The organism is Anaeromyxobacter sp. K, from assembly GCF_000020805.1.
Taxonomy (GTDB): Bacteria; Myxococcota; Myxococcia; order Myxococcales; family Anaeromyxobacteraceae; genus Anaeromyxobacter; species Anaeromyxobacter dehalogenans.
This window is the reverse complement of record NC_011145.1, coordinates 4,810,482-5,037,343: the sequence shown is the minus strand read 5'-3', so window position 1 is coordinate 5,037,343 and position 226,862 is coordinate 4,810,482. Positions and strand designations below refer to the sequence as shown.

Here is a 226,862-nt window from a genome sequence, read left to right as displayed (position 1 = left end):
GTCGAACTCCTGCGGGTGGGACTGGTAGTAGTTCCGGAGGTCCTCCTCCGACGTCTTGATCTTGCCCGCCACCTTGTACTGGAGCAGCGAGAAGTTCTGCAGCTCGCGCCGGATGCGGGCCCGGTAGTCGGTCATGGAGTAGCCCTCGGAGGCGAGGGCGGACTCGAGCTGGGCGTCGGTGAAGCCGTTCTGCTTCTTCACGCCCTCGATGGCGTCGTCCACCTGCTTCTCGGTGACCTCGATCTCCAGCTCCTTCGCCTTCTCGGCGAAGAGCTTGTCGGAGACCACCTGGTCGAACGCGCGCCGGAGCGCGTCGGCGCGGGCCTTGTCGCGCGCCGGGCCGGCGGGGAGCGCGTCGGCGGCGGCCAGCCCGAGCGCGGCGGCGCGCTGCTCCAGCTCCTGCAGCGTCACCACGTCGCCGTTGACGATGGCCGCCACGCGATCGAGCACGCGGCGCGGGGCCGGGGCCGCGGCGGCCGGGGTCGTCGGCGCGGCGGGCGCGGCGCTGGAGAGGGTGACGGCGAGGAGCGCGAGGGAGAGGTTCAAGGGGTCACCGCGGCGAGGGCCTTCTCGTCGATGTCGATCTGGGCGCGCTTGCGGAGGGCCTCGAGGTACTCCGCCTGCGCCCCGGCCCGCTTCTCGCGGCCGAGCTTCTCGGCGATCTCGGCGCGCGCCTGCTCCAGCGTGCGCCGTTGCGCCGGCTTCTTCTCCACCACCTTGAACAGGTGGAAGCCATACGGGGACGGGGTGACGTCGGAGATCACGTTCACCGGCAGCGAGAAGCAGGTGTCGAACACCTCCGGGAACCCGGCGCCGCGCCCGATGAGGCCGAGGTCGCCGCCGCTCTTGCCCTCGGGGGCGATGGAGGACCGGCGCGCCACCTCGGCGAACGTCTGCGGGTTGCGGCGGAGCTTCTCGCGCACCTGGGTGGCCTCCTCGCGGCTCGCGACGACGATCTGGAGCACGTGCACCCGCTCCGGCTCCTGGAACTCGGCGCCGTGCTCCGCGTAGTAACGCTCGACCTCGGCGTCCACCACCTGGACCTGCGGGAACACCTCCTGCTCGAACAGGCGCTCCACCGTGAGCTGGTCCTTGAGGCGGGCCTTCAGCTCGGCCTGGCTGAGCCGCTCCTGCGCGAGCAGGTCGTCGAAGTGGGTGCCGGGGTACTCCGCCCGGAGGCGGAGGAAGGCCCGCTCGACCTGGTCCTGGCCGACCACGATCGAGCGGGCACGCGCCTGCTGCAGGAGCAGCGCGCGATCGACGAGGTCGTCGAGCACGCGCCGCCGCAGCACGTCGCCGGTGGCCTGGCCCTGGCCCTCCGCGCCCGCCTGCGCGTCGCGCAGCTCGCGCGCGACCGCGTCGGGGGCGATGGGCTCCCCGTTCACGACCGCCACCGCGCCGGGCGCGGGGCGCTCGCCGGACCGCGCCGCGCCGCAGCGGCCGCAGCCGGCGGCGAGCGCGGTGGCGATCAGGATGGGCGCGAGGGCCGGGCGCACGTCACTTCGCCGGGGCGGGGGCCGGGGCCGGCGCGGCGGCCGGCGCGGGCGCGGGCGCGCCCATGGGGCGGGGGCCGGCGCCCATGGGGCCGTGGCCGCCGGGCATCCCCGGCATGCCGGGCATGCCGCCCATGCCGGCCGGCGCGGCGGCCGAGACCTCCACCGCCTCGAGCGCCTTCTCGTCGATGGAGACCTTGGCGTCGTCGCGCAGCTTCTTCAGCCACCCGTCGAACTCCTTGGTCTTCTTCTCGCGGTAGAGCTTGGTCTGGATCTGCGCCTTCACCTGCTCGAACGTCCGGTTCAGCTCGTCCTGCTCGCCGGTGCCCTTCACCAGGTAGACGGCGTTCGCGGTCTCGAGGACGCCGCTGGTCGCGCCGGGCTGCAGGTTGAAGGTGACGTCGGCGAACTCCTTCGAGTACGCCTTCTCGAGGTCCTCGCGCGACTTGAAGCCGAGGTCGCCGGCGGTGGCCTTGCTGGCCGCGTCCTCGGAGAACTCGTTCACGAGCTGCGCGAACGCGAGCGTGTTCTTCTTCTCCTCGGCCTTCAGCTTCGCGAGCGCCTTCTTCGCGAGCGCGACCTTCGCGGCGCGCTCGGGGCTGCCGGCGGGCGCGTTCCACACGACGGCGGCGAGGCGCACGCGGCGCGGCCGGTAGTACTCGGCCTTGTGCTCGTCGTAGTACTTCTGCAGGTCGGCCTCCGGCATCGCCTCGGCGGCGGCGCCGTTCGCGTCCTGGAAGTTCTTCTGGACGAGCTTCTGGACCATCACCTTCTTCAGCGTGAGCTGGACGTCGGGATCGTTCGCCAGGCCCTGCCGCTCGGCCTCGCGCGCCAGCACCTCGAACCGGATCAGGTTGTCGAGGAACTCCTTCTTGCGCTCGAGCGTGGAGTAGCGGGCGCGGATGAACGGCGACTGCTCGTCGAGGCGCGCCTTCATCTCGCCGGCGGTGATGGTGAAGCCGTTGCCGGTGGCGACGGCGGGGCCGGACTTCTTCGAGTCCTTCGACCCGGGCTGGCAGGCGGTGGCCGCCAGCGCGACGAGGCCGAGGAGGACGATGCGACGCAGCATGGTCGATGCTCCTTGAGGTGGGAAAAGGACCGTGGGTGCGAACGCGCGGGGCGCCTGCCGTGTTCCCCCCGGCGAGCAGCGGAGCGCGCGCTTTCCGAGCCGCAGAAAAGAGCACGGAACGGGGCGGCGATCAAGGACGCGCCGGCCCGCCCGGCCACCCGGAAATCCGGCGTGCCCCCGCCTGCTTGGAGCCCGCCGGACCCTCACTCCGGGCGCGCGCAGCGCGCCAGCCCGGCGAGCACCTCGCGCACCGCCTGCAGCAGCTCGCGGCCGCTCGCGGCCTGCATCGCCGGCGAGGGCGGCGCGGCCGGCGGCGGCTGGGCCCGGCGGGCGGCGTCGGCCGCGACGCGGCGCTGTGCCGCAGCCTGGCGCGGGCTCTGCCGGACGGCGGCGCCCTTCGCCGGGCGCGCCGCGGCCGCCTTCGCGGCGGGCGGCCCGCCGAGCTGCGCCACGAGCTTCATGTCCGGGGTGAGCCGGAGCGCGCCGGCCGAGGCCTGCACGTGCTTCGCGAGCTGGAACGGGTCGAGCGCGGCCGACTCGCCCAGCGTGAGCACGAGCCGCCCGGGCCCGGTCTCGAGCGCGCGGATGCGCAGCGCCCGCAGCCGGACCTTCACCGCCATCACCTCGAACAGCGCGTCCACCTCGTCCGGCGGGTCGCCGCAGCGGTCCACCATCTCGGCGCGGACCTCGTCGAGATCCTCGTCGGTGGAGGCCTGCGCCAGCCGCTTGTAGAAGAACAGCCGCTGGTGGACGTCGGGCATGTACGGGTCGGGGATGAACGCCGGCACCGGGAGCTGCACGTCCGGGTCGATCTCCTCGCGCGGCGCCTCGCCCTTCAGCTCGCGCACCGCCTCGTCGAGCAGCTCCTGGTACAGCTCGAAGCCCACCGCCTCGATCTGGCCGGACTGGTCCTTGCCGAGCAGGTTGCCGGCGCCGCGGAGCTCGAGGTCGTGGCTCGCGATCTTGAAGCCCGCGCCGAGCTCGCTGAAGCGCTGCAGCACCTCGAGCCGCTTCTGCGCGTCCTTCGTGACCGGGCGGCGCGCCGGCACGAGCAGGTACGCGTAGGCGCGCTCGCGGCTCCGGCCGACGCGGCCGCGGATCTGGTAGAGCTGCGCCAGGCCGAAGTGGTCGGCGCGGTTCACGATGATGGTGTTCGCGCTGGGGATGTCGAGGCCGGACTCGATGATGCTGGTGGCGAGGAGCACGTCGAGCTCCTTGTCCACGAACTGCGTCATGACGTGCTCGAGCTTCCCCTCGCCCATCTGGCCGTGCGCGACGCCCACCCGCGCCTTCGGCACGAGCTCGTTCAGGAAGCGCTGCATGGCGTGGATCGAGCGGACGCGGTTGTGGACGAAGAACACCTGCCCGCCGCGCTTCAGCTCGGTCTCGATCGCCTCCTTCACCGCGGCCGGGTCGAACTTCATCACGAACGTGCGGATGGCGCGGCGGTCCTCGGGCGGCGTCGCGATGATGGAGAGGTCGCGCACGCCGGCGAGGCTCATGTGCAGGGTGCGGGGGATGGGCGTGGCGGTGAGCGTGAGCACGTCCACGAGCTTGCGCAGCTTCTTCAGGCGCTCCTTGTGCGCGACCCCGAAGCGCTGCTCCTCGTCCACCACCACCAGGCCGAGGTCCTTGAACGAGACGTCGGCGGCGAGCAGCCGGTGCGTGCCGACGACGATGTCCACCTTGCCGTCGGCGGCGGCCTTCAGCGCCTGCTTCACCTCGTCCGCGGTGCGCATGCGCGAGACCGCCTCGATGCGCACCGGGTAGCCCTTGAACCGCTCGCGGAAGGTGCGCTCGTGCTGCGCGGCCAGCACGGTGGTGGGGACGAGCACCGCCACCTGCTTCTTCGCCAGCACCGCCAGCATGGCGGCGCGCATCGCCACCTCGGTCTTGCCGTAGCCCACGTCGCCGCAGACCAGCCGGTCCATGGGCGCCGCCGCGGCCGGGCCCTGGCGGCCCTTGCGCATGTCGCGGACCACGTCCTCGATGGCCTTCGCCTGGTCGGGCGTCTCCTCCCAGGGGAACTCGGCCTCGAACTCGCGGAACAGCTGGTCCGGCTCCGGGTAGGCGAAGCCGGGGTGGGCGGCGCGGGCGGCGTAGATGTCGAGCAGCTCGGCGGCCATCTTGAGGAGCTGCTCCTTCACCCGCGCCTTGCGGAGCGCGAAGGAGCTGCCGCCCAGCTTGTCGAGCCGGATGGTCTCGGGCGAGGCGCCGGTGAACTTCTGCACCTGGCGCAGCTTCGCGACCGGCAGGTAGAGCCGGTCGGCGCCGTCGTAGGCGAGGACGAGGAAGTCGCCCTCCACCCCGCGGATCTGCATCTTGGTGAGGCCGAGGTAGCGGGCGATGCCGTGCTCGACGTGCACCACCAGGTCGCCCTCGTTCAGCTCGCGGAACGCCGCGGCGAACGCGTTCTCCTCGGCGGCGCGGCGCGCCTTCTTGCGCACGCGGCGGCCGAAGATCTCCTCGTCGGAGACGACCGCCAGGCCCGCGCCGGCGTCCACGAAGCCGGCCGAGATCTCGCCGGCGAACACGTGCACGTGCACCGCCGGGTCGTAGATCTCGCGCGGCGCGCCGGGCGGGCCGGTGTGGACGCGCGACTGCTGGCGCCGGTCCTCGAGCAGGCGGCGGAGCCGCTCGGAGGCCGAGGCGGTCCCGGCCGCCACCACCGCCGCGATGCCGCGCTTGCGCCAGTCCTCGAGCCGCCGGGTGAGCGGGGCGAGCGCGCCCTCCTCGCCGTGCGCGCCCTCGATCTCCCCGCGGATGCCGGCGGTCTCCTCGAGCGCGTAGCGGATGGGCTCGTCGGTGCCGAGCCAGACCCGGTGGCGGACCACCGTCGGGAGCGCCAGCGCGCGGGCGCGGGCCTCGGCGCCGGGGAGGAAGTGCGCTGCCGGCGGCAGCACCAGCTCCTCCCGCCGGAGCGCGGCGGCGTGCTCGCGGGCGAGCGCCTCGTCGAGCTCGGCGAGCGCGTCCTCCACCGCGGCCACCCCGTCCACGTAGACCGCGGCGCCGGCCGGCAGGTAGTCGAACAGCGTCCCGAGGCCGCCCGGGTGGAAGCCGGGGAGGAGCGCCTCGAGGCCGAAGAACGGCGTGCCCGCGTCGATGGCGTCGAGCACCTCGCGCACGCGCGAGGTGGGCCGGTTCACCCGCTCGGCGGCCTCGCGCACCGCGGTCTTGGCGGCCTCCTTGCCCTCCTCGGTGAAGAGCGCCTCGCGCGAGGGGCAGAGCAGCACCTCCTCCACGTCGCCCTCGCTGCGCTGGGTGGACGGGTCGAACGCGCGGCAGCTCTCGATCTCGTCGCCGAAGAACTCGAGCCGCACCGGCTTCGGGTCGGCGGGGCTCCACAGGTCCACGATGCCGCCGCGCACCGCGAACGTGCCCGGGTCCTCGACGAGCGGCGTGCGGGCGAAGCCGAGCAGGACGAGCTTCGCGGCGAGCGCCTCGCGGTCCACCTCGACGCCCTTGCCGAGCAGGTCCGAGCCGGCCTCGAACACCCGGCGCGGCACGGTGCGCCGCGCCAGCGCGCGGGCCGAGACCACCACCGCCTTCGCCTGCTCCGGGGCGAGGTGCAGGCGCGCCAGCGCGGCGAGCCGCTCCATCTCCACGCCGCGGTCGGGCGAGAGGTCGTCGTAGGGGAGCACCGCGTCGGCGGGGACGCGGAGCACGGCCCCCTCGCCCAGGAAGAAGGCGAGGTCGCGGGCGAGCGCGTCCGCCTCCTCCTCGTCCGCCGCCACCGCCAGGACCGAGCGGGCGCGGCCCGGGCCCGGCGCGAGCAGGTCGCGGATGAGGAGGCCGCGCGCGGCCCCGACCAGGCCGGTGACGTCGGCGCGGCGCTTCTCCTCGAGGGCGCGGCGCACGCGATCGCGCGCGCTCGCGCCCGAAGTCTCTCCTGATGCTGCGGTCATGGTGGGGTTCGGAGCGGGCGGCATCTTAGGGGCGCGGGCGGGTGCTGTCACGACGATCGGCGAGGGGCGCGGCGCGGGGGGCCGGCGCGGGGGCGGACGGGGCGCGCCCGGCTGTGGCAGGAAGCGGAGGCGCCGGGCTGCGATCGACCTTCGCCGCGCCCGCACCCCCGAGGTCGCGGGGCCGCGTCACCGGCCGGGGACTTCGGAGGTGCGCCCGCGCCGATCCTCGTCGCGCCCGGCGCCCACCGTGGAAATAGTGTAAGCCCGCGGCAGGACGCGCGCTCGCGGGACGCGGCCGTTCCTTGATCCACCTGGAGTCGGCCGGTACACTCGGACCCGCTCCTCGACTGCTGGCAGAGGGACCCCGTGCGGTACCCGCATCCACGCCTCGCCTCCTCCGCGGCGCTCGTCGCCCTCCTGCTCGCCGCCTGCGGCGGTGCGGAGGAGCCGCGCCCGAGCGAGGACGCGGCGCCGCTCGTGTCGACGCTCGCGACCGCGCCGTCGGGCGGCGCGGAGCGGCTGCGCGCCGGCGAGGTGGCCGCGGCGCGCGCGTCCTTCGAGGCGGCCCTCGACGCGAGCCCCGACCAGCTCGGCGCGCTGAACGACCTCGCCGTCTCCTACCTCGTGGAGGGTCACCCCGACGCGGCCCGCCGGCTGCTCGACGAGGTGGTGTCCACCGGCAGCCCGCCCGAGCAGCAGGCCGCGCTGGTCAACCTCGGCGAGCTGTACGCGCTCGAGGGCTACCTGCCCGCGGCGCAGGCGCACCTCGAGACCGCCCGCGACCTCGATCCGTCTCGCCCGGGGCCGTGGTACGCGCTCGCCATCCTGGCCGACGCGCGCGGCGACCTGGCGGGCGCCCGCGCGGCGCTCCGCGAGGCGCTCCGGCTCGACGCGGGCGGTGCGGCGCGGGCCGGCTTCGCTTACGTCTACGCCGAGGAGCGCGTGCACCTCGAGGCCCTGATCGCCGAGCAGGCGGGCGATCCGGCCGGCGCCGCGGCCCGCTGGCGGGAGCTGTCGCAGGGGCGGTTCCCGGTGCTGGCCGGGGCGGCGCAGCGGCACCTCGCGGGCGAGTAGACGCGGACACGGCGATGGCCTCGGCGGACGAGCTGGACAGGCGGGAGCGCGAGATCCTCCGCGCGCTGGTCCAGGACTACATCCACACCGGGGAGCCGGTCGCGAGCCAGCCGTTGCTCTCGCGCCACGAGCTGGAGTGGTCGCCGGCCACGGTGCGGAGCGTGATGGCGGACCTCGAGGCGCTCGGCTTCCTCGAGAAGCCGCACGCGTCCTCGGGCCGGATCCCCACCGAGCGCGGCTACCGGCTGTTCGTGGACACCATGCTGAAGGTGCGGCCGCCCAGCGTGGCCGACCGCGACCGGATCGAGCGGCTGGCCCAGGCCGCGCCGGACGTGTCCTCGCTCATCGAGGGCACCGCCGACCTGCTCCACTCGCTCTCGCACCACGCCGGCGTGGTCACGACGCCGCGGCCGCAGGCCGACCCGGTGCGCCAGCTCGAGTTCGTGCGCCTGCGCGAGAACCGGGTGCTGGTGGTGTTCGTGTCCGAGGCCGGGATCGTCACGAACAAGCTGGTGCAGCTCGAGTTCGCCATGGAGCCGGCGGAGCTGGAGCGGGCCGCGGCCTACCTGAACGAGAAGCTGCACGCCCGCGCCGACGCCGCGGAGCTGGCGGCGCTGCGCGCGGCCATCCTCACCGACATGCGCGCCGACCAGAGCGCGCTGCACGACCTGCTGCAGAAGGCGCTGGTGCTGGCGGAGCAGTCGTTCGCCGGGACCGGGGTGGAGAAGGTGGTGATGGAGGGCGAGTCGAGCTTCCTCGACGCGCCCGAGTTCTCCGACGTGCAGAAGGCCCGCGCGCTCCTGCGCGGCTTCGCCGAGAAGGACCGGATCCTGCGCGTGCTGGATCGCGTGCTCACCGCGCAGGAGGTCCAGATCTTCATCGGCGCGGAGAGCGAGTTCGCGACCGTGCCGGACGTGTCGGTGGTGGCCGCGCCCTACGGCCGCGGGGACCGCGTGCTCGGCACGCTGGCGGTGGTGGGTCCGACGCGCATGAACTACGCGCGGGTCATCCCGCTCGTGGACCTCACCGCGCGGCAGATCTCCCGCGCGCTCGCGGCCCTGTCCGAGGGCGGCTGAGCGAACCCCCGCCGGGGCCGTCGCCGCGCGCCCCGGGTGCGGGCGGATCGCCTTGTTCGCGGCGGCGCCCGCGTGCCATGATGCGGGCTCCCGGTCCGGGGGCCCTCCGGGCCGCAACTCCGCTCGATCACGGCGAAAGAGGCGATGGCAGAGAGCCACGAAAAAGGCGCGTTCCAGGCGGACATCCCCGCGAACGCGGTGGAGGAGGCGCTCCGCTCGGTGGAGCGCATCTCGCACGGCGAGGAGGCCCCCGCCGGCCAGCCCGCCGAGGCGGGCGAGCCCGGCGTCGAGATCACGCCCGGGGCCGAGGACGCCAGCGCCGCGCCGGGGGATCCGGCGGCGCTCGCCGCCCGGGTGCAGCTCCTCGAGGCCCAGCTCGACCTCTCGCAGACGAAGGCGCGCGAGACGCTGGAGCGGCTGAAGGACGAGCACGACCGGCTGCTCCGCGCCGCCGCCGACCTCGAGAACGCGAAGAAGCGGGCGGCCCGCGAGCGCGACGAGGTCCAGAAGTTCGGGAACGAGCGGATCCTGAAGGACCTGCTCCCGGCGCTGGACGGCCTGGATCGCGCGCTCGCGGCGGCGCCGGAGGACGACGTGGTCGCGAAGGGCGTGCGGATGGTGCGCTCGACGCTGGAGCAGGCGCTCGCGAAGCACGGCGTGAAGGGCTTCTCCGCCATGGGCCAGCCGTTCGACCCGGCGGTGCACGAGGCGCTCATGCAGGTCCCCACCGCGGACGCGGCGCCGGGCACGGTGGTGCTCGAGCACGCGCGCGGGTTCACCCTCAACGACCGGCTGGTCCGGCCCGCCATGGTCGGGGTCGCCGTCGCGCCCCCGCCGGCCGCCCCGCACGACGGAAGCCGGAGCCCACCAGATGAGCAAGGTCATCGGCATCGACCTCGGGACCACCAACAGCTGCGTCTCGGTGATGGAGGGCGGCGAGGTGGTGGTGATCCCGAACAGCGAGGGATCGCGCACCACGCCGTCCATGGTCGCGTTCACCGATGGGGGAGAGCGGCTGGTCGGCCAGATCGCGAAGCGGCAGGCGATCACGAACCCCGAGTCCACCGTCTACGTGGTGAAGCGGCTCATCGGCCGCAAGTTCGAGGACCCCGAGGTGCAGCGGTCGGCGGGGCTGGTGCCCTACCGCATCGTGCCCGCCGAGAACGGCGACGCCTGGGTGGACGTGGGCGGCAAGGGGTACTCGCCGGCCGAGGTCTCGGCCATGGTGCTCGGGCGGATGCGGCAGACCGCCGAGGACTACCTGGGCGAGCCGGTCACCGAGGCGATCGTCACCTGCCCGGCCTACTTCAACGACGCCCAGCGCCAGGCCACCAAGGACGCGGGCCGCATCGCCGGCCTGAACGTGCTGCGCATCATCAACGAGCCGACCGCGGCCGCGCTCGCCTACGGCATCGACAAGCAGCAGGCGGGCAAGTCGGAGCGGGTGGCGGTGTACGACCTCGGCGGCGGCACCTTCGACATCACCATCCTGGAGCTGAACCAGGGCGTGTTCGAGGTGAAGGCCACGAACGGCGACACGTTCCTGGGCGGCGAGGACTTCGACCAGCGGCTCATGGACTGGCTGTCGAAGCGCTTCCAGGAGCAGAACGGCATCGACCTGCGCCGCGACCGCATGGCGTTGCAGCGGCTGAAGGAGGCCGCCGAGCGCGCCAAGCACGAGCTGTCCAGCGCCGGCGAGACCGAGGTGAACCTCCCGTTCATCACCGCCGACGCGACCGGGCCGAAGCACCTCGCCGAGACCATCGACCGCGCCACGCTGGAGGAGCTGGTCGGCGACCTGGTCGAGAAGACCATCGGGCCGTGCAAGACCGCGCTCAAGGACGCCGGCGTCGGGGTGGGCCAGATCGACACGGTGATCCTGGTCGGCGGCATGACGCGCATGCCGAAGGTGCAGGAGGTGGTGCGGCGCTTCTTCGGCAAGGAGCCGCACAAGGGCGTCAACCCGGACGAGGTGGTGGCGGTGGGCGCCGCCATTCAGGGCGGCGTGCTGAAGGGCGAGGTGAAGGACGTCCTGCTGCTCGACGTGACGCCGCTGTCGCTCGGCGTCGAGACCGCCGGCGGCGTGTTCACCAAGATCATCGACAAGAACACCACCGTCCCCTGCAAGAAGTCGCAGGTGTTCTCGACCGCGGTGGACAACCAGCCGCTCGTCTCGGTCCACGTGCTCCAGGGCGAGCGCGAGATGGCGGCCGACGACAAGACGCTGGCGCGCTTCGAGCTGGTGGGCATCCCCCCGGCGCCGCGCGGCGTGCCGCAGATCGAGGTCACGTTCGACATCGACGCGAACGGCATCGTGCACGTGTCGGCGAAGGACCTCGGCACCGGCAAGCAGCAGCAGATCCGGATCACCGCCTCCTCGGGGCTCTCCGAGGAGGAGATCCAGCGGATGATCCGCGACGCCGACGCGAACAAGGCCGACGACCGGGTGAAGAAGGAGCTGGCCGACCTCAAGAACAACGCCGAGGGGCTCATCTACACGACCGAGAAGAGCCTGGAGGAGTACGCCTCGGCGCTGAAGGCGGAGGACCTCGCCGAGATCCGCGCCGACCTCGAGGCGCTGAAGGCCGTGCTGCCGGGCGTGGACCCCGCGGCGATCAAGGACGCGCTGACGCGCCTGGAGGGCTCGGCGTACCGGATCGCCGACGCCATCTACGCGCAGCAGGGCGGCAGCAGCACCTAGCGACCCGCCGGGCGATCGCCCGCACGGCCGCCCGCCGCGCGGCGCCCGGCCGTCCGCGCGCGCGAATTGTCAGCGCCCGCCCGTGCGTTATATTGCGCACGGCCCAAGGGACCTCCTCACACAAATGGCCGGGAACACAGTGGAAAAACGCGATTACTACGAAGTCCTCGGCGTGGGGAGGGACGCGGACGAGCAGACCCTCAAGACCGCCTACCGCAAGCTCGCGCACAAGTACCACCCGGACAAGAACGAGGGCTCGAAGGAGGCAGAGGAGCGCTTCAAGGAGGCCTCCGAGGCCTACTCGGTCCTGTCGGATCCCGACAAGCGGGCCCGCTACGACCGCTTCGGCCACGCGAACGGCCAGGGCTTCGAGGACTTCGGCTTCGGCGGCGCGGCCAGCATCAACGACATCTTCGGCGACATCTTCGGCGAGATGTTCGGGGGCGGCCCCGGCCGGAGGCAGCGCGGCCGCGCCCGCGGCTCCGACCTCCGCTACCACCTCGAGCTCGCCTTCGAGGACGCCGCCTTCGGCACCACCGCCCGCATCACCATCCCGCGCCCGCGCACCTGCGAGGCCTGCAAGGGCTCCGGCGCGAAGCCCGGCACCAGCCCGCGCACCTGCCCGACCTGCGGCGGCGCCGGCGAGATCCGGCTGACGCAGGGCTTCTTCTCCATCGCCCGCACCTGCCACCACTGCCAGGGCACCGGCCGCGTCGTGGTGGACAAGTGCCAGAGCTGCGGCGGCGCGGGGGCCACCCGCGAGCAGGCCACCGTGGAGGTGAAGGTGCCGGCCGGCGTGGACACCGGCACGCGCCTGAAGCTCTCCGGCGAGGGCGAGCCGGCCCCGACGCCGGGCGGGATCCCGGGCGACCTGTACGTGGTCGTGCAGGTCCGCGAGCACCCCATCTTCAAGCGCGAGGAGACCGAGGTCCTCTGCGAGATCCCCATCTCCTTCACGCAGGCGGCGCTCGGCGCGCAGATCGACGTCCCGACCCTCGACGGGCCCACCAAGCTGCGGGTCCCGGCGGGCACGCAGAGCGGCAAGATGTTCCGGCTGAAGGGCAAGGGCATCCCGTCGCTGCAGGGCGGCGGCCGCGGCGACCAGCACGTGCGCGTGCTGGTGGAGACGCCCAGCCACCTCACCAAGGAGCAGCGCGACCTGCTGGAGCGGTTCGCGGCGCTCTCCGGCGAGGAGACGAACCCGCAGGCCCGGACCTTCTGGGAGAAGGTCGGCGACATCCTGCGCTGACGGGGCTGCGGAGTTCCGACGGGGCTGCGCCCCGCCCCATGGAGCAGAGCTCCACGGGGCCCCACCCCGCTGCGCGGGGCCCGTGACCTCGCGCGCCCGCTGACGCGGGTCCGCGCGAGGTCCCCGCGGGCGCGGCCTCGCCGCGCGAGGCGACCCACTCCCAGGACTTTCTTCCACGCTCGCGCGTTCCGCAGTAGATCCCGAACCCATGCGCGTCCTCGGCCGACGGTTCCTGCTGTTGCTCGTCCTGTCGCTCGCCGGCTGCCCGAAGCGGGTGGTCGTGAACGGCCAGGAGATGCCGGTCTCGCAGGCGAACGAGGTCGCCCGCGTCGAGCTGGCCCGGGTGCGCCAGGAGGTGGCCGCGCTGCCGCCGGAGCCGGGCGCGGACCGGCTGCTCGCGTTCGCGCAGCGGTTCCGCGGCGTCCCCTCGGCGGCGGACGCGCTGCACCAGGCCGGAGACCTCCTGCTCGCGGCCGGCAAGGCCGACCGCGCCGCGCAGGCCTACGGCACGCTCGTCTCCGAGTACCCGCTCCACCCGCGCGCCACCGAGGCGAAGTACGGGCTCGCGCTCGCCGACGTGCAGCGCGGCCACGCCGCCGACGGCCTGCGCACGCTCGCGTCGATCTACCCGCAGCTCGAGCCGTCGCGCCGGCCGGAGGCGGCGGCGCGCGCCGCGGCGGCGGCGGAGGCGGCCGGGGCCTGGCCGGACGCGGTCCGCTGGCTGGGCGAGCTCGCCGATCTCACCCAGGGCGAGGAGCGGCGCGCGGTGCTGGCCCGCGGCGCCGACGCGGTGGACCGGCTCGCGCTCCCCGACGTGGAGCGGCTCCGCAAGGAGCTGCCCCGCGAGGCGCCGCTGCAGGAGCCGCTCGCCATGAAGGCGGCCCGCATCCACCTGCACCTGCGCGACTACCCGCGCGCGCAGGAGGCGGCGCGCGAGGTGTTCCTGCGCTGGCCGGCCGGCCCGTACGCGAAGGACGCGCGCGCCATCGTGGACCGCATCGCCCGGCTCACGTTCGTCCGCCCGAACGTGATCGGCGTGGCCGTCCCGCTGTCCGGCGACTACCAGCCGTGGGGCGTCGCCATCGTGCGGGCGGTGCAGCTCGCCGCCGAGGGCGGCGGGGTGCGCGTCGCGGTGCGCGACACGCGCGGCGAGCCCGACGGCGCGGCGCAGGCGCTCGAGGCGCTGGCGCTCGAGGAGGGCGCCATCGCGGTGGTGGGCGGCGTGACGAACGCCGAGGCCGAGCGGGCCGCGGCCACCGCCGAGGAGCTGCAGCTCCCCTTCATCTCGCTCTCGAAGCAGGAGGGGCTCACCGACGCCGGGCCCCACGTGTTCCAGAACATGCTCACCGCGTCGGCGCAGGCGAAGGCGCTCGCCGACTTCGCCATGGGCCGGCGCGGCATGCGGCGCTTCGCGGTGATGTACCCGTCGATCACCTACGGCACCGAGCTCGCGAACGCGTTCTGGGACGAGGTGGAGGGGCGCGGCGGCGAGATCCGCGGGGCGGAGACCTACGCGCCGGACCGCACCACCTTCACGCCGCTCGTGAAGGACATGGTCGGCAAGCTCCACCTCGAGGAGCGCAGCGACTGGCAGGAGCAGCAGCGCGACATCGCGAAGGCCGAGAAGGACCCGTTCCGGCGCAAGAAGGCGCTCGAGAAGGCCCGCGACCGGCTCGCGCCGGTGGTGGACTTCGACGCCATCTTCATCCCGGACTTCGCCCGGAGCGTGAAGCTCATCGCGCCGGCGCTGGCGGTGGAGGACGTGGTCACCCAGACCTGCCTGCCCGACGACGTGGAGCGGATCCGCAAGACCACCGGGCGCGCCGACCTGCGGCCGGTGCAGCTCCTCGGCGCGAACGGCTGGTCGAGCGACCCGTCGCTGTTCGACACCGCGCCCGGCGGCGCCGGGCGCTACGTCCGCTGCGCCATCTTCGTGGACGGCTTCTACGCCGGCTCGGCGCGCCCGGCCACCAAGGCGTTCGTGGAGGCGTTCGAGCGGCGCCACGCCGGCCAGGTGCCCACCATCCTGGAGGCGAGCGCGTTCGACGCGGCCGGGATGGCGCGCGCGCAGCTCGGCAAGGCGCAGACCCGCGACCAGATGCGCGACGCGCTCGCGGCGGTGAAGGGCTACGTCGGCGCCACCGGCGACATCACCATGGGCCCGCGGCGCACGCCCGAGAAGCCGCTGTTCTTCCTCACCGTGGACAGGGACGGGCTCCGCGAGCTCACGCCCGAGGAGCTGGCCGGCCCGGGCCCCGGGCAACCCTAGGCGAACCCTGGGCGAGCCGGCGCCGGCGCGGCCCGCCGCGCCCGGGCGCGCCGAACCTTGGCCCGCGCCGCGGGCGGCCATTAGCTTACCTTCCGGATGGACGAGCTCGTGCTCCGACCGCGGCCGCGGAGCCGCTTCCCCGCGGCCAACCTGGCGCTGTTCCTCGCCACCCTGGCCACCACGCTGTGGGCCGGCTTCACCCTCTCGCCGCTCGCGCCGCTCGGCCCGACGCTCGGGCGCGTGCTCGAGGGCGGGCTGCCGTTCGCGGGCGCGCTCGTGGCGATCCTCTTCACCCACGAGATGGGCCACTACGTGCTGGCGCGCCGGCACCGGGTGGACACGACGCTGCCCTACTTCATCCCGGTGCCGTTCGGCGCCGGCACGCTCGGCGCGGTGATCCGCATCCGCTCGGCGCTCCCCTCGCGCAAGGCGACGCTCGAGATCGGCGCGGCCGGCCCCATCGCCGGGTTCCTGGTGGCGGTGCCGCTGCTGGTGTGGGGGCTCGCGCACTCCGAGGTCCACCAGGTGGCCGCCGGCGTGGCCGGCTCGACGGTGGCCTCGCCGCTCGACGCGCTCCGCGCCTGGATGGACGGCCGCGAGCTGTTCGGCCCCGACACCGGCGTGCGCGTCTACGGCGACAGCCTGGTGACCTGGGCCGCGCAGCGGCTGGTGTGGGGGACGCTGCCCGCCGGCCACGAGGTGTTCGTGCACCCGGTGGGCTTCGCCGCCTGGCTTGGCCTGCTCGTCACCAGCCTCAACCTCGTGCCCATGGGCCAGCTCGACGGCGGCCACGTGCTCTACGCGCTGCTCGGCCGGCGCGGCGCGCGCGTCGGCTCCGAGGTGGTGTCGGCGGGGCTGCTCGTCGCGGGCCTGACGCTGTCCTGGAACTGGCTGTTCTGGTGGCTGCTCACCCGGTTCCTCATCGGCGCGCGCCACCCGCCCCCGCTCCGCGACGAGCCGCTCTCGCCCGGACGGCGCGCCCTGGCGGTCGCGACGCTGCTCCTGTTCGTCGTCACCTTCGTCCCGGTCCCCATCTCGCTCTAGCGGCCCGGCCGGCTGCTCCGGCCGGCGGGCCTTTCGGCTAGACTCGCGCCCCCGATGTCCAACCCCGAGACCCCGCGCCCGGACGCACCGGAGGCGCCCGGCCCCGCGCCGGAGCCCGCGCCCGCCGAGGCCCCCGCCGCCGCAGCGCCGGCCGCAGACTCCGGCGACGTCGAGGCCGAGGCCGAGGCCGAGGCCTGGGCCCGGGTGCTCGCGGCCTGGGGCGACGAGGGCGCGCACCGCGCGTACCTGGCGCGCTTCGCCGATCTCGAGGGGCTGGCCGTCGCCGGCGGGCGCTACCGCGCGGTGCTCGCGGAGCGCCCCGGCGACCCGACCGCCGCGCGCCTGCGCGACGAGGTGGTGAAGCGCGCCACCGTCCAGGGCCTCGCGTCGCTGCCGCGCACCGTGCCGCGCCAGGCCGGCAAGCTCCACCGCGGCCTCGTCGTCGCCGCGCTCGTCGCCCTCGGCGCCGCGGCCGCCTGGGCCGCCTTCCGCCTCGCCGTCCTGCTCACCGGGAGCCCGTCCTGATCCCCCTGCCCGCCCACCCCTCGCTGGACGCCATCCTCGGGCCCGGCGGACGCCTGGCCTCGGCGCTCCCCGGCTACGAGCACCGCGAGGACCAGCTCGAGATGGCGCGCGCGGTGGAGCGCGCCATCGAGCGCCGCGGCTACCTCGTGGCCGAGGCCGGCACCGGCACCGGCAAGACGCTCGCGTACCTCGTGCCGGCGGTGCTCTCCGGCCGGCGGGTGATCGTCTCCACCGCCACGAGGACGCTGCAGGAGCAGCTCTGGCAGAAGGACATCCCGCTGCTCCGCGACGCCTGCGGGCTCGAGTTCGGCGCCGCCTACCTGAAGGGCCGGTCCAACTACTTCTGCCTGGCCCGCGGCGAGGAGTTCGCCCGCGCCCCCACGTTCGCGGCGCGCGAGGAGGCGGCGCTCTGGCCGCGCATCGAGGCGTGGGCGCGCCGCACCGAGACCGGCGACCGGGCCGAGATCGACCTGCCCGACCAGTTCCACACCTGGAAGGACCTCTCCGCCACCAGCGAGAACTGCCTGGGCCGCGAGTGCGCCCGCTACGAGGAGTGCTTCGTCACCCGCGCCCGCGCGCTCGCCGCGCAGGCCGACGTCCTGCTCGTCAACCACCACCTGTTCTTCGCCGACCTCGCCATGCGCACCTCGCGCGCCGGGGTGGAGATCCTGCCCGAGCACGACGTCGTGATCTTCGACGAGGCGCACGCGGTGGAGGACGTGGCCACCGAGTACTTCGGGCTGCAGGTCTCTTCGTACCGGGTGGAGGAGCTGTCGCGCGACGCGCTCCGGGCGGTGGCGGACCGGCCGGACCTCGCCTCGATGATGCGCGAGACCACCGGCGAGCTGCGCAAGGCGGGCGAGCGGTTCTTCCAGGCGGTGGCCGACGGGCTGCGCCAGGGCGGGACGCCCACGCGCGGCCGCGGCTTCGGGCCCCCGCCCCGGCGGCGCCCGGCCCGGCGCGAGGAGGAGGAGGGCGTCAAGGCCGCGCTCACCCCGGCGGTGATGGACGGGGCGCAGCGCGATCTCCAGCGCCTCGACGAGTCGCTGGCCGGGCTCCGCGAGCTGCTCGGCGACGCGGTCACGCCGGCGCTCTCCCAGATCGCGCGGCGCGCCGGCGAGCTGCGGGTCGAGGTGGCCGCGGTCACCGCCATGAAGGAGCCGTCACGGGTGTACTTCGGCGAGGTGCGCGGGCGCGGCGTGTTCCTGCGCGCGGCGCCCATCGACGTCGCCGAGGAGTTGCGCGAGCGGCTCTACCAGCGCACCGACACCGCCGTGTTCACGAGCGCCACGCTCGCCGCGCAGGGCCGCTTCGACTTCTTCCGCCGGCAGGTCGGGCTGCTCCCGGAGCTGGAGGTGGAGGAGCGCCGCTTCGAGGGGCCGTTCGACTACGCCCGGCAGGCGGCGCTGGTCTCGCCGGAGGGGCTGCCCGAGCCGAACGACCCCGGGTTCGTGCGCGCCGCGGCGGACTCGATCCGCGCGCTCACCGCCGTCACCGGCGGCCGCGCCTTCGTGCTCTGCACCTCGAACCGGAACATGAACGCGTTCCACGAGGCCTGCCGCGACCTGCCGTACCAGGTGCTGCGGCAGGGCGACCGGCCCAAGTCGCGGCTGCTGGACGAGTTCCGCTCCGAGCCGAGCGTGCTGTTCGCGACCGCCAGCTTCTGGGAGGGCGTGGACGTGCCGGGCGAGGCGCTCTCGCTCGTCATCATCGACCGGCTGCCGTTCGCGCCCCCGGGCGATCCGGTCATGTCGGCGCGGCTCCGCGCGCTCGAGGAGGAGGGGCGCGACGGCTTCTCCGAGCTGCAGGTCCCGGCCGCCGCGTTGGCGCTGCGCCAGGGCTTCGGGCGGCTGGTGCGGACGCGCGAGGACCGGGGGCTGGTGGCGGTGCTCGACCGGCGGCTGGTCACGAAGGGCTACGGCCGCGCCTTCCTCGCCACCCTGCCGCGCTGCCCGCTGCTGCGGACCGTCGAGGACGCCCGGCGCTGGTGGCTGGGCGGGTAGCGGGAGACGGTTCCCCCGGGCGAGGGGACAGGGTCCCGCCGGCCCGGGGCTCCCGAAGCGGGCGAGCGGGCGGCGGAAAGGTTCGGCCGGGGCGCCGTTGGGCTAGGATGGCCGCCGCGGCCGCCGTCCGTGGCGGCGCGCCCCCACGCGCATGGTCCAGTTCAACGAAGACAGCCGGGAGATCGCGGTCAAGGTCGTCTACTACGGCCCCGCGCTCTCCGGGAAGACGACCAACCTCCAGTCGCTCTTCCAGAAGATCGACCCCAAGGTCCGCGGGCGCCTGATGACGCTCGACACCAAGGACGATCGGACGCTGTTCTTCGACATGATGCCGGTGTTCTTCCGCACCCGCGCCGGCGTGAAGGTGAAGCTGAAGCTGTACACGGTGCCGGGGCAGGTGATGCACGAGTCCACCCGGCGCATCGTGCTCCAGGGCACCGACGCGGTGGCGTTCGTGGCCGACTCGCGCCGCAGCGAGGCCGGCTCCACGCTCGCGTACTGGAACAACATGCTCGCGAACCTGGAGGCGAACGGGCTCGACTACCGGACCCTGCCCATCGTCGTCCAGCTCAACAAGCGCGACCTGCCCGACGCCCGCGCCGACCACGAGCTCGACGACCTGCGCAAGGTGATCCAGCCGCCGTTCGTGCCGGCGGTGGCCATCCGCGGCGACGGTGTGGTCGAGACGCTCTACCTCGTGCTGCAGCGCTGCTACCGCAGCCTGGACCGGGCCTTCGGCCTGGAGGCGGTCTGGCAGATCCCGGAGAAGGAGTTCCTGGGCCAGATCTTCTCGCACGTGGATCTGCGCGGCGCGCGGCTGCCGCCCGAGGCGACGGTGCCATGATCGGCGCGTCGTTCCTCAACCAGCGGATCCCGCTGTCCGACCTGCTCGACCTCCGGGCGTTCGCGGAGGTGTGCCACTCCTTCTCCGACCTGTACCGGATCGGCCTGAAGGTGTTCGACGAGGCCGGCAACAAGCTGGTGGACGTGAAGGTCGGCAACGCCGACTTCTGCGGCTACATCTGGTCGAAGCCGGCCGGCCGCGAGCAGTGCATCGAGACGGTGGGGCGGGTGAAGGCGGAGGCCGTGCCGGAGGAGCCGGCCGCGGTCACCTTCTCGTGCTTCTCCGGCTGCCGCTACCTCGTCCACCCGATCATGTACGAGGGCGACCTCATCGGCCGGGTGGTGTTCGGCCCGTTCGTGCCCGACGACCTGGCCGCGCTGCCGGCGGCGCTGACCGGCATCGCCGAGGACTTCGACGTCGCGCAGGCCACCGGCTACCTCGCCAAGATCCGCCGCGTGTCGGTGCCCACCGCCGAGAAGATCCTGAAGCACTTCATGGATCTCCTCGACGTGATGGTGTTCACCGGCCACAAGAACCTCATCGCGGCGAAGCTGCACATCGAGGCGGTCACCGACAGCTACCGCGAGCTGCAGGACAAGAACCAGAAGCTCGAGGACAGCTACGCGAAGCTGAAGGAGCTCGACCGGCTGAAGTCGAACTTCCTCGCCACCATGAGCCACGAGCTGCGCACGCCGCTCACCAGCGTCATCGGGTACTCCGAGATGATGCTGGAGGGGCTCGGCGGCCCGCTCACCGCCGAGCAGCGCGAGTACCTCGGCATCATCATGGAGAAGGGCGAGAACCTGCTCCAGCTCATCACCTCGATCCTCGACATCTCCAAGATCGAGGCGGGCCGGGTGCGGCTCGTGCTCTCCGAGGTGGACGCGGTCCAGCTCATGCGCGACGCGGTGGCGACGCTGCTCCCCATCGCGCGCAAGAAGGGGCTGAAGGTGTCCTGCGACACGACGCCGCTGCCCCGGATCCACGCCGACCGCGACAAGCTCCGCCAGTGCCTGGTGAACCTGTGCTCGAACGCGGTGAAGTTCACGCCGCCCGGCGGCAGCATCACCGTGAGCGCCGAGGTCCTCCCGGCCGAGCGGCTCGCCATCCACGTGGTGGACAGCGGCATCGGCATCCCGGAGGAGCACCTCGGCAAGGTGTTCGACGTCTTCTACCAGGTGGACGGCTCCTCGACGCGCGAGTACGGCGGCGCGGGCCTGGGGCTCGCCATCGTGAAGAGCTTCGTGGAGGCGCACGGCGGCGAGATCCGCGTCCGCTCCGCGGCCGGCACCGGCTCGGTGTTCACCGTGCTGCTGCCCATCCGCGCGACGCCGGCGCCGGCGCTCACGCCGGTGGGGCCGGCCCCGGCGGTGGAGCGCTAGCGCGCCGTGCCGCGCCGCGCCGCCGCGCCGCGCCCGCCCCCGGGCGAGTTCGAGCTCATCGAGCGCTTCACCCGCGCGCTGCCGCTCGCCGGCGCCGGCGTGCGCCTCGGCCCCGGCGACGACACGGCGCTGCTCGCGCCGCCGCCCGGCGAGGACCTCGCCGCCACCGTGGACGCGGTGGTGGAGGGCGTCCACTTCGACGCGCGCTTCACCCCCGAGGACGTCGGCTGGAAGGCGCTCGCGGTGAACCTCTCCGACCTCGCCTCGATGGGCGCGCGCCCGCTCTGGGCGCTCGTCGCGCTGGCGTTCCCGCGCGGCACGCCGCCCGAGCGGCTCGAGGGCGTGGCGCGCGGCCTGGGCGCCTGCGCCCGCGCGCACCGGATCGCGGTGGTGGGCGGGAACGTCTCGCGCGCCTCCGAGCTGTCGGTCACCGTGACCGCGGTCGGCGCGGTCCGGCGCGGCCGGGCGCTGCTGCGCTCCGGCGCCCGGCCCGGCGACCTCCTCGTCGCCTCCGGCACGTTCGGCGACGCCGCGCTGGGGCTCGCGCCCGGCGCCTCCGCCGCGCTGGTCCGGCGGCAGCGCCGGCCCGCGCCGCGCCTCGCGCTGGGGCGCGCGCTCGCCGGGGTGGCGCGGGCCGCCATCGACGTCTCCGACGGCCTGGTCCAGGATCTCGGCCACCTCTGCGACGAGTCCGGCGTGGCGGCGGTGCTCGAGGCGGCGGCGGTCCCGACCTCGGCGGCCTACCGGCGCGCCGCTCGCTCGCTCCCCGATCCGCTCGGGCCGGCGCTCGGGGGCGGCGAGGACTACGAGCTGGTGGCCGCGCTGCCGCCCGCCCGCCTGGCGAGGGCGCTCCGCGCCGCCGCGCGGGCGCGGGTTCCGCTGGCGGTGATCGGCCGGGTCGAGCGCGGGTCGGGCGTGCGCATCCTCGGCGCCGACGGCGCCGAGCGCCCGGCGCCCTCCGGCCACGACCACCTCCGCGCACCGCGCCCTCTTTGACATCACCTCCCGCGGGTCTAGGATCGGCCCGCCGGTCACCGCCCCGCGGGGCGACCCCTTCCCCGAGCGGCGAGACGAGAGAGGCATCGTGGCCCGAGCGAGAGACGAGCGACTCCAGTCCACCCGCCCGAGCGCCCGCTGGCAGGACGCGCCGCACCTGGTGGCGGTGCGCGGCCGGGCCGCCGAGCCGCCGCTGCGCCCCGCGCCGGCCGCCGCCGGCCTGACCGTCTCGCTCCAGACGAAGATCCTCGTCTCCTACTTCATCGTGGGCGGCGTGCTGCTGTTCGCGGTGCCGCTCGTGCAGGCGTGGGTGGCGAGCCGCGCCGCCGGCGTCGTCATCATCCTCGCGCTCACGCTCGCGCTCGGGCAGGGGCTCACGCTCGCCATCGCGCGCGTCGCGCGCGTCGGCCGGCTGAAGGCGAGCGCGGTGGAGATCAGCCGCGGCGACCTCTCGCGCGCGGTGGTCTCGGAGGAGCAGAAGGCGTTCCACGACGAGATCGACGACCTCACCGAGGCCATCCGCACCATGCAGGAGAACCTGCGGGACCTCGTCTCGCGGATCCAGCGCACCGCGCAGTCGGTCTCGGACAGCGCCAACGACCTGCAGACGAGCGCCGAGGACGTGAACGCCTCCACCGACGAGGTGGCCTCGTCGATGGAGAAGATCGCGGTCGGCGCCGGGCAGCAGTCCGACCTGGTGGAGCGGACCTCGAAGGTGATCGGCGAGATCGCCGCCTCCATCGAGCGCACCGCCCGCAGCGCCGAGGAGGCCGCCCGCGCCTCGGTGGAGACCAGCACCTCGGCCGCGTCCGGCGGCGAGGCGGCCCGGCTCGCCGGCGAGAAGGTGAAGAAGGTGTTCGCCCGCATCGAGGCCGCCAGCGAGCAGGTGTTCGCGTTCGGCGAGCGCACCAAGGAGATCTCCAAGATCGTGGAGGCCATCACCCAGGTGGCCAACCAGACCAACCTGCTCGCGCTGAACGCCACCATCGAGGCGGCGCGCGCCGGCGAGTACGGGCGCGGGTTCGCGGTGGTGGCCGAGGAGGTGCGCAAGCTCGCCGAGGCGGCCGGCCGCTCCGCCGAGCAGATCTCCTCGCTCGCGACCGACATCTCCGGCCGCGCCGCGAAGGTGGTCGAGACCATGAAGGAGTCGGTCGCCGAGCTGGGCGACGGGCGCGAGGACCTGAACGCGATCATCCGCACGCTCTCGGACATCGCCACCATCGCGGCGAGCGGCGCCGAGAAGGTCCGGGTCATCTCGCAGGACGCGCGCGAGCAGCTGAACGGCTCGGCCGACATGGTCCAGGCCATGGACCACATCTCCGACGTGGCCTCGTCGAACGCGAGCGCCACCGAGCAGGTGCGCAAGGTCACCGCCGAGCAGATCGCCGCCGTGTCGCAGATGGCGAGCGCCGCGCAGGAGCTCACCAACCTGTCGGTCGAGCTGCAGACGGTGGTCTCGCGGTTCCGGCTGGGCTGAGGTCGCCAGGCGTGCGCCACGTCGTCTTCCGCGTCGCCGGCGAGCGCTACGCCCTGCCGCTCGCGGCGGTGCGCGAGGTGGTGCTGCCGCAGCCCCCGTTCGCGCGGGTGCCGCGCGCCTCCGAGGCGGTGCGCGGCGTCATGAACCTGCGCGGCCGGGTGGTCGCGGTGGTGGACCTCGCCGCGCTGGTGGGCCTCCCGGCCCAGCCGCTCCGCGACGGGGCCGGGATGGTGCTCATCCTGGACCACGGAAAGCGCACGCTGGGCCTGCTCATCGGCGGCGTGCTCGGGGTCGAGCCGCTCGCGCCGCCGGAGGCGGGCGGCGGGCTGGTGCGCGGGCTCGCCGAGGCGCGCACCGGGGCGGTGACGGTGCTGGGCGCCGAGGCGCTGGCCGAGCAGGCCTCCGCGCTGTTCGGCGGGAGGTGACGTGCGGCGAGGTGTGCAGGCGGGCGGCGCCTTGTCCGGCGCGCAAGACCGATGGTAACGTCCCCGGATTCCCGGGAGGGCCCTGAGTCCATGGCGAAGCGAGTCCTGATCGTCGACGACGCGATCTTCATGCGGAACATGATCAAGGACATCTTCTCCGGGTCCGGGTTCGAGGTCGTGGGCGAGGCCGCGAACGGCCTCGAGGCGGTGGAGAAGTACAAGGAGCTGAAGCCCGACCTCACCACCATGGACATCGTGATGCCGTTCAAGAGCGGCATCGAGGCCACCCGCGAGATCATCAAGCACGACGCGCGGGCGGTGATCGTGATGTGCAGCGCGCTGGGCCAGGAGTCGCTGGTGATGGAGGCGATCGAGGCCGGCGCGAGCGACTTCATCGTGAAGCCGTTCAAGGCCGAGGACGTGCTGTCGGTCGTCAAGAAGGTGATGGGCGACGCCTGATCGCGGGCCCGGGGGCGGGCGCGCCGTGGACCTCCAGAAGTACCTCTCCCTCTACGTGGCCGAGTCGGGCGAGCACCTCGCCGGCTACGGGCGCGACCTGGTCGAGATCGAGCGGGCGGTGCGCGAGGGGCGCGCCGTCAAGGCCACCATCGACAGCCTGTTCCGGCACGCACACAGCGTGAAGGGCATGAGCGCCGCCATGGCGTTCGACGGCATCGCCACGCTCGCCCACAAGGCCGAGGACCTGGTGGACGTGTTCCGCGGCGAGCCGGGCCGGCTCGACGCCGGCGCGGTGGACGTGCTGCTCGCCGCGGGCGACGCGCTCGCCGCCATGGTGCAGGCGGCCGGGCGCGGCGAGAAGCCGGAGCCCGACGCGGCCCTGGTGGCGCGGGTGGCGGAGGCGGCGCGCCGGTGCCGCGCGGGCGAGCCCGCCGCGCCGGCCGGGCCGCCGCCGGGCGATCCCTTCGCCGAGCCGCCCGCCGCGGCGCCCCCGGCCCCGCGGCCCGCGCCCGCTCCCGCCGCCCCGCAGCCGGCGGGGGATCCCGCCGCGGGCCCGGCGCCCACCGAGCCGGCGGCGCCGCGCGCGCACCGGCGGGTGCAGGTGGAGGTGGACATCGCACCCGGCTGCCCGGTGCCGGCGGTGCGCGCGTTCCTGGTGGTGAAGAAGCTCGCCGCGCTCGGCGCGGTGGCCCGCTCGGCCCCCACCGTCGAGGACCTGAAGGCGGGCCGCATCCCCGGGAAGCGGCTCGAGGTGGAGCTGCACACGCCGGAGCCGGTCGCCGCGCTGGAGCGGGCGCTGGCGCAGATCTCCGACCTCGCCGCGGTGGCGGTCCGCGAGGCGGCCGCCGCGCCGGCCGCGCCCGCCGCCCCGGTCGTCCCGCCGCCGGCGCCTGCCCGCGACGCGCCGAGCGAGCCGGCCCGCACCGTGCGGGTGAAGACCGAGATCCTGGACGGCTTCCTCGACGCGGTGGGCGAGCTCATCCTCGCCACCGCCCGCATCCGCGAGGTGGGCCGCGGGCTGCCGCGCGACGCGCGCGCGCCGCTCGACGAGGGCGTGGACCGGCTGCACGCCATCGTGAAGGACCTGCACGACAAGGTGATGACGGTGCGGATGACGCCGCTCGCGCTCGTCACCGAGCGGCTCCCGCGCGTCGCCCGCGACCTCGCCCGCGCGGTGAGCAAGCAGGTGGAGCTCGACGTCCGCGGCGCGGAGATCGAGATCGACCGCGCCATCCTGGAGGAGCTGTCGGATCCGCTCCAGCACGTGCTCCGCAACGCGGTGGACCACGGCATCGAGCCGTCGCACCTGCGGCTGCTCGCCGGCAAGCCCGCCACCGGCCGGCTCACGCTCACCGCCCGCCGCGAGCGCGACCGCGTGATCCTGGAGCTCGCCGACGACGGGCGCGGGCTCGACCCGGAGCGGCTGCGCCAGGCCGCGGTGGCCCGCGGGGTGCTCGCGCCCGAGCAGGCCGCGGCGCTCTCCGACCGCGAGGCGCTCATGCTCTGCTGCCTGCCGGGCGTGTCCACCGCCGAGCGGGTCACCGAGCTCTCCGGCCGCGGCGTGGGCATGGACGCGGTGAAGCGGACCGTCGAGGCGCTCGGGGGCACGCTCGAGGTGGAGAGCGCGCCGGGCCTGGGCGCGCGCGTCACCTTCCGCCTGCCGCTCACCGTGGCGGTGCAGCCGGTGCTCCTCGTCCGCGTGGGCGAGGAGGTGCTGGGGCTCCCCATCGCCAAGGTGCACGGCGCCGCGCAGGTGGAGCTGTCGCGGCTCGATCGCAGCCGCGGCGAGCCGGTCCTGCCGTACGACGGCGAGCTCGTCCCGGTCCGCGATCTCTCCCGGCTGCTCGGCTTCCCGGCGGCCCCCGGGGACGTGCGCGCGGTGGTGGTGGCCGAGGGGGGCGAGCCGGGCCGGGTGGGCCTCGCGGTGGACGCGCTGCTCGGCCAGCACGAGGCGGTGCTGAAGCCGCTCGGCAGCCCGCTCGAGGCGGTGCCCGGCCTGTCCGCGGTGACCGTGCTCGGCACCGGGCGGCCGGTCTTCATCCTCGACGTCCAGAGGCTGATCGCGTGAGCGGCCCCGGCTTCGGCCCGCGCGAGCTGGACGCGCTCCAGGAGCTCGCCAGCATCGGCTGCGGCCAGGCCATCACCGCGCTCGGCCGCCTCGCGCGGCGCCCCATCCACATGGACGTGCCCGAGGCCTGGGTGGGCGCCGAGACCGGCGCCATCGCCGCGTTCCTGGGCGGCCTGGGGCAGGACCTCGTCGCGGTGGGCGTGAAGCTGGAGGGGCCGCTCACCGGCGACCTGCTGCTCGCGCTCCCCGAGCGCGACGCCGAGGCGCTCGCGGCGGTGCTCGGGTTCCCGCCCGGCGGCGACTGGTCGGGCATGGCGGAGAGCGCGCTCCTCGAGTCGGGCAACATCGTGGGGAGCGCGTTCGTGTCGGCGGTGGCCGCGCTGGTGGGGGAGAAGCTCCTGCTCTCGGTGCCGGCGCTCGCGCGCGGCAGCGGCCGCGAGTGCGTGGAGCGGCTCGTCACGCACGACGGCTCCATCGCGCTCGCCACCCGGTTCGTCCTGTCCACCGGCGCGGACGGGCCGTCGGTCGCGGGCGAGCCCGCCCTGGAGGGGCTCATCCTGGTGATGCCCGAGCCGGCGCGCGTCGCGAAGCTCCTCTCGCATCTCGATCTGCGATAGACAGCGCGCATGGACGAGAAGACCCTGCGCGCGCTCCTCGCCCGCGTGAAGCGCGGCCAGGCCTCGCTCGACGAGGCGGTGGCCGCCCTGAAGGGCGCGCCGTTCGAGCGCCTGGGCGACCTCGCCACGCTCGACACGCACCGGACCCTGCGGGTGGGGATGCCGGAGGTGGTGCTGGCCGAGTCCAAGACCGCGGCGCAGGTGGCGGCCATCGCGCGCAAGCTCGCCGCGCGCGGCCCGCTGCTCGTCACCCGCCTCTCCCCGGCGAAGGCCGGCCCGGCGCGGCGCGCGGTGAAGAGCAGCGTCTACGACCCGGTCTCGCGCACGCTGCGCAAGGGGAGGATGGACCTGCCGGCGCGCGGGCCGGTGGCGGTGTGCTGCGCCGGCACCTCGGACATCCCGGTGTGCGAGGAGGCGGCGGTGACGCTCGAGGTGATGGGCGTCGAGCCCATCCGCGTCTACGACGTGGGCGTCGCCGGCATCCACCGGCTGCTGGCCCGGCGCGACGACCTCGAGCGCGCGCGCGCGGTGATCGTCGCGGCCGGCATGGAGGGCGCGCTCCCCTCGGTGGTGGGCGGCCTGGTGGGCCGGCCGGTGATCGGCGTGCCGACCTCGGTCGGGTACGGCGCCTCGCTGGGCGGGCTCGCGCCGCTGTTCACCATGCTGAACTCCTGCGCGCCGAACGTCACGGTGGTGAACGTGGACAACGGCTTCGGCGCGGCGTTCGTGGCGGGCCTCGTCGCCCGCGGGTGAAGCGAGGCTCCGCATGGCGCTCCTCCTCCTCGAGCCGGTGGGCGGCATCGCCGGCGACATGTTCCTGGCCGCCGCGATCGACCTCGGGGTGGACGCGGCCGCGCTCGCCCGCGCGCTCGAGTCGCTCGGCGTCCCGGGCTGGCGCCTCGCGGTGACGAGGAAGGCCGAGCACGGCATCCAGGGCACGCACGTGGACGTGGTGGTGGAGGGCGAGCAGCCCGCCGCGCGCGGGCTCGCCGAGATCCTCGGGCTGGTGGCCGCGAGCGGGCTCCCGCCGCGGGCGCGCGAGGTGGCGCGCGCGCTGTTCGAGCGCATCGGCGAGGCCGAGGCGCGCGTGCACGGCGTCCCGGTCTCGGAGGTGCACTTCCACGAGGTCGGCGCGGTGGACTCGATCGTGGACGTGTGCGGCGCCGCGGTGGCGCTCGACCTGCTCGGCTGGCCGGCGGTGCGCTCGGCGCCGCCGGAGCTGGGGCGCGGCCTCGTCCGCACCGCGCACGGGACCATGCCGGTGCCGCCGCCCGCGGTGCTGGAGCTCCTGAAGGGAAAGCCGGTGCGCCCGGGCGGCCCGCCCGGCGAGGCGGTCACGCCCACCGGCGCGGCGCTGCTCGCGGTGCTCGCCGAGGTGGGCCCGCTCCCCGCCCACGTGCCGCTGCGGGTCGGCTACGGCGTCGGCACGCGCGCCTGGCCGGATCGCCCGAACGTGCTGCGCGCCACGCTGGCCGAGCCGGCGCCCGGGGCCGGTGCGGGCGGGCCCGGGCCGGACGCGCTGTGGGTGCTGGAGGCGAACCTCGACGACTGCCCGGGGCAGCTCGTGGCGCGCGCCATCGAGGCGGCGCTCGAGGCGGGCGCGCTCGACGCCTGGGCGGCGCCGCTCACCATGAAGAAGGGGCGCCCCGGCGTCCTGCTCGGCGCGCTCTGCGACGAGGCGCGCCGCGCCGCGGTGACCGGCGCGCTCTTCGCCGAGACCACCACGCTCGGCGTGCGCCGGCACGCGGTGGAGCGCGACGCGCTGGAGCGCGCGCTCGAGCCGGTCGAGACCGCCTACGGCCGCGTGCGGGTGAAGGTGGCGCGGCTCGGCGGCCGGGAGCTCGGCGCGCACCCGGAGTACGAGGACTGCGCCGCGTGCGCCCGCGCCGCGGGCGTGGCCGTGCGCGAGGTGATGGCGGCCGCGCTGGTGGCGTACCGTTCCCGGCGACGGTAGCGGGCGCGTGCTACAGTCGCGCGCCGGGGGGGAGCATGGCGGGGACGCGCAGGAGGCCGGGGCGGAAGGCGGCGAAGCGCGCGCGCGCGCCGAGCGCGCGGCCGAGGCCGCGACCGAAGCCGAAGGCGAGGCGCCGCCCGGCGCGGCCCCCGGTGGCGACCGATCCCTCCGACGCGGTGCTGCTGACGCTCTCGCGCGAGCTCGCCGAGGCGCGCGCCGAGGACCAGATCAGCGGCGCCCTGGCCCGCGCGCTCGACGCCGTGTTCCCGGGCCGCGCGTTCTCGATCCGGCTGGTGGACCCGCGCACGCTCGCGCTCACCACCTTCTACGCGAGCGGGCGCCTCCGCCCCGACCGCCCCGGCCGGCTGGTGCTCGGGCGCGGCGCGGTGGAGGAGGCCGGGCTCTCGGCGGCCGCCCTCGGCGCCGGCGGCGTCCGGGTGGTCGAGCGGGAGGAGCCGCTGTTCGAGGGCTGCGAGGAGGCGACCTCGGTGCCGCTCGCGGTCTCGGGCGCGCTCTACGGCGTGCTCTCGCTCGAGTACGCGCGCGGCGGCCCCGGGGCGCCGGCCGAGGACCGCCCGCTGCTGCGCCGGGTGGCCGGCCACGCCGCGCTGGGCGTGCGCAACGTCCGCTCCATCGACGAGCTCACCTACCTCAAGACCTACCTCGAGGAGCTGATCGAGCACGCGAACGCGCTCATCTGGGCGGTGGACCGCGACCGCTCGGTGATCGTCTGGAACGCCGCGCTGGCGAAGCTCTCCGGGCTCGCCGCCGGCGAGGTGCTGGGGGGCGAGGCGCTCCTGCGCGCGCCCGACGACGAGCGCCCGCGCCTCGCCGCGCTGCTGGCGCGCAGCCTCGGCGGCGAGCGGGTGGACGGCGTCGAGACGCGGCTGGTCCGGCGCGACGGCGGCGAGGTGCGGGTGGCGGTGAACACCGGGCCCATCGCCGGCGCGAGCGGCGAGGTCGAGGGCGTCATCCTCATCGGCCAGGACCTCACCCTGCTCCGCTCCATGCAGGCCGCCGCCGAGCACGCCGAGCGCCTCGCCGCCATCGGCCGCCTGGTGGCGGGCGTGGTCCACGAGCTCAACAACCCGCTCACCGCGGTGACGATGTACTCGGACGTGCTGCTCGAGCGCTTCACCGCCCGCGCGCAGGATCCCTCCGACGTCGAGAAGCTCCGCGCCATCAAGGACGCGGGCCAGCGCATCCAGCGCCTCGCCCGCGACCTCATCACCTACGCCCGCCCCACCGGCGCCCGCACCGAGGCGGTGGACCTCGTGCCGGCGGTGGAGGAGGCGGGGCGCATGGCGAAGACCGCGCTCAAGGAATCGGGCGCGGCGCTGGTGCGCGACGGCGGCGAGGGGCCGTACGTGGTGGAGGGCAACCGGCCCAGCCTGGTGCAGGTGGTGCTCGCGCTGGTGACGAACGCCGCCCAGGCGGTCCCGCCCGGCGCCGAGGTGCGGGTGGCGCTCTCGCGCGAGGGCGGCGAGGTGGTGCTCACCGTCGCCGACGCGGGCGCGGGCATGCCGCCGGAGGTGGCGGCGCGCGCCTTCGAGCCGTTCTTCACCACCCGCGCCGGCGTGGGCATCGGGCTCGGCCTGCCCATCGTGCAGGGGATCGTGGAGCGCCACGGCGGCAGCGTCAGCCTCTCCACCGCGGCCGGGCGCGGCACCACCGTGACCGTCCGCCTGCCGGCCCGCGCCGCCACCGCCACCGAGCTGCGCCCGGTCGGCCCGGCCGACGCGCGCCAGCGCCCGCCCGGCGACACGCCCACGCACCCGCGGCTGCCGCGGCCGCCGCGCGGGTGATCGAGGTCCGCGCATCCCGAGCGCAGGCCGTGCCGCCAGGCACGGCCGGAGTCGAGGGGACGCGCGGGTGAGCTACGCGCTCACCGACAGCACCGCGTAGCCCTTGAAGCTCGGCAGCACGGTCGAGATCGAGTAGCCGGACGGGTTGAGCGGGATGCGCACGTCCGAGCCGTCGGAGGAGACGAAGCGGCCGCGGCGGACGCCGCCGGCCACGTGCTCGCCGAGGAACAGCGTCGCGCCCTGCGCGCGCTCCGCAGCGACGAGGTGCACGTCGAGCGCCTCGCCGGTCCGGCTCAGCACCACCAGCACCGGCGCGCGCCCGGCCACGCGCGCGGCGCGGCGGCCGCGCCCGAGGAGCGACGCGAGCGTCCGCTCCAGCACCGCCGGGTCGGGCGCGCCGCCCGGGCCCTTCTCCGGCGCGAGCGGCGGCAGCTCCACCAGCGTGCCGGAGCCGACGCGCACACCGCCCGGCTTGCCCGCGGGCAGGAACGCGCCGGTCTGCCGCCCGCCCTCGTCCACCGCGGCGGGCGCGCCGAACGCGAGCACGGTGCCGCCCGCCTCCAGCCGGCGGCGCGCCTGCGAGGCCTCGAGCGCGGAGAGCGCGCCGGCGTCGGCGAGCACCAGCACCGCGCCCGGCGGCGCGTCCTGGACCCGCATCACCACCGGCGCCTGCGCGTGCAGCGCCGCGAGCGCGTCGCCGGCCCGCTCCACCGAGCGCCGGTGCCGGCCGCCCGTCCACAGGTCGGCCTCCGGCGAGTAGAGCACCGCCAGCTCCGCCACCGGCGCCGCGAGCGACGGCGGCCGCCCGGCGCGCACCGCGAGCTGGCGCGCCAGCCGGCGGATCGCGGCCACCTCCTGGCCGGCCGCGCCGCCGGGCTCGAGGCCGGAGAGCTCCACGCCGCAGGCCGCGGCCACCGCGGCGAGCCGGACCAGCGCCGCCGGCGCGCCGTCGCCGGGCTGGGTGGCGATCGCCACCGGCCGGCGCCCCGCCGCGGCGCGGAGCAGCCGGACCAGGCCGGCGCCGCTCGCGGCCGGCGCCGGGAAGATGGTCGCGTCCACCAGGCGCGCCGCCGCGAGCTGGGCCGGGCCGAGCGCCTCGAACTGGGCCACCACCTCGAAGGCGCGCCCCGCCGCGCGAGCCGCGTCGCGCGCCGATCGGGCGTACCCGCGCAGCGCCAGCGCGAGCGCGCGGTTGCGCACCCTCCAGAAGTCTCGCCCGAAGGGGAGGTGGTCGAAGGTGACCGCGCCCGGCGCCTGGGCCACCGCCTCGCGCGCCAGGGCGAGGTAGTCCACCGGCTGGAAGTGGTCGCCGTACTCGCGCACCAGCTCGCGCCCGACCGCGCGCTGGCAGTCGACGCAGAAGCCCGCCCCGAGCAGCCCGAGCGCGAGCGGCGCGTCGGGCCGATCGAGGCACACGCCGGCGAAGCCCGCGTCGAGCGCGGCGCGGGCGGCCTCGGCCACGCGCGCCTGCTGGCGGTCCGAGGAGAGGCAGGCGCGGAGCGGCCCGGAGAGGCCGGCCGGGTTGCCGTCGGCGGCGCGGCAGGCCTCGCTCGCGGTGGCGGCGCGTCCGGCCGGGATGTCGGCGAGCGCGCGGTTCACGAGCGGCGCCGGGAGCGGCTCGGCGGGCGGGGCGAGCAGGGGCTCGGCGGAGAGCGCCTCCGCGGCGCGCGCGGCCTCCTCCGGGAGCGCGCCCGGCGCGAGGCGGTACGGAGCGAAGGCGTCGTCGAGCGGCATGAGGAGGTGCGTCCGGAGGCGTGAGGGTACGACGCGGCTCGCCGGCGGGCAATTGCCCCCGGGCGCGTGCGGTCGCACCATCGAGCGAGGCCGCGCGGTGATCGGCGGAATTGGTGCGCGATATCCGGCGGCGAGGGTACGCGTGGGGCGTACCCCGTCGCGTTGACGCCCTCGAAAAACGCGTGGTACGGAGACCACGTCCGGGCAAGCGCATGTTCGTGGGACGTCCGCGCGGCCCACCCTCGGAGGCAGAGAGACCGCAATGGGCGAAATGTTCGGAGCGCTCGCGAAGCACTATCACGAGGGCGGGTGGATGATGCACCCGATCCTCGCCTCGCTGATCGTGGTGGTGGGCCTCGTGGTGGACCGCGCGCTCGCGCTCTACTTCCAGGCCTCGGTGGACAAGGAGGGCTTCCTCCGCGGCCTGAAGGAGCACATCTACCGCGGCGACCTCGACCGGGCGATCAGCTTCTGCGCGTCGCAGAAGAAGACGCCGCTCGTCTCGGTGATCAAGGCCGGCCTCATCAACGTCCCGAAGGGCGAGGCCGACGTGCAGGCCGCCATGGACGAGGCGACGCTGCGCGAGTCGCCCAAGATCGAGAAGCGCACCGGCTACCTCGCCATGCTCGGCAACGTGGCCACGCTGCTCGGCCTGCTCGGCACCATCGTCGGCCTCATCGGCGCGTTCGGCGCGGTGGCCAACGCCAGCCCCGCCGACAAGGCCACCATCCTCGCGAACTCCATCTCCGAGGCCATGAACTGCACCGCGTTCGGCCTCCTCACCGCCATCCCGGCGCTGGTGGCCTACTCGGTGCTGCAGGGCAAGTCGCAGCAGATGCTCGACGACATCAACGAGACCTCGGTCTCGGTGCTGAACCTCATCGTCGCGAACCGCGACAAGATGAAGCTGCCGGCGACGGTCCCGTCGGAGGAGTAGCGCATGGGCGGCGGCGCGATCCCGGAGGCGGGCGGCGGCGGCAAGCGCAAGAAGAAGGCGCTCGACGCGGTCATCAACGTCGTCCCCGCCATCGACCTCCTCTCCTGCTGCATCACGTTCCTGCTCTACACCGCGGTGTGGACGCAGATCTCGCGCCTGCAGGTGCAGCAGTTCGGCGCGGGCGCCCCCGAGCCGCCCACCACCGAGCAGCAGAAGGCGCTCATGGTGACGCTGGCGGTGAGCGAGCGCGGCATGAACCTCACCACCTCGGCCGGCCTCAACGTGGAGATCCCCATGGACCGCGCCGGCGGCGCCGCGCGCCAGGACTACAAGGCGCTCGACGACCGGCTGAAGCAGCTTCGCAGCGAGCACCCCGACGCCGCGGCGGTGACCGTGTCGGCGGAGGACACCGTCAGCTACGGCGACCTCGTGCAGGTCATCGACACGTGCATGGGCCAGGGGCTCGTGTCCGTGTCGGTCACCGGGGTCTGAGAGCCAGGCGCGACCATGCCCATCGTCTCCCCCGGCAAGCGGCCCGCGAAGCGCTTCGAGAAGTCGAAGATCCTCGGCGGCAAGTTCGCGCGCGCGCACAAGGCGACCAACGCCGACCTGAACGTCGTGCCCATGGTCGACATGATGACGATGCTCGTCATCTTCCTCCTGCAGCAGTTCTCGTCCACGGGCGAGGTGCTGTACATGCAGAAGGACATCAAGCTGCCCGACGCGCGCCACGGGCAGATCATCGAGATCGCGCCGGTGGTGGCGATCAGCGCCGAGCAGGTGGTGGTGACCGGCGTGAAGGTGGCCGACGTCCGCGAGCTGGACAGCGAGGGCGGCTACCTCAACATCCCCGCGCTGGAGGAGCGCCTGCGCGACGAGAAGAAGCGCTGGGACTTCATCCACCAGAACGACCCCGAGAAGAAGTGGGAGGGGGCGGTCAACATCCAGGCGGACAAGGGCGTGCCGTTCCGGATCGTGAAGCGCGTCCTGTTCTCCTGCGGCGTGGCCGGCTACTTCAGCGTGAACTTCGCCGCCCTGGACGCCGGCACCGCCGTCGCGGCGACCGCGCCGGGCGGGCCGGGCGAGGGGTAGGCGCAGGCCGGGCGAGCGTGCGCCCCCCGCTGGCGGGGCGCCGCCCGGCCCCCCGGGCCCCGGCCCGGGGGAACGCGTACTTGCCAAGATCCGGGCCGGATCGGTAGTATCCGCGTCCCGTATTCCCGCCGGCCGCGCAACACCGCGCAACGAGCCGAGTTTTCACGGGTACTCCCAACGTCGGAGCCGTTCCCGCCATGAACCTTTCCAGCATCCTCACCTCCCTCTCGCTCGCAGCGAGCGGCCACGGCGAGGCGAACCTCAAGCTGCCGCTCCTGAACGGCTCCGAGCGCTTCCTCGGGATGTCCGGCCAGACGCTGCTGCTCGCCGGCATCGTGGTCTGCGTCCTCGGCCTGGCGTTCGGCCTGATGATCGCGGCGCAGCTGAAGGCGCTCCCGGTCCACAAGTCGATGCGCGAGATCTCCGAGCTCATCTACGAGACCGCGAAGACCTACCTGGTCACCCAGGGCAAGTTCATCGCGATCCTGTGGGCGTTCATCGCGGTGATCATCGTCGCCTACTTCGGCTTCCTCACCACCGGGCCGGACGGCGGCCGCGGGATGGGCGCCGCCCGGGTGGCGCTGATCCTGGCCATGAGCCTCATCGGCATCCTCGGCTCGGCGGGCGTGGCCTGGTTCGGCATCCGCGTGAACACCTACGCGAACAGCCGCTCCGCGTTCGCCGCGCTCGGCGGCAAGCCCTTCCCCACCTACGCCATCCCGCTCAAGGCGGGCATGTCGATCGGCACGATGCTCATCAGCGTCGAGCTGCTCATCATGCTGGCGATCCTGATCTTCATCCCCTCCGACCTGGCCGGCCCCTGCTTCATCGGCTTCGCCATCGGCGAGTCGCTGGGCGCCTCGGCGCTGCGCATCGCGGGCGGCATCTTCACCAAGATCGCCGACATCGGCTCCGACCTGATGAAGATCGTCTTCAAGATCAAGGAGGACGACGCCCGCAACCCCGGCGTGATCGCCGACTGCACCGGCGACAACGCGGGCGACTCGGTGGGCCCCTCGGCCGACGGCTTCGAGACCTACGGCGTCACCGGCGTCGCGCTCATCACCTTCATCCTCCTCGCGGTCGCCGATCCGAGCCACCAGGTCCAGCTGCTCATCTGGATCTTCGCGATGCGCATCATGATGATCGTCGCGTCGGTGGTCTCCTACTGGATCAACGAGGCCGTCGCGAAGGGCCGGTACGGCAACGCCGACCGCATGAACTTCGAGGCGCCGCTCACCTCGCTGGTGTGGCTGACCTCGGCCGTGTCGGTGGTGGCCACCTTCGTGGTCTCCCGGCTGCTCATCTCCGAGCTCGGCGACGGCACGCTCTGGTGGAAGCTCTCCGCCATCATCACCTGCGGCACGCTCGCCGGCGCGATCATCCCCGAGGTGATCAAGGTCTTCACCTCGACGAACAGCGGCCACGTGAAGGAGGTCGTGACGGCGTCGAAGGAGGGCGGCGCGTCGCTGAACGTGCTCTCCGGCCTCACCGCCGGCAACTTCTCCGCCTTCTGGATGGGCCTCGTCATCATCCTGCTGATGGGCGCGGGCTACTTCATCTCCACGCTGGGCGGCCTCGACATCGTCAACGGCGGCATCATGATGGCGCCGGCGGTGTTCGCGTTCGGCCTCATCGCCTTCGGCTTCCTGGGCATGGGCCCGGTCACCATCGCGGTGGACTCCTACGGCCCGGTGACCGACAACGCGCAGTCGGTCTACGAGCTCTCGCTCATCGAGAACGTGCCCAACGTGAAGGCCGAGGTGAAGCGTGACTTCGGCTTCGACCTCGACTTCGAGAAGGCCAAGGGCTACCTCGAGGAGAACGACGGCGCCGGCAACACCTTCAAGGCGACCGCGAAGCCGGTGCTCATCGGCACCGCGGTGGTGGGCGCCACCACCATGATCTTCTCGATCATCGTGGTGCTGACCCAGGGCCTGAAGCCCGAGCTCATCTCCAAGCTGTCGATCCTGAACCCGCTGTTCCTGCTCGGCCTCATCATGGGCGGCGCGGTCATCTACTGGTTCTCGGGCGCGTCCACCCAGGCCGTGTCCACCGGCGCCTACCGCGCGGTCGAGTTCATCAAGCAGAACATCCGGCTCGAGGGCGTGGAGAAGGCGAGCGTCGAGGACTCGAAGAAGGTCGTCGAGATCTGCACCCAGTACGCGCAGAAGGGCATGTTCAACATCTTCCTGGTGGTGTTCTTCGCCACCCTGTCCTTCGCCTTCGCCGACGAGTTCTTCTTCATCGGCTACCTGGTCTCGATCGCCATCTTCGGCCTGTTCCAGGCGATCTTCATGGCGAACGCCGGCGGCGCCTGGGACAACGCGAAGAAGGTGGTCGAGGTGGAGCTGAAGGCCAAGGGCACGCCGCTGCACGACGCGACCGTGGTCGGCGACACCGTCGGCGATCCGTTCAAGGACACCTCCTCGGTGGCCATGAACCCCATCATCAAGTTCACCACGCTGTTCGGCCTGCTGGCCGTCGAGCTCGCCATCCAGATGGACACCTCGGCGCGCGTGGGCCTGGCCGCGGCGTTCCTGGCGGTCGCGCTCGTGTTCGTGTGGCGCTCGTTCTACCGGATGCGCATCGAGAACGGCGTGAAGTCCACCGAGACGGCCGGCGCGGCCAGCCCGGCGCACTAGCATGTGCGCGGAGCGGATCGCTCCGCCGTCACCGAGGGCGGCGCTCGAGAAGGCGTGCGCCGCCCTCAAGGTGTTTCCCCTCCACGGCGTGGTCGTCCTCCCGGGGACGCCCACGCCGTTTCACATCTTCGAGCCGCGCTACCGCGCGCTCGTGGCGGACGCGCTGCGCGGGGACCGCATCCTGGCGGTCCCGGGGCTCACCACCATGGAGGCGGCGCAGCAGCTCCACCCGCCGCTGTTCCCGGTGGCGGGCGCCTGCGTCATCGAGCAGGAGGAGCGCTACGACGACGGGCGCTACGACCTGGTGGTGCGCGGCGTCGCCCGCGTGCGGCTGATCCAGGAGCTCGCGAACGAGAAGCCCTACCGCGAGTTCCGCGCCGAGATCCTCGACGACGTCTGGCCGGACGAGGGGCCCGAGGCGCTCGAGCCGGACGTCGCCTCGCTCCGGCAGCTCGTGCTCGAGCTGTCCACCCGGCTGCCGCCCGAGTCCGGCGCCCCGGCGCTGGCCGAGGCGGTGGCGCAGATGCGCGACGCCTCCGCCATCGCCGACCTGGTGGCCGCCGCGGCGGTGTCCGAGCCGCACGCCCGCCAGCGCGTGCTGGAGACGCTCGAGGTCGAGCGCCGCCTCGAGCTCGTGGTCGAGGAGGTCGCGGGGGTGGTGCTGCTGCTGTCGAAGGGGCAGCGCCCGGAGAACTAGCCGGGCGCCCCGGGCGCGCTACTCGGCCGCCCGCCCCACGCCGTAGTAGGTGAACCCGGCCGCCCGGACCTTGGCGGCGTCCCACACGTTCCGCCCGTCGAACAGCACCGGCTCCGCCATGAGCTGCTTCAGGCGCGCCAGGTCGGGCTGGCGGAACTCGTTCCACTCCGTCACGAGCAGGAGCGCGTCGGCCCCCTCGGCGGCGGCGTACGGCTCGTCCACCAGCGTCACGCCGCGGCCGCGGAAGATGCCGTCCGCCACCTGGGCGGCCACCGGGTCATGGGCGCGGACCCGGGCGCCGGCCGCGAGCAGGCCCTCGATCACGGTGATGGCCGGCGCCTCGCGCATGTCGTCGGTGCGCGGCTTGAACGCGAGCCCCCACACGCCGAAGGTGCGCCCGGCCAGCGTGCCGAAGTGCTTGTGCGCCTTCTCCACCAGCCAGCGCTTCTGCCGCTCGTTCACGCGCTCCACCGCGCGGAGCAGGTCGAAGTCGAGGCCCAGGTGGCGCGCCATGCTCATCACCGCGCGCACGTCCTTCGGGAAGCAGGAGCCGCCGAAGCCCACCCCGGGGAACAGGAACGGGTGGCCGATGCGCCGGTCGGAGCCGATGCCGCGGCGGACCTGGTCCACGTCCGCGCCCAGCTTCTCGCACAGCGTGGCGATCTCGTTCATGAACGAGATGCGCGTCGCCAGCATCGCGTTCGCCGCGTACTTCGTCAGCTCGGCCGAGCGCAGGTCCATGAACAGCACCGGCTGCTCGGCGCGGACGAACGGCGCGTACAGCTCGGCCATCACCGCGCGGGCGCGCTCGGAGGCGACGCCCACCACCACCCGGTCCGGCCGCATGAAGTCGTCGATGGCGGCCCCTTCCTTCAGGAACTCGGGGTTGGAGACCACGTCGAACGGCTGCGTGGTCACCTCGCGGAGCGCCTCGGCCACCTTGTCGGCGCTGCCCACCGGCACCGTGCTCTTGTCCACCACCACCGTGTAGCGGGTGAGGTGCCGGCCGATCTCGCGGGCGGCGGCGAGCACGTAGGACAGGTCGGCGTCGCCGTTCTCGCCGGGCGGGGTGCCCACCGCGATGAACGCCACGTCGGCGTCCTTCATGGCCTCCGGGTAGGAGGTGGTGAAGGAGAGGCGACGCTCCTTCACGTTGCGGCGCACCAGCTCCTCGAGGCCCGGCTCGTAGATGGGGATCCCGCCGCCGCGGAGCGTCTCGATCTTGGCGGCGTCGAGGTCGAGGCAGGTGACCCGGTGGCCCGACTCCGCGAAGCAGGTGCCGGTGACGAGGCCCACGTAGCCGGTGCCGACGACGGTGATGTTCATTGCGAGCGGTCCCTCACGGAAAGCAGAGGGGCGCAATCTAGCACGCCCCGCCCGGGCCGATCACGGCGCGACCACGAGGCGCGCCGCCGCGTCCTCCCCGCGGAGCTGCCGCAGCCGGGCGGGGTCGCTGGCGGCCTCCACCACCCGCTCCACCGCGAGCCGCTCGGCGGCCCCCAGCTCCGGGCGCACCGCCGCGGCCGCGTCGGCCACGTCCGGGAAGAACAGCGCCGCGAGCCGGCTCACGCCGTGGAGCGCGCGCGCGAGCCCGAGCGCGCGCGCCCGGGCGAGCACGTACTCGCGGTCGAGGCCGAGGCGGAGCAGCTCGCGCACGTCCACGTACGTGATGAGCGGGGCGCGCAGGCCGAGGAGCGCCTGCTCGCCCACCGTGCCGAGGAGCGCGTCCTCGGCGGACGGGCGGGCGGCCGACGCGCCGAACGCCAGGTACGGCCTGCTGCGCTGGAACAGCAGCGGATCGGCCGCCGCGCCGGAGAACAGCCCCTCCTGCGCGGCGACGGTGAGCCGCCCGTCCCCGAAGATCGCGGTGCGGCCGCCGTGCTCGGTGCGCTCGAGCTGCATGCCGCCGCGGATCGCGTCGGCGAAGCGCTGCGCGTCCCCGGCGGCGAGCGCGACGCGCAGGTCGCCCACGGGCCGGAACGCGAGGTGCGGGTAGAGCCAGTCGATGTAGGCGGCGGCGTCGAGCAGCACCACCGGCACGCCCTCGGCCGGCCGGAGCAGCCCGCGCAGCGTCACCATCTTCAGCACGTTGTCGTTCGCCACGCCCTGGTACTGGGCGAGCAGGCGCTCGCGGAGCCCCTCCGGCGCCGAGGCGCCGAGCCGGGTGTGCTCGAGCTGGAAGGAGGCGAGCGGCGCGAGCCCGTGGGCCACGAGCACGTCGCCGAGCAGGCCGGGCTCGCAGTCGGGCAGGACCGCCGGCGGGGAGAAGGAGGTGAGCGCGCGCAGGGCGTCGAGGAGGGCCACGGCGCCGCCCGATGTAACCCGGCGGGCGCCCGGCGGCAATCCGCCCGGCGCGCCGGGGGCGGCCTGGGTGCGCAGGTTCACCGCACGGAGGACCCGACATGACCGAGCTCGACGGGACGCTCACCGATCTCGCCCGGATGCGCAGCGTGGGCGAGCCCATCGTCAGCCTGTACCTGAACGTCCACTGGGCCGACGAGCAGCAGCGCGAGCGGGTGCGCCTGTTCGTCCAGGAGCGCGTGCGGCAGACGCTGGCGCACTATCCCCCCGGCACGCCGGACCGGCCCGCGCTCGACCGGACCCTGCACCGCGTGCTGGACCACGTCGCGCGCCTCACCTCGCAGGAGGAGGCGCCGGAGAAGCACGGCCTGGCGCTGTTCGCGTGCGAGGCGCTCGCGCTCTGGCGGCCCATGTCCTTCCGGCGCACCTTCACGCCCGAGCTGTGCACCGACGGCATCCCGCACCTCACCCAGCTCGCCCGCCTCGCCGACGACTTCGAGCCCGCCGTGGTGGTGGTGCCGAACCAGGCCGGCGCCGACGTGTACGAGGTGCGCCTCGGCGACCTGGCGGTGGAGTCGAGCCTGCGCGGCTTCGTGCCCCGGCGCGAGAAGGACACGTTCGACCCCGGCGCGGCGCGGCCCGGGCAGCACTTCGAGCGGCAGGAGAAGGACGCGCGGCACCAGGACACGTTCATCCGGAAGAACCGGCGGGCCGCCGCCGAGGAGGTGCAGGCGCTGCTCGCGCGGACGCCGGGCGCGCACCTCGTGCTGGTGGGCACCGCCGGGAACGTGGCCGCGTTCGAGCGCGCGCTGCCGGAGCGGCTCCGCGCGCGGGTGATCGCGCGCCTGCCGCGCCCGCGCGAGTGGGAGTCCGCCGACGGGGCCCGGCGCGACGGCGTGGTGGCCGGGGCGGCCGAGGCGGTGGCCGAGCACGAGCGCGAGGCCGAGCGGCGCGTGATCGAGGCGCTGGTGGGGGAGGCGCTGCGCGGGGGGCTGGGCGTGGTGGGGCCGGAGGACGTGGTCCAGGCGGTGAACGAGGGCCGGGTGCACCGGTTGGTGCTGGAGGAGGACTTCCAGCGCGCCGGCTGGCAGTGCGACCGCTGCACCGCGCTCGGGGCGTCGCACGGCGCGGACCTGTGCCCGTACTGCGGCGGCGACCTGCACACCGTGCAGCAGCTCGGCGAGGCGCTGGTGGCGCGGGCGCTGGCGGGCGGCGGCGAGGTCGAGGTGGTGGCGCACGCGAACCGGCTGCACGGCTACCGCGGGGTGGGCGCGTTCCTCCGCCAGACCGCCGCCACCGGCCTGCGCGGCGCGAGCCCGCCCTGGCCGACCGCGCCGGGCGCGAACCAGCCCTGATTTCTCGACTCCGGCCGCGGCCGGCGGCCCGGCCGGAGTCGAGGCGCGAGCTACGCCTTCCACTCCCGGTACATGTCCGCGGCGGTGGACACGAGGTCGGCGTGGCGGAGCGTCCAGCCCACCTCGCCGGCGCGGGCGGTCACCACCTGCTGGTCCATGGCGAGCGCGTCCGCCATCGGCCCCATGGCCTTGCGCGCCTCGGCGAGCGGGAGCTCGCGCACGGCGCCCTTCCCGGCGGCGCGGCTGTACGCGGCCGCCGCCTCGGCGACCGGCGTCGGCCGGCCGTCCACCCCGTGGAACACGCCCTGCGCGCGCCGCTCGACCACGAGCCGGTACAGCTCCGCCAGGTCCTCCACGTGAACGAACGACCAGCGCTGCGTGCCGGGGGCGACGCAGGTGGCCGCGCCGTCGCGCGTGGCCTGGTCGAACCACGGGGTGATGAGCCCGCGCCGGCCGCCGTAGACCATGCCCGGCCGGATCACCGCCGCGGCGATGCGATCTCCGGCCGCGCCCAGCACGCGCTGCTCGTGCGCCGGCCGCCAGGCCGTGGCCGCCGCCGGGTGATCGGTCGAGGCGCGCTCGTCGGCGATGCCGCCGGTGTCGCCCAGCACCCAGACGCCGGACGTGTACACGATCGAGAACGGCCGGCCCGCCGCGCGGGCCGCGGTGATCATCGCCTCGACCGCCTCGGCGTCGGCCGGCGGTCCCAGGCCGTAGTCCACCGCGGCGTGCACCACCGCGTCCTGCGCCGCGAGCTCGCGGGCGAGCGCCCCCAGGTGGCCCAGTCCGCCCCGGGCCGGGGTGGCCCCGCGCCGCCGCAGCTCCGCGTCCTTCTCCTCCGACCTCGAGAGGCCGGTGACCTGATGCCCGCCGCGCGTGAGCGCGGACACGATGGCGCTGCCGATGTACCCGGTCGCGCCGGTGACGAAGATCTTCATGGTGTCTCCTCCGGGCGGGAGGACTAACGGGCGCGCCGGCCTCGCGCCAACCCGCGGCGGGTGGCGGGGGGCGCGGTCCCCGTCCACGAAACGCTTGGCCCCCGGGCGCCGGGCGCGAGAAGATGCCCGCGTGAACGGCCCCCCCCAGAGGATCCTGGTCGTCTTCGGGACCCGCCCCGAGGCCATCAAGCTCGCGCCGGTGATCGAGGCGCTCCGCGCCCGGCCCGGCGCCGAGGTGCGCGTCTGCCTCACCGGCCAGCACCGCGAGATGGTGGACGCCGTGCTGTCCTTCTTCGGCGTGCGGGTGGACGAGGACCTCGCCATCATGCAGCCCGGCCAGACGCTGAACGGCATCGCCTCGCGCGCGCTCGCCGGCGTGGACCAGGTGCTGGAGGCGTTCGCGCCCGACTGGACGGTGGTGCAGGGCGACACCACCACCGCCTTCGCCGCGGCGCTCGCCGCGTTCCACCGCCGCGTCAAGGTGGCGCACGTCGAGGCCGGCCTCCGCAGCCACGACCGCTTCAAGCCTTACCCGGAGGAGGTGAACCGCGTCATGACCGCCGCGGTCACCGACCTGCACTTCTGCCCCACCGCGCAGGCCCGCGACAACCTCGTCGCCGAGGGGCACGCGCCGGGCTCGATCCGGGTGGTCGGCAACACGGTGGTGGACGCGCTGCACCTCGCGGTGGCGAAGCTGGACGACCCGGCGGTCGCGCAGGAGGTCGCGCGCGGCTTCGAGTGGCTCGACCCGGAGAAGCCGCTCGTGCTCGTCACCGGCCACCGCCGCGAGAGCTTCGGCGCGCCGTTCCGCGACCTGTGCGTCGCCATCCGCGAGCTGGCGGAGCGGAACCCGGTGCAGGTGGTCTACCCGGTGCACCTCAACCCGAACGTGCGCGAGCCGGTGTTCGAGCTGCTGGGCGGCGCGCCCGGCGTGCGCCTCGTCGATCCGGTCGCGTATCCGACGCTGGTGTGGCTGGCGCGGCGGAGCCGCTTCATCCTCACCGACTCCGGCGGCATCCAGGAGGAGGCCGCCGCGCTGGGCCGGCCGGTGCTGGTGATGCGCGAGGTGACCGAGCGGCGCGAGAGCATCGAGGCGGGCGTGTCGCGCCTCGTCGGCACCGACCGCGCGACCATCCTGGAGTGGTCGGAGCGGCTGCTGAAGGACGAGGGCACCTACCGGGCCATGGCGCGCAAGGTGGACGTGTACGGCGACGGGCGCTCCAGCCAGCGCATCGCCGACGCGCTCGTCGGGCCGATCACGGCGTGACGCGCCGCCGGGCGCGGCGGCGGCGGTTCCGCGCCTCCTTCGCGTACAGCGCCCAGCCGAGCGGCCCGAGCCGGTTGCGCAGGCGCCGGCCCTCGTCCAGCGCGCCGAGCTCGATGAGCCGCGAGGCGAGCTTGGCGGGCACGCGGGCGCGGCCGAACGGCATCCGCGCGGCGTACCGCTCGTAGAAGTGCGCCAGCACCGACGCGTAGCCCAGCTCGACGTCGGGGCGCCAGGTGAGGTTTCCGCCGTGCGCCGAGAAGCACACGAGCGGTTCCGCCAGGTGGCCGAGGCGCGGGTACTCGAGCGCGGCCTGGAGGTAGACGGCCTGGTCCGGCCCGGCGCCGTGGCGCAGGTACCCGTCCGGGAGCGCCAGCGACAGCCACCGCGCCAGGTCCGCGCGCCGCGCCACCGCGCAGCACGGCGACCGCGGCACCTGCCGGCCCCGGGCGTCGTAGGCGATCTCCAGGTAGTCCGCCGATGACCGGACGGCCGGCCCCCCGAGCGCGTACATCACGCGCGCCGGCCCCACCGCTTCCGGCGCGTCGGGCGCGGGGGCGAGGCGCACGGCGGAGTACACGATCCCGACGCCCGGGTCGGCGTCGAGCAGCGCCACCGCCCGCTCCAGGAACGCCGGCTCGTACCAGTCGTCCGAGAACAGGAGCGCCGCGTACTGCGTGGCGCCCGCGAGCTCGGCGCAGCGGCGCCAGTTGCGGACCGGTCCGAGGTTCTCGGCGTTGCGGTGGGCGCGGATGCGCGCGTCCTCGGCGGCACGGCGCTCGGCGAGCGCGAACGTCCCGTCGGGGCTGGCGTTGTCCACCACCACGCACTCCCACGACGTGAGCGTCTGCGCGCGCACCGAGTCGAGCGCCGTCGCGAGGAAGCGCTCGGAGCGGAAGCAGGGGACGAGGACGGAGACCTTGGGATCGGGCACGACAGACTCGGCGGGGGATGGGAGGCGGCGTAGAATAGCACCCGCATGCCCCCCAGCCTCTCCGTCGTCACCATCTGCCTGAACGATCGCGCCGGGCTCGAGGCCACCCTCGACAGCGTGCTCGGCCAGACCTACCGCGACCTCGAGCTGGTGGTGGTGGATGGGGGCTCGACGGACGGCAGCGTGGACGCGATTCGTGCCCGGGAACTCCGCATCGCGCGCTGGGTGTCCGAGCCCGACGGCGGCATCTACGAGGGCCAGGGCAAGGGCGCATCGCTTGCCGAGGGCGAGTGGCTGCTGTTCCTCAACGCCGGCGACCGGCTCGGCGCTCCGGACGCGCTGGAGCGGCTCATGACGCCGCGCCCGGTCGAGGACGTCGTCTACGGCGACGTCTGGGTGGAGCGCGGCGGCCGCCTGCGCCCGTGGCGGGCGCCGGATCACCCGAGCGTCCTGCACCTCATGCGGAGCATGCTTCCGCACCAGGCGACCGCGTTCCGCCGCGCGCTGTTCCACCGGCTCGGCGGCTACGACCTCTCCTACCGCATCGCCGCCGATTACGACTTGTTGCTCCGGGCCCTGGTCGAGGCGCGCGCCACCACCCGGCACGTTCCCCACCTCGTCGCCATCCACAACGCGGAGGGCGTGTCGAACGACCCCGCTCGCATCTCGCGGCAGCGGGCCGAGCGGGAACGCATCCAGGAGCAGGTGCTGCCGGCGGCGGTGCGCGAGGACTGGCGCGTCTACGAGGCGCTCGAGTCGCGCCTGCCAGGCCGGTGGGTGAAGGCGTGGTTCCGGCCTGTGGCGCGGCCGCTTCGCCGGCTCAGCCGCGCCGTGCGCCGCATGCCGGACACCGGCGGCACGCACCGCCCGGACGCCGGGAAGGCGTCGCGGAAGGGCTGAGCCGGTGCGCGCCTCCCCCATCCCCAACCTCGAACGGCGGGCCGCGTGCGCGTCGCGCTGACCGGCGCCACCGGCTTCCTCGGCCGAGCGGTCGCGGCCGCGCTCCTCGCCCGCGGGCCACGAGGTGCGGGCGCTCGTCGGGCCCGCGGACCCGCGCCCATGAGCCCCGGCTCCGCCGAGCTGCGCGCGCCCGCCGCCGATCCGGGCACGGCGGCCTGGACCACCGGCCTCGCCGAGGCGTTCCCGTCCCTGCGCGGCCTGCGCATCGCCATCGTGGACTACCTGCTCGTCGATCCGGCGAGCGGGAAGATCAACACCGGCGGGACCGAGACCTACGCGCTCACGCTCACCGAGGTGGCGCGGGCGCTGGGCGGCGACGTGCTCCACCTGCAGCGCAGCCGCGTGCCGCTTGCGCCGCGCGAGGTACGCCCCGGCCTGTCGCTGCGCACCTGGCGCCGCCCGCGCGAGCTCCCGGCGCTGCTGCGGGCCGCCCGGGAGGAGGCGGCGGGCCGGCCGGTGGTGACGATCCTGTTCATCGAGGACTTCGTCCCCGGCCCCGAGGACCAGCCCAGCGTCTTCCTCCACCACGGGATCGTCCACGACGGCGCGTTCGAGCGCCACCCGCTCCGCTGGCCCATGACCTGGGTCCGGGACGCGCGGAAGCTGTGGGTCTGGCACCGGCGGCGCCGGCAGCACTACCGCCTGGTGACGCGGACCACCCGCACCGTCTCGGTGGACACGAACGTTGCGAACGTCACGCGCTACATGTTCCCGCAGCTCGACTGGGCGGGCCGGATCACCTACGTGCCGAACTTCGGGACGCTGCTCCCGCGCGCCGAGGTGATCGAGAAGTGGCGCCATGGCCGCCCGGTCACCGTCCTGTTCGCGCGCCGCTTCGTGATGAAGCGCGGCACGTTCCTGTGGGCGGACGCGCTCGCCGACCTCGCCCCGCGCTTCCCGCAGGTCGAGTTCCGCTGCGTCGGCCGCGGCCCCGGGGAGCCGTGGCTCCGCGCGCTCGCCGGGCGCTACCCGAACGTCGCGGTGCTGGAGCGGCCGCACGCCGAGATGGTCGAGGAGCACCGCCGCGCGCACCTCGCGGTCGTGCCGAGCGAGTGGTCCGAGGGGACGAGCCTCTCCGCCATCGAGGCGATGTGCGCGGGCGCCGCGGTCGTCTCGACCGACGTGGGCGGCCTCGGCAACCTCGTGGTCCCCGGCGCGACCGGCGTCATCGCGCCGGCGACCCCGGGGGCGTTCCGCGACGCGGTGGCCCGCCTGCTGGAGCGTCCGGCCGAGGCGCGCCGGCTCGGGCTCGCCGGCTACCGCGTGGCGGCGGCGTCGTTCTCGATGCCGGTGTGGTCCGAGCGGATGTGCCGGGTGATGGCCGAGGTGGTCGCCGATCCCGCGCCGCGGCCGCCCCCTCGCCGCGTGGCGCCCGCGCCCGGCGTCCTCTGATCGCCGGAGTGACTCGCGGGTAGCCTTCGCCTAGAGTGACGGCCCGATGCGAACCGCTCGCGCGCTCGTCCTCGCCCTCCCGGCAGCCCTCCTCGCCGCCGTACCGCTCGCCGCAAGGGGCGAGTGCACCCCGATCCCGCTCGCGGTGGACGGGATCGGCACGCCCGCCGACGAGCTGCTCCGGCTGGGCGAGCTGTCCGGCGCGGTCCCGCTCTCGCCGCGCGCCATCCGGCGCGGCGGCGCCCGGGTCGAGGCGCGCTGCGCGGAGGGCGCGCTCCCCTGGGACACCGCCGCGCTCGAGGCCGGCGCCGGGGCGGACGGCATCCGGCTCGTGCCGCTCCGGCTCGACGCCGCCTGGAACTCGCACTATCCGTCCGGCGGGGGGACCGCGGCGAGCGGGACCGGCAACGACGGCCTGCTCTGGGCCGGGCGTGGGACCTCCTCGATGCTCTCCGGCGGCGCGGCGTTCCGCTGGGGCCCGTTCTCCGGCGCGCTCGCGCCGGCCGTCTCCTGGTCGCAGAACCGCTGGTTCACCATGCGTCACAACGGCCAGGCCGGAGACCTCGCCTACCGGAACCCGTTCTACGGCGACGGCATCGACTACCCGCAGCGCTTCGGCGCGGGGCCGTTCTCCGACTGGAGCCTGGGCCAGAGCTACCTGCGCGCCGACGCGTGGAACGTGGCGGTGGGGATCTCCACCGAGAACCTCTGGCTCGGGCCCGGCCTGCGCAACTCGCTCACCATGACGAACGCCGCGCCCGGCTTCCCGCACGCGTTCGTGGGGACCTCGCGCCCGGCGAACATCGGCATCGGCACCGCCGAGGTGCTGGTGTACTGGGGGCGCCTGTCGCGCTCGACCTACGTCACGCACCCGACGCACCCGATGGTGAGCGGCCTGGTGGTGGACTACACGCCGCGCTGGGTGCCCGGGCTGACGGTGGGCCTCTCGCGCCACTTCGTGCAGGTGTGGGACGAGCTGCAGACGCGGGACTGGTTCGCGATGTTCCAGAGCCCGCGCAAGAACGACCTGAAGGGCTGGTACGACGATCCCACCGGCAACAACCCGAACGACAACCAGCTCGCCTCGCTGTTCGCGCGCTGGGTGTTCCCCGAGTCGCGCCTCGAGCTCTACGGCGAGTTCGGCCGCGAGGACCACGAGGGCTCGTTCTACCAGTACGTCCGCGAGCCGGACGAGACCGCCGCCTGGCTGCTCGGGCTGCAGAAGCTCTTCACCGCCGGCGGGCGCACCGTGCGCCTCCAGCTCGAGGCGACCGCGCTGCAGCAGGTGCGGCCGACCGACAGCCTGCGCGGCATGCCGACCTGGTACACGCACGCGCGCGATCTCTCCTGGACGAACGAGGGCCAGCTCCTCGGCGCGTCCATCGGCCCCGGCTCGGACAGCCAGACGCTGGCCGTGGACGTGTTCGGTCGGCGCGGCCGGATCGGCGGGTACCTCGAGCGCGTGCGCCGCGACAACGCGTACTACTGGGCCAGCATCGAGCCGCTGCGCGACGATCGCTACACGCACGACGTCGAGGTCACCGCGGGCGCGCGGCAGCTCCTCCTCGCCGGGCCGTTCGAGGTGTCGTGGGACGCGAGCGCGTCCTACCGCTGGTCGCGGGCGTTCCTGCCGCGCAACGAGCCCAACCTGCGCCTGCTCGTGCAGCTCGCGCTGCCCATCATGCCGACGCGCTGACGTCCGGATCGATCGGGCCGCCCGGCTCGCCGTCCGTCCCGGCGGCGGCGTCCGGGCCCGCGCCGGCCGCGGCGGGGCGCGCCGAGGTGGGCCGCAGCACCGCGATGAGCGAGAGCGGCGCGAACGGCAGCGCGCGGTCGATCACCCGGAACAGCGGCGTGAGCAGGTTGAGCGCCTTGATCTGCAGGAGGCCGAAGGAGCGGCGCTTCAGGAGCTTCCCGTTCAGCCACCAGGCCGGCGTGCCCACCCGGTTGAAGTGGAGCAGCTCCTGCACCTCGAAGCCGGCCCGGGTGGCGAGCTCCACGAGCGCGTTCTCGGTGTAGCGCCGCTTGTGCCCCAGCACCTCGTCGAGCGTGCCGAACAGCTCCGGGCCGCGCGGCACGAGCACGATGGCGCGGCCGGTCTCGGCGAGCGCCGCGCGGACGTTCCGGAGCGCGCCGAGGTCGTCGTCCACGTGCTCGATGATGTTGAGGCACACCACCGTGTCGAAGCCGCCCTCCACCTGCGGGAACGACTCGCCCCGGGTGACGTCGGTGAGCGTGACGTCGAGGTAGGGGCGATCGACGGTGAGGCCGCGGAGCGTCTGGAGGTAGAGCGGGTTCACGTCCGAGGCGACGTAGGTGTTGCGCGGGACGAGGCGCCGGGTGAGGTTGCCGGTCCCGCTGCCGATCTCGAGCACGCGCTGCCCGCAGAACGGCCGGATCACGTCCGCCATCCAGGCGTTGAAGCGCGGCGCGCGGGCGAGCCGCCCCAGGATCTGCGAGCCGTACGCGTCCTCCTGGTAGACGTGGTCGGAGAGCCAGAAGCGGGTGATGGCCCACAGTGCCTTCACGCCGTCCCGCCAGTTGATCTTCTTGCCCTCCTGGTAGGTGCGCCCCGAGTAGCTGATGGGGATCTCGAAGATGCGCGCCTCGCGCTTCGCGAGCTTGATGGTCAGCTCGGGCTCGAGGCGGAAGTCGTTCGAGACGATGGGGATCGACTTCAGGAGGTCGGTGCGGACCGCCTTGTAGCAGGTCTCCATGTCGGTCAGGTTCACGTTGGTCACCCAGTTGGTGAGGAACGTGAGCAGCCGGTTGCCCAGCTCGTGGCGGAACAAGAGCGCGCGCCGCGCCTCGCCGCCGGCGAAGCGCGAGCCGAACACCGCGTCCGCCTCCTCCTCCACGAACACCTTCACGATCCGGACGAGGTCGCGCGGGTGGTACTCGAGGTCCGCGTCGTGGATCACCGACAGCTCGCCGTCCGCCTCGGCGAGCGCGGTGCGGATGGCGCGACCCTTTCCGCCGTTCATGACGTGGCGGAGGAACACCCACTGGAACTTGCCCTGGCGGCCGTGCCCGCACAGCTCCACGCCGTTCTCGATGGGCCCGTTCTCCAGCCACTGCACGCCGCGCGCCGCGGCGAAGGCGCGCAGGACCTCGCCCGTGGCGTCGCGCGAGCAGTCGTCCACCACCACCACCTGCACGCGCTCGAGGTGCGGCGAGCTTTCCAGGATCTCGAGCCGGGCGAGCGAGGTCGAGACGAGGTGCTGCTCGTTGTAGACGGGGACGAGGACGGAGAGGGAGGTCATCGCGGTGCGGTTCTAGCAGACGCAGGCATCGCGGGGTACCCGCAGCCGGGGAGCGGGCGAGCCGCCGCCGAGTCGTACCGCCGAGGTCGGGCCGGCGAGGGTGCCCGTGCCCGGGCCTGGGTGCGGTGGCGATGGTGCGGCGCAGCGCGCCCCCTTCAGCGCCTGACCCGCACGTGGAGCCCGTGCGGCGCCGTCCCGGACAGCTCGATGAACCCACCGTGTACGCCGCCCAGGTGGTGGGCGAGGCACAGCGAGGTCAGGTTGGAGGGATCGTCGGAGCCGCCCCGGGAGCGGAGCCGGATGTGGTGCGCATGGACCGCGCTCCGGGAGCAGCCCGGCATCGTGCAGAGGCCCCCGTCGCGCTCGAGCACGCGCTGGTGGCGCGACCGCGGTGGCGGGACGGCGTCGAGCCACGTCTGGAGGAAGTGCAGCGCCATCCATTCGAGGCACGTCTCGTCGCTCAGCCGGGTCCCCGCCGCATCACGGGCCGCGCGGACCACCGCCTCGAGCAGAGAGAGCACCCGGCGAGGCATGCGAACCGGCATGTCGCCGCGCGCGCACATCTGCGCGTCCTCCCGCGCGTCCGCCTCGCGGCGGAGCGCGACGCACGGGGTGGTCTCGGCGCGCGCGATCCAGGCGTGGACCGTGTCGCCGTCCGCGGCCGCGGCGATGACGCGGGCCTTCTCGTAGGAGATGCGCCGCGCCGCCATCGCCTCGCGGAGCGCCGGCAGCTCGTACAGGCGCCGCTCCAGGGCGGCGCGCTGCTCCACCGCGCGGCCCGACATGCCGAGGCGCTCGGCACAGTAGTGCGAGAAGGAGGCGAAGCCCGCCTCGCGCCACAGGCGCAGGCTCATCATGAGCAGGCCCAGGTGGCCCACCAGCGCGTCCCAGCGGTCGCGCTGCGCCGCCAGCTCGCCGAGGCGCGCGTCGAGGACCGGCGGGGTGGGCGCGTCGTCGTCCGGCGAGGGCGGCGCCGCCACCGGGTCGAGCACCTCGAGATACGACCAGCGGTCCGTCTCGGCCTCGAGCGCCTCCATCGCGGCGGCCAGCCACTCGCTGCGGGCATCGCCGGGCCAGTCCTCCTCCGCCTCGTCCGCGCCCTGCACCCGGCCGTCCGGCTCGAGCGGCTCCGGGTGGGAGGACAGGAACTCCTGGCACATGATCTCGACCCTCGCCCAGCGCGGGGCGTTCCCTCCCAGCATCCGGCCCGCAAGCGCGAGCGCCTCGTCGAACCAGGGGCGGCCGCTCCGGGTGAGCGGCACGTCGATGCGTACGAGCCGCTCCGGCTGCTCTTCCGGCAGCGATCCCCCGGCGCGCCGGACCGCCGCCGCCAGCCCCCGGACCGATTCGGTGCGCGCCCGCGCCACCCAGGCCGCCTCGTCCACGCCGCGAGCGGCCTTCAGGACGGTCTGCGCCTTGCGCGTGCTCACCTCGCCGCGCCGGACCGCCTCGCGCAGGAGCGGCCGTTCGCGGAGTCCCCGCGACAGGCTCGCGAGCTTCTGCGCCGTGCTCGCGGCGATGCCGAGCCGCTCGCGCGCGTAGTCGCCCACGCTCGAGAACCCGAGCGCGAGCACGCCCGGGCCGCGGGAGAGCGCCGCGAGCCCGTCGCCGATCGCCAAGTCGACGGCACCCTGGCTCCGAGCCACGCGGACCAGCAGCCCGTCGATCAGCTCCGCCGCCTCGTGGCGCAGCACCGAGCGGCGCTCGCGCGGCGTGGGCAGCTCGAGCGCCCAGGCGTGGGCCGAGAGGGCCTGGAGATCGAGGCCGGGCGGCGGGGTGCCCGGCGGCTGGCGAGCGGCGGCGTCCACGCATCGAGCCATACCGGGAGTGTCTGACACTCTGCGTATGCTCGCGACGCAGCGCGATGGGAGGTCATGCGCTGCCCCGAGGCCTTCGCCGCCGAGATCGGCCGCCACCCCGGCATCGTCGTGGGCCGCCTGCAGCACGATCGGCACCTGCCGTTCAAGAACCTGCGCGCGGCGCTCGTGCCCGTGCGAGAGCACCTCCTGTCGCAGGGCTGGGGCGAGGTGCCGGCTTCCGCGACCGCCCCCTGATCGCCGCTCACCCCGCCGCTCACCCCCGCCAGCCAGGGCGCCGCTGCGGCAAACCGGCGCCGCAGACCCTCCGCGGGGCACCATGGCTCCCCGGCATGAAACCCCCCGCCCCCGGTGGTAGGTTCGGCCGGCCTGGCGCCCCACCGATCGGTGGGCGGCGCCGGGGACGAGACGCAGCACCGGCCCGCGGATCGGGTCGCAGGGGGAACATCGTGATCAAGGAACTCGAGGCGCGGATCGCCGCGCGCACCGCGCGCGTGGGCGTCATCGGCCAGGGCTACGTCGGTCTTCCGCTCGCGCTCGTGTTCCGCGAGGCGGGCTTCCCGGTGCTCGGGCTCGACGTGGATCCCGCCAAGATCGCCGCCATCGCGCGCGGCGAGTCGTACATCAAGCACATCGGGCCGGAGCGCGTGAAGGCGGCGGTGGAGAGCGGGCAGTACTCCGCCACCACCGACTTCGAGCGGCTGCGCGAGTGCGACGCGATCCTCATCTGCGTCCCCACGCCGCTCGGGCCGCACCGCGAGCCCGACAACTCGTACATCCACTCGACCGCCGAGAAGATCGCGAAGCAGCTCCGCCCCGGGCAGCTCGTGGTGCTCGAGTCGACGACGTACCCCGGGACCACCGACGAGGAGGTGAAGCCGCTGCTCGAGAAGAGCGGGCTCCGCTTCGGCGACGACTTCCTGCTCGCGTTCTCGCCCGAGCGCGAGGACCCCGGCCGCAAGGACTTCAGCACCAAGACCATCCCGAAGGTGGTCGGCGGCGTGGACGAGGCGTCCACCCGCGCCGCCGCCGCGCTCTACGGCGCCGCGCTCGAGAACGTGGTGCCGGTGTCGAGCGCCCGGGTGGCCGAGTCCTGCAAGCTGCTCGAGAACGTGTTCCGGTCGGTGAACATCGCGCTCGTGAACGAGCTGAAGGTGATCTTCGACCGGATGGACATCGACGTGTGGGAGGTGATCCGCGCCGCGTCCACCAAGCCGTTCGGCTTCATGCCGTTCTACCCGGGGCCCGGCCTCGGCGGGCACTGCATCCCGCTCGACCCGTTCTACCTCTCCTGGAAGGCCGCCGAGCACGGCGAGTGGGCGCGCTTCATCGAGCTCGCCGGCGAGATCAACACCCGGATGCCGCGCTACGTGGTGCAGAAGGTCGCCGACGCCTTGAACGGCGACCACAAGTCGGTGAAGGGCTCGCGGGTGCTCGTGCTCGGGCTCGCCTACAAGGCCAACATCGACGACGACCGCGAGTCGCCCTCGTACGAGATCATCGAGCTGCTGCGCGAGGGCGGCGCGGTGGTGGACTACTGCGACCCGTACTTCCCGAAGGCCCACCGGACCCGCAAGCACGACCTCGGCCTCTCGTCGGTGCCGCTCGACGCCGCCACGTTCGCGTCCTACGACGCGGTGGTGGTCGCGACCGCGCACGAGCTGTTCAAGGACCCGAAGCTCTTCCGCGGCGTGCGCCTGGTGGTGGACACGCGCAACATGGTCCCCGCGCTCGTGCAGGGGAGCGGCGGGCCGCGGGTGGTGAAGGCGTAGCGGACGGGCGCGGGGCTACCCCCGCGCCGCCCACTGCGCGTGGAAGCGATCGAGCGCGACGTCGACGGGGAGCGGCCGCGAGCGCAGCAGCGCCGCCGCCCGCGAGACGTCGAGGCCGCTCCGGAGCGGGCGGGGCGCGAGCAGCTTCACGTCGGCCGTCCTCACCGGGACGATCTCGCCCGCGAGGCCGAAGCGCGCCGCCACGCGGCGGGCGAAGTCCACCCGGTCGAGCGCGGTCGCGCCGGCGGTGTGGAGCACGCCGCGGTAGTCGTGCTCGAGGAGCAGCTCGAGCGTCATCTCCGCCGCGCTCTCGGCGAGCGTCGGCGAGACCACCTGGTCGGAGAACGCCTTCACCGGCTCGCCGCGCGAGAGCTTCTCCACCACCTGCGTGGCGAACGTCGGCTTCGCGCCCCTGCGGCCGCTGTACACCACCGCCACCCGCGCCACGGCGGCGTCCGGCGCGATCACGAGCGCCGCCTCCTCGCCGCAGCGCTTGGTGCGAGCGTAGGCGCCCCGCGGGTCCGGCACGTCGTCCTCGCGGTAGCCGCCGCGCGTGCCGTCGAAGACGTAGTCGGTGGAGACCGCCACCAGGCGCGCCCCGAGCGCCCGGCAGGCGCGCGCCACCTGCTCGGTGCCGCCCACGTTGGCGCGCCAGGCCAGCTCCGGCTCGCGCTCGCAGCCGTCCACGTCGGTCATCGCGCCGGCGTGGAGGACCGCCCCGGCGCGGAACTCGAGCAGGGCCCGCTCGACCGAGTGCCCGTCCGAGAGATCGGCGTCGGCCCAGGCGAACCCGCCCGGCGCGAGCCGGCACGGGCCGCGCCCGATCCCCAGCACCTCGTGCCCCGCCGCCGCCGCCAGCCCGACCGCGGCGCCGCCCAGCAGACCGTTTGCCCCGGTGATCGCGATGCGCACGCGGCGAGCCTACCGCCGAACCGCGCTGCGGCAAACGAGCGCCGTCCGACCCGGCGCGGGCACCATGCCTCCCGGGCATGAAAGGCGCTCCCCCTGGTGGTAGGGTTGGCCGTCCGTGGCGCGCAGGCGGCGCCCGGTCGCACTCGGGGGAAGACCGCCGCATGACCAGTCGCAAGGGAATCATCCTCGCGGGCGGAGCCGGTACGCGGCTCTACCCGGCCACGCTCGCGATCTCGAAGCAGCTCCTGCCGGTCTACGACAAGCCGATGGTGTACTACCCGCTCAGCGCGCTCATGCTGGCCGGGATCCAGGACATCCTCGTCATCTCCACGCCGCAGGACACGCCGCGCTTCGAGGAGCTGCTCGGGGACGGCAGCCAGTGGGGGCTGCGGCTCGAGTACAAGGTGCAGCCCAGGCCCGAGGGCCTGGCGCAGGCGTTCGTCCTCGGCGCCGACTTCGTGCGCGGCGGGCCGTCGGCGCTGGTGCTCGGCGACAACATCTTCTACGGCCACGACCTGCAGAACATCCTGCGCGCCGCCGACGCGCGCGCCGACGGCGCCACCGTGTTCGCGTACGCCGTGACCGACCCCGAGCGCTACGGCGTGGTGGAGTTCGACGCCGAGCGCCGCGCCGTGAGCATCGAGGAGAAGCCCGCGAAGCCGAAGTCGCGCTACGCCGTCACCGGCCTGTACTTCTACGACCACAACGTGGTCGAGCTCGCCTCCAGCATCCGGCCCTCCGCGCGCGGCGAGCTCGAGATCACCGACCTCAACCGTCTGTACCTCGAGCGCGCGCAGCTCTCGGTCGAGATCATGGGCCGCGGCTACGCCTGGCTCGACACCGGCACGCACGACTCGCTCCTCGACGCCGGGCAGTTCATCGCCACCATCGAGAAGCGGCAGGGGCTGAAGATCGCCTGCCCGGAGGAGGTCGCCTGGCGGCAGGGCTGGATCACCGACGCCGAGCTGGAGCAGCGCGCGGCGGCCCTCGGCAAGTCCACGTACGGTCAATACGTGCGGAGCCTGCTCGGGACCCGGGTGTTCTGATGGAGGCCCGCGCCACCGCACTGCCCGGCCTGCTGGTCGTGGAGCCGCGCGTCTTCGGCGACGCGCGCGGCTACTTCTTCGAGAGCTTCAACCAGAAGGCGTTCGACGCCGCGGTGGGCCGGCACGTCGAGTTCGTGCAGGACAACCACAGCCTCTCCGGCCGCGGCGTGCTGCGCGGCCTGCACTACCAGCTCCCCAACCCGCAGGGGAAGCTCGTGCGCGTCACGCGCGGCGAGGTGTTCGACGTGGCGGTGGACCTCCGCCGCGGCTCGCCCACGTTCGGGCGCTGGGCCGGCGAGATCCTCTCCGCCGAGAACAAGCGCCAGCTCTGGATCCCCGAGGGCTTCGCGCACGGCTTCCTCGTGCGCTCCGACGAGGCCGAGTTCGTCTACAAGATCACCGACTACTGGCACCCCGAGCACGAGCACTGCATCCGCTGGGACGACCCGGTCCTCGGCATCGACTGGCCCACCGGCGGCGTGCGCCCGCTCGTGTCGGCCAAGGATGCCGCCGGGCGGCCGTTCCGCGAGGCCGCCGTGTTCGAGGGCCCGGAGCACCAGCGATGAACGTCCTCCTCACCGGCGGCTGCGGCTTCATCGGCTCGAACCTGGTCCGGCTGCTCCTCGCCGAGCGGCCCGGCTGGCGGGTCGTCAACCTCGACAAGCTCACCTACGCCGGCAACGCCGAGAACCTCGCCGCCGTGGAGGGCAGCTCGCAGTACCGCTTCGTCCGCGGCGACATCGGGAACGGCGAGCTGGTGGCCGAGATCTTCCGGACCGAGCGCATCGACGCGGTGATGCACCTCGCCGCCGAGAGCCACGTGGACCGGTCGATCCTCGCGCCGGCGGTGTTCATCGACACGAACGTGCGCGGCACCCAGGTGCTGCTCGAGGCCGCGCGCGAGCACGGGGTGAAGCGGTACCTGCACGTCTCCACCGACGAGGTGTACGGCTCGCTCGGCCCCACCGGCTACTTCACCGAGACGACGCCGCTCGACCCGTCCTCGCCCTACTCGGCCTCGAAGGCCTCGAGCGACCTGCTCGCGCTCGCCTACGCGCACACGTTCAAGCTCCCGGTGGTGGTGACCCGCTGCTCGAACAACTACGGGCCCTACCAGTTCCCCGAGAAGCTCATCCCGCTCATGATCGCGAACGCGCTCCGCGACCTCCCGCTGCCCGTGTACGGCGACGGCATGAACGTGCGCGACTGGATCCACGTCGAGGACCACTGCCGCGGGCTGCTCGCCGCGCTCGAGCACGGCCACGACGGCGAGGTCTACAACCTCGGCGCGTCCAGCGAGCGGCACAACATCGACATCGTGAAGCAGGTGCTCCGCGAGGTGGGCAAGCCCGAGACGCTCATCGCCTACGTGAAGGACCGGCTCGGCCACGACCGCCGCTACGCCATCGACGCCACCAAGGCGCGGACGAAGCTCGGCTGGGCGCCGCGCCACCGCTTCGAGGAGGCGCTCGCCGACACGGTGCGCTGGTACCGCGAGCACCGGCCGTGGTGGGAGCGGATCATCTCGGGCGAGTACCTGAAGTACTACGAGCGGCAGTACGGGCGCGGGTAGCGGCCCGGGCGCCGCCCCGCCGCGCTACCCGTGCCGCGAGACCGCCGGCCCCGCCCCGGCGCGCAGCTCGCGCTCGGCCAGCGCCACGTCCGACTCCATCATCAGCCGGACCAGCTCGGCGAAGCTGGTGCGCGGCCTCCAGCCGAGCTGCCGCGTCGCCTTGGACGGATCGCCGAGCAGGTAGTCCACCTCCGTCGGGCGGTAGTACCGCGGGTCGATCTCGACGTGCTGGCGGTAGTCGAGCCCGACGTGCCCGAAGGCCGCCTCGCACAGCTCGCGGACCGAGTGCGCCTCGCCGGTGGCGACCACGTAGTCGTCGCCCTTCGGCTGCTGGAGCATCAGCCACATCGCCTCGACGTAGTCCTTCGCGTAGCCCCAGTCGCGCTTCGCCTCGAGGTTGCCGAGGTAGAGCTTCTGCTGCAGGCCCACCTTGATGCGCGAGGCGGCGCGGGTGACCTTGCGGGTGACGAAGGTCTCGCCCCGCCGCGGCGACTCGTGGTTGAAGAGGATGCCGTTCGAGACGTGGAGGCCGTAGGCCTCGCGGTAGTTCACGCCGATCCAGTAGGCGTAGACCTTGGCGCAGCCGTAGGGGCTGCGCGGGTAGAACGGCGTCGCCTCGTTCTGCGGCGGCGGCGAGGCGCCGAACATCTCGGAGGAGGACGCCTGGTAGATGCGGGTGTCGGCGAGGTTCAGCTCGCGCACCGCCTCGAGCAGGCGCGTCGCGCCCAGGCCCGTGACCTCGCCCGTGTACTCCGGCACGTCGAAGGACACGCGCACGTGGCTCTGCGCGCCCAGGTTGTAGATCTCGTCCGGGCGGAGCTTCTTCAGCAGCAGGTTGAGCGACGAGCTGTCGTTGAGGTCGCCGTAGTGCAGGAACAGCCGGCAGCCCGGGGTGTGCGGGTCCTGGTAGATGTGGTCGATGCGCTGCGTGTTGAAGGACGAGGAGCGGCGGACCATGCCGTGGACCTCGTAGCCCTTCTCGAGCAGCAGCTCCGCGAGGTAGCTGCCGTCCTGGCCGGTGATGCCGGTGATGAACGCCTTCTTCACGCGATGCTCCCTCGGTTCGCCTCGAACCACTCCACCGTCTCGCGCAGCCCGTCCTCGAAGCCGATGCGCGCCTTCCAGCCGAACTCGCGCAGCGCCTTCGAGGTGTCGAGCATGCGCCGCGGCTGGCCGTTCGGCTTGGTGGTGTCCCAGACCAGCTCGCCCTCGAAGCGGCACAGCCGGGCCACGAGCGGCACCAGGTCGCGGATCTTGATCTCGAACCCCGCGCCCAGGTTCACCGCCTCGGACTTGTCGTAGCGCTCGGCCGCGTCGAGGATGCCCTCGGCCGCGTCGCGCGCGTGCAGGAACTCGCGCGAGGCCGAGCCGTCGCCCCACACGACGATCTGCCGGTCGCCGCGCTCGCGCGCCTCGACGCACTTCCGGACGAGCGCCGGGATGACGTGCGAGGTGCGCAGGTCGAAGTTGTCGCGCGGGCCGTACAGGTTCACCGGGAACAGGACCACCGAGTGGAACCCGTACTGCTGCCGGTACGCCTCGCTCTGCACGAGCAGCATCTTCTTGGCGAGGCCGTAGGGCGCGTTCGTCTCCTCCGGATAGCCGTTCCAGATGTCGTCTTCCTTGAACGGCACCGGGCAGAACTTCGGGTACGCGCAGATGGTGCCCAGCGCGACCAGCTTCTTCAGCCCGACCTGGCGGCCCACCTCGATGAGCTGAACGCCCATCATGAGGTTGTCGTAGAAGAACTTGCCCGGGTTCTCGCGGTTCGCCCCGATGCCGCCCACCCGCGCGGCGAGGTGCAGGACCATCGTCGGCCGTGCGTCGCGGTAGAGCGCCCGGACCCCCTCCATCTGCACGAGGTCGTAGTCCTTCGAGCGGGGCACGAAGACGTCCTTCGCGCCGCGCCGCCGCAGCTCTTCCTGGACGAAGCCGCCGAGGAACCCCGCGCCGCCGGTGACGACGACGCGCTCGGAAGACCAGTCGAACGTCATGGGGGCGGAGCGTAGGGGGTGTGGGAGCGCGGGTCAACGGGAGCAGCCTCCGGTCACGCCCGCGGCGGACGGCGGCCGTCACTGCCGGTCGTCTGTCCACCGAGATGGGAAAGTCGCGCAGAGCGCGCACGTGGGCGTCATCCCGAGCGTGCGCAACTAGGTGCACGTCGAGGACCACCGCCGTAGGCGCGCTCGGCGCGCCGGAGCACGGCCGCGAGGGCGAGGTCTACAAGTTCGGCGCGTCGAGCGAGCGGCCCAACGTCGAATCGTGAAGTAGGGGAGTCGCCTCCGTCGTGACAACGCCGGACTTATAGACGCGCTCGCCAATATTCATCGAACGTATGCTGGAGGACACGCCTTCCGCTCACGCTCCAGAGCGGCCACTTTGAGCGGTGCTGAACGGCCGACGCCACGGGCGACAGACAAGGTAGGGACCTAGGGCGCACCAGGCGAGCGCGCGAAAGGTCGTTGAGGCCTCGCTGCGAGGCAAAAACAAAAGCACTGACAGTACTATCGCAGAGAAAACAACCCTCGCGTCTCGGCCCTCTTCGTAGCGAGAGCCGGCAAGCAGGGCCGCGAGGAAGAAGCCCGCGAATCCGCAATAGAGCGGTCCTCCAAACCGGCCAAAATTGATATAGCCTTCTGCGACGAGCGAGAATCCTAAACCGCCGCCCACGTCGGCGAGCCAAGGCGCTACCTCGCGAGTGAGCCACTCTCCGTACGAGTATGCGCCGGGATGGCGTTCCCAGAAAAGATTCGGCACCACCGTGGACACGGCGCGGATGAGCCCCATGCCTCGATCATAGGGCCGAGCGTTCGGCACTAGCTCAATCGTGTGAGCCACCGTTCCCATCGTCCCGCCCATCTCGCTGATCGTGTTGGTGAGCGGGTTCTCGACAGCGAGGCCGCCGCGCATGGCTGCTATGCGCTCCTGCGCGTCTAGAGTGCGGATCGCCCGGATTACGGGAAACGCGAGGATGACGAGTGCGGCCGAGACGCAAACAAGCAAGGTGCGGTTCAGGCGTCGGACTAACCGATCGTGGACGAGAAGCATTGGCACCAAAGTCATAACCGCGTAGCCGCGCTGCCCGATGACCAAAAGCGAAAGCGCTTTTCCGATTGCTATGGCCCACGCGAAGCGCACGTTCCATGGTGACTCGGGGCGAGTGGAAAGAAGTATCAAGAGTCCGGGAGTCAGAAAGATCGCGAGGAGACCTCCAAGATTGTGGAGCCCCACGTTGGCTGCTGCGTTTTGGTATATGGAAAGATAGCCGGACGAGAGAATGGCTTGGATCGACGTAACGAAGTCGGCGATGGCCGCGGGGATCGCCACAGCAGAAAAAGCCAAGCCCACTGACCGAAGTCGTGTGGTGCTAAAAGCGCAACCTGAAAGAGGAATGGGACGCGGTTTGCGCAGAAGGCTGCAAAGCGCTCCAAAGTGGAGCTGCGCAAGTGACGCGTTCACTACAAGTGACGTGCGTTCAGTGGTGATCATCGAAAACGCGGCATTTAACGGTCCCGCCGGTAGAGCTCCGACAGCATAGAGTCCAAGCTGTCCGCCGCTGAACAAGGCAAACGCGAGAAGAAAAGCCGGATAAGCCTCGAAGAGCCGTCCTGCTAAAAGGCGCCAAGAGGCGAAACCCCAAAGCGCACTGCACAAAAAGAGAATCGAATCGGTGCGAACGTCGTCGCCAGCGCCCGAATTCCACAAAGAAGCGATGCGGACAAGGGTGACGCATGCTAGCGCCCCTTGCACCGACAGCACGATGCCGACCCGCACCATGGAGCGCGTTGCCAATGGTGAAGCCATCGCGTCCCCTTGAGCCGATGTGATGCGGTGTCTCGGTGAGCGGCGCGAACGTCAGCGTGCGCCGTAGAGAGCAGCGAGATGCTGCAGGCTGCGTTGCAGCCCGAAAGAACTGGTCTCAAGCGCGGTCACGGCCGTCAGGAGATCAATCCGTTGAGCACTCAATGCCGCGGATGTCCACGCCTCTAAGGGGCTTGACAGCGCGAGCCGGCGACACTGAGAAGGAATCACAATAGCCTCGGGCGTGATGGCGTCGGACATTACTACCGGAAGGCCGGCCGCTTGGGCTTCCAATACGGAAAGAGGAAGGCCCTCGTAAAGGGAAGGCATGACGAAGACATCCATACAGCTGCATAACAGCCGCGGGATATCGGCGCGGATACCGGCAAAGACAACTCGGCGCTCGATGCCGAGCGACCGCGCGGCATGCTCAATCGCGGGGCGTAGCGGGCCGCCGCCTACCAGAAGAAGCCATACCTCCGGTCGCGACCGCATAGTCGCCGCTGCAATCTCCAAAAGAAAGCGGTGGTTCTTGGGTGTGTCGAAACGACCGACATGTCCCAGCACGTACGCGTTCGCTGGGATGCCGAGTTCGTGTCGGACAGTACCGAAATCGTTGGCTTGTTGTCGGAACGGTAAAAGATCGATAGCGAGGTGCTGGACGCTCCAACGGTCATCAACGCGCCAATCCGGTCCGAAGAGCGAAGCGGCCGCAAGTTCGCTCACGGCAAGCCCGCGCGTAGCGGATGTGCTTAGGAGCCACCTGGATACGCGCGCGTATACCTTGCGCCTAAGCAAAGCTGACGGTGTCAATGCGCTATGGCTGTGTGCGATACGAACGGGAATGCCGGAGAGCCTGGCCACAAATAGAACGACGCCGCTGAAATGGTGAACGTGGCTGTGGACGACGTCGTAAGGCCCGAAGCGTCGAAGTGACGCAAGCAGGCGAGCCGGATACAGCGCGCTTCGCGGGTGCGGACATCTGATGATCCTCGAGCCTCGTTGCAGAATCTCGTCGTCATACGCGGATGGCTCGTCCGTCTGAACGAGGAAGTCGAATGCGAACCTGCGAGGGTCGCTGTTTCGCAGGATGTGCATCAGCCAGGTCTCTACGCCGCCCCGGTTCATGCTGCCCACTACGTGAAGTACGCGTACTGGGTTCGCCACCTCAGGCTCCCCATGGGCTGCGGGCGAGGAACCGCGCGGGAAGAAGGACCTCCTCGCCGGCGGGTGGGCCGATGCGTTCTCTGAAGCGCGCAATGATCAGGCCCGCAGCGATGCGTACCACGCGGCTGCCTCGCGGAGACCGGCCGCTACGTCATGTGTCGGAACGTATCCAAGCAGCGCCCGAGCGCGGTCGACGTTGGCCAACGAATGGCGGATATCGCCAGGTCGGAACGGCTTGTAGGCGGGAGACGCGTTCGCGGCTTCGGGACGAACGCGGGCGACTTCGGTGCGGATGAGTTCGAACAGAGTGTTCAGTGACGTCTGCGCGCCGCAGGCTACGTTGTAGGTGCGCCCGACCGCCTCGCGGTCCGATGTCGTCGCGGCAAGTAGATTAGCCTGAACTGCGTTTGCCACGTAACAGAAATCACGAGTGGTCTCGCCATCGCCATTAATCACCACTTCCGTTCCGCTGAGGAGGCCAGCGAACCACTGGGGCATCACGGCTGCATACGGACCATTCGGATCTTGGCGCGGACCGAACACGTTGAAGTATCGAAGCCCGATGAGCTCCAAGCCGTAAGCTTGGCCGAACACGTGCGCATACAGTTCGTTCGCGTACTTCGTGACCGCATACGGCGAAAGCTGCTTGCCGACCTGATCCTCGACCTTGGGAAGCGCAGGATGGTCGCCATAGACCGAACTGGAACTCGCGTAGACGAGTCGCCGTGCACCGGAATCCCGTGCCGCTAGGAAGACGTTCATCGCGCCCGTGACGTTCACATCATGCGAGGTTCGCGGGTCCTTGAGCGAGCGTGGCACGGAACCTAGGGCAGCTTGATGGAGCACCAGGTCGACGCCGGCGCACGCGCGAAGGCAGGTGGCGAGGTCGCGAATATCACCCTTGATGAATGTCAACGTGCCGCGGAGGTCTTCGCGCACCGACTTCGTCGCGTCATCCAGGTTCGAGAGGTGACCCGTCGAGAGGTCATCGAGAACGATGACGTCCTGACGGAGTGAAAGCAGCTTCTGTACGAGATGCGAGCCAATGAAGCCCGCTCCCCCTGTTACAAGCCAGCGCCGTGGCGCCGCGCGAAGGTCCTCACACACATGATCGTAGGTGGTTTGCATCGGATCTCAGGCCTTCACCAGACGGAACGGCATCCGCTTCCCAGAAAACAGCGGTGCGATGATGTTGCGCGTGTCGATGACGAGCTTCACGTCCCCGTACAACGCGGCATTCTTGAACACGTCGTGCGCGGTGGACACCACGACAGCGTCATAACTTGCGAATACCTGCGGAGTGCAGGGCACGGTGGAGAGCGTGAGCTCGTGCTTGCGGCCCTTTCGCGCCGCCGGGAAGAGCGGGTCGCAGTAGTCGGCCAGCGCGCCAGAGTCTCTCAGGAGCTCGAGAATTTCGTACGACGGGGACTCCCGATCGTCGTCGATATTTGCCTTGTAGGCCAAGCCGAGTACCAGCACCCGAGCCCCCTTTAACGCCTTGCCCTGCTCGTTGAGCGCCGCCATGGCCTTGCTGACCACATGGCGTGGCATCCGGGTGTTCACCTCCCCGGCCAGTTCGATGAAACGGGCCCAGTCCCCGTACTCGGCAGCCTTCCAGGAGAGATAGAAGGGGTCGAGCGGGATGCAATGACCTCCGAGCCCCGGCCCGGGATAGAACGGCATGAAGCCGAACGGCTTGGACTTCGCCGCCTCGATCACCTCCCAGACATCGATGTCCATCCTGTCGAAGATCACCTTGAGCTCGTTGACGAGCGCGATGTTCACCGAGCGGAAAATATTCTCCAGGAGCTTGGCTGATTCGGCGACACGCGATGTGGCGACCGGCACCACCTTGTCGAGCGCCGCTCCGTAGAGGAGCGCCGCCACTTCCGTGGATTCGGGGTTCACTCCGCCAACCACCTTCGGGATCGACTTCGTGGTGAAGTCACGGCGGCCGGGGTCTTCGCGTTCCGGCGAAAAGGCGAGGAAGTAGTCATCCGGCGTGTGCAGGCCTGTCTGCCCGAGAATCGGCTGAACCTCGCCATCCGTCGTTCCGGGGTAGGTTGTCGATTCTAGGACGACCAACTGGCCTGGCCGCAGGCGCTTCGCGATCTCACGGGCTGTCGCATGAATGTAGGAATTGTCAGGCTCGCGGTGAGCGCCGAGCGGCGTCGGTACGCAGATGAAGATGGCATCGCACTCACGGAGTAAGTCGAAGTTCGTAGTGGCCGAAAACGAACCGCTTGCAACTGCGGCTGCGACGCGCTCGGGGCCGATGTGCTTGATGTAGGACTCCCCACGCATAAGGGCAGCGACTTTGCCGGCGTCGAGGTCGAAGCCGGTGACCCGAAACCCGGCCTCCCGGAAGACGAGCGCCAGGGGCAGGCCGACGTAGCCTTGGCCGATGACTCCCACGCGCGCAGACCTATCGTCGATTCGCTTACGGATGTCCGTCACTTACAACTCCCACAAGAAGGTGATTTCCAGAGTGTTGTCATGCGTGCATCAGAAATCGCCCGCGGCCGTACGTGCGCGGCGATCACGGTGTCCCCTGCGGGCCAGTTGCAGCGTCCTCGAAACCGCTCGGGCGCATCTCCTTGGATGCCCGCAACACCACGTACGCGCTCCCGAGTAGTTGAACCGTGGCAGCTACGGCGAGCGCCCAAGCACATCCTAGCAGCCCGAACGGCGGTACCAGCACCAAGCACAGGATGCCTAGCACCGCGATGAGAACAAGAAACAGCGGCACCTGCGCCCGGAATTGCCTGGCAGCGGTCATGCCGTGCCCAAGGAGCGAAGCCACATACCCAAGGCCGCCACCCACCATCAGCCAGATAAACACGTTCGGCTGCCCAGCATACTCAGCTCCAAACACGACGCGGAGCAGCGGCTCCCCGGCGAGAATCGCGACGGCCACAGCTCCGCCACCCAACACTGCGCCGATCAGGAGCAGAGCGCCGAGATTGCGGCGGAACCGAGCCACATCTCCGGCCGCGAACAGGCGGGCCAATCCAGGCGATGCCGATTGCCCGAGTGCGCTAACAAATACGCCTCCAGCAGCTACGAGCGAAGATAGGACCGCAAAGACACCCAAGTCTCTGTTGCCGAGGACGCGCTCGATGACGAATCGCGGGATGTTGGTCTGAAGCGACCCGAGCATGAGCACAACGCCGAGCGGTGCGGCAAGCACGAACAGGCGCTGCATGGGCGCACGCGCGAAGACGGGCGCGCCCACCTCGCATTCGCCGTGCAGGAGATGCCGAACGCTCGGAATATCGTGCACCAGAAGCACGGAGAGCCACGCCAGCGCCATTCCAGCGGACGCGGACGCAGCACTCTCAAGGGCGAGCAGCCCCACGACTACGCCCACAACCGCAAGGACGCCCCGTGCGATGAGCGATCTGGCGACCACGTCCAAGCGCTCTTGCTGCTGAAGGTACCCGTAGTGCACGTCGCTCAGGCCTTCGACGGCCTTCGCAAGGGCCACAAAAAGAACGGTAAGCCATGCCTCACGGTCTTTCGCTGCGGTAAGCCCCAGCCCGACAGCACTCGCGGTAGCGAACACCATCGCAACAACTCGCGTCCCGAAATATGTTCCGAACCGAAAGTCGCGGCGCGAGTCAGTCGCCTGAACGCCACGAAGCTGAAGGCCGGCGAGCAAGAATATGGGAGCAGTCAAGGCAAGGCCCAGGGCGAACTTGCCCACGGTCTCGGGCGTCCCGAGTCGCGCCAGTGCGATGAGCATCAGCCACTGGCACGCGGCGTAGAAGGCGTTCCCGAATGCCGCCCACGCGACGTTTCGGCGAAAGCGCTTCGGTGGATCGCTGCTTCCCTGGCCGCCGGTCTCGGTCGCCATTCGAATCGTGCCTATCTCGCCGTGCGGGCGGTTGGCGACGCGCGGCCCCGGAGTGCGAGAAACTCTTCGGTGATCGTTCGAAGCGTGCGAAGGAATTCGGTGCGCCGCGGTGCGAGCACCGTCATCGAGAAGCGATGGGCTCGGGCGAGGTTCTGTGCCGAGGTCAGGGTGAGACGCTCAGGGTCATCGGCAAGACGGGCGATGGCGCTCGCGAGCGATGCGGCGTCGCCGGGACTGGCAAGGCATTCAGGGGGAAGGAGCTCGGGAATACCGCCGGCGGTGGAACCTATGCACGGCAAGCCGCGCGCCATCGCTTCCACCATGGCGCGCGGAAGCCCCTCGGTCCGAGACGGCAGCACGAAGAGGTCAGCACGGTCAAGTTCCCGCCGAATCGCCTGGCCACCAGGCAACCAGCCAGCAAAGTGGATACGATCTCCGAGCGCCCGTGCGGCGGCGCTGTCCTCGAGTTCCGCGCGGCGCCGCCCGTCTCCGACGATCGTTACCGCTAGTTCGCGACCGCTAGCGACCAACTGGGCCGCGGCACCCAAGAGTACATCCGGGCCCTTGTAGAGCTGCTCGAGACTGCCGACAAAGACGATCCGCCGGGCGGGGCGCGTATACACGCGTGGCGTATCGACGATGGCCTCCGGCAGGAGGCGGATCGAGGAGATCGCGAAACTCGGTCCCAGGCATGGATATCGTTGTTGGAGCGCTGCTTCCGTAACGTAGGAGGCCGCGCACGCATGGGCGCACTCGTGCCGCAACCGGCTGGTGGTCAGCCATCGGAACACGGGGCGCAGCGGGTGGTCCACCGCGCCCGGAGCGAACACGTCATATGGGTCGCCGACGACCTCGATGCCGTACGGACGGCGACGGCGAGACAGATGCACGCCCAGGTAGCTGGCGAGAATGGAAGGCCCGCGAAGCATGAAGGCTTCGCCGGTGGAGGCGAGGTCACCCGCCACCGAGAATATCGACGGAGCTCGGAGAACGTGCTGAGCGGGGCCCACATAGTACGGCAGCGGAGCAAAGGTCACCCCGTCTCGGTCAGCGCGAGCGCTCCGGTCCGGCTGCCGCGCCACCGCGCGTACGCGAGCCATGACGCGAACGGAGTCGAAGACCTCGAGGTAGGCATCCCAGAAGCTTGCGTTGAATCCTCCGGCGGCCCAGATCGACCCATCAGGCGAGCGGTCGAACCGCTGCTCGAATGACAACGTGAGGCTGACGTTCACGTTCAGTCCTTATCGGTAACTCAATGCGGCGCCCCGACAGCACCGGGAATGTCAGACGTGGTTGCAGTCCGCGGGCGCACGGTGAATCACGACAGCGGCGACCTGTTCAGCGATCGTCGCCCAAGATGCCGCGGCCCTCTTGTGCTCGAGGCGCGTCTGGATGGAGGAATAGAGTTCAGGATCACGGCAGAGCCGCCGAAGACCCTCGCGGATCGACCCGGGATCCGGATCAACGAACACCGCTTCTCCGTCCTCGAACTGTTCTGGCAGGCCGCCGACCCGGGTGGCGACGACCGGCAGGCAGGCGTCAATCGCGTGCGCAACGACTCCGGACTGCGTCGCCTCTACATACGGAAGCACAAGGATGTGCGCGTCGTTGAGGTGCTGAATGATGTCGGTTTCGCTGAGCCAGCGGCGCTCGATCGTTAGCCCATCAAAAGGCGCTACAGCAAGATCGTAGCTGGGGGATCCAGCGACCACCAAGCGACCGAACTCTTCCCGATTCAGCCCGCGAACCGCCTCGCACAGCAGCTCGACTCCCTTGTATCGGGAGATGCGACCGAGAAAAAGAATGTTCGGCCTATTCGAATGGTGACGAGTCGTGACGACGCCTGGCAGGCGGAACACACCGTGAGGAATGACATGCACTCGGCCCAAGAGAGTGAGCCTGCCGGTCACTTCAGTTGCAACGTGCTGGGTGAGGAAGATTAGGTCCGTCGCAGAGCGCATCCCGATCTTCCAGAGTATCGCGCCGACGGTCGTCTTCTCGCCCGCGTGCTCGATGCCGTCGTGAACCGTGTAGACGACCCGCTTTCCGAAAGCTCGGAACAGCAAGATGATGAGGGTTTCCCAGTGATGCGAGTATGGCAAGTAGAGCGCTGCGTACCGCCCGCGAATGAGGCCCCAGAAAACGCGTGCCACAAACCACGGATAGGCGAACAGCGTTCGAAGCACGAACTCAGGTACGGACCGATAAGTTGCGAGCTTCTGATGAACGCGACGCGGCGGCTGCTCGGTCGTGAACGACGAGACGACATTGTGCGTACGAGGGCCGTGCCATTCGTCCAGGATTGCAGAGGCATAACGTACGCATCCGCCGTTACGGCCCAATGACAACACCAAAACAGCCGCGCCGCCTCGGGAATGACACGCGTCGCGCGGTCGCCGTGAAGGTTGCCCAGCGGGTACGGGGTCGCCGAGCCTCGACGCCGACACGCGCTGCGGCTCGGGCGTGATCGCGGGGTTCATCGGGACGCCTTCCGCGCGAGCGCGACGTTATGCCCGTGCGCGACGCGCCGAGCCGAAACGACCAATGCATAGAAGAGAAGGACTGCGGCGAGGGCAAACGCCAGTCGTTGAGTAGGTTGGGCCGAAGCGGCGAAGACGGTCAGCCCGGCGACAGCAAAGAACGCAACGTAAGCGCATCGCGTGATGGCGATGTGCGGAACGCCGAAATCGAGCGGTCGCTGATACAGGTGCGTTCGATGGGCCTCGGCGACGCGCTCACCACGAAGAAGGCGCCGGATGAGAGTCGTGGTCGCATCCAGAATGAACATCGAGAATGCCATTGCAACGAGGTCAACGCTGATCGCAGCTTCGCCTGCCGCGAACGGAAGGGTCGCGAAGAAGAAGCCGAGCGCTGTGGACCCCGCATCTCCCATGAAAATCGAGGCCGGTGGGTAGTTGAACCGAAGGAAGCCCAGGCTGGCAGCCGCGGCTACCAGCGCGAGCGTGGCAACGATCGGTTGGCCGGCCGAGTAGGCAACCGCTGCGAGGGCGGCGCCGCCGATGACCGCCTGACCGCCTGCGAGCCCGTCGATGCCGTCCATGAAGTTGAAGAGGTTCGTCATCCAGACGATCCACAACGTTGCGATCGGAAGTGTGATCCAGCGCGGCCAGTCCGCGGCGAACGCGAGCGCGGGCCCGATCGCGTCCTGCCTGGCCCACAGGACGAACACCGCCGCTATGGCCTGGATGAGCAGCCGTGTTCGTGCGGCGAGCGGGTGCAGGTCGTCCACGAGACCGATCGCGGAGATGAGGGCCGTCGCGCCCAGCACGGGCGCAGCGCTCCAGTCCGCCGAGGCCGCGCAGGCCACCGTCGCGACGACCAGAAACGTGGACATGAGGGCGACCCCACCCAGCCGCGGTGTCGGGCGAGCGTGCGCGCTCCGCGCATTGGGAACGTCGAGGCGATTCGTGCGAAGCGCGAGTTCGCGAACGGCCCACGTCAAGATTGCGGAGGAGGCGAAGGCGGCAGCGGCGAGCGATGCGCCGAGGTAGGGGGTCATCGGGTGGCCTCGCGCATCCACCGAGCGGTGAGGCGCATTCCTTCGTGAAGCGAGACTCGATCGCGAAAGCCGGATGCGAGCGCGAAACGAGTTCCATCGAAACGGGACGGTTTCGTGAGCGTATCGACGGACTTCAGAAGGCTCGCTCCCCGGCCTCCCAGACGAAGGAGGATGTCTCCCGTGAACGCCGCGAGCCGAGCGGCCCGGAGCGGCACGTGCGGCGGCCTCCAGCAGCCCATGGCCTCGAATGCAGCCGCGTGAATCTCGCCGAGGGTTCCAATCGCATGGGGCGCAACGACATACGTTCCGTCGGCGGTTGGTCGTTCCGCCGCCGCCCGGAGCGCCCGCGCAGCGTCGGCAAAGTGCAGGCACGCCTTCGGTGTGTCCGGATCGCCAATCGGGACGTACCGCCTCCGCCCGATGGCCCGAAGCATTCGCTCCATGTTGCCGCGGCCGTGGGGCCCGTACAGCAGCGGGAAGCGCAGGATCGTGTACCGGAGCCCCCGTTCGCCCTCGGACCGGATCGCCTCCTCGGCGGCGAGCTTGGTTTGACCGTAAGGCGTGCGTGGGGCAGGAGCGGTGTCGTCGGTCGCAGTTCCTTCGCCGCCATCGTACACGGCGACGCTGCTCGCAAAGACCAGCTTCACTCCGGCAGCCCTGCACGCGCGCGCGAGCCGCGCGGTGGCGTCGACGTTTACCTCGTGAAGCTCGCGAAGGTCTCGTTCGCTCGAGACGCCCCTGTGGACGTACGCAGCGAGGTGAAACGCAACGCTCTCCCCGGCGACGAGGGCGGGCCAGTCCGCCTCCCGCAGATCCGCCACGCGCAGTCGCGTCGCGGAGAAAGGTGCCGGTGAAGACTTCGCTCGGACGAGCCCCGTCACGCAAACGCCCGCCACGAGCAACTCCGTGGTCAGGGCTCGGCCCAGAGCACCGGAGGCCCCCGTCAGCAAGACGCGGTGCGGAGCGTCGACCGCACCGACTGGCTCGGAGATGCTCATCATGCGCTCGCCCGCCGTCCCGTGCGTGCCTCGGCCGCGATGGCGGTGTTCCCGAGAAGGCGCCCGTACAGCTCCTCGTGAAGGCGCAGGACCTCGCCGAGGCCGTATTCACGAACCCGATCCGCCGCTCTGCGCGCTCGAGCGAGCGCGCGCTCGGGATCGTCCACGACGCCCGCCATGGCCGACGCCAATGACCCCACATCGTCGATGGCAACGAGGAAGCCGCAGTCGTCCCCCAGCAGCTCAGTCGTGCCACGCGCGCGCGTTCCGATGACCGGCGTGCCGATCGCCATCGCCTCGAGGACGCAGCGAGGCAGACCCTCGCGCACGGATGCCAGGACCAGAGCACTCGCGCCCGTCATCAGCGCGGGAACATCTCGGCGATAGCCGAGAAAGTGAACTCGATTCGAGAGAGACAGGGAGCCCGCGAGCTGCCGCACGCGGCTTTCCTCTGCGCCGAACCCGGCGAACACGAGGTGCGCCTCCCGCCCCGATGCACGAAGCCCCGCCAACGCCCGAACGACGTTGGCGTGTCGCTTGTTCCTCGTGAACTCGGCGACGACCAGGAAATATGGAGCGCCACGCTCGATGGCGAGCTCGTCGCGGACCTTCTGGATCACCTCGGGGTCGGCACGCCGAGCCCGACAGCCCTCGATGTCGACGCCGATTCCGGGCATGCGAACGAGCGCATCGGGTGCCACGATGGAGTGATTGATAGCGGCTCTCTCATCCTCCTCGTTGATAACGATGAGCGCGTCGGTCCAGCGGCCGCCGATCCGCTCGAGCACGCGAAATGCCGCGTTGGTCGGGTGGCGCCCCCTGGAGTGAAAGTGGAACCCGTGTGCGGTGTACACGACCCGCGGCGCACCGACCTGGCGCATTGAACGGAGCGCGAAACGCGTGACGAGCGCGGCGACCGGCGTGTGTACGTGAACGATGTCGTAGCCGCGCTGCTGCTGGAGTCGGCGGAGAACCCGGGGCGCGCTCAGATTCACCGGCGAGAACGGGTTTCTCGACCACGGAGCGGCGTGTACCTGCGTGAAATGCCGTGCGAGGGAAGGCCCGAACTCGTCACCGGCAAGCGCGTCGACCTCCCAACCCAGAGCGCGGAAGTGCTCGGCGTAGGGAACGAGGAACGCGTCGATCGTGCGCGCGATGGTCGTGGCGATGAGGAGTCTCGGCATACGTGGCTCGACCACGTGCGACTGCCGGGCGCGAGCGAGGGGCGATAGTACTCGCGGAGCGCTGTTGGTCCAGCCCCCCCCGGCGCTTGCCAGCACCAACGGCCTGGGGGCGTGATCGGCGACAGGATCGCTGCGGCCGTGCGTCTGTATGAGCCCAGGGGCGCCCGGGCAGACCGCGAAGAGCCAGACGCTTGCCTAGTGCTGTCACGAGTACGACGTGGGGAGTTCTACGATCCTTTTGATGCGGGCGAAAGGTGAGCGGGGGCGACGCCGCATGGTCACGAATCGGCAAGAGGACGGGGTCGTCTGCAAAAAGCCGGCGTTCCTCGTGATGGGCGCTGGCGGCCATGGACGGGTGGTGGCGGACGCCGGACTCTGCGCGGGGCTGCAGCTCGTCGCCTTTATCGACGATGGCGCGACGCCCGGGCAATCAGTGATGGGCGCACCGGTCCTGACCTGGGCCGAGGTGATGGAGCGCCGTGCCGAGTTCGCTGGGGCGCCCGTGGCGCTTGCGATCGGGGACAACGTGCGCCGGCAACACGCGCGCGACCGCCTCGTGTCGGCCGGGTTCCAGATCGCGACGATCGTTCATCCCGCGGCCACGGTGGCGCGCTCCGCTCAAGTCTGCGAGGGCGCGGTGGTCCTCGCGCGCGCCGTCGTCAACGCGGACGCGGTCGTGGAGGCAGGCGCCATCGTGAACACCGCGGCCGTCGTGGAGCACGATTGTGTGCTTGAGACGTTCGCACACCTCTCCTCCAGCGCCACGCTTTCGGGTGCGACCCGGATCGGCGCGGGGGCGGTGGTCGGCCCGGGTGCGGTGGTGGTCCGCGCACGCGTGGGACCAGCCGCCGTGATCGCTCCCGGAGCCCGCGTGATCACCGACGTGCGGGGCCCGTAGCCGCACGTTCGCGCTGCACGACGCGCGGGCCCGTTGGCTGAAAGGCGAGCACGTTCGGCTCTGCGTGCGGCTTCACGATGCGCCGGGTGCGCGAAACCTCAATCGCATCGTGAATCTCGTACGCTCCGTTCGCAATTGATCTGCGACAGTGCCGTGCGCCTCGCGGGGCTTCGCGCCCTGCGAGGCGTTCGTAAGCCCGATTCAGTCACAAGCGCTCCCGATGGCGTTCCGCTTCACACGAACCCCCGGGACGGGGCGTGTCCTGCACCCCGGGTATGGTACGCAGACGGGCAATCTGGTACTTGGACATCATCGTGAAACTTCGGGGGTTGCCGGTCGCCGCGGACGTCGGCGTACGTCGCACGGTCATGATCTGCGTCCACGTCGCGCTGTGGACGGCGTCGCTGCTGGGCGCGTACGCGCTGCGCTTCGACTTCAGGATCAAGCCGGAGCACGCGCAGATCCTCGCCATCTCGCTGCCGTTCCTGCTCATCTTCCGGCTCGCCGCGTTCTACTTCGGCGGCCTGTTCCGCGGGCTCTGGCGTTACACCGGCGCGCGCGACCTCGTCGGCATCGTCCAGTGGACCAGCCTCTCGAGCGCGGCGTACCTGCTCTTCCTCCACTTCGGGATCCGCGGCTTCTCGCGTTCGGTGGTCGCGATCGAGTGGCTCACCGCGGTCATCGTCATCGGCGGCGTCCGGTTCCTGGCGCGGTTCCTCTACGCCCGGCGCTTCGTCGTCGCCGAGCCGGGGCTGAGCCGCATGCGCGTGCTCGTCATCGGCGCGGGCGATGCGGGCGAGATGCTGCTCCGCGAGATCCAGAAGCGTCACGCGGCCCGCTACGAGCCGGTGGGCCTCGTGGACGACGACCGCGCGAAGCGCGGCGAGCAGATCCACGGCATCCGGGTGGTGGGCACCATCGACGAGATCCCGAGCGTCGCCCGCGAGCTGCGCGTGGACGAGGCCATCATCGCGGTGCCGTCCGCGAGCGGGGCGCAGATGCGCCGCATCGTGGACCTCTGCAAGCAGGCCAGCGTCCGCTTCAAGACCATGCCGGGCGTGGATCAGCTCATCGACGGCAGGGTCGCGGTGAGCCAGCTCCGCGACGTCGACATCGAGGACCTGCTCGGTCGGGATCCGGTGAAGCTCGACATGGTGTCCATCTCCGCGACCATCGCGGGCCGGGTGGTGCTGGTGTCGGGCGCGGGCGGCTCCATCGGCTCGGAGATCTGCCGCCAGGTGTGCCGGTTCGGCCCGTCCGCGCTGGTGCTGGTGGAGCGCGCCGAGAACAACCTGTTCCACATCCACCGCGAGCTGCTGGCGCGCTTCCCGAAGCTCGAGCTGGTGCCCTGCATCGGCGACGTGAGCGACGCGCAGCGCATGGCCGCGGTGTTCGAGCGCCGCCGGCCGGCCATCGTCTTCCACGCCGCCGCGCACAAGCACGTGCCGATGATGGAGTGGAACCCGGGCGAGGCGGTGAAGAACAACGTCTTCGGGACGAAGACGCTCGCCGACATGGCGGACCGCTACGGCGTGGAGCGGTTCGTGATGATCTCCACCGACAAGGCGGTGAACCCGACCTCGGTGATGGGCGCCTCCAAGCGCGTGGCGGAGATCTACGTCCAGGCGCTCTCGCAGCGCTCGAAGACCCGCTTCGTCACGGTCCGCTTCGGGAACGTGCTCGGCTCGGCGGGCAGCGTGGTGCCCATCTTCAAGGAGCAGATCGCCGCCGGCGGCCCGGTCACGGTCACGCACCCGGAGATGACCCGCTACTTCATGACCATCCCGGAGGCGAGCCAGCTCGTGCTGGAGGCCGGGACCATGGGCAACGGGGGCGAGATCTTCATCCTCGACATGGGCGAGCCGGTGAAGATCGCGGACCTGGCGCGCGAGCTCATCACGCTCTCCGGCCTCACCCCGGGCGAGGACATCGAGATCGTCTTCAGCGGCGTGCGGCCGGGCGAGAAGCTGTTCGAGGAGCTGTCGGTGGACTCCGAGAGCGCCGACAAGACCGGTCACCCGAAGATCTTCGTGGGCCGCTTCCGCCCGCACGCGTGGGAGCAGATCCAGCGCCAGCTCCACGACCTCGCCGCGTCGGTGGATCACCCGGGCGAGGTACGCAAGCGCTTCGCCGAGATGGTCCCCGAGTTCAAGCAGCCGGTCGCGGCGGTGCCCGCGCCCGCCGACCGCCCCGCCGCGGCGGCGTCCTCGTCCGACCGCCCGATCGCGCCGCGGGCCGCCACCGCGTAGCGCGCCTCCACCAAAGGCACCAGGACTCACCGTCCGAGCGGCTCCCCTCGCACGTGTGGGGCGCACGCGCCCTCGACGGGCCGGGGCGGATCGCGGTATTCACTTCGCCTTCCAGCGACTTGCCCCATGCTCGACCGCGTACTCATGGTTTGCGTCGGCAACATCTGCCGCAGCCCGATGGCCGAGGCGCTCCTGCGCACCCGGTTCGAGGGGCGGACCGGCGCGCGCGTCGAGTCCGCGGGGGTGGCGGCGCTGGTCGGGCGCCCGGCCGACGAGGCGGCGCGCGAGCTGCTGTCGGCGCGCGGGATCGACCTCTCGACGCACCGGGCCCGGCAGCTCACCCCGGCGCTCATCTCGGGCTTCGACCTCGTGCTCGTGATGGAGGAAGGCCACAAGCGCGAGGTGGAGGCCATCGCCCCGGGCGCGCGCGGGCGGGTCCAGCGCCTGGGCCGCTTCGGCGCGTTCGACGTGCCGGATCCCTACCGCCAGGGCCGTCCGGCGTTCGAGCGCGCGCTCGCGCTCATCGAGCGCGGGCTCGACGACTTCGAGGAGAAGGTGTGGAAGGTCTCGTGAGACGCAGCGTCCTGCTGATCGCGGTCGCGCTGTCCGGCTGCTCGCACATCTCCCCGGGCCTGCACATGAGGGAGTCGGCGCTGGAGGGGCGCGGCGAGAAGGGCGCCGACGTGAAGGTGCTGCCCATCACGCCGGCCTTGCTGGTGGAGCAGGCGGGGGCGCGCGCCCGCGCGGCCGGCGCCCGCTCCGCGGATCCGCTCGCCGAGACGCTCGCGGGCTACCAGTACCGGGTGGCCCCCTACGACGTCCTCTCCATCATCGTCTGGGATCACCCGGAGCTGACCATCCCGGCCGGCGAGTACCGCCCGCCGGAGCAGACCGGCAACCCGGTGAACGCCGACGGCACCATGTTCTACCCGCACGTCGGGGTGGTCGAGGTGGCGGGGAAGACGCTGCCGGAGATCCGGGCGCTCCTCACCGAGCGGCTCCGCAAGTACGTGGCGAACCCGCAGCTCGACGTGCGCGTGGCGGCGTTCCGCGGCAAGCGCTTCCAGGTCACCGGCGAGGTGGTGCAGCCCTCCACCCTGCCCGTCACCGACGTGCCGGTGCGCGTGCAGGACGCCATCGCCTCGGCGAAGGGGCTCACCCAGAACGCCTGGACGCGCTCGGTGACGCTCACCCGCGCCGGCAAGACCTACGCCCTCGACCTCCAGGCGCTCTACGAGGAGGGCGACGTCACGCAGAACTGGCTGCTGCAGGACGGCGACATCCTGAACGTGCCGAGCCGCGAGCAGAACAAGGTCTTCGTGCTGGGCGAGGTGCGGAAGCCCTCCTCCAAGCTGATGGCGAAGGGGCGCATGAGCCTCGCCGAGGCGATCGGCGACTCCGAGGGCTTCGACCCGCTCACCTCGAACCCGGGCGAGGTCTACGTGCTCCGCGGCCGCTACGAGGCGCCGCGCGTCTTCAAGCTCGACGCCTCCAGCGCGGACGCGCTCCTGCTCGCGGTGCAGTTCCAGCTCGAGCCGTACGACGTGGTCTTCGTCTCGCAGTACAAGCTCACCGACTGGAACCGCGTCATGACGCAGATCCTCCCCACGGTGCAGGGCATCTGGCAGACGGTGGACGTCGGCAACCGGACCGGAGTGTACTGATGACCCCGAAGCCCGGAGGCCCGGCCCTGGAGATGGTCCCCGACAAGCGCCCCGCGCCACCGCCCGAGCCGGCCTACGCCGGCGACGCCGACGGCGACGAGGTCAGCCTCGCCGAGTACCTCGACGTGCTGGTGCAGGGGCGCTGGCTCATCGCCGGCGCGGCGGCGGTCGCGCTCGCGTGCGGCGTCGCCTACGCGCTCCTCGCCACGCCGGTGTACCGCTCCGACGCGCTCGTGCAGGTGGAGGACAAGAAGGGCGGCACCGGCGCGCTGGGCGATCTCTCGGCGCTCTTCAGCGAGGCCTCGCCGGCCGAGACCGAGATGGAGATCCTCCGCTCGCGCTCGCTGGTCGGGTCGGTGGTGGACGCGCTGAAGCTCGAGATCTCGGCCGAGCCGCGCCGCTTCCCGGTGGTGGGACGCTTCCTGGCGCGCCGCCACAAGGACGACGCGCCGGCCTCGGCGATGCCGGGGTTCGGGCGCTACGGCTGGGGCGGCGAGAAGCTCACCCTGGGCCGGCTGGCGGTGCCGGAGGAGCTGGAGGGCGAGCCGCTCACGCTGGAGGCCCGCGAGGGCGGGCGCTTCGCGCTCCTCGATCCGGACGGCGAGCTGCTGGTCGAGGGCGCGGTGGGCGCGGCCGCCTCGGGGCGGCGCACCGAGCTGTTCGTGGCGGAGCTGGTGGCGCGCCCGGGCACGCAGTTCCGGGTGTCGCACCAGCCGCGCGACGCGGCCATCGCCGACCTGCAGGACGGCCTGCGCATCTCGGAGAAGGGCAAGAAGACCGGCGTCATCCAGCTCGCGCTGGAGGACGAGGACCCGGCCCGCGCCGCGGCCATCCTCGACGCGCTCTCGAGCGCCTACCTGCGCCAGAACGTGGAGCGCAAGAGCGCCGAGGCCGAGAAGACGCTCGAGTTCCTGGAGACGCAGCTCCCCGAGCTGCGCGGCAAGCTCGACGTGGCCGAGCGCGACCTCGAGACCTACCGCTCGGCGAAGGGCAGCGTGGACGTCTCCATGGAGACGCAGGCCGCGCTCACCCGCGCGGTGGACATCGAGAAGGCCGCCTCCGAGCTGCAGCTCGAGATCGCCGCCCTGCGCCAGCGCTTCACCGAGGATCACCCGCTCCTCATCGCGGCCCGCCAGAAGATGGGCCGCCTCGACGAGGAGCGCCGGAACCTCGAGGCGCGCATGCGCAAGCTGCCGGAGGCGGAGCTGGAGTCGGCCCGCCGCCTGCGCGACGTGAAGGTCGCGAACGAGCTCTACCTCACGCTCCTCAACAAGGCGCAGGAGCTGAAGGTCGTGAAGGAGGGCACGGTCGGCAACGTGCGCATCCTCGACGCCGCGCTCGTGCCCCTGAAGCCGGTCGCGCCGAAGCGCGGCGCGGTGGTGGCGCTGGCGCTGCTCCTCGGCCTGGCCGGCGGGGTGGCGCTCGCGTTCGTCCGCAAGGCGCTCGACCAGGGCGTCGAGGATCCGGACGCGCTGGAGCGGGCCACCGGGGTGGGTGTCCACGCCTCGGTGCCGCACAGCGACGCGGAGGGCATCGCCACCCGCGCGGCGGGGCACGCCGGCAAGCACCCGGTGCTCGCCCGCACCGATCCGAACGATCTCGCGGTCGAGGCGCTCCGCAGCCTCCGCACCAGCGTGCAGTTCGCGCTGCTCGAGGCCAGCTCCAACGTCGTCACCGTGGGCGGCCCGGCGCCGGGCATCGGCAAGTCGTTCGTCACCGCGAACCTCGCGGTCCTGCTGGCCGAGGCCGGCAAGCGCGTGGTGGTGGTGGACGCCGACCTCCGCCGCGGCCACCTGCACCGCTTCCTGGGCGGCGAGCGCGCGCCGGGGCTCACCGACGTCCTGAGCGGCGCGCAGACGCTCGCGAGCGCCCTCCGCACGACCGAGCACGAGAACATCCAGCTCCTCACCACCGGCACCATCCCGCCCAACCCGGCGGAGCTGCTCGGCTCGGACCGCTTCCAGCGGCTGCTGGCCGACCTGTCGGCGAAGTGGGACCTCGTGGTGGTGGACACCCCGCCCATCCTCGCCGTGGCCGACGGCGCGCTCATCGCGCGCCAGGCGGGCGTGAACCTGTTCGTGGTGAAGGCGGGCAAGCACCCGATCCGCGAGATCCAGGCCGGCCTGCGCCAGCTCACCCGCGCCGGCGCCCGCGTCCACGGCATCGTGATGAACGACGTGCGCCTCGACCGCGGCCTGGGCCGGCGCAGCGCGTATCACTATCAGTATTCGTACAAGTAGGGGCTACGGCCCCGCGATCACGGTCAGGAAGAACGCGGCGCCGCTGCGCTCGCCGGTCACCTGGTGCACGATGCGCTGGCCGCGCTCGACGGTGAGGCGGGACTGCGTGTTGCGCGAGGCGAGCGCGACCTCGAGGGTCACGGTGTTGCCGCGCTGCTCCTGCAGCGTGACGCCCACGTGATCGCCGTCGGGCAGGCTCACGAACTCGGTCTTGCCGCGGGTGAGCGAGACCTCCTGCTCGGAGGTCTGCTCCCAGCGCACGTACGCGAGCGGCGAGAGCTGCCGCTTCAGGTTCGCGAGGCGCGGGTCGATGTGCGGCGGGCCCTTGCGCGAGCCCTTGATGAGCCGGACGTGCACGGGCACGTCGGCCCGGGAGACGGCGGGGGCGAGGGTGACCAGGGCGAGCAGGGCGAGGAGGAACGAGCGGCGGGTCATGACCTCTCCGGGCGGCTCAGGAGCCGGATCCCTCGTCGTCGTCGTCGAGCAGCACCACCGGGCCGTCGGACGTCTGGATGACGGTCGAGATGTTGCCCTCGCTGGAGAACTCGAGGAGCGCCATCTCGCCCGGCTGGCTGCCTTCCCAGCGAACGTACAGGAACACGGCCACGGCCGCCACCGCCGGGGTCAGCGCCGCGGCGGTGCCGCGCCAGTGCCGCCGCAGCCAGGACAGGACGCCGCGGGGGGCGGGCGCCTCGTGGCCGATGCGCGCCATCACCTGATCCACGAACGGCGCGAAGTCGCGCTCGGCGGCGCGGGCGAGCAGCGCCTCGGAGACCAGCCCCTCGGTGGCGGCGAGGTCGAGCGCGCGGGCCCCGCAGGCGTCGCAGGCCTCGAGGTGCGCCGCGAGCGCGCGCGCCTCCTCGGTGGAGAGCTCGCCCTCGCGGGCGCCGATCATCGGCGCGAACCGGACGCAATCGCTCGTGGCCCTACGCATCGCCCTGCCCGTCCTCTCCGCCCTCGGCCCCGTCCGCCGCCGCGATCCCCGCGTACTCGCGGAGCGCGGCCTGCATCTTCTTCCGCGCGTGGAACAGCCGGCTCATGACCGTGCCCTTGTGGATCCCGAGCCGCTCCGCCAGCTCTTCGTACGACAGACCCTCGACCTCGCGCAGTACCAGGATCGTGCGGTGCTTCTCCGGGAGCGTCGCCAGCGCGTCCTGGATCTTGCCGGCCAGCTCGCGCCGGAGCGCGTTCTGCCGCGGGTCGTTCCCGAGCGCGGTCGAGAGGATGCCCTCGCCGCCCTCCTCCAGATCCGTCTCCTGCACGTCGTCCACGTCCTGCCGCTGCGCGTGCCGCTCCCGCCTCACCGCGTCGATGGACAGGTGGGTGGTGATGCGGAACACCCAGGTCGAGAAGGCCGAATCGCCCTTGAAGTCGCCGAGGTGGCCGTGGACGCGGACGAAGGCTTCCTGGGCGACGTCCCAGGCCAGGTCCGGATCTTTCACGATGCCCAGCGCCACGGCGTAGACCTTCCTCTGGTAGCGGACGACGAGCGCGCGGAACGCGTTGGCGTCACCGGCCTTGGCTCTCGTGACCAGCGCGTGGTCGTCGGCTTCCATCGGAGGGACGGGGCGTCCGGGTGGGAAATTCACGGGACGGTGCGGCAGGCTAGCACGTGCGCCGCCGGGGGAGGGTCTCGACGCGGACGACCCCGCGCCGATCCGCCGCCCGGGCGGAGCGGATCGGCTCACCGGGCGCGTTCCCCCGCGTTATCCTTCCGGGAACCGCCGGAATGTGCGGTGGCTACCACGGTTCGACAGGGGCACATGGCCGGCGCCTACGCAGATATCGCCCGCGTCCTCCAGGGGGCGCGACGGCGGCAGGTCCGGGTCGTCCTCCTCACGGCGGCGGCCGGGGGCGGCGCCGCGGCGCTGCTGTGCCTGCTCGCCGGCGCGATCGCCCTCTCCGCGGGCGCCCGGACCGGCTTCCGCCTGGTGGCGCTCGGCGGGGCCGCGCTGGCCGTGCTCGGGGCCGCGGTCGCCGCGGCCTGGGCCCTCCTCCGCGGGGCCCGCGACGACGAGGCGGCGGCTCGCACCGTGGCGGCCGGCGAGCCGGCGCTCCGCTCCGCGCTCCTCTCCTCGGTGGAGCTGGCCCGCGCCCGCCCGCTGCTGGCCGCGTCCGGCGAGCTGTCGGTCGAGCTGCTCGACGCGCACCTCGACCGCACCGCCGAGCGGGCCCGCGGGCTCGACCTCGCCCGGGCCATCCCGGACCGCGCCGCCCGGCAGGCCGGGTGGACGCTCGTGGCCGCGCTGGGGCTCCACCTGCTGGGGCTCGCCGGCCTGGGGCCCGGGTTCCGCGCCGCCTACGGGCGCGTGATCGGGGGCGATCCGCCCGGCGCGCCGGCGGTGCAGGCGGACCCGATCACCGGCGACATCGAGCTGACCTACCGCTACCCGGCCTACATGAAGCGCGATCCGCGCACGCTGTCGGGCACTGGCGGCGAGGTGCGCGCGCCGCGCGGCACCGAGGTGGAGCTGAAGACCCGGGCCGACCGGCCGGTGGTCGCGGCGGAGATCGTGATCGAGCAGGAGGGCCTCGTGCCGGCGAGCCCGCCCGCGGGCGCGGCCGCCGCCGAGGGGACCGGATCCTCCGAGGCTCCGGCGCAGGCGCCGCCGCCGGCGCAGGCCCAGCCCGCCCCGGACTCACCCGTCGTGAAGCGCCGCGCCCTCGCCGTCGCCGGCGGCCGCGACCTCTCCGGCCGCTTCGTGGTCGATCAGGGCGGGAGCTACCGCTTCCGCTACCTCGACGCGAAGGGCCGGCTGGTGGCCGAGGGCCCGCCCATCCCCATCGCCGTGGAGGTGGACCTGCCGCCGCAGGTGCGCATCACCGCGCCGGAGCGCGAGCTGGAGGTGGACGCGAACGCGGTGGTGGCGATCGAGTGGCAGGCCGAGGACGACGTGGGCCTGTCCGAGGTGACGCTCCTGGTGAAGCCGCCGGCGGGCGAGCCGCAGCGCCGCGTGCTGCGCAAGGGCGACGGGCTGCGCCGCGACGGCGGCACGCAGCAGCTCGCGCTCGCCCCGGAGCGGCTCGCCGAGGGCGAGGCGCTCGAGTACTGGATCGAGGCGGCGGACGGCGACACGGTCTCGGGGCCGAAGACCGCCGCCTCCGAGCACCAGGTCGTGAAGGTCTACTCCGAGGCCGAGCACCGCCGCGCGGTGCTGGAGCGCGCGCGCCAGGCGTTCGAGGAGCTGGTGGCGCTGCTCGGCGATCGGCTGGAGACGCTGGCCGAGGGCCCGCTCGCGACGGCGGAGCGGCTGCCGGTGGCCCAGCAGCTCGACGCGCGGACGCGGCGCCTCACCGAGACCCTGCGCGACGCCGCCCGCGACCTGCGCCGCGATCCCGCCGGCGCCCGCGAGGTCGCGGCCGCGCTGCAGAACGTGTCCGGCAACGTGCGCGTGGCCGAGCAGCGCGTCGCCGCCCTGCGGGCCGCCATCCTCCAGGCGATCCGGGTGCGGGTGAGGCCGGACGCGTCGCTGGTGCGGAACATGACCTCCGCCGACGCGGCGCTCGACGCCACGATGGAGAAGGGCGTCCTGTACCTCGAGCAGCTCCTCGACAAGCAGCGCGCCCAGGACCTGGTGCGCCTCGCGAAGGACCTCGCGCAGCGCCGCCGCGACCTCGCCGGCCTGCTCGAGAAGTACCGGGCCTCGCCCAGCGAGGCGGCGAAGAAGGAGGTCCTCGCCCAGATCTCGCGCATGAAGGACCGGGTGAAGGACCTGCTCGCGCGCATGGCCGAGCTGTCGAAGGGCTTCAACGACGAGCACATGAACGAGGAGGCGCTCGCGGAGCTGGCGAAGTCGCAGGACCTGGTGGGCGGGCTCGACGAGGTGGAGAAGAAGCTCGCCCAGGGCGACGTCGAGGGCGCCATGAAGGCGCTCGACCAGATGGCGGGCGCCATGGACCAGATGCTGGCGGGCCTCGAGCGCACCGCGGGCCGCCCGGACGAGAAGGCGCAGCAGCTCATGAAGGAGATGCTCGCGTTCAAGGAGCAGCTCGAGCAGGTGCAGTCGGAGCAGCGGCGCACCGCCGAGGAGACCGACCAGGTGCGCCGGCGCTACCGGCAGAAGATCGCCGACCGCATGAAGGGCGCCGAGGGCGACCTGAAGCGGCTCGCCGAGCTGGCCGGCAAGGCGCGGCAGGACCTCGACCGCGCCGAGCCGGGCGTCACCATGCGGGCGGAGCCGGAGTTCGAGCTGTCGCGCGAGGCGCTGAAGGACCTGGAGCGCGCGCTCGGGATGCGCGAGCTGGAGGGCGCGGCCGAGGCGGTGACCCGCGCGCAGCCGTCGGTGGAGCGGCTCGCCATGGAGCTGGACGAGGACGCGGCGCTGGGCGATCGCGGGGCGCCGCTCACCGGCCGCGAGCCGGAGCAGGTGGCGGAGGCGCGCAAGCACGCCATGGACGCGGTGCCGAAGGTGCGCGAGATCCGCGAGAAGCTGCAGCGGATGTTCCCGGACCCGCGCCAGGTGCTGGGCCAGGAGGAGCAGCGGAAGCTGGGCGAGCTCGCGCAGCAGCAGGACCAGCTCGAGCGCAAGGCGGGGCGGCTCCAGTCGCAGCTCTACGACCTCTCGCAGAAGGCGCCGGTGTTCCCGCCGTCGGCGCAGCAGGAGCTGTCCGAGTCGCGCGGCCACATGGGCGAGGCCGCCGCCGAGCTGGGCGCGCGCAACCCGCAGCGCGGCCACGGGCAGCAGGAGCTCGCCATGGACGCGCTCTCGCGCCTGCAGAAGGGGCTCGAGGAGGCCGCCAAGAAGGGCGGCGGGCAGGGCGGGGGCCAGGGCTTCCCGTTCCCGTTCGCGGAGTCCGGCGGCGAGCAGGACGGCGACGGCCGCGAGGCCTCGCGCGAGAAGGTGAAGATCCCGGGCGCCGAGGCGCACCGCGTCCCGGAGGAGTTCCGCAAGGACCTGCTCGACGCCATGAAGCAGGGCGCGCCGGAGCGGTACCGCGGCGAGGTGCAGCGCTACTACGAGGAGCTGGTGAAATGAGGGCGCTCGTCCTGGCCACCGCCCTGGCGGTGGTACCGGCGTTCGCCCAGGCGGCGCGGGGCGCCGACGGCGAGGCGGAGCGCACCGCCTTCAAGGCGCTGAAGCTCCTCGCCCAGGAGGACCTGCCGGCGGCCCGCGCGCTGCTCGAGCCGCTCGAGCCGTTCGAGGACGCGCCCGACGCGGTGAAGCTCTCCGGCGGCGTGCTGCGCTTCTTCGACCAGCGCTACGACGACGCCATCGCGCTCATCACCGCCTCCGGCGCCGGCAAGGCGGGCGGGTACCTCGAGCTGGCGCGGGCGGCGCGCGAGGTCACGAAGGACCACGCCCGCTCGGAGAGCGAGCACTTCGTCGTGTCCTACCCGAAGGGCAAGGACGAGGTGCTGGTGCCGTACCTGGTGGACGCGCTGGAGCGGCAGCGCGCCGCGCTCGCGAAGGCGCTCGGCGACCCGCCGGCGCGCCGGCTCACCGTCGAGATCGTGAGCGACGTGAAGGGCCTCGCGAAGCTCTCGACGCTCACCGAGGCGGAGATCCGCACCAGCGGCACGGTGGCGGTGGCGAAGTTCGGCAAGCTCATGCTGCTGTCGCCGAAGGCGCTGCTCAAGGGCTACGACTGGCTCGACACCGCCGCGCACGAGTACACGCACGACGTCGTCACGGCGCGCACCCGCAACCGCGCGCCCATCTGGCTGCAGGAGGGGCTCGCGAAGTGGTTCGAGTCCGCCTGGCGCGGGCGGGTCGATCCGCTGAGCCCGATCTCGGCGGCGCTGGTGAAGGACGCGCTCGCGCGCAACACGCTCGTCACGTTCCAGGAGATGCACCCCTCGCTCGCGAAGCTCCCCTCGCAGGAGCGGGCCGCGCTCGCGTACGCGCAGGTGGTGCTGGCGGTGGAGTACCTGGTGAAGCGCTCCGGGCCGGAGGTGCTCGCGCGCGTCACCGGCCTGGTGGGCGAGGGCGTCGAGGCCGACGACGCGGTGGCGCGGGCCACCGGGATGCCGTTCGAGCGGTTCCTGGGGGAGTGGCGGAGGTACATGGCGGCGCGCCCGCTCCCGCGCGGCGGCGAGCACGAGCTGAAGCGGCTCCGCTTCAAGGACGACCCGAAGCACGGCGGCGCCTGGGCCGAGTGGGCCGAGATCCCCGACGCGGAGGCGCGCGGCTTCGCGCGGCTGGGCGAGATCTACCGCGCGCGCGGGCGCTGGGCGGCGGCGCGCATCGAGTACGGGAAGGCGCATGCGCGCGTGGGCGCACGCTTCCCCATCCTCTCGGGGCAGCTCGCGCTCGCCGCCACCATGTCCGGCGCGGGCGAGGAGGCGGAGCAGGTGCTCCGCGGCGCGCTCGACTGGAACCCCGACTACCCGGCGCTGAACGTGCAGCTCGCGCGCCTGCTGTACGAGCGGAAGGACTTCGCGGCGGCGCGCGACCGCCTGCTCGTCGCGAACCGACAGGATCCCTTCGACCCCGAGATCCACGGCGGCCTGGCCCGCGTGCTGACCGCGCTCGGCGACCCCGGCGGCGCGTCGCGCGAGGCGCGGTTCGAGCGGATACTGGGCGGCCGAGACGCACAGGGCGCACGCCCGGAGGATCACCCATGACCGACGTCCCGAACGCCCCGCCGCCCCTCCCCGGCCACCCCGAGTCCGATCTGCGCGCCGTGCAGGAGCTGCACGAGGCGCGGCGCATGCTGCTCGGCGAGATCGAGAAGCGCATCGTGGGGCAGCGCGAGGTGGTGGACGCGCTCCTGGTGGCGCTGTTCGCGCGCGGGCACTGCCTGTTCGTGGGCGTGCCCGGCCTCGCGAAGACGCTGCTCATCTCCACCGTGGCCGAGGTGCTCGACCTCTCCTTCAACCGCATCCAGTTCACGCCCGACCTGATGCCCTCCGACATCACCGGCACCGACGTGCTGGAGGAGGACCACACCACCGGGCGCCGCGCCTTCCGCTTCGTGCAGGGGCCGATCTTCGCGAACCTGCTGCTCGCCGACGAGATCAACCGCACGCCGCCGAAGACGCAGGCCGCGCTGCTCCAGGCCATGCAGGAGTACCGGGTCACCGCCGGCGGCGAGACCTACCCGCTCGATCTCCCGTTCCTGGTGTTCGCGACCCAGAACCCCATCGAGCAGGAGGGCACGTACCCGCTGCCCGAGGCGCAGCTCGACCGCTTCATGTTCTACGTGCCGGTGGGCTACCCGAGCGCGACCGAGGAGCTGGACATCGTCCGCTCCACCACCGTCGCGAAGCGCCCGGCGCTCCGGCGCATCCTCTCGCCCTCCAAGATCCGCGAGCTCCAGGACCTCGTGCTCCGCGTCCCCGCCGCCGACCACGTCATCCAGTACGCGGTCGAGCTGGTGCGCCGCACCCGGCCGAACGAGCCGGGCGCCCCGGCGTTCGTGAAGGAGAACGTCTCCTGGGGCGCCGGCCCGCGCGCCAGCCAGTACCTCATCCTCGGCGCCAAGAGCCGCGCCATCCTCGACGGCCGCATGGCCGCGAGCGAGGAGGACGTGAGGGCGCTCGCGAAGTACGTGCTCGTGCACCGCGTGATCACGAACTTCCGCGCCGAGTCCGAGGGCGTCACCAGCGCCCAGATCGTGGAGCGGCTGCTGGACGGGAAGGCGTAGTGGCGGATCCGCGCAAGCCCCCGCTCCTCGACCCCGCCGTCCTCGCCCGGCTCGGGACGCTGAAGCTGCGGGTGCGCGCCATCACCGAGGGCGTGCTCACCGGCCTCCACAAGTCGCCGCACCACGGGCAGTCGGTCGAGTTCGCCGAGCACAAGGAGTACGCGCCCGGCGACGAGATCCGGCACATCGACTGGAAGGCGTACGGGAAGTTCGACAAGTACTACGTGAAGCGCTTCGAGCAGGAGACGAACCTCCGCGCCTACCTGGTGGTGGACGCCTCCGGCTCGATGGGCTACCGCTCCGACCCCGCCGGCATGACCAAGCTCGAGTACGCGAGCGCGCTGGCGGCGTCGCTCGCGTACCTGCTCGTGCGCCAGCAGGACGCGGCCGGGCTGGTGCTGGTGCAGGGGCAGGTGGCCGGGGCGATCCCGCCGCGCGCGTCGGCCGGGCACCTCGTGCCGGTGCTGGACGCGCTCGAGGCGGCGAAGGCGGAGGGGCCGACGCGCCTCGGCGCGGCGGTGGACTGGATCATCGAGCACGCGCCGCGCCGCTCGTCGGTGCTGGTGTTCTCGGACCTGTTCGACCCCGACGCCCAGGTGCTCCGCCAGCTCGCCCAGCTCGGGCGCCGCAAGCACGAGGTGACGCTGTTCCACGTGCTCGACCGCGCCGAGCTGGAGTTCCCGTTCGACGACCCCACGCTGTTCCTCTCCATGGAGGACGCGCGGCAGGTGGAGGCGCACGGGCGCGACGTGCGGAAGGGCTACCTCGACGTGCTGGGGCGCTGGCTCGAGGAGGTGAAGCGCACCGCCGCCGAGGCCGACGTGGACTACGCGCTCTGCCGCACCGACCGGCCGCTCGAGGAGGTGCTGCTCCCGTTCCTGGCGCGGCGCGAGAGGTCGGCGGCGTGAACCTCGGCTTCGGGAACCCGGCGCTGCTCTGGGGGCTGCTCGCCGCGGCCATCCCGCTCGTCGTGCACCTGTTCTTCCGCCGGCGCCCGCGGCCCACGCCCTTCCCCGCCATCGACTTCGTGCTCCGCGCGCGGCGCGAGACGCAGCGGCGGCTGCGCCTGAAGAAGGTGCTGCTCTTCACCGCGCGCACGCTGCTCCTCGCCGCCATCGCCGCCGCCATCGCGCGCCCGCGCGCCGAGCAGCCCGGCGAGGCCGCCCAGGCGGTGGCCCGGGGCCCGCGCGCCACCGCCATCGTGCTCGACGCCTCCGGGTCGATGCGCTACCGGCTCGGCAACCGCCCGCTGTTCGATCGCGCCCGCGCCGACGCGCTCGGCGCGCTCGCCTCGCTCTCGCCGGAGGAGCCGGCCACCGCGGTGGTGTGCGGGGCCGGCGCGCCGCAGGCCGAGGCGCCCTCGTTCGATCGCGCCGCGGTGCGCCGGGTGCTGGAGCGGGCGCAGGCGAGCGCGGCCTACTCCGACCTCAGCGCCTGCGTGGGCGCGGCGCTCCGCGCGCTCGCCTCGGCGAAGGCGCAGGAGGGGCTGCCGAAGCGCCTGGTGGTCGCGACCGACCTCGCCGCCTCGGCCTGGCGGCTCGACGGGCCCGCGCCCGCGGTGGAGGGGCCGCAGGGCGCGGTGCGCCCGGAGGTGAGCGTGCTCGACGCCGCCCGCGGCGCCGGGCTCCCCAACCACGCGGTGGTGGGGCTCGAGGCCGAGCCGGATCCCGCCGCCGGCCCGCGCGGCTACCGCGTCACCGCGCTGCTCGCGAACCACGCCGCCGCGCCGCTGAAGGACGCGCCGCTCCTGCTCACCGTCGGCACCGGGCCCGCCGCGAAGACGCCCATCCGCGCGTTCACCGAGGTGCCGGCGGGCGGCGCCACCCGCAAGTCGCTCTTGCACGCGTTCGCCGAGGGCGGGCCGGCGGTGGTGCAGGTGAGCCTGCCCGAGGACGGGCTGCCCGACGACGACGCCCGCGCGCTCGCGGTGGTGGTGCCGCGCGAGGTGCGGGCGCTGGTGGTGGACGGCGCGCCCTCGCCGGTGAAGTACCGCGACGAGGCGTACTTCGTGGAGTCGGCGCTCGCCTCGCCCGCCTCGCCGGTGCGGCCGACGCTGGTGGACGCGGAGGCGTTCCCGCGCGCCGACCTGTCGAGGTTCGACGTGGTGTTCCTGCTCAACGTCCGGACGCTCGGGGGCAGGGCCGCGGAGCTGTCCCGCTTCGTCGAGGCGGGCGGCGGGCTGTTCGTGTCGCTGGGCGACCAGGTGGATCCGGAGCTGTACGGCCGCGAGCTGGGGCCGCTGCTCCCCATGCCGCTCCACGTGGAGAAGACCGCCGGCGCGCGCGGCGATCCGGCCGGCGCGCTGCGCGCGGCCCGCTTCGCCGAGGTGGCCTGGGATCACCCGGCGCTCTCGATCTTCACCGGCGACGCGCGCGAGGGGCTGCTCGGGGTCCGCACCGCCCGCTACATGCTGGCGAAGCCCGGGGCCCGCGGCGCCGCCCCGCAGGTGCTCATGACGTTCGACGACGGCGCGCCGGCGCTGGTCGAGGCCCGGCGCGGCCGGGGGCGCGTCCTGCTGTTCACCTCCAGCGCCGACCGCGACTGGACCGACTGGCCCATCCGCACCAGCTTCCTGCCCGCCATGCAGCGCTTCGCCGGCTACCTCGCCGGCGCGCTGGAGGAGCGGCGCGAGCCGCCCAGCGTGGTGGGCGCGCGGCGGAAGCTCCGGCTCGGGCAGGGCGAGGCGCTCGTGGCGCTCATCGGGCCGGACGGCCGCGAGCGGTCCCGCGCCGAGCTGGAGCGCGAGGGGCTCACCGAGGAGAAGCCGGGCGTGGTGGAGCTGTCGCCGGCCGAGCCCGGGCTGTGGCAGGTGAAGATCGCGGCCGGCGGGCAGCAGCGGGTCGAGCCGCGGCTCGCGTTCGCGGTCGCGTTCGATCCGCGCGAGTCGGACACCCGCCGGCTCGAGCCCTCCGAGCTGACCGCCTGGTTCGGCGGCGCGGCGCACGCCCGGGTGGACGGCGACGCGCGCCGCGCGGGCGAGCGGCAGCTCCCGCTCTGGTCCATCCTCCTCGCCCTGGGGGTGGCGGCGTTCTTCCTGGAGGGGCTGTTGCTGGCGTGAGCCGCCGCCTCGGCTAGGATCCGCCCGTGCCCACCCCGACCTCCCTCGACGCCCAGGTCGCCGGCCTGTTCTGCGTCGGCTTCGACGGCAAGACCGCCTCGCCCGAGGTGCTCGAGCTCATCCGCCGCGGCGTCCACGGCGTGGTGCTGTTCGCCCGCAACGTGGAGAGCGCCGAGCAGGTGGCGGCGCTCACCGCCGAGCTGAAGCGCGCCGCGGGGCGGCCGCTGCTCGTGGCGGTGGACCAGGAGGGCGGGCGGGTGGCGCGGCTGCGGGCGCGCCACGGCTTCACCGAGCTCCCGCCCATGCGCGCGGTGGGCGAGGTCGGCGACGCCGCGCTGGCGCGCGAGGTGGGCGCGCTGCTCGGCCGCGAGCTGCGGGCGGTCGGCATCGACCAGGACTACGCGCCGGTGGTGGACGTGGACACCAACCCCGCCAACCCGGTCATCGGCGACCGCAGCCTGTCCCGCGATCCGGAGACGGTCGGCCGCCTCGGCGCCGCCATCGCGCTCGGGCTCCAGTCGGCCGGGGTGGCCGCCTGCGCGAAGCACTTCCCCGGGCACGGCGACACGAGCCAGGACTCGCACACCGACCTGCCCCGCCTCCCGCACGCGCTGGAGCGGCTCCGGGCGGTGGAGCTCGCGCCGTTCCGCGCGCTGGCGCGCGCCGGGGTGGCCTCGGTGATGACCGCGCACGTGGTGTTCGAGGCGCTCGACCGCGACCGCCCGGCCACGCTCTCGCCGGCGGTGATGCGGCTGCTGCGCGAGGAGGTCGGCTTCGACGGCTGCGCCATCTCCGACGACCTGGAGATGCAGGCGGTGGCCGGGCACTTCCCGCTCGAGGAGTCCGCGCCCGGCGCGGTGGCGGCCGGGGTGGACGCGCTGCTCGTCTGCCACTCGCCCGCGGTACAGCACCGGGCCATCGACCTCGTGCGTGCCGCGGTGGAGGCGGGTCGCATCCCGGGGGACCGGGTCGCCGAGGCCCGGGGCCGGGTGGGTCGGCTGCTCGCCTACGCGGGCCCGCCGCCGGACCCGGCCCGGGTGCGGGAGCGGCTGCGCACGCCGGAGCACCTGGCGCTGGTCGAGAACGTCCCCGCGCTCGAGATCGGCCGCGACCCGACCGCCTGACGGGGCTGCGCCCCGTCCCGCGGACGCGGCTGCGCCGCGTACTTTCCGAATCGCCCACTCTTCGACTAGATTTCGTTCCTCGCGTGCCCGCGCCCACCGCCGCCTGCCCGAGCTGCCGCGCGCCGCTCACCGCCGACGAGATCCTCGACGCGGGCACGCTCGCGCTGCCCGACGCGCCGCTGCTCACGCTCCGCTGCCCGCGCTGCGAGGGCGACGCCTGGGCGCGGCTGGGCGAGGACGCCATCGAGCTCGGCGCCGCGCCGGACGACGCGGCGCGCTTCGCGCCTACCGCAACCGCGACGGCGCCCGGCCTCTCGGTCCGGCCCGCCGCGACCTGGCTCGACTGCTGGCACGCCGGGCGCTACCGGCGCTTCCCGGCGCGGCCGGCCTGAGCTCGCGCTCCGCCGCCTCGAGGCGCAGGAACGCGTCCAGGATCGCCTCGCGCATCGCGCCCTGGTGGCGCAGCACCGCCGACACGTGGCCCGCCGGCAGCCAGCGCAGCTCGCAGCCCCAGTGCGCGGCGATGCGGGCCATCTCCGCCGGCGGCACCACGCCGTCCGCGGCGGTGCCGACCACGATGGCGGCGCCCGGCGCGGCGGGCGGCGGCAGCGCGCACACCGAGAAGCGCGAGAGGCCGGCGCACAGCTTCCGCCGGGCCGCCTCGCGATCCGCCGCGCGGCCGGCCAGCGCCGCCCAGTCCGGCACGTCGCGCAGCACGCCGGAGAGGAGCACCGAGTCCGGCGAGCAGGACGGCGCGAGCGGCACGGTCGCCACCGGGAACGGCATCGACGCGCCCACCATGGCCGCGAGCTGCCCGCCCATGCTGTAGCCGGTGACGCCCACCCGCGGCGCGCCCAGCGCCTCGCGCGCCCAGGCGAGGAGCGCCCGGCCCTCCTGGAACGTCGCCGCGCCCATCAGGTAGAGGTCGGAGACCGAGCGCACCGCGTGGCGCGCCTGGCGCTCCGGGCGGCGCGCGCCGTAGAACGCGTTCTCGAGCACGATCGCGCCGAGCCCCTGCGCGAGGAGCGGCGCGGCGAAGCGGAGCCGGATCGCGAAGCCCTGGTCGCCGGAGGCCGCGAGGTGCACCGCCACGCCGCGCAGCGGGCCGGCGGGCAGCAGCACCTGGATGCGCGCCGCGCGGGCGCAGCCGGGCAGGCGCGACTCCGGGCTCCGGAAGCAGCCGTCGCGGAGCGTGCCGCCCTGGGCGGCCCGCGGCGGACCGAGCGAGACGTCGATGCGGGCCGGGGCCCGCCGGGCGAGGGGCAACGGGCGGAGCTTCTCGACCAGGCGCCGATCGCCCCAGCCGTCCGCGAAGAAGTGCGGCCCGGCGGCGGTCAGCCCGAAGAGGACGTCGAGGACGTGCAAGGATCGCTCCTCGTGAAAGGTGCGACCTGCGACCGCAGACGGGGAGTCGGTACACGGCTCGTGCGCGCGCCCACACCCCGAGCGTCCGCTCCCCCGTTCGACGGGTTTGCGCTGGGCGGAGCGGGTCCGGTCAGGCCCGGTCGAGGATCTGCAGCGCCACGAGCCCGTACAGGAACGCGTACACCGCGTGCGCGGGCCGGTGGGCGAGGTGGACCAGCTCGGCGAGCGTGCGGGTGCCGTCCACCCTGGGCAGCAGCTCGGCCTCCCAGCGGTCGAGCTCCACCTCGTGCAGCCCGTAGGCGGGCTGCGCCGAGGGGATGAGGCGGTCCTCCGGCTGGAGCAGCCGGAACAGCCGCTCGGGGCGGTACAGCTTCTTCACGCCCCGGCTGATCAGGCTGGCGGGCGGCAGCTCGATGCGCACCGCCTCGTGCGTGGCGCGGTCGGTGAAGTGCAGCCGGTACGCGCCCTCCTCCCAGGCGAACACCGAGTACGCGATCGACTTCACCTGCTGTGCGAGGTAGTAGAGCCGCTCGGTCTCCTGCAGGAGCCCCAGCTCGACCATGATCTCGCCGCTGCGCCGGCGGCTGCGCTCGGCCTCGGCGCGCACCTGCTCGAGCTGCGCGGAGGAGAGCTTGCCCACCCGCACCAGGAACGTGCCGAAGCGGTCGGTGACCAGGTTGGAGATGGCGAAGCAGGGCCGGCCCGCGTCGAAGAAGAGCGTCTTCTTCACCTTGCCCTTCTGCAGCGTGAGCGCGCCGGTCTGCTGGGCCAGGTGGAACGCGGTGACGAGGTGCGGGAGGTTGTCCTCGAGCCGGCCCTCGGTGCGCGAGAGGTCCGGGACCGGCGTCGCCGCCGGGCGCGGCGTGGGGACCGGCGCGCGCGGCCGCGGCGGCGGCACCACCGGCGCGGCCTTGACCGCCTCGCCGCGCAGCACCGCCGGGCCCTTGCCGTCCTCGGTGACCACCACCCGGCCGGTCAGCTCCATCGCCGCCACCGGCTCGTCGTTCTCGACCGCCACCTCCACGTCGAAGTCGGGCTCCGGGACGGCGGCGGGCGCGCGGCGGACCGGCGGCGGCGTCGCGCCGGCGCGCGGCGGGATGCGCATGGGCGCGGGCGTGTCGCTGGGCGGCGGCAGCAGGGCGCGGAGCGCGTCCATGAGCTTGCGGGCGTCGAACGGCTTCTCGAAGTAGCCGGCGGCGCCGTGCTGCGCGGTCGCGTCGGTGGCCGCCCGGCCGCCCTTGAAGACGCCGGTCATGAACACGAACGGCACCTTCGCGTTCCGGAGCGCGTGGGCGACGTCGTAGCCCATCATGTCGGGGAGCAGCACGTCCACCACCGCCGCGGCGGGCGGCGCCGGCGCCAGCCGGTCGATGGCGGCGCGGCCCCGGTTCACGGTCACGGGGGTCCAGCCCTCCGACTCGACCAGGCGGGCGAGGAGCGTGAGCAGCTCCTGGTTGTCGTCCACGAGCAGGATCGTCGGCGCCGCCATCAGGTCGGCACCATACCGGCGGGTCAGGCCACCGATCAACGACGGCGTCATGTGAACACGGGACACACCAGGTGGACCGTCCGTGCGGTCAGCCCCGACCGGTGCGCGCGTGGAACCGCGCAAACGTGGCCCACGCCGCGGGCGTGTGCTAAAAAATCGTGCTTTCTCTGCCACTTCGGAGGCCTGATGCTGCGCTTCCCCCGCGCGCTGCCCCTCGTCGTCGCCGCCCTGGCCGTCCTCGCCTGCGAGAAGAAGAAGCCGGAGGGCGCCGCCGCCCCCGGGCCCGGCGGGGCCGGAGCGGCCGCGACCGGCGACCGGATCCTCCTCGGCCACGTCGGCTCGCTCACCGGCTCGGAGGCCACCTTCGGCGACTCGACCGACAAGGGCATCCAGCTCGCCATCGAGGAGGTCAACGCGAAGGGCGGCGTGAAGGGCAAGCCGCTCGCGCTCAAGACCTACGACAACCAGGGAAAGCCGGAGGAGTCCGCCATCGCGGCGACGCGGCTCGTGCTCCAGGACCGCGTCTCGGTGCTGCTCGGCGAGGTCGCCTCCACCCGCTCGCTCGCCATGGCGCCCATCGCCGACGCGAACCACGTCCCGATGATCACGCCGTCCTCCACGAACCCGCGCGTCACCAAGGAGAACGGCCGGGTGCGGCCGTTCGTGTTCCGCGTGTGCTTCATCGACCCGTTCCAGGGGACGGTGATGGCGAAGTTCGCCCGCGACCACCTGAAGATCTCGCGCGTGGCGGTGCTCCGCGACGTGGGCAACGACTACTCGATGGGCCTCGCCGACTTCTTCCTGGCGAAGTTCAAGGAGCTCGGCGGCACCATCGTGGACGACCAGAGCTACAAGGCCGGCGACCAGGACTTCAAGGCGCAGCTCACCACCATCAAGGGCAAGGGCCCCGAGGCCATCTACGTCCCCGGCTACTACACCGACGTGGCGCTCATCGCCCGCCAGGCGCGCGAGCTGGGCATGAAGCAGCCGCTCATGGGCGGCGACGGCTGGGACTCGGCGCGCCTCTACGAGATCGGCGGGAAGGCGCTCGAGGGCTCGTACTTCTCGAACCACTACTCGCCCGAGGATCCCGCGCCGCGCATCCAGGACTTCGTGAAGCGCTACAAGGAGCGCTTCGGCAGCGTGCCGGACTCGCTCGCCGCCCAGGGCTACGACGCGGCCCGCATCGCCGCCGACGCCATGGGGCGCGCGAAGGACCTCTCCGGCGAGGCCATCCGCGACGCGCTCGCCGCCACGCGCGACTACCCCGGCGTCACCGGCGTCATCTCGATCGACGCCGACCACGACGCGGTGAAGCCGGCGGTGGTCCTCGAGATCAAGGGCAACGCCGGCCACTACGTGGCGACCGTGCAGCCGGACCAGCCGCAGGCCACGAAGTAGCGGCCGGGCCGCGGAGACCGATCCGGCGTGACCGAGTTCCTGCAGCACCTCGTCAACGGCCTGTCGCTCGGGACCATCTACGCCCTGATCGCGCTGGGCTACACGATGGTCTACGGCGTCCTGAAGCTCATCAACTTCGCCCACGGCGACGTGTACATGGTGGGCGCGTTCGCCGGGTACTACCTGGGCAGCGTCACCGGCACGGATCGCGCGCCGGGGATGGTGGGCGCCGCGCTCGTCACCCTGGGCGCGATGGCGATCTGCGGCGCGCTCGGCTACGTCATCGAGCGCTTCGCCTACCGGCCGCTCCGCAACCGCGCCCGGCTCACCGCGCTCATCACCGCCATCGGCGTGTCGTTCCTGCTCGAGTACGGCTTCCAGCTCTCGCCCATCGTGCGCTCGCCGGTGGAGTTCCCGCCCGGCCCGAGCCCGCGCTTCTTCCCGGCGCTGCTCGAGCTGGGCGAGCCGCTCACCTTCCTCGGCGTCACCGTGCCGCGCATCGACCTGCTCGGCCTGCTGGTGGCGCTGCTGCTCATGATCGGCCTGCAGCTCATCGTCTACCGCACCCGCTTCGGCATGGCGATGCGCGCCGCCTCGTTCGACCCGCAGGTCGCCGGCCTCATGGGCATCCCGGTGAACCGGATCATCTCCTGGACGTTCGTGCTCGGCAGCGCGCTCGCCGCCGCGGCCGGCATCATCAACGCCTCCTCGCGGCCGAAGATCGAGCCGCTGTTCGGCCTGATGAGCGGCCTGAAGGCGTTCGTGGCGGCGGTGCTCGGCGGCATCGGGTCGGTGCCGGGCGCCATGGTGGGCGGGCTCGTGCTCGGGCTCACCGAGGAGTACGTGGCGGGCTACACCAGCTCGCAGTACCGCGACGCCATCGCGTTCACCGTGCTCATCCTGGTGCTGCTGGTCCGGCCCGAGGGGCTGTTCGGCCGCGCCACCGTGGAGAAGGTCTAGTGGCGCGCGCCCGGGCCGTCCTCCGCTCCGTCCTGCCGTTCGCGGTGGGCCTGCCCATCCTGCTCGTGTTCCAGGCGTTCTCGCCGCCCGACTACACGCTCATCCTCGTGAACGTGGGCGTGAACGTGATCCTGGCGGTCTCGCTCAACGTGGTGAACGGCTTCACCGGCCAGTTCAGCCTGGGCCACGCCGGCTTCATGGCGGTGGGCGCCTACACCGCGGCCAAGATCACGCTGGCGTTCTCCGGCGTGCAGCTCGCCTTCCTGCCCGCGGCCGTCTCCGACCAGCTCGTGTTCGCGCTGGCGCTCGCGGCCTCCATGGCCACCGCGGCGGCGGCCGGGTTCCTGGTGGGCATGCCGTCCCTGCGCCTGCGCGGCGACTACCTCGCCATCGTCACGCTCGGCTTCGGCGAGATCATCCGCTCCCTCATCGAGAACATGAAGTTCCTGGGCCAGGCCACCGGCCTCTCCGGCCTGCCGCCCTACACCAACATCGCCTGGGTGGGCGTCTCGGCCATCGCCACGGTGGTGATGGCGCGGCGGCTCGCGGTCTCGACGCAGGGGCGCGCGCTGTTCGCCATCCGCGAGGACGAGGTGGCGGCCGAGGCCATGGGCGTGGACACCACCGGCTACAAGGTGCGCGCGTTCGTGATCTCCTCCGCGTACGCGGGCCTGGCCGGCGGGCTCATCGCCCACGCCATCCTGCTCACCACCCCGCGCATGTTCACGTTCGTGCGCTCGATCGAGGTGGTGGTGATGGTGGTGCTGGGCGGCCTCGGCTCCATCACCGGCTCGGTGGTGGCGGCGGTGGTGCTCACGGTGGCGCTCGAGGGCCTGCGCGAGTTCCAGCAGTACCGCATGGTCGCCTACGCGGCCGGCCTCATCGTGCTCATGCTGCTCCGGCCCCAGGGCATCTTCGGCACCCGCGAGCTGTGGGACCTGGCGCCGTTCCGCCGCCTGCCCCGGCCGCGCCCGTTCGGCGGGCGCGCCTCCACCGGCCCGGAGGGCGCCTCGCCCACCGCGGTGCGCGACGACTCCACCCACGGGGGCCGCCGGTGATCCCGCTCCTCGTGAAGTCGGTCACCATGCGCTTCGGCGGCCTGAAGGCGCTCTCGTCCTTCAGCCTGTCGCTCGCGCCCGGCGAGCTGGTCGGGCTCATCGGGCCGAACGGCGCCGGCAAGACCACCGCCTTCAACGCCATCACCGGCGTGTACCGGCCCAGCGAGGGCGAGGTGGTGGTGGCCGGGCAGGTGGTGAACGGGCTCCGGCCCCACCAGATCTGCGCCCGCGGCATCGCCCGCACGTTCCAGAACATCCGGCTGTTCCGCGAGCTGTCGGCGCTCGACAACGTGCGCATCGCCTGCCACGCCGGCGCGCACACCGGCTTCTTCGACGCGCTCCTGCTCACCGCGCGCCACCGCGAGGAGGAGGCCCGCATCCTCGAGCGCGCCGAGCGCTACCTCGAGGTGATGGGGCTCTCGCACCGCCGCGACGAGATCGCCCGCAACCTGCCCTACGGCGAGCAGCGGCGCCTCGAGATCGCGCGCGCGCTCGCCACCGGGCCGAAGGTGCTGTGCCTGGACGAGCCGGCCGCGGGCATGAACGCGGCCGAGAAGCTCGAGCTCATGGCGCTCATCCGCGACCTCCGCGACCGCTTCGGCCTCGCCATCCTGGTGATCGAGCACGACATGCGGCTCGTGATGGGCGTCTCCGAGCGCGTGCTGGTGCTCGACCACGGCGTCACCATCGCGGAGGGGAAGCCCGAGGCGATCCGGAAGGATCCGAAGGTGATCGAGGCGTACCTGGGCGACGCGTACCTCGAGGAGAAGCACATCGAGCGGCCCGCCGGGCCGGGGGCGCACCCGTGAGCGGGCCCATCCTGCAGGTCGAGGGGCTGCGGGTGCACTACGGCGCCATCGAGGCGCTGCGCGGCCTCTCGCTCGAGGTGCCGGACGGCCAGGTGGTGGCGCTCATCGGCGCGAACGGCGCCGGCAAGACCACCACGCTGCGCGCCGTCTCCCGCATGCTCCGCGCCTCCGCGGGCGCGGTGCGCTTCCGCGGCGAGGACGTGACCCGCCTGCCCTCGCACGCGCTGGTGGCGCGCGGCATGGCGCACGCGCCGGAGGGGCGCGGCATCTTCCTCAACCTGACCGTCCGCGAGAACCTGGAGCTGGGCGCGTACCTGCGCCGCGATCGCCCCGGGATCCTGCGCGACGCCGAGCGCGCCTACGCGCTCTTCCCCATCCTGGCGGAGCGGCGCACGCAGGTGTGCGGCACGCTCTCCGGGGGCGAGCAGCAGATGCTGGCGGTGGCCCGCGCGCTCATGAGCAAGCCCCGCCTCATGCTGCTCGACGAGCCGTCGCTCGGGCTCGCGCCGCAGGTGGTCGAGAAGATCTTCACCGTGCTGCGCGAGGTGAACCGCGAGGGCGTGGCGCTGCTGCTCGTGGAGCAGAACGCGCACAAGGCGCTCCAGCTCGCCCACCGCGCCTACGTGCTCGAGACCGGCAACATCGTGATGCAGGGCACCGGCGCAGAGCTGCTCGCCTCGCCCGAGGTGCGCAAGGCCTACCTCGGGGAGTGACGCGGATCGGCCGCCGCGGCGACCGGAGGGGATGGGGTCACGTGCGTGCGCTCAGGGACCGTGAAGTAATCCGTTCGCGTCGAGCGTGGCGGCGCCGGAGGCGCCGCGGAGTCGAGACGCGCCCGAGTCCGGGGGGGCAGCGGCGGCGGTTCGGCCGGCCGAAGTCCGATGCTGCCCGGTCAGGACCCTGGTTCGGGCGCCCGAAGTGGGCGCCCGGAGACGCCGGTCAGGCCGAGAGCCCGCTCGCGATGAGCCGCATCACGTTGAAGCTGATGGCGGCCAGCAGCACCACGGTTTTCACCTTCACGAGCCCACGGACGTTCAGCCGGTCGAGACCTCGGTGCGCCCGGAGATCCGCGTTCGTCCGCTCAGCGAGCACGCCGCGCTGGATGTAGACGCGCTTCGCATCCTCGGTGCCCATCCGTATGCGCCACGCACCGACCGCGGGCGGGTCGTTCCGCTTCGGAGCGTGAGGGTCGACGTCCTTGCTCTTCGACTTCGGCAGCGGCGCGTAGGCGGTCGCGCCGCGCTCCGCGATCGCCTCGATGTTGTCGAGGGTCACGAAGCCGCCGTCGACCAGGTACTCGCGTGGCGCCTCGCCGGTGCGGCGCTGGATCTCGTCGAGCATCGGCACGACGTGTGGCTGGTCGGTGCCGTTGTTCGTCACGTCCGCGCCGACGATGAAGCCGCTCTCGTCCGTCGCGAGCTGCACGTTGTACGCGGGGCGAAAGCCGCCGTCGGCCATCTTCATCACGCGGCTCTCGGCGTCCGTCGTGCTCACGCGGATCTCACCGCGGCGTCTCGCGTCTGACGGCTTCTTCTCGTCGCGCTCGGCACGCTCCTCCTCGACCTCACCAATCTCCGCAAGCGCAGCGTCGATGGCGTCGAGCCGCGCCTTCGCCGCGCGCTCCTTCGCGGCTGTCACTCGCTTCGTCGATGCGGACGGATCTTCGCTGATCTCGCGGCGGAGCTTGCGGACCTGCTCCTCGGCCTCGTTGCGGCACCGCTCGAGCGATTGCCGACGCCGGAAGCTCGCCGCCCCGGCGCTCGCGCGGACCTTCATTCCGTCCTGCGCCACGCGCTTCAGCTGCACTACGCCTTCCTTCATCAGCGCGGCGAGCACCTGCGTCATGAGCCGGTCGAGCTTCTTGCCGTGAATCACGCGGAAGTCGGCGAGCGTGTGGTGGTTCACCGGCACTCCGCCGCAGATCCAGCGGTACGGCGCATCCCGCTCGCAAAGCCGCTCCAGCAGCCGGGCGCTCCCCACGCCCTCGGAGTTCGCGAACAGCCACAGCGCCAGCAGCACCGCCGGGTCGGTCGCCGGTCGCCCCGCGTTGCTGCCCCTCGACGCGATCTCGTCGTAGAACGCCGAGAGATCTAGCCGCTCAACGAGCCCCCAGATGGCGCGAACCGGATGCTCGTCCGCGACCAATGCCTCAAGGTCGGTCGGCTGCAACGACAGCTGGTTCCGGACCGGCCTCACCACCCGCGGCGCGTCGTGCTCGCTCACGCCCCGAGAAGATCACGGCCGGCCGTCCTAGGTCCATGGGCGCCGGCCGATTTCTTCACGCTCTCTCAGGGCGCCGCCGCCGCCGTCCCCGCGGCCGGCGCGGCGAGGAGCGCCGCCAGCGCCTCGGCCGCGCCGGGCTCCGGCACCACCACCGACGGCTCGAGCGCGCAGCGCGCCAGGCGGACGGAGCGGAGCCCGCCGTCGGGCACCCGCACGTGCGCGGTGAGGAGCGCCGCGCGGCCCGGGCCGAGCGCGTGCGCGCCCGGCGCCCGCTCCAGCTCGACCCACAGCGCCGTGCCGGGCCGGTGCGTCGCGAGCCAGGCGCGCATGCCGGCCTGGAGCTCGGCCCGCTCCTCGCGTCCGAGCCGGGGCCGGAGCAGGGCCTGCCACGCGATCACCAGCGCGCCCGGCGCGGTGGCGGACAGCAGCGCCAGCCGCTCCGGCGCCGACGCGAGCGCCACCGGTGTCAGCACCGGCGCGTCGGGCCGCGGCCGCGCGGCCCGGAGGGCGGCGATGGCCGCGTCGAGCCGGCCCATCGCGGCGCGGTCGCCGGCGGGGACGCAGGCGCGCAGCCAGGCCGCGTCCTCGTCCTGGGCGGCGTCGAGCGGCGCCGGATCCAGCCCGAGCCGCCCCACCGCGCGCACGCCGGCCGCCACCGGCACCGGCCCGCCGTCGGGGAACGTCCACGGGGCCGCGAGGTCGTCGGCGACGAGGCCCAGCCCCGCCACCGACCCCAGCTCCGCGAGCGCCACCGGCCGCCCGCCCCCGCCCGCGCCGGCGAGCGCCGCCGGCCAGCGCCAGGCGATCGCGCGCGCCGGATCCTCCTCGCGGGCGCTCCGCCGCGCCAGCGCGTCCACCAGCCGGTCGTCCGGCCGGGCGAGCACCGCCTCCAGCGCCGCCGCATCGAGCGCCGCGGGCCGCGGCGTCTCCGCGCCGAGCCCGGGCCAGAGCGGGTGGCCGGGGCCGCCGGCGCGCGCCTCCGCCCGCAGCGCCGCGAGGAGGAGGCCCGCTCGCTCGCAGGGCGCCTGGAACCGTCGCTCGTCCCAGGCGGCGGCGAGGGCACGCCCGGCGCGGCCGGCGAGCACGTCCACGAGCAGCTCCAGCGCCCGCGCGTCCGCGGGCGAGCGCGCTCGCATCGCCGCCCGCGCGCGGGAGAGCTCCTCCGCCAGCCCGTCGATGCCGGTGCGCGGCATGGCCCGTCCTCCGGTCGATCCCGGACCCAAGCTGCGGACGCCGCGAGGCGGCGGCCCGGGGCGGCCCCGGGGAAGGGACGCCGGCCGCCGGGTGGACGGCGCGGCGGGGGAGGCTCAGCCCTGCTGCGCGGCGGCCGCGCGGTCGAGCGCGGCGCCACCCGGGGCGCCCGGCCGGTCCGCCGCGAGCCGGCGCCGGCGGGCGGGGGCGGCGGCGAGGTGGCCGGCGGCGAGGATGGCGCCGAGCACGAGCGCGCCGATCCAGAGCGTGCGCGCGCCGAAGCGGCTCATCACCTCGCCGCCGACGAGCGGCGAGAGCGTGAACGCGACCCCCCAGCTCATGGAGTACGCGCCCTGGTAGCGCCCGCGCAGCGCGGCCGGCGAGAGGTCGGCCACCACCGCGTTCGCGACCGGGAACCCGACCACCTCGCCGAGCGTCCACAGCATGACGCCCACGACGTACAGCGGCACGCTGCCGCCGAGCGCGTTCACGCCGAAGCCGATCCCGAACAGCAGCGCCGAGGCGGCGAGCGCGCGAGAGGGCTCGTACCGGCGCAGGCGCGCCCCGAGCAGCGGCTGGAGCACCACCACGCCCACCCCGTTCAGCGCCATGAGCCAGGCGAAGCCGGACGGACCGACCCCGTGCGCGGCCATGTCGAGCGGCGCGGCGAGCTGGAACTGCGTGAACACCACCAGCCCGCCGAGCGCGAGCGCGATGAACACCACGAACACCCGGTCGCGGAACACCTGCGCGAGCCCGGCCAGCGCGGGCGCGGGCTCGACGCCGGCGGGGCGGGTCTCCGGCACGGTCAGCGCGAGCACGCCGGCGAACGTGAGCGAGGTGATCGCGTCCACGAGGAACAGCCAGGCGATGTGCCGCTCCGCGAACAGGCCCGCCACCGACAGGCCGATGGACCAGCCCATGTTGATGGCCCAGTACACGAGGCCGTAGGCGCGGGTGCGCTCGGCCGGCGCGACCACGTCCGCCACCACCGCGTTCATGGCGGGCCGGTAGATCTCGCCGGTGGCCCCGTTCACGAACGCGAGCGCGGCGAGCGCCGCCGGGGCGCGCGTCCACGCCAGCGCGGCCACCGAGAGCGCGCCGGTGACGAGGCCGAGCAGCATGGTGGGGCGGCGCCCGAGCCGGTCGGCGAGCGTGCCGCCGAGCGGCCCGGCCACCATGACGCCCAGCCCGTACAGCGCCACGATCCGGCCCGCCTCGGCCGCGTCGAACCCGCGCTCGCGGACCAGGAACAGCGCCAGGAACGGCGCCACGAAGCTCGCCATCCGGTTCACCAGCATGCCGGCCCACACCATCCAGAAGGTGCGGGGCAGGCCGCCGAGGGCGGCGCGGAGGCTGGCGGGCGGGGGGATCACGACGCTCCGTGCATGTATCAAACGGACCGGCGGGCCGCCACGGCGCGTTCCTGCGCGGGGGAGGCGCGCCCTTCGACGGGCTCGCGGTGAGCCCGCCGGACCGCGGGCGGATCGACGTGAGCGGATCGCCCTCAGGACGCGGCGGTGAGCTTCAGGCCGACGATCGAGACCACGAGCAGCCCGAGGAACGCGGCCCGCGCCACGCTGAGCGGCTCGCCGAGCAGCACCACGCCGAGGATGGCGGCCCCGGTGGCGCCGATGCCGACCCACACCGCGTAGGCCGTGCCGATGGGCAGGTCGCGCGCGGCGAGCCCGAGCAGCCACATGCTCGCGACGATGGCGAGCGCGGTCAGCAGCGAGGGCACCGGGCGGCGGAAGCCGTCGGTGTACTTGAGGCCGATGGCCCAGCCCGTCTCGAGCAGGCCGGCGACGACGAGGTAGATCCAGGGCACGAGGCGTTCCTCCTCGCGTCGTCTTGTCGTCACCGGGTACGACGCGCCTCGTCCGGGGTCGCGCGGGGTCGCGCGGCCAGGTCCGAGATATCCCGCTCCCCGCGTCGGGGCAAGCGGGGTGCGCCGCCGGTCCGGGATGATGGCGGGGTCGGTGGAGCGGGGGGACCGATGCTCGCGTGCGCGCTCGCGCTCCGGCTCGCCGCCGCGGTGGCGGCGCCGGTCGATTCACCGGACGTGGACGTGGCGCCGCCCGCGCCGCCGGAGGTCGCGCCGCCCGGCGCCGCGGCCGCACCCGTCCCGCCCGACCTGTCCGCGCCGCCGCCGGTGGGCGCGCCCGGCCCGTGGCGGGTCTACGGCGCGGCGGCGGCGGGCGCGGCGGCCTCGGACGTCCTGTTCGCGGGCCTCTTCGCCATCGGCATGGTGCAGCTGTTCGGAGATCTCTGGGACGGCGAGGCCAGCGCGGACGCGGGCGGGCTGACGCTCGCGCTCGTCGGCCTGGGCGGCTTCCTCGCGGTCACGCCCGCCGTGACGGTGTGGGCGGCGCAGCGGGTGGCGGGGCGCGAGCGCACGCTCGCGGCGTACTGGGCCTGCTTCGGCGTGCGGCTGCTCGGCTTCGCGGCGGCGTCCGCGCTCCCGCCGGCGGCGCTCGCCACGGAGCTCGTGCTGGCGCCGTGGGTGGTCTCGCGCATCGTGATGGCCGGGGCGCCGGTGGCAGCGCCGCCGGGGCCCGCGGCGGCGTCGCCCGGGGAAGACGGGCCGGCCACGCGCGCCCGCCCGCTGCGCGATCCGGCCCTCGCCTGGCGGTGAATGCGCGACGCAAACGAAGGGCGGCCGCCCTCGCGGACGGCCGCCCGGTGCTGCGGGACCTCGGTCGCGCCTAGATGTCGAAGTACAGCGCGAACTCCATCGGGCTCGGGCGCATGCGGACCGGGGTGATCTCCTTGTCGTACTTGTACTGGATCCAGGTCTCGATCACGTCCTCGGTGAAGACGTCGCCCTTCAGCAGGAACTTGTGGTCCTTGCGGAGGCACTCGAGCGCCTCGTCGAGCGAGCCCGGCATCTTCGGGATGTCCTTCAGCTCCTCCGGCGACATGCCGTAGATGTCCTTGTCGAGCGGCTGGCCGGGGTTGATCTTGTTCTCGATGCCGTCGAGGCCGGCCATCAGCATGGCCGCGAACGCCAGGTAGCCGTTGCAGGCCGGGTCGGGCGAGCGGAACTCGATGCGCTTCGCCTTGGGCGACGGCGAGTACATCGGGATGCGGATCGACGCGGAGCGGTTGCGGGCCGAGTAGGCCAGGTTCACCGGCGCCTCGAACCCGGGCACGAGCCGCTTGTAGCTGTTCGTGGAGGGGTTGCAGAGCGCGGCCAGCGCCGGCCCGTGCTTGAGGATGCCGCCGATGTAGTACATCGCCATCTCGGACAGGCCCGCGTAGCCGTCGCCCGCGAACAGCGGCTTGCCGGCCTTCCAGATCGACTGGTGCACGTGCATGCCGGAGCCGTTGTCGCCGTAGAGCGGCTTCGGCATGAAGGTCACGGTCTTGCCGTGCCGGCGCGCCACGTTCTTGATGATGTACTTGAACCACTGGAGGTTGTCGGCGCACTTCACCAGCGAGTCGAAGCGGATGTCGATCTCGGCCTGGCCGGCGGTGGCGACCTCGTGGTGCTGCCGCTCCACGTGGATGCCGACCGACTCCATCACCCGGCACATCTCGGTGCGCAGGTCCTGCTGCGAGTCGGTGGGGCCGACCGGGAAGTAGCCCTCCTTGTAGCGGGGCTTGTAGCCGAGGTTGCCGCCCGGCTCCTCGCGGCCGGTGTTCCACTGCCCCTCGACCGAGTCGAGCTTGTAGAACGCGTGGTTCACGCCGTGGTCGTAGCGGACCTCGTCGAACACGAAGAACTCGGGCTCGGGGCCGAAGAACGCGGTGTCGCCGAGGCCGGTGGACTTCAGGTACTTCTCCGCCTTGATGGCGATGTTGCGCGGGTCGCGCGAGTACGGCTCCTTCGTGATCGGGTCGACCACGTTGCAGATGAGCGAGAGCGTCGGCTCCGCCATGAACGGATCGATCGCGGCCGTGTCCGCGTCGGGGACCACGAGCATGTCGGAGGCGTGGATCGCCTGCCAGCCGCGGATCGAGGAGCCGTCGAAGCCGAGACCGGCCTCGAACACGTCCTCGCTGAGCTCGTAGAGCGGGATCGAGAAGTGCTGCCAGATCCCGACGAAGTCCATGAACTTGAGGTCCACGTACGTGGCCTTGCGCTCCTTGGCCAGGTCCAGGACCGCCTTCGGGGTGAGTTTCGCCATCGCGAGGATCTCCACGGCCTGCGGGGTTGTTGGCCGGCCCAGTTAGCACGGCTCATGCCACGCCGGCGAGCCGCTGACGCGCCCAGATCCGCGGATCTCCGGCGGGTCGTGACTCAAACCCGGCCAACGGCTGCTCGATTTCCAGGCACCTCGATGGGTGTATGATGCGACAGAAGCCCGCGCGGCGTGGCGCCGCGGGGCCGACCCCATGTACGCTCGCCGCCCCGGCCGGAGCGCTCGGGACGAGGAAACGCCGTGAACGCAGCGAATCGCGCCAGCGCCAGCCCGCCTCCGCGCCCCTCCCCGCCGCGCCTGGTGGCGGCGCTGGTGCCGCTCGGAACGTTCCTCCTCACCGCCGTCGCGGTGGTGGCCGTGCTCCGCTCCGCCGTCCCGCACCCCGCCGCGCTCGCCCTGTCGGCCTGGGGTGGCCGGCCCGGCGCCGCGCAGCCGCTCCCCGATGGCGCCAGCGTCCGCGCCGGGGCGAGCCTCTACCTGGAGCTCGAGCCCGACGGCCCCTGCCCGCTGTGGCTGGTGGCGGTGGACGCGGCCGGCCGCGTCCAGCGGATCCACCCGATCGTCGCGGCGCCGGAGTCGCACGGCCCGCTCGACATCCAGGTGCAGGCGTCGCCGGAGCCGGGCCCGCAGCGCTTCTTCGCGGTGTGCGCGCCCGACGACGGGCTCGACTACGCGCGCGTGCTCGCGGCGGCGGGCGCGGTGGCCCGCGAGGGCGCGACCGGCCTGCGCACCGCGCGGGCGCTCGCCGGGCTGCCCGAGGGCACCCGGCAGGCGTCGATCCTGGTCGAGGCGATGTAGCGGCGCTGCCCGGTTTCCGGGCACCGGGTTGCCCGGCTTCCGGGCAGGCGCGGGCGAGCCGAGCCCGCTAGCGCGGCTTCATCCCGAGCGCGCGCATGCGCTCGCGCAGCGTGTTCCGGTTCATCCCGAGCAGCTCCGCCGCCCGAAGCTGGTTGCCGTGGGTCCGCGCCAGCGCGGCCGCGATGAGCGGCGCCTCGATGGCGGCGATGGCCGCCTGGTAGCGCCCGCCCTCCGGCGGCTCGGCGTCGAGCAGCCCCTCCACGAGGCCGGTGAGCGCGCGCTCGCTGGCGGCCGCGGCCGGCACCAGGGTGGCGACGTCGCGCGCGCCCACGCGGTTCCCGGTGAGCTTCAGCAGCGCGCGCTGCAGCACGTTCTGCAGCTCGCGGACGTTGCCGGGCCACGGGTGCGCGAGCAGCACCGCCTCGGCGTCCTTGCCGAGCTGGACCGGCCGCCCCTTCAGCTGCTCGCCGAACTTCGCGACGAAGTGGCGCGCGAGCAGGATCACGTCGCCCTCGCGCTCGCGGAGCGGCGGAAGGCGGATGGGCACCACCGCGAGCCGGTAGTACAGGTCGCGGCGGAACCGCCCCTCCTCGACCGAGCGCGCCAGGTCCGCGTTGGTGGCGGCGACGATGCGCACGTCCACCGCGAGCGGGCGCGTGCCGCCGACGCGATCGATCTCGCGCTCCTGCAGCACGCGCAGCAGCTTCGCCTGCAGCTCGATCGGCATCTCGCCGATCTCGTCCAGGAACAGCGTGCCGCCGCTCGCCAGCTCGAACTTGCCGGGCCGCCGCTCCACCGCGCCGGTGAAGGAGCCCTTCTCGTGGCCGTACAGCTCGCTCTCGATGAGATCGCGCGGGATGGCGGCCATGTTCACGGTGACGAACGGGCCGCGCGCGCGGGTGGAGTTCGCGTGGATGGCGCGCGCCACCAGCTCCTTGCCGGTGCCGGACTCGCCCATGAGCAGCACGGTCATCTCCGTGCGCGCCACCCGCCCGATCTCCTTGTAGACCTCGACCATGGCGGCGGAGCGGCCGATGAGCGTCTCCGGCAGCGCCACGCCGCCCTCGCGCAGCCGCCGCGCCTCGGCGCCCGCCTCGCCCCGCTCCTCCGCCTGCGCGGCGGGGTCGTCGGCGTGGCCCGGCGGCGGCGCGGCCGAGAGGTCGCGCACGATCCGCTCCACGCGCTCGAGGTCGAACGGCTTGCCGAGGTAGTCGGCGGCGCCGCGCTTCATCGCCTCCACCGCCGAGCGCATGGTGTCCTCGGCGGTCATGACCACGATGAAGGGCGAGTCCACCCGCCCGCCGATCTCGCCGAGCAGCTTGAACCCGTCGTCGCCGGGGAGGCGCACGTCGAGCAGCACCAGCCCGACGCCGTCCTTGCCGCCGCCGGACGCGCGGAGCTTCGTGCGCGCCTCCTCGGCGCTCCCCGCCTCCTCGTAGGGCACGCCGGCGCGCTCGCAGGTCCGCGCGAGCACGAAGCGGACCGAGGGCTCGTCGTCGACGATGAGGACCTTTCGCAACGCTCGCTCCTGGCTGTGGGATCCCGTGATGATCCGCCGATCCCGGTACCTCATAGCAAGCGCGGGGCCAACCCGCGCCGGCAAGCGCGGGGCCCGCGGCGCCGGCGCTACGCCGGACGGGCTAGGGGACGTCGAGGGGCAGGTACACGTTCGCCTCGGCCCCGCCGCCGGCCCGGTTGCGCACCTCGATGCGCCCGCCGTGCGCCTCCACGATGCGCCGCGAGATGGCGAGCCCGAGGCCGGTGCCGTGCGGCTTCGAGGTCGCGAACGGCGTGAACAGCCGCTGCAGCATGGCCTCGGGGATCCCCGGGCCCTCGTCCTGGATCGAGATGCGCGCCAGCGGGCGGGTGCGGCCGCTCGCCACGCGGAGGCGCAGCGGGGACACCGAGGTCTCGATGGTCACCCGCGGCGCGGCGGTGGCGGCGACCGCGTCCACCGCGTTGCGGACGAGGTTCAGCACCACCTGCATGAGCTTCTCCTCGTCGCCCAGCACCGGCGGGAGCGACGGGTCGTAGCGCTCCACGAACGCGATCCGGTCGGCGCCGGGGATGCCGCGCGCCAGCACCAGCGCGTCGCCGAGCACGTCGTGCAGCGCGACCGGCCCCTGCTGCAGCGCCGCCGGGCGGGCGAGGTCGAGCAGCTCGCGCACCAGCCCGTCCACGCGCTTGGCCTCGCGCGCGATCACCGCGGCGTACTCGCGGGCCGGCCCCTCGGCCTCGCGGGCGAGCAGCTCGGCCGAGCCCTGCAGCCCGGCCAGCGGGTTCTTGATCTCGTGGGCGAGGCCGGCCGCGAGCGCCTCGAAGTCGAGCGCGCGCTCGGCGGAGCGCGGCACCCGCAGCACCAGCACCGCCCCGGCGCACACCGCGCCGTCGAGGAGCGGGGTGGCGGTCACCGAGACCGCGAGCGCGCGGTCCTGCGGCGACGGGAACTCGCTCGCCTGGCCCTCGTGCGTCCGCACCGTCCGCTCGGCCACCTTCTCGAGCTGGGCGCCGCCGGGGAGCGCCCGCACCGGCAGCTCCACCGTCCGCTCGCGCGAGCGGCCGAACAGCTCCTCGGCGGCGGGGTTGAGGTGCAGCACCCCGCCGTCGGCGCCGACGATCACGACCGCGTCGGCGAGGGAGTCGATCGCGGCGCGGGAGAGCGCGGCGGAGAGCTGGGCGGGCTGGACGGTGCGGGACACGGGTGCGGTGGACCGGTCCGCCGCCGCGCGCACGCGAGCGGCGGACGATGGGGCCGTCCGGCGGCGGACGCGGGAGGGCGTCCGCACGCGCGGACGACGAGGCGCTAGAGCGCCTCCTCCCCGCGCTCGCCGGTGCGGATGCGGATGACCTCCTCCACCGGCAGCACGAAGATCTTGCCGTCGCCGATGCGGCCGGTCTTGGCGGCGCGCTCGATGACCTCGACCACCCGGCCGACGAGGCTGTCCGCCACCACGACCTCGACCTTCACCTTGGGCAGGAAGTCCACCACGTACTCGGCGCCGCGGTAGAGCTCGGTGTGACCCTTCTGACGGCCGAAGCCCTTCACCTCGGTGGCGGTGAGGCCGGCGACCCCGACCTCGGAGAGGGCCTGCTTCACCTCGTCCAGCTTGAACGGCTTGATGATGGCCTCGACCTTCTTCACGGCGCACCTCGACATGTAGGAAATGGGTGATCGACGCTACGCCCCGTCGGCTCGGCCGGTCAAGGAGACCGCGCCCCTGCGGCGCGCGCCTTCCCTGCCCGATCCCGGGGCCCTTCCTGCCTTCGTTCCGGTCACGACCGGACGCCCGGCTCGCTTCCTTTCGCGGTGCCCGCCCGGCCGCTGCGCCGGGTTGCGCCCGGTGCACCGTCCGTCGGTTCCACGGTCCGGCGAGTGCAACGGCTGGGCCACGCTCGCGACGGGGCGAGGCGTCCGGCCGCGCCCCGGCGGCGGCTTCCGGTCGCATCGCCGGCCGCCGCACGCGCCGGGCGCGCCCGCCGTAGAATGCGCCGCCCATGTCCCTCCCCGTCGTGATCGCGGCCGCCGGGATCCTGCTCGCCGCGACCCTGCTCCACTACGCGTTCTGGTCCTGGCGCCTGGCCGTGCCGCCGGTCGAGGACGAGCTGCTGTCCGTCCCCACCCGCGACGGCTGGACGCTCGGCCTGGGCCGCTGCCGCCCGCGGGTGGCGGCGCGGCTGCCCCCGGTGCTGCTCGTGCACGGCATCGCCATGAACCGGCAGGCGTTCGAGTTCGGCGTGGAGCGCTACGCGCTGGCCGCGCACCTGGCGCGCGCGGGGTTCGACTGCTTCTCGCTCGACCACCGCGGCCACGGCGCCTCCCGCCGCGGCCCGGGCGCGCCGCGCCGCTGGAACCTCGACACGTACCTGCGCGAGGACGTCCCCGCCGCGCTCGACGCCATCCGCGCCGTCACCGGCGCCGAGCAGGTGCTCTGGGTCGGCCACAGCCAGGGCGCGCTCATGGGGCTCGCCGCCTGCCAGCGCTACCCCGAGCGCGTCGCCGGGATCGTCGCGCTGGGGGCGCCGGCGCACTTCGACGTGCAGGAGCGGCTGAAGAAGCTGGTGCTGCTGCGCTTCACCGTGCTCGGCCGCTTCACCCGCGTGGCGGCGCGGATGCTGGCGCCGTTCTCCGGCCACTGGCACCCGGCCTGGGCCGACCTCGCCATCAACATGCGCAACGTGGAGCGGCCCGTGTACCGCCGGCTGCTCGCGAACGGGCTCGAGAACCTGGAGGCGGGGGTGCTGGAGCAGTTCGCGGCGTTCATCCGCGAGGACTCGTTCCGGTCGATGGACGGCGAGGTGGACTACCGCGCCGGCCTGGAGCGGTGCGTGCAGCCGGCGCTGTTCGTGGCCGCCGAGCGCGACGGGCTCGCGCCGCCGGCGGTGGTGCAGGCCGCCTACCGGCGCTGGGGCGGGCCGAAGCGCTACGTGGTGTTCGAGCGCGACTACGGGCACACCGACCTGCTGCTCGGGCGCGGCGCGCCGGAGCAGGTGTTCCCGGTGGTCCGCGAGTTCCTGCTCGCGCACTCCCGCCCGGCCGGCCTCGCCGCCGCGCTCGAGGAGCGCGGGTAGCGCAGGGCGGGGGCGCAGGCCACGTGCGCGCCACCCGGCGCGCCCGCGGGGACCTCGCGCAGCAGCCCACGTTGTAACATCCCCTCCGTGCGCCTCCGCTTCGCCCTCGCCGCCGCGCTCCCCGCGCTCGTCTCGCTCGCCGCCATGGCGCTCCTCGCCGACCGGCTGGCGCGGCGCGCGCTCGAGGACGAGCTCTCGGCGCGCCTCACCGCGGCGGCGCAGGCGGCGGCCTCGGCCCTGCCGGCCGAGCGGGTGGCGCGGCTCGAGCCGGGGGAGGAGCGGACCCGGACCTACGGCCACGTGCGCGCGCGCCTCGACGTGCTCGCGCGCAGCACCGGCACGCGCCTGTACGTGATCCGGCCGGACCGCACCGCGCTGGCGGACTCCGACGGCCGCACCCGCATCGGCGAGCCGGTGGCGGCGCTGGAGCGCGACCGGCTGGAGATCGCGCAGGCGGCGGCGGGGCGGCCGGTGGCGAGCCAGGTGATGTTCGAGGGCTCGGACGGCCTGCTCTACAAGAGCGGCTACGCGCCGCTCCGCGACGCGTCGGACAAGGTGGTGGCGGTGGTGGGCGCCGACGGCACCGCCGCCTCGTTCGCCACCTTCCGCCGCTTCCGCCGGCTGCTCGCCACCCTGGCGGTGGCCGGCGCGGTGCTGGGCGCGCTGGTGGCCGCGGGCGCCTCGCTCTCGGTGACCCGCCCGCTCACCCGCCTCGCGGACGGCGCGCGGCGCATCGGGCGCGGCGACCTCGACACGCCGCTCTGGCCGCGGCGCCGCCGCGACGAGCTGGGCATGCTGCGCGACACGCTCGAGGAGATGCGCAAGGCGCTGCGCGCCCGCGACGAGGAGCGCGAGACGCTGCTCGCCGGGATCGCGCACGAGGTGCGGAACCCGCTCGGCGCGCTCGACCTGTTCGCCGGGATCCTCTCGGAGGAGCTGGAGGGCCGGCCCGAGGCGGCGCACGTGGCCCGCATCCGCTCCGAGCTGGCGGCGCTCTCGAAGGTGGTGGAGGAGTTCCTCGACTACGCCCGGACGCGCCCGCCGGTGCGCGAGGCGGTCGAGCTCGGGGCGCTGCTGGCGGAGGTGGCGGAGATCGCGGCGCCGCTCGCGGCGGCGCGGCAGGTGTCGCTCGGCGTGAAGGGCTCGGGCGAGGCGCGGGCCGACCGCGAGCAGCTCCGGCGCGCGCTCGTGAACCTGGTGCGGAACGCGGTCGAGGCGGCGCCAGCCGCGAGCGAGGTGGAGCTGTCGGTGCGCGCGGTGGGCGGCGAGGCGGTGTTCGAGGTGCGGGATCGGGGCGCGGGGCTGGGACCTCAGGCGCGGGCCAGCCTGTTCCGGCCGTTCTTCACCACCAAGGAGAAGGGCACCGGGCTCGGCCTCGCGCTCGCGAAGAAGGTCGCGGACGCGCACGGCGGCGCGCTCGCGCTCGCCGACCGCGAGGGCGGCGGCACGGTGGCGCGCCTCGCGGTGCCGCTCGCGCCGCCGGAGCCGCCCGACCCGCGCTAGCTAGCGGCCGACCACCGTCGTGCCGGCGCGCAGGCGGAGCAGCACCACGTTCCCGTTCCCGTCCACCCGCGCGTCCACCAGCGCCTTGCGGCCGGTCTCGCGCATGGCCGCCTCGACCTCGGCGCGCCGCGCCTCCGGGATGTAGAAGCGCTGCGCCGCGGGGATGCGGCACCCGTCGCCGGCGCGCTCGGCGCGGATGGCGAGCCGGTCCGGCTCGGGCGGCGGGCGCTCGCCCAGGCACGCCTCGCCCACCCAGGCCGGCGCGCCCCGGCGGATCACGAGCCAGGCGCCGTCGCCCGGCCCCTGCCACGCGCCGGCGTCGCGCTCGGCGCGCCAGGCGAGCGCGACGTAGTAGCCGGACAGCGGATCGAGCGGATCGACCGGCATGCTCTCCAGCACCACGTCCTCGCCGGCGAGCCGGGCCCGCGCCTGGCGGAACGGGATGGCCGCGAGGATGGCGAGCTGGACGGCGAGGACGAGGGCGAGGCGGCCCCAGCCCGGCGAGCGGTCACGCAGCATGGGTCACCTCCGCGGCGCGGGCGCGCCGGCGCTCGAACGCGATCCCGCCGAGCAGCACCGCCGCGCCGCAGGCGATGAACCCGGCGCCCTTCAGCCACAGGCCGGTCTCGATGGAGATGAACCGGACGAGCGTGAGCGCGCCGGCGAGCGCCATCCCCTCCCAGAACGGCGCGCGCCGCAGGCCGGAGAGCCCGCGCACGATGCGCCCGGCGGCGAGGAAGGCGAGCGCGAGGTTCGCGACCAGCGCGGTGCCGGTGCCGGTCTCGAGCGACAGGCCGGCGGCGAGCGCGACCACCGTCGCGCCCACCAGCATCGCCTCGCCGCGCGCGAGCGGGTCCACCTCCGGCCGGCGCAGGCCGGCGGCGAGCGCGGCGATGGCGAACGCGGCGGCCGGGGCGGCGGCCGCGAGGACGAGGCCGGGCACCGCGCCGCGGAACCGCAGCTCGTGGGCGAGCTCGGTGAAGGAGAGCACCGCGGCGGCGGCGTAGAACAGCAGCCGCCCGGTGACCCGCAGCGCCCCCGAGAGCCGCGCGCCGGTGTCGGAGCGCGAGGCGAGCGGGGCGGCGGCGAGCGGGGTGGCGCAGAGCGCGGCCGCCAGGCACAGCACCACCAGCACCCAGCCGCGGTCCAGGCGCGCGCCGAACAGCGCGCCCCCGGAGGCGACCGCGAGCCCGAGCGCCGCCACCACCGCGAGCGCGCGCGAGCGCTCGCGCCAGGCGAGCGCCACCAGCGCGGGCGAGAGCACCCAGACGGCGGCGAGCCCGGGCCCGGGGTGATCGTGGGCGAGGCCGGGCCCAGCCACCCACAGCGCGAGCACCGCGCCGAGCAGCAGGTGCGGCAGGCTGGGGTAGGCGACGCCGGCGGCGAGCGCGCCCGCTGCGAACGCGGCGAACCCGCCCCACCACACGCCGCTCACGTGGAAGATCTGCGCCACCAGGCCCACGTTCCCGCCGAAGATCACGGTGCCGAGCAGGGTGAGCGCGTGCCCGAGCCGCGGCGAGCGGCCGCGCCACAGCGCGACCCCGCCGGCGTGGCTCGCCACCATGGCCGCGCCGATGACCGCGAGCTGGAGCGCCGGGCCCATCTCCTCCCAGTGCCAGGCGACCAGCGACACCACGCCCGCGCCGACCAGCAGCGCGCCGAGCGCGTACACCGGCAGGAGGCCCGGCCCGGACGCCGGCTCGGCCTCGGCCAGCCGGTAGCGCGACCAGAGCGCCGCGGCCGCGTCGGGCGAGACCAGCCCGTCCTGCTGCCAGCGCGGGAGCTCCCGGCGAAGCTCCTCGCGGAACCGGCGCGATGCGTGCTCCATGACCCCTCCTTCCGGAGGAGCCTACCAGAGGCGGCGGAGCCCAGCGCGGGGGAGGGGGACGGGTCCGCGCGGCGTTCAGCCGCGCCCGCGAGGTCACGGGCCCCGCGCAGCTCCGCTCCGCGAGCCGGGGCGCGGCCCCCACCTCAGCCGCGGGCGTGACCCACGGTGAGCGCGTCGAGCGCGGCGAGGATGAACGGATCCTCGGGCGACGCGGCCAGCGCGGCCTGCAGCCACTCCACCGCGGAGGCGTCGTGCCCCTCGGCGCTCTCGGCGCGGGCCAGGTCCACGAACGCCTGGGCCCGGCGGCCGCGCAGCGGACGGTAGCCGGCGCCGTCGGCGGGGCGGTCGCGGGTGGCGCGCCCACCGCCGGTGGAGATCGCCTCCGCCAGCACCGCCGACCAGCGCCGGTCGGTGGCGCGCGGCGCGCCGGTCTGCACCCAGCCGTGCAACATGAGCCCCTGCAGCGCGCGGCGGAGCTCGACCGCGCGGACCGCGTGGCGGCCGAACAGCTCGCGCGCCGCCAGCGCGTCGCGGGCGGCGCGCAGCACCACCCGCTCGTCGCGCGTGAACACCGGGCACGGATCGGGCGGCGTGCCGAGCCGGAGCCGCGCGCTCGGACGGAGCGGCGGCGGGCGGCGGCCGAGCCGCGGGTTCGCGTCGAGCAGCGTCCGGACCTGGCGCGCGCGCTCCTCGCCGCCCGAGCGCGCGAACGCGAAGCCCATCCGCCACGGCGGCGCGGCGGTGTTCCAGGCGACGGTGGCGGTGGCTGCCACGTGGCCGGCGCCGGAGGGGAGCTGCAGCGTCAGGTAGGCGGCGGTGCCGAGCCGGAGCGGCACCGGCGACACCACGCGGCAGCCGCCGGCGGCGAAGTCCTCGGCGATGACGTCCCAGCGGCCGTCGCTCGCGGCGAGCACGGCGGGCGCGCTCACCGCCAGGCGCGGGTCCCGACGATGGTCTGCCTGCGGGAACCCTCGCATCCGGCTGGACACCTCTCCACGACGCACGCTGCACCCACCCGCCCCCACCCGCTGCCCCACGACCACCCGACGACCCATTCGACCAGCCACACCCCTCATGCCACGCCGCGCGGTGGCATCGCAACTTCGTGGACGCACGGGACGCCGGCGCGCGCGCCCGCCCCGATCCTCCCCGGTCGCTTCCGCCCCGCTTGACACTGGGTGAATCGCGTGGGCGACGCTCGCCCGCGCCCGCCGGGACGCCGGCGCGAGCGGCCGTCACAGGTACGGCGAGAGCAGCCGCGCCACGCCGTCGCGCAGCTTCACCGGAAGTGGACGCCGGTCCACCTCGGCGAGCGTGAGCGGCCGCGCCACGGCGAGCCGCTCCTCCACCAGCCGGTCCACCCGCGCCGCCAGCTCGGGGTCCCAGGCCTCCACGTCCAGCTCGAAGTTGAGCCGCAGGCTGCGCGGATCCCAGTTCGCCGAGCCGACGAGCGACCACGCGCCGTCCACCACCATGGCCTTGGTGTGGTCGAACGGCGGCGGCGAGCACCACACCCGGCAGCCGCGGTCCAGCACCTGCCAGAGCTGCGCGGCCTGCGCCCACTGCACCAGCGGCAGGTTCCCGCGCTCCGGCAGCACCACGTCCACCTCGACCCCGCGCATGGCCGCCACGTTGAGCGCGGTGATGAGCGGCGGGTCGGGCAGGAAGTAGGGCGTGACCACGCGCACCCGCCGGCGCGCCACCGAGAGCGCGCCGAGCAGCAGCCAGCGGATGGCCTCGAAGTCCTCGTCCGGCCCGTCGGCCACGCCGCGCGCCAGCACCGGCCCGGCGGCGGCGAGCGGCGGGAAGAACGCGTTGCCCTCCAGCGGCTCGCCGGTCGTGAACAGCCAGTCCTCGGCGAACGCCGACTGGAGGTGCGACACCACCGGGCCCTCGATGCGCACCTGCAGGTCCATGAACGGCGGCGGGCCGCCGGGCCGGGGCAGGAACCCGTCGCGCACGTTCATCCCGCCGGTGAAGCCGACCCGGCCGTCCACCACCAGGATCTTGCGGTGGTTGCGCAGGTTCACGAACGGCAGCCAGGCCGGGGTGAGGCGCGGCAGGAACAGCTCGGTGCGCACGCCCAGGCGGCGCAGGCGCTGGTGGATGGGCGGCCAGCGGTAGCGGACGCCGATGGCGTCCACGAGCACGCGCACCTTCACGCCGCGGGCGTGCGCGCGGGCCAGCGCGTCGGCGAACGCGTCGCCGGCCAGCCCCGCGTCGAAGATGTACGTGCAGAACGTGACCGAGCGCCGGGCCGCGTCGATGGCCTCGAGCATGGCCGGGTAGGCGACGCCGCCGCCCGGCAGCAGCGTGATGGCGTTCCCGGCGACGAGCGGGCGGCGCACCACCGCGTCGGCGAGCGCCACCAGCGGCGCGAGGTGCGCGGCGTCGGACGGGAGCTGCGGGGGCGGCGGCCGGTCCTCGTCGCGGCTCCGCACGCCGGGCAGGCCGATGGCCTGCGCCCGGCGGCGGATGCGGTTCACGCCGAACAGCAGGTACGCGAGCGCGCCGGCGATGGGCGCGAGCCAGATGAGCCCCACCCACCCCAGCGCCGCGCGGACGTCGCGCTTGTGCAGCACGGCGTGGCCGGTCGCCGCCAGCGACAGGCCCGTCGCGACGACCAGCACGGCGGCGCTCCACGCGTCCCGGAACACCGGATCAGTGAAGCATCGAACGGACGGGCCGTCGAGGTGCGGGATGGCGTGCCGGCCGCCCGGCCCGGCCCGGCGCTACCCCGCCGCGCTGGCGGCGGCGACGCGCGGCCCGGCGCCGGCCACGCGCCCGAGCAGCGCCTGGAGCTCGTCGCCGGCCAGCGTCTCGCGGGCGAGCAGCTCGGCCGCGCCCAGGTCGAGCAGCGCCCGGTTGTCGGTGAGGATGGCGCTGGCGCGCTGGAACGCGCCCTCCACCAGCTCGCGCACCGCCACGTCGATCTCGCGGGCGGTCGCCTCGGAGTAGAGGCGGCGGGTCCCGAGCTCGCCCAGGTAGCCGTTCGGCTCGGTCTCGTACGTCACCGGCCCGAGCGCCTCGCCCATGCCGTAGCGGGTGACCATGCTGCGCGCGATCTCGGTGGCCTTGGAGAGGTCGTCGGAGGCGCCGGTGGAGAGGTGGTCGAACACGAGCCGCTCCGCGGCGCGGCCGCCCAGCAGCACCGCCATCTTGCTCTGCAGCTCCTCGCGCGTCATGAGGTAGCGGTCCTCGGTGGGCCGCTGGATCGTGTAGCCGAGCGCGCCGATGCCGCGCGGGATGATCGAGATCTTGTGCACCGGGTCGGTGCCGGCGAGGCCGGCCGCCACCAGCGCGTGGCCCATCTCGTGGTGCGCCACCACCTCGCGCTCGCGCGGGTTGAGCAGCCGGTTCTTCTTCTCGAGGCCGGCCACGATCCGCTCGACGGCGACGTTGAAGTCCTCCATCGAGATCTTCTCGGCCTGGCGCCGGGTGGCCACCAGCGCGGCCTCGTTCACCAGGTTCGCGAGGTCGGCGCCGGTGAAGCCCGGGGTGAGCGCCGCCACCTCCTCCAGCTTCACGCCGTCGTCGAGCACCACCCGCTGCGTGTGGACCTTCAGGATCGCGAGGCGGCCCACCCGGTCCGGCCGGTCCACCAGCACCTGCCGGTCGAAGCGGCCGGCGCGGAGCAGCGCCGGGTCGAGGATCTCGGGCCGGTTCGTGGCGGCGAGCAGCACGATCCCGGCGGACGGATCGAAGCCGTCCAGCTCCACCAGCAGCTGGTTCAGCGTCTGCTCCTTCTCGTCGTGGCCGCCGCTCATGCCCGGCATGCTGGCGCGGGCGCGCCCGAGCGCGTCCAGCTCGTCGATGAAGATGATGGCCGGCGCCTTGGCGCGGGCCTGCTCGAACAGGTCGCGCACGCGCGCGGCGCCCACGCCCACGAACATCTCCACGAACTCCGAGCCGGAGATGGAGAAGAACGGCACGCTCGCCTCGCCGGCCACCGCCTTCGCGAGCAGCGTCTTGCCGGTGCCCGGGGGGCCCACCAGCAGCACGCCCTTCGGCATGCGCGCGCCGAGCCGGCCGTAGGACTTCGGGTCCTTGAGGAACGTGACGATCTCCTTCAGCTCCTCCTTGGCCTCGTCCACCCCGGCCACGTCGGCGAACGTCGTCTTGGTGTCGGTCTCGACGTAGACCTTGGCCTTCGACTTGCCGATCGACATGAGCCCGCCGCCCGGCCCGCCCGCGCCGAGCTGCTTCGCCATGCGCCGGCTGAGCAGCAGCCACACGCCGAAGAACAGCGCGATGGGCACCACCCACGACAGGAGCATCGCCACGAAGTCGCTGTCGTAGCGGCCGGCGTAGGTGACGCCGTGCTGGTCCAGCTCCTTCGCCATGTCCGAGTCCACGCGGATCGCGACGAAGCGGGTCTTGCCGTTGAGCGGCTCCTTCAGCTCGCCCGCCACCTGGTCCTGCGAGACGGTGACCTTCGCCACCTTGTCCTCGCGGACGAGCTGCTGGAACTGGCTGTAGGGGAGGGTGGCGACCGCCTGCGAGCGGGCCCACCAGTCCTGCACCATGAGGACGCCGAGCGCGGCGAGGAAGATGTAGGCGACGTTGAAGCCGGCGGTCTTCTTGTTCATTGGGATCACCCGGGCGGCCTTCCGGCCGCCATGCCCTGATCCGTAACCACCGCCCACCCGCTGACAAATGCGAAATGTCGCAGCATCCGCGCCAAAAAACGAGCGGCCGGCGCCCGCCCGCCCGCGCCCGCCCTGCGTCCGGGGGATGCGGCGCGGTCGCGCGGGCGGAGATCCGGATTAGACTGCCCCCGCGATGGCAAGGATCCTGGTGGCCGACGATCACGACGCGCTTCGGGAGGGCATGGTCATCACGCTCGCCCGCCTCGGCCACGACGTCCTGGCGGTGCGGGGCGGCGCCGAGGCGATCGCCGCCTACCGCAAGCGCGCCGCGGACGTGGTGGTCACCGATCTCCGCATGGTGCCGGTGGACGGCATCGAGGTGGTCCGGCGCCTCCGCGCCGAGGACCCCGACGCGACCGTGGTGGTGATCTCCGCGCACGGCACCATCGCCACCGCGGTGGACGCGATGCGCGAGGGCGCCATCGACTTCCTGGAGAAGCCGTTCAGCACCGAGGCGCTGCGCGCCCGGGTGGAGAAGGCGATCGAGATCGCCCGCGAGCGGCGCGGCGCGCAGACCGCGCGGGCCCGCGCCGAGGTGCTCGACCAGGACCGCGTGCGCGAGCGCGAGCCGCACGGGCTGGTGGGCAGCTCCGAGCCCATGCGGCGGGTGCACGACCAGATCCGCAAGGTGGCGCCCACCGACGCCACCGTGCTGGTGCTGGGCGAGTCCGGCACCGGCAAGGAGCTGGTGGCGCGCGCCATCCACGACGCCAGCCTGCGGCGCGAGAAGCCGTTCGTGTCCATCTCCTGCGCGGCCATCCCGGAGGGCCTGCTCGAGTCCGAGCTGTTCGGCCACGAGCGCGGCGCGTTCACCGGCGCGATCCGCCGCAAGCTCGGGCGCTTCGAGCTGGCGCACGAGGGCACGCTGTTCCTCGACGAGGTGGGCGAGATCCCGCCGTCGGTGCAGGTGAAGCTCCTGCGCGTGCTGCAGGAGCGCTGCTTCGAGCGCGTCGGCGGCGAGGAGACGGTGGAGACCGACGTGCGGGTGATCTCCGCCACGAACCGCGACCTCACGCGCATGGTGGCGGAGGGGCGCTTCCGCGAGGACCTCTACTACCGGCTGAACGTGGTGCCCATCCAGCTCCCGCCGCTGCGCGAGCGGCCCGGGGACGTGGACGAGCTGGCGCACGCGTTTCTCGCCCGGCTGGCGCCGCGCATCGGGCGGCGCGTCACCTCGTTCGCGCCCGAGGCGCTCGAGCTGTTGCGCCGCCACCCGTGGCCGGGCAACGTGCGCGAGCTGGAGAACGTGGTGGAGCAGGCGCTGGTGTTCGCCGACGGCGACGCGGTGCGGCCGCAGGACCTGCCCGAGGGGATCCGGCACGCGCCCGCGCCGACCGGGCTGCCGGTGCCGAGCGGCGACCGGAGCCTCACCGACATCCTCGAGGACCTGGAGCAGCAGCTCATCCTCGCCGCCTACGAGAAGGCGAAGGGCGTGAAGGCGGAGACGGCGCGGCTGCTCGGCATCAAGCCGTCGGCGCTCTACTACAAGCTCGAGAAGTACGGGATCGTGAAGCAGGGCGAGCGCGGCGAGGAGGGCGCGTGACGGCCGGGCTGGCCGCGGCGCTCGCGGCCGCGCTCCTCGCCGGCGCCCCGCTCGACTGTCCGCCCGGCACCGAGCCGCGCGGCGCGGCGCCGCCGGAGGGGTTCGAGGCGTGGTGCGCCGGCAAGGACGCCTACGGCAACGACCGCCGCGAGGGGCCGGCGCGCACCTGGTACGACGACGGCGCGCCCTGGACCGAGGGCGCCTACCGCGAGGGCGAGCGCGACGGCCCGTTCGTCGAGTACCATCGCAACGGCCGGCGGGCCCGCGAGGGCGCCTGGGCGCACGGCGCGAAGCACGGCCGGTGGACCGTCTGGTACGAGTCCGGCCAGGTGGAGGAGACCTCGGGGTGGCGCGCCGGGGTGCCGGACGGCGCGTTCGCGTCGTTCTGGCCGGGCGGCGCGCGGAGGGCGGAGGGGCGGCACTGCGGCGGGGCGCAGTGCGGGCGCTGGACCAGCTACGACGAGGCGGGCCGCGAGCTCGGCGCGGTGGACTACGGCGAGCAGACGCACACCCCGTGACCGGCGCGCGCCCCGGAGGGCTCGGTTTTCCGAGGGTTCCCGCCCGGAAATGCGTCCCTTCCGCGGCCCCGGCGGTCGCAAGCCCGCGTAAGGACGCGTCCGGTGCGCGGCACGGCAGTTGCTCCACGTGACGGGCGCACCATGCTCGCGGAACTGACGCTCGTCATCACGCTCGGCACCGCCACGCCCGCCCTGGAGGCGCGCGCCGAGCTGGACGCGATCGCGACCCGGATCGAGCAGCTCAAGATGCGCCACCTGGCGGGCGAGGACGTCGGCCGCGAGCTCGGCCGCCTGCTGGTGCGCGCGCAGGAGCTCGCGGACGAGATCGACCGGCAGGAGGGGCGCGCCGCGCTCCCGCCCGCCGCGGCGCCGGCCGGCGAGCTGCGGGAGCGCGCCGACGCCCTGCACGACGAGGCGGACCGCGTGGTCCTCGCGCTGCGCTCGCTGGACCTGCGCATCGGCGAGGTGCGCCGCGCGCTGGCCCAGCCCGCGCACGGCCCCGCCCAGCAGCGCGCGGTGGTGGCCCGCGGCGCGTCGGTGTCGCGCGCGCCGGCCCAGCCCTCGACGTTCGCCGAGGACCACGCCCGGCTGCGCGCCCTCGAGGTGCAGCGCCTGCGGCTCGTGGATCACCTCGCCCGCATCCGCGCCGAGGCCGCCGCGCTCGAGGCCGAGGCGGCTGAGCCTTAGGACGAGGGCTGCGCCCTCGCCCCGCCGGCGGAGCCGTCGGGGCCCCACTCCTGCTGCGCGGGGCCCGTGACCGCTCGCGCCCGCATGCGCGGGCACGCAAGCGGTCCCCGCGGGGAGGGGCGATGCCCCTCCCCAGCCTGCGGCTGGGGCCCCTCCCCGTGCAGCTACGACGTTCTTCCGGCCAGCCGCCGCGCCGCGGCCTCGGACTCGAGGTAGGCGTCGAAGCCGGCGGACGGGACCGGGAGCGCGAGCCAGGTCGCGACGAGGACGCCGCCGCCGAGCTGGATCGACTGCTCCACGCCCGGGGTGAGCGAGATCTTGCCGCGCGCGGTCACCGCGCGCGAGGGGACCGACAGCTCGTAGTCGAGCGCGATGTCGCCGGTGGGATCGCGGTCCGCCTCGACGCGGAACGAGAGCCGGATCTCGCCGGGGTGGGCGGGATCGTGCAGCACCAGCTCGGCGGCCTTCCCGCGCGGCGCGATGAGGCGCGGGCGCGCCACCACCTCGCCCTGGGCGCCGGTGAGCTCGAGCGCCACGAGCTGCCCGGCGGCGCCGATCTCGCGCTCGGCCTTGAGCTGCTCGACCGCCTGGTGCGTGCGAACGGCTACCTCGGCGGAGGCACCGCCGAAGAGGAAGGCGCCCGCGAGGAGGAGGGCGAGCCGGGCGAGCTTGTTCGCGCGATCGGGCATGGAGGGCACGTTGTGCAACGGATGTGCCCTCGACGGGGGACAGGGAATTCAACGCCTTGCCGGCTGTTCGTGTCTCGAGCGACACAGCCGATACCGGCTTTCCGCGGACTTCCGCTCGGAAATCCGACGGGTCCCCTGTGGCCCGCCCGGCCGGCCGTCACCGCGCCCGCCACACCCCGCCTGCCTCCTCCGCGCGGGAGGCCCCCCGCAGCTTCTCCAGCACCGCCAGGCAGCTCCGCGCCGCGACCGGGTGGAGCGGCGCGGGCGTGTCCGCGTACGCCCGCGCGGTGATCTCGGCGAGCGTCCCGCCGGCCGCGAGCGCCGCCAGCACCAGCGCCTCGCGCTCCCGCCGGTGGCCCCGGTACGCGGCGAGCTTCCCCACCGCGTCCGGCGCCGGCGGCCCGTGCGCCGGGTAGATCGTGCGCGGCCCGAGCGCCTCCACGCGGGCGAGCTGCCGCTCGTACTCGGCCATGTCGCCCTCGGGCGGGTCGATCACGATGGTGGAGAGCGTGCTCACGAGGTCGCCGCACACGAGCGCCCCGCTCCGCTCGTCGAGGAAGGCGAGGTGCTCGCGCGCGTGGCCGGGCGTCTCCAGCACGTGGAAGCGGCCGCCATCGCCGATCCGGTCGCCCTCGCCGAGCGGCTCCACCGGCGCGCCGGCGCGGCCCGCGGCGAGCGGGTGCGCCCGCACCGGCAGCCCGTACCGCGCCGAGAGCGCCGCCACCGCGCCGACGTGATCCGGGTGCGCGTGGGTGAGCCAGATCTCGCGCGGCGGGAGCCCCTCGGCGGCGAGCGCGTCGAGCAGCCCGAACAGCACCGCCTGCTCGGCGGGCTCCGGCGCGCCGGGGTCCACCACCGCGAGGCCGCCCTCCGCCGGGAGCAGCCACGCGTTGGTGTGCGTGGCGGGCGGCAGCGTGGGCGTGCGCAGCGCGGCGAGGAAGAAGCCCTGCTGGAACTCGATGCGGCGGCAGATGGGGCCGTCGCGGTGCGGCGGGTCGCGGAGGGCGGCGAGGTCGATCGGCCCGGGGCGGTCGAGCACGCGCAGCGCGTGCAGGTTGGGCGGGTGGAGCAGCATCTGGCCGCGGCCCCAGGCGCCGAGCGCGTCGGCGGCCGGGACCATGGCGCCGTCGGCGAGCTCGCCCGGCCAGACCACCGGCGCCTCGCCGGGGGGGAGCGGCAGCAGGAACAGCCGCGCGTCGTAGCGCAGCGGCAGGTGCTCGGGCGTCACCCAGCGGCCGGCCGGCGTGAACGCCGCCGCCTCGAGCCCGAGCCCGTTCGCGGCGAGGAAGTCGCCGAACGCGAGCGTCCCGTCGAGGAGCGCGCGCCGGGCCGCCTCGCGCGCCGCCGCCGGCACCCGCTCGCGGCCGCGGGCGGCGAGCACGCCGGTCTCCTCGAACAGCTCGCGCGCGGCGCACGCGACCAGGCGCGCGTCCTCGCCCTGCGCGCCCTCCACCGGCACGCGCGCGTCCTCCGGGTCGAGCCGGCCGCCCGGGAACGCGTGCCAGCCGCCCGCGAAGCGGAGGTCGCGCCCGCGCCGGACCAGGAACGCCTCGCGCCCGCGCGGCCCGTCGCGGTGGAGCACCACCGCCGTCGCCAGCACCGGCTCGGGCGGCGGCGGCGGCGGGGGCAGGCCGGGGAACGTCATCGACATCGCGGGCCCTCCCGCCGCGCGGGGCGCGGCGCGATCAGATCCGGACCAGCTCGCGCTGGATCTTCGCGAACACCTTGGGGCCCTCGGGGGCGAGGAACACGTCGATCTCGCAGCGGACGCCCAGCCCCTCGTCCGGGAGGTAGACGCCCGGCTCGATGGAGAACGCCAGGCCCGGGATGAGCGTGCGGGTGTCGTGCGTCTCGAGGTCGTCGAGGTTGACGCCGTCGCCGTGGACGTTCGTGCCGATGGAGTGGCCGGTGCGGTGCACGAAGCGCTCGCCGTACCCCTTCGACCAGATGAAGTCGCGCACCGCGCGATCGACCTCCCAGCCCTGCAGCGTGCGCCCGTCGCGGAACGCCTGCTCCACCGTGGCGAGGCCGACGTCGCGCGCGCCGGAGACCACGTCGAAGACCTCCTGCACCTTCGCCGGCGGTTTCTCCCCGCAGTAGCCGACCCAGGTGATGTCCGCGTAGACGTCGCGCGGGCCCTTGCCGCGGGCCCACAGGTCGATGAGCACGAGGTCGCCGCGCTCGACCGGCGTGGGGGTGGCCTCGGAGGGCACGTAGTGCGGGTCGCCGGCGTGGCCGTTCACCGCCACGATGGGCGGGTGGTCGGTCTCGAGGTCCGCGGCGGCGAAGCGCTCCATCAGGAAGCGCTGCACGTCGGTCTCGAGGATCCGCTCGCCCTTCCGCTGCGCGGCGCCGATCCGCTGGAACGCCTCGTCCTTGGCCGCGTCGATGGCCGCGAGCGCGCGCCGGTGGCTCTCCACCTGCGCGTCGTCCCAGCGGCACAGGAAGCGCTGCACCAGCTCGGCCGAGCTCACCACCTCGACGCCGTAGCCGCGCACCAGCTCGAGCGTGCCGCCGTCCACCCGCGACAGGTACGGGATGGCGCCCTCCGGGCAGTACTCCATGGCGATGCGCGCCCGCGGCCCGAGCCCGCCCAGCAGGGCGCTCAGCTCGCCGCGGAGCGACTGCCACGACGAGTAGCCGCGCCGCGCCCCGGGCACGTGGCGCGGGAACGAGCCCAGCTCGATCTGGTGCACGAGCGCCACCGGCTCGCCGGCGCGCGGCACGAGGTAGAACCAGCGCCGGGTGAGCATGTGGCCGGCGAGGTCGAGGGCGCTCACCGCGGTCGGGTTCTGGCCGTGGAAGTCGTAGAGCAGCCAGCCGTCGAGCTTCGACTCGGCCAGCGCGCGCTGCAGGGCGGGGATGTCCATGCGGTTCTCCTGCGAGGTGGACGCCGCCGGGGCGGCGGGCGGGATGGGCGGCGGCGCTACACCGGGACGCGGTAGCGCTGGGCGGGCCCGCGATCGGACGGGTGGGTGATCTCGTGCAGGCGGATGGAGTTCGTCTGGCCGGGCAGGCCGAGCGGGGAGCCGTGCACCAGCACCACCCGGTCGCCCGGCTTCACCAGCTTCTCCTCGAGGAGCCGGTCGGAGACGATCTCGGCCATGAGGTCGGCGTTCTTCACCGGCTCCATCACCTTCGGCAGCACGCCCCAGTACAGCGCCAGGCGCCGGCGGATGGACTGGTCCGGCGAGAACGCGACGATCGGCACCCGCGGGCGGAAGTGCGCGAGCAGCCGCGCGGTCTCGCCGCGCAGCGTGAAGCAGCAGATCGCGACCGCCCCGGCGGCCTCGGCCGCCTCGCAGGCGGCCGAAGCGGTCACCAGGTTGAACGGCGCCGGGCGCGCCGGCGGCGGGACGCGCGCGTGGAGCGCGGCCGGCGAGCCCGCCTCCGCCTCGCGCACGATGCGGTCCATCATCTGCACCGCCGCGAGCGGGAAGCGGCCGCTGGCGGTCTCGCCGGAGAGCATCACCGCGTCGGCCCCGTCCCAGATCCCGTTCGCCACGTCGGACGCCTCGGCGCGGGTGGGGCGCGGGTGCTCCATCATCGAGTTCAGCATCTGCGTGGCGATGATGACCGGCTTGCCGGAGGCGTTCGCCTTCGAGCAGATCTCCTTCTGCAGCAGCGGCACGCGCTCCGGCAGGATCTCCACGCCGAGGTCGCCGCGGGCCACCATCACCCCGTCGGCCGCGGCGATGATGGCGTCGAGGTTGTCGATGGCCTCGGGCTTCTCGATCTTCGCGATGATGGGCACCACCCGGCCGGCGCGCTCCATCTCCTCGCGGCAGAGGCCGATGTCCTCGGGCGTGCGCACGAACGACAGCGCGACGTAGTCCACGCCGTGGGAGATGCCGAACGCCACGTCGGCGCGGTCCTTCTCGGACATGGCCTCGGTGCGGAGCGCCACGCCGGGCAGGTTGATCCCCTTGTGCTCGCCCAGCCAGCCGCCCTCCACCACCTCGGCCCGCACGCGCACGCCGTCGGTGGCGAGCACCCGGAACTCGAGCAGGCCGTCGTCCACCAGCAGGCGGTCGCCGGCGCGCACGTCCTCGGCGAGGTGCGGGTAGGTGGTCGAGACGAGGTGCGCGTCGCCCGCCAGTTCGCCCTCGGTGGTGATGACGATCTCCTGCCCGGCCTCCACCTGCACGCCCGCCTTCCCGGCCTTCAGCGGGCCGGTGCGGATCTTCGGGCCCTGCAGGTCCTGCAGCACGGCCACGGCCTTGCCGAGGTGGCGCGAGGCGGCGCGGATCTTGTCGAGCATCCGCGCGTGGTCCTCGTGCCGGCCGTGGGAGAAGTTCAGGCGGGCGACGTCCACCCCCTGCTCGAGGAGCCTGGCGAGCACGTCCGGCTCGCCGGACGCGGGTCCGAGGGTGGCGACGATCTTGGCGCGGCGCATGGAAGGAGTGTTTTAACGCCAGGCCGCGAACTGCGTCCACGATCCCGCTTGCCCGGCGCAGGTGCCGCGGCGGTGCCACGACTGGACGTGCACCACGTTCCAGGGCTCGGCGCGGAGCCCGACGTACACCTGGGCCCTCCGCCCGGCGGCCAGCGTCACCACGGGTATGGACTGCGTCACGCGCAGCATGTCGGCGTCGTACACCATGCCGCACTTCGCCGGCTCGGACTCGGTCCAGTTCGGGCGCACCTCGAAGAAGGGGATGTCCTCGGTGCCGGTGGTCGGGCCGAGCAGCGCGGGCACGCCCGGCATGCCGTCCGCGAGCGTGTAGGCGGACTCGCCGACGAGGAACTCGTAGCTCCGCGCCGTCTCGCCGCTCGCGATCCGGAGCGCCGGGATGGTGAGCGGCTCGCGCACGGGGCCGGTGCCACGCGGGTCCACGTTCATCTCCACCGTCACCGTCAGCCCGGCGAGCCGCGGCGGGAAAGCCAGGTCCGGCAGCGCGGCCGGATCGAACGCGAACGTGACCGACTCGAGCGTGCGGGTGCCGTTCGCGTCGTCCACCACCGCCTGGTCCACCCGGAGCGTGGTGGGCGACGGCAGGCTGGCCGGGCCGGTCACCACGACGAATCCGGCGCCGGAGAGCGCGTCCACCAGCGAGGCGCCGTCCGGGCCCTCCGCGCGGATGCGGAACGGCGTGGTCTCGACGTCGCGGGTGGCGCAGCCGGCCAGCGCCGCGAGCGCGAGCGCCGCCGCGAGGCCGGCCCGCCGCCGGGGCGCGCGCGCGCATCCGCTAGAGCGCATAGCCCACCCGCAGCCTCCACTGGCCCATGCCCGAGCGGTGCGGCCGGGCCAGGACGTAGCCCTCGGCGCCGACCACGAAGCGCCCGAGCACCCGCTCCACCCCGAGCCCGATCTCCTCCTCGCGCTGCCACGCGTCGGCGCCCTCGACGTTGCGGCTCATCGTCCGGACCCCGAGCCGCGCGTAGGGGCTGAGCAGGTCGAAGGTGGCGCCGAGCAGGATCTCGCCGCGGACCGTGGTGAACGACACCAGCTCGGCCGGCTTGGAGATGAACACCTGGCCGCCGGTGACCTGGACGGTGAGGCGCAGGTCCTCCTCGGCGATGGGCGAGAAGCGCAGGCCGCCCTGCAGCTCCCGCTGGCCGCCGAGCCCCTTCTCGTACAGCGGCATGGCGTCGATGCGGAGCACGAGGTCGAGCGCCGCGCCGAGGCCCACGCCGATGCCGATGCCGCTGCGCAGCCAGCCCACGTCGCCGGAGACCATGGCGCGGGCGCGCGGCAGCGGCCCGAGCGCGAGCGATCGCAGCGGCTCGTCGGGCTCGAAGTCGTCGTCCTTCGCCGCGGGCGTCGCGGCGAGCGCGGCGCACGGCAGCGCGAGCAGCAGGGTGATGACCGTGAGCGGGCGCACGTCCGCCCGAAGGTTGGCACACTCGGCGGGCCGGCGAAGCGGGCGTCCGCCCTCCCTGTGGGGTTCCGGCCGAGACCGCCTGATCTGGGTCGCTGCTGCGGCGCAGACCGGGCCGGCCCGGCCGCCTGGCGCGGGACGCTCCCGCGAGGTAGCGTCCGCGCTCCGCATGAAGCTGCCGCAGGCGTTCTATGCGCGCGACACGCGCACCGTGGCGAGAGCGCTGCTGGGGAAGGTGCTCGTGCACCTCGACGGCGGGGTGCGTCGCGCCGCGCGCATCGTGGAGACCGAGGCGTACCACGGGCCCGACGACCGGGCCTCGCACGCCCGCGCCGGCCCCACCCCGCGCGCCGCCATCATGTTCGGGCCGCCCGGCCGCGCGTACGTGTACCTGATCTACGGAACGTCCCACTGCATGAACGTGGTGACCGGGCCGGAGGGGTTCCCGTCGGCGGTGCTGATCCGCGCGGCCGAGCCGATCGAGGGGTGCCTGCACTCCACCCGCGGGCCCGGCAACCTGTGCCGCGCGCTCGCCATCCGGCGCGAGCACGACAACGGCCGCGACCTCGGCGGCGACGACCTGTTCGTCGAGGACGCGCCGCCGCCGGCCGAGGCGGTGGTGACCGGCCCGCGCGTGAACGTGGGCTACGCCGGCGCCTGGGCGGCGCGCCCCTGGCGCTTCGCGCTGCGCGGCAGCCCGTGGGTGAGCCGGCCGGCGCCCGGCGCCGCCGCGGCGCGCGCGGCTAGGGCGCCCGCTGCTCCGGCCCCGCGTCCGCGGCGCCCGCGCGGAAGCGGCCCTTGAGCAGCCGGCCGTCGCGCGCGTCCAGCACCACCCGCGCGAAGTCGCGGGGCCCCGCCACGTCCACGTGCCAGCGCGCGGCGGGCTCGTCGAGGAACGCGTGCTTCACCGTGTCCACCTGGAGCCTGCGCTCGCGCGCCACGCGGAACGCGGCGTCGATCGCCTGGTCGCGGCCCAGGTAGCCCGGGCGCGGCGCGGGCGGGGGCGCTGCCTGGGGCGCGGGCGGCGGCGCCGGCGGGGGCGCAGCCTGCGGTGCGCGCTGCGGTGCGGGCTGCGGCGCGGACTCGGCCTGCGAGGGCGCGGGCGGCGCCGGCGGCGGAGGGGGCGAGGCCTCGGGCGGCACCTCGCCCTCCGGCGCGGGGGGCGGAGCGTTCTCCGGCGGCTGGCTGTACGTGACGCACCCCGCGAGGAACAGGAGTGCGGCGGCGGCGAGTGCTCTCATCGGCGCGAACTTATGCTATCTCGCCGCCGTGCTCCACCTCGCCGGCCAGGACAGCCGAACGCTGGCGCGCCGGGCCGGGATCTCGCTCGAGGACGCGCGCCGGATCACCGGCGCGGTCATCGGGCGCGGCGCCCCGCTCCGCGACGCGCGCAACGTCCGCCGCTCGGTGCTGGACGAGGTGGACGCGCTCGCCACGCCGGGCGAGCTGCGCCTCCTCGAGGCGGTGGACGCGCGCGACGGCTTCCGTAAGTACCTCTTCGAGCTGCCCGACGGCCTGCGCGTCGAGACGGTGCGCATCCCGCTCTTCGACACGCACCACGTGGTGTGCCTGTCCTCGCAGGCGGGCTGCGCGCTCGGCTGCGCGTTCTGCGCCACCGCGAAGCTCGGCCTCGACCGCTCGCTCCGCTCCTGGGAGATGGTCTCGCAGCTCCTCGCGGTGCGGGCCGACTCGGAGCGGCCCATCACCGGCGTGGTGTTCATGGGGCAGGGCGAGCCGTTCCTGAACTACGACGAGGTGCTGGCCGCCGCGTACGCGCTCTGCGATCCGGCCGGCGCGCGCATCGACGCGCGGCGCATCTCCATCTCCACCGCCGGCGTGGTCCCGATGATCCGCCGCTACACCGCCGAGGGGCACAAGTTCCGCCTGTGCATCTCGCTCAACGCCGCCATGCCCTGGAAGCGGCGCGCGCTCATGCCGGTGGAGCAGGGCTTCCCGCTCGACGAGCTGGTCGAGGCGATCCGCGAGCACGCGGCGCTGCGCGGCCGGGTGACGCTCGAGTACGTCATGATCTCGGGCGTGAACGTGGGCGAGGAGGACGCGGCGGCGCTGGGCCAGCTGCTCGCCGGGATCCCGGTGCGCCTCAACCCCATCGCCGTGAACGACGCCTCGGGCCGCTACCGCCCGCCGGACGAGGACGAGTGGAACGCGTTCCGCGACGCGCTCGCCCGCGAGCTGCCCGGGACGCCCATCGTCCGCCGCTACTCCGGCGGCCAGGACGAGCACGCCGCCTGCGGGATGCTGGCCTCGCGGCGTCGCGGCGACTGATCGTCAGCCGACGCCGACCACGCCCACGATCGCGCGCGTCACCAGGAAGATGACGCCGGCGACGATCGCCGCGGCCGGGATGGTGAACACCCAGGCCCAGATGATCCGGCCGGCCACGCCCCAGCGCACCGCGCGCGTGCCCTTCGTCGAGCCCACGCCCACGATGGCGCCGGTGATGGTGTGGGTGGTGGAGACCGGGATGCCGAGGTGGGCGAGCGCGAGGATGGTCACGCCGCCGCCGGTCTCGGCGCAGAAGCCGCCGATGGGCTGCAGCTTGGTGAGGTTGTGGCCCATGGTGCGGACGATGCGCCAGCCGCCGAACATGGTGCCGAGGCCGATGGCCGCGTGGCAGCAGAGCACCACCCAGAACGGCACCGGGAAGTGGCCCGGCGTCATGGCGGCGCGGTCCGCCCAGATGGTGCCGTAGAGGATGACGGAGATGATGCCCATCACCTTCTGGGCGTCGTTCGTGCCGTGGCTGTAGCTGAAGATGGCGGCCGAGACGAGCTGCAGGCGACGGAACCAGCGATCCACGCGCGCCGGCGTGTTCTTCCGCACGATCCAGGCGGTCGCCACCATCATGAGCGAGCCGAGCACCATGCCGATGAGCGGCGAGAGCACGATGAACGCGGCGATCTTGAGGATGCCGGAGGGGATGAGGCCGGCGAAGCCGAGCGGCGGCAGGCTGGCGCCGATCATGCCGCCGGCGAGCGCGTGCGAGGACGACGAGGGCAGCCCCCACCACCAGGTCAGCAGGTTCCAGACGATCGCGCCCATCAGCGCGGCGAACACCACCATGAGCACGAGCGAGATGCCGCCCGCCTTGAGCTGCTCGAAGTGGACGATGCCCTTGCCCATGGTGGCGGCCACCTTCAGCTCCGCGCCCCACAGCACCGGCATGGCGGAGATGAAGTTGAAGAACGCCGCCCAGGCCACCGCCACGAGCGGCGAGAGCACCCGGGTCGAGACCACGGTCGCGATGGAGTTCGCGGCGTCGTGGAACCCGTTGATGAAGTCGAAGGCGAGCGCGACCAGGACGAGGAGGATGACGAGGATGAGCATGGCGGCGGACCGGGCGCGGCGGGGAGGGTGGGATCGTCTAGGCGTGCTCCAGCACCACGCCCTCGATCACGTTCGCCACGTCCTCGGCCCGGTCGGTCGCGGTCTCGATGAGATCGATGATCTCCTTCCACTTGATGACCGTGAGCGGGTCGTTCCCGCGCTTGAACAGCTTCGCCATGGTGGTCCGGGTGAGGTGGTCGGCCTGGTTCTCGAGGACGTTCATCTCCTTGCAGGCCTCGAGGATGGTCTCCGGGTCCTTCTTCATGTTCCGGAGCCCCTTCACCGCCTCCTCCATCTTCAGCGCCTGGGCCACCAGCACCGCGGCGAGGTCCCGCGCCTCGGGGAGCACCTGGTCGATGTCGTAGAGGCCGAGGCGCTCGGCGGCGGCGTCGGCGAGGTCGAGCACGTCGTCGATGCGGGACAGCAGCCGGTGGATCTCGGCCCGGTCGAACGGGGTGATGAACTGCGTGTGGAGCCGGGCGAAGGCGCGGTGCGTGATGTCGTCGGCCTTGTGCTCGACGTCCTTGATCGCCTGGCACTTTCTCGGGACGTCGGTGAAGTCCTCGAGCAGCAGCTTCAGCAGCTTCGCCCCTTCGACCACGGTCGCCGCCTGCGCCTCGAAGTCGGAGAAGAAGTCGTCCGACTTCGGCATCAGCTTCTCGAGCATCGTCATCGAGGGTCTCCCTGGGAGGGCAAGCGCGCGCACCATACCGATTCCCGCGAGGCAGTCAAACGACTCTGAACGTCCGGAATTCCACTGTGAGAGCGCGCCCATCTGGGGATCGCGCGCCCGCCGCGGCCCGACTTTCCTTCGCTCCGTCCCGGGTTTGTGGGACATTCCGCCACCTGCGAGGCTTGTCCAGCTTCCCAGGTGGCGACCATATTCCCCCTCCTGCGAGGGACGGCCGGGCAACCGCCGTTCCCCGGGGCGGATCTCGACGGCTCCCTCGGCAAGGAATCCGGGCACCGCATGCGGTTCGGCGCGAAGATCGGGCTCGTGCTCCTGGCGGTCGGGGTCCTCCCGGTCGCGCTGCTCGGGCTCGTCTCGTACACCGTGAGCCGGGACGAGCTGCAGCGCACCGTCGGCCGCATGCAGGTCCAGGCCGCCGAGGACCTGGCGCTGTTCACCGAGCGGTTCGTCGGGAACTCGGTCGAGAGCCTGCGGCTGGCGGTCTCGGCGATGCCGTTCGACGAGTTCTCGCGCGGCGAGCTGTCTGCCGTGCTCGACATCCCGTACCGGCAGCTCCCGTTCGTCTCGATCCTGGTGCTCGTGGACGACGCGAACACGCCGGTGGCCGGGCCGGTGTTCGAGCGGCGGCCGGAGCGCGATCCGGCGCTGGCCGGCCGCGAGCCGGTGGACGATCGCGACCTCGACCGCTTCGCCCGGCAGATCCCCCGCGCGCCCGCGAAGGCCGGGGCGACCACGCTCTCGGCCCCGTACCGCGGCGAGCGCGGCCCGGCCCGCATCGCGGTGGCGCTGCGCATCGGCAAGGACCGGACGCTCGCGGCGGAGATCCTGCTCCGCGACGTGGAGCACCGCATCGCCGAGCTGTCCGGCGCCGGCGGGCTCGCGTACCTGGTGGACGGCCAGGGCGCGCTCATCGCCGGGGTGCAGGCCGGGCCGCTCACCGACGAGGAGCGCCGGCTGTCCGAGGTCGGGTTCGGGAAGGGCCTGGCCTGGTCGCGGCTGGTGCGGCGGCAGGACGGCGAGCGCTGGCTGTCCGCGTTCGCGCCGCTCGGCTCGCTGGGCTGGGGCGCGGTGGTGGCGCAGCCCATGGCGGTCGCGTTCAGCGCGGCGGAGCGGCTGCGCTTCTACACGGTGGGCTGGTCCGCGGTGGCGCTCGTGCTCGCGCTCGGGGTCGGCGCGGTGCTGGCGCGGATGGTGACGCGGCCGGTGCAGCGGCTCTCGCGCGCCGCCGCGGCCATCGCCGCCGGCGACTTCTCCGCCCCGGTGTCGGAGAAGGGCCGGGACGAGATCGCCGACCTGGGCCGCGCCTTCGGCCGCATGACCGGGGAGCTCCGGCGGCGCGACGAGGAGATCCGCGGCTGGAACCGCGAGCTGCAGTCCCGCGTCGAGGAGCGCACCGCCGAGCTGAAGACCGCCCAGGACCAGATCCTCCGCACCCGCCGCCTGGCCGCGCTCGGCTCGCTCGGCGCGGGCCTGGCGCACGAGCTCAACAACCCCATGACCGCGATCGTGGGCTACCTCGCCATCCTGAAGCGCGAGCTGCCGCCGGGCAGCGCGCACGCCGAGATGATCGGGCGGGCGCAGGAGCAGACCGCGCGCGTGGCGCGGGTGGTGGAGGACCTGCGCAGCTTCGCCGACCAGGAGCGGTCCATGCAGGGCCGGCGCTTCTCGCTGGTGGCCCCGGTGCGCGCCGCGCTGGCGCTCTACGAGGACCGCCTGCGCGCCGCCGGCATCGAGCTCACCACCCGCTTCGACGAGCGGCTCCCCGACGCGCAGGGCGACCCGGTGCAGATCCAGCAGGTGGTGGCGCACCTGGTGGAGAACGCCATCAACGCCATGCCGCGCGGCGGCTCGCTGGAGGTGTCGCTCGGCACCGTGGACGGCGAGGCGCTCCGGCTGCGCATCGCCGACACCGGCAAGGGCATCCCGGTCACCATCCGCGAGCGGATCTTCGACCCGTTCTTCACCACCAAGGAGCACCCGGGCCGCGTCGGCCTCGGCCTGTCGGTGTCGCACAGCATCGTGGAGGCCCACCACGGGCGCATCGTGGTGGAGAGCGAGGAGGGGGCGGGGGCGGCCATCACGGTGCTGCTCCCGGCGGCCACGGCCGCGCACCTCGCCTGACGGAGCGCGCATGAAGAGGAAGCACGACGACCCGGCCGGACTCGCCCTGCTCGACGCCGAGCTGCTCGCGCCCGCGCTGCTCCACGAGCTGCGGCAGCCGCTCATGGGCGCGGACGCGGCCGCCACGCTGCTCGAGCGCGCCGCCGGCCCGGGGCTGGCGCAGCAGGAGGCGTGGCGGATCCTGCGCAGCCAGCTCGCGCGCCTGGGCGAGGTCGTGAACGGCTACGACGAGCTGTTCCGCGCCGGCGACGCCGAGCCGGTGCGCTTCGCGGTCGCGCCGGTGGTCGCGCGCGCGGTGGACCTGCTGGCGCTGCGCGTCCGCCCGCTCGGCGCGCGCTTCGCGTTCGCGCCCGCGGCGGGCCTGCCCGACGGCTTCGGGGCGCCGGGCGCGCTGGTGCACGCGGCGACGAACCTCATCGCCAACGCGCTCGACGCGGTGGATGGTGTCGGCCCGGGGCGGGTGGAGGTGCGGGTGATCGCGGCGGCGGGCGAGGGCATCGAGGTGCGCGTGTCGGACGCGGGGACGGGCATCCCGGCCGAGCTCCGCGAGCGCATCTTCGAGCCGCGCTTCACCACCAAGGCGCCGGGGCACGGCACCGGCCTCGGGCTCCACATCTCGCGCCGGCTGATGAGCCGCTTCGGCGGCGCGGTGACGCTGGTGGACGCCGCCGATCCGGCCCGGCTCCCGTGGGCGGTGACCGAGTTCTGCGTCTCCATCCCGGCCGCGCCGGCGGAGGGGACGCCGTGATCCGCGCCGCGCGCCTCGCCGCCTGGCTGGCGCTCGCCTCCGGGGTGGCCGCGGCCAGCGCGGGCGCGGTCCTGTCCGGGCGCCGCCACGCGGCCCAGCCCGCGTTCGAGGCCGAGGCGGTGACGGCCGAGCCGCCGGCGAGCCCGGCGGTCCTCACCGTCGCCGCGCCCACGGCGCCGCCGCCTTCGCCCGCGCCGGCCGCCGCCGCGCGCCGCCCGCCGCGTCCGGCCCCGGCCCCGGCCGCCCGCGCCGCCCCGGCCTCCGCCGCCGACCCCGCGCCCGCCACCCCGGTCCCGGCGGCCACCGCGGCGCCGGCGGCCGCCTCCGCGCCGGCCCCTTCCGCTGCGCCCGCCTCCGCGGGGCCCGCGGCCGCGCCCAGGGCGGCGCCCGCCGCGGCCACCGCCGAGGCGTTCCGCGCCAAGGCGCGCCCGTCCGCCGAGGTGGCGCCGGGCGTCCTCGCGCGCGCGGCCGCGCGCCGCGCCCAGGAGCGGCCGGAGCCCGCCGCCGCGCCGGAGTGCCGGCCCGGCGCCGGCCCCGCCCCGGATGGCCGCTGTCCGCCCGCCGCGCCCGGGGTGGGCAACATCGAGTCGCTCGAGATGGACTGGAATGCGCCGCCGCCGCCGCCCTAGCCCGACCCGCGCCCTCGTGGCCATCGCCCTGCTGGCGGCGCTCGGTCCGGCCGGCGCCGCCGCGCTGGACGAGCCGCCGCCCGGCTCGGGCGGCGCGCTGCGCATCGTGGCCGATCCGCCGCGCCTGCTGCTCGGGCGCGACGGCGCCGCCGAGCTGCGCATCCACGCGCCCGCCGAGGTGGAGGAGCTCTCGATCTCCACCAACGCCGGCCGGGTGGAGGGGCTCCGCCGGCTCGCGGGCGGCGGCTTCGCCGCGCGCTACCGCCCGCCCGCCGAGCGCTACCCGCTGGTCGCGATCGTCGCCGCCACCGGCCGGACCGCGCGCGGGCCGGTGGACGGGTGGCTGGCGCTGCCGCTCTCCGGGCAGGGGGACGCGCGGGTCCGATCGCAGCCCGGGCAGGAGATCTCGCTGCGCATCGGCGACCGGACCTTCGGGCCGCGGCGCGCGGGCCCGGACGGCCTGGCGGTCATCCCGGTGGTGGTCCCGCCGGGCGTGCGCGAGGCCCACCACGGCTTCCGGCCGGTGGACCTGCACGTGCCGGAGACCTCGCTCGTGCACGCGGTGGCGGACCACGTCGCGGTGCACGCCGACCAGGCCGAGCACGTGCGCGTGCTCGCGTACGTGGTCGCGCCCCACGGGGCGGCGCGCCGCGGCGACGTGCCGGCGTTCGAGGCCTCGCGCGGCAGCGTGAGCGCGGTGGCCCGCGAGCCGGGCGCGTTCGAGGCGATCTGGACCCTGCCGGCCGGCGCGGTGGGCGAGGACCGGCTGGTGGTGCGGCTGCCCGGCTCGCCCGCCTCGCGCGCGGTGATCCGGCTCGACGCCGTCGCCGGGCCGCCCGCCACGGTGGCGGTGACGTTCGATCGCGAGGCGGTGGTGGCGGGCTCGGTCGAGGAGGTGGGCGTCACCGCCCGCGTGCTCGACGCCGCCGGCAACGCGGTGGACGCGCCGGTGGAGCTGGCGGCGGCGGGCGGCACGCTCTCCGCCCCGGCGCCGGCCGGGGTCGGCGCGGTCGCGGCGCGGCTGCGGGTCCGCCCCGGCTTCGGCGGCCGCGGCGAGGTGGTCATCACCGCCCGCGCGCCCGCCGCCGGGATCTCGGGATCGCGCGCGCTGCCGCTGCAGCCCGGCCCGCCCGCGCGGGCCCGCTTCTCGCCGGACGACGCGGTGCTGCTCGCCGACGGCCACGACGCCGCGCTCCGGGTCACGGTGCTCGATCGCTACGACAACCCGGTCCGCGCGGTGCCGGCCGTCTCGGCGCGGCGCGGGTCGATCCTGGGCGTGGAGCCGGACGGCGAGGGGACCTGGCGGGTGCGGTACCGCGCGCCCGCCGTCCCGTCGCGGACCGGCGAGACCGTGCTCGCCCAGGTGGGCCAGGCGCGGGCCACCGCCGAGCTCCTGCTGGTTCCCCCCCGCGGGCCGGCGATCCTCCCCACCGCGGGCGTCCTGTGGGACCTGCGGGGGCGCTTCACCGCCGCGAGCGCGGGGCTCGCGACGGAGCTGCCGATGCGGGGCCTGTTGCCCCCGACGTACGTGCTCGCCTGGCGGCTGGAGGCCGGCGTGCTCGGCTTCGACGGCCACCGCGACCTGCGGGCCACCGGCTCCAGGGGCGAGCCGATCCAGCTCAGCGCCGACGCGCCGGCGCGGGGCCTGACGCTCCTCGGCGGCGCCACGGTCCGGCGGGAGCTGCGCCGCGGGCCCGAGCTGTGGGGGAGCCTGGCCGCGGGCGCGCTCCTCGGCCGCGTCGATCCCGACGGCGCCGCCCGCGACGCCGGCGCCGCCCCCGCGCTCCGCGCCACCCTGGGCGTGGGCTGGCCGTTCCGCTACGCGACCCCATTCTTGGAGGCGTCGCTGCTGGCCGCCGGGCGCTCGCCGCTCGGCGCGCTCGCGGCGGCGGGCCTCTCGGCCGGGGTCCGCTTCGATCTCCCGGAGGCGACATGGCGACGATCCTCATCGTCGACGACGAGCCCGTGATCCTCGACGTGTTCCGGCGGTTCCTCGAGGGCGAGGGGCGCACCCTGCTCCTCGCCGGCTCGGCGCGCGAGGCGCTGGCGCGCGCGGCGGAGCCCGGCGACATCGACGTGGCGCTGGTGGACAAGAACCTGGGCGACGGCTCGGGCCTGGACGTGGCGCGGCAGCTCAAGGCGGCCAAGCCGGACGTGGAGGTGATCCTGGTCACCGGCTACGCCTCGCTCGACTCCGCCATCCAGGCGGTGCAGATCGGCGCGTTCGACTACGTGACGAAGCCGGTCTCCGACTACGACGCGCTCAACCTCAAGGTCGAGAACGCGGTCGAGAAGGTGCGGATGAAGCGCTCGCAGCGCGAGCTGGTGGCGCGCCTGGTGGAGAGCGAGGCCTTGCACCGCGGCGTGTTCGAGACCTCCTCCGACGCGATCCTGCTCGTGGACGCCGAGTCGGGCCGGCTGGAGGACGCGAACCCGGCCGCCGAGCGGCTCTACGGCCGCGATCGCGACGCGCTCCGCGACCTGCGCTACGCCGACCTGCTCGAGGAGGGCGGCGGCGAGGGCGGCCCGGCGGCGGGGATCCACGCCGCCCCGGGGCGGCACCGGCGCGCCGACGGGACCGCGTTCCCGGTCGAGGTGACGGTGGACGCCTTGCGCCTGCACGACCGCGGGCTGCGCGTGGTGTCGGTGCGCGACATGTCGGAGCGCGAGCGCGCCGAGGCGGAGCGCCGCGAGCTGGAGCAGAACCTCCGCCAGGCGCAGAAGATGGAGGCGGTGGGCCGGCTCGCCGGCGGCGTCGCCCACGACTTCTCCAACGTGCTCGCGGTGGTGCTCGGCTACTCCGAGCTGCTGGTGCGGGACCTGCCCACCACCGATCCGCGCCTGCGCGAGTGCGCCGACGGGATCATCGAGGCGGCGCACCGCGCGGTGGGCGTCACCCGGCAGCTCCTCACGCTCTCCCGCAAGAAGCTGCTCCGGCCGGAGGTGCTGTCGCTCAACAAGGTGGTGCAGGACCTGGGCAAGCTCCTCGGGCGCGCCATCGGCGAGCGGATCGAGGTCACCACCACGCTCCAGGAGCAGCCGTGGCCGGTGCTCGCCGACGCCGACCAGCTCGCGCAGGTGCTGCTCAACCTGGCGGTGAACGCGCGCGACGCGATGCCCGACGGCGGGCCGCTGCACATCGCCACCGCGAACGTGGAGGTGCCGCAGGCGCTGCGCGAGCTCTCGCTGCCCGCCGGGCGCTACGTGACGCTCACGGTGCGCGACTCCGGCATGGGCATGACGGAGGAGGTGCGGGCGCGCATCTTCGAGCCGTTCTTCACCACCAAGGAGACCGGCACCGGGCTCGGGCTCGCCACCGTCTACGGCATCGTGCGGCAGGCGGGCGGCGCCATCCGGGTGGAGTCGCGCCCGGGCGCGGGCACCTCGTTCACCGTGTACCTGCCGGCCGCCGACGAGGCGGCGGCGCGGGTGGCGGTCGCGGTGCCGGTGGCGGCGCCGCGCGGGCTGGGCGAGACGGTGGTGCTGGCCGAGGACGAGGACGCGCTCCGGACGCTGCTCGGCCGCGTGCTCTCCGGCAGCGGCTACCAGGTCATCTCCGGGCGGAACGGCGCCGAGGCGCTGGAGGCGGCGCGCGCCCGCGGCGGCCGGGTGGACGTGCTGCTCACCGACCTCGTCATGCCGCGCATGACCGGCGCGGAGCTGGCCGAGGCGCTCACGCCGGGGCAGCCCGGGATGAAGGTGCTGTTCATGACCGGCCACACCGACGACGTGCTGGTGCAGGACCGGCTGGTGGACGGCGACGTGGAGCTCATCCAGAAGCCGTTCACCAGCGAGGCGCTGCTCGCGCACCTGCGCCGGCTGCTCGGGCCGCCGCGCGTGGCGGCGTGAGCGCGCGCCGCCGGGCGGGCCCGCGCAGCCCCTAGAGGCCCGCCGGATCGCCGTCCGGCGTGACGCCGCGCCGGCTCGCGGCCATGCGATAGCTCCGGCCGAGCGGCCGGTGCATCGGGTGGCCGGTGCGGGAGCGCATCTTCTCCAGCTCGCGCTTCACCAGGCGCTTCAGCCGCTCCGCCGCGTCGAGCAGGGCCACGTGCACGTCCTCCTGCACGCTCTCGACGTGCAGGGTCCGGGTGCCCGGCATGCGGAAGGAGAGCCGGCACTCCTGGTCCACGCCGCCCTTCTTGCGGCGCGCGTCGCCGAGGTGGACGGCCAACTCCGCCGCGGAGTCGTCCTGGAGGCGGGCGAGCGGGCGGGTCACGTGCTTGCGGAGGAACGCGCCCAGGTCGGGCGGCAGGGTGAGGTGATGGGCGTGGATGACGAGCTTCATGCCCTTCAGGATGGGGCGCGCGGACCGGGAGGGCACGCCGCGCGGCGGGCCGCGGGGATATGCTCGCCCGCCCCGGCGCCCGGCGCGCCGGCGGGGCACCGGGAGCGACCATGACCGAGCGGCTGTACCTCGACGATCCGGACCGGCTCACCTTCGAGGCGCGGGTGGTGGGCGTGCGCACGCTGGCCGGGCGGCCCGCGCTCGTGCTCGACCGGACCGCGTTCTACCCGGAGGGCGGCGGCCAGCCGGCGGATCGCGGGCGGCTGGGCGGCGCCGCGGTGGTGGACGTGCAGGAGGTGGACGGCGAGATCCTGCACGCGCTCGAGGGCACGCCGCCGGACGCCGGCGCCCCGGTGCCGGGCGAGGTGGACGCGGCCCGCCGCCGGGACCACCTCCAGCAGCACCACGGCCAGCACCTGCTCTCGGCCGCGTTCGAGGCCACCGCCGGCGCGCACACCGTCTCGTTCCACCTCGGCGCCGAGACCTGCACCATCGACCTCGACGCGCCGCCGGCCAGCCTTGGCGAGGCGCGGCTGCGCGCCGCCGAGGCGCGCGCCAACGACCTCGTGTTCCGCGACCTGACGGTGACCGCGCGCGACTTCGCGCCGGCGGAGCTGGCGGCGCTGCCGCTGCGCAAGGCGCCGGAGAAGGGCGCGCGCATCGTGGTGGTGGGCGACCTCGCGCGCGGCGAGGTGGTGGACGCCTCGCCCTGCGGCGGGACGCACCCGCGCCGCACCGGCGCGGTGGGCGCCGTGGCGGTGCTCGGGGCGCAGAAGTGGGGCGCCGGCACGCGCGTCGAGTTCGTGTGCGGCGCGCGGGCGGTGCGCGCGCTCGCCGACGCCCGCGGGCGGCTCGCGGCCGCGGCCGCGTCGCTGCGCTGCGCGCCGGCGGAGGTGCCGGCCGCGACCGCGCGGCTCGCCGCGGAGTCGGCGCAGCGCCGCAAGGACCTCGACCGGCTCGCCGCCGCGCTCGCCGAGGGCGAGGCGGACCGGCTCGCGGCGGCGCAGCCCGCCGGCGCGGTGCGGGCGGTGCTGGCGCCGCCGGCGCCGGGCGCGGCCGGATACCTGCGCGCGGTGGCCGCGGGGCTGGCCGCGCGCGGCCGCGCGGCGTTCCTCGGCGCGGTGGAGGAGGGGCGGGCCCACCTCGCGTTCGCGCGCCCCCGCGACGCCGGGCCGGGCGTCACCGGCGTCGACATGGGCGCGCGGGTCCGCGAGGCGGCGGCGCGCCTGGGCGGCAAGGGCGGAGGCGCGCCGGACCTGGCGCAGGGCAGCGGCCCGGACGCCGGGGCGCTGGAGGAGGCGCTCGCCGCGGCCGCCCGTCACGGTGCGTGAAGCGTCACCAGCGTCGCGCCCCAGCCGCCGCCGTCCTCGCCGGCGGGGCGGAACGCCTTCACCCGCGGGTCGCGCGCCAGCAGCGCCTCGACCGTGCGGCGCAGCGCCCCGATGCCCTTGCCGTGCACGATGCGCAGCTCGGTGAGGCCCGCCTCGCGGCACGCGCCGATCCACTCCGGCACGAGCGTCCCCACCTCGGCGGGCGAGAACGCGTGCAGGTCGAGCGTGCCGTCGATGGGCAGCGGCACCGGCTCCGGGAAGGGATCGTCGCCGCCGGACGGGGGATCGGGCGCTCGCGCCATGGCGGGCGGATGATACTGTCCGGCGATGCGCCGCGCCTCCCCGCCCGCCGCCGCCGCCCTGCTGGCGGCCGCGCTCCTCGCGACCCCGGCCCGCGCCGCCGGCCCCCACCCGCTGCGCGGCGACGACCGGACCGATCTCGCGGTGACCGGCGCGGCCGCGGGCGTCTGGCTGCTCGGTGAGGTGCTGAAGCCGGAGCTCGCGCCCTCCGGGTGCCGGTTCTGCGAGGCGAACGCGCTCGACGTCTGGGCGCGCGACCGGCTGGTGCTCTCCGACGCGACGCTCGCCGCGCGCGGCTCGGACGTGCTCGCGTTCGCGCTGATGCCGGCGGCCGTCACCGCCCACCAGCTCCTCGCGGCGCGGGCCGCCGGCGACGGCGGGGAGGGCTGGCGCGACCTGCTCTACGTGGCCGAGGCGGGCTCGCTCTCCATGGCGGTGAACCAGGTCGTGAAGCTGGCGGTGGGGCGCCAGCGCCCGTTCGTCCGCTACGGGAACTGGGCCCCGGGGAGCCGCGAGGGCGATCCCGACGACAACCTGTCCTTCTACTCGGGCCACTCGGCGCTGGCGTTCTCGATCGCCTCCGCCGCCGGCACCGTGTCCACGCTGCGCGGCTACCGGAGCACGCCCTGGGTCTGGGCGGTGGGGATGACGCTCGCCACCGGCGTCGGCTACCTGCGCGTGGCCGGCGACAAGCACTGGCTCACCGACGTGCTGGCCGGCGCCGCGGTGGGCGGCGGGGTGGGCGTCGCCGTGCCGCTGCTCCTGCACGGCCGGGAGGACCGGCCGGCGCAGGGCGGCGGCCCGTCGCCGGCGGGCGCGCGGGTCGTCCCGATCCCGATGGGCCTGCTGGTGGTGTGGTGAGCGCGGAGCAGCGCGCGAGGTCCCCGCGGGCGCGCCTGCGGCGCGCGGAGAAGCCGTCAGCAGGCGCCCGCCCGGCGGGCGCCGAGCCGGCGCGCCAGCAGCGCGCGAATGGTCTCCAGCTCGAACGGCTTCTCTACGCACTCCACCGGCTCCTGCTCCAGGAAGCTGCGGGCGGCGGCGGTGAAGGCGCCGCCGGTGAGGAACACCACGCGGCTCGCCAGCTCCGGCGCGCGCTCGCGCAGCGCGCGGTACAGCTCCATCCCGGTCATCTCCGGCATGAGCAGGTCGGAGAGGACCAGGTCGAACCGCTCCCCCGCCGCCACCCGCGCCAGCGCGGCGCGCGCGCTCGACGTGACCGTCACCTCGTGCTCGCCCTGCAGCGCCCGCTGGATCACCGTCCCCACCAGCGGCTCGTCGTCCACGACCAGGATCCGCCCGCGCACCCGCGGCGCCGGCTGCGCGGTCCCCACCCCCGACGCGCTGGCCTCGTCCGGCCCGGACGCCGGCAGGATCACGCGGAAGGTGGTGCCCCGGCCCAGCACCGTCTCCACCTGGATCTCGCCGCCCATCGCCGAGACGATGCTCTGGCAGATCGACAGCCCGAGCCCGGTGCCCACGCCCGGCGGCTTGGTGGTGAAGAACGGGTCGAAGATGCGGGGCAGGTGCTCCGGCGCGATGCCCGAGCCGGTGTCGGACACCTCCACCGCCACCTGGCCCCCGGGCAGCGCGCGGGCGGAGACCCGGATCTGGTGCTCGTCCACGTGGCCCTCCGGGATCGCCTGCGCGGCGTTCACGAGCAGGTTGAGGAACACCTGCCCGAGCCGCGCCTGGCACCCCTGGATCGGCGGCACGTCCGTCGGCGCCCGCAGCAGGCGGGCCCGGTGCCGGATCTCGTTCCAGGCCACGCTCACGCAGGAGTCGAGCAGCGGCCCGAGCGGCACGGGGCCGGCGTGCTCCTCGTCCGGCCGCGAGAACGTCTTCAGGTCCCGGACGATGACCCGCATCCGCTCGGCGCCGTCGCGCGCGTCGTGGACGGCGTCGAGGAGCGCGCTCGCGAGGTCGGGCTCGCGCGAGCTCCCCGCCGCGGCCACGCGCGGGGCGAGGACCGTGAGCTGCTCGTCCAGGTACGAGAGGTTGGCGATCACGTACGCGAGCGGGTTGTTGAGCTCGTGCGCCACCCCGGCGGCCAGCGTGCCCACCGACACCATGCGGTCGGCGAGCGCGAGGCGGGCGTGGAGCTGCTTGCGCTCGCTCACGTCGCGGAGCGCGATCAGGTGCCGGCCCGGCTGGATGTCCGGCACGCCGGTGAACTCGACCGAGCGCCGGAGCCCGCCCGCGTGCACCACCTCGGCGGCGCCGCTCACCCGCTCGCCGCGGAGCACGTCGGCGAGCGCCGGGGCGCCGGGCGGCGGCGCCTCGGTGAGCTCCGTCAGGCTGCGGCCGACCAGGCTCCCGCGCCCGCCCCCGAACAGCGCGGCCGCGGCCGCGTTCGCGTCGCGGATCCGGCCCGACGCGTCCACGCACAGCATCGCGTCGAGCGCGGCGTCGAACACCGCCCGCAGCTGGCGCTCGCGGTCCAGCACCTCGGCCTCGGCGAGGTCGCGCGCCAGCGCCGCCGCGAGCACGCTGGCGCTCGTCTCGAGGAAGCGCAGCTCGTCCGCGTGGAAGGCCCGCGGCCGCCGGGCGTAGGCGCCGATCACGCCGAGCGGGCGCTCGCGCCCGGGCAGCGCCACCTCGGCGGAGGCCTCGATGCCGGGGAGGTCGAGCAGCGGCGGCCGGCCGCCGTGGCCGCCGGTCACCGCCGCGTTGTCGACGGGCGGCGTGCCGCCCACCCGCGCGCCCGCGGCGTCGGGCGGGAGCCCCACCGCGGCGCGGACCACCAGCGCACCGGCCGCCTCGTCCGGCTGCAGGAACGCCGCCGCATCGGCGCCGAGCGCGTCCCGCGCGATCGCGCAGGCCGCCGTGAGCAGCGGCCCGGTCCCCTCGGCGTTCATGGCGAGCTCGGCGAGCGCCGCGACCGCCGCCTCGAGCGGCGCGCGTCCGCGGACCTCGCCCCCGTCCGCCGGTCCGGGCCGCTCGCCCGGGACCAGCTCGCGAACCTCGCCTCGCCCGCTCATCGCCGCAACCTCTCGGGCCCGTGGCGTCGCGCGATCCGGCTCGTCGGCGCGCGCCCCGCGCCGCGGGCATCCGAGCGGCACCGGGGTCGAGACGGACCCAGGGCGGCCGCGCCTCCCCGCCGGATCGCCAGCCGGGGACGGCTCCCTGGTTGGCCATATACCCTGAAGCCGAAGGCCCCGTAAGGGTCCGCGGGTACGGCCGGGTGCGCCTAGGGGGGTCCGAGCAGCTCCAGCACGCGCTCGGGCGGGCGGGCCAGCACCGCGCGCGCGCCGGCGACCAGGATCGGCCGCTCCAGCATGCGGGGATGGGCGGCGAGCGCCTCGACCAGCTCGGCCTCCGGGGTGCGGTCCGACAGGCGCAGCACCTGGTACTCGTCCTCGTCGCGGCGGGCCACCGCGCGCGCGGGCAGGCCGAGCGCCCGGAGCAGCGCCGCGAGCTCGTCCGCGGACGGGGGTTCCTCGAGCGGCCGCCGCAGCGCCGGCTCCACCCCGCGCTCGCGCAGGAGCGAGAGCGCGCGGCGGCTGGCGGAGCAGCGCGGGTCGAACCAGAGGACGTACTCGCCGGACATCGCGCCGCCGACTATACGGGAGGCTTGGACCTCACGCACCACCTCGACCGCCTCGCCGCGCTGCTCGCCGCCGAGCGCGAGGAGGAGCGCGCCCGCTTCGCGGAGGCGAAGGGCCGGCTCTCGCTCGCCGAGCGCGAGGCGCGCGGGCTGGCCATCGCCGACGTGGAGGCGCAGGACGAGGGCGCGCTGGCGGGGCGGGCGCTGGTGACGTTCGGGCGGGGCGGGCGACCGCTGCCGGGGGGGCGGATCGGCGCGGGGAGCCTCGTGTCGCTGGCGCAGCGCCGCGACACGCCGGCCGACGCGCCGCAGGGGGTGGTGGCCCGGCGCACGCGCACCGCGGTGGCGGTGGCGTTCGACGAGCCGCCGCCGGACTGGGTCACCGACGGCCGGGTGGTGCTGGAGCTCGAGCCGTCCCCGGTCACCTGGGAGCGCCTCTCCGGCGGCCTGCGCCGGCTCCGCGACGACCGCGCCGGGAAGCGCTGGCACGCGGTGCTCGCGCCCGGCTCCGGCGCCCCGCCGCGCTTCCTGCGGGCGCCGCGCGGCCCGGTGCTGGAGGCGCGGCTCAACCCCGAGCAGCAGGCGGCGCTCGACCTCGCCGACCGCGCCGAGGACCTCGCGCTCGTGCACGGGCCGCCCGGCACGGGCAAGACGACCGTGCTCGTGGAGGTGATCCGCCGCGCCGCCGCCCGCGGGGAGAGCGTGCTCGCGGCCGCGCCCTCCAACCTCGCGGTGGACAACCTGGTGGAGCGGCTCGCCGCCGCCGGCCTCGCCTGCGTGCGGGTGGGCCACCCGGCGCGCGTGCTCCCGGGCCTGCTCGAGCACACGCTCGAGGCGCGGGTGGAGGCGCACGAGGCGGCGCGGATCGCGCAGGGCCTCGTGGACCAGGCGCTCGCGCTGCGCCGCGACGCGCGCAAGCGCCGGCAGAAGCGCGGGCCGGGCCGCTTCAGCGCCTCGCGCGAGCAGGAGCGCGAGGCGCGCGCGCTGCTCGCCGAGGCGCGCCGGCTCGAGGCGCGGGCCGAGGCGGAGGTGCTGGAGCGGGCGCAGGTGGTGCTCGCCACGCTGACCTCGCTCGACGGGCCGGCGCTGGCCGGCCGCCGCTTCGCGCTCGCGGTGCTGGACGAGGCCACCCAGGCGGTGGAGCCGGCCGCGTACCTGGCGCTCCTGCGCGCCGACCGCGCGGTGCTGGCCGGCGACCACCTGCAGCTGCCGCCCACCGTGCTCTCCGCGGCGGCGCAGGAGGGCGGGCTGGGAGTGTCGCTGTTCGAGCGGCTGGTCGAGGCGCACGGGGACCGGGCGCGGGTGATGCTCGCCGAGCAGCACCGCATGAACGCGCGGATCATGGCGTTCCCCTCCGAGGCGCTCTACGGCGGCGCGCTCCGCGCCCACCCGGCCGCGGCCGGCCGCGCCATCGACGACGCGCCGTTCGAGCTGGTGGACACCTCCGGGCGCGGCTTCGAGGAGGAGACGCCGGAGGGCTCCGACTCGAAGCAGAACACCGGCGAGGCGGAGCTGGCCGCCGCCGAGGTCCGGCGCCTGCTCGCGGCCGGGCTCGCCCCCGGCGACGTGGCGGTGATCTCGCCGTACGACGCGCAGGTGCAGCGCCTCCGGCAGCTCCTCGCCGAGGAGGTGGAGGCGGGCCTGGAGGTGGACACCGTGGACGGCTTCCAGGGGCGCGAGAAGGAGGCGGTGGTGGTCTCGCTGGTGCGCTCCAACGAGGCGGGCGAGGTGGGCTTCCTCGCCGACGTGCGCCGGATGAACGTCGCCCTCACCCGCGCGCGGGCGAAGCTGGTGGTGGTGGGCGACGGGAGCACGGTGTCGCGCCACCCGTTCTACCGGAGCTTCCTCGAGCACGCCGAGCGCGCCGGCGCGTGGCGGAGCGCCTGGGAGCGCTGAGAGCACGTGAAACCATCCCCTCCCGTCGCCGGGGCGGCCGATCCGCAGTCGCATCGCGTCGTTGCTCCTCCCTCACATGCCGACCGGCATGCTCGGTCGTCGCGCCTCGCGCTGCTCGCGTCTCGACCGCCTGGCTCGGTCCGGGGATGGATTCACGCGCTCTGAGCCCCGTCGCGCGACGGGCGGAGGGACGCGGCCCCGCCGCTTTGCGCGCGCGGCGCCTCCGCGCGTAAGCTCGGCGCCCGCCATGATCCGCAGCACCTTCCGGCTCGCCCCCGGCATCGGCCCCTACCTCGAGGGGAAGCTCTGGAACGCCGGCATCCGGCGCTGGGCCGACCTGCCCGCCCCGCCCGCGGTGGCGCTCTCGCCGAGGATCGACGCCCGGCTGCGCGACGCGGTGGCCCGTGCCGAGGCCGCGCTCGAGACCGGCGACGCCGACGCGCTCGCGGCCATGATCCCGCGCGCCGAGCGCTGGCGGCTCTACCCCGCGTTCGCGGACGACGCCGCGTTCCTCGACGTGGAGACCGACGGCGAGCGGCTCACCTGCGTGGGCGTGCTCGACGCGTCCGGGCCGCGCCTGTTCCTGGACGGCCGCGATCTCGACGCGTTCCCGGAGGCGGCGCGCGGCTGGAAGGTGCTCGTCACCTACAACGGCCTCGCCTTCGACGAGCCGGTGCTGCGGCGCGCGTTCCCGGGCTGGCGCCCGCCGCGCGCGCACGTGGACCTCTGCCACCTCTGGCGCCGCCTCGGCCACCGGGGCGGCCTGAAGCGGCTCGAGGAGGAGACCGGCGTCGGCCGCCCGGCGCACCTCCACGGCCTCTCCGGGCTGGACGCGGTGCGGCTCTGGCGCGCCTGGCAGGAGCGGGGCGACGCCGACGCGCTCCGCCTGTTCGCCGAGTACAACCTGCACGACGCCGTGAACCTCCGGACGCTCATGGGCCTCGGCTACAACCGGTTGGTGGAGCGGCTGCGGCTGCCCGCCGCTCCGGTGCCGGTGTCGGAGCGCGGCGACGTCCGCTACGACCTGACGAAGCTCCTCCTCGCGCTCTAGGCGTCGCGCCGCGTGACGCGCCCGGGGGACGCCCGGGCCGCCCCGGCGCGCGGCCGTCCGCCCGCCCGGCGCCCGGCCGGACGACGAGCCTCGATCTCCCGGGCCGCCGCCGCTAGAATCCGCGGCCTCATGACCGAGCCGATCACCCCCGAGATCGTCGCGCAGCACGGCCTCAAGCCGGACGAGTACCAGCGCATCCTCGAGCACCTCGGGCGCACCCCGACGCTCACCGAGCTGGGCGTGTTCTCGGTCATGTGGAGCGAGCACTGCTCCTACAAGTCCTCGCGGGTCCACCTGAAGACCTTCCCGACCAGCGGCCCGCGCGTGCTGCAGGGACCGGGCGAGAACGCGGGCGTGGTGGACCTCGGCGACGGGCTCGCCGCCGCGTTCAAGATGGAGAGCCACAACCACCCGAGCTACATCGAGCCGTACCAGGGCGCGGCCACCGGCGTGGGCGGCATCCTCCGCGACGTGTTCACCATGGGCGCCCGCCCCATCGCCTCGCTGAACGCGCTCCGCTTCGGCGACCCGAGCCACCCCAGGACCGCCTACCTGCTGGAGGGCGTGGTGGCCGGCATCGGCGGCTACGGCAACTGCATGGGCGTGCCCACGGTGGGCGGGGAGGTGGCGTTCCACCCCTCGTACAACGGCAACTGCCTGGTGAACGCGTTCACGCTCGGCATCCTCCCGGCCGACAAGATCTTCCGCGGCACCGCCGCCGGCGTCGGCAACCCGGTGATGTACGTCGGCGCGAAGACCGGCCGCGACGGCATCCACGGCGCCACCATGGCCTCGGCCGAGTTCGACGCCTCCACCGAGGAGAAGCGCCCGACCGTGCAGGTCGGCGATCCCTTCATGGAGAAGCTGCTGCTCGAGGCGTGCCTCGAGCTGTTCCAGACCGACGCGGTGGTCGGCATCCAGGACATGGGCGCCGCCGGCCTCACCAGCTCGTCGGTGGAGATGGCCGGCCGCGGCGGAAACGGGCTCGACCTGTTCCTCGACCAGGTGCCGCTCCGCGAGGAGGGGATGACGCCGTACGAGATCCTCCTCTCCGAGTCGCAGGAGCGCATGCTGCTCGTGGCGGCCGAGGGCAAGGAGGAGCTGGTCCGGAGCATCTGCGAGAAGTGGGACCTCGACGTGGCGGTGATCGGGCGGGTGACCGCCAGCGGCCGCTGGCGCGCGCACTGGCGCGGCGCGGTGGTGGCCGACCTGCCGGTGGACCCGCTCACCGAGGGCGCGCCGAAGTACCACCGGCCGATGACCCCGCACCCGGCGCTGCCGGCGCTGCACGCGTTCGACCTGGCCACGCTGCCCGAGCCGGCCGACCTCGGCGCGGCGCTCGTCCGGCTGCTGGCCCGGCCGACCATCGCGTCGAAGGAGTGGGTCTACCGACAGTACGACCACATGGTCCGGCTGGTCGGCGCGGTGCGGCCCGGCGGCGACGCCGCGGTGGTGCGGCTCGCGGTCTCGCACGACGCGCACGCGCACAAGGGCATCGCGCTCTCGGTCGGCGTGAACGGCAGGTTCTGCTTCCTCGACCCGTACCTCGGCGCCATGCACGCCGTGGCCGAGTGCGCCCGCAACATCGCCTGCGTGGGCGGCGAGCCCATCGCCATCACCGACTGCCTGAACTTCGGCAACCCCGAGAAGCCCGAGATCATGTGGCAGTTCGCCGAGTGCGTGCGCGGCATCGGCGACGCCTGCCGCGCGTTCGGCACCCCGGTCGTCTCCGGCAACGTCTCGCTCTACAACGAGACCGAGGGCCAGGGAATCCTGCCCACGCCCACCGTCGGCATGGTGGGCCTGGTGGAGCCGGTGGAGCGCACCTGCCACTCGACGTTCCGCGACGCCGGGGACGTCATCGCGCTGGTGGGCAGCCTCCAGGGCGAGGTGGGCGGGTCGGAGTACCTGTCCGCCGAGCACGGCAAGGAGGCCGGCCGCCCGCCGGCGCTCGACCTCGCGCGCGAGAAGGCGGTGCAGGAGACCGTCCGCCGCGCCGTCCGGGCCGGGCTGCTCTCCTCGGCGCACGACTGCTCCGAGGGCGGGCTGGCGGTGGCGCTCGCCGAGAGCTGCATGATGCACGAGGTCCCGTCGGACGGGTCGAAGCCGGCCTGGATCGGCTGCGCGGTGCGCATCCCGTTCCCGGTCCGCAAGGACTTCGTGCTGTTCGGCGAGGACGCGAGCCGCATCCTCGTGTCGCTGCCCAAGGAGAACGCCGCCCGCTTCGTCGACCTCGCGCAACAGTGCGGCGCGCCGGTCATCCGCCTCGGGGCGGTGGGCGGCGACCGGCTGGAGATCCAGGGCGCGCTCTCGGTCCCCGTCGAGGAGCTGGCCCGCGCGTGGCGTGACGGCATCCCCGCCGTCCTCCGCCGCGACGCCGCGCACGCCGGGGCGACCGCGCCGGTCTAGCGCACGCCTCGGAGGGGCGCCGGCCGGCGCCCCCATCTCGTGGGCGGCGCACGCCTTCCACCTCGAGTAAGGACTGGACGCGCCCCATGGACACCGTCGAGCTCGCCTGCATCTTCGTCCGGGCCGAGGGCGATCGCCTGCTCGCGGCGGAGCGGCTCGTGCTCGCCCTGCCGCACGTGCTGGGGGACGGGCTCGACCGCTGCGATCTCGCATTCGACGCGTCGACCCGCTTCCTCGCGGTGGCGGTGGCTGCCCGCGGCGAGGCGGCCAAGGCCGCGGCACGGGCGCGGCTCGCGTTCTGGACGGCGCGGGCCGGCGGCCGGCTCCTCGCGCCCGCCGAGGCGACGGACGACGAGCGCGAGCGGCTGCGCGCGCAGGTGGAGGCGTGCGACCTCGTCGCCGAGGGCGTCCTCCCGGCCGACCTGCTCGACGCGGCCGGGCGGTTCTTCGGCGACGCCGGCGCGCCGGCCGGTCGGCACCGGAGCGCCGTCGCGCGCCCGGTGCTGTGCATGGACGTCGGCGGGCCGGGCTGGCAGGGCGTGCAGTGCGATCCCAAGGCCGGGACCCTGTTCGTCGCGGCCCCCATCGCGCCACCGCCCGGCGACGTGCTCGCCCTGGCGCTCCGGCTGCCCGGGGTGGCGAGGCCGGTGGAGGCGCGCGCGATCGTGATGGACGTCCGCGGCCCGACGCAGGCGCGCCCCGGCGCGCCGGCCGGCTACACCCTGCACCTCGAGGACGCGCCGCCGGCGCTCCGCGAAGCCCTGGCGCGCAAGGCGGCGGGCGCCAGCGAGGTCGGGGCCGGCACCCGCGCCACCGCCCGGTTCGCGGTGAACGGTCCGGTGACGGTCGTCGCGCTGCCGCCGCCGGACCCCGCCGCCCAGGCGCGCATCGAGTACGCGACCGCGAGCGAGCTCGCGTCCGACTGGATCGAGAACCTCTCGCAGGGCGGCGCGTTCGTGCGCACCGCCCGGCCGGCCGAGGTGGGCGCGCAGCTCGTGCTGCGCCTGGCGCTGCCGAACGGCGTCGAGCTGTCCACCCCGGCGCGCGTGGTGTTCGCGAGCGCGAGCGGCATGGGCGTGCGGTTCACCCTCGACACCGAGGCGGACGCGATCCTCTCCGCGGCCGTGGCGCAGCTCTCCGGCCGGCCGCGCCGGGCGCTGGTGGTGGACGACGACGCGCTGCTCCGTCGCATGCTGGCCGACGCGCTCGGCGGCCGCGGGTTCGAGGTGCTCACGGCGGCCGACGCGACCGAGGGGCTGCGGGTGCTGGCCGAGGAGGTGCTGGCGCTCGACCTCCTCGTCACCGACGTGCACATGCCCGGCATGGACGGCGCCGAGCTGGTGCGCCGGATCCGCACCGTGGGCGGCGAGGCGGACCTCGCCATCGTGGCGGTCACCGGCCGGCTGGAGGAAGGCCTGGAGCCGCGGCTCGTGGCCGCCGGCGCCGACGCGGTCCTGGAGAAGGCGCTCGGCGTGGAGCGGATCGCCCAGGCGGCCGACGCGGTGGTGGAGCGCCGCCGGGCCGATCCCGGCGGCGCGCCCGGTCACTGACAGCTCCGCACGAAGGTGAAGGTCGCGTTCGGGGTGGTGGGCCACGCCGCGCCGTCGGTCACCGAGAACTCCTGCGTGACGGTCTCCTGCGTCCCGGTGCAGGTGGCGACCTCCGGGGCGATGGCCGTGGCGCGCTCGCACACGCCGCCCTCGCACACCACGTGCGTCGGGGTCACGCCGGCCGAGAACACCACCTCCACCGGATCGCCGTCCGCGTCCGAGACCTGCGGCGTCACCGTGTAGGTCCGCGCCGGGATGACGAGCGGGTACTGCACGCAGATGGACCCGGACCAGCGGCAGCAGAACGTGTCGTCGGGCGGGCGGGAGCAGGTGACGAGCTGCGTGACCGTGGAGGAGGTGGCGGTGGGCGGGCGCGTGCCGATGGAGAGCTGCACCGGGGGCAGCGCGGTCGGGGTCCAGGGATCCGCGACGGACGGCGAGAGGGTGCGCGTCCCGATGAAGGCCGCGAGGTCGTACGGGTCCTGGTACGCGCCGCTGCACTCGATGATCGTGGCCCCGTCGGAGAGGAGCGTGAGCCGGTCGCAGGCCGCGTCCCCGGTGCCGCCGGTGGGCCAGATGGGGTCGCCGTCCGGATCCACCACCCGCCACACCTCCTGCGTGGCGCGGTAGCGCCGGGCGACGGCGTCGAACGCATGGTCGATCCCGACCCCGCTCGACGGGGCCGACGTCACCGCGGGCGGGCGGTTCCCCACGGTCACCGGCAGCTCGGCCCGCGCCAGCTCGCCGTTCGCGTCGGCGACCGTCACCACGATGGTCCGCTCCAGCCCGGCGCCGCCGGTCAGGTAGGCGGCGTCGGCCGGCGAGGCGTAGGGGACGGCCACCCGGAAGGTGAGCGCGTCGCCGAGGTCGTCGCCCTCGAAGGCGCCGGCGTCGCCGTCGCCGGCGTGGTGCCAGGTCACGGTGCGCGGCTCGAGCGGATCGCCGTCCGGGTCGGTCATCGAGATCGGAATGCGTCCGGCGGCCACCAGGCGCGGGCCGGCGGGCTCGTAGGTGTGCGGTGCCTCGGGGGGCGGCGTGGCGGCGATCGCCGGCGCGCGATTCCCGACGCTCACCCGCGTCGCCGCGGTGCCGAGCACGCCCGCGTCGTCGGAGGCCTCCACCCGGAACACCCAGTCGCCCGAGATCGCGCCGCCGTCGGTCTCGATCGCCGCGCCCGCCGCCGCGGCGTCGGACCCGGGGCTGAAGGTGACGCGGCGGTCGGCGCCGAGGGCGCGGCCGGCGGGCGGCTCCACCGTCCACCGCCAGCGCACGGGCCCCTGCGCGGCGGCAGCGGACAGCGTGGCGGTCAGCGCCACCGGCCCGTCGGGCGCGCAGCGCAGCGGCTCGCCCTGGCACAGGTGCCCGAGCGCCACGTCCGGGCCGGCGGTGACCGGCGGCGTGCCCGCGTACGGCGCCACGTCGAGCTCGAGCCGCGCCGGCGCGCTCTCGGCCCCCAGCTGGTCGCGCACCACCAGCTCGACCGCGTACCGGCCGGCGCAGCCGAAGCGCACCCGGGCCAGCGATCCGGTGCCGGCCACGACGGGCGGCGCGCAGGGCGCGTCCACCGCCGAGATCGTCCAGGCGTGCGACACGATCGCGTCGCGCGGCGCGTCCGGATCCGCGCTCCCGCCGCCGTCCAGCTCGACGAGCGCGAACGCCTCCGGCGCGCCCGCCGGGGCGATGGCCGCGACCGGCGGTGCGTTCCCGACGCAGGCGCCCGCCACGCAGCGCGCCGCGGCGCCGCAGCCGTCGTCCGCCTGGCACGCGCGCGGCGTGGCCCCGCCCCCCGAGCAGCCCGCACCCGCTGCGATGACGAAGATGATGATCCCGAGCCGCTCCACGAATCCTGCGCTGCGCATCGACCGTCCTCCTGGATGGCGAAGTTCACGGATCGTACGAACGTCCGATCCGGTTTCAAGCGTCGCGGTCGCACTGCGAGTGTCGTACCAGGGAGCAGATCCGCCTTTCGCGAGTGATCCCGGACCCCGGACCGTGGGTCGAGTCCGCGTCTCGGGTGGGCGGTCCGCGGCGCGGACCATCCGGCGCGCCCGGACCGGGGTGGGTCACGCGGATCCACACGCGTCGGGGACGCTGCACGCCGCTTGCAGCGGTCGATGCACCTGTGCTGATAGTGCGTGGCGCACTCAACGTGATGGATCGTGCGGAGGTGTCGATGGCGCTCTCGGGCGTGGTGGGCATGGCGATCGCGGCGGCGCTCGCCTCGGGCGGTGAGCGCCTGCTGCTGTGCCGGCCGGTGGTGGACGGGGATCCGGCGCTGGCGCGGGCCGATGCCGTCGGCGAGGCGGCCCGCGCGCGGCCAGGGCGCTGGCTCGACTACGGCGTCGCGTGCGACGGCGCGCCGGAGGGCGCGCGCGCGGCGCGGCGGGCCGGGCTGGCGCACGCGGTGGTGGCCCGCGCCGAGGGCCGCTCCGACGGGAGCCGGTTCGTGCTGGTGCTGACCGACGCCACCACCGAGGAGGCTCGCGCCCAGCGCCGGGTGGACGTGCCGCCGGGGAAGGATGCGGTGAGGCCGCTGCGCACCGCGCTGGACGGGCTGCTCCAGTCCCTGCCGCCGGAGCCGGGGCCGGGCGCGGGCCGGATCGCGGCCTGGAGCCTCGCCGGCGCGGGGGCGGCCTCGCTGATCGCGGGCGTGGCGCTGGCCGTGTCGGCCTCGAGCGCGGCGGACCGGGCCGACGCCGCAGCCGATCCGGCGGCGTACACGCGGGCGCGCGCCGACTGGCGCAGCCGCCGGCGCTGGAGCGCGGCGGCCCTGGGCGCGGGCGGCGCGGCGCTCGCGGCGGGGCTCACCTGGCGATTCGTCTTCTGAGGAGGAGCGACATGAACCGGATGCTGGCGCTGGCGGCGGTGCTCGCCGCGGGGTGCAGTGGCGTGAAGGACGATCGGCCGGGCTGCGCCCGCAGCGCCGACTGCCCGGCGGGCGAGACCTGCGCGTCCACGCCGGACGGCGCGGTGTGCTGGCCCGATGCGCAGCCGCCGGCGGTCTCCGGCGTGGCGGTGACCTGCGCGATGCCGTGCCTGCGCGACGGGACGCTGAGGGTGGAGGCCACCGTCGCCGACGATCACGAGGTGGGGGAGGTGACGGTCGCGCTCGACCTCGATCCCTCGCGCGCGGTCCCGATGGCCCGCGCCGGCGCGCGCTGGGTGGCGCAGGTGCCGCTGGACGCGTTCCCGTTCCCCGCGTTCGAGCGGGCCGTGATCGCGACGGTGACGGCGCGCGACGGGGCGAGGAACGCGGCGAGCGCGTCCGCGGACGCGGGGCAGCAGCCGGTGGTCACGCGCCTGCGCTGGACGTACGACGCCGGCGTGCCGATGACCTCGCCCGCGGTGCTCGAGGACGGGACCGCGGTGGTGGGGTTGTCGGCGACGACGCAGCAGGTGTTGGCGGTATCAGTTGTCGGAGCAGTTGGTTGGACCGCGAACACTGGCACGAGCTTCGTCTCGGTTCCGCCGCTCGTCGGCGACAATCAGGTATGGGTGGGCAGCGCGTCGGGTACCGCATTCGCGATCGACGCCGCGGGGCAGATCCTGGCGGGAGCCTGCACGGCCGGGGAGTCGATCGGCGGGGGACTCGCGTACTCAGGATCGCGTGCTGTCGCTGGGGCGCAATCGGCTGTTTTGTTGGTGGCGGACAGCAATGGATTCTGCAACCAGACGGCGGTCTCGGCGGCTGTGAGCACGAGCCCAGTGGTGTCTCGCAGGGGCAATCTAATCGCGAGTGCGGGGACGAAGCTCCTCAGCTTCACCCTCCCCGCCAATGGGATACTCCGGTCGGACTGGACCGGCGCGGATGGGCTTCCGCCAGCTCCTGCGGTGGGTGGGGTGCTCGCGCCCATGGCAATCGACGACGCAGACGCCGTCTGGACCGTCGCCCAGAACGGGAACCTGAACCGCACGACGATGGACGCGGCCACCGCCACCGTCGGAACCGTGGCGCTCGGCAGCTCCGGCCCCATCGTCCTCGCCGACGGCAGCGTGGTCGTCGGCAGCGGCGCCGGGGTGCTCCAGCGGTTCTCCACCGCCGGCGCCCCGCCCTGGGCCGAGAGCGAGCCGCTGAACGGCGTGCCGGCCGTCCCGCTCGCGCTCGCGGGCACCCGGCCCGCGCTCCTCGTCCCGACCTCGACCGGCCGGCTCTACGCCGTGAACGCGGACGACGGGAAGATCGCCTGGAGCGTGAAGCTCTCCGCCACCGGCCAGGCCCTCCAGCCCGCCAACATCCACGGCGCGGCCGGCGCGGCCACCTCCACCGCCTACGTGGCCGGGGCCGACGGCAAGCTCTACGCGGTGATCGTGGACGGGCAGCTCGATCGCGCCGCGCCGTGGCCGAAGGCGTTCCACGATCCGCGCAACACCGGCAACGCGGGGGCGCTGCCGTGAGGCGCGCGCTCCTCGCCGCCGCCTGCGCGCTGGCCGCCTCCGGCGCGGGCGCGGTGGAACGGCTCGGGGTGATGGCCGTGGCGGACGCGCCGGCCGGGCCGGATGCCGAGCTCACCGAGCTCGCGCACCAGCTCCGCGCGGCGTGCCGCGACCGGGTCGGCGGGGTGGAGGAGGTGGCCACCATGCGGCGGCGCCTGCTCGGCCAGGGCTCGGACGCCACGCTCTCCGAGCTGGACCGCGCCTACGGCGGCGCGCTGGCGGTCTACCAGAACGGCGAGTTCGACAGCTCGGTCCGCACGCTGCGCGCCATCGTGGACGACCTGGAGGCGGTGCCCGAGGGCGAGGAGGCCTTCTTCCAGTGGAAGCGCGCCATGCTCCGGCTCGCCCACGCCTCGCTGAGCCTCGGGCAGGAGCGCGAGATGGAGCGCGCCTTCCTCGCGCTCGCCCGCACCGACCCGGCGCTGCAGCCGGATCCCGACCAGTACTCGCCCGGCTTCCGCCGCCGCTTCGAGGAGGTGAAGGCGCGGGTGCGCGCGCTGCCCCGCCGGCGCCTGCACGTCGCCTCGGAGGGGCGGTCCGGCACCGTGTACGTGAACGGCCGAGCCATGGGCACGACCCCGGTCACGCTGACGCTGCCGGCCGGGAGCTACCGCGTCGGCGGCGGCGCGGGCGCGCTGCGGGTGCCGAGCTTCACCGTGGACCTCGAGTCGGAGGATCGGAGCGTGGTGCTCGACTTCGCGCTGGCGGAGGCGCTGCGGGTGAACGCCGGCCCGGGGCTGGCGCTCGCGCCGGAGGCGCGCGGCTACGGCATCGTGCGCGCCGGCGCCTGGCTCGGCGTCGATCGCCTGCTGACGGTGAGCCGCGCGCAGGAGGGGCAGGCGCAGTTCCTGGTCGGCTCCATCTTCGACGTGCGCCGCGGCGCCCTGCTGCGCGAGGGCAGCGTCCGGCTGGTGGCGGGCGGCCTGCCGTCGGTGCAGGTCGGCGCGCTCGCGTCGTTCCTGCTCACCGGGCAGTCCTCGCGCGAGGTGCAGAACCTGACGCAGCAGGGGCCGCGCGAGATCCGGCCGCCGCTGCCGCCGGTCGCCGAGGTCCGGCCCGTCCCCGCGGCGTCGCCTCCGGCCGTGGTCGCCGCGCCGGCGTCCGCCCCCACGCCGGCGGTCGCCACGGCGGCAGCGGTACCGCCGCCGGCCGCCGCGCTCCCGGCGGTCCGTCCGCCGGCGGCGCGGGCCACCGGCGCGGCGCCCGCGCCGGCCTCGCCCGCCGTCCTGCCACCCACCGCCGCCCCCGTCGCCACCGCCCAGGCCCCGGCCACACCCGCGGCGTTGCTCGCTCCGACCTCCGCGCCGATGCCTGCTCCGCCGGCTACGCAGCCGCCCGCACCGACGCGCGCTCCGTCCTCCGCTCCGTCCTCCGCGCCGCCGGCCGTGCAGAAGCCCGCGCCGACGCTGGCGGCGGCCACCGCGCTCGCGCCGGTACGGTCGATCCTCGCCCCCGCCCCGCGCGCGGCGCTGCCGGCGCCGGATCCTGCGGGCCGCGCGCTGGGAGAAGGGTCGCGGCCCGGGGCGGCGCCTCGATGGATGCGTCCGGCGGCCATCGGCTCGGGCGCGCTCGCGCTGGGGCTGGCGGCGGTCGCGGTGCAGCAGGGCCTCGCCGCCTCCGGACGCTATGCCGACGCGCGGGACATGCTCGGCGCCGACGGCCAGCTCCTGCCCGGCTCGGATCCCGGCCGCTATCGCGACCTGCGCAGCGGCGGCGATTCGGCGCGGCGGAACGCGTTCGTGTCCGCCGGCGTCGCCGCGGCGTTCGCGGCCACCGCCGGCGTGCTGGGCTGGCTGTCATGGGACGGCGACGGGGACCGGGACCGGCACGCCGACGCGAGCGGCGGGCTGTCGGTGCGCTTCTGAGGCGGCGATCCCGCGATCCATCCCAAGCGGGTCCCCGCGTCGAGCCCGGCGCGGGGGTAAACAATCGGCTACCCACCCCGAGCCGAGAGACCGGATGCGCTACACGAAGATCTTCATCGTTCGATGGGCCGACTGCGACGCGAACGGCCACATGCGCAACACCGCCTACAGCGAGTACGCCATCGACACGCGCATGAGCTGGCTCGCCGACCAGGGCTGGCCGTTCTCGCGCTTCGAGGAGCTCGGGATCGGCCCGGTGCTGCTGCGCGAGGAGATCGACTACGCGCGCGAGCTGCGCCTGGGCGACTCGGTCGAGGTGGACCTCACCGGCCTCGGCCTCTCCTCCGACGGCGCGCGCTGGAAGCTCGCGCACGAGTTCTGGCGGCCGGGCGGGAAGACCGCGGCGCGCATCGTGCTGAGCGGCGCCTGGATGGGCATGGAGTCGCGCCGGCTGGTGGTGCCGCCGGACGCGCTCACCGAGGCGATGCGGAAGGTGCCGCAGGGCCCGACGTGGGAGGAGCTCGCGCCGCTGAAGCCGCGCGAGTAGGGCCTCAGCGCCGGCCGGCCGCGGCCGGCGTGCGCCCGCGGCCCGCCGCCCCATCGGGCGGGTGCGCCGGCGGCTCCGCGCGCACCGCCGCGGCCGCGGCCGCCACCGCCGGCTCGAGCCGGGCCGCGAGCGACGGGCCGTAGTAGGTCCGCGGGGTCTCCCCGCGGTCCGCGGCGATCATCCGCGGCGTCTCCACGTACCCGACGTAGCCGTTCACGAGCGAGACGATCCGCGCGCCCGGCCCGGCCGCCCGGCGCCAGCCCTCGGCGATCTCGGACACCGGCTCGCCGGGGACGGCCACCAGCACGAGCCCGCCGAGCCGCAGCGCCTCCACCTCGGCGCGCGCCGGCATGGTGTCCCAGGACGCGTTGCTCGCGGCGCGGCGCAGCAGCGGCGGCACGGCCCCGGGATCCGGCGCCGGCAGCGGGACGTCCGCGGTGGCGAACCCGACCGCGGGGGCGGGATCCGGCGCGGAGTAGGCGAGCCCGTCCACCGCGCGCGAGAACGCGTCGCCGTAGCGATCGGTGGGCGTGCCCTCCGGGCCGTTCACCGGCGTCGCCGCCTGATCGCCGAGCGCGCCCTGGAAGAAGAGGCGCACGCCGTGGCCGGTGGCGGCGAGGTAGCGGCCCGGCCAGTCGCCCGAGATGAGGAGGTTCGCGCGCCCGAGCGTGGTCGGGTGCGAGGCGAAGATCGCCAGCTCGGAGACGGGCACGCCGTCCGGCCGGTCGATCCGCACCACGGTGAGCCGGGCCTCGACCGGCCCCTCGGTCCGGTTGTAGGCGAGCTCCTCGGCGCGCCCCTCGCCCACCGAGAGCCGCGCCGGGCCCGAGGCCGCCGCCGCGGCCCGGATCGCCTGGGCGATGCCGCCGGCGATGCGATCGCGGAGCGCCGGATCGAACGGGCCGGTGGCGATGTGCTCGCCGAACACGTGGTCCCAGTAGCCGCCCGGGCCGGAGTGCGTGTGCGTGGCGCCGACGAGCAGCCCGTCGAGCGGGACGTCGCCCAGCCGGGCGCGCACCGCCACCTCCAGCGACTCGGGCACGAGCAGGATCTCGGCCGAGGCGAGCGCGTAGCGGCAGTCGCCCACCGAGAGGACGAGCGCGCGGGCGCCCACCGGGTCGCGGACCCCCTCGCTGCGGTAGCGCAGCCGGGCGAAGCCGCCGATGGGAACGCCCGGCGGCAGGTCGAACGTCGTCGCGGCGGCGCCGGCCGACAGCGGCCCCTGGCAGCGCCGCGCGGCCGTCACCCGGGCCGCCTCGGCGGGTCGATCGCCGTGCCACGGCAGGGAGGCGATCGCGAGGATCGCGGCGGGAATTCCGAGCAGGAACGCGGCGGCGAGGAGGAGTCGTCTGGCGGGAGGCATTTTCAAGCGCGGATCGTTATACTCCCGCGCCTCATGGGGTACGACGCCGTCTACGACAAGATGAAGGACGAGTGCGGCGTCTTCGGGATCTGGGCGGTCGGCCAGTCCGAAGAGGCCGCCAACTTCACCTACCTCGGCCTGCACGCGCTGCAGCACCGCGGGCAGGAATCCGCCGGGATCGTCTCGAGCGACGGCGAGACCCTCCACACGCACCGCGACATGGGCCTGGTCGCGGACATCTTCGACGCCGACGTCCTCTCCACCCTCAAAGGCGGGGCCGCCATCGGCCACGTCCGCTACTCGACCACCGGCGCCTCCCACCTCAAGAACGCCCAGCCGCTCGCGGTCCAGTACGCCGGCGGCCCGGTGGCGCTCGCGCACAACGGCAACCTGGTGAACGCCGAGGCGCTGCGCGCGGAGCTGGAGGCGCAGGGCTCGATCTTCACCGCGTCCACCGACTCCGAGGTGATCGTCCACCTCATCGCGCGCGCCCGGGCCTCCGGCGCGCCCGGCTCGGCCGAGCAGCTCGTCGGCGCGGTCCGGCAGGCGCTGGGGCGGGTCTCGGGCGCGTACTCGATCCTGTTCCTCACCCCCAAGGTGATGGTGGGCGCGCGGGACCCGATGGGCTTCCGCCCGCTCGTGCTCGGGCGGCTGAAGGGGAGCTGGGTGCTCGCGAGCGAGACCACCGCGCTCGACCTCATCGAGGCCGAGTACGTGCGCGAGGTCGAGCCGGGCGAGCTCGTGATCGTGGACGGGAGCGGGCTGCGCAGCGAGCGGCTCTTCCCGGACCAGCGCCCGCAGGCGCGGCTCGGGCGCTGCGTCTTCGAGCACATCTACTTCGCGCGGCCGGACACGGTGCTGTTCGGCCGGTCGGTGTACGCCGTCCGCCACGGCTTCGGCCGCCAGCTCGCGCGCGAGCACGCCGTCAACGCCGACCTCGTCATCCCGGTCCCGGACTCCGGGGTGCCCGCCGCCATCGGCTACGCCGAGGAGAGCGGCATCCCGTTCGCGATGGGCCTGGTCCGGTCGCACTACGTGGGCCGGACGTTCATCGAGCCGCAGCAGTCCATCCGCCACTTCGGCGTGAAGCTGAAGCTGAACGCCCTGAAGGACGTGCTGAGCGGCAAGCGGGTGGTGGTGGTGGACGACTCGGTGGTGCGCGGCACCACCAGCCGGAAGATCGTCAAGATGCTGCGGTCTGCGGGCGCGCGCGAGGTGCACCTGCGCATCAGCTCGCCCCCCACCGCCTGGCCCTGCTACTACGGCATCGACACGCCGTCGCGGCAGGAGCTGGTCGCGAGCACGCACTCCGTCGAGGAGATCGCGACGTACGTCACCGCCGACACGCTCGGCTACCTCTCGCTCGACGGCATGTACGCGTCGATGGGCGCGGAGCGGACCGGGTTCTGCGACGCCTGCTTCACCGGCGAGTACCTGATCCAGTTCCCGAAGCGCACCGCGCCACCGCCGCTCCGGCTGGTCGGCCAGTAGCTCAACTCCAGCGCGCGAGCCGCGCCGCCAGGGCCGCGATCTCGCGGTCGGCGGGCGCGTGCGCGCGCGCCTCCTCGAAGCGGCGGAGCGCGAGCGCGGTCCGGCCCGCCGCGAGGTGCTCCATCCCCTCCTCGTAGAGCCGCTGCGCCGCCGACGGGCGCGCCAGCGCCGGGACCCCGGCGGCCGCCTCGGCGGCGGCGAGCGCGGCGCGCCAGCGCTCCGGGCCGGGGGACGCGGCCGCCTCGAGCACCAGGAGTCCCCGCGTCACCAGGCCGAACAGCGCCCCGACGGTCCGCTCCGACGGCGTGCCGCCCAGCGACGCGAGCAGGCCGCGTACCGCCACCCCGGAGCCCACCCGCCGCAGCAGCGCCAGCTCGTCCGGCGTGAAGCCCATCGCCGGCGGCGGCGGGTCGCCGAGGAACACGCGCGCCTCGAGCGGGAGCCGGTCCGGCGTGCGCCGGGCCGCGGCCGAGACGGCCGGGTCGGCGATCGCCAGCGCCTGGAACCAGGCGCGGTGCGAGGGCGCGCCCTCGAAGACGAGGCCGAGGCGTCCCGGCGCGCTGGGCCTGGACCACACCACCCGCGCGGCGGTGCGCACCTCGCAGCGGAGCGCCGGGAGCGCGAGCGTCACGCGGAGCGAGCGCCCCGGCGCGACGGGCCGTCCCGACACGAGCTGGCACCCGCCCGGCCCGAGGTCGGCGGTCTCGGCCGACCAGCGCCAGAGCCGCTGGCGCACCCGCACCTCGCAGCGCGCGGGGACGCGCGGCGTGGCGCGCGGGTTGTGAATGACGGCGGGGAGGCTCACGGGCATCCGGGGAAGGGGCGCGAAAATGAACGACGAACCCCGCCAGGCCGCAACGGGCATGCGGGGGCCCGGAGTCGGGGCGCGGGGGCCCTGCTCGCGTGGACAGGGCGCGCGCCCCGCCGCGCCGGCTCCGCCCCGGCGGGCCCGCTCCGCACGCCGGCGTTCACCAAACGCGGCCGGGCGTCTACAGTCCACGCATGCGCGCGCTGGACGGGCCCCGGGTGGCGGACGGCGAGGTGCTGGTCTACCGGCTGTTCGACGTGGCGGACGCGGTGGACCTCGTGGCGGCCGAGCGCGCCGCGTCGGCGCCGGCGGGCCGCCTCCGGCTGGAGGGCGCCCAGTCCGCGTCCGCGCTCGAGTTCCCGCGGCCGCCGCTCCAGCTCGCGCTCGGGCCGCGCGACCTCCCGCTGCCCGAGGGGACGCGGCCGGCCGAGGCGAGCGCGCACGTGTTCGACTACGGGGTGGTCTCGATCCGCTACCGGCTCCCCATCGCGCCCGGCACGAGCCTGGGCGCGCTGGTGCCGCTCGCCGAGGGGCTGTTCGTCGAGCCCTCGCCCGCGCTCGACGCGGCGGCGCGGCGCGAGGCGGAGGCGGTGGCGCGCGCGCTGGGGTCGTCGCTGGAGCGCCCGCACGCGTGGGAGGGGCTGGAGAGCTACCAGGTGTTCCTGGTGCGCCGCTTCGAGGAGGGGCCGATCTCCGCCAGCGACCTCCTCTCGGGGGGGCACGTGCCCGAGCTGCTGCTCGGCGAGACCAGCGCCGTGCCGCTCTCGGCGGCGGAGCGGCAGGAGGTCCTGTCCCACCGGTTCTCCTACCTGCAGGACGATCTGGCGGTGGTGCACTGGAACAGCGCGTTCGTCTCCGAGCCTTCGGGGGTCGAGGACATCCCCGACCTGCTCGAGTTCGCGACCGCCCACCTGCTCGAGCTGCGCTACTACGACGCGCTCCTCGACACCGAGCTGCACCGCATCTACGACGAGATCGAGGCGGGGGGCAGCCCGGTCGCGAACGTGTTCACGCGCCGCTACCGCAAGCTCCAGCGGCGCACCGCCGCGCTGCTGCTCGAGCTGTCGGAGATGATCGAAAGGCTCGAAAACGCGGTGAAAATCGTGGGGGACTTCTACCTGGCGCGCCTGTACCAGTCGGCGGTCCGGCGCTTCCGGCTGCCGGCGTGGCAGGAGTCGGTCCTTCGCAAGCAGCGGCTCCTGGCGGAGGTGAACGATCTCATCGGCGACGCCGCCGACACCAGCCGGTCGGAGCTGCTGGAGCTCGCCATCATCCTGCTCATCGTCTTCGAGATCGTGGCCGCCCTCACATGACTCCCGGTGCTCCCCTCCCGCCCGCCTTCCGGGCGGGGGTCGGCGGGGTCCGGATCGTCACGATCGGCCCATTTTCCAGGCGATCCGCGCCGCGATGAAGTTGACGTGTGGATCCGGAAGCGATATCTCCGAAGCCATTCGCCGCCTCGAAAACCTTGCGGCGGTGCGAACGGAGGGATCCCCTACATGACGCAGGCTCAGTTCTTCCAGGCGGTGGCCGAGGGCTCGCAGGTCTCGAAGGCGCAGGTGCGCGCGGTGTTCGAGGCGGTCGAGGAGGTGGTGACGAAGCGGCTGAAGGCCGAGGGGAAGATCCCGCTCGGCGGTCTCGGCGCGGTGAAGCTCGTGGACCGCAAGGCCCGCATCGGCCGCAACCCGGCCACGGGCGAGCAGATCAAGATCCCGGCGCGCACCGCCATCAAGCTCACGCCTGCCAAGGCGCTGAAGGACATCTTCAACAAGAAGGCCAAGAAGTAGCCTTCCGGCACACCGAAGCACCCGCGCCCGCCGGAGCCCTCCGGCGGGCGTTTGCGTTTGGTGAATCGCCCTTCCGTGAACGAGCCCGAGGAGCCCGCCATGCCCATCACCGTCGTCCCCGCCGACACCGAGCCGCTGCGCCGGCTCGCCCTCGCGCTCCGCGACGAGGTGTTCGTGGCCGAGCAGGGCGTGCCGATCGAGCTCGAGCACGACGCCGAGGACGCGACCGCGTTCCACGTGGTCGCGCTCGACGGCGGCCGCTGCGTCGGCACCGGGCGGCTGGTGCGGCAGGCGGGCGGGGTGGGGCGGGTGGGGCGCATGGCGGTGGCCCGGGATCGCCGCCGCGACGGCGTGGGCGCGCTGCTGCTCCAGGCGCTCGAGGCGCGGGCGCGGGCCGAGGGGCTCGCCGAGATCGAGCTGCACGCGCAGCGCTACGTGGAGGCGTTCTACCGGCGCCACGGGTACGTCCCGGAGGGCGCGCCGTTCCAGGAGGCGGGGATCGAGCACGTGGTGATGCGCAAGCGGCTGTGAGCGTCCCTCGACTCCGGCCGTGCCTGACGGCACGGCCTACGCTCGGGATGAGCGGGGGGAGTCGAAGGGCGAGCGCTCAGCCGCGCACGTGCAGCAGCGTGCGGACCGTGCTCATCACGTCCACGAACTGCACCGGCTTCTGCAGGTACACGTCCACGCCCAGGTCGATGGCGCGCGTGCGCGCGTCGGCGGCGCCGGCGCTGATCACCATGATGGGCAGCTCGGCGAGCCGCGCGTCGGCGCGGATCCGCTCGATGAGCGCGAAGCCGTCCATCACCGGCATGAACAGGTCGGTGAGCACGAGGTCCACCGCCGGCGGCGCCGCGAGCCGCTCCAGCGCCTGCTGGCCGTTGGTGGCGAACTCGACCGAGACGTCGAGCGCGTCGCTCCCGCTGCGCAGCCGGCGGAGCGCGTACTCGTACATCTCGACGACGTGCGGGTTGTCCTCCACCACCAGGACCCGGTAGCCGCCCCGGGTCCGGCCGCGCGCGCTCCGCGCCGTCTCGGCGAGCTGGGCCAGCTTCTGCCGATCGGCGGCCCGGTCCGGCGGGATCTGCACCGCCACGCCGGCGGGGCCCGCCTCGCCGGGCGGCCGGCGGCGGACCACCTCGACCTCGACCTCGAAGGGGGCGAGGAGGCCCGGGAAGGAGATCTGCAGGGGAATCCGCGTGCCTGGGTCGAGCTCCCGCTCGGTCCGGATGAACAGGCCCCCGGCGGAGAGGTTCTCGGTGGCGTCGCGGACCGCGCTCGGAACGCCCGGATACTCGACCCTAAGGACGAGTGGAACGCGTGGGTCGCGGCGCTGCTCCCGTCCCTCGGTCATGACTTGAGCAGTCGAGTATATCGCTGCGGATCTCCTTGACAATCTTACATGTCCTCACTAGCCTGCCCCGGTTTTCGCCCAGACTTCCCGGACCCTTATGACGAACCCTGCGTCGGTTGGTGCGGTCGAAGAACTGCCCCGCGAGAAGGTCGAGCATTTCGACCGGGAGCTGGCGGGGATCCTGAACCGGTACCCGCCCGATCGGAAGGCTGCCGCCATGATTCCCGCCCTCCGACTGGGGCAGGAGATCTTCGGCTACCTGTCCCCGGCGGTACAGCGCCTGGCCGCGGAGCGGCTCGGGACGTCGCCGGCGCGGGCCGAAGAGGTCGCGACCTTCTACGTGATGTTCCACACCGAGCCACCGGCCCGGCACGTGGTCGAGGTCTGCACCAACGTCTCCTGCTGCCTGACCGGCGGCGAGCGCATCTTCGAGCACCTGAAGAAGAAGCTCGAGCTCGCGAACGGGCAGAGCACCCGCGACGGCCGCATCACGCTGCGCGAGGTGGAGTGCCTCGGCTCCTGCGGCACGGCCCCGGCCATGCTGGTGGACGAGGAGATGCACGAGCGGCTCACCATCCAGAAGGTCGACCAGATCGTCGGAGGGCTCAAGTGAGCGAGACGCTCATCCTCTCGAAGCGCTGGGGCAAGCCGGACTCCGCCTCGCTCGCCTCGTACCGGGCCGACGGCGGCTACGGCGCGCTCGACAAGGCCATGGGCGCCGACCCGGCCGCCATCGTGGACGAGGTGAAGAAGTCGAACCTGCGCGGCCGCGGCGGCGCGGGCTTCGCGACCGGCCTCAAGTGGACGTTCCTGCCGAAGGACGTCCGCCCCCGGTACCTGACCGTGAACGCGGACGAGTCCGAGCCCGGCACGTTCAAGGACCGCTACATCATCGAGCACGATCCGCACATGCTGATCGAGGGGATCGCGCTCACCTGCTACGCGCTCGACATCCACCTCGCCTACGTCTACATCCGCGGCGAGTTCGCGAAGCAGGCGCGGATCCTCGAGCAGGCCATCCAGGAGGCGCGCGACGCCGGCATCCTCGGCCCGCGCCTGCTCGGCAAGCAGGACTTCCCGCTCGACATCCACGTGCACCGCGGCGCCGGCGCGTACATCTGCGGCGAGGAGTCCGCGCTGCTCGAGTCGCTCGAGGGCAAGAAGGGCTACCCGCGCCTCAAGCCGCCGTTCCCGGCGGTGGTGGGCCTGTGGGGCAAGCCGACCATCATCAACAACGTCGAGACCATCGCGAACGTCCCCTGGATCGTCGCGAACGGCGGCGCCGCGTTCGCCGCGCTCGGCGTGGGCAAGTCGGGCGGCACGCGCCTGTTCGGCGTCTCGGGCCACGTGAACCGGCCCGGCGTCTACGAGAAGCCGGTCCACTACAACCTGAAGAAGCTGATCATGGAGGACGCGGGCGGGATCGTCGGCGGCCGCAAGCTGAAGGCGGTCATCCCCGGCGGCTCCTCCGCGCCGGTGCTCGCCGCGCACGAGATCGACATCTCGCTCGAGTTCGACGCGGTGAAGGCGGCCGGGTCGATGTCCGGCTCGGGCGGCGTGATCGTGTTCGACGAGTCGGTGTGCCTGGTCCGCGCGCTGGCCCGCATCGCGAAGTTCTACGCCGAGGAGAGCTGCGGCCAGTGCACCCCCTGCCGCGAGGGCACCTCGTGGATGGAGGGCATCCTCGAGAAGATCGAGCACGGGCACGCGACCGCGGCCGACGTGGAGAAGCTCGAGCAGGTGGCCGGCAACATCGCCGGGAACACCATCTGCGCGCTCGGCGACGCGGCCGCCATGCCGGTCCAGTCGTTCCTGAAGAAGTTCAAGCCGGAGTTCCTGCGGCACGTCGAGGCGCACCGCTGCCCCATGGGCGAGAGCGGCTGGGGCCTCGACCAGTCCTCGCGCGATGCCCTCGTCGGGGCGGTGAGGTACTAGGCGATGAGCGTCACGGCAGAGCAGGTCACCTTCTGGGTGTTCGCCATCCCGCTGGTCGCCACCGCGATCGGCGTGATCATCTCCCGCAGCCCGGTGTACGCCGCGATGAACCTCGTCGCCGCGTTCTTCTTCCTGGCCGGGATCTACGTCCTCCTCGTCGCGCACCTCATCGCGTTCATGCAGATCTTGGTGTACGCGGGCGCGGTGATGGTGCTGTTCCTGTTCGTGATCATGCTGCTGTCGCTCGGCGACGAGCACCTGATCAAGGAGCCGCGGCGCGCCATGCAGCTCATCGGCGCGCTCGGCGTGGTGCTGCTGGTGGCGGTGCTCGCCTCGGCCATCGCGCAGGCGCGCACCAGCGAGCTCGCCACGCTCACCGCCGACTTCGGCACCGTGAAGGCGGTCGGCCGGGTGCTGTACACCCAGTTCCTGCTGCCGTTCGAGGTCACCAGCCTCCTGCTGCTCGTGGCGATCGTGGGCGCGGTGGTCGTGGCCAAGGAGCGGATCTAATGCCGGTCGAGTACTACCTCTGGCTCGCCGCGATCCTGTTCGGCATCGGCCTGCTCGGCGTGCTCACCAAGCGCAACGCGCTCATCCTGATGATGAGCGTGGAGCTGATGCTGAACGCGGCCAACCTCACCTTCCTGGCGTTCGCGCGCCGGAGCGGGGACCTCGCCGGTCACGCCATCGCGTTCTTCGTGATCGCGGTCGCGGCGGCCGAGGCGGCCGTCGGCCTGGCGGTGGTCATCGCCATCTACCGCAGCCGCGGCGCCATCAACGTGGACGAGGTCCGGGTCCTCTCCGAGTAGCGCGCTTTCCCGCGGGCGGGCACGGGCGGACGCGGTAAGCTCCGCGCCATGCTCGCACGCTGCGCCCGCTGCCAGGCGACGTTCACCACCGACCGCTTCGGCCGGCAGACCTGCCCGCACTGCGGCGCGGAGCTGCTCCTCGCCGATCCGAACGCGCCGCCGCCGGCCGCGGTCGAGCCGCCCCCGCCGGCCGCGCCGCCCGAGGGCGAGCCCACCCCGCCGCCCGCCCCCGGGCCCGTCCTCGGTCCCTCGGAGCCGGGCGGTCCGGTGTGGGGCGCCCCGCCGCCTCCGCCGTCCGGCGGCGAGCTGCCGCCTCCGCCTCCGCCCCCGCCCGGCGGCTACGGCGCCCCGCCGCCGTGGGGTCCGCCGCCGCCCTCCGGCGCGCCGGGTGGCTGGGGTCCGCCGCCGCCTCCCCCGCCCGTGCCCGCCGGCCCGGAGCTGGCGGCCCCGTTCGCCGAGCGGGCGCGGCGCGGCTTCCTCTCCTCGTACTTCGAGACCTGGAAGCTCGCGGCGATCGAGCCGGCGCGCTTCTTCCGGCACGTGCGGGTGGACCAGCCCGGCAGCGCGGTGCTGTTCGCGGTGATCTCGTACGCGTTCGGCGTCGCGGTCCAGTCGCTCTTCAACTGGCTCTCCGGGCAGCAGATGGTGGCGATGATGGAGCAGCTCGCCGGCCGCATGCCCCCGGGCCAGGCCGAGATCATCCGCAACTTCGTCCAGCGCGGGACCGGCGCCATCGTGCTCGGCGAGGTGCTGCTCGCGCCGCTGCTCGGGCTGATCGCGCTGTACGTCACGGCCGGCGCGATCCACCTGCTGCTGGTCCTGTTCGGCGGCGCCCACCGCGGCTTCCCGGCCACGCTCACCACCGTCGGCTACACGTTCGGCGTGTTCGCGCTGCTGGCGGTGCCGGGCTGCGGCGGCCTGATCGCGCCGATCTGGTGGCTGGTGGCGGTGGTGATCGGCCTCTCCGAGGCCCAGCGCTGCGGCACCGGCCGCGCCGCCGCGGCGGTGCTGACGCCGGCGCTGCTCCTGTGCGTCTGCTGCTGCCTCGGGCCGCTCGGCATGCTGCTGGGCGGCACGCTCGGCGGGCTCTCCGAGCTCGGCCACGGCCCGGCGATCGACCTGTGAGGCGGGCGTGATCGGCTGGCGGCGGACGGCGCGGTTCGGGCACGCGGAGGTGTTCGCGCTCGTCGGCGCGCTCACGTTCCTCGTGGCGCGCTTCGTCCCGGTGCTCTCGTTCCACTACACCTGCCCGCTGAAGGGCCTGGCCGGCATCCCCTGCGCCACCTGCGGCATGACCCACGCGTTCGTGCACCTCGCCCACGGCGACCTCGCCGCCGCGCTCGGCGCGAGCCCGCTCGGCGCCGCGCTGGCCGGCGGGATCTGGCTGCTCTCCGCGGCCGACCTGGTCCGCGCCGCTGCGGGCTGGCCGATGCCGGTCCCGTCCCCGCGCGCCGCCCGCGCCGCCGTCGCGCTCGGCGTGGTGGCGCTGCTCGCGAACTGGGCCTGGCTCGTCGCCCGCGGAGGCGCCGCGTGAGCCCCGACCTCCTGGGCGCCCTGCTGGTCGCGGCCGGCTACCTGGCCGGCTCGATCCCGTTCGGCGTGGTGCTGGGGCGCCTCGTGCTGGGCGTGGACGTGCGCACGGTCGGCTCCGGCAACATCGGCGCGACCAACGTCGCGCGCGCCGGCGGCAAGAAGATGGGCGTGCTGGTGCTGGTCCTCGACGCCGCCAAGGCCATCGTGCCGATCCTGGTGGCGCGCCGCGTGCTCGCGGGCACGCCGCACGCCGAGGTGTGGGTCACCGCCGTGGCGGTGGCCGCGTTCGTCGGCCACCTGTTCCCGGTGTGGCTCGGCTTCAAGGGCGGCAAGGGCGTCGCGACCGGCCTCGGCATCTTCGCGGTGCTGGCGCCGTGGGCCGCGCTCGCCGGCCTGGTCGGCTACGCCGTCGCCTACGGCCTGACGCGCATCTCGTCGGTGGGCTCGCTCACCGGCACCACGCTCTGCGCCGCCGGCGGCTTCGCGACCTACGGCCCCCGGCACCCCATCTCCTGGGCCGGCCTGGCGATCGCGCTGCTCATCTTCCTGCGCCACCGCGAGAACATCCGCCGCCTGGTGCGCGGCGAGGAGAAGAAGGTCTAGCGGAGCCCCGCGCCGCCCGGGGCGACCGCCTCAGTGCGTGAAGAAGAAGATCCGCACCAGCCCCGCGCACGCCGCCGCGAGCGCGACGGCCGCGGCAAGCTCACGCCAGCGTGGTTCGTTGGACCGAGTCACGGTGCCTCCGGAGCCGCTCTCGCCGCACCCGACGCGGTCACCGCGCGCCTCACGGCGACGTTCGAACGCGCGGGGTCGCTGCGAGTGCAGGGTCAGCACGTAACGATGAGGGAGGGGCCCCAGCCAAAGGCTGGGGAGGGGCGGTAGCCCCTCCCCGCGGGGACCTCGCGGGACCCCCGCGCAGCGGGGCCCGCGAGGTCACGGGCCCCGCGCAGCAGGGGTGGGGCCCCGACGAGCTTTGCTCGGCGGGGCGGGGACGCAGTCCCCGTTCTCAAGTCGCGTTCGGCACGTCGATGTGCAGCTCCACGCGCCGGTTCTGCGCGCGGCCGCTCGCCGTGCCGTTGTCCGCCACCGGCCGCACCGGGCCCATGCCGAGCGCGGTGATCTGCTTCTCCTGCACGCCGCGGCCGACGAGCACGCGCTTCACCGCGTCGGCGCGGCGGAGCGACAGCTCCTCGTTCATCGACTTCGAGCCGGTCGCGTCGGTGTAGCCCTCGATGCGGATGCGGTCGTCGCCGTACTTCGCGAGGACGTCGCCCATCTGCTCGAGCTTGGAGATCGCCTCCGGCTTCAGCGCGGAGCTGCCGGAGTCGAACAGGATGTCGCCCTTCATCTCGACCAGCAGGCCGTTCTCGGTCCGCTTGGTCTCGGCGATCTTCTCCAGCTCCTTGTGCTGCTTGTCGAGGTACAGGCCCACCGAGCCGCCGGCGAGCGCGCCGACGCCGGCGCCGATGAGCGCGCCCTTCTTGCCGCCGATGAGGGCGCCCACGCCCGCGCCGGCGAGGCCGCCCGCGCCGGCGCCGATGGCGGTGCGCTTGCCGGCCGTCTGGCAGCCGGCGAACAGCAGGACCGCGGTCACGGCCGCGGTGAGGCGAAGAGAGGTCTTGTTCATGCGGTCCTTCCTTCCGGATGAAAGTCGTGTCGCGCCGGTCAGGCGCCTTCGATGCCGTGGGCCCGGCGGCGGAGCGCGGACGCGCGCCCCCGCTGCGGGTGTACCGCGGACCCGGGGAGCCGGACAACCTCCGGCGCCCGCGCGGGATCGCCGCGCCGCAGGGAAACACCGCGCCACCACCGGGACTTCCCCTCCGGGCACGCGGAAGGGAAACCCACCGGGACCGATGTAGGAGAACGTGCGCCGATGCGTGCGGGCGAGAACGGACGCGCGATGCGCCGCGGGTCGCGCGGGATCAGACGTTCGGGATCGCGCTGGCCTCGCCGGCGGGGCGGATCAGCACCTGGCGCGGCTTCACGCCGTTCGGCGGGCCCACGATGCCCTCGCGCTCCATGCGCTCGATGATCTTCGCGGCCTTGTTGTAGCCGAGGCGCATCTCGCGCTGGAGCTTCGAGACCGAGACCTCCTCCATGCGCGAGACGAGGTCGATGGCCTGGTCGTAGACCGGGTCGTCCTCGTCCGGATCGTAGCCGCCCGGGCCGGCGCCCTCGCGCGCCTTCAGGATCGACTCGTCGTAGACCGGCTTGCCCTGCTCCTTCAGGAAGCCGACCACCCGGTGCAACTCCTCCTCGGAGACGAACGCGCCCTGCACGCGGGTCACCGGCGCGGTGGCGGTGAGCACCAGCATGTCGCCGTCGCCGAGCAGCGTCTCGGCGCCCGGGCCGTTGATGATGGTCTGCGAGTCGTGGCGCGAGGCGAGCCGGAACGTGATGCGCGCGGGGAAGTTGTTCTTGATCATGCCCGTGACCACGTCGGTGGACGGGCGCTGCGTGGCGACGATGAGGTGGATGCCGGTGGCGCGGGCCTTCTGCGCGAGGCGCGCGAGCGAGATCTCCACCTCGCGCGGCGCGGTCATCATGAGGTCGGCCAGCTCGTCGATCACCACCACGATGTACGGCAGCTTCTGCGGCAGCTTCTTCTCGTCGCGCGCCGCCACCGGGTCGGCGGGCGGCGGCGCGGTCGGGTCCTCGAACTCGGGCGAGCCCGCCACCGCCTCGCCGGGCAGCGGGTGCCACTCGCCGCCGGCGGCCGCGTCGCTCGCGGCGCGGGCCGAGACCTCGTCCTCCGACTCGCCCGCGGCCACGTCCACCACCACCAGCTTGCGGGGCGGCGCGGCCTCGTCGCGGTCCTCGAACGTGCGGCCCTCGGTGCGCAGCTTCTCCACCTTGCCGTTGTAGGACTTGAGGTCCTTCGAGCCGGTGTCGGCGAGGATCTGCGTGCGCCGCTCCATCTCGTCCACGGCCCACTGCAGCGCGCGCGCCGCCTTCTGCGGGTCGGTGACCACCGGCAGCAGCAGGTGCGGGATGTCCTCGTAGGTGGACAGCTCGGTCATCTTCGGGTCCACCATGATCATGCGGACCTCCGCCGGCGTCTGGCGGAAGAGCATCGACAGGATCATGGTGTTGAGGCCGACCGACTTGCCCGAGCCGGTGGTGCCGGCGATGAGCAGGTGCGGCATCCGCTGCAGGTCCACGCAGTACGGGATGCCCTCGATGTTCTTGCCGAGGCCGAGCGGCAGGAAGCCGCCCGCCGAGGCGAACGACTCCGACTCGAGGATGTCGCGCAGCCACACCGTGGCGCGGTCGCGGTTCGGGACCTCGATGCCCACCACGCCCTTGCCCGGGATCGGCGCGATGATGCGGATCCGGGTGGCGCTGAGCGCCATGGTGAGCTCCTTGTCGAGGTTCTCGATCCGCGCGAGCTTCACGCCCGCGACCGGGGAGAACTCGTAGAGCGTCACCACCGGCCCGGGCCGGATGTGCTTGATGGTCCCGTCCACGCCGTGCTGGGCGAGCGTCGCGACGATCACCTCGGCCGTGCGCGTCAGGCCGGCCGTGTCGAGGTCCTTCGCCTTCTCGTCGTGGACGTCGAGCAGGTCGGTGGCCGGGAGCTGGAACACGTCGCCGGCCTTCTGGAACGCGAAGGCGGGCGCCTCCTTCTTCTTCTCCTTCTTGCGGGCGCGCTCCAGCATCGCCTGCGAGACCACGATCTCCGGCTTCTCGGCGCGCGCCGGGACCGGCAGCGCGGCGGGGTCCTCGAGCTCGGCCCGCACCTCGACCGCCTTCTCCGGCTCGCGCGCCTTGCGGCGGCGGCGCGGCGGCTCCTCGGCGGCCGGCTCGCCCTCGCCGGCGCCCTCGGCCTCCTCGCGCGGCTCGGGCGCGGGGGCGAGCCCCTCCACCCAGGCCGGATCCTCGAACGTGTCGCGGCGGAGCTGCTCGAGCGCGAGCGCGCCGGCCACCGCGCGGGCCTCCTCGTGCGCCTCCTCGCCGTTCGCCTCGATCTCGGCCGTCTCGGCGAGCTGCTCGGCCGCGAGCCGGCGCTCGCGCTCGGCGGCCTCCTCGGCGCGCAGCTCGGCCACGGCGACCCGGTGCTCGTCCACCGCCGTGGCGAGGCGGCGCGAGAGGAAGCCGGCGGTGGCGGCGAGCGCGCGCCAGAGCGCGGCGCCCACCGTCTGCACCTTCAGGTCGCAGGCCACGATGGCGGCCACCGTGGCGGTGGCGCCCACCAGGATCACGCTGCCCCACAGCGAGAACGCGTGGACGCTCGGGCGCGCGAGCGCGGCGCCCACCGCGCCGCCGGGCGGGAACGGCAGCGAGACGCTGCCGGCGAGCGCCAGGTGCCCGAGCGTCGCCACCGAGAGCGTGAGCACGGTGTACGCGCCGGCGGACACGAGCGTGATGCGCGGCGGCGCGCCGCGGAACAGGCGCCAGGCCGCGGCGCCCAGGCCGAACGGGAGCACCAGGGCCGACAGGCCCAGCACGCCGTACAGCGCGGACGCCGTCCGGTGGCCGACCGGGCCGACCAGGTTGGCGGGCGCGATGCCGTGCGCGATCAGCGCCGCGTCGAGCGAGGAGTAGGTCGCGAGCGAGAGGCCGCTGCCGAGCGCGGCCGCGAACAGGACCACCGCGCCGACGTCGCGCGCCATGCCGGTGCGCGGCGCGGCGCCGCCCTTCGCACGCTCGGCGGGCGGGTCGCCGCGCTTTCCCTTTTCCTTCGGGGAGACACGGCGATTGGCTTTGGGCTTGCCCATGGCGACGACGGGACCTCGAGGGTGGAACACGCCGCTCGCGCGGACGAGGGCCTGCCTCCGGGAGGATATCGGGGGGTACCGGGGGGTCAATTTTTCGGCGGGGCGGGGGGCGCTCGCGTAGAATCCTGCGGAAGCGCGAGGTTTTCTCCGGGGACCGATGGACATCCGCTGCGAGCGCTGCAGGGCGGCCTACGTGCTCGAGGACGAGCAGGTGACGGCCGCCGGCGTGGCCCTTCAGTGCACCAACTGCGGGTACCTCTTCGAGGTGAGGCGGAAGGTGGTGTTCGTCACCACCCCCCTCCGTCCGGAGCACGCGGTCGGCGCGAGGCCGCTCGCTCCGCCGCCCCGGGCCGGGCCTCCCGCCGCCTCGGCCCCGCCGGCGCCCCCGGCCGCCCCCGCACCACCCGCCGCGCGCGCCGCCTCGCCTGCCGCGGCCCCTGCGCCGCCGGCCCCCCCGCGCCCGGCCGTCCCGCCAACCGCGGCCCGCATCGAGCCGCCCGCCGCGTTCGGCGCCGGCACGTTCGATCCGGGCAGCCCGCCCTCCACCAGCCTGCGGCGGAGCCGGGCGCCGCAGCTGATCCTGGCGCTGGTGCTCGCCGGCGCGCTCGGGCTCGGGGCGAAGGTGCTCCTCGATCGGATGCGCGCCCAGGTGGACCTGTTCGGCGGCGACGCCGCCCCGCCGCCGACGGAGGCCGAGCCGGCCGCACCCGGGCCGCAGCCCGGCGCAGAGCCCGGCCCGCCGTCCGCGCCCGAGGCCGCGCCCACCTCGCCGCCGCCCGCGGCCGGATCCCCCGGCGAGCCCCCGCCCACCGGCGCCGCCGCCCCGGCCGCACCGCCGCCCACCGGCGCTCCCGCGCCCGCGCCGGCGGAGGCGCCCGGCGCCGCGCCCTCGCCGGACGCCGCGCCGCCCGCGGCGGCGGAGCAGGCGGGCGCCGCCGCGAAGCCGCCCGCGGGCGCCGACGCGCTCGCGCAGGCCGGCCGCCTTCGGAGCCGCGGCCAGATCGCGCGGGCGCTCGAGCTCTACCGCGGCGTGCTCTCGACGGATCCCGAGAACGTGGCGGCCCTGACCGGGCAGGGTTTGTGCTATCTCGATCTCGCCCGCTACCCTTCCGCCGAGTCGGCCTTCCAGGCGGCGCTGCGGGTGGAGCCGGAGAATCCGGACGCCACCCTCGGGCTCGCCGAGACCTACCGGTGGCAGGGGAACGACGCGGAAGCCATCAGGTACTACGAGCGGTACCTCGCGCATCATCCCGACGGCGAGGAGGCCGCGGTCGCCCGGAACGCCATCGACGCACTGAGGAGATGACCATGTCCGACAAGGGAACGCCGGGGAAGCCGTCCACCACCGAGGACGAGTACTTCGTCCGCGAGGACGCCGAGAAGAAGCGGAAGCTCGCGCTGCAGCTCAAGAAGGAGACGGAGGAGTCGGAGCGGAAGCGCCTGAAGGACCTCCACTTCATGCACTGCCCGAAGTGCGGCATGCAGATGCAGGAGATGAAGCTCCGCGGCGTGGACGTGGACGTGTGCTTCTCGTGCAGCGGCATCTTCCTCGACAAGGGCGAGCTCGAGCACCTCGAGAAGCCGGAGTCGCGCGGCGTGATGAGCGCGATCCTGAACTGGTTCAAGCCGGAGTCGAAGGCGTAGGCGGCAGATGGCGCTGTCGCTCGAGGAGGTCCGGCGCATCGCCGTGCTGGCGCGGCTGAGGCTGTCCGAGGAGGAGGAGCGCACCTTCGCCGGGCAGCTCTCGGCCATCCTCGACCACGTCCGCCAGCTCGAGGAGCTCGACGTCACGGCGGTCGAGCCGATGACCCACGCGCTCGCCGCCGGCGAGCTGCCGGCGCGGCGCGAGGACGCGGTGTTCCCGTCGCTGACGCCGGAGGAGGCGACCGCCGCCGCCCCGGCGCGCGAGGGCACCGCCTTCAAGGTGCCGAGGATCATCGAATGAGCACGCCGGCGAAGGAGCTCTGCCGCCTCGGGCTGCGCGAGGCGGGGGCGGGCGTCGCCGCGAAGGCGATCTCCTCCTCCGAGCTGGTCGAGGCCTCGCTGGCGCGCATCCAGGCGACGGACGGCAAGCTCGGCGCGTTCCTGGCGGTGAGCGCGGATCGCGCGCGCGCCGCCGCGAGGGCGGCCGACGCCCGCGCCGCGCGCGGCGAGCGCCGCTCCGAGCTGGACGGCGTGCCGGTGGCGGTGAAGGACATCTTCGTCACGAAGGGCGTCCCCACCACCGCGGGCTCGCGCATCCTCGAGGGCTACCTGCCGCCCTACGACGCCACCGTGGTGGAGCGGCTCGAGGCCGCCGGCGCGGTGATCGTCGGCAAGCTCAACATGGACGAGTTCGCCATGGGCTCGTCCAACGAGAACAGCGCGTACAAGCCCTGCCACAACCCCTGGGACCTCTCCCGCACGCCCGGCGGCAGCTCCGGCGGCAGCGCTGCGTCGGTCGCGGCGGGGCAGGTGCACGCGTCCCTCGGCACCGACACCGGCGGCTCCATCCGCGAGCCGGCCGCGTTCTGCGGCGTGGTCGGGGTGAAGCCGACCTACGGGCGCGTCTCGCGCTACGGGGTGGTGGCGTTCGCCTCGTCGCTCGACCAGGTGGGTCCGCTCGCCCGCGAGGTGGGCGACGCGGCGCTGGTCCTGCGCACCATCGCCGGGCACGACCCGCGCGACATGACCTCGTCCACCCGCCCGGTGGACGACTACCTCGCGCCGCTCGAGGACGGCGCGCGCGGGCTGCGGGTGGGCGTGCCGCGCGAGTGGCTCTCGGGCGGGCTCGACGCCGGCGTCGAGGCCGCCGTCCGCGCCGCGCTCGACACCTACCGCCGCCTGGGCGCCACGCTGGTGGACGTCTCCCTGCCTCACTCGAAGTACGGCATCGGCGCCTACTACCTCATCGCGCCGGCGGAGGCCTCCTCCAACCTGGCCCGCTACGACGGCGTGCGCTTCGGCCTGCGCGCCGCGGACGCGAAGGGGCTGAAGGAGATGTACGCGGAGAGCCGCGAGCGCGGCCTGGGCGCCGAGCCCAAGCGCCGCATCATGCTCGGCACCTACGCGCTCAGCTCCGGCTACTACGACGCCTACTACCTGCGCGCGCAGAAGGTCCGCACGCTCATCCGCCGCGACTTCGACGAGGCGTTCCGCGGCTGCGACGTCATCGCCGGCCCGGTCACCCCGTCGGTCGCGTTCAAGCTGGGCGAGCGCACCGGCGACCCGCTCCAGATGTACCTGGCCGACATCTTCACCATCACCTGCAACCTGGCGGCGCTGCCCGGGCTCTCGGTGCCCTGCGGCCTGGAGGCCGCGAGCGGCCTGCCGGTGGGGCTGCAGCTGGTGGGGCGCCCGTTCGACGAGGCGACCCTGTTCCGCGCGGCGCGCGCGCTCGAGCGCGAGCTCGGGCCGCTGCCCGCGCCCCCGGAGCCCTGAGATGCCGATCTCCGACTTCCAGGTGGTGATCGGGCTCGAGGTCCACGCGCAGCTCCTCACCGCCAGCAAGATCTTCTGCGGCTGCTCCACCGCGTTCGGCGCCGCGCCCAACGCGCACACCTGCCCGGTGTGCCTGGGCCTCCCCGGCGCGCTCCCGGCGCTGAACCGCTCGGTGGTGGAGATGGCGGTGCGCACCGGGCTCGCGCTCGGCTGCGAGATCCGCCCGAAGAGCGTGTTCGCGCGGAAGAACTACTTCTACCCGGACCTCCCGAAGGGCTACCAGATCTCGCAGTACGAGCTGCCCATCTGCGAGGGCGGCGAGGTGACGTTCACGCTCGACGGCCGCGACCACACCGCGCGGCTGGTCCGGATCCACATGGAGGAGGACGCCGGCAAGAACGTGCACGACGTCGCCGCCGACGGCGCCTCCGGCGTGGACCTGAACCGCGCCGGCGTGCCGCTCGTCGAGATCGTCTCGCGCCCGGACCTGCGCTCCGCCGAGGAGGCGGTCGAGTACCTGAAGGCGCTGCGCGCGATCCTGATGGCGCTCGGGGTGAACGACGGGAACATGCAGGAGGGGTCGCTCCGCTGCGACGCGAACGTGTCGGTGATGCGCAAGGGCGCCTCCGAGCTCGGCACGCGCTGCGAGATCAAGAACATGAACTCGTTCCGCTTCCTGAAGCAGGCGATCGAGTTCGAGGCGCGCCGCCAGGTGGAGCTGATCGAGGCGGGCGAGCCGGTGGTGCAGGAGACGCGGCTGTTCGACCCGGACCGCGGCGAGACCCGCTCGATGCGCTCGAAGGAGGAGGCGCACGACTACCGCTACTTCCCGGAGCCGGACCTGCCGCCGGTGATCGTCGAGGCGGCGCTGGTGGAGCGGATCCGCGGCGAGCTGCCGGAGCTGCCGCGCGCCCGGGCCGAGCGCTACCAGCGCAGCCTGGGGCTCTCCGCCTACGACGCCGGCAACCTGGTGGCGGACGCGGCGGTGTCGGCCTGGTTCGACGCGGCGCTCGCGGCGTACGGCGCCGGTCCGGAGGCGGCGAAGAAGGTCGCGAACTGGGTGACCGGCGAGCTGGCGCGGCTGGCGAACGAGACCGGCGAGGCGCCCGCCGCCTGGAAGGTCACGCCCGCGCGGCTCGCGGCCACGCTGCGCCTCGTCGACGCCGGCACCATCGGCGGCCCGGGCGCGAAGCAGGTGCTGGAAGAGGTCTTCCGCACCGGCGCCGAGCCCGACGCGGTGGTGAAGGCGAAGGGGCTCGCGCAGGTGTCCGACGAGGGCGCCATCGAGGCCGCGGTGGACAAGGTGCTCGCCGCGAACCCGGGCGAGGCGGAGAAGTACCGCGGCGGCCGCAAGAACCTCCTCGGCTTCTTCGTCGGGCAGGTCATGAAGGAGATGCGCGGCAAGGGCAACCCGGCGGTGGTGAACGCGCTGCTGCGCAGGAAGCTGGGGGACTGATCGTGGCGCGCTGGGCGGGGTGGGGTGCGGGGCCGGCGGGCGCCGGCGCGACCGGCGGCCCGAGCCGGATCTTCCTGGGCGTGGCGCTGGTGGGCTCGGCGGTGGTGGCCGGGGTGCTCGGGGCGCAGGGGCGCTGGCCGGCGGCCGGCGTGGCCGCCTGCGCGGCCGGGTACTTCGCGCTGCGGCTCTTCGCCGGGCTGGGCAAGGGAGAGCAATGACCGTGCGTGAACCCCTGCGGCCGGTGCTGTACGACGACGCCCGCGACCTGGTGCGCCTGCTCGACCAGAAGGCGCTGCCGGCCGAGGAGCGCTGGCTCGAGCTCTCCACCGCCGACGCGGTGGCGGCGGCCATCCGGGACCTGACCGTGCGCGGGGCGCCCGCCATCGGGGTGGCGGCGGCCTACGCGCTGGCGGTGGAGGCGCGGCGGGGCGCCGGCCCGGAGCGGCTGCGCGCCGCGGCGGACCTGCTCGCCCGCGCCCGGCCCACCGCGGTGAACCTGGCCTGGGCGGTGCGCCGCATGTCGGCGCGGCTCGGCGCGCCGGCCGCGGACGTGCTCGCCGAGGCGCACGCCATCCGCGACGAGGACGAGGCGGCCTGCCGCCGCATCGGCGCGCTCGGCGCGCCGCTCGTGCCCGCCCGCGCCCGGGTGCTCACCCACTGCAACGCCGGCGCGCTCGCCACCGCCGGCTACGGCACCGCGCTCGGGGTGGTGCGCGCGGCGGTCGAGTCCGGGAACGCCATCTCGGTGTTCGCCGACGAGACGCGCCCGTTCCTGCAGGGCGCCCGGCTCACCGCCTGGGAGCTGCACCGCGACGGCATCCCGGTGACGCTGCTCACCGACGGCATGGCCGGCTGGCTCATGGCGCGCGGCGAGATCGGCTGCGTGGTGGTGGGCGCCGACCGCATCGCCGCGAACGGCGACGTGGCGAACAAGATCGGCACCTACGCGCTGGCGGTGCTCGCGGCGCACCACCGGCTGCCCTTCTACGTGGCCGCCCCCTGGTCCACGGTGGACCTCGCCACGCCCACCGGCGCGGACATCCCCATCGAGGAGCGCGGGGCCGACGAGGTGGTCATGCTGGCCGGCCAGCGCATCGCGCCGGCCGGGGTCCCGGCGCGCTACCCGGCGTTCGACGTCACGCCCGCGGCGCTCGTCACCGCCATCGTGACCGAGCGCGGCGTGGTGCGCGCGCCGCACGCGGCCGGGCTGGCGACGCTGGCGAGCGCGCGGTAGCGCCGGGGTAGGCGGTCCGGCGCCTAGCCGCGCCCCGCACCCCGCGTCTAGGATCCGCGGCCGCATGGCGGACCTCACCCACACCCGCGTGTTCGGGCAGGCCACCCGCGGCCTGGTCGCGATCGGCCTGCGGCGCCGCCCGCTCGCCGACCTGTACCACCGGCTCGTCACCGGCTCCTGGGCGCGCCTCTGCGCCGTGTACGCGCTCGTGTACTTCGTCACCGCAGCGGGGTTCGAGGCGGCGCACTACGCGCTCGGCGAGGCGGGGCCGGCGGCGCGCGGCTCCGCGGTGGCGGCGCTGGTGGCGCTCGCGCGCGGCGCCTCGGCCGACGAGGTGCGGGCGGCGCTCGCGCCGCGGGCGCTCGCGGCGGGGCTGGTGGCGGGCGCCGAGGGGTTCGTGCGCTGGGCGGAGCTCGTGATCGGCGCGGGCATCGTGCTCGCGAAGTTCTCGCTGCTCCGCGCCCGGGTGCTGTTCAGCGAGGTGGCCGTGATCGGCCCGCACCGCGGGGGCGAGGCGCTCCAGTTCCGCATGGCGAACGAGCGCACCAGCCACGTGGTGGACGCGAAGGTGTCGGTGATGCTGGTGCGCGAGGAGCTCGACGACGAGGGCGAGCCGGTCCGGCGCGCGCACGACCTGCCGCTGGTGCGCGGCGGCACCGCGCTGTTCTCGCACGCCTGGACCGCGGCCCACGTGATCGGGCCGGGCAGCCCGCTCGCCGGCGCGGACGCGGGCGCGCTGGAGAGCGCCGAGGCGGAGGTGATCGTGACGTTCAGCGGCTACGACGAGGCGCTCACCCGCGTCATCTACGCCCGCCACGTCTACCCCGCCGCGCGCATCCGCTGGGGCGCCCGCTTCGCGCCCATCGTGCGGACCCTGCCGGACGGGCGGCGCGCGGTGGACTACCGCCGCTTCCACGAGGTGGGCGAGGCCGAGCCCGCCTCCCGCCCCGAGCGCGCGCGGCGCCGCGCCCGCGAAGGGTGAGCCCCGCCCGACGCGGCCGGGGCGCTCCCCGCCGGCGGCCCCCGCGGATTAGGATCCCGGCATGGCCCCCCGCACCTGCCCCGCCTGCGGCCGCCCCCAGGGCACGAACGCCGACTGCATCTCCTGCCGCGACGCCGCCGCCCGCGAGCTCGCCCGCGACGCGCGCGACGTGACGCCGGAGACGGCCGGCGAGCACGCCGAGGCGGCGCGGCGCTTCCTCGCGCGCCCGCCCTGGTACGCGAAGACCGCGCCGGCGAGGCTGCGCAGCAAGCTGCGCCTGCTCTGGATGGTGATCCGCGACTACGCGAACGGCACCTACCGCAAGGTCCCGTGGAAGGCGGTCGCGGCGCTGGCCGCGGCGGTGGTCTACGTGGTGTCGCCGGTGGATCTCATCCCCGACTTCCTGGTGCCGCTCGGCTTCACCGACGACGTCCTGGCGCTGGCGCTGACCTGGGGGCTCGTGAAGCGCGAGCTGCGCGATTACTGCCAGTGGAAGGGGCTGTCGCCGGCGCACTTCGGGCTGTGATCGCGGGCGCCGGACGCGGCGCGGGCGGCGGGGATCGACCCCACCGCCCGCCGGTGCCGCACGCGTCGGGCGCGTGCGCTCAGTGCTTGCCGTGGCCCTTGCCGCCCTTGCCCGGGTGGCCGTGGTCGCCGCCGTGGCCACCCTCGTGGCCGCCGCCCTCGTAGCGGGCCGGCGCGCCGTGCCCCTTGCCCGGGTGGTAGCGCTTGTACTTCCCGGGGGGAACCTGGACGAGGCGCGCCGGGACGTAGCGCGGCTGCATGTAGACCCAGCCGCCGCGCGGGCTGCGGGCGCGGTACCAGCCGCCGTCGTGGCGGGTCCAGTACCAGCTGTCCACGAAGAAGACCTCCTCCTCGACGTCCGGCACCACCTGGACGCCGGGGGAGACCACCACGAGCTGCGGGAGGACGACCGGAAGGTCCAGGCGGAGCTGCACCGAGGCCTGGGCCTCCGCGAGGCAGGGGAGCGCGAGCGCGCACGCGAGGGCAATCAGGTGTCGCTTGTTCATAGGACGCGGAGGATCGACCGATCGGCCGCAGGCCGCAAGGTGCAGGGGCGCCCACATCGGCGCCCCCCCTCTGGCGGCAGGCGAGGGTGCGCCGATCCAACCGCCCGGCATTCCTTGACAGGTGCCGCGGCGCGATCGTATATGACCGCCCTTCCGGAGGGCCGGATCGTCGCGCTCGCACGCGCGCGGCCGTGTTTTCCTCCCCAGATTCCGAGGAGAGAAGCGATGTACGCGGTGATTCGGACCGGCGGGAAGCAGTATCGCGTCGCCCAGGGCGACCGGGTGAAGATCGAGAAGCTCGCCGGCGACGTCGGCGGGAAGGTGAACTTCGACGTGCTGCTCGTCGGGGGCGAGGGCGAGGCGAAGGTCGGCACGCCGACCCTGGCCGGCGTCACCGTCGAGGGCGAGATCGTCGCCCAGGACAAGCACAAGAAGGTCATCCACTTCCGGAAGAAGAAGGAAGGCTGGACCAAGAAGCGGGGCCACCGTCAGCCCTACACCGAGGTCCTCATCACCACGGTCCGGGCCTAGGCCCGGGGCGAACGGAGCAGGAAATGGCTCACAAAAAGGGACAGGGCTCTTCGCGCAACGGGCGCGACTCTCCCGGCCAGCGCCGCGGGATCAAGGTCTACGGGTCCGAGAAGGTGGTCGCGGGCAACATCCTCGTCCGCCAGGTCGGCACGCTCGTGCACCCGGGCCAGAACGTCGGCATGGGCAAGGACTTCACGCTGTTCGCCCTCATCGACGGCACCGTGAAGTACAGCCGGACCCGCGGCGATCGCCGCGTGGTGTCGGTGCTCCCCGGGGCGTAAGCTCCCCTCGCCTCCGGCACGGCTCGGGGCGACGGCACTGCGCGCGCCGCGGATCCTCGGGTCCGCGGCGCTTCGCGTTTCTCGAGGTCGCTCGTGAAGTTCGTCGACGAGGTGAAGATCCACGTGAAGGCCGGCGACGGCGGCGACGGCGCCGTCGCGTGGCGCCGCGAGAAGTTCATCCCGCGGGGCGGCCCGGCCGGCGGCGACGGCGGCAACGGCGGGGACGTCGTGCTGGAGGTCGATCCGCAGCTCTCCACCCTGCTCGACTACCGCTACATCCGCGAGCACAAGGCGCGGAACGGCGAGAAGGGCAGCGGCTCGGACATGAACGGCAAGGACGGCGCGGACCTGGTCCTGCGCGTCCCGCCGGGCACGGTGGTGAAGGACGCGGCCACCGGCGAGCAGCTCTGCGACCTGGGCGCCGCGGGCGAGCGCGTCGTGATCGCGAAGGGCGGCCGCGGCGGGCTCGGCAACATGAACTTCGCGAGCTCCACCAACCAGGCGCCGCGCTACGCCGAGGACGGCACGCCGGGCGCGGAGCGGGACCTCGTCCTCGAGCTGAAGCTGCTCGCCGACGTGGGGATCGTGGGCTACCCGAACGCCGGGAAGTCCACCCTCATCAGCCGCATCTCGCGCGCCCGGCCGAAGATCGCGGACTACCCGTTCACCACGCTCACGCCGAACCTGGGCGTGGTCGGCTGGCGCGAGCGGAGCTTCGTGGTCGCGGACATCCCCGGGCTCATCGAGGGCGCGCACGCCGGCGCCGGCCTGGGGCACCAGTTCCTGCGCCACGTGGAGCGCTGCCGCGTCCTCATCCACCTGGTGGAGGGCGCGAACCCGGAGCCGGGCCGCGCGCCCAGGGCCGATCTCGACGCGATCAACGCCGAGCTCGCCGCCTACTCCGACGAGCTGGCGAAGAAGCCGCAGATCGTGGCGGTGACCAAGATCGACGTCCCCGAGGCGCGCGCCGCCGGCGTGAAGCTCCAGAAGCTGCTCGGCCGGCGCAAGAAGCCGGTGCCGGTGCACCTCGTCTCCGCGGTCACCGGCGAGGGGCTCGACGCCCTCCTCGACGCGGTCGGGCGCGCGCTCTTCAAGGAGGCGCGGCCGCACCGCGGCGGCGGCGGCAAGAAGCTCGCGAAGCCGAGGGCGCGCGCGTGAAGCTGGGCGACCCCGCGTTCGTGCTCCCGGAGCGCCGGGCCCGCATCGACGCGGTGGTGGCGAACCGCACCCGCACGCTCACCGTGGTGATGGAGGCGTTCTGCGATCCGCAGAACGTGAACGCGGTGCTGCGCACCTGCGAGGCGTTCGGGGTCCAGACGCTGCACGCGATCGAGGGGCCCATGAAGCCCTACGACCGCAACAAGAAGATCAGCCAGAACGCGGACAAGTGGCTGGACGTGCGGCGCTGGTCCTCCACCACCGAGTGCCTCGCGCACCTCCGCGCCGAGGGCTTCGCGGTCTACGCCACGCACCTCGGCGAGCGCTCCCGGCCCATGGCCGGGCTCTCCTTCGCCGGCAAGGTGGCGCTCGTGTTCGGGAACGAGCAGCGCGGCGTCTCGGAGGAGGCGCTGGCGCTCGCCGACGCCTGCTACGCGATCCCCATGCGCGGCTTCGTCCAGTCGCTGAACGTGTCGGTGGCGGCGGCCATCTCGCTCGCCCACGCGGTGGAGCGGCGCGAGGTCGAGCGCGGCCGCCACGGCGACCTGCCCGAGGACGAGGCGCAGGTGCTGCGGGAGCGCTTCTACCTGCTCGCGGTGAAGCAGCGCAGCCGCATCGCCAAGGCCGAGGCGGTCCGGGACCGGATCGCGCGGCACGCGCGCACGCGCGGCTAGCCCTGCGCCGGCGGCTCCGGCGTCCCGTCGGCGCCGGCGGGCGCCGGCGCGGCGGGCGGCTTCCTCGCCACCCGCCAGCCCGCGACGAGCCCCACCAGCGCGGCGGCGCCCAGGACCCAGGGCGCGGCGTGATCGAGCGCGCGGCGGAACGGGGCACGCTCCGCGGCCGCGAACAAGGCCAGCCCGGCGAGCCCGACCACCAGCGCGAACGCGAGCGCGCCCCGCGACACCCGGCCCTTGCCCGGCCGGCCCCGCACCGCCGCGAGCCGCAGCGCGGCCGCGACCCCGACGAGCCCGGCCCCGATCGCCATCCACGCGCCGGTGAGCCCGCCCACCAGCCCGGCGAAGTCGTAGGCGTTCACGGCGCGCAGCCCTCCCAGAACGCGGCCAGGTCGGGCGGGAGCGGCACCTCCAGCCGGACCGGCGCGCGGGTGAGCGGGTGCGGCAGCTCGAGCCGCCAGGCGTGCAGCGCGTGGCGCGGCAGGCGGAGCAGCGCGACGTCCTCGTCGGTCATCGCACGCCGGGTGAACCGGTCGAAGATCTCCTCGTCCGGCCCGTAGATCTTGTCGCCCACCATGGGCAGGCCGGCGTGCGCGAGGTGCGCGCGGATCTGGTGCTGGCGCCCGGTGCGCGGCCGGCACGCGAGCAGCGCCACCGGCGCGCCGTCCGGCGCCCGGCGCCGGGCCAGCACCTCGAACGCGGTCTGGGAGGGCAGCCCCTCCGCCGCCACGTGCATCCGGACCCGCACCGCCGACGCGCCGGTGAGCGCGAGCGGCGCGTCCACCGTGAACGCGTCCTCGACCGGCGCGCCGAGCGCGAGCGCGAGGTAGGTCTTGTGCACGCGCGCGTGGGCGAAGTCGCGCTTCAGGACCTTCGTCACCTCGGGCGAGGTCCCGCAGGCGAGCAGGCCGGAGGTCTCGCGGTCGAGCCGGTGGGCGGGGTCCACCTTCCGCTCCGGGAAGCGCAGCTTCGCGAGCGAGGTGAACGTGTTCGCCGCGTAGCGCGCGGTGGGGTGGACCGGCAGCCCGGCGGGCTTGTCCACCACCAGCAGCGCGCCGTCGTCGTGCACCACCGCGAACTCCTGCGGCGTGTCCGGCTCGGCCTCGGCGTCCTTGAGGAGCGCGAAGGAGAGGCCGGGCGCGACGCGGGTGGAGGGCTTCAGCCGGCGGCCGTCCTCGGTCTCGAGGCGGTGCTCGATGAGCCGCTGCACCCGCTCGCGCGAGAGCCGGCGGATCTTCTCCTGCAGGTAGCGATCGAGGCGCCACCCCGCGTAGTTCGGCTCGACCGTGAAGCGGACCCGGACCTGCTGCGTCACCGGCGCACCATACACCGGGCGCCGCCGCCGCGCCCCCGTCCCCGCGAGGCCGCGCCGGGCGTGGCGCCGCTCAACCCCGCGGCCGGTCCAGGAACGCGAGCACCGCGTCCGCGGCCCGCTCGCCCGCTTGCCCGTCCCAGAGCGCCGGGATCCGGCCGCGCCGCGGGCCGGCGTCGAGCGCGCGGCGGGCCTCCGCCGCGATGTGCGCGGGATCGGTGCCCACCACGTGGTTCGTCCCCTCGGCCACGGTGATGGGCCGCTCGGTGTTCTCGCGCAGCGTGAGGCAGGGGACGCCGAGCGCGGTGGACTCCTCCTGCAGGCCGCCGGAGTCGGTGAGCACCAGGCGCGCCGCGCTGGTGAGCGAGAGGAACTCGAGGTAGCCGAGCGGCTCGACCAGGCGCAGCGCGGCGGCGGCCCCGGCCAGCGCGGGGTCGGCGAGGCGGGCGCGGGTGCGCGGGTGCACCGGGAACACGACCGGCAGCGCGCGCGCGACCTCCGCCAGCGCGCCGAGCAGCCGCCCGAGCGCGACGGGGTCGTCCACGTTGGAGGGGCGGTGCAGCGTGACCACCGCGTACCCGCCCTCGGCGAGGCCCAGGTCGCGCCAGGCCGCCAGCGCGCGGGCGCGCGGCAGGTGGGCCCGGAGCGTGTCGATCATGAGGTTGCCGACCCGGGCCACCCGCGCGGCCGGGATCCCCTCGCGCGCGAGGTTGTCGTCGGCGTCGGGGCTGGGCGTGAGCAGCAGGTCGGAGAGGTGATCGGTGACCACCCGGTTCAGCTCCTCCGGCATGGTCCGGTCGAAGCTGCGCAGGCCCGCCTCGAGGTGCGCCACGGGGATCCCGAGCTTCGCCGCCACCAGCGCGGCCGCCACGGTCGAGTTCACGTCGCCGGGCACGACCACCAGGTCGGGCCGCGGCGCCGCCTCGAGCAGCGCCCGCTCGAACGCGATCATCACCCGGCCCGTCTGCTCGCCGTGGGTGCCGGAGCCCACCCCCAGGTCGAGGTCGGGGCGCGGCAGCCCGAGCTCGGCGAAGAACACCCCGCTCATCCGCTCGTCGAAGTGCTGCCCGGTGTGGACCAGCCGCTGCGCCGCGCCCCGCCGGGACAGCGCCGCCATCAGGGGAGCGACCTTCATGAAGTTGGGGCGGGCGCCGACCACGTGGAGCACGAGGGCCATGTCGAAAGCTAGGCGGCCCGGCGCTCCCCCGAAATGACCCGCGCGCGCACCGGCGGCCCCGACGGACCGCGTGCCGCCAGGCGCGCCCGCGGGGACCTCGCGCGAGCCCGCGAAGGCGGGTCGCGAGGTCACGGGCCCCGCGCAGCTCTGCTCCATGGGGCGGGGCGCAGCCCCGTTCTGAATGAATCCCGGGGCATCGAAACCTGCCGTTGACTCGGGGGATCCCCCCGCGTACTTTGCAATCCCGGTTTGAGACACGTCGCGGTCATCATCCCGGCCCGGTACGGCGCCTCGCGCTTCCCGGGAAAGCCCCTCGCCGATCTGGCAGGCAAGCCCCTCATCGCCCATGTGGTCGAGCGCGCGAAGCGCGCCCGCGGGGTGGACGTCGTGGCCGTCGCCACCGACGACGACCGGATCGCCCGCGCCGTTCGGGACGCAGGGGGTGAGGCCATCCTGACCGGACCGGCCGCGACGGGCACGGACCGGGTGGCGGAGGCCGCGCGCAAGCTCGCGCCGCGGCCGGAGATCGTGGTGAACCTGCAGGGCGACGAGCCGCTCATCGAGCCGGAGGCCATCGAGGCGGTGATCGGCGCGATGGAGGGCGGCGTCCGGATGGCGACGCTCGCTCGCCCGCTCGCCGCGGGGGAGCTGGAGCGGACCCAGGTCGTCAAGGTGGTGACCCGGGCGAGCGGCGACGCGCTGTACTTCTCGCGCGCGCCCATCCCGCACCGGCGCGCCGGCGGCGAGAGCCCGCTCGCCCGCGCCCACGTGGGCATCTACGCGTTCACCGCGGCGTTCCTCGAGACGTTCACCGCGCTCGCGCCGGGCAGGCTCGAGGGCGAGGAGGCGCTCGAGCAGCTGCGGGCGCTCGAGCACGGGTACGACATCCGCGTGGCCGACACCGGCTACCGGGGTTTCGGGATCGACACGCCGGACGACCTGGAGCGCGCGCGGGCGCTCCTGGCCGCCGGGGCGTGATCCGGGGAGAGCACATGGTCAAGCGGGGAAAGAAGACGAAGTACCTGTTCGTCACCGGCGGCGTGGTGAGCTCGCTCGGCAAGGGGCTCTCGGCGGCCTCGATCGGCGCGCTGCTCGAGAACCGCGGGCTGGAGGTCCAGCACCTCAAGCTCGACCCGTACATCAACGTGGACCCGGGCACGATGAGCCCGTTCCAGCACGGCGAGGTGTTCGTCACCGACGACGGCGCCGAGACCGACCTCGACCTCGGGCACTACGAGCGCTTCACCAGCGCCAAGATGACCCGGCGGAACAACTACACCACCGGCCGCATCTACCAGAACGTCATCCAGCGCGAGCGCCGGGGCGAGTACCTGGGCAAGACCGTGCAGGTGATCCCGCACATCACCGACGAGATCAAGGCGGTGATCCGCGAGGCCGCCGGCGGCGCCGACATCCTCATCGTCGAGGTGGGCGGCACGGTCGGCGACATCGAGTCGCTGCCGTTCCTCGAGGCGATCCGCCAGATGAAGTACGACGTGGGCGAGGAGAACGCGGTCTACGCGCACCTCACGCTCGTGCCGTTCATCGCGGCCGCCGGCGAGCTGAAGACCAAGCCGACCCAGCACAGCGTGAAGGAGCTGCGCGAGATCGGCATCCAGCCCGACCTGCTGCTGTGCCGCTCCGACCGCGAGCTGCCGCGCGACATGAAGGACAAGATCGCGCTGTTCTGCAACGTGGATCCCTCGGCGGTGTTCACCGCGCTCGACGTCCCGTCGATCTACGAGGTGCCGCTCTCGCTCCACCGCGAGGGGCTCGACGACAAACTGGCCGAGCTGTTCAACATCTGGAGCCGCGCCCCGCGCCTCGAGCGCTGGGAGACCATCGTCGACAAGGTGAAGAACCCGCGCCGCGGCGAGGTGCGGATCGGCATCGTCGGCAAGTACGTGGAGCTGCACGAGAGCTACAAGAGCCTCAACGAGGCGCTCGTCCACGGCGGCATCGCGAACGACGCGCGGGTGAAGCTGGCGTTCATCGACTCGACCAAGCTCGAGGAGGGCGACCTCTCCGACCTGGACAAGGTGGACGCGATCCTGGTGCCGGGCGGCTTCGGCATCCGCGGCACCGAGGGGAAGATCCTGGGCGTGAAGTACGCCCGCGAGCACAAGGTGCCGTTCTTCGGCATCTGCCTCGGCCTGCAGATGGCGGTCATCGAGATGGCGCGCAACGTGCTCGGGCTCGCCGGCGCGAACTCGCTGGAGTTCGACGAGGCGACGCCGCACCCGGTCGTCACGCTGATGGAGGGGCAGAAGGGCGTGACCGACAAGGGCGGGACCATGCGCCTCGGCGCGTACCCCTGCACGCTCAAGGAGGGCACCAAGGCCCGCGCGCTGTACGGCGCCGAGCTGGTGCACGAGCGCCACCGCCACCGCTTCGAGTTCAACAACGACTACCGCGCCCAGTTCGAGGCGGCCGGGATGGTGTTCTCCGGCGTGAACCCGGACCTCGGGCTGGTGGAGATGATCGAGCTGCCCGGGCAGCACTTCGTGGGCTGCCAGTTCCACCCCGAGTTCCGCTCCAAGCCCTTCGCGCCGCACCCGCTGTTCGCCGGCTTCGTGAAGGCCGCCCTCGAGCACCGCGACGCCCAGCAGCGCCAGCCCCCGGCCGAGGTGAAGAAGCTCGCGGTCGGGAAGAACGGATAGCCGATGTCCCAGCCGATCCAGGCCCGCGTGGGCGGGCACCTCGTGGGCGACGGGCAGCCGCTCCTGCTCATCGCCGGCCCCTGCGTCATGGAGGACGAGGCGCACGGCCTCCGCCACGCCCGGCGCGTGAAGGAGCTCGCCGCGAAGCACGGCCTGCCGGTGGTGTTCAAGGCCAGCTTCGACAAGGCCAACCGCTCCTCCGGCAAGAGCTACCGCGGGCCGGGCCTGGAGGCGGGGCTGGCCGCGTTCCAGGCGGTGAAGCGCGAGACCGGGCTGCCCTGCCTCACCGACGTGCACGAGACCTGGCAGGCCGAGCCGGCCGGGCGGGTGGTGGACGTGCTGCAGGTGCCGGCGTTCCTGTGCCGGCAGACCGACCTCGTCATCGCCTGCGCGCGCCACGGCCGCGCCGTGAACGTGAAGAAGGGCCAGTTCCTCGCGCCGCGCGAGATGCGCCACGCGATCGCGAAGTGCCGCGAGGGCGGCAACGAGAACGTGTTCCTCACCGAGCGCGGCGTCACCTTCGGCTACGGCAACCTGGTGGTGGACATGCGCGCCCTGGTGCAGATGCGCGAGCTGGGCGTGCCGGTGTGCATGGACGCGACCCACAGCGTGCAGATGCCGGGCTCCGGCGGCGACACCACCGCCGGCGACCGGCAGTTCGTGGCGCCGCTGGCGCGCGCCGCGGCGGCGGTGGGCATCGACGCGCTGTTCATGGAGATCCACGAGGATCCCGCGGTGGCGAAGTCCGACGGGCCCAACTCGCTCGACTTCCCCACCGCCGACCGCGTGCTCCGCGAGGTGCTGGCGGTCCGGCACGCGCTGGGGCAGCCGTGACCGAGGCCGAGCTCCTCGCGCGCGCCGCGCGCGTCCGGCTGGTGCTGCTGGACGTGGACGGGGTGCTCACCGACGGCCGGCTCTACTACGGCCCGGACGGCGAGGCGCTGAAGGTCTTCGACGTGAAGGACGGCCACGGCATCGTGCTCCTGCGCGAGCACGTCCCGTTCGGCGTCGTCTCCGGCCGGCCGGGCAAGGCCTCGGAGGCGCGCCTCCGCGAGCTGCGCTTCCAGCACCTCGTGTTCGGCGAGCGCGACAAGCTGGCCGGCTACGCGCGGCTGGCGCACCTCGGCATCCCGGACGCCGAGGTGGCGTACATGGGCGACGACGTGAACGACGTGCCGCTGCTCGCGAAGGTGGGCCTCGCCGCCTGCCCCGCCGACGCGCGGCCCGAGGCGAAGGCCGTCGCGCACCTCGTCACCGCCGCGCCCGGCGGCCGCGGCGCGGTCCGCGAGCTCTGCGACCTGCTGCTCCGCGCCCGCGGCCTGTAGGCCGGCCGCGCCGGGCCGAGGCCGCCCGGGGCTGACGATCGCCCCGGATCCCGTGCTAGCGTGCGCCCGCCATGGCCGTACCGCTCCGCAAGCGGATCAAGAGGAGCGTCCGCTCCGCGCTGGTCCGCGCCGTCCTCTGGATCCTGGGTCTCCTGCCCCTCGGCCCCGCCCTCGCGCTCGGCGGGCTGGTGGGCCGCGCCGGCTACCACCTCGCCCGCGGCACGCGGCGGCTCGCGCTCCGGAGCCTCGCCGTCGCGTTCCCCGAGAAGCCCGACGCCGAGCGCGAGGCCATCGCGCGCGCCATGTTCGTGCACCTCGGGCGCACCGCGCTCGAGCTCGCCGCCATCCGCAGCTACGACGCGCGGCTCGAGACCTACGTCGAGCTGTCGCCGCCCGGGCTGCTCCAGGAGGTCATCGCGCGCGGCCGGGGCATGGTGTTCGTCACCGGGCACGTGGGGAGCTGGGAGCTCCTCGCCCGGCGCATCGCGCGGGCCGGCATCCCGAACGCCGTCATCGCCAAGGCCGGCGGCGACGCCGCGCTGAACCGGCTGGCGGAGCGCTTCCGGGCGGCGGGCGGGGTCACCACGCTCTGGCGCGAGAACCCCGACACCGGCCGCGCCATCATCCGCACCTTCCGCCAGGGCAAGGCGCTCGGGCTGCTCATCGACCAGGACACGAAGGTCCAGGGCCTGTTCGTCCCGTTCTTCGGCCGGCTCGCGTACACGCCGCGCGCCGCGGCCGACCTCGCGCTCCGCTTCGGCGCGCCGGTGGTGGTCGGCACCATCCGCCGCCGCGGGCCGCGCGCCGGCGACGGCCACCTCCTCGAGTGCGTGGAGATCCCGTTCGCCGCCGACCCGCCCGACCGCGAGGCGGAGGCGGTCCGGCTCACCGCCGCCTGCTCTGCCGCCCTGGAGGCAGCCATCCGGCGGAACCCGGCCGAGTGGGTGTGGATGCACCAGCGCTGGAAGACGCGCCCCGAAGGCGAGAACCAGGCCGACGACCCCCAAGCAAAGGCAGTGCCGAAAAGCGCTGAGCTTTCACGCGGCTAGGGCGCCCGGGCATAAAGCAAGGTCTGTGCCTGTCGATCCACCAAGGAAAGAATGCTATGTTTCAGCGGCTTTGGATGCGGACGGCGGCCGGCTTGGCCGCCGCTCTCGCGCTCGGGCTCGGCACTGGATGCCAGCCCGCCCAGCCCGTGGAGGCGCGTGACGTGGTGCCTGAGCTGATGCTCGAGGGGGTTCGATTCCGCGTGTGGCGGGAGGCGGACCTGCGCGTCGAGGGCGAGGCACGCACCGCGACGCTGGAGCGCGACTCGACCCTGCTCCGGGCACGTGACGTCGTGGCCGTCCTCCCGCGCGGTGGGGACCCGGTGCGGATCGCCGCGCCGGAAGGCTCCGGGGTCCTGTCGGCTCACACCTTCGAGGCGCACGGCGGTGTCACGGTGCGTCACCGGGACGACGTGGCCCGGACGCCCAGCGCCCGGTACACGCCCGAGGGCGAGGGCGGGATGGTCCGCGGGGACCAGGCGCTCACGGTGGACGGGCGCGGCTACCGGCTCGAGGGCACCGGGTTCGTGCTCGACGCCGGCACCGGCGAGCTGACGCTGGGCGGGAGCCCGCGGCTGACCGGCGGGGGGGAGCTGCGGTGATCGCGCTCCTCGCCGCCGCGCTGCTCGCCGCCGCCCCGGCGCCGGCCCAGGGCAAGCCCGTGACCCGGCCTGCGCCCGCCGCGAAGGGCGCCGCGCGGGCGGCGCCGGACTACCGGGTGGACGCCGCCGAGGTCCGCTACGCGTTCCAGCGCCGCGAGGTGGTGTTCACCGGGAAGCCGGTGACGCTGACCCGCGACGACGCGGTGCTGACCTGCGCGCGGCTCGAGGCGAAGAACGACGAGGCGGGCGTGATCGAGACGGCGGTGTGCCGCGGCGACGTGAAGCTGGTCCGCGGCGAGCGCACCGTGACCTGCCAGACCGCCACCTACGAGAACGCGGCCGCGCGGGTGACCTGCGACGGCGCGGCGGTGCTGCGCGACCGCGGCACCGAGGCGCACGGCCGGCGGCTCGTGTACGAGCTGCGCACGGACGAGGTGAAGCTGGAGGGCGGCGGCGTGCCGGTCCGGATCACCGTGCCGGGCGCCGAGGTGGAGCAGCGGCGCCGCGAGCTGGACGCGCAGCGCAAGGGGCAGGCGAAGTGACCGCCGCCGGCGGCGACGCGCTCCTCAGGGCCGAGGGGCTGGTGAAGTCCTACCGCGGCCGCCGCGTGGTGGACGGCGTGTCCTTCCACGTCGCGCCCGGCGAGGTGGTGGGGCTGCTCGGCCCGAACGGCGCCGGCAAGACCACCTCGTTCAACATGGTGGTGGGGCTGGTGGTGCCGGAGCGCGGCAAGGTGACGCTCGGCGAGCACGACCTCACCCGGCTGCCCATGCACCGGCGGGCGCGGCTCGGCGTCGGCTACCTGCCGCAGGAGGCGTCGATCTTCCGCAAGCTCACGGTGCGGCAGAACTTCGTGGGCGTCCTGGAGGCGCTCGGCGTCGGGCGCGCCGAGCGGAACGAGCGCGCCGCGGCGCTGCTCGCCGAGTACCGGCTGGAGAAGGTCGCCGACTCGCTGGGCGAGCAGCTCTCCGGCGGCGAGCGGCGCCGCGCCGAGGTGGCGCGCAGCCTGCTCTCCAGCCCCCGCTACATCCTGTTCGACGAGCCGTTCGCCGGCGTGGATCCGATCGCGGTGGGCGAGCTGCAGCGCCTCATCGGCGGCCTGCGCGATCGCGGCATCGGCGTCCTCATCACCGACCACAACGTGCGCGAGGCGCTCGGCATCTGCGGGCGCGCGTACATCCTCTCCTCGGGCTCGATCCTCGAGCAGGGGACGCCCGTCGAGATCGCCGCGAGCCCGCGCGCGCGGGCCGTGTACCTCGGCGACAAGTTCAGGCTGGACGACCACCAGCCAGCGGAGCCTCGATGAGCCTCGAGCTGAAGCAGCACCTCAAGATGACCCAGCAGCTGGTGATGACGCCCCAGCTGCAGCAGGCCATCAAGCTCCTGCAGCTCTCGCGCATGGAGCTGGTCGATCTCATCCGCACCGAGATGACCGAGAACCCCATGCTGGAGGGGGCGGACGAGAACGACGAGCAGGCGGTGCCCGACGGCGCCAGCCCCGCCGAGCAGGCCGAGATCGAGGCGAAGCCCGAGCACAAGGAGGCGGAGAAGGCCGAGGAGGTGAAGGGCGAGGAGGGCGCGAACGAGATCGACTGGGACCAGTACCTCGACCAGTACCAGCTCCAGGGCCACACCGCGCCGTCCAACCGCGGCCTCTCCGACGAGGAGCTGCCCGGCTACGAGGCCACGCTCACCAAGAAGACCGACCTCGTCGACCACCTGGTGTGGCAGCTGCGCCTCTCGAACTTCACGCCCGAGGAGGAGCAGGTCGCGATGCTCATCATCGGGAACCTCGACGACGACGGCTACTTCAAGATGCCGGCGGTGGAGGGCGAGGCCGACGAGGCCACCTCGCGCGATCCGCTGGTGCGGGTGGCGTTCGAGTCGGGGCAGGGCATCGAGGTCGCCGAGCGGGTGCTGCGGAAGGTGCAGACCTTCGACCCGATCGGCGTCGCCGCCCGCGACCTGCGCGAGTGCCTGCTGATCCAGGTGGTCGCGATCAACGCCGACACGCCCGAGATCGTCGCGATCATCGAGCGCCACCTGAAGCACCTCGAGTCGAAGAACTATCAGGCCATCGCCAAGGACCTGAAGGTTCCCATCGAGGAGGTGGTGAAGGCGGTGAAGGTGATCAGCCGCCTCGAGCCGAAGCCGGGCCGCGCCTACTCCGGCGAGGAGGCGCAGTACATCACCCCCGACGTCTACGTGCACAAGATGGGCGACAAGTACGTCACCGTCCTCAACGACGACGGCCTCTCGAAGCTGCGCATCTCCGGCATGTACCGCGCCGCGCTGAAGAACGGCGAGGCGGGCAAGGCCAAGGAGTACATCCAGGAGAAGCTGCGCAGCGCGGTGTGGCTCATCCGCTCCATCCACCAGCGGCAGCGGACCATCTACAAGGTCACCGAGTCGATCGTGAAGTTCCAGCGCGACTTCCTCGACAAGGGGATCGCCCACCTGAAGCCGCTCATCCTGCGAGACGTGGCCGAGGACATCGGGATGCACGAGTCCACCGTCTCGCGCGTCACCACGAACAAGTACGTCCACACGCCGCAGGGCATCTACGAGCTGAAGTTCTTCTTCAACTCCGCGATCCAGAAGACCGGCGGCGACGAGATCGCGAGCGAGGCGGTGAAGAACCACATCCGCCAGATCGTCGCGGCCGAGGACCCGAAGCACCCGCACTCCGACCAGAAGATCGTCGAGCTCCTGAAGGGCCAGAACATCGAGATCGCCCGCCGCACCGTCGCGAAGTACCGCGAGGTGCTGGGGATCCTGCCCAGCTCGAAGCGCAAGAAGTACTTCTAGCCGCGGACGGCGTCCCGGGATCCGGCGACGGGCGGCGGGGCGACCCGGCCCGCGGCGGCCGGCCGGGCGCCCGATCGCGGGAGCGCCGAGGCCCCGTCAGGCCCGGGGCGCGGGCGATCGCGGAGATCGATCGCGGCGGCCCTGGGGTATTATGACCTCGACATGTTGCCAGCTCCGGCAGCATTCGCGGCCGCGGCACCGACGGGACACAGAACCCGCCGGACCGCGGCCGAAGCATTTGCGGTCCTCCCAAGGAGGCGGTTCATGCAGGTGAACATCACCTTCCGGCATCTGGATCCCACCGAAGCCCTCAAGGCCCACGTCCGCGATCGCGTCGAGCGCGTGCAGAAATACATCGACCGCCCGACCGAGGCGTACGCGGTCCTCCACCTGGAGAACCTGAAGCACCACGCAGAGCTGACCGTGAAGGCGGGGCGGTTCCTGCTGCGCGGCACCGCCAAGACCGGGGACATGTACGCGTCGATCGACGCGGCCGCGGACAAGATCGAGCGGCAGCTGAAGAAGCACAAGGAGAAGCTCCAGAACCACAAGGCCGCCCCCGCGGCGCCGGAGCAGCCGCCGGTGGACGTGCGCCACGACGTGCTCGGGATCCTCGAGGACCCGTCGCGCCCCAGCCACAAGGTGATCAAGAGCACCGAGTTCCAGGCGAAGCCCATGTCGCTCGACGAGGCGATCCTCCAGCTCGACCTCCTCGACGCGCACTTCTACGTGTTCCAGAACGCGGAGGACCGGAGCATCAACGTGGTGTACCGGCGCGACGACGGGAACGTCGGCCTCATCGAGGCGCACCCGGCCTGATCGCGGCGGCGGGGCGCGGCGTCCCAGGGCGCCGCGTCCCGCCCGTCGCGGCGTCCCCCGCGCGACCCGCCGGCCCCTCGCCTTGCCTTCTTGCCCACACGTTGCCACCTGTGTTAGCTGACGCCGGTCCGCCATGAAGATCGTCGAGTTCCTCCGGTCCGACGCCGTGATCGCCAGCCTCTCCGGGCAGGCGGCGCCCGCCGTGCTGGCCGAGCTGGTCCGTCCGCTCGCCGCCAGCCAGAAGGTCGACGGGCAGCGGCTGGTCGAGACGCTGCTCGATCGCGAGAAGCTCGGCTCGACCGGCATCGGCGAGGGCGTGGCCATCCCGCACGGCAAGGTCCCCGGCCTGCCCGGCCTGATGGCGAGCTTCGGCCGCTCCGCGGGCGGCGTGGACTTCCGCGCCATCGACGGCAAGCCCACCCACCTGTTCTTCGCGCTGTTCGCCCCCGAGAACTCGGCCGGCACGCACCTCAAGGCGCTCGCCCGGATCAGCCGGATCTTCAAGAACCCGGCCTTCCGCGAGGCGATCATGAAGGCGCCCGACGCGGCCGAGATCTACCGCCTCATCGAGGCCGAGGACGCGAAGTACTGACGTCCGACCGGGCGCCCGCCGGGCGGCCGACCGACCTGCCACGCTGCGCCGTAACTCCCCGCGAACACGGGGATTCCCTGCGTCGTCACGGCGCTCGGGGACTGCCCCGCCTGGGTTTGACGTCGAGCGGAGCGGACAGGTATGGTCCCGCCCGGCGAACGCGACCCATCCCCGCCCCTCCCGATCGCGCCGGTCGCGCCGGCGGGGGCACCGGTCCCGGTCGCGTCCGGCCCGGGAGGAAGCGAGCGGTGGGATCCATCATGAAGATCGACTGCAGCGGCATGCGCTGCCCGCAGCCGGTGTTGAAGCTGGCGGTCGAGACCGCCGAGACGCCGTCCGGCACGATGGTCGAGATCACCGGCGATTGCCCCACGTTCGAGAAGGACATCCGCACCTTCTGCGAGCGTCGCCGCAAGACGCTGCTCTCGGTCCGCGGCGACGGCGTGAAGACGGTGATCCAGATACAGTACTGAGCGAGCGGCCGATCTGCGTGGGGCGCGCCGCGGGAACCACGATGGCGTCGCCGAGCCGGACCGGCCTCTACTTCTGCCGCTGCGGGCCGAACCTCGGGCGCGCGGTGCGGCTGCCGGATCTCTCCGCGCCCGGCGCGTTCCCGGCCGCCGCCGACGTGGCGGTGCACGACGTGCTCTGCTCGCCGGAGGGGCAGGCGTGGCTCGCCGAGCGGATCCGCGCGGGCGGGATCGAGCGCGTGGTGCTCGGGGCCTGCTCGCCGCGCGAGCACGAGCACACCTTCCGCGGCGTCCTCGCCGGCGCGGGGCGCTCGCCCTGGCAGCTCCACATGGTGAACCTGCGCGAGCAGGCCGAGTGGCTGGGCGGCGCGCCGGCGGACGTGACCGCGCGCGCCCGGCGCCTCGTGGCCGCGGGGCTGGCGCGGGTGGCGCTGCAGCGCCCGCTGCCGGAGGGCGACGTCGAGGTGAGCGCCGACGCGCTGGTGGTGGGCGGCGGCGCGGCCGGGATCTCGGCGGCGCTGGCGCTCGCGCAGAAGGACCGGAAGGTCGTGCTGGTGGAGCGCGCGCACGCGCTGGGCGGGCTCGCGAACCGGCTCGACGAGGTGTTCCCGGACCTCGCCTGCGCCAGCTGCTTCATGGAGCCGGCGCTCGACCGCGTGCTGCACTCGGACCGCGTCGAGGTGATCACCGGCGCCGAGGTCCGGCGCGTGCGCGGCTCGGCCGGGCGGTTCACGGTGGAGCTGGCCATCGCGCCGCGCCACGTGGATCCGGTCGCGTGCCTGGGCTGCGCCGAGGTGTGCGGCGCCGCCTGCCCGGTCGAGGTGGCGGATCCGTCCGGCGGCGGGCCGGCCCGCAAGGCCATCCACCTGCCGTACCCGGGGTGCCTGCCGCACGCGGCGGTGGTGGACCGGGCGGCGTGCCTGCCCGGCTGCGCCGCCTGCGCCGACGCCTGCCCGTTCGGCGCGGTGCGCCTCGACGAGGGTCCGCGCCGGCGCGAGGTGGAGGTGGGCGCGATCGTGATCGCGACCGGCCTCGAGCCCGGCGCGGTGGAGGGGCCGGAGGGGCTCGTGTCCTCCTGGCAGCTCGAGCGGATGCTCCACCCGGACGGCCCCACCGGCGGCGCGCTGCGCGGCGCGGGTGGGCGGACGCCGCAGGCGGTGCTGCTCGCCACCAGCGCGGCGGAGGCGGACGGGGAGCTGGCGCTGCGGGAGGTGCTGAAGCTCGCGCAGCGGGTCCGCGCCCGGCTGCCCTCGGCGCGGGTGGCCGTCGCGGGCGGTCTCGATCGCGCGCCGCAGCTCGCCGGCCTCGCGGCCGCGCTCCGGCGCGACGGGGTCGAGCTGCTCGCGGGCGCGCTCGTCGAGGGCGGCGTCGCGGCGGCGGACGGGGCGCTGGAGGTCCGGCTCGCGGAGCCCGGCGGCGGCACCACGCGCCGGCGGGCGGACCTGGTGGCGGTCCACGCGCCGTCGCGCGGCTCGGGCGGCGTCGCCGCGCTCGCCGCGCTGCTGCGCCTCGCGCCCGACGGCCGCGGCTTCCTCGTGGACGGCGGCGCGAGCCCGTTCGAGCCCACCGCCAGCCGCACCGCCGGCGTGTACGTGGCCGGCGCGGCCGCCGGCCCGCGGAGCGTCCGCGACGCCATCCGCGACGGCGCCGCCGCGGCCGGCCAGGTGCTCGCCACGCTGCGCCCGGGGGAGCGGCGCGCGCTCGAGCCGCTCGCCGCCGAGGTGGACGCCGCGCTGTGCGGCGGCTGCGGGATGTGCGTCGCCGCCTGCCCGTTCGGCGCGATGGTGATCGACGGCGCGGACGGGAAGGCGAGGGTGCTGGCGGTGGACTGCCGCGGCTGCGGCACGTGCGCCGCGGCCTGCCCGACCGGCGCGGCCAGCGCCCGCCACTTCACCCGCACCCAGATCGCGGCGGAGATCTCCGCGCTGCTGGCGGGGAGGTGAGCGGGGTGGCCCACGAGCCGCGCATCGTGGCGTTCCTGTGCAACTGGTGCGCGTACGCCGCCGCGGACCGCGCCGGGCAGCAGCGCCTGGAGATGCCGCAGAGCCTGCTCACGGTGCGCGTCATGTGCACCGGGCGGGTGGAGCCGGCGTTCGTGCTCCAGGCCTTCCGCGAGGGCGCCGACGGCGTGCTGGTGGCCGGCTGCCACCCGGGCGAGTGCCATTACCTCGACGGCAACCTGCGCGCCGCCGCCCGCGGCGCGGTGCTGGCGGGGGCGCTCGAGCAGGCGGGCATCGAGCCGGCGCGCTTCCGGATGACGTGGGCGGGCGCGAACGAGGCGGAGCGGCTCGCCGGCGAGGTGCGCGACATGACCGCGGCGCTCCGGGCGCTCGGGCCGCTCGACTACGCGCGGCGCGCGCTCGACGGCGCAGCGCTCGCCCTCGCCGCCGCCGATCCCGCGCCGCCGCCGCTCTCCCCGCGCGCGCCCGGGAAGCCGCGCGTCGCCTTCTACTGGAACGCCTCCTGCGGCGGCTGCGAGGAGGCGGTGGTGGACCTGGGCGACGGCTTCGCCGGCCTGCTGGAGCGCGTCGAGGTGGTGCTCTGGCCGGTCGCGACCGACCACAAGCGCGCCGACGTGGAGGCGCTGCCCGACGGCGGGATCGACCTCGCGTTCGTGAACGGCGCGGTGCGCCTCGACGAGCAGGAGGACTGGGCCCGGCTGCTGCGCCGCAAGGCGCGCACGCTGGTGGCGTTCGGCGCCTGCGCGCACCTGGGCGGCGTGGTGGGGCTCGGGAACCTCTCCGAGCCGGAGGCGCTGCTCGAGGCCGCCTACCGCGCGCCGCCCAGCGTCGCGAACCCGGACGCGCCGCTGCCCGGCGGGCCGGTGCGCGTGGAGGGCGCGGCGCTCTCCCTGCCGGTGCTCCTGCCGCGCACGCTCACGCTCGCCGACGTGGTCCCGGTGGACTACACCATCCCCGGCTGCCCGCCCTCGCCGGCGGTGGTGCAGGCCGCGCTCGACGCGCTGCTCGGCGACGCGCCGCCGCCGCGGGGCGCGGTGCTCGCGCCGGACGTCTCGCTCTGCGAGGCCTGCCCGCGCAAGGGCTCGCGGCCCGAGCGCATCGCGCTCCAGGCGCTCCGCCGGCTCGCGACCTCCGCCGTCGATCCCGACCTGTGCTTCCTCGCCCAGGGGCTCGTGTGCATGGGCCCGGCCACGCGCCAGGGATGCCAGCCCGGCTGCGTCGAGGCGGGGATGCCCTGCCGCGGCTGCTTCGGGCCGCTCGACGGCGTGCGCGACGGCGGCGCGGCCATGCTCTCCGGCTTCGCCTCGCTGCTGGGCGGCGCCGACCCGGCGGCGCTCGGCGCGGCGGTGCCGGATCCGGCGGGTACGTTCTGGCGCTACTCCTACGCGGCGGCGCTGCTGCCGCGCCGGGTGCGGCCGGCCGGGCCGGAAGGCGAGGCGGGCGCGTGACGCGGCGGATCACCATCGACCCCATCACCCGGCTCGAGGGGCACGGGAAGATCGAGATCCTGCTCGACGACGCCGGCGACGTGGAGAGCGCGTTCCTGCAGGTGCCGGAGCTGCGCGGCTTCGAGCGCTTCTGCGTGGGCCGCCCGGCCGAGGAGATGCCGCAGCTCACCGCGCACGTGTGCGGCGTGTGCCCGGCGGCGCACCACCTCGCCGCGGTGCAGGCGCTCGACGCGCTCTACGCCGTCGAGCCGCCGCCGGCGGCCCGGCTCGCCCGCGCGCTCTACTACCAGCTGTTCATCTTCGAGGACCACCTCCTCCACTACTGGTACATGGGCGGGCCGGACTTCTACGCCGGCTCGGACGCGCCCGCGCCCATGCGCAACATCCTGGGCGTGCTCGCGAAGGTGGGCGCGGACCTCGGCAAGCGGATCCTCTCCGCCCGGCGCGAGGCGCGCGAGCTGATGGCGGCGCTGGCCGGGCGCACCGTGCACCCGGTGTTCGCGCTGCCGGGCGGCATCTCGAAGGCGGTGGACGCCGCCACGGTGCAGCGGGCGCGCGCGCTCGCGCCCGGGCTGGTGCGCTTCGCCGAGGACACGCTCGCCTCGTTCCGCGCGGCGGTGCTCGACCACCCGGAGTACTCGGAGGCGCTCGCCAGCGACGCGTACCGGGTGCGCTGCCACTCGATGGGCATGGTGGACGCGGACGGCCGGCTCGCGTTCCTGGACGGGCGGCTGCGGGTGATCGACCCCGCCGGCGACGAGCTGGCGACGTTCGCGCCGCGCGACTGGCTCGACCACCTGGCAGAGCGGGTCGAGCCGTGGACCTACGCGAAGCTCACGTATCTGAAGTCGAAGGGCTGGACCGGCTTCACCGAGGGCGACGACACCGGCCTGTACCGCGTGGGCCCGCTGGCGCGGCTCAACGTCGCTCGCGCCATGGCCACGCCGCGCGCCGAGGCGGAGCGGCAGCGGCTGTTCGAGGCGCTGGGGTGGCCGGCGCACCAGACGCTCGCGTTCCACTGGGCGCGGCTGGTCGAGGCGCTCCAGGCGGCGGAGACCGCGCAGCGGCTCGCGGAGGATCCGCGCCTCGGCGATCCGCACGTGCGCGAGGTGCCGGCGCCGCTGCCCGGGCCGCGCCAGGGCGTCGGCGCGGTGGAGGCGCCGCGGGGCACGCTCTTCCACCACTACGCCGCCGACGCGGACGGGATCCTCACCGCCGCGAACCTGGTGGTCGCCTCGCAGCACAACGCGGCGCCGGTGCAGGTCTCGGTGCGCAAGGCGGCGAAGGGGCTCATCCGCGGCGGGAAGGTGGACGCGGCGCTGCTGAACCGCCTGGAGATGGCGTTCCGGGCGTACGATCCGTGCAACGCCTGCGCGTCGCACGCGCTGCCCGGCGAGCTGCCGCTGGTGGTCACGGTGCGCGGTGCCGACGGCGCGGTGCGCGAGGTGATCCGGCGGCGCGTGCCGGAGGACGTGGACTGAGGCTGCCGAGCATGGACCCTGAACGGCCAGCGAGCGCAGCGAGCCCGCCGGGGCGCCGCCGCGTCAGCGGCGAAGCCGCCCGCGGCGGCGCACGGGACCCGGCGAGCAGGGTGGGGGCCCGCGGAGCTTCGCTCCGTGGGGCGGGGCGCAGCCCCGTCAGATCGGTCCTCATCCTGTGCCTGGGCAACCCGCTCCGCCGCGACGACGCGGTGGCGCTGCACGTGGCCGCGCGGCTGGCGGCGCGGCCGGAGCCGGGCGTCGAGGTCCGCACCAGCGCGCAGGCCGGCCTGTACCTGCTCGACGACATGGAGGGCTTCGACCGCGTGGTGGTGGTGGACGCGGTGCGGACCGGCGCGGCGCCGCCGGGCACCGTCCACGCGCTGCCGCTCGAGGCCATCCACGCCCCGGGCGGTCCCTCGCCGCACGCCATCGGCCTCCCCTCCGCGGTGGCCCGCGCCCGCGCCGCCGGCGCTCCGGTCCCGTCGCGGATCCAGCTCGTGGCGGTGGAGGTCGAGATCCTGGACGAGGTCGGCGAGGGGCTCACCCCGGCGGTGGCCGCGGCCGTCCCGGCGGTGGAGGCGGCGGCGCGCGAGGCGGCCCGCGCGCTGGCGGACGCCGCCGGTTAGACGATCCGGCGTGCTGCTCGCCGAGCTCGCCGAGGTCTCCCGCGCGGTGGCCGCCACCCCGGCGCGCCTGGAGAAGGTCGCGCTACTCTCGGAGGCGCTGCGCCGGCTCGCGCCGGACGAGCGCGCGGTGGGCGCGAGCTGGCTCGCCGGCGACCTGGCCGGCGGGCGCGTCGGGATCGGCGCGGCCACGCTGCGGGCGGCGCTCGAGGCGGCGCCCCCGGGTGCCGCCGGGCCGGGGCTCACGGTGGGGGAGGTGGACGCCGCGCTCCGCCGGATCGCCGCCGCGGCCGGTCCGGGATCCGGCGCCGCGCGGCGCCGGGAGCTGGACGCGCTGCTCGCCCGCGCCGGTGATCCGGAGCGGCGGTTCCTGGCGGCCCTCGTCCTCGGCGAGCTGCGCCAGGGCGCGCTGGAGGGCGTCCTCTCCGACGCGGTGGCGCGGGTCGCGGGGCTCCCCGGCGCCGAGGTGCGGCGCGCAGCGATGCTCGCCGGCGCGCTGCCGCCGGTGGCGGAGGCGGCGCTGGCCGAGGGGGCCGCCGGGCTGGCGCGCTTCCGGCTGCGGGTGGGCGAGCCGGTGTCGCCCATGCTGGCGCAGACCGCGGCCGGCGTGGACGAGGCGCTCCGGGCGCTCGGCGGCGAGGCGGCGCTGGAGTGGAAGCTGGACGGCGCGCGCATCCAGGCGCACCGCGACGGCGACGAGGTCCGGGTGTTCTCGCGCTCGCTCCGGGAGGTGACCGCGGCGGTGCCCGAGGTGGTGGCGCTCCTGCGCGCCGCGCCCGAGCCGCTGCTCGTGCTCGACGGCGAGGCCATCGCGCTCCGCGCCGACGGCACGCCCGAGCCGTTCCAGGTCACCATGCGGCGCTTCGGCAGGAAGCTCGACGTGGAGCGGCTCGCGCCGGACCTGCCGCTGACGGCGTTCTTCTTCGACGCGCTGGTGGCGGGCGGCGGGGAGCTGCTGGGCGCCCCGGAGCGCGAGCGCTGGGCGGCGCTCGAGCGGGCGATCCCGGCGGAGCGCCGCGTCCCGCGGCTCGTCACGGGCGACGCGGCCGAGGCCCGGGCGTTCCTGGAGGAAGCCCTCGCCCGCGGCCAGGAGGGCGTGGTGGCGAAGGCGCTCGACGCACCGTACGAGGCCGGCCGCCGCGGCGCCGCGTGGCTGAAGGTGAAGCGCGCGCACACGCTCGACCTGGTGGTGCTCGCGGCGGAGTGGGGCAGCGGCCGGCGCCGCGGCTGGCTCTCCAACCTGCACCTCGGCGCGCGCGACCCGGCGACCGGGGAGTTCGTGATGCTCGGCAAGACGTTCAAGGGCATGACCGACGCCATGCTGGCGTGGCAGACCGAGCGGCTGAAGGCGCTCGCCACCGGCCCGCTCGACGCCTGGCAGGTCCCGGTGCGTCCGGAGCTGGTGGTGGAGGTCGCGTTCGACGGGATCCAGGCCAGCCCGCGCTATCCCGGCGGCCTCGCGCTCCGCTTCGCGCGCGTGAAGCGCTACCGCGAGGACAAGCGCCCCGAGGACGCCGACACGATCGAGACGGTGCGGGGATTGTACGGAGGGTGAACGGGCGGGCGGACCGTGGGCAGTCGGTGGGGCAGGCTGTGAAGGTGCGAGGGCGTCCGGGAGCGGTTCGGCGTGCCGGAACCGTGGCCGCGAGATCGGCCTGCGAGAGGCCCGAGGGCGGGGCGGGGGCGCGGTGCCGGAGCTGGCGGGACGCGGGCTCGGGGCTCGGAGGAGACGTCGAGGTCGAGGTCGGTAGCGGAGGCGACGAGCTGGTCGCGGGCTGCCTCGCCGAGGAGGGTGGGGCGCTATTTCATGCGCATGAAATAGAACGACCCGTTCGCGGTCGGCGACGCAGCGACGCGGGGGGCCTTCTCCGGCAGTCGCACTCGCAGCGATCGCACCCGAGCTCATTTCGGGCGCCCGAAACGCGGCGTTCCCACATCCACGCTCGCCATCAGCCGACCGAAGGTGAGCAGGGAGGGGGCCCCGCGCAGCGGGGGAGGGGCGTAGCCCCTCGCCGCGGGGACCTCGCGCGCGCCCGCGCAGGCGGGCGCGCGAGGTCACGGGCCCCGCGCAGCAGGAGTGGGGCCCCGACGGCTCCGCCGGCGGGGCGAGGGCGCAGCCCTCGTTCCTAATGATTCACGAAGTGGAACAGCCGGTTCCACCGCGGCCCGCCCGGCCCCCAGGACGCGAGCGCGATCCAGGCGCGGCCCTTGATGCGGCCGACGGGCACGGGGCCGAACACGCGGCTGTCGGCGGAGTGGTCGCGGTGGTCGCCGGCGAGCCACACCGTGCCCTCGGGAACCTTCTGCGCCGGCACGTCACCGCACTCCTGGTACGGGGTGCAGTAGGTGTGGTAGCGGTGCGGCCCGAGCTGCTCGAGCGCGTCCACGCACGGCTCCTCGCGCCAGCCGGAGCCCTCGGGGCGATCCCAGTAGCTGCACGAGCCGGCGATGCGCTCGCGGGGCACGGGCTGGCCGTTCAGCACCAGGTGCCCGTCGAGGATCTCGACCGTGTCGCCGCCGACCGCCACCACGCGCTTGATGAGGTCGTCGTCGCGCGGGTTCCCGGGGGGCGCGAGCAGCACCACGATGTCACCGCGCTTCGGGGTGGCCCAGGTGGCCTGCGCGGTCGCCGTGAACGGCAGCCGCGCGCCGTAGGCCCACTTCTCCACGATGACGTAGTCGCCGATCTCCAGCGTCGGCAGCATCGAGCCCGACGGGATGTAGACGGCCTCGTAGAGGAACGTCCGGAAGGCGAGCACCGCGAGGATGGTGAGCGTCCAGCCCCGTACCTCTCTCATCACCTTCGCTCTGTCCACGCGCCGCCGCTCTCCTATTCGATCCGCATCGCCTCCACCGGGTCGAGCTTGGAGGCTCGGGCGGCCGGGTAGATGCCGAACAGCAACCCGGCCCCGCAGGCGGAGGCGAGGGAGAGTATCACCGCCCACGCCGGGATGCTCGCCGGAACGTCGAACACCGTCCGGGCGCCCAGGGCGAGCCCGGCGCCGACCAGCACGCCCACCAGGCCGCCCAGGCCGGAGAGCGTGATCGACTCGAGCAGGAACTGCATCAGGATGCGGCCGCGCCGGGCGCCCAGCGCCATCCGGACGCCGATCTCCCGGGTCCGCTCGGTCACCGACACGAGCATGATGTTCATGACGCCGATGCCGCCGACCAGCAGCGCCAGCGCGCACACGCCGAACGTGGCCGCGCCCACCATCCGCGCCAGGTTGTCGAACATCTCCGCCGAGGTGTCGTTGGAGAACAGCTCGAAGTCGTTCTCCTCCTGCGGCCCGAGCCCGCGCAGCCGACGCAGCGCCGCGACCACCTCGTCCATCGCCACCGGCAGGTCCTCGGGCGAGGTGGCCTGGATGGCGATGTTGTTGTTGCGGTTCCTCCCGAACGCGACCTCGTAGGCCGTCCAGGGCACGACCGCCCAGGAGTCCTTCGACTGGCCGAAGATGCTGCCCTGCTTCATCGAGACGCCGATGATCTCGAACGGCACGCCGCGGATGCGGACCTCGCGGCCGATCGGATCCATCTTCGGGAACAGCACGTCCACCACGTCGGTGCCCACGAACACCACCCGGCGCCCGAGCAGCACGTCGGTGCTGGTGATGAACCGGCCCTGGCCGACGGTCACGCCGTTGGCGGGCTCGTAGTCCGGCAGCACCCCGCCGATGGCGATCTCGCGCCGGGTGGCCCGCTCCGGCGTGGAGAGCACCACCGCGCCCTCGCCGCCGCCCGGGTACTCCTCGATCGACACGAACTTCACGTGCGGGAGCGACCGGAGCGCCTCGCCCTGGGCGCGGGTGAGCGGCGGGCGCTGCTCGTACTTGCGCCAGTCGATCGGGCCGAAGTTCATGTGCGGCCACTTCTGCACCTGGAACGCGCCCGCGCCGAGCATGGCGAAGTCGGTCGTCATCTTGAGGCGGAGCCCCTCGGTGAGCGACATCATCGCCACCACCGTGCAGGCGCCGATCACGATGCCGAGCAGCGTCAGCATCGACCGCAGCACGTTGCCGCGCAGCGTGCCGATGGCCATCGCCAGCGTGTCGAGGAAGGCGTTCATTCGTACCTCAGCGCCTCGACCGGATCGAGGCGCGCGGCGCGCCAGGCCGGCCAGGAGCCGAACAGCAGGCCCACGCCCGCGGAGAAGCCCAGGCCGAGCGCCACCGCAGACGGCGTCACCGCGGCCGCGAGCGGCGTGAGCAGCGCCACGAGCTGCGCCACCCCCAGCCCGAGCGTGGTCCCGACCGCGCCGCCCAGCGCCGCCACCACCGACGACTCGATCAGGAACTGCAGCAGGATGGTGCGCCGCCGGGCCCCGAGCGCCCGCCGCACCCCGATCTCGCGGGTCCGCTCGGTCACCGACACCAGCATGATGTTCATGATGCCGATGCCGCCCACCACCAGCGTGATGAGCCCCACGCCGATGGCGACGCCGTACAGCGCGCCGGTGAGCTGGCGGTAGATGCGCAGGAACTGCTCCTGCCGGTTGATGGCGAAGTCGTCCTTCTTGTCGGGCGGGACGTGCCGGACCCGGCGCAGCACGCCGACGATCTGGTCCTCGAGCGCGGAGAGGTTCTCCGGCGCGGCCGCCACCGCCAGGTTGAGCGAGCGCTTCGCGCCGAGGTCGCGCAGGAACGTGGTGAACGGCATGGTCACGTTGCTGTCCATGTCCATGCCCAGCATCTGCCCGCGCTTCGCCATCACCCCCACCACCGTGAACGGGTGGCCCTCCAGCGTGACGCGCTGGCCGAGGACGCTCTCCGGCGAGGCGCCCGGGAACAGCCGCTCCGCCACCGCGTGGCCCAGCACCGCGACGGCGCGCTCGAGGTCCACGTCGGTGTCGGTGAGGAAGCGGCCCGCCTGCACCGAGCCGGCCCCGGTGTCGAGGTAGCGCGCGTTCGTGCCGATGAGCTGGACGCCGGACAGCTCCTTGTCGAGCCGGGTGACCGTGCCGCGCGTGCCGGCCTGCGGGGCCACCGCCGTGGCGAGCGTCACCTCGCGCTCCACCGCGGCCAGCTCGCGCTTGCCGAGGTCCTTGCGGTTCCGCATCTCCCACCACTCGCCGCGGCCCTGCGCCAGCCAGGCGAACTTGGAGACGTAGAGCGTGTTCGCGCCCAGGTTCGCGATCTGCCCCTCGAACGAGTGGTTCAGCCCCTGGATGATGGCGACGATGGCGATCACCGTCATGACGCCGATGACGATGCCGAGCGTGGTGAGGAAGCTGCGCAGGCGCGCGCCGACGAGCGACTCGAGCGCGATGCGCACCGCCTCCGCGAGCTCCGCGCCGGCGCGGACGAAGGCCCGGGTGACGCGGTTCATGCGTGGACCGCCCGGGCGCCGGACAGCGCCACCTCGGCGCCGGGGCCGTCGCCCACCACCCGGCCGTCCGACAGCCGGATGGCGCGCGGGCAGCGCGCCGCCAGCCGCGGCTCGTGGGTGACGAGGATGATGGTGTGGCCGCGCTGGTGCAGCTCGGAGAAGAGCCGGATGATCTCCTCGCCGGTGGCGGAGTCGAGGTTGCCGGTGGGCTCGTCGGCGAGCAGGATCGACGGCTCGCCCACCAGCGCGCGCGCGATGGCGACGCGCTGCCGCTGGCCGCCGGACAGCTCGTTGGGCCGGTGCGTCATGCGGTGCCCGAGGCCGACCGCCCGCAGCGCCCCCTCGGCGCGGGCGCGCCGCTCGCGGCGGGGTACCCCGCGGTACACCAGCGGCAGCTCCACGTTCTGCACCGCGCTGGCGCGCGGCAGGAGCTGGAACGTCTGGAACACGAACCCGATCTCCTTGTTGCGCAGGTCCGCGAGCTGGTCGTCGGCGAGCCCCTCCACGTCCGAGCCGTTCAGGCGGTAGACCCCGGCGCTGGGCGTGTCGAGGCAGCCGAGCAGGTTCATGAGCGTGGACTTGCCCGAGCCGGACTGGCCCACGATCGCGACCCACTCCCCGCGCTCGATGGTGAACGACACGCCGTCGAGCGCGCGCACGGTCTCGCCGCCCACCACGTAGTGCCGGTGAAGCTCCTCGACGACGATGAGCGGCTCGGCCACGGCTAGCCCTTCTTCCCGCCGGCGCCCGGCTTGCCGCCCAGCGGCTCCTCGTTGACGCGCTTGCCGTCGGCGAGCTCGCGCGAGAGCACGCGGTACGGGCCCTCCACCACCTTCTCGCCCTCCTTCAGGCCGGAGGTGATCTCGAGCTCGGTGTCGCTGGCGAGGCCGGTCTCGACCGGGCGGATCTTCGCCACCCCGTCCTCGATCACGAACACCACCTTGCGCAGCGGATCGCGCTTCGCCTTCTTCTGGCCGGCGCCCTGGGCCGGCGCGGGCGGCCCCTCCGGCGCGGGGCCGGCGCCGGTCAGCTCGCGCTCGGGCCGGACGGTCACCGCCTGGATCGGCACCACCACCGCGCTGTCGCGCGTGTCGGTCGCGATGGACGCCTGCGCGCTCATGCCGGGCAGCGCGTTCTGGACCGGGTGGTCGAGCGCGAGCCGCACGAAGAACGTGGTCACCTCGCCCTCGGTGCCCTGGTTCTTCACGGTGGCGTTGCGCGCCACCTCCACCACGGTCGCCGGGAACTTCTGGTCCGGGAAGGCGTCGATCTCGACCTCGGCGGTGTCGCCCTCCTTCACGTAGACGACCTCGTGCTCGCCCACCTCGATCTTCGCCTCCATCTTGGAGAGCGTGGAGATGATGAGCACCACGTCCTCGGACAGGTCCGAGCCGCGCACGCGCTCGCCCGCGGTCTTCTGGCGCTTGGTGATGACGCCGTCGATCGGCGAGGCGAGCGTGGTGAGCGAGAGCGCGTGGCGCGCCTCGCTGAGCGCCGCCTCGGCCTGGGCCACCCGCTCGACCGCCGCCTGCTGGCGGGCCCGCTCCGCGCCGAGGTTGGAGCGGGCGGTGTCGAGCTCGGCCGCGCTGGCGTTGCCGGTCTTCACCAGCCGCTCCACCCGGGCCAGCTCCTGCTCGAGCTGCGCGACCTTCACCTTCTCCAGCTCGACGTCGGCGGCGGCGCTGGCGCGCGCGGCGGTCTGCTGCGCCACCTGCGCGGTGTAGCGCCGCGAGTCCACCTTGCCGAGCACCTGGCCCTTCTTCACCAGGTCGCCCTCGTGCGCGTCGAGCTCGAGCAGGTCGCCCGACACGTTCGCGGAGAGCTTCACCTCGGTGGCCGCCTGGAGCTTGCCGGCGGCGGTGACGAGGCGGGTGATGGGCCCGCGCTTCGCCGCCACCGCCTGGATGCCGATGGGCGGCGGCGGCTTCGGGCGGAGCGCGGAGACGGTGATGGCGACCACCGCCGCCACGAACAGGCCGGCGAGGATCCGCTTGCCCCAGCTCATGCGCGGCTGCGGCGGGAGGGCGGCGAGCACCGGGGCGTCGGGGGCCGGGGCAGCGTGGTCGGGGGAGGGCATCGGGAGCGGGTTCTGCGTGGCCATCTAGAGCGTTCCTCCCGCGGCGCGCGCCAGGTCGGCGACCGCCACGGCGTGATCGATGCGGGACTCGAGGAGCGAGAGCTCCGCCTGCGTCAGCTTGAGATTGGCGTCGCGGAGCTCGAGCTGGTTGGCGAGGCCCGCCTCCAGCCGCTCGGTGGCGAGCGCCAGGGACTGTTGCGCGATGGTGAGCGTGTCGGTGGCGAGCGCCACCTGCCGGGCGAGCGCCACCGTCGCCGCCCGCGCGTCGCCGATCTCCTTCGCGACCGCCTGCAGCGTGCGGTCCTCGTCGGCGCGGGCGCGGTCGAGCGAGGCCGAGGCGCGCTGCACGCGGGCGGAGGTGCCGAACCCCTCGAACAGGTTCCAGGAGAGGACCACCTGGGCGGAGGCGCTGTAGTCGCGCGCGGGATCGCCGTAGACGCCGCCCTGGCCGCCGAGCACCGTGCCCTGCCGCGCGTAGGAGCCCACCGCCGAGACCGTGGGCAGGTAGCCGGCCTGCGCGCCGCCGACCCCGGCGCGGGCCGCGTGCACCGAGGCCGCCTGGGCCAGCACCGCCGGGCGGCGCTCGCGGGCGCGGGCGAGGAGCGCGTCGGCCGGGGGAGGCTCGGCGCCGGGGACGCCGGGCGCGTCGATCGCGGCGGGCGCCACCACCGAGATCGCCTCGGCGTCGATGCGCCCGAGCACCTGGGCGAGCGCGGTGCGCGCCTGCGCCACCCGGATGCGCTGCCCCTCCACCGCGATCCGGTCGTTCTGCAGGTTCACCCGGGCCGAGTAGGTGTCGCTCTTCGGCGCGCGGCCGGCGGTGAACAGCGCCTCGGCGCGGTCCACCAGCTCCTGCGAGCGCGTCACGGTCTTCTGCAGCACCTCGAGGCTCCGCTCCTGCTTCACGAGGTCGTAGAAGCGGCGGGTGACCTCGAAGGAGACGGACAGCGCGGTCTCGTCGTAGCCGCGGTCGCTGGCGCGGGCGCCCCAGCGGGCGCGGTCGAGATCCTTGAAGCGGGCCCAGTCGAAGAGCGGCTGCGAGAGCGAGAGCGAGGCGCTGTAGGCCTCGGAGTCGCTCGCCGCGCCGACCACGGTCACCTGCCCGGTGATCGGGTCGATGAGCGCACCGGCGCCGGTGGAGCGGCCGATGAAGCTGTGGCCGAAGCCCGCGTCGAGGTCGAGGCGCGGCAGCACCGCGGCGCGCGCCTGGCCGCGGTCGGCGGCGGCCATGCCGCGGTCGGCGCGGGCCATGGAGAGGTCGGCATTGGCGCGCGCGGCCTGCGCGAGCGCGTCGTCGAGCGTGATGGGGGCCTGGGCGCGCGTCGCGGAGGCGAGGGCGAGGAGGAGCGCGGCGGCGAGGGATCGCATGCGGTCTCGGATCCTTGTGCTAGCGGGGGCCGGGGCCGCCCGCCGACAGCGCGGCGGGGACCACCTGGAGGAGCGCCACGTAGGCGGCGAAGAGCACCAGCGTCACGACCGCGGCCCGCAGGCGCGAGGTCCCCGCGGCGCGGGCCATGCCGACCGCCACCAGCACGAGCGCCCACACGGTGAACAGGTCGGCGGCGCCGAGCGCGGCGGCGAGCGGCGGCGGCGCCGACGGGACGAGCGCGGCGAGGCTCGAGGGCACGAGCCGCGGCACGTCGGCCGGCGCGAGCGGCGCGTGCACCAGCGCGGCCGGGATGGCGAGCAGCCCGCGCAGCCAGACCGGCAGCATCCCGTGCGCGGTCACCGCCAGCGTGGCCTTGAAGTCCGGGCGGGCACCGGCGACGCGGAAGCCGACGAACAGGCAGCCCGCGGCGGCCACCGCGAGCAGCGCGGGCAGCGCGGCGGCGCCGGCCCAGCCGGCGATCAGGCCGAGCTTGCGCGCGGTGGCGGCGTTGTCCTCGCGCTGGCTGACGGTCAGCTCGGCGCCGTCCTCGCCGCGGTCGGCCACCAGGGCCGCGGCCCCGAAGTCGGTGCTCGGGAGCACGGCGGCGGCGGTGGCGAGCGCGGCGGCGGTGGCGATCGCGAGCGCGAGCCCGGCGCGGCGGCGCGTGGTCACGAGCGGGAACCCGTGCTGCGGCACCGCGAGCGCGCGGAGCAGGATGGAACCGTCGGTGGAAAGCTCGGATGCGGTCATGTGCGTGCCCGGCCCTACGGGGCAGCGGACCGCGTATTTCACGCTTCGCGCGCTCGCCCGTCGGGAAACAAGGAGGCCGAGCGCATAATCCCGTGACATTCGGCCCAGGTCCACCTCCGCTCACCCGCGTGGGTGGGCGGTGGCGCGCACCCGCCGCCCCGGCGCTCGCCGGGGGGGCGGGGGTGCCGGGCCGGCGCAGGCCGGGCGGTCAGCCGAGGACGGCGAGCGCGCGCTCGACGCGGCCCGGGCGCCCGGCGGCGAGGAACGCCGGCAACCCGCGCCGCCGCGCCAGCCGCCGCGCCGCGTGGTGCGCCGAGACCGTCCGCGGCCCCTCGGCGAGCAGCGCGAGCGCCATCGCGACGAGCGCGAGGTTGAACTCCATGCCGCCCTTCACGACGCTGAAGCCGTTCGGCGCGTGCACCTTCCGGATCGCGACCGCCTGCGTCACGATCACCGCCAGCGCCGCCGGGGCGGTGGCGATGCCGAGGATGGCGGCCGCGCCCGCGAACGTCTCGGCCAGGCCGGTCGCCATCGCGAGCGCGCGGCCGGGCCGGAGCCCGAGCCCCTCGAACATCTGGGCCGTCTGCGCCGGGCCGTCGCCGCGCAGCTTGGACAGCCCGTGGTAGAGCATGCTGCTGCCGAGCGCCAGGCGCGCGGGCAGGTCCGCCACCGCGCCCGCGCGCCGCCGCCAGAGACCGTCCGCCCTCCGCATCGCGTTCCCCTCCCGCGACGACGATCCGCACCGGTGCGCCGGGCCGCAACCGGCCGCGCGCGCCGCCGGGCGGCCGGGCGCCCGCGCGACGGCGGCCGGGGGTACACTGTCGGCGGAAATGCCCCCGCCGCTCCTCACCCGCCGGGCGCTGAACCGCGCCACGCTCGCCCGCCAGCTCCTCCTCGCCCGCGAGCGGGCGGCGCCGGTGCGCGCGCTGGAGCGGCTCCTGTGCCTGCAGGCGCAGCTCGCCCGGCCTCCGTTCCTGGCGCTCTGGACGCGGCTCGACGGCTTCGTGCCCGCCGACCTGGCGCGGGCCGCGCTGGCGCGCGAGATCGTGCGCGCCCCGTTCCTGCGCGGCACCCTGCACCTGCTCTCCGCCCGCGACTTCCTGCGCCTGCGCGCCGCGCTCGGCGCCTCGCTCGAGCCGGCGCTGCGCAGCGCCGCGGGCCGGAGGCTGGAGACCGTCGACCGGCCGGCGCTGGCGGAGGCGGCGCGCGGCTGGCTGCGGGAGGCGCCGCGCACCTTCGACGCGCTGCGGGCGCTCGTGGCGGAGCGCTTCCCGCGCGCCGACCTGCACGCCGCCTCGCTGGCGGTGCGCTACGGCGTCCCGCTGGTGCAGGTCCCCGAGGCGGCCGCGCCCTGGGGGTGGCCGGCCGCGGCGGCGTTCGCGGACGCGGAGGCGTGGCTGGGGCGCACCTGCGAGCCCGCGGCGGCGCCGCAGGCGCTCCTGCGCCGCGCGCTCGCGGCCGTCGGACCGGCCAGCGCCGCCGACCTCGCCACCTTCACCGGCCTCGGCGCCGTGCGCGAGGCGCTCGAGGGGCTCGGCGCGGGCCTGCGCACCTTTCGCGACGAGGACGGCCGCGAGCTGGTGGACCTCGCCGACGCGCCGCGCCCGCCCGAGGACGTGGCCGCGCCGGTGCGGTTCCTGGGGGAGTTCGACGCGCTGCTGCTCGCCCACGCCGACCGGCGCCGCTTCATCGACGACGCGCACCGCCCGCTGGTGGTGACGAACAACGGGCTGGTGCGCGCGTGCTTCCTGGTGGACGGGCGGGTGGCCGGGACCTGGCGCACCGAGCGCGGGCGGCGCGGGACGGCGCTGGTGGTGGAGCCGTTCGCCGCGCTCGAGGGCGCCGCGCGGCTGGCGCTGGCCGCCGAGGGCGAGGCGCTGCTGCGCTTCATGGAGCCCGGCGCGCGGGTTCACGACGTGCGCTTCGCCCGGCCCAACTCGGCCGGGCGCCGGTGAGCGCGGGCCGACGGCGTGCGCCTTACCCTTTCGCCCGGGCCCGCCATGAGGTAGAAACCCGGCCACCGGCAGCCCGTTCTGCCGTCAGGCGTTCCTGGGCGGCGTGCAGCCTTCCGGAGCGCGGGGGCAGGAAGAGGAGGCGCCGCGCCCTTCGCGGCCACCGCCCAGAGGTGTGCACATGAAAATCGTTTCCGGTCTGAAGCCCCTGCGCAAGGGGGAAAAGCTGGCGGTGCTCATGCCTGGCATGGGCGCCGTCGCCACCACCGCCATCGCCGGCGTCCACGCCGTCCGCAAGAAGCTGGCGCAGCCGGTGGGGTCGCTCACCCAGCTCGGCCACTTCCTGGACGACGGCCACAACCACGGCCGCCTCATCAAGGACGTGCTGCCGCTCGCGTCCTTCGACGACCTCGTGTTCGGCGGCTGGGACCCCATTCCGGACGACGTGTACGCGGCCGCGTGTCGCGCCCGGGTGCTGAACCGCGACCACCTCGAGCCGCTCAAGGCGGAGCTCGAGGCCATCAAGCCCATGCCGGCGGTGTTCGACACCGAGTGGGTGCGCCGCCTCGACGGCCCGAACGTCAAGAAGGGCTCGCTGCGCGAGAAGGCCGAGGCGCTGCAGGCCGACATCCGCGGCTTCATGGAGAAGCACCGCTGCGCCCGCGGCGTGATGGTGTGGACCGGCTCGACCGAGGTCTACGCCGAGATCGGCCCGGCCCACGCCTCGCTGGAGGCGTTCGAGGCCGCGCTCGACCGGAACGACCCGACCATCGCGCCGTCGATGGTGTACGCCTACGCCGCGATGAAGACCGGGCTGCCGTTCATGAACGGCGCGCCGAACCTCTCGCAGGACACCCCGGCGCTCCGCGAGCTGGCCGAGCGCGAGGGCATCGTCACCGGCGGCAAGGACTTCAAGACCGGCCAGACGCTGATGAAGACCACCATCGCCCCCATGCTGCACGCGCGGCTGCTCGGGCTCGACGGCTGGTTCTCCACCAACATCCTCGGCAACCGCGACGGCGAGGTGCTCGACGACGCCGCCAGCTTCAAGACCAAGGAGGTCTCGAAGCTCTCGGTGCTCGACTCGATCCTGTCGCCGAAGCAGCACCCCGAGCTCTACGGGGACATCGACCACAAGGTCACGATCCACTACTACCCGCCGCGCGGCGACAACAAGGAAGGCTGGGACGCGATCGATCTCTACGGGTGGCTCGGCTACCCGATGCAGATCAAGGTCAACTTCCAGTGCCGCGACTCGATCCTGGCGGCGCCGCTCGCGGTCGATCTCGCGATCCTCGCCGACCTGGCGCAGCGGGCCGGGGAGAAGGGGCCGCAGGAGTGGCTCTCCTTCTTCTTCAAGAGCCCGGTGACCGCGGCCGGCAACGGCGCGGTGCACGACCTCTTCCAGCAGCAGACGAACCTGTTCGCGAAGCTGCGCGAGTACGCCGACGCGGCGGCGCAGGCCGCCAAGCAGGCCGCGGTCGGCTAGCCGGCGATGCCGACCGGCGCGCGACTCGCGATCCTCGCCCACCTGGCCCTCGGCGCGGCCACCGCCCTGGCGTACGCGGTGGTGCGCCCGCCCGAGCCGGCCCGCTTCACCGGCCGGCGCGGGATCATCGGGATCCTGGGCCGGTGGGCGTACTTCGTGAGCGGGCCGCTGCTGCGCGCCGCGAACGCGGCCGGGCTCACCGCGAACGGCGTCACCGCCATCGGCACCGCGCTCACCGCGGCGGCCGGCGTGGCGGTCGGGCTGGGGGGCTTCGGCTGGGCGTTCCTGCTGCTGGTCTACGGCTCCTGGTGCGACCTGCTCGACGGCGAGCTGGCCCGCCGCACCGGCACGCAGACCAAGGCGGGCGCGTTCCTCGACTCGAACCTCGACCGCGTCTCCGAGATGGCCATGTTCGGCGGCCTCGCGGCGGCGTTCCCGGACCGCTCCGGGATGCTGTGGGCGGTGGGCGCGCTCTCCGCCTCGATGATGGTCTCGTACACCCGGGCCCGCGGCGAGGGCCTGGGCGTCTCCTGCCCGACGTTCGGCCTGGAGCGGCCGCACCGGGTGGTGATGCTCATGGCGGCGCTGCTCGCGGCGTCGTTCGTGCCCGCCGCGGCCGTGCTGCCGCTGCTCGAGACCACCTGCGCCCTGGTGGCGCTCGGCGCCGGCGGCACCGCGCTCGGCCGCCTCTGGGTGATCCACCAGATGCTCCGCCACGGCGAGGGAGCGGCCGCGGGCGGGGCCCAGCACGGCGCCCCGGGCGCGCCGCCGGCCGGCACGCCCTAGGGATCCGGCCGTGCGCGTCTGCATCGTCACGCCGTACGACCTGTCCCACGACGGCGGCGTGAACCGCCACGCGCTCGGGCTGGCCCGCGCGCTGGGCGGCCTCGGCGTGGAGGCGCGGGTGCTCGGCCCGGCGAGCGGCGCGGTGCCGGACGGCTGCGACGGGCTCCGGGGCGTCCTGCCCGTGCCGGCGAACGGCTCGGTGGCGCGCATCGGCCTGCTCGTCTCGGAGCGCGCCACCCGCGCCTACCTCGACGCGCACGACTTCGACGTCGTCCACGTGCACGAGCCCATCGTGCCCGGGCCGGGGCGCCACGCGCTCCGCCACGCGCGCGGGCCGGTGGTCGCGACGTTCCACGCGAACGCCGAGCGCGAGCCGTGGCTGCAGTCGGTGCTGCGCCGCTTCGCCTCCGCGGGCCTCTCCCGGGTGGACTTCGGCATCGCGGTATCGCGCCAGGCGAAGCGCTTCGCGCGCCCCATCTTCCGCGGCCGCATCGCCGTCATCCCGAACGGCGTGGACCGGTCGCGCTTCGGCGCGGACACCGACGCCGCGCCGCGCCCGCCGCACGCGCCGCCGCGCGTCCTGTTCGTCGGGCGCTTCGGCGAGCCGCGCAAGGGTCTGGCGGTGCTGCTCGACGCGGCGGAGCGCCTGCGCGCCCGCGGCGAGGCGGTGGACATCGAGGTGGTGGGCGACGGGCCGGCGGACCGCTGGGCCGGGCGCGCCGCCCGCGCCGGGGTGCGCTTCCTGGGCCGGGTGAGCGACGACGCGCTCGCCCGCGCCTACCGCGACGGCGACGTGTTCTGCGCGCCGTCGCTGGGCGGCGAGAGCTTCGGGATGGTGCTCGCCGAGGCCATGGCGGCGGGCTGCCCGGTGGTGGCGAGCGACATCCCCGGCTACGCCGAGGCGGCCCGCGGCGCGGCGCTGCTGGTGCGGGCCGGCGATCCGGACGCGCTCGCCACGGCGCTGTGGCGGGCCGCTCACGACCCCGGGCTGCGGGCGCGCCTGTGGGCCCGCGGGCGGGCGCGCGCCGACGCGCTGTGCTGGTCGCGGGTGGCGGCCCGCGTGCTGCACATCTACCAGGTGGCCGGCGCCGGGAGCCCCGCGCTCGCCGTCCCGCCGCTCGCGCCGGTGGCGCGCGCGGCCCGGGGCTAGCGGGGGCGGGAGCGCGCGATGGCCTTCCCCCGCACCTGGCGCCAGAAGGCGGTCCTCGTCCCGTTCGCGCGCGGCCTGAAGCTCTGGTACCGCCCGCGCGTGCACGGGCTCGACGCGGTCCCGCGCGACCAGCCGGTGATCTACGTCGCGAAGCACCCGCGCAGCTGGCTCTACTTCGAGATCTTCCTGCTCGGGCTGCTCACGTTCTGGGACGCCGACCGGATCCCGTTCCGCCCCATGGAGAAGCGCGGCACCTCGCTGCACCGCATCCCCGGCCTGGCCTGGGTCCGGCGCCACGTCGGCAGCATCGAGGCCACCGAGGCGGCGGCGCTCGCGGCGCTGCGCGGCGGCGAGTCGCTGCTCGTGTTCCCGGGCGGCGCGCGCGAGCTGTACGGCGAGCAGGACGCGCTCGACTGGGCCGGGCGCCGCGGCTACGCCCGCATCGCCGCCGCCGCCGGCGTGCCGGTGGTGCCGGTGGCGATCGCCGGGGCCGACCAGCAGCACCCGCTGCGCCTCCCGCTCGGCAAGGGCGGCTCGCTCTGGCTGCCGCCCGTGCCGCTGCCGGTGGCGCTCGACTTCTGGTTCGGCGCGCCCATGCCGCCGCCGGCGCCGGGCGACGCCGCCGCGGTGGCGGCCTACGCCGACCGCGTCGCCGCCGTCACGCAGGCGCTGCTCGACGAGGCGGTCCGCGCCCGGCGCGCGCCACCCTGGAGCCGCACGTGAGCCGCCACGCCCCGCACGCCCCGCCGCCCCCGCTCGACCCGCGCCACCCGGCCTACCGCTGGATCCTGGGCGGCGCGCGCCGGCTCGCGCGCTACCACCGCATGACGGTGGAGGGCACGGTGCCGGAGGGCCCGTGCGTCTACGTCGCGCTGCACGGCGCCGGGTACCTCGTGCTCGACCTCGTGCTGGCCGGCTACTTCCTCGGCTGGAAGGAGTTCCACGAGAGCGGGCGGCTGGAGGACTGGCGCCCGCTCCGCATCGTCGGGGCAGAGTCGCAGATCGAGCGCTTCCTGCCCGGCCTGCCGCGCGCCAAGGAGCACGCCGGGATCATCGGGACCGACGAGGAGGACTGCGTCGCGGTGCTGGAGCGCGGCGAGTCGCTGCTCGTCACGCCGGGCGGCATGCGCGAGGCGCAGCCCTCCCGCGACTTCTACAAGCTGCGGTGGGACGGCCGGCTCGGCTTCGCGCGCCTGGCCGTGCGCACCGGCGCGCCCATCGTGCCGGTCGCGGTGGTGGGCGGCGCGGAGGCGTACCCGGGCGTGCGCTGGGGCAAGCTGTCGTTCTGGTCGCCGCTGCCGCTCCCGGCGCGGTTCCACATGGCCGTCGGCGAGCCCATCCCGGTGGAGCGGCGGCCGGAGTCGGCGCGGGATCCGGCGGTGGTGAAGCCGCTCCACGAGCTGGCGCGCGCGCGCACGCAGGCGCTCTACGACCGCCTGATCGCGCAGCGGGGGACGGGGCGGTGACCACCTGGCGCATCGCCAGCGACTGGCACCTCGCGCCCGGCAGCCCGGCGGTGCACGGCCGGCTCGCGCGCGCCTTCCTGGCCCGCGCGCGCGCCGACGGCGCCTCGGTGGTGCTGAACGGCGACGCGTTCGACGACCTGTTCACCGGAGGTGGACGGGCCGAGGCGGCGCACCCGCTGGTGGTCGCCGAGTTGGAGGCGCTCGGCCGCGAGGGCCGGCTCCGGCGAACGCGCGGCAACCACGATCCGGACGCGGGCGAGGAGCGGGTGGTGCTGGAGGTGCCCGGGACCGGCCGCGTGCTGGTCGCGCACGGGCACGCCGCCGACCCGGTGAACGCCTCGGCGCTGGGACGGCTCGGGGACGGAATCTCCCGCCGCTTCGGCCGGTTCGGGGTGGTGCGGGGGGCGGCCTGGTTCGCCGAGGCGGCCGCCCGCGCGCTGGCCGAGGACTGGATGGTGGCGACGTTCCGGCGCCGGTGCCTGGCCGAGGTGGAGCGGGAGGGCTTCGCGCTGGGCGTGTTCGGGCACGTGCACCGGGCCCACCTCGCGCCGGGGGATCGCTACGCCAACGCGGGCTCGCTCCACGGCGAGGCCCTCGAGTACCTGGAGCTCGGGCCGGGCGGACCGCGGCTCGCCGTGCTCCGCGCCGGCGACCTGCCGGACCCGGGAACGGCCCCGGCCGCGAAGGGATAGATTGGGGATCCGCGCCCCGGGCGCGGGATGAGGTAGAAGACGGCATCCATGCGCATCATCGAAGCCTTCGTCCGCTTCTCCGAGCGGCGCCGCGTCGTCATCCTGGCCGTCGCCGCCCTGGTGGCGGTCGCCGGCGGCTACGGCACCTTCCGGCTGTACGCCGACCTGCGCCCGGACATGTCCGAGCTGCTCCCCGCCAACAGCCGGAGCGCCCGCGACCTCGAGGCGCTCACGAAGCGCATCGGCGGGTTCGCCGAGCTGTCGGTGGTGCTGGCGGGGAAGGACCCGCTCGCGCTCCAGCTCTTCGCCGACGACCTCGACGACGCGCTGAAGGACGCGCCGCCCGGCCTGCTGCGCTGGGTCGAGTACCGAGTGGACGAGGCGCGCGACTTCTTCAAGCCGCGCCTGCTGCTGTTCCTCTCGCGCGAGGAGCTGGCGTCGCTGCGCGACACGCTCGGCGCGCGGGTGGCGTGGGAGCGGGCCCGGCAGGCGGGGAAGGCCGAGGGGCCGGCCCCGGACGTGGAGGGGCTGGTCGACCGGATCGCCGGTGAGCGGAAGGGGCTGCTCGGCAAGTTCCCGAGCGGCTACGTCATGGGCGAGGTCCCCGGGCACGCGCCCGGCGAGACCATGACCGCGCTCGCCATGGTGATCCGGCTCGACGCGCCACCGGACGACTACCGCGACGTGGTGGCGCTGGAGCGGGTGGTGAAGGACACCGTCCGCCGGCTCGAGCCCGAGAAGGCCGGCATCGAGGTGGGCTACGGCGGGTACGTGGCCAACAACATCCTCGAGCACGACGCTCTGGCCGAGGACCTGGTGTGGGCCACCATCCTGGTGCTGCTCGCGGTGGCCGCCTCGGTGGTCGTCTACAACCGCACCTGGAAGGCCGTCTTCGCGGTGGGCGCGCCGCTCCTCGTCGGCACGTTCGCGACGTTCGGGCTGGCCGAGATCTTCGTCGGCCACCTCAACTCCAACACCGCCTTCCTCGGCTCCATCGTGGTGGGCAACGGGATCAACGTCGGGCTGATCCTGTTCGCGCGCTACCTGGAGGACCGCCGGCGCGGGCAGGAGCCCCGGCCCGCCATGGTCACGGCGCTCGCCAACACCTGGCTCGCCACGCTCACCGCCGCGCTCGCCGCCGGGGTGTCCTACGCGTCGCTGCTCTCCACCGACTTCCGCGGCTTCAACCAGTTCGGCCTGATCGGCGGGCTGGGCATGGCGTTCTCCTGGCTCTCCGCCTACGCGGTCACCCCGGCGCTGGTGCTCGCGTGGGAGCGCCGCGCGCCCATCCCGCGGCAGGGGCAGCGCCCGGCCCGCCCGATCTTCACCTACGCGATCTCGGCCATCGTGGAGCGCGCGCCGCGCCGCATGGTGACGGTGGCGGTGCTGCTCTCGATCGCGTCGGCGGTGATGGTGGTCCGCTGGTCGCGGGATCCGATCGAGCACGACTTCCGCCGCCTGCGCGACCAGTCGGCGCTCGCCGACGGCGGGCCGGGCTGGTGGGACCAGCGGGTGGACGCGCTGCACGGCGACCACCTCTCGCCCACCGCCATCCTGGCCCGCGACGAGGGCGAGGCGCGCGCCATCGCGAACGCGCTCGACGCGCACATGCGCGCGACGCCGGACACCACCTTCGGCCACGTGCTCTCCATCGCCGCGTTCGTGCCGGAGGGCCAGGAGGCGAAGCTCCCGCTCATCCGGGAGCTGCGCGCGCTCGCCACCCCCGAGAACCTCTCCTTCCTCTCGCCCGAGAAGCGGCTCGCCATCGAGCAGGTGCTGCCGCCCGAGGAGCTGCGCCCGTTCGGCGCGAAGGACCTGCCGGACATGATCCGGCGCCAGCTCACCGAGGTGGACGGGCGCGTGGGCACGCCGGTGCTGCTGTACCCGTCGGGCCGGATGGACGTGTGGAACGGGCTCGACGTGCGCCGCTTCGCGCGCGAGCTGCGCTCGGTGCCGATGCCCCGCGCCGACCTGCCCATGGCCAGCTCCACCCTGGTGTTCGCGGACGTGCTCGACGCCATCGAGCGCGACGGGCCGCGCGCCACCGTGCTGTCTCTCCTCGGGGTGGTGGCGCTGGTGCTGATCGCGTTCGGGCTGGGCCGCCGCTCGGTGCGCTCGCTCGGCGACGCGCTCGGCGTGCTCGCCGCGCTGGGCGTGGGCGTGCTCTGGTTCATGGGGCTCGCCGGCGCGCTCCAGCTCCGGCTCAACATGCTGAACTTCATCGCGCTGCCCATCACGTTCGGCATCGGCGTGGACTACGCGACCAACATCTTCCAGCGCCGGCGGGTGGACCACGCGGGCTCGGTGGCGGACATCGTCCGGACCACCGGCGGCGCGGTGGCGCTCTGCTCGCTCACGACCATCATCGGCTACTCGTCGCTGCTCATCGCGCGCAACCAGGCGCTCATCTCGTTCGGGCTGCTGGCGGTGCTGGGCGAGGTGGCGTGCCTGGCCGCGGCGCTGCTGGCGCTGCCCGCCGCGATGCGCTGGCGGGAGCGGTCGCGCGCCCGCGCGGCGGCGGCGCAGGCCACGGCGCAGGCCTCCGATCACGGGACGCGCGGCGGGACGGACGCGCAGCCGCAGCCCTGAGAGCACGTGAACCCATCCCCTCCCGTCGCCGCGGCGGCCGATCCGCGTCGCATCGCGTCGTTGCTCCTCCCTCACATGCCTCGGGCATGCTCGGTCGTCGCGCCTCGCGCTGCTCGCGTCTCGACCGCCTGGCTCGGTCCGGGGATGGATTCACGCGCTCTGACCGGCCGGGCGGCCGCCCCGGCCGCGGGTCAGCCCGCGCCCACCTGCTCGAGCGCCCACTCGAGCTGCTCCCGGGAGAACGGCTTCTCCAGGAACGCCTCCGCCGCGGGGCGGTCGCGCGAGGCGCGCTCGCCGCTCATGGCGATGATGGGGACCACCGCCAGGCGGGGCGTCCGGCGGATGCGCGCCACCAGGTCGTGGCCGGTCATTCGCGGGGTGTAGAGGTCCACCAGCACCGCGACCGGCCGCGGCCCGCGCGCGAGCAGCTCCCAGGCCTCGGCGCCGTCCACCGCGGGCGCCACCTGGTAGCCAACCCGCACGAGCAGCGCGCGGATGGCCTCCCGCATCCCGGGATCGTCCTCCACCAGGATCACCCTGCGAACGACGTTGCCGGCGGCTTCCACGTACCGAACCTAGACAGCCCGGGGCTGCGGCGCGACGGGGGCCCCACCGGACCGCGCTCAGCCGGCGGTCCCGGAGGGCGGGCTCTCGACGGACGCCTCGGCGGCCGCGGCGGCCCGCCGGCGCGCACGCCAGGCGAGCACCGCGCCCGCCGCGAGCACCCCGGCCGCCGCCGCCCAGGGCCAGACCGCCTCGAGGCGGACCTCGCCCGCGAGCCGCTCGTAGCCGGCGCCGAGCGCCCACCCGAGCCAGAAGTAGATCGTCGCCCAGAGCGCGCCCGCCACCAGCGTGCCGGCGACGAAGGTGCCGTGGCGCAAGCGGAGCGCGCCCGCGACCACCGTCATCACGATCCGCAGGCCGGGGATGAGCCGGCCGATCACCACCGCCGCCGCGCCGCGCCGGGTGAGCCAGCCCTCGAGACGGGCCTCGCGCGCCTCGGTGTAGCCGAAGCGCCGCGCCACCCGGAGCAGCAGCGGCCGCCCGGCGTGCCGCGAGACGAGGTACAGCACGGTGGCGCCCAGCACCGTGGCCGAGGTCACCACCGCCGCGGTGGGCAGGAAGGCGGCGCGGTGCGAGTGGGCGAGGAAGCCCATGGCGGCGATGAACAGGTCGCCCGGGAGCGGCAGCGGGACGCCCGCCTCCTCGGCCAGGATCACCGCGAACAGGCCGCCGTAGTGCCAGCGCTCGAGGAAGGAAGCGGGACTCTCCACCCACGCTTCCATGCCACGAACCGCGCCGCCGCGGAAGCGACGGTTCGCGCGGGGGCTTGGCGCGCCCGGCGCGCCTGCGCACCCCTTCCGACATGGCCGGTGCATCGCAGGGCTTCCACGAGCGCGAGGACGCGCTCTCGGCGCGGACCAGGGACCTCCACCGGGCGCTCGTCTCCCTGCAGGAGGAGCTGGAGGCGATCGACTGGTACCAGCAGCGGGTGGACGCGGCCTCGGATCCGGACCTCAAGCGCGTCCTGCAGCACAACCGCGACGAGGAGGTGGAGCACGCCATGATGATCCTGGAGTGGATCCGCCGCCACGACGTGGTGTTCGCGCGGATGCTGCGGATGCACACCGGCCACGCCGGGCCGATCGTGCGCGAGGAGGAGGCCGAGGAGGCGTCCGGCGCGGCGGACGTCGAGGGGCGCGAGGGCCGGGAGGGCGGGCGATGAGCTGGCAGGACCGCGACGGCGCGCCCTTCGGGCAGCAGGTGTGGGACCGGATCGACGGGGCGGTCGAGGCGGCGGCCGCCGAGGCGCGCGCCGGACGGCGGCTCCTCAAGGTCGTCGGGCCGCTCGGCTTCGACGCGCGCGCAGGGGTGGCGGAGGACGCGCCGGCCGCCGGCGAGGACGAGCCGGAGGCGAGCGACGAGACGCACGTGCACGTGCCGAGCGTCCGCCCGCTCCCCGTGCTCCACCGGACGTTCCGGCTGGGCGCGCGGGCGGTCGAGGCGCTCCAGCGCCGTGGCGAGCCGCTCGCGCTCACCGAGGCGGCGGAGGCGGCGCGCCGGATCGCGCGCGCCGAGGACCGCCTGCTGTTCGAGGGGCACGCGGGCGCGGGGGTGCGCGGGCTGCTCGAGCACCCCGGTCTCGTCGAGGTGCCGGCGGGCGACTGGGCCGATCCCGCCCGCGCCGCGGACGCGCTGCTCGCGGCGCTGGCCGCGCTCGACGCGGCGGGGCGCCACGGGCCCTACGCCGCGGCGGTGTCGCCGGCGCGCTTCTACCAGCTGTTCCGGCCGTTCCCGGGCTCCTCGCTGACGCCCTACCAGCAGCTCCTCCCCGCGTTCGAGGGCGGGATCGTGAAGGCGCCCGGGCTCCACGACGGCGCGGTGGTGGTGGTCCGCAGCGCCTCGGGGCCGCAGGCGGTGGTCGGCCAGGAGCTCACCGCCGCCTATGACGGGCGCGAGGGCATCTTCCACCTCATCTCGCTCGCCGAGTCGGTGACGCTGCTCCCCGGGGCGGCGGGCTCGGTGGCGCTGGTGAGATAGCCCGGGAGCGCGCCGCGCGACCGGACCCCGACGGGAAAGCTGACGGGCTGGATCGGCGGGCGGAAGATGCCGCCCATGCCGCTCGCGCCACGTCGCCGCCGTGCCCCCCTCGCCGCGCTCGCGCCGTGCCTCGCGGCGCTCGCGCTCGCGGCCTGCGCGCCGCGCGCGCCGGCCGGCCCGCCCGCCGGCGCCGCCGCGGCCACCGCGCTCGCCGAGGCGCCGCCGCGGCCGCTGCCGCCGCGCCCGTGGCAGGACGAGGTCCTCTACTTCGTGCTGGTGGACCGCTTCGCCGACGGCGACCGCGGCAACGACCGCGACGTGGACCTCGCCGGCAAGGGCACGTTCCACGGCGGGGACCTGCGCGGCCTCACCGCGCAGCTCGACGAGATCGCCGCGCTGGGCGTGACCGCGATCTGGGTGAACCCGCTGGTGCGCAACATCCCCGGCTACGTGAGCGGCGCCGGGTTCCCGGACTGGGCCTACCACGGCTACTGGATGGACGACCTGTCGCGCCTCGATCCGCGCTTCGGGGACGAGGCCGAGCTCGCCGCCTTCGTGAACGCCTGCCACGCGCGCGGCATCCGCGTGCTGCTCGACGTCGTCTACAACCACGCCGGCTACGACACCGCCTACCTGCGCGACCCCAGGACGCGCCCCTGGCTGCGCAACAACGTGGTGGGCGACTGCGGCGACGACGACCTGACGAGCTGCCTGGCCGGCCTGCCCGACTGGAAGACCGAGCTGCCCGAGGTCCGCGAGTTCCTGCTCGCGGCGCAGCTCGGGTGGGCGAAGCGCTCGGGCGTGGACGGCTTCCGCCTCGACACGGTGAAGCACGTCGAGCCGGACTTCTGGGAGCTCCACCGGCGGCGCGTGCGCGCCGAGCTCGTCCCCGGCTTCTTCCTGCTCGGCGAGCTGTGGGGCGGCGACCGCGAGTCGCTCGACCCGTACTTCGCCGCCGACACGCTCGACGCCGGGCTCGACTTCGGCTTCCAGGGCTCGACGGTCGGGTGGCTGCTCGGCCGCGGCCGCACCATCGCCTACGAGCGCTACCTCGCGTCGCGCCACAAGGTCCGGGCCGGGCACCTGCTCGCGCAGTACCTCTCCTCGCACGACCAGCCGGGCGCGCTGCACCTGCTCGGGGGCGACCGCGCGCTGTTTCGCCTCGCCGCGCTGCTGCAGCTCACCACCGTGGGGATCCCGACCGTCTACTACGGCGAGGAGGTGGCGCGGCCCATCGGCGAGTGGCCGGACAATCGGTCGGACATGCCCTGGGGGCAAAGGGACGTGCTCCCCGGCGCCGGAAAGCCGCGCGACGAGGCAATGCGCGCGTTCTACCAGCGGGTGATCGCCCTGCGTCGCGCGCACCCCGCCCTGT

General features: G+C 74.3%; 202 protein-coding genes, 1 pseudogene and 1 riboswitch (2 of these 204 cut by a window edge). Of the genes and pseudogenes, 128 read left to right on the top strand and 75 right to left on the bottom strand.

Features of this window, described 5'->3' with window-relative positions:
• The 4 genes from ANAEK_RS22430 to mfd form a co-directional block, all read right to left on the bottom strand.
• On the bottom strand, positions 1-546 hold the 5' portion of the coding sequence (locus tag ANAEK_RS22430) for a peptidylprolyl isomerase (protein WP_012528418.1). The gene continues 465 nt to the left of window position 1, outside the view; the window shows 546 of its 1,011 coding nt (coding positions 1-546); it begins with the start codon at positions 544-546; its stop codon lies off the left edge, out of view.
• Positions 543-1,496: a peptidyl-prolyl cis-trans isomerase gene (locus ANAEK_RS22425; protein ID WP_012528417.1), complete on the bottom strand. Its 954-nt coding sequence runs from the start codon at positions 1,494-1,496 to the stop codon at positions 543-545. The genes ANAEK_RS22430 and ANAEK_RS22425 overlap by 4 nt, the downstream gene beginning before the upstream one ends.
• A gap of 1 nt (position 1,497) precedes the next feature.
• Entirely contained in the window at positions 1,498-2,562 is a 1,065-nt protein-coding gene (locus ANAEK_RS22420; RefSeq protein WP_012528416.1) for a peptidyl-prolyl cis-trans isomerase, read from the bottom strand.
• Between the two features lie 203 nt (positions 2,563-2,765).
• Positions 2,766-6,491, bottom strand: coding sequence for a transcription-repair coupling factor (gene mfd / locus ANAEK_RS22415; protein WP_012528415.1), 3,726 nt, complete (start codon positions 6,489-6,491; stop codon positions 2,766-2,768).
• A 342-nt stretch (positions 6,492-6,833) separates the two neighbouring features.
• Between mfd and ANAEK_RS22410 the strand changes: the two genes are divergently transcribed.
• The 20 genes and pseudogenes from ANAEK_RS22410 (at position 6,834) to ANAEK_RS22315 (ending at position 30,435) form a co-directional block, all read left to right on the top strand.
• Entirely contained in the window at positions 6,834-7,541 is a 708-nt protein-coding gene (locus ANAEK_RS22410) for a tetratricopeptide repeat protein (protein ID WP_012528414.1), read from the top strand.
• A 14-nt stretch (positions 7,542-7,555) separates the two neighbouring features.
• A complete protein-coding gene (hrcA, locus tag ANAEK_RS22405; protein WP_012528413.1) occupies positions 7,556-8,617 on the top strand; it encodes a heat-inducible transcriptional repressor HrcA in 1,062 nt (353 codons plus the stop codon).
• Between the two features lie 144 nt (positions 8,618-8,761).
• Positions 8,762-9,427: pseudogene (locus ANAEK_RS22895) on the top strand (nucleotide exchange factor GrpE); the annotation flags it as partial.
• 61 nt (positions 9,428-9,488) lie between these two features.
• Positions 9,489-11,318, top strand: a complete 1,830-nt coding sequence (gene dnaK, locus ANAEK_RS22395; protein WP_012528412.1) for a molecular chaperone DnaK — start codon at positions 9,489-9,491, stop codon at positions 11,316-11,318.
• 139 nt (positions 11,319-11,457) lie between these two features.
• Positions 11,458-12,567, top strand: a complete 1,110-nt coding sequence (gene dnaJ, locus ANAEK_RS22390; RefSeq protein ID WP_232288323.1) for a molecular chaperone DnaJ — start codon at positions 11,458-11,460, stop codon at positions 12,565-12,567.
• Positions 12,568-12,775: 208 nt separating this feature from the next.
• The gene (locus tag ANAEK_RS22385) at positions 12,776-14,836 is read left to right on the top strand and encodes a penicillin-binding protein activator (RefSeq protein WP_012528410.1); all 2,061 of its coding nucleotides are present in this window, start codon (positions 12,776-12,778) and stop codon (positions 14,834-14,836) included.
• Positions 14,837-14,932: 96 nt separating this feature from the next.
• On the top strand, positions 14,933-15,880 hold the full coding sequence (locus ANAEK_RS22380; protein WP_012528409.1) for a site-2 protease family protein: 948 nt from the start codon (positions 14,933-14,935) through the stop codon (positions 15,878-15,880).
• Positions 15,881-15,934: 54 nt separating this feature from the next.
• Positions 15,935-16,405, top strand: a complete 471-nt coding sequence (locus ANAEK_RS22375) for a hypothetical protein (protein ID WP_012528408.1) — start codon at positions 15,935-15,937, stop codon at positions 16,403-16,405.
• Positions 16,406-16,506: 101 nt separating this feature from the next.
• Positions 16,507-18,408 carry an ATP-dependent DNA helicase gene (locus tag ANAEK_RS22370; protein ID WP_012528407.1) on the top strand — a complete coding sequence of 634 codons (1,902 nt, stop codon included), beginning with the start codon at positions 16,507-16,509 and terminating at the stop codon, positions 18,406-18,408.
• 151 nt (positions 18,409-18,559) lie between these two features.
• Positions 18,560-19,252: an ATP/GTP-binding protein gene (locus ANAEK_RS22365; RefSeq protein WP_012528406.1), complete on the top strand. Its 693-nt coding sequence runs from the start codon at positions 18,560-18,562 to the stop codon at positions 19,250-19,252.
• Complete coding sequence (locus tag ANAEK_RS22360) at positions 19,249-20,634, top strand: ATP-binding protein (RefSeq protein WP_012528405.1); 1,386 nt, start codon at positions 19,249-19,251, stop codon at positions 20,632-20,634. Before ANAEK_RS22365 ends, ANAEK_RS22360 begins: the two co-directional genes overlap by 4 nt.
• Before the next feature lie 6 nt (positions 20,635-20,640).
• A complete protein-coding gene (gene thiL, locus ANAEK_RS22355) occupies positions 20,641-21,630 on the top strand; it encodes a thiamine-phosphate kinase (protein ID WP_012528404.1) in 990 nt (329 codons plus the stop codon).
• An 88-nt stretch (positions 21,631-21,718) separates the two neighbouring features.
• The gene (locus tag ANAEK_RS22350; RefSeq protein ID WP_012528403.1) at positions 21,719-23,107 is read left to right on the top strand and encodes a methyl-accepting chemotaxis protein; all 1,389 of its coding nucleotides are present in this window, start codon (positions 21,719-21,721) and stop codon (positions 23,105-23,107) included.
• Between the two features lie 11 nt (positions 23,108-23,118).
• On the top strand, positions 23,119-23,532 hold the full coding sequence (locus ANAEK_RS22345) for a chemotaxis protein CheW (RefSeq protein WP_012528402.1): 414 nt from the start codon (positions 23,119-23,121) through the stop codon (positions 23,530-23,532).
• A 90-nt stretch (positions 23,533-23,622) separates the two neighbouring features.
• Positions 23,623-23,991: a response regulator gene (locus tag ANAEK_RS22340; RefSeq protein WP_011423362.1), complete on the top strand. Its 369-nt coding sequence runs from the start codon at positions 23,623-23,625 to the stop codon at positions 23,989-23,991.
• Between the two features lie 25 nt (positions 23,992-24,016).
• The gene (locus ANAEK_RS22335) at positions 24,017-26,059 is read left to right on the top strand and encodes a chemotaxis protein CheA (RefSeq protein ID WP_012528401.1); all 2,043 of its coding nucleotides are present in this window, start codon (positions 24,017-24,019) and stop codon (positions 26,057-26,059) included.
• Positions 26,056-26,676 (top strand): chemotaxis protein CheC, encoded by a 621-nt coding sequence (locus tag ANAEK_RS22330; RefSeq protein ID WP_012528400.1) that lies wholly within the window; start codon positions 26,056-26,058, stop codon positions 26,674-26,676. The genes ANAEK_RS22335 and ANAEK_RS22330 overlap by 4 nt, the downstream gene beginning before the upstream one ends.
• Before the next feature lie 9 nt (positions 26,677-26,685).
• On the top strand, positions 26,686-27,429 hold the full coding sequence (gene larB / locus ANAEK_RS22325) for a nickel pincer cofactor biosynthesis protein LarB (protein WP_012528399.1): 744 nt from the start codon (positions 26,686-26,688) through the stop codon (positions 27,427-27,429).
• A gap of 13 nt (positions 27,430-27,442) precedes the next feature.
• Complete coding sequence (gene larC, locus ANAEK_RS22320; protein ID WP_012528398.1) at positions 27,443-28,630, top strand: nickel pincer cofactor biosynthesis protein LarC; 1,188 nt, start codon at positions 27,443-27,445, stop codon at positions 28,628-28,630.
• A 152-nt stretch (positions 28,631-28,782) separates the two neighbouring features.
• Entirely contained in the window at positions 28,783-30,435 is a 1,653-nt protein-coding gene (locus ANAEK_RS22315; protein WP_232288322.1) for a nitrogen regulation protein NR(II), read from the top strand.
• 72 nt (positions 30,436-30,507) lie between these two features.
• Here ANAEK_RS22315 and ANAEK_RS22310 read toward each other — a convergent pair whose 3' ends face one another.
• Positions 30,508-32,169 carry a hypothetical protein gene (locus tag ANAEK_RS22310; protein WP_012528396.1) on the bottom strand — a complete coding sequence of 554 codons (1,662 nt, stop codon included), beginning with the start codon at positions 32,167-32,169 and terminating at the stop codon, positions 30,508-30,510.
• Between the two features lie 262 nt (positions 32,170-32,431).
• Between ANAEK_RS22310 and ANAEK_RS22305 the strand changes: the two genes are divergently transcribed.
• The 5 genes from ANAEK_RS22305 to ANAEK_RS22285 all read left to right on the top strand — a co-directional run bounded on the left by ANAEK_RS22305 (position 32,432) and on the right by ANAEK_RS22285 (position 37,540).
• Positions 32,432-33,106 carry a MotA/TolQ/ExbB proton channel family protein gene (locus tag ANAEK_RS22305; RefSeq protein ID WP_011423355.1) on the top strand — a complete coding sequence of 225 codons (675 nt, stop codon included), beginning with the start codon at positions 32,432-32,434 and terminating at the stop codon, positions 33,104-33,106.
• Positions 33,107-33,109: 3 nt separating this feature from the next.
• A complete protein-coding gene (locus tag ANAEK_RS22300; protein ID WP_012528395.1) occupies positions 33,110-33,598 on the top strand; it encodes a biopolymer transporter ExbD in 489 nt (162 codons plus the stop codon).
• Between the two features lie 15 nt (positions 33,599-33,613).
• The gene (locus ANAEK_RS22295; protein ID WP_012528394.1) at positions 33,614-34,198 is read left to right on the top strand and encodes a biopolymer transporter ExbD; all 585 of its coding nucleotides are present in this window, start codon (positions 33,614-33,616) and stop codon (positions 34,196-34,198) included.
• A gap of 197 nt (positions 34,199-34,395) precedes the next feature.
• Positions 34,396-36,843 carry a sodium-translocating pyrophosphatase gene (locus ANAEK_RS22290; RefSeq protein ID WP_012528393.1) on the top strand — a complete coding sequence of 816 codons (2,448 nt, stop codon included), beginning with the start codon at positions 34,396-34,398 and terminating at the stop codon, positions 36,841-36,843.
• Between the two features lies 1 nt (position 36,844).
• Positions 36,845-37,540, top strand: coding sequence for an LON peptidase substrate-binding domain-containing protein (locus ANAEK_RS22285; protein ID WP_012528392.1), 696 nt, complete (start codon positions 36,845-36,847; stop codon positions 37,538-37,540).
• Positions 37,541-37,558: 18 nt separating this feature from the next.
• Here ANAEK_RS22285 and ANAEK_RS22280 read toward each other — a convergent pair whose 3' ends face one another.
• Positions 37,559-38,866: a UDP-glucose/GDP-mannose dehydrogenase family protein gene (locus ANAEK_RS22280; protein WP_012528391.1), complete on the bottom strand. Its 1,308-nt coding sequence runs from the start codon at positions 38,864-38,866 to the stop codon at positions 37,559-37,561.
• A gap of 60 nt (positions 38,867-38,926) precedes the next feature.
• Positions 38,927-39,844, bottom strand: coding sequence for a nucleotidyltransferase family protein (locus ANAEK_RS22275; protein WP_232288320.1), 918 nt, complete (start codon positions 39,842-39,844; stop codon positions 38,927-38,929).
• A gap of 98 nt (positions 39,845-39,942) precedes the next feature.
• Here ANAEK_RS22275 and ANAEK_RS22270 point away from each other — a divergent pair, with 98 nt between their 5' ends.
• Positions 39,943-41,196, top strand: a complete 1,254-nt coding sequence (locus ANAEK_RS22270) for a hypothetical protein (protein WP_012528389.1) — start codon at positions 39,943-39,945, stop codon at positions 41,194-41,196.
• 50 nt (positions 41,197-41,246) lie between these two features.
• Here the strand turns inward: ANAEK_RS22270 and ANAEK_RS22265 are convergent, their stop codons facing one another.
• Entirely contained in the window at positions 41,247-42,134 is an 888-nt protein-coding gene (locus tag ANAEK_RS22265) for an NAD-dependent epimerase/dehydratase family protein (protein WP_012528388.1), read from the bottom strand.
• A 130-nt stretch (positions 42,135-42,264) separates the two neighbouring features.
• Between ANAEK_RS22265 and wecB (ANAEK_RS22260) the strand changes: the two genes are divergently transcribed.
• Positions 42,265-43,401 (top strand): non-hydrolyzing UDP-N-acetylglucosamine 2-epimerase, encoded by a 1,137-nt coding sequence (gene wecB / locus ANAEK_RS22260; protein WP_012528387.1) that lies wholly within the window; start codon positions 42,265-42,267, stop codon positions 43,399-43,401.
• Here wecB (ANAEK_RS22260) and ANAEK_RS22255 read toward each other — a convergent pair.
• A complete protein-coding gene (locus tag ANAEK_RS22255) occupies positions 43,391-44,332 on the bottom strand; it encodes a glycosyltransferase family A protein (RefSeq protein ID WP_012528386.1) in 942 nt (313 codons plus the stop codon). The genes wecB (ANAEK_RS22260) and ANAEK_RS22255 overlap by 11 nt on opposite strands.
• Positions 44,333-44,377: 45 nt before the next feature.
• On the opposite strand from ANAEK_RS22255, the gene ANAEK_RS22250 reads away from it, so the two are divergent.
• From ANAEK_RS22250 to ANAEK_RS22240, 3 genes are all read left to right on the top strand, one after another.
• On the top strand, positions 44,378-45,232 hold the full coding sequence (locus ANAEK_RS22250; RefSeq protein WP_012528385.1) for a glycosyltransferase family 2 protein: 855 nt from the start codon (positions 44,378-44,380) through the stop codon (positions 45,230-45,232).
• 159 nt (positions 45,233-45,391) lie between these two features.
• Positions 45,392-46,684 (top strand): glycosyltransferase family 4 protein, encoded by a 1,293-nt coding sequence (locus ANAEK_RS22245; protein WP_012528384.1) that lies wholly within the window; start codon positions 45,392-45,394, stop codon positions 46,682-46,684.
• 46 nt (positions 46,685-46,730) lie between these two features.
• The gene (locus ANAEK_RS22240; protein ID WP_012528383.1) at positions 46,731-48,380 is read left to right on the top strand and encodes a capsule assembly Wzi family protein; all 1,650 of its coding nucleotides are present in this window, start codon (positions 46,731-46,733) and stop codon (positions 48,378-48,380) included.
• Here ANAEK_RS22240 and ANAEK_RS22235 read toward each other — a convergent pair.
• Together ANAEK_RS22235 and ANAEK_RS22230 are read right to left on the bottom strand one after the other, a co-directional pair.
• Entirely contained in the window at positions 48,364-49,947 is a 1,584-nt protein-coding gene (locus ANAEK_RS22235) for a glycosyltransferase (RefSeq protein ID WP_012528382.1), read from the bottom strand. The two genes, ANAEK_RS22240 and ANAEK_RS22235, sit on opposite strands and share 17 nt — an antisense overlap.
• 155 nt (positions 49,948-50,102) lie before the next feature.
• Complete coding sequence (locus ANAEK_RS22230) at positions 50,103-51,755, bottom strand: HNH endonuclease signature motif containing protein (protein WP_232288319.1); 1,653 nt, start codon at positions 51,753-51,755, stop codon at positions 50,103-50,105.
• 66 nt (positions 51,756-51,821) lie between these two features.
• Here ANAEK_RS22230 and ANAEK_RS22225 point away from each other — a divergent pair, with 66 nt between their 5' ends.
• Both ANAEK_RS22225 and ANAEK_RS22220 read left to right on the top strand, forming a co-directional pair.
• Entirely contained in the window at positions 51,822-52,001 is a 180-nt protein-coding gene (locus tag ANAEK_RS22225) for a hypothetical protein (protein WP_012528380.1), read from the top strand.
• Positions 52,002-52,213: 212 nt separating this feature from the next.
• Complete coding sequence (locus tag ANAEK_RS22220) at positions 52,214-53,536, top strand: nucleotide sugar dehydrogenase (protein ID WP_012528379.1); 1,323 nt, start codon at positions 52,214-52,216, stop codon at positions 53,534-53,536.
• 15 nt (positions 53,537-53,551) lie between these two features.
• Here the strand turns inward: ANAEK_RS22220 and ANAEK_RS22215 are convergent, their stop codons facing one another.
• Positions 53,552-54,448 carry an SDR family oxidoreductase gene (locus ANAEK_RS22215; RefSeq protein ID WP_012528378.1) on the bottom strand — a complete coding sequence of 299 codons (897 nt, stop codon included), beginning with the start codon at positions 54,446-54,448 and terminating at the stop codon, positions 53,552-53,554.
• Positions 54,449-54,609: 161 nt separating this feature from the next.
• On the opposite strand from ANAEK_RS22215, the gene rfbA reads away from it, so the two are divergent.
• Genes rfbA through rfbB form a run of 3 tightly spaced genes read left to right on the top strand, consistent with a single transcriptional unit; the run spans position 54,610 to position 57,067 of the window.
• Positions 54,610-55,494, top strand: coding sequence for a glucose-1-phosphate thymidylyltransferase RfbA (gene rfbA / locus ANAEK_RS22210; RefSeq protein ID WP_012528377.1), 885 nt, complete (start codon positions 54,610-54,612; stop codon positions 55,492-55,494).
• Positions 55,494-56,060: a dTDP-4-dehydrorhamnose 3,5-epimerase gene (rfbC, locus tag ANAEK_RS22205; protein ID WP_012528376.1), complete on the top strand. Its 567-nt coding sequence runs from the start codon at positions 55,494-55,496 to the stop codon at positions 56,058-56,060. The genes rfbA and rfbC overlap by 1 nt, the downstream gene beginning before the upstream one ends.
• On the top strand, positions 56,057-57,067 hold the full coding sequence (gene rfbB / locus ANAEK_RS22200) for a dTDP-glucose 4,6-dehydratase (RefSeq protein ID WP_012528375.1): 1,011 nt from the start codon (positions 56,057-56,059) through the stop codon (positions 57,065-57,067). The genes rfbC and rfbB overlap by 4 nt, the downstream gene beginning before the upstream one ends.
• A gap of 24 nt (positions 57,068-57,091) precedes the next feature.
• On the opposite strand, the gene gmd is transcribed toward rfbB, so the two are convergent.
• The 12 genes from gmd to ANAEK_RS22150 all read right to left on the bottom strand — a co-directional run bounded on the left by gmd (position 57,092) and on the right by ANAEK_RS22150 (position 71,593).
• Complete coding sequence (gene gmd / locus ANAEK_RS22195; RefSeq protein WP_012528374.1) at positions 57,092-58,114, bottom strand: GDP-mannose 4,6-dehydratase; 1,023 nt, start codon at positions 58,112-58,114, stop codon at positions 57,092-57,094.
• A complete protein-coding gene (locus ANAEK_RS22190) occupies positions 58,111-59,061 on the bottom strand; it encodes a GDP-L-fucose synthase (protein WP_012528373.1) in 951 nt (316 codons plus the stop codon). Before ANAEK_RS22190 ends, gmd begins: the two co-directional genes overlap by 4 nt.
• A 364-nt stretch (positions 59,062-59,425) precedes the next feature.
• Positions 59,426-60,871, bottom strand: a complete 1,446-nt coding sequence (gene wzy, locus ANAEK_RS22890) for an O-antigen polysaccharide polymerase Wzy (protein WP_012528372.1) — start codon at positions 60,869-60,871, stop codon at positions 59,426-59,428.
• A 51-nt stretch (positions 60,872-60,922) separates the two neighbouring features.
• Positions 60,923-61,996 (bottom strand): glycosyltransferase, encoded by a 1,074-nt coding sequence (locus ANAEK_RS22885; protein ID WP_255344386.1) that lies wholly within the window; start codon positions 61,994-61,996, stop codon positions 60,923-60,925.
• 135 nt (positions 61,997-62,131) lie between these two features.
• Positions 62,132-63,163 (bottom strand): SDR family oxidoreductase, encoded by a 1,032-nt coding sequence (locus ANAEK_RS22880; protein ID WP_012528370.1) that lies wholly within the window; start codon positions 63,161-63,163, stop codon positions 62,132-62,134.
• Between the two features lie 6 nt (positions 63,164-63,169).
• The gene (locus ANAEK_RS22180) at positions 63,170-64,492 is read right to left on the bottom strand and encodes a nucleotide sugar dehydrogenase (protein ID WP_012528369.1); all 1,323 of its coding nucleotides are present in this window, start codon (positions 64,490-64,492) and stop codon (positions 63,170-63,172) included.
• Between the two features lie 82 nt (positions 64,493-64,574).
• Positions 64,575-65,891 (bottom strand): lipopolysaccharide biosynthesis protein, encoded by a 1,317-nt coding sequence (locus ANAEK_RS22175; protein WP_012528368.1) that lies wholly within the window; start codon positions 65,889-65,891, stop codon positions 64,575-64,577.
• Between the two features lie 11 nt (positions 65,892-65,902).
• On the bottom strand, positions 65,903-67,123 hold the full coding sequence (locus ANAEK_RS22170; RefSeq protein WP_012528367.1) for a glycosyltransferase: 1,221 nt from the start codon (positions 67,121-67,123) through the stop codon (positions 65,903-65,905).
• Between the two features lie 51 nt (positions 67,124-67,174).
• Positions 67,175-68,371, bottom strand: a complete 1,197-nt coding sequence (locus ANAEK_RS22165; RefSeq protein ID WP_012528366.1) for a glycosyltransferase family 4 protein — start codon at positions 68,369-68,371, stop codon at positions 67,175-67,177.
• On the bottom strand, positions 68,368-69,411 hold the full coding sequence (locus tag ANAEK_RS22160) for a glycosyltransferase family 4 protein (RefSeq protein ID WP_012528365.1): 1,044 nt from the start codon (positions 69,409-69,411) through the stop codon (positions 68,368-68,370). Before ANAEK_RS22160 ends, ANAEK_RS22165 begins: the two co-directional genes overlap by 4 nt.
• On the bottom strand, positions 69,408-70,412 hold the full coding sequence (locus ANAEK_RS22155; RefSeq protein ID WP_012528364.1) for an NAD(P)-dependent oxidoreductase: 1,005 nt from the start codon (positions 70,410-70,412) through the stop codon (positions 69,408-69,410). The genes ANAEK_RS22160 and ANAEK_RS22155 overlap by 4 nt, the downstream gene beginning before the upstream one ends.
• Positions 70,409-71,593, bottom strand: coding sequence for a glycosyltransferase (locus ANAEK_RS22150; protein WP_012528363.1), 1,185 nt, complete (start codon positions 71,591-71,593; stop codon positions 70,409-70,411). Before ANAEK_RS22150 ends, ANAEK_RS22155 begins: the two co-directional genes overlap by 4 nt.
• A gap of 274 nt (positions 71,594-71,867) precedes the next feature.
• On the opposite strand from ANAEK_RS22150, the gene ANAEK_RS22145 reads away from it, so the two are divergent.
• From ANAEK_RS22145 to ANAEK_RS22125, 5 genes are all read left to right on the top strand, one after another.
• Complete coding sequence (locus ANAEK_RS22145; RefSeq protein ID WP_012528362.1) at positions 71,868-72,491, top strand: PII uridylyl-transferase; 624 nt, start codon at positions 71,868-71,870, stop codon at positions 72,489-72,491.
• A gap of 368 nt (positions 72,492-72,859) precedes the next feature.
• Positions 72,860-74,740: a nucleoside-diphosphate sugar epimerase/dehydratase gene (locus tag ANAEK_RS22140; RefSeq protein WP_041454141.1), complete on the top strand. Its 1,881-nt coding sequence runs from the start codon at positions 72,860-72,862 to the stop codon at positions 74,738-74,740.
• A 126-nt stretch (positions 74,741-74,866) separates the two neighbouring features.
• On the top strand, positions 74,867-75,313 hold the full coding sequence (locus ANAEK_RS22135) for a low molecular weight protein-tyrosine-phosphatase (protein WP_012528360.1): 447 nt from the start codon (positions 74,867-74,869) through the stop codon (positions 75,311-75,313).
• On the top strand, positions 75,310-76,404 hold the full coding sequence (locus ANAEK_RS22130; protein WP_232288318.1) for a polysaccharide export protein: 1,095 nt from the start codon (positions 75,310-75,312) through the stop codon (positions 76,402-76,404). The genes ANAEK_RS22135 and ANAEK_RS22130 overlap by 4 nt, the downstream gene beginning before the upstream one ends.
• Positions 76,404-78,644 carry a polysaccharide biosynthesis tyrosine autokinase gene (locus ANAEK_RS22125; protein WP_012528358.1) on the top strand — a complete coding sequence of 747 codons (2,241 nt, stop codon included), beginning with the start codon at positions 76,404-76,406 and terminating at the stop codon, positions 78,642-78,644. The genes ANAEK_RS22130 and ANAEK_RS22125 overlap by 1 nt, the downstream gene beginning before the upstream one ends.
• Before the next feature lie 3 nt (positions 78,645-78,647).
• Here the strand turns inward: ANAEK_RS22125 and ANAEK_RS22120 are convergent, their stop codons facing one another.
• The 3 genes from ANAEK_RS22120 to ANAEK_RS22110 are packed head-to-tail and all read right to left on the bottom strand — an operon-like array spanning position 78,648 to position 80,200.
• Positions 78,648-79,079 (bottom strand): hypothetical protein, encoded by a 432-nt coding sequence (locus ANAEK_RS22120; RefSeq protein WP_012528357.1) that lies wholly within the window; start codon positions 79,077-79,079, stop codon positions 78,648-78,650.
• 16 nt (positions 79,080-79,095) lie between these two features.
• Positions 79,096-79,539: an anti-sigma factor gene (locus ANAEK_RS22115; RefSeq protein WP_232288317.1), complete on the bottom strand. Its 444-nt coding sequence runs from the start codon at positions 79,537-79,539 to the stop codon at positions 79,096-79,098.
• A gap of 31 nt (positions 79,540-79,570) precedes the next feature.
• Positions 79,571-80,200, bottom strand: a complete 630-nt coding sequence (locus ANAEK_RS22110) for a sigma-70 family RNA polymerase sigma factor (RefSeq protein WP_012528355.1) — start codon at positions 80,198-80,200, stop codon at positions 79,571-79,573.
• A gap of 207 nt (positions 80,201-80,407) precedes the next feature.
• On the opposite strand from ANAEK_RS22110, the gene ANAEK_RS22105 reads away from it, so the two are divergent.
• The 7 genes from ANAEK_RS22105 to ANAEK_RS22075 all read left to right on the top strand — a co-directional run bounded on the left by ANAEK_RS22105 (position 80,408) and on the right by ANAEK_RS22075 (position 90,805).
• On the top strand, positions 80,408-83,620 hold the full coding sequence (locus ANAEK_RS22105; RefSeq protein WP_012528354.1) for a DUF4175 family protein: 3,213 nt from the start codon (positions 80,408-80,410) through the stop codon (positions 83,618-83,620).
• Positions 83,617-85,209, top strand: a complete 1,593-nt coding sequence (locus tag ANAEK_RS22100; RefSeq protein WP_012528353.1) for a tetratricopeptide repeat protein — start codon at positions 83,617-83,619, stop codon at positions 85,207-85,209. Before ANAEK_RS22105 ends, ANAEK_RS22100 begins: the two co-directional genes overlap by 4 nt.
• Positions 85,206-86,231, top strand: a complete 1,026-nt coding sequence (locus tag ANAEK_RS22095; RefSeq protein WP_012528352.1) for a MoxR family ATPase — start codon at positions 85,206-85,208, stop codon at positions 86,229-86,231. Before ANAEK_RS22100 ends, ANAEK_RS22095 begins: the two co-directional genes overlap by 4 nt.
• On the top strand, positions 86,231-87,139 hold the full coding sequence (locus ANAEK_RS22090; RefSeq protein WP_012528351.1) for a DUF58 domain-containing protein: 909 nt from the start codon (positions 86,231-86,233) through the stop codon (positions 87,137-87,139). The genes ANAEK_RS22095 and ANAEK_RS22090 overlap by 1 nt, the downstream gene beginning before the upstream one ends.
• The gene (locus tag ANAEK_RS22085) at positions 87,136-89,289 is read left to right on the top strand and encodes a BatA domain-containing protein (protein ID WP_012528350.1); all 2,154 of its coding nucleotides are present in this window, start codon (positions 87,136-87,138) and stop codon (positions 89,287-89,289) included. The genes ANAEK_RS22090 and ANAEK_RS22085 overlap by 4 nt, the downstream gene beginning before the upstream one ends.
• A 26-nt stretch (positions 89,290-89,315) precedes the next feature.
• The gene (nagZ, locus tag ANAEK_RS22080; protein WP_012528349.1) at positions 89,316-90,413 is read left to right on the top strand and encodes a beta-N-acetylhexosaminidase; all 1,098 of its coding nucleotides are present in this window, start codon (positions 89,316-89,318) and stop codon (positions 90,411-90,413) included.
• An 83-nt stretch (positions 90,414-90,496) separates the two neighbouring features.
• Positions 90,497-90,805, top strand: coding sequence for a hypothetical protein (locus tag ANAEK_RS22075; protein ID WP_012528348.1), 309 nt, complete (start codon positions 90,497-90,499; stop codon positions 90,803-90,805).
• Here the strand turns inward: ANAEK_RS22075 and ANAEK_RS22070 are convergent.
• Together ANAEK_RS22070 and ANAEK_RS22065 are read right to left on the bottom strand one after the other, a co-directional pair.
• Entirely contained in the window at positions 90,699-91,778 is a 1,080-nt protein-coding gene (locus ANAEK_RS22070; RefSeq protein WP_012528347.1) for an alpha/beta hydrolase family protein, read from the bottom strand. The two genes, ANAEK_RS22075 and ANAEK_RS22070, sit on opposite strands and share 107 nt — an antisense overlap.
• A gap of 130 nt (positions 91,779-91,908) precedes the next feature.
• The gene (locus ANAEK_RS22065) at positions 91,909-93,267 is read right to left on the bottom strand and encodes a response regulator (RefSeq protein ID WP_041454140.1); all 1,359 of its coding nucleotides are present in this window, start codon (positions 93,265-93,267) and stop codon (positions 91,909-91,911) included.
• Between the two features lie 186 nt (positions 93,268-93,453).
• Between ANAEK_RS22065 and ANAEK_RS22060 the strand changes: the two genes are divergently transcribed.
• The 5 genes from ANAEK_RS22060 to ANAEK_RS22040 are packed head-to-tail and all read left to right on the top strand — an operon-like array spanning position 93,454 to position 98,208.
• The gene (locus ANAEK_RS22060; RefSeq protein WP_012528345.1) at positions 93,454-94,668 is read left to right on the top strand and encodes an ABC transporter substrate-binding protein; all 1,215 of its coding nucleotides are present in this window, start codon (positions 93,454-93,456) and stop codon (positions 94,666-94,668) included.
• 27 nt (positions 94,669-94,695) lie between these two features.
• On the top strand, positions 94,696-95,628 hold the full coding sequence (locus ANAEK_RS22055) for a branched-chain amino acid ABC transporter permease (RefSeq protein ID WP_012528344.1): 933 nt from the start codon (positions 94,696-94,698) through the stop codon (positions 95,626-95,628).
• Positions 95,628-96,686 (top strand): branched-chain amino acid ABC transporter permease, encoded by a 1,059-nt coding sequence (locus tag ANAEK_RS22050; protein WP_012528343.1) that lies wholly within the window; start codon positions 95,628-95,630, stop codon positions 96,684-96,686. The genes ANAEK_RS22055 and ANAEK_RS22050 overlap by 1 nt, the downstream gene beginning before the upstream one ends.
• The gene (locus ANAEK_RS22045; protein ID WP_012528342.1) at positions 96,683-97,495 is read left to right on the top strand and encodes an ABC transporter ATP-binding protein; all 813 of its coding nucleotides are present in this window, start codon (positions 96,683-96,685) and stop codon (positions 97,493-97,495) included. Before ANAEK_RS22050 ends, ANAEK_RS22045 begins: the two co-directional genes overlap by 4 nt.
• The gene (locus tag ANAEK_RS22040) at positions 97,492-98,208 is read left to right on the top strand and encodes an ABC transporter ATP-binding protein (RefSeq protein ID WP_012528341.1); all 717 of its coding nucleotides are present in this window, start codon (positions 97,492-97,494) and stop codon (positions 98,206-98,208) included. The genes ANAEK_RS22045 and ANAEK_RS22040 overlap by 4 nt, the downstream gene beginning before the upstream one ends.
• A gap of 226 nt (positions 98,209-98,434) precedes the next feature.
• Here the strand turns inward: ANAEK_RS22040 and ANAEK_RS22035 are convergent, their stop codons facing one another.
• From ANAEK_RS22035 to sugE, 4 genes are all read right to left on the bottom strand, one after another.
• Positions 98,435-99,718 (bottom strand): IS1182-like element ISAnsp1 family transposase, encoded by a 1,284-nt coding sequence (locus ANAEK_RS22035; RefSeq protein ID WP_012525171.1) that lies wholly within the window; start codon positions 99,716-99,718, stop codon positions 98,435-98,437.
• A gap of 65 nt (positions 99,719-99,783) precedes the next feature.
• Positions 99,784-100,911, bottom strand: a complete 1,128-nt coding sequence (locus ANAEK_RS22030; protein WP_012528340.1) for a DUF2332 family protein — start codon at positions 100,909-100,911, stop codon at positions 99,784-99,786.
• Between the two features lie 114 nt (positions 100,912-101,025).
• Positions 101,026-102,285 carry an MFS transporter gene (locus ANAEK_RS22025; protein WP_012528339.1) on the bottom strand — a complete coding sequence of 420 codons (1,260 nt, stop codon included), beginning with the start codon at positions 102,283-102,285 and terminating at the stop codon, positions 101,026-101,028.
• Positions 102,286-102,416: 131 nt separating this feature from the next.
• Positions 102,417-102,737: a quaternary ammonium compound efflux SMR transporter SugE gene (gene sugE, locus ANAEK_RS22020; RefSeq protein WP_012528338.1), complete on the bottom strand. Its 321-nt coding sequence runs from the start codon at positions 102,735-102,737 to the stop codon at positions 102,417-102,419.
• A gap of 12 nt (positions 102,738-102,749) precedes the next feature.
• A riboswitch (guanidine-III (ykkC-III) riboswitch) is annotated at positions 102,750-102,817 on the bottom strand.
• An 88-nt stretch (positions 102,818-102,905) separates the two neighbouring features.
• On the opposite strand from sugE, the gene ANAEK_RS22015 reads away from it, so the two are divergent.
• Positions 102,906-103,544: a hypothetical protein gene (locus tag ANAEK_RS22015; protein ID WP_012528337.1), complete on the top strand. Its 639-nt coding sequence runs from the start codon at positions 102,906-102,908 to the stop codon at positions 103,542-103,544.
• A gap of 70 nt (positions 103,545-103,614) precedes the next feature.
• Here the strand turns inward: ANAEK_RS22015 and glnA are convergent, their stop codons facing one another.
• Positions 103,615-105,039: a type I glutamate--ammonia ligase gene (gene glnA, locus ANAEK_RS22010; RefSeq protein WP_011423298.1), complete on the bottom strand. Its 1,425-nt coding sequence runs from the start codon at positions 105,037-105,039 to the stop codon at positions 103,615-103,617.
• Between the two features lie 255 nt (positions 105,040-105,294).
• Between glnA and ANAEK_RS22005 the strand changes: the two genes are divergently transcribed.
• A complete protein-coding gene (locus tag ANAEK_RS22005; RefSeq protein ID WP_012528336.1) occupies positions 105,295-105,852 on the top strand; it encodes a hypothetical protein in 558 nt (185 codons plus the stop codon).
• A gap of 67 nt (positions 105,853-105,919) precedes the next feature.
• Here ANAEK_RS22005 and ANAEK_RS22000 read toward each other — a convergent pair whose 3' ends face one another.
• From ANAEK_RS22000 to ANAEK_RS21990, 3 genes are all read right to left on the bottom strand, one after another.
• The gene (locus ANAEK_RS22000) at positions 105,920-107,371 is read right to left on the bottom strand and encodes a sigma-54 dependent transcriptional regulator (RefSeq protein WP_012528335.1); all 1,452 of its coding nucleotides are present in this window, start codon (positions 107,369-107,371) and stop codon (positions 105,920-105,922) included.
• A 121-nt stretch (positions 107,372-107,492) separates the two neighbouring features.
• Positions 107,493-108,551, bottom strand: a complete 1,059-nt coding sequence (locus ANAEK_RS21995; protein WP_232288316.1) for a nitrogen regulation protein NR(II) — start codon at positions 108,549-108,551, stop codon at positions 107,493-107,495.
• Between the two features lie 104 nt (positions 108,552-108,655).
• On the bottom strand, positions 108,656-108,994 hold the full coding sequence (locus ANAEK_RS21990) for a P-II family nitrogen regulator (protein ID WP_011423294.1): 339 nt from the start codon (positions 108,992-108,994) through the stop codon (positions 108,656-108,658).
• A gap of 353 nt (positions 108,995-109,347) precedes the next feature.
• Between ANAEK_RS21990 and ANAEK_RS21985 the strand changes: the two genes are divergently transcribed.
• Both ANAEK_RS21985 and ANAEK_RS21980 read left to right on the top strand, forming a co-directional pair.
• Complete coding sequence (locus ANAEK_RS21985) at positions 109,348-110,421, top strand: alpha/beta hydrolase (RefSeq protein ID WP_012528332.1); 1,074 nt, start codon at positions 109,348-109,350, stop codon at positions 110,419-110,421.
• An 87-nt stretch (positions 110,422-110,508) separates the two neighbouring features.
• Positions 110,509-111,924, top strand: a complete 1,416-nt coding sequence (locus ANAEK_RS21980) for a HAMP domain-containing sensor histidine kinase (RefSeq protein WP_012528331.1) — start codon at positions 110,509-110,511, stop codon at positions 111,922-111,924.
• Here the strand turns inward: ANAEK_RS21980 and ANAEK_RS21975 are convergent, their stop codons facing one another.
• The 5 genes from ANAEK_RS21975 to ftsH all read right to left on the bottom strand — a co-directional run bounded on the left by ANAEK_RS21975 (position 111,925) and on the right by ftsH (position 118,341).
• Positions 111,925-112,443, bottom strand: a complete 519-nt coding sequence (locus ANAEK_RS21975; RefSeq protein WP_012528330.1) for a GDYXXLXY domain-containing protein — start codon at positions 112,441-112,443, stop codon at positions 111,925-111,927. It lies immediately after the preceding gene.
• Positions 112,433-113,752, bottom strand: coding sequence for a DUF2157 domain-containing protein (locus ANAEK_RS21970; RefSeq protein WP_012528329.1), 1,320 nt, complete (start codon positions 113,750-113,752; stop codon positions 112,433-112,435). Before ANAEK_RS21970 ends, ANAEK_RS21975 begins: the two co-directional genes overlap by 11 nt.
• Before the next feature lie 143 nt (positions 113,753-113,895).
• Complete coding sequence (locus ANAEK_RS21965) at positions 113,896-114,729, bottom strand: PilZ domain-containing protein (protein ID WP_012528328.1); 834 nt, start codon at positions 114,727-114,729, stop codon at positions 113,896-113,898.
• A gap of 258 nt (positions 114,730-114,987) precedes the next feature.
• Positions 114,988-116,382 carry a phospholipase D-like domain-containing protein gene (locus ANAEK_RS21960; RefSeq protein ID WP_012528327.1) on the bottom strand — a complete coding sequence of 465 codons (1,395 nt, stop codon included), beginning with the start codon at positions 116,380-116,382 and terminating at the stop codon, positions 114,988-114,990.
• Positions 116,383-116,484: 102 nt separating this feature from the next.
• Positions 116,485-118,341, bottom strand: a complete 1,857-nt coding sequence (gene ftsH / locus ANAEK_RS21955; RefSeq protein WP_012528326.1) for an ATP-dependent zinc metalloprotease FtsH — start codon at positions 118,339-118,341, stop codon at positions 116,485-116,487.
• A gap of 193 nt (positions 118,342-118,534) precedes the next feature.
• On the opposite strand from ftsH, the gene ANAEK_RS21950 reads away from it, so the two are divergent.
• The 3 genes from ANAEK_RS21950 (at position 118,535) to ANAEK_RS21940 (ending at position 121,149) form a co-directional block, all read left to right on the top strand.
• Positions 118,535-119,944, top strand: coding sequence for a sigma-54 dependent transcriptional regulator (locus ANAEK_RS21950; protein WP_012528325.1), 1,410 nt, complete (start codon positions 118,535-118,537; stop codon positions 119,942-119,944).
• The gene (locus ANAEK_RS21945; protein WP_012528324.1) at positions 119,941-120,462 is read left to right on the top strand and encodes a toxin-antitoxin system YwqK family antitoxin; all 522 of its coding nucleotides are present in this window, start codon (positions 119,941-119,943) and stop codon (positions 120,460-120,462) included. The genes ANAEK_RS21950 and ANAEK_RS21945 overlap by 4 nt, the downstream gene beginning before the upstream one ends.
• A 141-nt stretch (positions 120,463-120,603) precedes the next feature.
• On the top strand, positions 120,604-121,149 hold the full coding sequence (locus tag ANAEK_RS21940) for a hypothetical protein (protein ID WP_012528323.1): 546 nt from the start codon (positions 120,604-120,606) through the stop codon (positions 121,147-121,149).
• A 164-nt stretch (positions 121,150-121,313) separates the two neighbouring features.
• Here ANAEK_RS21940 and ANAEK_RS21935 read toward each other — a convergent pair whose 3' ends face one another.
• The 6 genes from ANAEK_RS21935 to ANAEK_RS21910 form a co-directional block, all read right to left on the bottom strand.
• Positions 121,314-121,838 carry a hypothetical protein gene (locus ANAEK_RS21935; protein WP_232288314.1) on the bottom strand — a complete coding sequence of 175 codons (525 nt, stop codon included), beginning with the start codon at positions 121,836-121,838 and terminating at the stop codon, positions 121,314-121,316.
• Between the two features lie 157 nt (positions 121,839-121,995).
• Entirely contained in the window at positions 121,996-123,489 is a 1,494-nt protein-coding gene (locus ANAEK_RS21930) for an MBL fold metallo-hydrolase (protein ID WP_012528321.1), read from the bottom strand.
• A 34-nt stretch (positions 123,490-123,523) separates the two neighbouring features.
• Positions 123,524-124,708 (bottom strand): Xaa-Pro peptidase family protein, encoded by a 1,185-nt coding sequence (locus ANAEK_RS21925; RefSeq protein ID WP_012528320.1) that lies wholly within the window; start codon positions 124,706-124,708, stop codon positions 123,524-123,526.
• A 56-nt stretch (positions 124,709-124,764) separates the two neighbouring features.
• Positions 124,765-126,234 (bottom strand): pyruvate kinase, encoded by a 1,470-nt coding sequence (pyk, locus tag ANAEK_RS21920; protein WP_012528319.1) that lies wholly within the window; start codon positions 126,232-126,234, stop codon positions 124,765-124,767.
• Positions 126,235-126,246: 12 nt separating this feature from the next.
• The gene (locus ANAEK_RS21915; protein WP_012528318.1) at positions 126,247-127,038 is read right to left on the bottom strand and encodes a hypothetical protein; all 792 of its coding nucleotides are present in this window, start codon (positions 127,036-127,038) and stop codon (positions 126,247-126,249) included.
• Complete coding sequence (locus ANAEK_RS21910; protein ID WP_012528317.1) at positions 127,028-127,663, bottom strand: hypothetical protein; 636 nt, start codon at positions 127,661-127,663, stop codon at positions 127,028-127,030. The genes ANAEK_RS21915 and ANAEK_RS21910 overlap by 11 nt, the downstream gene beginning before the upstream one ends.
• A gap of 166 nt (positions 127,664-127,829) precedes the next feature.
• On the opposite strand from ANAEK_RS21910, the gene ANAEK_RS21905 reads away from it, so the two are divergent.
• On the top strand, positions 127,830-128,462 hold the full coding sequence (locus ANAEK_RS21905; protein ID WP_012528316.1) for a DNA-3-methyladenine glycosylase: 633 nt from the start codon (positions 127,830-127,832) through the stop codon (positions 128,460-128,462).
• On the opposite strand, the gene ANAEK_RS21900 is transcribed toward ANAEK_RS21905, so the two are convergent.
• A complete protein-coding gene (locus tag ANAEK_RS21900) occupies positions 128,404-128,901 on the bottom strand; it encodes a hypothetical protein (protein WP_012528315.1) in 498 nt (165 codons plus the stop codon). The genes ANAEK_RS21905 and ANAEK_RS21900 overlap by 59 nt on opposite strands.
• 28 nt (positions 128,902-128,929) lie before the next feature.
• Between ANAEK_RS21900 and ANAEK_RS21895 the strand changes: the two genes are divergently transcribed.
• Entirely contained in the window at positions 128,930-129,946 is a 1,017-nt protein-coding gene (locus tag ANAEK_RS21895; protein ID WP_012528314.1) for a radical SAM protein, read from the top strand.
• Positions 129,947-129,949: 3 nt separating this feature from the next.
• Here the strand turns inward: ANAEK_RS21895 and ANAEK_RS21890 are convergent, their stop codons facing one another.
• On the bottom strand, positions 129,950-131,008 hold the full coding sequence (locus ANAEK_RS21890) for an inorganic phosphate transporter (RefSeq protein WP_012528313.1): 1,059 nt from the start codon (positions 131,006-131,008) through the stop codon (positions 129,950-129,952).
• Between the two features lie 37 nt (positions 131,009-131,045).
• Complete coding sequence (locus ANAEK_RS21885) at positions 131,046-131,681, bottom strand: DUF47 domain-containing protein (RefSeq protein ID WP_012528312.1); 636 nt, start codon at positions 131,679-131,681, stop codon at positions 131,046-131,048.
• Positions 131,682-131,978: 297 nt separating this feature from the next.
• Here ANAEK_RS21885 and ANAEK_RS21880 point away from each other — a divergent pair, with 297 nt between their 5' ends.
• The 5 genes from ANAEK_RS21880 to ANAEK_RS21860 are packed head-to-tail and all read left to right on the top strand — an operon-like array spanning position 131,979 to position 139,046.
• Positions 131,979-133,820: a PAS domain-containing sensor histidine kinase gene (locus tag ANAEK_RS21880; protein ID WP_232288313.1), complete on the top strand. Its 1,842-nt coding sequence runs from the start codon at positions 131,979-131,981 to the stop codon at positions 133,818-133,820.
• Between the two features lie 10 nt (positions 133,821-133,830).
• Positions 133,831-134,568: a sensor histidine kinase gene (locus ANAEK_RS21875; RefSeq protein ID WP_012528310.1), complete on the top strand. Its 738-nt coding sequence runs from the start codon at positions 133,831-133,833 to the stop codon at positions 134,566-134,568.
• A complete protein-coding gene (locus tag ANAEK_RS21870; protein ID WP_012528309.1) occupies positions 134,565-135,197 on the top strand; it encodes a hypothetical protein in 633 nt (210 codons plus the stop codon). The genes ANAEK_RS21875 and ANAEK_RS21870 overlap by 4 nt, the downstream gene beginning before the upstream one ends.
• A 16-nt stretch (positions 135,198-135,213) precedes the next feature.
• A complete protein-coding gene (locus ANAEK_RS21865) occupies positions 135,214-137,166 on the top strand; it encodes an Ig-like domain-containing protein (protein WP_232288312.1) in 1,953 nt (650 codons plus the stop codon).
• Entirely contained in the window at positions 137,130-139,046 is a 1,917-nt protein-coding gene (locus tag ANAEK_RS21860) for a response regulator (protein ID WP_012528307.1), read from the top strand. The genes ANAEK_RS21865 and ANAEK_RS21860 overlap by 37 nt, the downstream gene beginning before the upstream one ends.
• A gap of 31 nt (positions 139,047-139,077) precedes the next feature.
• Here the strand turns inward: ANAEK_RS21860 and ANAEK_RS21855 are convergent, their stop codons facing one another.
• Complete coding sequence (locus ANAEK_RS21855) at positions 139,078-139,482, bottom strand: HPF/RaiA family ribosome-associated protein (RefSeq protein ID WP_041454295.1); 405 nt, start codon at positions 139,480-139,482, stop codon at positions 139,078-139,080.
• Positions 139,483-139,592: 110 nt separating this feature from the next.
• Here ANAEK_RS21855 and ANAEK_RS21850 point away from each other — a divergent pair, with 110 nt between their 5' ends.
• Positions 139,593-140,813 carry a DHHA1 domain-containing protein gene (locus ANAEK_RS21850; protein WP_012528305.1) on the top strand — a complete coding sequence of 407 codons (1,221 nt, stop codon included), beginning with the start codon at positions 139,593-139,595 and terminating at the stop codon, positions 140,811-140,813.
• On the opposite strand, the gene ANAEK_RS21845 is transcribed toward ANAEK_RS21850, so the two are convergent.
• Positions 140,801-141,115, bottom strand: coding sequence for a Smr/MutS family protein (locus ANAEK_RS21845; protein ID WP_012528304.1), 315 nt, complete (start codon positions 141,113-141,115; stop codon positions 140,801-140,803). The genes ANAEK_RS21850 and ANAEK_RS21845 overlap by 13 nt on opposite strands.
• A gap of 25 nt (positions 141,116-141,140) precedes the next feature.
• Between ANAEK_RS21845 and ANAEK_RS21840 the strand changes: the two genes are divergently transcribed.
• On the top strand, positions 141,141-141,974 hold the full coding sequence (locus tag ANAEK_RS21840) for a phosphatase PAP2 family protein (RefSeq protein ID WP_012528303.1): 834 nt from the start codon (positions 141,141-141,143) through the stop codon (positions 141,972-141,974).
• A gap of 56 nt (positions 141,975-142,030) precedes the next feature.
• On the opposite strand, the gene ANAEK_RS21835 is transcribed toward ANAEK_RS21840, so the two are convergent.
• Together ANAEK_RS21835 and arsC are read right to left on the bottom strand one after the other, a co-directional pair.
• The gene (locus ANAEK_RS21835) at positions 142,031-144,091 is read right to left on the bottom strand and encodes an ATP-binding protein (protein ID WP_012528302.1); all 2,061 of its coding nucleotides are present in this window, start codon (positions 144,089-144,091) and stop codon (positions 142,031-142,033) included.
• 209 nt (positions 144,092-144,300) lie between these two features.
• Complete coding sequence (gene arsC / locus ANAEK_RS21830; protein ID WP_012528301.1) at positions 144,301-144,660, bottom strand: arsenate reductase (glutaredoxin); 360 nt, start codon at positions 144,658-144,660, stop codon at positions 144,301-144,303.
• Positions 144,661-144,684: 24 nt separating this feature from the next.
• Between arsC and ANAEK_RS21825 the strand changes: the two genes are divergently transcribed.
• The 4 genes from ANAEK_RS21825 to ANAEK_RS21810 all read left to right on the top strand — a co-directional run bounded on the left by ANAEK_RS21825 (position 144,685) and on the right by ANAEK_RS21810 (position 151,563).
• Complete coding sequence (locus tag ANAEK_RS21825; RefSeq protein WP_012528300.1) at positions 144,685-146,553, top strand: AAA domain-containing protein; 1,869 nt, start codon at positions 144,685-144,687, stop codon at positions 146,551-146,553.
• 247 nt (positions 146,554-146,800) lie between these two features.
• Positions 146,801-147,604, top strand: a complete 804-nt coding sequence (locus ANAEK_RS21820) for a ribonuclease H-like domain-containing protein (RefSeq protein ID WP_012528299.1) — start codon at positions 146,801-146,803, stop codon at positions 147,602-147,604.
• Between the two features lie 129 nt (positions 147,605-147,733).
• Positions 147,734-150,013: a phosphoribosylformylglycinamidine synthase subunit PurL gene (purL, locus tag ANAEK_RS21815; protein WP_012528298.1), complete on the top strand. Its 2,280-nt coding sequence runs from the start codon at positions 147,734-147,736 to the stop codon at positions 150,011-150,013.
• 86 nt (positions 150,014-150,099) lie between these two features.
• Positions 150,100-151,563 carry a response regulator gene (locus tag ANAEK_RS21810; protein WP_012528297.1) on the top strand — a complete coding sequence of 488 codons (1,464 nt, stop codon included), beginning with the start codon at positions 150,100-150,102 and terminating at the stop codon, positions 151,561-151,563.
• Here ANAEK_RS21810 and ANAEK_RS21805 read toward each other — a convergent pair.
• Complete coding sequence (locus ANAEK_RS21805; protein WP_012528296.1) at positions 151,557-153,422, bottom strand: hypothetical protein; 1,866 nt, start codon at positions 153,420-153,422, stop codon at positions 151,557-151,559. The two genes, ANAEK_RS21810 and ANAEK_RS21805, sit on opposite strands and share 7 nt — an antisense overlap.
• Positions 153,423-153,715: 293 nt before the next feature.
• Here ANAEK_RS21805 and ANAEK_RS21800 point away from each other — a divergent pair, with 293 nt between their 5' ends.
• The 4 genes from ANAEK_RS21800 (at position 153,716) to ANAEK_RS21785 (ending at position 158,409) form a co-directional block, all read left to right on the top strand.
• A complete protein-coding gene (locus tag ANAEK_RS21800) occupies positions 153,716-154,390 on the top strand; it encodes a hypothetical protein (protein WP_232288311.1) in 675 nt (224 codons plus the stop codon).
• Positions 154,391-154,401: 11 nt separating this feature from the next.
• Positions 154,402-155,958 (top strand): PQQ-binding-like beta-propeller repeat protein, encoded by a 1,557-nt coding sequence (locus ANAEK_RS21795; protein WP_012528294.1) that lies wholly within the window; start codon positions 154,402-154,404, stop codon positions 155,956-155,958.
• A complete protein-coding gene (locus ANAEK_RS21790) occupies positions 155,955-157,862 on the top strand; it encodes a PEGA domain-containing protein (RefSeq protein ID WP_012528293.1) in 1,908 nt (635 codons plus the stop codon). Before ANAEK_RS21795 ends, ANAEK_RS21790 begins: the two co-directional genes overlap by 4 nt.
• Positions 157,863-157,956: 94 nt before the next feature.
• Complete coding sequence (locus tag ANAEK_RS21785) at positions 157,957-158,409, top strand: thioesterase family protein (protein ID WP_012528292.1); 453 nt, start codon at positions 157,957-157,959, stop codon at positions 158,407-158,409.
• Between the two features lie 4 nt (positions 158,410-158,413).
• On the opposite strand, the gene ANAEK_RS21780 is transcribed toward ANAEK_RS21785, so the two are convergent.
• Positions 158,414-159,772 carry a neutral/alkaline non-lysosomal ceramidase N-terminal domain-containing protein gene (locus ANAEK_RS21780; RefSeq protein WP_012528291.1) on the bottom strand — a complete coding sequence of 453 codons (1,359 nt, stop codon included), beginning with the start codon at positions 159,770-159,772 and terminating at the stop codon, positions 158,414-158,416.
• Between the two features lie 33 nt (positions 159,773-159,805).
• Here ANAEK_RS21780 and purF point away from each other — a divergent pair, with 33 nt between their 5' ends.
• A complete protein-coding gene (purF, locus tag ANAEK_RS21775; protein ID WP_012528290.1) occupies positions 159,806-161,263 on the top strand; it encodes an amidophosphoribosyltransferase in 1,458 nt (485 codons plus the stop codon).
• A gap of 1 nt (position 161,264) precedes the next feature.
• Here the strand turns inward: purF and ANAEK_RS21770 are convergent, their stop codons facing one another.
• Positions 161,265-162,074, bottom strand: a complete 810-nt coding sequence (locus tag ANAEK_RS21770; RefSeq protein WP_012528289.1) for a PilZ domain-containing protein — start codon at positions 162,072-162,074, stop codon at positions 161,265-161,267.
• Between the two features lie 191 nt (positions 162,075-162,265).
• Between ANAEK_RS21770 and ANAEK_RS21765 the strand changes: the two genes are divergently transcribed.
• The 3 genes from ANAEK_RS21765 to ANAEK_RS21755 all read left to right on the top strand — a co-directional run bounded on the left by ANAEK_RS21765 (position 162,266) and on the right by ANAEK_RS21755 (position 164,389).
• Complete coding sequence (locus ANAEK_RS21765; protein WP_012528288.1) at positions 162,266-163,384, top strand: hypothetical protein; 1,119 nt, start codon at positions 162,266-162,268, stop codon at positions 163,382-163,384.
• Positions 163,385-163,570: 186 nt separating this feature from the next.
• The gene (locus ANAEK_RS21760) at positions 163,571-163,858 is read left to right on the top strand and encodes an HU family DNA-binding protein (RefSeq protein WP_011423249.1); all 288 of its coding nucleotides are present in this window, start codon (positions 163,571-163,573) and stop codon (positions 163,856-163,858) included.
• Positions 163,859-163,957: 99 nt separating this feature from the next.
• The gene (locus tag ANAEK_RS21755; RefSeq protein ID WP_012528287.1) at positions 163,958-164,389 is read left to right on the top strand and encodes a GNAT family N-acetyltransferase; all 432 of its coding nucleotides are present in this window, start codon (positions 163,958-163,960) and stop codon (positions 164,387-164,389) included.
• 76 nt (positions 164,390-164,465) lie between these two features.
• On the opposite strand, the gene ANAEK_RS21750 is transcribed toward ANAEK_RS21755, so the two are convergent.
• Positions 164,466-165,212 (bottom strand): TIGR02266 family protein, encoded by a 747-nt coding sequence (locus ANAEK_RS21750; protein ID WP_012528286.1) that lies wholly within the window; start codon positions 165,210-165,212, stop codon positions 164,466-164,468.
• 97 nt (positions 165,213-165,309) lie between these two features.
• Between ANAEK_RS21750 and ANAEK_RS21745 the strand changes: the two genes are divergently transcribed.
• From ANAEK_RS21745 to plsY, 7 genes are read left to right on the top strand one after another with little or no spacing between them, the layout of a single operon-like run.
• On the top strand, positions 165,310-165,825 hold the full coding sequence (locus ANAEK_RS21745) for an NAD(P)H-dependent oxidoreductase subunit E (RefSeq protein ID WP_011423246.1): 516 nt from the start codon (positions 165,310-165,312) through the stop codon (positions 165,823-165,825).
• On the top strand, positions 165,822-167,147 hold the full coding sequence (gene nuoF / locus ANAEK_RS21740) for an NADH-quinone oxidoreductase subunit NuoF (RefSeq protein WP_012528285.1): 1,326 nt from the start codon (positions 165,822-165,824) through the stop codon (positions 167,145-167,147). The genes ANAEK_RS21745 and nuoF overlap by 4 nt, the downstream gene beginning before the upstream one ends.
• Positions 167,148-167,150: 3 nt before the next feature.
• Complete coding sequence (locus ANAEK_RS21735) at positions 167,151-167,657, top strand: NADH-quinone oxidoreductase subunit J (protein ID WP_012528284.1); 507 nt, start codon at positions 167,151-167,153, stop codon at positions 167,655-167,657.
• Positions 167,657-167,956: an NADH-quinone oxidoreductase subunit NuoK gene (gene nuoK / locus ANAEK_RS21730; protein WP_012528283.1), complete on the top strand. Its 300-nt coding sequence runs from the start codon at positions 167,657-167,659 to the stop codon at positions 167,954-167,956. Before ANAEK_RS21735 ends, nuoK begins: the two co-directional genes overlap by 1 nt.
• Positions 167,957-168,004: 48 nt before the next feature.
• Positions 168,005-169,081: a YIP1 family protein gene (locus tag ANAEK_RS21725; RefSeq protein ID WP_012528282.1), complete on the top strand. Its 1,077-nt coding sequence runs from the start codon at positions 168,005-168,007 to the stop codon at positions 169,079-169,081.
• Positions 169,082-169,088: 7 nt separating this feature from the next.
• The gene (locus tag ANAEK_RS21720; RefSeq protein ID WP_012528281.1) at positions 169,089-169,490 is read left to right on the top strand and encodes a DUF2752 domain-containing protein; all 402 of its coding nucleotides are present in this window, start codon (positions 169,089-169,091) and stop codon (positions 169,488-169,490) included.
• On the top strand, positions 169,487-170,092 hold the full coding sequence (gene plsY, locus ANAEK_RS21715) for a glycerol-3-phosphate 1-O-acyltransferase PlsY (protein WP_012528280.1): 606 nt from the start codon (positions 169,487-169,489) through the stop codon (positions 170,090-170,092). The genes ANAEK_RS21720 and plsY overlap by 4 nt, the downstream gene beginning before the upstream one ends.
• 403 nt (positions 170,093-170,495) lie before the next feature.
• On the opposite strand, the gene ANAEK_RS21710 is transcribed toward plsY, so the two are convergent.
• Entirely contained in the window at positions 170,496-171,116 is a 621-nt protein-coding gene (locus tag ANAEK_RS21710) for an OmpA family protein (RefSeq protein WP_012528279.1), read from the bottom strand.
• 295 nt (positions 171,117-171,411) lie between these two features.
• Positions 171,412-174,207, bottom strand: coding sequence for a DNA translocase FtsK (locus tag ANAEK_RS21705; protein ID WP_012528278.1), 2,796 nt, complete (start codon positions 174,205-174,207; stop codon positions 171,412-171,414).
• A 157-nt stretch (positions 174,208-174,364) separates the two neighbouring features.
• Here ANAEK_RS21705 and ANAEK_RS23675 point away from each other — a divergent pair, with 157 nt between their 5' ends.
• The 9 genes from ANAEK_RS23675 (at position 174,365) to ANAEK_RS21660 (ending at position 181,825) form a co-directional block, all read left to right on the top strand.
• Entirely contained in the window at positions 174,365-175,513 is a 1,149-nt protein-coding gene (locus tag ANAEK_RS23675; RefSeq protein WP_012528277.1) for a tetratricopeptide repeat protein, read from the top strand.
• 2 nt (positions 175,514-175,515) lie between these two features.
• Positions 175,516-175,851, top strand: a complete 336-nt coding sequence (locus ANAEK_RS21695) for a zf-TFIIB domain-containing protein (protein ID WP_012528276.1) — start codon at positions 175,516-175,518, stop codon at positions 175,849-175,851.
• Between the two features lie 7 nt (positions 175,852-175,858).
• The gene (gene gatC, locus ANAEK_RS21690; protein WP_012528275.1) at positions 175,859-176,152 is read left to right on the top strand and encodes an Asp-tRNA(Asn)/Glu-tRNA(Gln) amidotransferase subunit GatC; all 294 of its coding nucleotides are present in this window, start codon (positions 175,859-175,861) and stop codon (positions 176,150-176,152) included.
• Positions 176,149-177,627 (top strand): Asp-tRNA(Asn)/Glu-tRNA(Gln) amidotransferase subunit GatA, encoded by a 1,479-nt coding sequence (gene gatA, locus ANAEK_RS21685; RefSeq protein ID WP_012528274.1) that lies wholly within the window; start codon positions 176,149-176,151, stop codon positions 177,625-177,627. Before gatC ends, gatA begins: the two co-directional genes overlap by 4 nt.
• Before the next feature lies 1 nt (position 177,628).
• Positions 177,629-179,083, top strand: coding sequence for an Asp-tRNA(Asn)/Glu-tRNA(Gln) amidotransferase subunit GatB (gene gatB / locus ANAEK_RS21680; RefSeq protein WP_012528273.1), 1,455 nt, complete (start codon positions 177,629-177,631; stop codon positions 179,081-179,083).
• Between the two features lie 2 nt (positions 179,084-179,085).
• A complete protein-coding gene (locus ANAEK_RS21675; RefSeq protein WP_012528272.1) occupies positions 179,086-179,301 on the top strand; it encodes a hypothetical protein in 216 nt (71 codons plus the stop codon).
• Positions 179,298-180,317 carry an S-methyl-5-thioribose-1-phosphate isomerase gene (mtnA, locus tag ANAEK_RS21670; RefSeq protein WP_012528271.1) on the top strand — a complete coding sequence of 340 codons (1,020 nt, stop codon included), beginning with the start codon at positions 179,298-179,300 and terminating at the stop codon, positions 180,315-180,317. The genes ANAEK_RS21675 and mtnA overlap by 4 nt, the downstream gene beginning before the upstream one ends.
• Positions 180,318-180,381: 64 nt before the next feature.
• Positions 180,382-181,299: a potassium transporter gene (locus ANAEK_RS21665; RefSeq protein WP_012528270.1), complete on the top strand. Its 918-nt coding sequence runs from the start codon at positions 180,382-180,384 to the stop codon at positions 181,297-181,299.
• Between the two features lie 61 nt (positions 181,300-181,360).
• Positions 181,361-181,825: a YkvA family protein gene (locus ANAEK_RS21660; protein WP_012528269.1), complete on the top strand. Its 465-nt coding sequence runs from the start codon at positions 181,361-181,363 to the stop codon at positions 181,823-181,825.
• A gap of 79 nt (positions 181,826-181,904) precedes the next feature.
• Here the strand turns inward: ANAEK_RS21660 and ANAEK_RS21655 are convergent, their stop codons facing one another.
• Positions 181,905-182,330 carry a hypothetical protein gene (locus ANAEK_RS21655; protein ID WP_012528268.1) on the bottom strand — a complete coding sequence of 142 codons (426 nt, stop codon included), beginning with the start codon at positions 182,328-182,330 and terminating at the stop codon, positions 181,905-181,907.
• 225 nt (positions 182,331-182,555) lie between these two features.
• Here ANAEK_RS21655 and rplU point away from each other — a divergent pair, with 225 nt between their 5' ends.
• From rplU to ANAEK_RS21635, 4 genes are all read left to right on the top strand, one after another.
• Positions 182,556-182,861 carry a 50S ribosomal protein L21 gene (gene rplU / locus ANAEK_RS21650; protein ID WP_012528267.1) on the top strand — a complete coding sequence of 102 codons (306 nt, stop codon included), beginning with the start codon at positions 182,556-182,558 and terminating at the stop codon, positions 182,859-182,861.
• Between the two features lie 23 nt (positions 182,862-182,884).
• The gene (rpmA, locus tag ANAEK_RS21645; protein WP_011423227.1) at positions 182,885-183,142 is read left to right on the top strand and encodes a 50S ribosomal protein L27; all 258 of its coding nucleotides are present in this window, start codon (positions 182,885-182,887) and stop codon (positions 183,140-183,142) included.
• Between the two features lie 93 nt (positions 183,143-183,235).
• Positions 183,236-184,300, top strand: coding sequence for a GTPase ObgE (gene obgE / locus ANAEK_RS21640; protein WP_012528266.1), 1,065 nt, complete (start codon positions 183,236-183,238; stop codon positions 184,298-184,300).
• Complete coding sequence (locus tag ANAEK_RS21635) at positions 184,297-184,974, top strand: RNA methyltransferase (protein ID WP_012528265.1); 678 nt, start codon at positions 184,297-184,299, stop codon at positions 184,972-184,974. The genes obgE and ANAEK_RS21635 overlap by 4 nt, the downstream gene beginning before the upstream one ends.
• On the opposite strand, the gene ANAEK_RS21630 is transcribed toward ANAEK_RS21635, so the two are convergent.
• From ANAEK_RS21630 to wecB (ANAEK_RS21620), 3 genes are read right to left on the bottom strand one after another with little or no spacing between them, the layout of a single operon-like run.
• Complete coding sequence (locus tag ANAEK_RS21630) at positions 184,971-185,336, bottom strand: hypothetical protein (RefSeq protein ID WP_012528264.1); 366 nt, start codon at positions 185,334-185,336, stop codon at positions 184,971-184,973. The two genes, ANAEK_RS21635 and ANAEK_RS21630, sit on opposite strands and share 4 nt — an antisense overlap.
• On the bottom strand, positions 185,333-186,304 hold the full coding sequence (locus tag ANAEK_RS21625; protein WP_012528263.1) for an RluA family pseudouridine synthase: 972 nt from the start codon (positions 186,302-186,304) through the stop codon (positions 185,333-185,335). Before ANAEK_RS21625 ends, ANAEK_RS21630 begins: the two co-directional genes overlap by 4 nt.
• 55 nt (positions 186,305-186,359) lie before the next feature.
• Positions 186,360-187,463 carry a non-hydrolyzing UDP-N-acetylglucosamine 2-epimerase gene (wecB, locus tag ANAEK_RS21620; protein ID WP_012528262.1) on the bottom strand — a complete coding sequence of 368 codons (1,104 nt, stop codon included), beginning with the start codon at positions 187,461-187,463 and terminating at the stop codon, positions 186,360-186,362.
• A 249-nt stretch (positions 187,464-187,712) separates the two neighbouring features.
• Between wecB (ANAEK_RS21620) and kdsB the strand changes: the two genes are divergently transcribed.
• The 17 genes from kdsB (at position 187,713) to ANAEK_RS21535 (ending at position 204,853) form a co-directional block, all read left to right on the top strand.
• A complete protein-coding gene (gene kdsB, locus ANAEK_RS21615; protein WP_012528261.1) occupies positions 187,713-188,441 on the top strand; it encodes a 3-deoxy-manno-octulosonate cytidylyltransferase in 729 nt (242 codons plus the stop codon).
• A gap of 14 nt (positions 188,442-188,455) precedes the next feature.
• Positions 188,456-190,123: a CTP synthase gene (locus ANAEK_RS21610; RefSeq protein ID WP_012528260.1), complete on the top strand. Its 1,668-nt coding sequence runs from the start codon at positions 188,456-188,458 to the stop codon at positions 190,121-190,123.
• A gap of 3 nt (positions 190,124-190,126) precedes the next feature.
• Positions 190,127-190,957 carry a 3-deoxy-8-phosphooctulonate synthase gene (kdsA, locus tag ANAEK_RS21605; protein WP_012528259.1) on the top strand — a complete coding sequence of 277 codons (831 nt, stop codon included), beginning with the start codon at positions 190,127-190,129 and terminating at the stop codon, positions 190,955-190,957.
• Entirely contained in the window at positions 190,954-191,448 is a 495-nt protein-coding gene (locus ANAEK_RS21600) for an HAD family hydrolase (protein WP_012528258.1), read from the top strand. Before kdsA ends, ANAEK_RS21600 begins: the two co-directional genes overlap by 4 nt.
• Before the next feature lie 71 nt (positions 191,449-191,519).
• The gene (locus ANAEK_RS21595; protein ID WP_012528257.1) at positions 191,520-192,497 is read left to right on the top strand and encodes a lysophospholipid acyltransferase family protein; all 978 of its coding nucleotides are present in this window, start codon (positions 191,520-191,522) and stop codon (positions 192,495-192,497) included.
• Positions 192,498-192,658: 161 nt separating this feature from the next.
• Entirely contained in the window at positions 192,659-193,096 is a 438-nt protein-coding gene (locus tag ANAEK_RS21590; protein ID WP_232288309.1) for a hypothetical protein, read from the top strand.
• Entirely contained in the window at positions 193,093-193,638 is a 546-nt protein-coding gene (locus ANAEK_RS21585) for an LptA/OstA family protein (RefSeq protein ID WP_012528255.1), read from the top strand. Before ANAEK_RS21590 ends, ANAEK_RS21585 begins: the two co-directional genes overlap by 4 nt.
• The gene (gene lptB, locus ANAEK_RS21580; RefSeq protein WP_012528254.1) at positions 193,635-194,402 is read left to right on the top strand and encodes an LPS export ABC transporter ATP-binding protein; all 768 of its coding nucleotides are present in this window, start codon (positions 193,635-193,637) and stop codon (positions 194,400-194,402) included. The genes ANAEK_RS21585 and lptB overlap by 4 nt, the downstream gene beginning before the upstream one ends.
• Entirely contained in the window at positions 194,399-195,904 is a 1,506-nt protein-coding gene (gene rpoN / locus ANAEK_RS21575) for an RNA polymerase factor sigma-54 (RefSeq protein ID WP_012528253.1), read from the top strand. Before lptB ends, rpoN begins: the two co-directional genes overlap by 4 nt.
• A gap of 264 nt (positions 195,905-196,168) precedes the next feature.
• On the top strand, positions 196,169-196,723 hold the full coding sequence (gene hpf, locus ANAEK_RS21570; protein WP_012528252.1) for a ribosome hibernation-promoting factor, HPF/YfiA family: 555 nt from the start codon (positions 196,169-196,171) through the stop codon (positions 196,721-196,723).
• Positions 196,724-196,856: 133 nt separating this feature from the next.
• On the top strand, positions 196,857-197,315 hold the full coding sequence (locus tag ANAEK_RS21565; RefSeq protein WP_012528251.1) for a PTS sugar transporter subunit IIA: 459 nt from the start codon (positions 196,857-196,859) through the stop codon (positions 197,313-197,315).
• 260 nt (positions 197,316-197,575) lie between these two features.
• Entirely contained in the window at positions 197,576-197,788 is a 213-nt protein-coding gene (locus ANAEK_RS21560; RefSeq protein ID WP_232287372.1) for a sulfurtransferase TusA family protein, read from the top strand.
• 41 nt (positions 197,789-197,829) lie between these two features.
• The gene (locus tag ANAEK_RS21555) at positions 197,830-199,728 is read left to right on the top strand and encodes a 4Fe-4S dicluster domain-containing protein (protein ID WP_012528249.1); all 1,899 of its coding nucleotides are present in this window, start codon (positions 197,830-197,832) and stop codon (positions 199,726-199,728) included.
• Between the two features lie 5 nt (positions 199,729-199,733).
• Positions 199,734-201,194 (top strand): hydrogenase iron-sulfur subunit, encoded by a 1,461-nt coding sequence (locus tag ANAEK_RS21550; RefSeq protein WP_012528248.1) that lies wholly within the window; start codon positions 199,734-199,736, stop codon positions 201,192-201,194.
• Positions 201,191-202,675, top strand: coding sequence for a Ni/Fe hydrogenase subunit alpha (locus tag ANAEK_RS21545; protein ID WP_012528247.1), 1,485 nt, complete (start codon positions 201,191-201,193; stop codon positions 202,673-202,675). The genes ANAEK_RS21550 and ANAEK_RS21545 overlap by 4 nt, the downstream gene beginning before the upstream one ends.
• Before the next feature lie 110 nt (positions 202,676-202,785).
• Entirely contained in the window at positions 202,786-203,301 is a 516-nt protein-coding gene (locus ANAEK_RS21540) for a hydrogenase maturation protease (RefSeq protein ID WP_012528246.1), read from the top strand.
• Between the two features lie 10 nt (positions 203,302-203,311).
• Positions 203,312-204,853, top strand: coding sequence for an ATP-dependent DNA ligase (locus tag ANAEK_RS21535; RefSeq protein WP_012528245.1), 1,542 nt, complete (start codon positions 203,312-203,314; stop codon positions 204,851-204,853).
• Between the two features lie 571 nt (positions 204,854-205,424).
• On the opposite strand, the gene lepB is transcribed toward ANAEK_RS21535, so the two are convergent.
• The 8 genes from lepB to ANAEK_RS21495 form a co-directional block, all read right to left on the bottom strand.
• Positions 205,425-206,114 (bottom strand): signal peptidase I, encoded by a 690-nt coding sequence (lepB, locus tag ANAEK_RS21530; RefSeq protein WP_232288307.1) that lies wholly within the window; start codon positions 206,112-206,114, stop codon positions 205,425-205,427.
• Between the two features lie 14 nt (positions 206,115-206,128).
• Entirely contained in the window at positions 206,129-207,367 is a 1,239-nt protein-coding gene (locus tag ANAEK_RS21525) for an ABC transporter permease (RefSeq protein ID WP_012528243.1), read from the bottom strand.
• On the bottom strand, positions 207,364-208,626 hold the full coding sequence (locus ANAEK_RS21520) for an ABC transporter permease (RefSeq protein WP_012528242.1): 1,263 nt from the start codon (positions 208,624-208,626) through the stop codon (positions 207,364-207,366). The genes ANAEK_RS21525 and ANAEK_RS21520 overlap by 4 nt, the downstream gene beginning before the upstream one ends.
• A complete protein-coding gene (locus ANAEK_RS21515; RefSeq protein WP_012528241.1) occupies positions 208,623-209,348 on the bottom strand; it encodes an ABC transporter ATP-binding protein in 726 nt (241 codons plus the stop codon). Before ANAEK_RS21515 ends, ANAEK_RS21520 begins: the two co-directional genes overlap by 4 nt.
• Positions 209,349-209,350: 2 nt before the next feature.
• Positions 209,351-210,727: an efflux RND transporter periplasmic adaptor subunit gene (locus ANAEK_RS21510; RefSeq protein ID WP_012528240.1), complete on the bottom strand. Its 1,377-nt coding sequence runs from the start codon at positions 210,725-210,727 to the stop codon at positions 209,351-209,353.
• Complete coding sequence (locus ANAEK_RS21505; RefSeq protein WP_012528239.1) at positions 210,728-212,071, bottom strand: TolC family protein; 1,344 nt, start codon at positions 212,069-212,071, stop codon at positions 210,728-210,730.
• Positions 212,072-212,090: 19 nt separating this feature from the next.
• Positions 212,091-212,822 (bottom strand): YIP1 family protein, encoded by a 732-nt coding sequence (locus ANAEK_RS21500; RefSeq protein ID WP_012528238.1) that lies wholly within the window; start codon positions 212,820-212,822, stop codon positions 212,091-212,093.
• A 208-nt stretch (positions 212,823-213,030) separates the two neighbouring features.
• Positions 213,031-213,534 (bottom strand): DoxX family protein, encoded by a 504-nt coding sequence (locus ANAEK_RS21495; RefSeq protein ID WP_012528237.1) that lies wholly within the window; start codon positions 213,532-213,534, stop codon positions 213,031-213,033.
• 118 nt (positions 213,535-213,652) lie between these two features.
• Between ANAEK_RS21495 and ANAEK_RS21490 the strand changes: the two genes are divergently transcribed.
• The 8 genes from ANAEK_RS21490 to ANAEK_RS21455 all read left to right on the top strand — a co-directional run bounded on the left by ANAEK_RS21490 (position 213,653) and on the right by ANAEK_RS21455 (position 222,946).
• On the top strand, positions 213,653-214,777 hold the full coding sequence (locus ANAEK_RS21490) for a winged helix DNA-binding domain-containing protein (RefSeq protein ID WP_012528236.1): 1,125 nt from the start codon (positions 213,653-213,655) through the stop codon (positions 214,775-214,777).
• A gap of 178 nt (positions 214,778-214,955) precedes the next feature.
• Positions 214,956-216,263: an inositol-3-phosphate synthase gene (locus ANAEK_RS21485; protein WP_012528235.1), complete on the top strand. Its 1,308-nt coding sequence runs from the start codon at positions 214,956-214,958 to the stop codon at positions 216,261-216,263.
• 6 nt (positions 216,264-216,269) lie between these two features.
• The gene (locus tag ANAEK_RS21480) at positions 216,270-217,049 is read left to right on the top strand and encodes a CDP-alcohol phosphatidyltransferase family protein (RefSeq protein ID WP_012528234.1); all 780 of its coding nucleotides are present in this window, start codon (positions 216,270-216,272) and stop codon (positions 217,047-217,049) included.
• A gap of 10 nt (positions 217,050-217,059) precedes the next feature.
• Positions 217,060-218,199 carry a glycosyltransferase family 4 protein gene (locus ANAEK_RS21475; RefSeq protein ID WP_012528233.1) on the top strand — a complete coding sequence of 380 codons (1,140 nt, stop codon included), beginning with the start codon at positions 217,060-217,062 and terminating at the stop codon, positions 218,197-218,199.
• An 18-nt stretch (positions 218,200-218,217) separates the two neighbouring features.
• Positions 218,218-218,922: a 1-acyl-sn-glycerol-3-phosphate acyltransferase gene (locus ANAEK_RS21470; protein WP_012528232.1), complete on the top strand. Its 705-nt coding sequence runs from the start codon at positions 218,218-218,220 to the stop codon at positions 218,920-218,922.
• A complete protein-coding gene (locus ANAEK_RS21465; protein WP_012528231.1) occupies positions 218,919-219,665 on the top strand; it encodes a lysophospholipid acyltransferase family protein in 747 nt (248 codons plus the stop codon). Before ANAEK_RS21470 ends, ANAEK_RS21465 begins: the two co-directional genes overlap by 4 nt.
• Positions 219,662-220,357 carry a metallophosphoesterase gene (locus ANAEK_RS21460; RefSeq protein WP_012528230.1) on the top strand — a complete coding sequence of 232 codons (696 nt, stop codon included), beginning with the start codon at positions 219,662-219,664 and terminating at the stop codon, positions 220,355-220,357. The genes ANAEK_RS21465 and ANAEK_RS21460 overlap by 4 nt, the downstream gene beginning before the upstream one ends.
• Before the next feature lie 48 nt (positions 220,358-220,405).
• On the top strand, positions 220,406-222,946 hold the full coding sequence (locus ANAEK_RS21455) for an RND family transporter (RefSeq protein ID WP_012528229.1): 2,541 nt from the start codon (positions 220,406-220,408) through the stop codon (positions 222,944-222,946).
• A 191-nt stretch (positions 222,947-223,137) separates the two neighbouring features.
• Here ANAEK_RS21455 and ANAEK_RS21450 read toward each other — a convergent pair whose 3' ends face one another.
• Both ANAEK_RS21450 and ANAEK_RS21445 read right to left on the bottom strand, forming a co-directional pair.
• Positions 223,138-223,512: a response regulator gene (locus tag ANAEK_RS21450; RefSeq protein WP_012528228.1), complete on the bottom strand. Its 375-nt coding sequence runs from the start codon at positions 223,510-223,512 to the stop codon at positions 223,138-223,140.
• 57 nt (positions 223,513-223,569) lie between these two features.
• Entirely contained in the window at positions 223,570-224,220 is a 651-nt protein-coding gene (locus tag ANAEK_RS21445) for a DedA family protein (RefSeq protein WP_232288306.1), read from the bottom strand.
• Between the two features lie 92 nt (positions 224,221-224,312).
• Between ANAEK_RS21445 and ANAEK_RS21440 the strand changes: the two genes are divergently transcribed.
• The 3 genes from ANAEK_RS21440 to ANAEK_RS21430 all read left to right on the top strand — a co-directional run.
• Positions 224,313-224,672 (top strand): encapsulin-associated ferritin-like protein, encoded by a 360-nt coding sequence (locus ANAEK_RS21440; protein ID WP_012528226.1) that lies wholly within the window; start codon positions 224,313-224,315, stop codon positions 224,670-224,672.
• Positions 224,669-225,487, top strand: coding sequence for a family 1 encapsulin nanocompartment shell protein (locus ANAEK_RS21435; protein WP_012528225.1), 819 nt, complete (start codon positions 224,669-224,671; stop codon positions 225,485-225,487). Before ANAEK_RS21440 ends, ANAEK_RS21435 begins: the two co-directional genes overlap by 4 nt.
• Positions 225,488-225,553: 66 nt before the next feature.
• Positions 225,554-226,862, top strand: the 5' portion of a protein-coding gene (locus tag ANAEK_RS21430) for an alpha-amylase family glycosyl hydrolase (protein ID WP_012528224.1). It continues 278 nt past the right edge of the window; 1,309 of the gene's 1,587 nt are visible here — the first part of the coding sequence; the start codon lies at positions 225,554-225,556; its stop codon lies off the right edge, out of view.

Excerpts from the sequence above, each read along its gene's own strand:
- ANAEK_RS22420 (WP_012528416.1), bottom strand. The coding sequence starts at position 2,562 with ATGCTGCGTCGCATCGTCCTCCTCGGCCTCGTCGCGCTGGCGGCCACC.
- mfd (WP_012528415.1), bottom strand. The coding sequence starts at position 6,491 with ATGCCGCCCGCTCCGAACCCCACCATGACCGCAGCATCAGGAGAGACT.
- hrcA (WP_012528413.1), top strand. The coding sequence starts at position 7,556 with ATGGCCTCGGCGGACGAGCTGGACAGGCGGGAGCGCGAGATCCTCCGC.
- dnaK (WP_012528412.1), top strand. The coding sequence starts at position 9,489 with ATGAGCAAGGTCATCGGCATCGACCTCGGGACCACCAACAGCTGCGTC.
- ANAEK_RS22385 (WP_012528410.1), top strand. The coding sequence starts at position 12,776 with ATGCGCGTCCTCGGCCGACGGTTCCTGCTGTTGCTCGTCCTGTCGCTC.
- ANAEK_RS22380 (WP_012528409.1), top strand. The coding sequence starts at position 14,933 with ATGGACGAGCTCGTGCTCCGACCGCGGCCGCGGAGCCGCTTCCCCGCG.
- ANAEK_RS22375 (WP_012528408.1), top strand. The coding sequence starts at position 15,935 with ATGTCCAACCCCGAGACCCCGCGCCCGGACGCACCGGAGGCGCCCGGC.
- ANAEK_RS22370 (WP_012528407.1), top strand. The coding sequence starts at position 16,507 with ATGGCGCGCGCGGTGGAGCGCGCCATCGAGCGCCGCGGCTACCTCGTG.
- ANAEK_RS22365 (WP_012528406.1), top strand. The coding sequence starts at position 18,560 with ATGGTCCAGTTCAACGAAGACAGCCGGGAGATCGCGGTCAAGGTCGTC.
- ANAEK_RS22360 (WP_012528405.1), top strand. The coding sequence starts at position 19,249 with ATGATCGGCGCGTCGTTCCTCAACCAGCGGATCCCGCTGTCCGACCTG.
- ANAEK_RS22340 (WP_011423362.1), top strand. The coding sequence starts at position 23,623 with ATGGCGAAGCGAGTCCTGATCGTCGACGACGCGATCTTCATGCGGAAC.
- larB (WP_012528399.1), top strand. The coding sequence starts at position 26,686 with ATGGACGAGAAGACCCTGCGCGCGCTCCTCGCCCGCGTGAAGCGCGGC.
- larC (WP_012528398.1), top strand. The coding sequence starts at position 27,443 with ATGGCGCTCCTCCTCCTCGAGCCGGTGGGCGGCATCGCCGGCGACATG.
- ANAEK_RS22310 (WP_012528396.1), bottom strand. The coding sequence starts at position 32,169 with ATGCCGCTCGACGACGCCTTCGCTCCGTACCGCCTCGCGCCGGGCGCG.
- ANAEK_RS22305 (WP_011423355.1), top strand. The coding sequence starts at position 32,432 with ATGGGCGAAATGTTCGGAGCGCTCGCGAAGCACTATCACGAGGGCGGG.
- ANAEK_RS22300 (WP_012528395.1), top strand. The coding sequence starts at position 33,110 with ATGGGCGGCGGCGCGATCCCGGAGGCGGGCGGCGGCGGCAAGCGCAAG.
- ANAEK_RS22295 (WP_012528394.1), top strand. The coding sequence starts at position 33,614 with ATGCCCATCGTCTCCCCCGGCAAGCGGCCCGCGAAGCGCTTCGAGAAG.
- ANAEK_RS22290 (WP_012528393.1), top strand. The coding sequence starts at position 34,396 with ATGAACCTTTCCAGCATCCTCACCTCCCTCTCGCTCGCAGCGAGCGGC.
- ANAEK_RS22285 (WP_012528392.1), top strand. The coding sequence starts at position 36,845 with ATGTGCGCGGAGCGGATCGCTCCGCCGTCACCGAGGGCGGCGCTCGAG.
- ANAEK_RS22280 (WP_012528391.1), bottom strand. The coding sequence starts at position 38,866 with ATGAACATCACCGTCGTCGGCACCGGCTACGTGGGCCTCGTCACCGGC.
- ANAEK_RS22270 (WP_012528389.1), top strand. The coding sequence starts at position 39,943 with ATGACCGAGCTCGACGGGACGCTCACCGATCTCGCCCGGATGCGCAGC.
- ANAEK_RS22265 (WP_012528388.1), bottom strand. The coding sequence starts at position 42,134 with ATGAAGATCTTCGTCACCGGCGCGACCGGGTACATCGGCAGCGCCATC.
- ANAEK_RS22250 (WP_012528385.1), top strand. The coding sequence starts at position 44,378 with ATGCCCCCCAGCCTCTCCGTCGTCACCATCTGCCTGAACGATCGCGCC.
- ANAEK_RS22245 (WP_012528384.1), top strand. The coding sequence starts at position 45,392 with ATGAGCCCCGGCTCCGCCGAGCTGCGCGCGCCCGCCGCCGATCCGGGC.
- ANAEK_RS22240 (WP_012528383.1), top strand. The coding sequence starts at position 46,731 with ATGCGAACCGCTCGCGCGCTCGTCCTCGCCCTCCCGGCAGCCCTCCTC.
- ANAEK_RS22235 (WP_012528382.1), bottom strand. The coding sequence starts at position 49,947 with ATGACCTCCCTCTCCGTCCTCGTCCCCGTCTACAACGAGCAGCACCTC.
- ANAEK_RS22225 (WP_012528380.1), top strand. The coding sequence starts at position 51,822 with ATGCGCTGCCCCGAGGCCTTCGCCGCCGAGATCGGCCGCCACCCCGGC.
- rfbA (WP_012528377.1), top strand. The coding sequence starts at position 54,610 with ATGACCAGTCGCAAGGGAATCATCCTCGCGGGCGGAGCCGGTACGCGG.
- rfbC (WP_012528376.1), top strand. The coding sequence starts at position 55,494 with ATGGAGGCCCGCGCCACCGCACTGCCCGGCCTGCTGGTCGTGGAGCCG.
- rfbB (WP_012528375.1), top strand. The coding sequence starts at position 56,057 with ATGAACGTCCTCCTCACCGGCGGCTGCGGCTTCATCGGCTCGAACCTG.
- ANAEK_RS22190 (WP_012528373.1), bottom strand. The coding sequence starts at position 59,061 with ATGACGTTCGACTGGTCTTCCGAGCGCGTCGTCGTCACCGGCGGCGCG.
- wzy (WP_012528372.1), bottom strand. The coding sequence starts at position 60,871 with ATGGCTTCACCATTGGCAACGCGCTCCATGGTGCGGGTCGGCATCGTG.
- ANAEK_RS22885 (WP_255344386.1), bottom strand. The coding sequence starts at position 61,996 with ATGAACCGGGGCGGCGTAGAGACCTGGCTGATGCACATCCTGCGAAAC.
- ANAEK_RS22880 (WP_012528370.1), bottom strand. The coding sequence starts at position 63,163 with ATGCAAACCACCTACGATCATGTGTGTGAGGACCTTCGCGCGGCGCCA.
- ANAEK_RS22175 (WP_012528368.1), bottom strand. The coding sequence starts at position 65,891 with ATGGCGACCGAGACCGGCGGCCAGGGAAGCAGCGATCCACCGAAGCGC.
- ANAEK_RS22165 (WP_012528366.1), bottom strand. The coding sequence starts at position 68,371 with ATGAACCCCGCGATCACGCCCGAGCCGCAGCGCGTGTCGGCGTCGAGG.
- ANAEK_RS22160 (WP_012528365.1), bottom strand. The coding sequence starts at position 69,411 with ATGACCCCCTACCTCGGCGCATCGCTCGCCGCTGCCGCCTTCGCCTCC.
- ANAEK_RS22155 (WP_012528364.1), bottom strand. The coding sequence starts at position 70,412 with ATGATGAGCATCTCCGAGCCAGTCGGTGCGGTCGACGCTCCGCACCGC.
- ANAEK_RS22150 (WP_012528363.1), bottom strand. The coding sequence starts at position 71,593 with ATGCCGAGACTCCTCATCGCCACGACCATCGCGCGCACGATCGACGCG.
- ANAEK_RS22145 (WP_012528362.1), top strand. The coding sequence starts at position 71,868 with ATGGTCACGAATCGGCAAGAGGACGGGGTCGTCTGCAAAAAGCCGGCG.
- ANAEK_RS22140 (WP_041454141.1), top strand. The coding sequence starts at position 72,860 with ATGATCTGCGTCCACGTCGCGCTGTGGACGGCGTCGCTGCTGGGCGCG.
- ANAEK_RS22135 (WP_012528360.1), top strand. The coding sequence starts at position 74,867 with ATGCTCGACCGCGTACTCATGGTTTGCGTCGGCAACATCTGCCGCAGC.
- ANAEK_RS22125 (WP_012528358.1), top strand. The coding sequence starts at position 76,404 with ATGACCCCGAAGCCCGGAGGCCCGGCCCTGGAGATGGTCCCCGACAAG.
- ANAEK_RS22120 (WP_012528357.1), bottom strand. The coding sequence starts at position 79,079 with ATGACCCGCCGCTCGTTCCTCCTCGCCCTGCTCGCCCTGGTCACCCTC.
- ANAEK_RS22115 (WP_232288317.1), bottom strand. The coding sequence starts at position 79,539 with ATGATCGGCGCCCGCGAGGGCGAGCTCTCCACCGAGGAGGCGCGCGCG.
- ANAEK_RS22110 (WP_012528355.1), bottom strand. The coding sequence starts at position 80,200 with ATGGAAGCCGACGACCACGCGCTGGTCACGAGAGCCAAGGCCGGTGAC.
- ANAEK_RS22105 (WP_012528354.1), top strand. The coding sequence starts at position 80,408 with ATGGCCGGCGCCTACGCAGATATCGCCCGCGTCCTCCAGGGGGCGCGA.
- ANAEK_RS22100 (WP_012528353.1), top strand. The coding sequence starts at position 83,617 with ATGAGGGCGCTCGTCCTGGCCACCGCCCTGGCGGTGGTACCGGCGTTC.
- ANAEK_RS22095 (WP_012528352.1), top strand. The coding sequence starts at position 85,206 with ATGACCGACGTCCCGAACGCCCCGCCGCCCCTCCCCGGCCACCCCGAG.
- ANAEK_RS22065 (WP_041454140.1), bottom strand. The coding sequence starts at position 93,267 with ATGGCGGCGCCGACGATCCTGCTCGTGGACGACAACCAGGAGCTGCTC.
- ANAEK_RS22060 (WP_012528345.1), top strand. The coding sequence starts at position 93,454 with ATGCTGCGCTTCCCCCGCGCGCTGCCCCTCGTCGTCGCCGCCCTGGCC.
- ANAEK_RS22030 (WP_012528340.1), bottom strand. The coding sequence starts at position 100,911 with ATGCCGCGCACCGGCATCGACGGGCTGGCGGAGGAGCTCTCCCGCGCG.
- ANAEK_RS22015 (WP_012528337.1), top strand. The coding sequence starts at position 102,906 with ATGCTCGCGTGCGCGCTCGCGCTCCGGCTCGCCGCCGCGGTGGCGGCG.
- glnA (WP_011423298.1), bottom strand. The coding sequence starts at position 105,039 with ATGGCGAAACTCACCCCGAAGGCGGTCCTGGACCTGGCCAAGGAGCGC.
- ANAEK_RS21985 (WP_012528332.1), top strand. The coding sequence starts at position 109,348 with ATGTCCCTCCCCGTCGTGATCGCGGCCGCCGGGATCCTGCTCGCCGCG.
- ANAEK_RS21975 (WP_012528330.1), bottom strand. The coding sequence starts at position 112,443 with ATGCTGCGTGACCGCTCGCCGGGCTGGGGCCGCCTCGCCCTCGTCCTC.
- ANAEK_RS21970 (WP_012528329.1), bottom strand. The coding sequence starts at position 113,752 with ATGGAGCACGCATCGCGCCGGTTCCGCGAGGAGCTTCGCCGGGAGCTC.
- ANAEK_RS21965 (WP_012528328.1), bottom strand. The coding sequence starts at position 114,729 with ATGCGAGGGTTCCCGCAGGCAGACCATCGTCGGGACCCGCGCCTGGCG.
- ftsH (WP_012528326.1), bottom strand. The coding sequence starts at position 118,341 with ATGAACAAGAAGACCGCCGGCTTCAACGTCGCCTACATCTTCCTCGCC.
- ANAEK_RS21950 (WP_012528325.1), top strand. The coding sequence starts at position 118,535 with ATGGCAAGGATCCTGGTGGCCGACGATCACGACGCGCTTCGGGAGGGC.
- ANAEK_RS21940 (WP_012528323.1), top strand. The coding sequence starts at position 120,604 with ATGCTCGCGGAACTGACGCTCGTCATCACGCTCGGCACCGCCACGCCC.
- ANAEK_RS21935 (WP_232288314.1), bottom strand. The coding sequence starts at position 121,838 with ATGCCCGATCGCGCGAACAAGCTCGCCCGGCTCGCCCTCCTCCTCGCG.
- ANAEK_RS21930 (WP_012528321.1), bottom strand. The coding sequence starts at position 123,489 with ATGTCGATGACGTTCCCCGGCCTGCCCCCGCCGCCGCCGCCGCCCGAG.
- ANAEK_RS21925 (WP_012528320.1), bottom strand. The coding sequence starts at position 124,708 with ATGGACATCCCCGCCCTGCAGCGCGCGCTGGCCGAGTCGAAGCTCGAC.
- pyk (WP_012528319.1), bottom strand. The coding sequence starts at position 126,234 with ATGCGCCGCGCCAAGATCGTCGCCACCCTCGGACCCGCGTCCGGCGAG.
- ANAEK_RS21915 (WP_012528318.1), bottom strand. The coding sequence starts at position 127,038 with ATGCGCTCTAGCGGATGCGCGCGCGCGCCCCGGCGGCGGGCCGGCCTC.
- ANAEK_RS21905 (WP_012528316.1), top strand. The coding sequence starts at position 127,830 with ATGAAGCTGCCGCAGGCGTTCTATGCGCGCGACACGCGCACCGTGGCG.
- ANAEK_RS21900 (WP_012528315.1), bottom strand. The coding sequence starts at position 128,901 with ATGAGAGCACTCGCCGCCGCCGCACTCCTGTTCCTCGCGGGGTGCGTC.
- ANAEK_RS21890 (WP_012528313.1), bottom strand. The coding sequence starts at position 131,008 with ATGCTCATCCTCGTCATCCTCCTCGTCCTGGTCGCGCTCGCCTTCGAC.
- ANAEK_RS21885 (WP_012528312.1), bottom strand. The coding sequence starts at position 131,681 with ATGACGATGCTCGAGAAGCTGATGCCGAAGTCGGACGACTTCTTCTCC.
- ANAEK_RS21880 (WP_232288313.1), top strand. The coding sequence starts at position 131,979 with ATGCGGTTCGGCGCGAAGATCGGGCTCGTGCTCCTGGCGGTCGGGGTC.
- ANAEK_RS21875 (WP_012528310.1), top strand. The coding sequence starts at position 133,831 with ATGAAGAGGAAGCACGACGACCCGGCCGGACTCGCCCTGCTCGACGCC.
- ANAEK_RS21860 (WP_012528307.1), top strand. The coding sequence starts at position 137,130 with ATGGCGACGATCCTCATCGTCGACGACGAGCCCGTGATCCTCGACGTG.
- ANAEK_RS21855 (WP_041454295.1), bottom strand. The coding sequence starts at position 139,482 with ATGAAGCTCGTCATCCACGCCCATCACCTCACCCTGCCGCCCGACCTG.
- ANAEK_RS21850 (WP_012528305.1), top strand. The coding sequence starts at position 139,593 with ATGACCGAGCGGCTGTACCTCGACGATCCGGACCGGCTCACCTTCGAG.
- ANAEK_RS21845 (WP_012528304.1), bottom strand. The coding sequence starts at position 141,115 with ATGGCGCGAGCGCCCGATCCCCCGTCCGGCGGCGACGATCCCTTCCCG.
- ANAEK_RS21840 (WP_012528303.1), top strand. The coding sequence starts at position 141,141 with ATGCGCCGCGCCTCCCCGCCCGCCGCCGCCGCCCTGCTGGCGGCCGCG.
- ANAEK_RS21835 (WP_012528302.1), bottom strand. The coding sequence starts at position 144,091 with ATGAGCGGGCGAGGCGAGGTTCGCGAGCTGGTCCCGGGCGAGCGGCCC.
- arsC (WP_012528301.1), bottom strand. The coding sequence starts at position 144,660 with ATGTCCGGCGAGTACGTCCTCTGGTTCGACCCGCGCTGCTCCGCCAGC.
- ANAEK_RS21820 (WP_012528299.1), top strand. The coding sequence starts at position 146,801 with ATGATCCGCAGCACCTTCCGGCTCGCCCCCGGCATCGGCCCCTACCTC.
- purL (WP_012528298.1), top strand. The coding sequence starts at position 147,734 with ATGACCGAGCCGATCACCCCCGAGATCGTCGCGCAGCACGGCCTCAAG.
- ANAEK_RS21810 (WP_012528297.1), top strand. The coding sequence starts at position 150,100 with ATGGACACCGTCGAGCTCGCCTGCATCTTCGTCCGGGCCGAGGGCGAT.
- ANAEK_RS21805 (WP_012528296.1), bottom strand. The coding sequence starts at position 153,422 with ATGCGCAGCGCAGGATTCGTGGAGCGGCTCGGGATCATCATCTTCGTC.
- ANAEK_RS21800 (WP_232288311.1), top strand. The coding sequence starts at position 153,716 with ATGGATCGTGCGGAGGTGTCGATGGCGCTCTCGGGCGTGGTGGGCATG.
- ANAEK_RS21795 (WP_012528294.1), top strand. The coding sequence starts at position 154,402 with ATGAACCGGATGCTGGCGCTGGCGGCGGTGCTCGCCGCGGGGTGCAGT.
- ANAEK_RS21785 (WP_012528292.1), top strand. The coding sequence starts at position 157,957 with ATGCGCTACACGAAGATCTTCATCGTTCGATGGGCCGACTGCGACGCG.
- ANAEK_RS21780 (WP_012528291.1), bottom strand. The coding sequence starts at position 159,772 with ATGCCTCCCGCCAGACGACTCCTCCTCGCCGCCGCGTTCCTGCTCGGA.
- purF (WP_012528290.1), top strand. The coding sequence starts at position 159,806 with ATGGGGTACGACGCCGTCTACGACAAGATGAAGGACGAGTGCGGCGTC.
- ANAEK_RS21770 (WP_012528289.1), bottom strand. The coding sequence starts at position 162,074 with ATGCCCGTGAGCCTCCCCGCCGTCATTCACAACCCGCGCGCCACGCCG.
- ANAEK_RS21765 (WP_012528288.1), top strand. The coding sequence starts at position 162,266 with ATGCGCGCGCTGGACGGGCCCCGGGTGGCGGACGGCGAGGTGCTGGTC.
- ANAEK_RS21760 (WP_011423249.1), top strand. The coding sequence starts at position 163,571 with ATGACGCAGGCTCAGTTCTTCCAGGCGGTGGCCGAGGGCTCGCAGGTC.
- ANAEK_RS21755 (WP_012528287.1), top strand. The coding sequence starts at position 163,958 with ATGCCCATCACCGTCGTCCCCGCCGACACCGAGCCGCTGCGCCGGCTC.
- ANAEK_RS21750 (WP_012528286.1), bottom strand. The coding sequence starts at position 165,212 with ATGACCGAGGGACGGGAGCAGCGCCGCGACCCACGCGTTCCACTCGTC.
- ANAEK_RS21745 (WP_011423246.1), top strand. The coding sequence starts at position 165,310 with ATGACGAACCCTGCGTCGGTTGGTGCGGTCGAAGAACTGCCCCGCGAG.
- ANAEK_RS21735 (WP_012528284.1), top strand. The coding sequence starts at position 167,151 with ATGAGCGTCACGGCAGAGCAGGTCACCTTCTGGGTGTTCGCCATCCCG.
- nuoK (WP_012528283.1), top strand. The coding sequence starts at position 167,657 with ATGCCGGTCGAGTACTACCTCTGGCTCGCCGCGATCCTGTTCGGCATC.
- ANAEK_RS21725 (WP_012528282.1), top strand. The coding sequence starts at position 168,005 with ATGCTCGCACGCTGCGCCCGCTGCCAGGCGACGTTCACCACCGACCGC.
- ANAEK_RS21710 (WP_012528279.1), bottom strand. The coding sequence starts at position 171,116 with ATGAACAAGACCTCTCTTCGCCTCACCGCGGCCGTGACCGCGGTCCTG.
- ANAEK_RS21705 (WP_012528278.1), bottom strand. The coding sequence starts at position 174,207 with ATGGGCAAGCCCAAAGCCAATCGCCGTGTCTCCCCGAAGGAAAAGGGA.
- ANAEK_RS23675 (WP_012528277.1), top strand. The coding sequence starts at position 174,365 with ATGGACATCCGCTGCGAGCGCTGCAGGGCGGCCTACGTGCTCGAGGAC.
- ANAEK_RS21695 (WP_012528276.1), top strand. The coding sequence starts at position 175,516 with ATGTCCGACAAGGGAACGCCGGGGAAGCCGTCCACCACCGAGGACGAG.
- gatC (WP_012528275.1), top strand. The coding sequence starts at position 175,859 with ATGGCGCTGTCGCTCGAGGAGGTCCGGCGCATCGCCGTGCTGGCGCGG.
- gatA (WP_012528274.1), top strand. The coding sequence starts at position 176,149 with ATGAGCACGCCGGCGAAGGAGCTCTGCCGCCTCGGGCTGCGCGAGGCG.
- gatB (WP_012528273.1), top strand. The coding sequence starts at position 177,629 with ATGCCGATCTCCGACTTCCAGGTGGTGATCGGGCTCGAGGTCCACGCG.
- mtnA (WP_012528271.1), top strand. The coding sequence starts at position 179,298 with ATGACCGTGCGTGAACCCCTGCGGCCGGTGCTGTACGACGACGCCCGC.
- ANAEK_RS21665 (WP_012528270.1), top strand. The coding sequence starts at position 180,382 with ATGGCGGACCTCACCCACACCCGCGTGTTCGGGCAGGCCACCCGCGGC.
- ANAEK_RS21660 (WP_012528269.1), top strand. The coding sequence starts at position 181,361 with ATGGCCCCCCGCACCTGCCCCGCCTGCGGCCGCCCCCAGGGCACGAAC.
- ANAEK_RS21655 (WP_012528268.1), bottom strand. The coding sequence starts at position 182,330 with ATGAACAAGCGACACCTGATTGCCCTCGCGTGCGCGCTCGCGCTCCCC.
- rplU (WP_012528267.1), top strand. The coding sequence starts at position 182,556 with ATGTACGCGGTGATTCGGACCGGCGGGAAGCAGTATCGCGTCGCCCAG.
- rpmA (WP_011423227.1), top strand. The coding sequence starts at position 182,885 with ATGGCTCACAAAAAGGGACAGGGCTCTTCGCGCAACGGGCGCGACTCT.
- wecB (WP_012528262.1), bottom strand. The coding sequence starts at position 187,463 with ATGGCCCTCGTGCTCCACGTGGTCGGCGCCCGCCCCAACTTCATGAAG.
- ANAEK_RS21610 (WP_012528260.1), top strand. The coding sequence starts at position 188,456 with ATGGTCAAGCGGGGAAAGAAGACGAAGTACCTGTTCGTCACCGGCGGC.
- kdsA (WP_012528259.1), top strand. The coding sequence starts at position 190,127 with ATGTCCCAGCCGATCCAGGCCCGCGTGGGCGGGCACCTCGTGGGCGAC.
- ANAEK_RS21595 (WP_012528257.1), top strand. The coding sequence starts at position 191,520 with ATGGCCGTACCGCTCCGCAAGCGGATCAAGAGGAGCGTCCGCTCCGCG.
- rpoN (WP_012528253.1), top strand. The coding sequence starts at position 194,399 with ATGAGCCTCGAGCTGAAGCAGCACCTCAAGATGACCCAGCAGCTGGTG.
- hpf (WP_012528252.1), top strand. The coding sequence starts at position 196,169 with ATGCAGGTGAACATCACCTTCCGGCATCTGGATCCCACCGAAGCCCTC.
- ANAEK_RS21565 (WP_012528251.1), top strand. The coding sequence starts at position 196,857 with ATGAAGATCGTCGAGTTCCTCCGGTCCGACGCCGTGATCGCCAGCCTC.
- ANAEK_RS21560 (WP_232287372.1), top strand. The coding sequence starts at position 197,576 with ATGAAGATCGACTGCAGCGGCATGCGCTGCCCGCAGCCGGTGTTGAAG.
- ANAEK_RS21555 (WP_012528249.1), top strand. The coding sequence starts at position 197,830 with ATGGCGTCGCCGAGCCGGACCGGCCTCTACTTCTGCCGCTGCGGGCCG.
- ANAEK_RS21525 (WP_012528243.1), bottom strand. The coding sequence starts at position 207,367 with ATGAACGCCTTCCTCGACACGCTGGCGATGGCCATCGGCACGCTGCGC.
- ANAEK_RS21520 (WP_012528242.1), bottom strand. The coding sequence starts at position 208,626 with ATGAACCGCGTCACCCGGGCCTTCGTCCGCGCCGGCGCGGAGCTCGCG.
- ANAEK_RS21510 (WP_012528240.1), bottom strand. The coding sequence starts at position 210,727 with ATGGCCACGCAGAACCCGCTCCCGATGCCCTCCCCCGACCACGCTGCC.
- ANAEK_RS21505 (WP_012528239.1), bottom strand. The coding sequence starts at position 212,071 with ATGCGATCCCTCGCCGCCGCGCTCCTCCTCGCCCTCGCCTCCGCGACG.
- ANAEK_RS21500 (WP_012528238.1), bottom strand. The coding sequence starts at position 212,822 with ATGACCGCATCCGAGCTTTCCACCGACGGTTCCATCCTGCTCCGCGCG.
- ANAEK_RS21495 (WP_012528237.1), bottom strand. The coding sequence starts at position 213,534 with ATGCGGAGGGCGGACGGTCTCTGGCGGCGGCGCGCGGGCGCGGTGGCG.
- ANAEK_RS21490 (WP_012528236.1), top strand. The coding sequence starts at position 213,653 with ATGCCCCCGCCGCTCCTCACCCGCCGGGCGCTGAACCGCGCCACGCTC.
- ANAEK_RS21485 (WP_012528235.1), top strand. The coding sequence starts at position 214,956 with ATGAAAATCGTTTCCGGTCTGAAGCCCCTGCGCAAGGGGGAAAAGCTG.
- ANAEK_RS21480 (WP_012528234.1), top strand. The coding sequence starts at position 216,270 with ATGCCGACCGGCGCGCGACTCGCGATCCTCGCCCACCTGGCCCTCGGC.
- ANAEK_RS21470 (WP_012528232.1), top strand. The coding sequence starts at position 218,218 with ATGGCCTTCCCCCGCACCTGGCGCCAGAAGGCGGTCCTCGTCCCGTTC.
- ANAEK_RS21455 (WP_012528229.1), top strand. The coding sequence starts at position 220,406 with ATGCGCATCATCGAAGCCTTCGTCCGCTTCTCCGAGCGGCGCCGCGTC.
- ANAEK_RS21440 (WP_012528226.1), top strand. The coding sequence starts at position 224,313 with ATGGCCGGTGCATCGCAGGGCTTCCACGAGCGCGAGGACGCGCTCTCG.
- ANAEK_RS21435 (WP_012528225.1), top strand. The coding sequence starts at position 224,669 with ATGAGCTGGCAGGACCGCGACGGCGCGCCCTTCGGGCAGCAGGTGTGG.